This is a genomic window from Granulicella aggregans, from assembly GCF_014203275.1.
Taxonomy (GTDB): domain Bacteria; phylum Acidobacteriota; class Terriglobia; order Terriglobales; family Acidobacteriaceae; genus Edaphobacter.
In genome coordinates this window covers 1,095,217-1,288,511 of sequence record NZ_JACHIP010000001.1, presented here as the reverse complement: position 1 = coordinate 1,288,511, position 193,295 = coordinate 1,095,217, and the positions used below count along the sequence as shown (strand labels likewise).

Annotated in this window: 148 protein-coding genes and 5 tRNA genes (1 of these 153 running past the window's edge); 109 read left to right on the top strand and 44 right to left on the bottom strand. The window is 59.3% G+C overall.

Going from position 1 to position 193,295, the window contains the following annotated elements:
• Positions 1–201 (top strand): IS30 family transposase (locus HDF16_RS05430; RefSeq protein WP_184214063.1); only part of this gene is annotated, 201 nt, incomplete at its 5' end.
• Between the two features lie 323 nt (positions 202–524).
• Here the strand turns inward: HDF16_RS05430 and HDF16_RS05425 are convergent.
• Positions 525–4,010 (bottom strand): TonB-dependent receptor domain-containing protein, encoded by a 3,486-nt coding sequence (locus HDF16_RS05425; protein WP_184214062.1) that lies wholly within the window; start codon positions 4,008–4,010, stop codon positions 525–527.
• Positions 4,011–4,211: 201 nt separating this feature from the next.
• On the opposite strand from HDF16_RS05425, the gene HDF16_RS05420 reads away from it, so the two are divergent.
• On the top strand, positions 4,212–5,408 hold the full coding sequence (locus HDF16_RS05420; RefSeq protein WP_184214061.1) for an acetate/propionate family kinase: 1,197 nt from the start codon (positions 4,212–4,214) through the stop codon (positions 5,406–5,408).
• Between the two features lies 1 nt (position 5,409).
• On the opposite strand, the gene HDF16_RS05415 is transcribed toward HDF16_RS05420, so the two are convergent.
• Complete coding sequence (locus tag HDF16_RS05415) at positions 5,410–5,880, bottom strand: hypothetical protein (RefSeq protein WP_184214060.1); 471 nt, start codon at positions 5,878–5,880, stop codon at positions 5,410–5,412.
• Between the two features lie 166 nt (positions 5,881–6,046).
• Here HDF16_RS05415 and HDF16_RS05410 point away from each other — a divergent pair, with 166 nt between their 5' ends.
• Positions 6,047–6,919, top strand: coding sequence for a CheR family methyltransferase (locus HDF16_RS05410; protein ID WP_184214059.1), 873 nt, complete (start codon positions 6,047–6,049; stop codon positions 6,917–6,919).
• A gap of 16 nt (positions 6,920–6,935) precedes the next feature.
• Here the strand turns inward: HDF16_RS05410 and HDF16_RS05405 are convergent, their stop codons facing one another.
• From HDF16_RS05405 to HDF16_RS05395, 3 genes are all read right to left on the bottom strand, one after another.
• The gene (locus HDF16_RS05405; RefSeq protein ID WP_184214058.1) at positions 6,936–8,444 is read right to left on the bottom strand and encodes a GH39 family glycosyl hydrolase; all 1,509 of its coding nucleotides are present in this window, start codon (positions 8,442–8,444) and stop codon (positions 6,936–6,938) included.
• Between the two features lie 230 nt (positions 8,445–8,674).
• Positions 8,675–12,280 (bottom strand): carboxypeptidase regulatory-like domain-containing protein, encoded by a 3,606-nt coding sequence (locus HDF16_RS05400; protein ID WP_184214057.1) that lies wholly within the window; start codon positions 12,278–12,280, stop codon positions 8,675–8,677.
• 291 nt (positions 12,281–12,571) lie between these two features.
• The gene (locus tag HDF16_RS05395) at positions 12,572–13,816 is read right to left on the bottom strand and encodes an EAL and HDOD domain-containing protein (RefSeq protein WP_184214056.1); all 1,245 of its coding nucleotides are present in this window, start codon (positions 13,814–13,816) and stop codon (positions 12,572–12,574) included.
• Positions 13,817–14,119: 303 nt separating this feature from the next.
• Between HDF16_RS05395 and motA the strand changes: the two genes are divergently transcribed.
• Together motA and HDF16_RS05385 are read left to right on the top strand one after the other, a co-directional pair.
• Complete coding sequence (motA, locus tag HDF16_RS05390) at positions 14,120–14,998, top strand: flagellar motor stator protein MotA (RefSeq protein WP_184214055.1); 879 nt, start codon at positions 14,120–14,122, stop codon at positions 14,996–14,998.
• A gap of 57 nt (positions 14,999–15,055) precedes the next feature.
• Positions 15,056–16,000 carry a flagellar motor protein MotB gene (locus HDF16_RS05385; protein WP_184214054.1) on the top strand — a complete coding sequence of 315 codons (945 nt, stop codon included), beginning with the start codon at positions 15,056–15,058 and terminating at the stop codon, positions 15,998–16,000.
• A 7-nt stretch (positions 16,001–16,007) separates the two neighbouring features.
• Here HDF16_RS05385 and HDF16_RS05380 read toward each other — a convergent pair whose 3' ends face one another.
• Positions 16,008–16,334, bottom strand: coding sequence for a PilZ domain-containing protein (locus HDF16_RS05380; RefSeq protein WP_184214053.1), 327 nt, complete (start codon positions 16,332–16,334; stop codon positions 16,008–16,010).
• A gap of 199 nt (positions 16,335–16,533) precedes the next feature.
• Between HDF16_RS05380 and HDF16_RS05375 the strand changes: the two genes are divergently transcribed.
• The 36 genes from HDF16_RS05375 (at position 16,534) to HDF16_RS05200 (ending at position 49,054) form a co-directional block, all read left to right on the top strand.
• Positions 16,534–17,322, top strand: coding sequence for a response regulator transcription factor (locus tag HDF16_RS05375; protein ID WP_184214052.1), 789 nt, complete (start codon positions 16,534–16,536; stop codon positions 17,320–17,322).
• A gap of 167 nt (positions 17,323–17,489) precedes the next feature.
• On the top strand, positions 17,490–18,671 hold the full coding sequence (locus tag HDF16_RS05370) for a sigma-54 interaction domain-containing protein (protein WP_246408670.1): 1,182 nt from the start codon (positions 17,490–17,492) through the stop codon (positions 18,669–18,671).
• A 109-nt stretch (positions 18,672–18,780) separates the two neighbouring features.
• Positions 18,781–19,971 carry a sensor histidine kinase gene (locus HDF16_RS05365; RefSeq protein WP_246408668.1) on the top strand — a complete coding sequence of 397 codons (1,191 nt, stop codon included), beginning with the start codon at positions 18,781–18,783 and terminating at the stop codon, positions 19,969–19,971.
• Entirely contained in the window at positions 19,968–21,341 is a 1,374-nt protein-coding gene (locus tag HDF16_RS05360) for a sigma-54-dependent transcriptional regulator (protein WP_184214049.1), read from the top strand. Before HDF16_RS05365 ends, HDF16_RS05360 begins: the two co-directional genes overlap by 4 nt.
• The gene (locus tag HDF16_RS05355; RefSeq protein ID WP_184214048.1) at positions 21,341–21,691 is read left to right on the top strand and encodes a flagellar basal body rod protein FlgB; all 351 of its coding nucleotides are present in this window, start codon (positions 21,341–21,343) and stop codon (positions 21,689–21,691) included. The genes HDF16_RS05360 and HDF16_RS05355 overlap by 1 nt, the downstream gene beginning before the upstream one ends.
• A gap of 2 nt (positions 21,692–21,693) precedes the next feature.
• Positions 21,694–22,140, top strand: a complete 447-nt coding sequence (flgC, locus tag HDF16_RS05350; protein WP_184214047.1) for a flagellar basal body rod protein FlgC — start codon at positions 21,694–21,696, stop codon at positions 22,138–22,140.
• Between the two features lie 38 nt (positions 22,141–22,178).
• Entirely contained in the window at positions 22,179–22,493 is a 315-nt protein-coding gene (fliE, locus tag HDF16_RS05345; protein ID WP_221312493.1) for a flagellar hook-basal body complex protein FliE, read from the top strand.
• 38 nt (positions 22,494–22,531) lie between these two features.
• Positions 22,532–24,103 (top strand): flagellar basal-body MS-ring/collar protein FliF, encoded by a 1,572-nt coding sequence (gene fliF, locus HDF16_RS05340; protein ID WP_184214046.1) that lies wholly within the window; start codon positions 22,532–22,534, stop codon positions 24,101–24,103.
• A complete protein-coding gene (gene fliG, locus HDF16_RS05335) occupies positions 24,100–25,125 on the top strand; it encodes a flagellar motor switch protein FliG (RefSeq protein WP_184214045.1) in 1,026 nt (341 codons plus the stop codon). Before fliF ends, fliG begins: the two co-directional genes overlap by 4 nt.
• Entirely contained in the window at positions 25,109–25,771 is a 663-nt protein-coding gene (locus tag HDF16_RS05330; protein WP_184214044.1) for a FliH/SctL family protein, read from the top strand. The genes fliG and HDF16_RS05330 overlap by 17 nt, the downstream gene beginning before the upstream one ends.
• Before the next feature lie 5 nt (positions 25,772–25,776).
• A complete protein-coding gene (locus tag HDF16_RS05325) occupies positions 25,777–27,081 on the top strand; it encodes a FliI/YscN family ATPase (protein ID WP_184214043.1) in 1,305 nt (434 codons plus the stop codon).
• A gap of 1 nt (position 27,082) precedes the next feature.
• Positions 27,083–27,520 (top strand): flagellar export protein FliJ, encoded by a 438-nt coding sequence (locus HDF16_RS05320; protein WP_184214042.1) that lies wholly within the window; start codon positions 27,083–27,085, stop codon positions 27,518–27,520.
• Positions 27,521–27,711: 191 nt separating this feature from the next.
• Complete coding sequence (locus HDF16_RS05315; RefSeq protein ID WP_184214041.1) at positions 27,712–29,907, top strand: hypothetical protein; 2,196 nt, start codon at positions 27,712–27,714, stop codon at positions 29,905–29,907.
• A gap of 21 nt (positions 29,908–29,928) precedes the next feature.
• The gene (locus HDF16_RS05310) at positions 29,929–30,435 is read left to right on the top strand and encodes a flagellar hook capping FlgD N-terminal domain-containing protein (RefSeq protein ID WP_184214040.1); all 507 of its coding nucleotides are present in this window, start codon (positions 29,929–29,931) and stop codon (positions 30,433–30,435) included.
• A gap of 2 nt (positions 30,436–30,437) precedes the next feature.
• Complete coding sequence (locus HDF16_RS05305; protein ID WP_184214039.1) at positions 30,438–31,703, top strand: flagellar hook protein FlgE; 1,266 nt, start codon at positions 30,438–30,440, stop codon at positions 31,701–31,703.
• A gap of 367 nt (positions 31,704–32,070) precedes the next feature.
• Positions 32,071–32,379, top strand: a complete 309-nt coding sequence (locus tag HDF16_RS31540; RefSeq protein WP_348641244.1) for a FliM/FliN family flagellar motor C-terminal domain-containing protein — start codon at positions 32,071–32,073, stop codon at positions 32,377–32,379.
• Positions 32,376–32,753, top strand: a complete 378-nt coding sequence (locus HDF16_RS05295) for a flagellar biosynthetic protein FliO (RefSeq protein ID WP_184214038.1) — start codon at positions 32,376–32,378, stop codon at positions 32,751–32,753. The genes HDF16_RS31540 and HDF16_RS05295 overlap by 4 nt, the downstream gene beginning before the upstream one ends.
• Before the next feature lie 23 nt (positions 32,754–32,776).
• A complete protein-coding gene (fliP, locus tag HDF16_RS05290; protein ID WP_184214037.1) occupies positions 32,777–33,481 on the top strand; it encodes a flagellar type III secretion system pore protein FliP in 705 nt (234 codons plus the stop codon).
• Complete coding sequence (locus tag HDF16_RS05285) at positions 33,481–33,750, top strand: flagellar biosynthetic protein FliQ (RefSeq protein WP_184214036.1); 270 nt, start codon at positions 33,481–33,483, stop codon at positions 33,748–33,750. The genes fliP and HDF16_RS05285 overlap by 1 nt, the downstream gene beginning before the upstream one ends.
• Positions 33,747–34,517 (top strand): flagellar biosynthetic protein FliR, encoded by a 771-nt coding sequence (gene fliR / locus HDF16_RS05280; protein ID WP_348641243.1) that lies wholly within the window; start codon positions 33,747–33,749, stop codon positions 34,515–34,517. The genes HDF16_RS05285 and fliR overlap by 4 nt, the downstream gene beginning before the upstream one ends.
• A gap of 35 nt (positions 34,518–34,552) precedes the next feature.
• On the top strand, positions 34,553–35,656 hold the full coding sequence (locus tag HDF16_RS05275) for an EscU/YscU/HrcU family type III secretion system export apparatus switch protein (protein WP_184214035.1): 1,104 nt from the start codon (positions 34,553–34,555) through the stop codon (positions 35,654–35,656).
• Positions 35,653–37,743: a flagellar biosynthesis protein FlhA gene (flhA, locus tag HDF16_RS05270; RefSeq protein WP_184214034.1), complete on the top strand. Its 2,091-nt coding sequence runs from the start codon at positions 35,653–35,655 to the stop codon at positions 37,741–37,743. Before HDF16_RS05275 ends, flhA begins: the two co-directional genes overlap by 4 nt.
• A 67-nt stretch (positions 37,744–37,810) precedes the next feature.
• Entirely contained in the window at positions 37,811–38,602 is a 792-nt protein-coding gene (locus tag HDF16_RS05265) for a sigma-70 family RNA polymerase sigma factor (RefSeq protein WP_184214033.1), read from the top strand.
• Positions 38,599–39,561: a FliM/FliN family flagellar motor switch protein gene (locus HDF16_RS05260; protein WP_184214032.1), complete on the top strand. Its 963-nt coding sequence runs from the start codon at positions 38,599–38,601 to the stop codon at positions 39,559–39,561. Before HDF16_RS05265 ends, HDF16_RS05260 begins: the two co-directional genes overlap by 4 nt.
• Positions 39,548–40,327 carry a flagellar motor switch protein FliN gene (locus tag HDF16_RS30520; protein WP_246408666.1) on the top strand — a complete coding sequence of 260 codons (780 nt, stop codon included), beginning with the start codon at positions 39,548–39,550 and terminating at the stop codon, positions 40,325–40,327. The genes HDF16_RS05260 and HDF16_RS30520 overlap by 14 nt, the downstream gene beginning before the upstream one ends.
• 97 nt (positions 40,328–40,424) lie before the next feature.
• Positions 40,425–41,096: an HDOD domain-containing protein gene (locus HDF16_RS05250; protein WP_184214031.1), complete on the top strand. Its 672-nt coding sequence runs from the start codon at positions 40,425–40,427 to the stop codon at positions 41,094–41,096.
• Between the two features lie 211 nt (positions 41,097–41,307).
• Positions 41,308–42,051, top strand: a complete 744-nt coding sequence (flgF, locus tag HDF16_RS05245) for a flagellar basal-body rod protein FlgF (RefSeq protein WP_184214030.1) — start codon at positions 41,308–41,310, stop codon at positions 42,049–42,051.
• A 30-nt stretch (positions 42,052–42,081) separates the two neighbouring features.
• The gene (gene flgG / locus HDF16_RS05240; protein ID WP_184214029.1) at positions 42,082–42,873 is read left to right on the top strand and encodes a flagellar basal-body rod protein FlgG; all 792 of its coding nucleotides are present in this window, start codon (positions 42,082–42,084) and stop codon (positions 42,871–42,873) included.
• 12 nt (positions 42,874–42,885) lie between these two features.
• Positions 42,886–43,542, top strand: coding sequence for a hypothetical protein (locus HDF16_RS05235; protein WP_184214028.1), 657 nt, complete (start codon positions 42,886–42,888; stop codon positions 43,540–43,542).
• Positions 43,539–44,255 (top strand): flagellar basal body L-ring protein FlgH, encoded by a 717-nt coding sequence (locus tag HDF16_RS05230; RefSeq protein ID WP_246408664.1) that lies wholly within the window; start codon positions 43,539–43,541, stop codon positions 44,253–44,255. The genes HDF16_RS05235 and HDF16_RS05230 overlap by 4 nt, the downstream gene beginning before the upstream one ends.
• Before the next feature lie 124 nt (positions 44,256–44,379).
• Complete coding sequence (locus HDF16_RS05225; RefSeq protein WP_246408662.1) at positions 44,380–45,426, top strand: flagellar basal body P-ring protein FlgI; 1,047 nt, start codon at positions 44,380–44,382, stop codon at positions 45,424–45,426.
• Positions 45,427–45,885, top strand: a complete 459-nt coding sequence (locus tag HDF16_RS05220) for a hypothetical protein (RefSeq protein ID WP_184214026.1) — start codon at positions 45,427–45,429, stop codon at positions 45,883–45,885.
• 72 nt (positions 45,886–45,957) lie between these two features.
• Positions 45,958–46,257, top strand: coding sequence for a flagellar biosynthesis anti-sigma factor FlgM (locus tag HDF16_RS05215; protein WP_184214025.1), 300 nt, complete (start codon positions 45,958–45,960; stop codon positions 46,255–46,257).
• Between the two features lie 84 nt (positions 46,258–46,341).
• Positions 46,342–46,770, top strand: a complete 429-nt coding sequence (locus tag HDF16_RS05210; RefSeq protein ID WP_184214024.1) for a hypothetical protein — start codon at positions 46,342–46,344, stop codon at positions 46,768–46,770.
• Positions 46,771–46,782: 12 nt separating this feature from the next.
• Positions 46,783–48,150 carry a flagellar hook-associated protein FlgK gene (gene flgK / locus HDF16_RS05205; protein ID WP_184214023.1) on the top strand — a complete coding sequence of 456 codons (1,368 nt, stop codon included), beginning with the start codon at positions 46,783–46,785 and terminating at the stop codon, positions 48,148–48,150.
• A gap of 10 nt (positions 48,151–48,160) precedes the next feature.
• Complete coding sequence (locus HDF16_RS05200; RefSeq protein WP_184214022.1) at positions 48,161–49,054, top strand: flagellin; 894 nt, start codon at positions 48,161–48,163, stop codon at positions 49,052–49,054.
• A 628-nt stretch (positions 49,055–49,682) separates the two neighbouring features.
• On the opposite strand, the gene fliS is transcribed toward HDF16_RS05200, so the two are convergent.
• The 3 genes from fliS to HDF16_RS05185 all read right to left on the bottom strand — a co-directional run bounded on the left by fliS (position 49,683) and on the right by HDF16_RS05185 (position 52,469).
• Positions 49,683–50,159, bottom strand: coding sequence for a flagellar export chaperone FliS (fliS, locus tag HDF16_RS05195; RefSeq protein WP_184214021.1), 477 nt, complete (start codon positions 50,157–50,159; stop codon positions 49,683–49,685).
• A gap of 22 nt (positions 50,160–50,181) precedes the next feature.
• Positions 50,182–51,561 (bottom strand): flagellar filament capping protein FliD, encoded by a 1,380-nt coding sequence (fliD, locus tag HDF16_RS05190; RefSeq protein ID WP_184214020.1) that lies wholly within the window; start codon positions 51,559–51,561, stop codon positions 50,182–50,184.
• Positions 51,562–51,650: 89 nt separating this feature from the next.
• Positions 51,651–52,469 carry a flagellin gene (locus HDF16_RS05185; RefSeq protein WP_184214019.1) on the bottom strand — a complete coding sequence of 273 codons (819 nt, stop codon included), beginning with the start codon at positions 52,467–52,469 and terminating at the stop codon, positions 51,651–51,653.
• Positions 52,470–52,833: 364 nt separating this feature from the next.
• Here HDF16_RS05185 and HDF16_RS05180 point away from each other — a divergent pair, with 364 nt between their 5' ends.
• Both HDF16_RS05180 and HDF16_RS05175 read left to right on the top strand, forming a co-directional pair.
• Complete coding sequence (locus tag HDF16_RS05180; protein ID WP_184214018.1) at positions 52,834–53,637, top strand: flagellar motor protein; 804 nt, start codon at positions 52,834–52,836, stop codon at positions 53,635–53,637.
• A gap of 17 nt (positions 53,638–53,654) precedes the next feature.
• Positions 53,655–54,401: an OmpA/MotB family protein gene (locus tag HDF16_RS05175; protein WP_246408660.1), complete on the top strand. Its 747-nt coding sequence runs from the start codon at positions 53,655–53,657 to the stop codon at positions 54,399–54,401.
• A 6-nt stretch (positions 54,402–54,407) separates the two neighbouring features.
• On the opposite strand, the gene ftsZ is transcribed toward HDF16_RS05175, so the two are convergent.
• Positions 54,408–56,927 carry a cell division protein FtsZ gene (gene ftsZ / locus HDF16_RS31535; RefSeq protein ID WP_184214016.1) on the bottom strand — a complete coding sequence of 840 codons (2,520 nt, stop codon included), beginning with the start codon at positions 56,925–56,927 and terminating at the stop codon, positions 54,408–54,410.
• 170 nt (positions 56,928–57,097) lie between these two features.
• Between ftsZ and HDF16_RS05165 the strand changes: the two genes are divergently transcribed.
• The 8 genes from HDF16_RS05165 to HDF16_RS05130 all read left to right on the top strand — a co-directional run bounded on the left by HDF16_RS05165 (position 57,098) and on the right by HDF16_RS05130 (position 70,689).
• The gene (locus HDF16_RS05165; RefSeq protein ID WP_184214328.1) at positions 57,098–57,640 is read left to right on the top strand and encodes a Uma2 family endonuclease; all 543 of its coding nucleotides are present in this window, start codon (positions 57,098–57,100) and stop codon (positions 57,638–57,640) included.
• 166 nt (positions 57,641–57,806) lie between these two features.
• On the top strand, positions 57,807–58,517 hold the full coding sequence (rplA, locus tag HDF16_RS05160; RefSeq protein ID WP_184214015.1) for a 50S ribosomal protein L1: 711 nt from the start codon (positions 57,807–57,809) through the stop codon (positions 58,515–58,517).
• Positions 58,518–58,609: 92 nt separating this feature from the next.
• Positions 58,610–59,419, top strand: coding sequence for a 50S ribosomal protein L10 (rplJ, locus tag HDF16_RS05155; protein WP_184214014.1), 810 nt, complete (start codon positions 58,610–58,612; stop codon positions 59,417–59,419).
• Positions 59,420–59,557: 138 nt separating this feature from the next.
• Positions 59,558–59,929 carry a 50S ribosomal protein L7/L12 gene (gene rplL / locus HDF16_RS05150; protein ID WP_184214013.1) on the top strand — a complete coding sequence of 124 codons (372 nt, stop codon included), beginning with the start codon at positions 59,558–59,560 and terminating at the stop codon, positions 59,927–59,929.
• 708 nt (positions 59,930–60,637) lie between these two features.
• Complete coding sequence (gene rpoB / locus HDF16_RS05145; protein WP_184214012.1) at positions 60,638–65,107, top strand: DNA-directed RNA polymerase subunit beta; 4,470 nt, start codon at positions 60,638–60,640, stop codon at positions 65,105–65,107.
• Positions 65,108–65,274: 167 nt separating this feature from the next.
• Positions 65,275–69,465, top strand: a complete 4,191-nt coding sequence (gene rpoC / locus HDF16_RS05140; protein WP_184214011.1) for a DNA-directed RNA polymerase subunit beta' — start codon at positions 65,275–65,277, stop codon at positions 69,463–69,465.
• Between the two features lie 358 nt (positions 69,466–69,823).
• Positions 69,824–70,168, top strand: a complete 345-nt coding sequence (locus HDF16_RS05135; protein ID WP_184214010.1) for a type II toxin-antitoxin system VapC family toxin — start codon at positions 69,824–69,826, stop codon at positions 70,166–70,168.
• Between the two features lie 200 nt (positions 70,169–70,368).
• The gene (locus HDF16_RS05130) at positions 70,369–70,689 is read left to right on the top strand and encodes a hypothetical protein (protein ID WP_184214009.1); all 321 of its coding nucleotides are present in this window, start codon (positions 70,369–70,371) and stop codon (positions 70,687–70,689) included.
• 372 nt (positions 70,690–71,061) lie between these two features.
• Here HDF16_RS05130 and HDF16_RS05125 read toward each other — a convergent pair whose 3' ends face one another.
• The 6 genes from HDF16_RS05125 to HDF16_RS05100 form a co-directional block, all read right to left on the bottom strand.
• Positions 71,062–71,550: a TonB family protein gene (locus tag HDF16_RS05125; RefSeq protein ID WP_184214008.1), complete on the bottom strand. Its 489-nt coding sequence runs from the start codon at positions 71,548–71,550 to the stop codon at positions 71,062–71,064.
• Positions 71,551–71,869: 319 nt separating this feature from the next.
• Positions 71,870–72,907, bottom strand: a complete 1,038-nt coding sequence (locus tag HDF16_RS05120) for an AraC family transcriptional regulator (RefSeq protein ID WP_184214007.1) — start codon at positions 72,905–72,907, stop codon at positions 71,870–71,872.
• A 5-nt stretch (positions 72,908–72,912) separates the two neighbouring features.
• Positions 72,913–73,974, bottom strand: coding sequence for an NAD(P)-dependent alcohol dehydrogenase (locus tag HDF16_RS05115; RefSeq protein ID WP_184214006.1), 1,062 nt, complete (start codon positions 73,972–73,974; stop codon positions 72,913–72,915).
• A 118-nt stretch (positions 73,975–74,092) separates the two neighbouring features.
• A complete protein-coding gene (locus tag HDF16_RS05110; protein ID WP_184214005.1) occupies positions 74,093–74,968 on the bottom strand; it encodes a hypothetical protein in 876 nt (291 codons plus the stop codon).
• A 43-nt stretch (positions 74,969–75,011) separates the two neighbouring features.
• On the bottom strand, positions 75,012–76,376 hold the full coding sequence (locus HDF16_RS05105) for a PQQ-dependent sugar dehydrogenase (protein ID WP_184214004.1): 1,365 nt from the start codon (positions 76,374–76,376) through the stop codon (positions 75,012–75,014).
• Positions 76,377–76,481: 105 nt separating this feature from the next.
• Entirely contained in the window at positions 76,482–77,546 is a 1,065-nt protein-coding gene (locus HDF16_RS05100; protein WP_184214003.1) for a hypothetical protein, read from the bottom strand.
• A gap of 170 nt (positions 77,547–77,716) precedes the next feature.
• Between HDF16_RS05100 and HDF16_RS31175 the strand changes: the two genes are divergently transcribed.
• The 17 genes from HDF16_RS31175 to rplK all read left to right on the top strand — a co-directional run bounded on the left by HDF16_RS31175 (position 77,717) and on the right by rplK (position 84,956).
• On the top strand, positions 77,717–78,502 hold the full coding sequence (locus HDF16_RS31175) for a serine hydrolase (RefSeq protein ID WP_221312491.1): 786 nt from the start codon (positions 77,717–77,719) through the stop codon (positions 78,500–78,502).
• The gene (locus HDF16_RS31170) at positions 78,499–78,912 is read left to right on the top strand and encodes a beta-lactamase family protein (RefSeq protein WP_221312489.1); all 414 of its coding nucleotides are present in this window, start codon (positions 78,499–78,501) and stop codon (positions 78,910–78,912) included. Before HDF16_RS31175 ends, HDF16_RS31170 begins: the two co-directional genes overlap by 4 nt.
• Positions 78,913–79,043: 131 nt before the next feature.
• A tRNA-Thr gene (locus HDF16_RS05090) sits at positions 79,044–79,119 on the top strand.
• Positions 79,120–79,311: 192 nt separating this feature from the next.
• Positions 79,312–79,398: transfer RNA gene (locus HDF16_RS05085), tRNA-Tyr, on the top strand.
• Between the two features lie 63 nt (positions 79,399–79,461).
• Positions 79,462–79,605: a hypothetical protein gene (locus HDF16_RS05080; RefSeq protein ID WP_184214002.1), complete on the top strand. Its 144-nt coding sequence runs from the start codon at positions 79,462–79,464 to the stop codon at positions 79,603–79,605.
• Between the two features lie 23 nt (positions 79,606–79,628).
• Positions 79,629–79,703 (top strand) — tRNA-Thr (locus tag HDF16_RS05075).
• Between the two features lie 29 nt (positions 79,704–79,732).
• Positions 79,733–79,807: transfer RNA gene (locus HDF16_RS05070), tRNA-Gly, on the top strand.
• A 64-nt stretch (positions 79,808–79,871) separates the two neighbouring features.
• On the top strand, positions 79,872–80,180 hold the full coding sequence (locus HDF16_RS05065) for a hypothetical protein (protein WP_184214326.1): 309 nt from the start codon (positions 79,872–79,874) through the stop codon (positions 80,178–80,180).
• Between the two features lie 118 nt (positions 80,181–80,298).
• A complete protein-coding gene (gene tuf, locus HDF16_RS05060) occupies positions 80,299–81,486 on the top strand; it encodes an elongation factor Tu (RefSeq protein ID WP_184213804.1) in 1,188 nt (395 codons plus the stop codon).
• 117 nt (positions 81,487–81,603) lie between these two features.
• On the top strand, positions 81,604–82,197 hold the full coding sequence (locus tag HDF16_RS05055; RefSeq protein ID WP_221312486.1) for a hypothetical protein: 594 nt from the start codon (positions 81,604–81,606) through the stop codon (positions 82,195–82,197).
• A gap of 103 nt (positions 82,198–82,300) precedes the next feature.
• Positions 82,301–82,522, top strand: coding sequence for a hypothetical protein (locus HDF16_RS05050; protein WP_184214000.1), 222 nt, complete (start codon positions 82,301–82,303; stop codon positions 82,520–82,522).
• Entirely contained in the window at positions 82,446–82,916 is a 471-nt protein-coding gene (locus HDF16_RS05045) for a Uma2 family endonuclease (protein ID WP_348641242.1), read from the top strand. Before HDF16_RS05050 ends, HDF16_RS05045 begins: the two co-directional genes overlap by 77 nt.
• 221 nt (positions 82,917–83,137) lie before the next feature.
• Positions 83,138–83,287, top strand: coding sequence for a 50S ribosomal protein L33 (gene rpmG / locus HDF16_RS05040; protein WP_184213998.1), 150 nt, complete (start codon positions 83,138–83,140; stop codon positions 83,285–83,287).
• A gap of 42 nt (positions 83,288–83,329) precedes the next feature.
• A tRNA-Trp gene (locus tag HDF16_RS05035) sits at positions 83,330–83,405 on the top strand.
• 77 nt (positions 83,406–83,482) lie between these two features.
• Positions 83,483–83,752, top strand: coding sequence for a preprotein translocase subunit SecE (secE, locus tag HDF16_RS05030; protein ID WP_184213997.1), 270 nt, complete (start codon positions 83,483–83,485; stop codon positions 83,750–83,752).
• Between the two features lie 55 nt (positions 83,753–83,807).
• On the top strand, positions 83,808–84,413 hold the full coding sequence (gene nusG / locus HDF16_RS05025) for a transcription termination/antitermination protein NusG (protein WP_246408757.1): 606 nt from the start codon (positions 83,808–83,810) through the stop codon (positions 84,411–84,413).
• Positions 84,414–84,521: 108 nt separating this feature from the next.
• Positions 84,522–84,956, top strand: a complete 435-nt coding sequence (rplK, locus tag HDF16_RS05020) for a 50S ribosomal protein L11 (RefSeq protein ID WP_184213996.1) — start codon at positions 84,522–84,524, stop codon at positions 84,954–84,956.
• 97 nt (positions 84,957–85,053) lie between these two features.
• Here the strand turns inward: rplK and HDF16_RS05015 are convergent, their stop codons facing one another.
• The 3 genes from HDF16_RS05015 to HDF16_RS05005 all read right to left on the bottom strand — a co-directional run bounded on the left by HDF16_RS05015 (position 85,054) and on the right by HDF16_RS05005 (position 90,964).
• Entirely contained in the window at positions 85,054–86,136 is a 1,083-nt protein-coding gene (locus HDF16_RS05015; protein WP_184213995.1) for an SPL family radical SAM protein, read from the bottom strand.
• 69 nt (positions 86,137–86,205) lie between these two features.
• The gene (locus HDF16_RS05010; RefSeq protein ID WP_184213994.1) at positions 86,206–87,633 is read right to left on the bottom strand and encodes an NCS1 family nucleobase:cation symporter-1; all 1,428 of its coding nucleotides are present in this window, start codon (positions 87,631–87,633) and stop codon (positions 86,206–86,208) included.
• Positions 87,634–87,754: 121 nt separating this feature from the next.
• Positions 87,755–90,964 (bottom strand): TonB-dependent receptor, encoded by a 3,210-nt coding sequence (locus HDF16_RS05005; protein WP_184213993.1) that lies wholly within the window; start codon positions 90,962–90,964, stop codon positions 87,755–87,757.
• A gap of 735 nt (positions 90,965–91,699) precedes the next feature.
• Here HDF16_RS05005 and HDF16_RS05000 point away from each other — a divergent pair.
• The 15 genes from HDF16_RS05000 to HDF16_RS04930 all read left to right on the top strand — a co-directional run bounded on the left by HDF16_RS05000 (position 91,700) and on the right by HDF16_RS04930 (position 114,189).
• A complete protein-coding gene (locus tag HDF16_RS05000) occupies positions 91,700–94,405 on the top strand; it encodes a PSD1 and planctomycete cytochrome C domain-containing protein (protein ID WP_221312484.1) in 2,706 nt (901 codons plus the stop codon).
• Between the two features lie 12 nt (positions 94,406–94,417).
• On the top strand, positions 94,418–95,797 hold the full coding sequence (locus HDF16_RS04995) for a DUF1501 domain-containing protein (protein WP_184213991.1): 1,380 nt from the start codon (positions 94,418–94,420) through the stop codon (positions 95,795–95,797).
• A 122-nt stretch (positions 95,798–95,919) separates the two neighbouring features.
• Positions 95,920–97,266, top strand: a complete 1,347-nt coding sequence (locus tag HDF16_RS04990; RefSeq protein WP_221312483.1) for an NAD(P)-dependent oxidoreductase — start codon at positions 95,920–95,922, stop codon at positions 97,264–97,266.
• Positions 97,267–97,272: 6 nt separating this feature from the next.
• Positions 97,273–98,658, top strand: coding sequence for an NAD-dependent dihydropyrimidine dehydrogenase subunit PreA (gene preA, locus HDF16_RS04985; protein ID WP_184213989.1), 1,386 nt, complete (start codon positions 97,273–97,275; stop codon positions 98,656–98,658).
• 24 nt (positions 98,659–98,682) lie between these two features.
• Positions 98,683–99,924 (top strand): Zn-dependent hydrolase, encoded by a 1,242-nt coding sequence (locus HDF16_RS04980; protein WP_348641241.1) that lies wholly within the window; start codon positions 98,683–98,685, stop codon positions 99,922–99,924.
• A complete protein-coding gene (locus HDF16_RS04975; protein WP_184213987.1) occupies positions 99,921–100,772 on the top strand; it encodes a PucR family transcriptional regulator in 852 nt (283 codons plus the stop codon). The genes HDF16_RS04980 and HDF16_RS04975 overlap by 4 nt, the downstream gene beginning before the upstream one ends.
• On the top strand, positions 100,769–102,187 hold the full coding sequence (locus tag HDF16_RS04970; protein ID WP_184213986.1) for an aminotransferase class III-fold pyridoxal phosphate-dependent enzyme: 1,419 nt from the start codon (positions 100,769–100,771) through the stop codon (positions 102,185–102,187). The genes HDF16_RS04975 and HDF16_RS04970 overlap by 4 nt, the downstream gene beginning before the upstream one ends.
• Entirely contained in the window at positions 102,153–103,664 is a 1,512-nt protein-coding gene (locus HDF16_RS04965) for a CoA-acylating methylmalonate-semialdehyde dehydrogenase (RefSeq protein ID WP_184213985.1), read from the top strand. The genes HDF16_RS04970 and HDF16_RS04965 overlap by 35 nt, the downstream gene beginning before the upstream one ends.
• 50 nt (positions 103,665–103,714) lie before the next feature.
• Positions 103,715–105,118 carry an amidohydrolase family protein gene (locus tag HDF16_RS04960; protein WP_184213984.1) on the top strand — a complete coding sequence of 468 codons (1,404 nt, stop codon included), beginning with the start codon at positions 103,715–103,717 and terminating at the stop codon, positions 105,116–105,118.
• 44 nt (positions 105,119–105,162) lie between these two features.
• A complete protein-coding gene (locus HDF16_RS04955; protein ID WP_184213983.1) occupies positions 105,163–105,852 on the top strand; it encodes a response regulator transcription factor in 690 nt (229 codons plus the stop codon).
• A complete protein-coding gene (locus HDF16_RS04950) occupies positions 105,849–107,258 on the top strand; it encodes an ATP-binding protein (RefSeq protein ID WP_184213982.1) in 1,410 nt (469 codons plus the stop codon). Before HDF16_RS04955 ends, HDF16_RS04950 begins: the two co-directional genes overlap by 4 nt.
• A gap of 88 nt (positions 107,259–107,346) precedes the next feature.
• Positions 107,347–108,360: a YncE family protein gene (locus HDF16_RS04945; RefSeq protein WP_246408658.1), complete on the top strand. Its 1,014-nt coding sequence runs from the start codon at positions 107,347–107,349 to the stop codon at positions 108,358–108,360.
• Positions 108,361–108,366: 6 nt separating this feature from the next.
• Positions 108,367–109,740 (top strand): TolC family protein, encoded by a 1,374-nt coding sequence (locus HDF16_RS04940; protein WP_246408656.1) that lies wholly within the window; start codon positions 108,367–108,369, stop codon positions 109,738–109,740.
• A gap of 40 nt (positions 109,741–109,780) precedes the next feature.
• Complete coding sequence (locus HDF16_RS04935) at positions 109,781–111,055, top strand: efflux RND transporter periplasmic adaptor subunit (protein ID WP_246408654.1); 1,275 nt, start codon at positions 109,781–109,783, stop codon at positions 111,053–111,055.
• Entirely contained in the window at positions 111,055–114,189 is a 3,135-nt protein-coding gene (locus HDF16_RS04930) for an efflux RND transporter permease subunit (RefSeq protein WP_432432234.1), read from the top strand. Before HDF16_RS04935 ends, HDF16_RS04930 begins: the two co-directional genes overlap by 1 nt.
• On the opposite strand, the gene HDF16_RS04925 is transcribed toward HDF16_RS04930, so the two are convergent.
• Complete coding sequence (locus HDF16_RS04925) at positions 114,172–116,028, bottom strand: phosphoenolpyruvate carboxykinase (GTP) (protein ID WP_184213981.1); 1,857 nt, start codon at positions 116,026–116,028, stop codon at positions 114,172–114,174. The genes HDF16_RS04930 and HDF16_RS04925 overlap by 18 nt on opposite strands.
• Before the next feature lie 217 nt (positions 116,029–116,245).
• On the opposite strand from HDF16_RS04925, the gene HDF16_RS04920 reads away from it, so the two are divergent.
• From HDF16_RS04920 to HDF16_RS04890, 7 genes are all read left to right on the top strand, one after another.
• Complete coding sequence (locus HDF16_RS04920) at positions 116,246–116,962, top strand: Crp/Fnr family transcriptional regulator (protein WP_246408652.1); 717 nt, start codon at positions 116,246–116,248, stop codon at positions 116,960–116,962.
• Positions 116,963–117,086: 124 nt separating this feature from the next.
• On the top strand, positions 117,087–117,974 hold the full coding sequence (locus HDF16_RS04915; protein WP_184213980.1) for a universal stress protein: 888 nt from the start codon (positions 117,087–117,089) through the stop codon (positions 117,972–117,974).
• A 710-nt stretch (positions 117,975–118,684) separates the two neighbouring features.
• Entirely contained in the window at positions 118,685–120,697 is a 2,013-nt protein-coding gene (locus HDF16_RS04910; RefSeq protein ID WP_184213979.1) for a hypothetical protein, read from the top strand.
• Between the two features lie 219 nt (positions 120,698–120,916).
• Entirely contained in the window at positions 120,917–124,366 is a 3,450-nt protein-coding gene (locus HDF16_RS04905) for a TonB-dependent receptor (RefSeq protein WP_184213978.1), read from the top strand.
• A 325-nt stretch (positions 124,367–124,691) separates the two neighbouring features.
• A complete protein-coding gene (locus HDF16_RS04900) occupies positions 124,692–128,216 on the top strand; it encodes a TonB-dependent receptor (protein ID WP_184213977.1) in 3,525 nt (1,174 codons plus the stop codon).
• A gap of 26 nt (positions 128,217–128,242) precedes the next feature.
• Positions 128,243–129,187: a metallophosphoesterase family protein gene (locus HDF16_RS04895; RefSeq protein ID WP_184213976.1), complete on the top strand. Its 945-nt coding sequence runs from the start codon at positions 128,243–128,245 to the stop codon at positions 129,185–129,187.
• A 17-nt stretch (positions 129,188–129,204) separates the two neighbouring features.
• Positions 129,205–130,317, top strand: coding sequence for a phosphatidylinositol-specific phospholipase C1-like protein (locus HDF16_RS04890; protein ID WP_246408650.1), 1,113 nt, complete (start codon positions 129,205–129,207; stop codon positions 130,315–130,317).
• Positions 130,318–130,335: 18 nt separating this feature from the next.
• Here HDF16_RS04890 and HDF16_RS04885 read toward each other — a convergent pair whose 3' ends face one another.
• Entirely contained in the window at positions 130,336–130,983 is a 648-nt protein-coding gene (locus HDF16_RS04885) for an HNH endonuclease (protein ID WP_184213974.1), read from the bottom strand.
• Between the two features lie 89 nt (positions 130,984–131,072).
• Positions 131,073–132,056 carry a ComF family protein gene (locus HDF16_RS04880; RefSeq protein ID WP_184213973.1) on the bottom strand — a complete coding sequence of 328 codons (984 nt, stop codon included), beginning with the start codon at positions 132,054–132,056 and terminating at the stop codon, positions 131,073–131,075.
• Between the two features lie 152 nt (positions 132,057–132,208).
• On the opposite strand from HDF16_RS04880, the gene HDF16_RS04875 reads away from it, so the two are divergent.
• Both HDF16_RS04875 and HDF16_RS04870 read left to right on the top strand, forming a co-directional pair.
• Entirely contained in the window at positions 132,209–132,868 is a 660-nt protein-coding gene (locus tag HDF16_RS04875) for a pentapeptide repeat-containing protein (protein WP_184213972.1), read from the top strand.
• A gap of 35 nt (positions 132,869–132,903) precedes the next feature.
• A complete protein-coding gene (locus HDF16_RS04870) occupies positions 132,904–135,258 on the top strand; it encodes an OPT family oligopeptide transporter (RefSeq protein ID WP_184213971.1) in 2,355 nt (784 codons plus the stop codon).
• A 42-nt stretch (positions 135,259–135,300) separates the two neighbouring features.
• On the opposite strand, the gene HDF16_RS04865 is transcribed toward HDF16_RS04870, so the two are convergent.
• The 10 genes from HDF16_RS04865 to HDF16_RS04820 form a co-directional block, all read right to left on the bottom strand.
• Positions 135,301–139,284, bottom strand: a complete 3,984-nt coding sequence (locus tag HDF16_RS04865; protein ID WP_221312482.1) for a condensation domain-containing protein — start codon at positions 139,282–139,284, stop codon at positions 135,301–135,303.
• The gene (locus tag HDF16_RS04860; RefSeq protein WP_184213969.1) at positions 139,284–147,347 is read right to left on the bottom strand and encodes a non-ribosomal peptide synthetase/type I polyketide synthase; all 8,064 of its coding nucleotides are present in this window, start codon (positions 147,345–147,347) and stop codon (positions 139,284–139,286) included. Before HDF16_RS04860 ends, HDF16_RS04865 begins: the two co-directional genes overlap by 1 nt.
• Positions 147,344–149,353 carry an amino acid adenylation domain-containing protein gene (locus HDF16_RS04855; protein ID WP_184213968.1) on the bottom strand — a complete coding sequence of 670 codons (2,010 nt, stop codon included), beginning with the start codon at positions 149,351–149,353 and terminating at the stop codon, positions 147,344–147,346. Before HDF16_RS04855 ends, HDF16_RS04860 begins: the two co-directional genes overlap by 4 nt.
• A gap of 326 nt (positions 149,354–149,679) precedes the next feature.
• Positions 149,680–150,456: a 4'-phosphopantetheinyl transferase family protein gene (locus tag HDF16_RS04850; RefSeq protein WP_221312481.1), complete on the bottom strand. Its 777-nt coding sequence runs from the start codon at positions 150,454–150,456 to the stop codon at positions 149,680–149,682.
• Positions 150,428–151,243 carry a thioesterase II family protein gene (locus tag HDF16_RS04845; RefSeq protein WP_184213966.1) on the bottom strand — a complete coding sequence of 272 codons (816 nt, stop codon included), beginning with the start codon at positions 151,241–151,243 and terminating at the stop codon, positions 150,428–150,430. The genes HDF16_RS04850 and HDF16_RS04845 overlap by 29 nt, the downstream gene beginning before the upstream one ends.
• Before the next feature lie 30 nt (positions 151,244–151,273).
• Positions 151,274–152,821: a glycerol-3-phosphate dehydrogenase/oxidase gene (locus tag HDF16_RS04840; protein ID WP_184213965.1), complete on the bottom strand. Its 1,548-nt coding sequence runs from the start codon at positions 152,819–152,821 to the stop codon at positions 151,274–151,276.
• A 40-nt stretch (positions 152,822–152,861) separates the two neighbouring features.
• Positions 152,862–153,590 carry an MIP/aquaporin family protein gene (locus tag HDF16_RS04835; RefSeq protein WP_184213964.1) on the bottom strand — a complete coding sequence of 243 codons (729 nt, stop codon included), beginning with the start codon at positions 153,588–153,590 and terminating at the stop codon, positions 152,862–152,864.
• 50 nt (positions 153,591–153,640) lie between these two features.
• A complete protein-coding gene (gene glpK, locus HDF16_RS04830) occupies positions 153,641–155,143 on the bottom strand; it encodes a glycerol kinase GlpK (RefSeq protein WP_184213963.1) in 1,503 nt (500 codons plus the stop codon).
• Between the two features lie 102 nt (positions 155,144–155,245).
• On the bottom strand, positions 155,246–156,820 hold the full coding sequence (locus HDF16_RS04825) for an NCS2 family permease (RefSeq protein WP_184213962.1): 1,575 nt from the start codon (positions 156,818–156,820) through the stop codon (positions 155,246–155,248).
• 30 nt (positions 156,821–156,850) lie between these two features.
• Positions 156,851–157,873 (bottom strand): aromatic ring-hydroxylating oxygenase subunit alpha, encoded by a 1,023-nt coding sequence (locus HDF16_RS04820; protein WP_221312480.1) that lies wholly within the window; start codon positions 157,871–157,873, stop codon positions 156,851–156,853.
• A 341-nt stretch (positions 157,874–158,214) separates the two neighbouring features.
• Between HDF16_RS04820 and HDF16_RS04815 the strand changes: the two genes are divergently transcribed.
• The 3 genes from HDF16_RS04815 (at position 158,215) to HDF16_RS04805 (ending at position 164,033) form a co-directional block, all read left to right on the top strand.
• Complete coding sequence (locus HDF16_RS04815; RefSeq protein ID WP_184213961.1) at positions 158,215–161,580, top strand: TonB-dependent receptor; 3,366 nt, start codon at positions 158,215–158,217, stop codon at positions 161,578–161,580.
• A gap of 153 nt (positions 161,581–161,733) precedes the next feature.
• On the top strand, positions 161,734–163,035 hold the full coding sequence (locus tag HDF16_RS04810) for an aminotransferase class I/II-fold pyridoxal phosphate-dependent enzyme (RefSeq protein ID WP_184213960.1): 1,302 nt from the start codon (positions 161,734–161,736) through the stop codon (positions 163,033–163,035).
• Positions 163,036–163,040: 5 nt separating this feature from the next.
• Positions 163,041–164,033 (top strand): NAD-dependent epimerase/dehydratase family protein, encoded by a 993-nt coding sequence (locus HDF16_RS04805; protein ID WP_184213959.1) that lies wholly within the window; start codon positions 163,041–163,043, stop codon positions 164,031–164,033.
• On the opposite strand, the gene HDF16_RS04800 is transcribed toward HDF16_RS04805, so the two are convergent.
• The 3 genes from HDF16_RS04800 to HDF16_RS04790 all read right to left on the bottom strand — a co-directional run bounded on the left by HDF16_RS04800 (position 164,030) and on the right by HDF16_RS04790 (position 165,365).
• Positions 164,030–164,254, bottom strand: a complete 225-nt coding sequence (locus HDF16_RS04800; RefSeq protein WP_184213958.1) for a superinfection immunity protein — start codon at positions 164,252–164,254, stop codon at positions 164,030–164,032. The genes HDF16_RS04805 and HDF16_RS04800 overlap by 4 nt on opposite strands.
• A 99-nt stretch (positions 164,255–164,353) precedes the next feature.
• Positions 164,354–164,866 carry a GDSL-type esterase/lipase family protein gene (locus tag HDF16_RS04795; protein WP_221312479.1) on the bottom strand — a complete coding sequence of 171 codons (513 nt, stop codon included), beginning with the start codon at positions 164,864–164,866 and terminating at the stop codon, positions 164,354–164,356.
• 202 nt (positions 164,867–165,068) lie between these two features.
• On the bottom strand, positions 165,069–165,365 hold the full coding sequence (locus tag HDF16_RS04790; protein WP_221312478.1) for an acyl carrier protein: 297 nt from the start codon (positions 165,363–165,365) through the stop codon (positions 165,069–165,071).
• A 612-nt stretch (positions 165,366–165,977) separates the two neighbouring features.
• On the opposite strand from HDF16_RS04790, the gene HDF16_RS04785 reads away from it, so the two are divergent.
• From HDF16_RS04785 to HDF16_RS04745, 9 genes are all read left to right on the top strand, one after another.
• Positions 165,978–166,160 (top strand): Flp family type IVb pilin, encoded by a 183-nt coding sequence (locus HDF16_RS04785; protein WP_184213956.1) that lies wholly within the window; start codon positions 165,978–165,980, stop codon positions 166,158–166,160.
• 158 nt (positions 166,161–166,318) lie between these two features.
• Positions 166,319–166,861 (top strand): A24 family peptidase, encoded by a 543-nt coding sequence (locus HDF16_RS04780; RefSeq protein WP_184213955.1) that lies wholly within the window; start codon positions 166,319–166,321, stop codon positions 166,859–166,861.
• Between the two features lie 3 nt (positions 166,862–166,864).
• Positions 166,865–167,692: a Flp pilus assembly protein CpaB gene (cpaB, locus tag HDF16_RS04775; RefSeq protein ID WP_184213954.1), complete on the top strand. Its 828-nt coding sequence runs from the start codon at positions 166,865–166,867 to the stop codon at positions 167,690–167,692.
• Positions 167,689–169,140, top strand: coding sequence for a type II and III secretion system protein family protein (locus tag HDF16_RS04770; protein ID WP_184213953.1), 1,452 nt, complete (start codon positions 167,689–167,691; stop codon positions 169,138–169,140). Before cpaB ends, HDF16_RS04770 begins: the two co-directional genes overlap by 4 nt.
• 47 nt (positions 169,141–169,187) lie before the next feature.
• Positions 169,188–170,435 (top strand): AAA family ATPase, encoded by a 1,248-nt coding sequence (locus HDF16_RS31530; protein WP_184213952.1) that lies wholly within the window; start codon positions 169,188–169,190, stop codon positions 170,433–170,435.
• Positions 170,436–170,452: 17 nt separating this feature from the next.
• Positions 170,453–171,805 carry a CpaF family protein gene (locus tag HDF16_RS04760; RefSeq protein WP_184213951.1) on the top strand — a complete coding sequence of 451 codons (1,353 nt, stop codon included), beginning with the start codon at positions 170,453–170,455 and terminating at the stop codon, positions 171,803–171,805.
• Between the two features lie 14 nt (positions 171,806–171,819).
• Positions 171,820–172,788, top strand: a complete 969-nt coding sequence (locus HDF16_RS04755) for a type II secretion system F family protein (protein ID WP_184213950.1) — start codon at positions 171,820–171,822, stop codon at positions 172,786–172,788.
• A gap of 52 nt (positions 172,789–172,840) precedes the next feature.
• Complete coding sequence (locus HDF16_RS04750) at positions 172,841–173,743, top strand: type II secretion system F family protein (protein ID WP_184213949.1); 903 nt, start codon at positions 172,841–172,843, stop codon at positions 173,741–173,743.
• Positions 173,744–173,922: 179 nt separating this feature from the next.
• A complete protein-coding gene (locus tag HDF16_RS04745) occupies positions 173,923–174,285 on the top strand; it encodes a DUF192 domain-containing protein (RefSeq protein ID WP_184213948.1) in 363 nt (120 codons plus the stop codon).
• Between the two features lie 27 nt (positions 174,286–174,312).
• Here HDF16_RS04745 and HDF16_RS04740 read toward each other — a convergent pair whose 3' ends face one another.
• The 7 genes from HDF16_RS04740 to HDF16_RS04710 all read right to left on the bottom strand — a co-directional run bounded on the left by HDF16_RS04740 (position 174,313) and on the right by HDF16_RS04710 (position 181,172).
• Positions 174,313–175,614, bottom strand: coding sequence for a glycosyltransferase family 39 protein (locus tag HDF16_RS04740; RefSeq protein WP_184213947.1), 1,302 nt, complete (start codon positions 175,612–175,614; stop codon positions 174,313–174,315).
• Positions 175,611–176,942: an ArnT family glycosyltransferase gene (locus HDF16_RS04735; RefSeq protein ID WP_184213946.1), complete on the bottom strand. Its 1,332-nt coding sequence runs from the start codon at positions 176,940–176,942 to the stop codon at positions 175,611–175,613. The genes HDF16_RS04740 and HDF16_RS04735 overlap by 4 nt, the downstream gene beginning before the upstream one ends.
• Positions 176,943–177,049: 107 nt before the next feature.
• The gene (locus HDF16_RS04730; protein WP_184213945.1) at positions 177,050–177,247 is read right to left on the bottom strand and encodes a hypothetical protein; all 198 of its coding nucleotides are present in this window, start codon (positions 177,245–177,247) and stop codon (positions 177,050–177,052) included.
• A 105-nt stretch (positions 177,248–177,352) separates the two neighbouring features.
• The gene (locus HDF16_RS04725; protein ID WP_184213944.1) at positions 177,353–178,639 is read right to left on the bottom strand and encodes an MFS transporter; all 1,287 of its coding nucleotides are present in this window, start codon (positions 178,637–178,639) and stop codon (positions 177,353–177,355) included.
• 55 nt (positions 178,640–178,694) lie between these two features.
• Positions 178,695–179,708, bottom strand: a complete 1,014-nt coding sequence (locus HDF16_RS04720; RefSeq protein WP_184213943.1) for a LacI family DNA-binding transcriptional regulator — start codon at positions 179,706–179,708, stop codon at positions 178,695–178,697.
• Positions 179,709–179,719: 11 nt separating this feature from the next.
• Positions 179,720–181,021, bottom strand: coding sequence for a GRP family sugar transporter (locus HDF16_RS04715; protein WP_184213942.1), 1,302 nt, complete (start codon positions 181,019–181,021; stop codon positions 179,720–179,722).
• Positions 181,022–181,067: 46 nt separating this feature from the next.
• The gene (locus tag HDF16_RS04710; RefSeq protein ID WP_184213941.1) at positions 181,068–181,172 is read right to left on the bottom strand and encodes a translocated intimin receptor Tir; all 105 of its coding nucleotides are present in this window, start codon (positions 181,170–181,172) and stop codon (positions 181,068–181,070) included.
• A gap of 241 nt (positions 181,173–181,413) precedes the next feature.
• Between HDF16_RS04710 and HDF16_RS04705 the strand changes: the two genes are divergently transcribed.
• From HDF16_RS04705 to HDF16_RS04685, 5 genes are all read left to right on the top strand, one after another.
• Positions 181,414–182,274 carry an inositol oxygenase family protein gene (locus HDF16_RS04705; RefSeq protein WP_184213940.1) on the top strand — a complete coding sequence of 287 codons (861 nt, stop codon included), beginning with the start codon at positions 181,414–181,416 and terminating at the stop codon, positions 182,272–182,274.
• Positions 182,275–182,575: 301 nt separating this feature from the next.
• Complete coding sequence (locus HDF16_RS04700; RefSeq protein ID WP_184213939.1) at positions 182,576–186,460, top strand: beta strand repeat-containing protein; 3,885 nt, start codon at positions 182,576–182,578, stop codon at positions 186,458–186,460.
• 26 nt (positions 186,461–186,486) lie between these two features.
• Positions 186,487–188,268: a fibronectin type III domain-containing protein gene (locus HDF16_RS04695; RefSeq protein ID WP_221312477.1), complete on the top strand. Its 1,782-nt coding sequence runs from the start codon at positions 186,487–186,489 to the stop codon at positions 188,266–188,268.
• The gene (locus HDF16_RS04690) at positions 188,265–191,117 is read left to right on the top strand and encodes an FG-GAP-like repeat-containing protein (RefSeq protein ID WP_184213938.1); all 2,853 of its coding nucleotides are present in this window, start codon (positions 188,265–188,267) and stop codon (positions 191,115–191,117) included. Before HDF16_RS04695 ends, HDF16_RS04690 begins: the two co-directional genes overlap by 4 nt.
• A 20-nt stretch (positions 191,118–191,137) precedes the next feature.
• Positions 191,138–191,722 (top strand): hypothetical protein, encoded by a 585-nt coding sequence (locus HDF16_RS04685; RefSeq protein WP_184213937.1) that lies wholly within the window; start codon positions 191,138–191,140, stop codon positions 191,720–191,722.
• A 9-nt stretch (positions 191,723–191,731) separates the two neighbouring features.
• Here HDF16_RS04685 and HDF16_RS04680 read toward each other — a convergent pair whose 3' ends face one another.
• Together HDF16_RS04680 and dinB are read right to left on the bottom strand one after the other, a co-directional pair.
• Positions 191,732–192,586: a fumarylacetoacetate hydrolase family protein gene (locus HDF16_RS04680; RefSeq protein ID WP_184213936.1), complete on the bottom strand. Its 855-nt coding sequence runs from the start codon at positions 192,584–192,586 to the stop codon at positions 191,732–191,734.
• Positions 192,587–192,598: 12 nt separating this feature from the next.
• Positions 192,599–193,295: the 3' portion of a DNA polymerase IV gene (gene dinB, locus HDF16_RS04675; protein ID WP_184213935.1), read on the bottom strand. The gene runs 473 nt beyond the window's last position; 697 of the gene's 1,170 nt are visible here — the last part of the coding sequence; its start codon lies beyond the right edge, outside the window; the stop codon is at positions 192,599–192,601.

Here is a 193,295-nt window from a genome sequence, read left to right as displayed (position 1 = left end):
CAGAGTCCCTGGCAGCGCGGCACCAACGAAAATACCAACGGCCTGCTGCGACAGTACTTCCCCAGGAAGACAGACTTATCCGGCTACTCCCAGGCAGACCTCAACAAGGTAGCCCTGCGCCTCAATCAACGCCCACGCAAGACGTTGGATTTTGAAACTCCAGCTAGTAAACTCCATGCCAGTGTTGCATCGACCGGTTGAGACCGCCGGCGTTATGGGAAACTACGCCGCTCTCGTCAGAAAGATCGCGGTGCCGTCGTGGGCGCCGAGCTCGGTATGATCCCAGATAGAAACGAAATGCGGGGGGCTCTCCACTGCGCATTGCGATGAAGCTGCAATGCTTCGGTCGAGATGACGTTTCTTTGGTGATGCTCTGGTGGAGATGACACTTCTTATGGTAGACGAGAAACAGATTCCCTTCGGGAATGACAAACAAGGAAAATAGGTGAGAAACAAACTAAGAAAAAGAGGCCGCAGCGGTATGTCCGCTGCGGCCTTCCTTTCTTACAGCCTGGGAGAGTGGATCAGTAGTAGAACTTCAGGCCGATCTGGATGAGGCGTGGGTCGCGGGCTGCGGTGACGATTCCGAAGTTGGTGGAACCGAAGGTGGTGGCGTTGTTGGAGTTCTGCGGGCCTGGGGCAGCGAAGAGGAAGTTGGGGTGGTTGAGAGCGTTGTAGAACTCGCCGCGAAGTTCGAAGCGGCGGGCTTCGGTGAGGGCGATGGTCTTGAGGATGGAGATGTCCCAGTTCTTGTCGCCGGGGCCGTTGACGGTATTGAGACCAACGTTGCCAAAGGAGCCGGGTGCGGGGTCCTGGAAGGCGCAGGTGTTGAAGGAGGTACCGGCGACGCAGGGCTTTCCGGAGGACTTCTGGCCGGGGGTGAAGTCGGGGCGCTGCTGGCCGTCGGAGTTGGCGAAGTTGGAGTTGCCGTCGGTGACGGTATACCAGGTTCCGGAGGAGACGGTGGCGATGCCGGAGAGCTGCCAGTCGCCAACCAGGTAGTTGAGGGCCGTACCGGTGTCACCGGCGAGGGCCTTGCCTTTGCCGATGGGGAGGTCCCAGGAGTAGCCGGTGGTGAAGCGGTGGCGGTTGTCGAAGTCGAGATTGCCGTACTCCGGAACCAGGAGTTCGTCGCGGAAGCTGTCGTTATTTTGCGAGCCGAGATTGGCGTTCGAGGAGTTGCCGAGGGCGTGGCTGTAGGTGTAGTTGACGATGGCGGCGACGCCGTGGCTCAGGTGTTGCTCCAGTTTGAACTGGGCCGAGTTGTAGTTGGAGAAGCCGTTGGAGCGGAGCCAACCGATGTAGGTATCGAGGCTAGAGAAGGGACGGCGCGGGGCGGAAGGTGCGGACGAGTCGGCCGTGGGAGCCGCCTGGTTGAGGTTGCCGAAGGTGTAGAGGTGGCTTCCCTTGGAGCCGACGAAGGCGACTTCGACGGTAGTGTGCGGGGTGAGTTCATGCTGCACGGTGAGGTGCCATTGGGCGACGTAGGGGGTCTTGAGCTTGTCTTCGCCCATCAGATTGGGAGTGTTGGGGTCGACTAAGGCGTCGGTGGGGAAGCCGTTTGAGAGAACACTGAGGCCGGGGACTTCGCAGGTTGAATCCGCCGCATAAGAGGGCAGGCTGCAGGGAGCGACGTAGTTCTGCGACGCGAAGTAGGGCGGGTTGAAGCCGGGGCTGGGGTTGCTGTAGGGGCCGCTCTCTTCGCCGTTGAAGAAGAGACCGGCGGCGGCGCGGGCTACCCAGCCTTTGCGGAACTGCCAGGCGAGGCCGAGGCGTGGGGAGACGTTGGTATAGACGGGTGGGATGAGGCCGTTCGAGGCGGTGTGGTTGACGGTGATCTCGGAGGCGAAGGTGGGGGTGAGGGTGACGTTGCTGGACTTCGGGATATCGAGCTGGCCGGTGGCGGGGTTGAAGTTGGCCTGGGCGTTGTGGCGCTCGAGGATGGCGGAGAAGAAGTCGTAGCGGATGCCGGCGTTGATGGTGAGGGTGGGGGTGGCGCGCCAGTCGTCCTGTAGGAAGACGCCGTAGACCTTGCGGTTGTAGTCGACGTTGTTGATGTTGTTGATGCCGCCGCCATCGGGCTGTCCGGTGAGGAGGGTCGCGAAGCCGCTGCCGCCGGTGCCCTGCGCGGCGGGATTGTCGGTGAACTGGGGGCCAAAGCTGATGTCGCCGCGGGGCGCGGCGGGCTGGAAGATGGTGAACTCTTCGGGGCGGTACTCGCCGCCGAACTTGAGGCTGTGGTTGCCGTGGATGAGGGTGAAGGTGTCCGAGATGGAGTAGACGTTCTGGATCTCGTTGGACGGCAGGTAGGTGGGGCTGCCGAGCGTGGCTACGTCGTTGAAGAACATCTGGGGCAAGCCGCCATTATTGGTGCCAGCCTGATAGGGAACTCCGGGGAAGCCAATCTGGCCGGAGACGTCGGTGTTGGAGTTGAACTGGAAGCGGCTGGTGTGGAGGCGGTTGTAGCCGAGGCGGATCTCGTTGACGCGGGTTGGGGTGAAGACGTGTGTCTCGCTGATGGCGATGGAGTAGGCGTTGTTCTGGCCGACGCCGGAGAAGAAGCCGCCGCCATCGGCGAGGCCGGGGAATACGGCCGGGATGGTAGAGGGCTGGCGGGCGATGGAGAAGCGATAGAAGATATTGTCGCTGTGGGTGAGAACCTGGTCGACGCGGACGTCACCCTGGTTGTAGTTGCGGATCAGCTTGGGGTTGGAGACGTAGTTGTAGCCGTTGCCATTGGCGTTGGGTGCGGGATAGAGGGCGGCTAACTTTGCGCCGAGGGTGTCGATGCTGGCGGTGGGGATGATGTTGGAAGGGGTGCCATCGGCGTTATAGCCGAAGGGGACGCCGCAGTAGGCGACTGCCGGTGTGTCGTGTGGGCGGACGGAGGGGGCTGATGTGCCGCCGCCTGCTACCTGGGTGTTGCGGGTGTCGAAGAGCTCGCCGGCGTAGGTGGCGCGGCCGTTGCAGTCGAGAGCGCCGGTGGGTGAGGTGAGGTCGAGCTGGCTGGTGAAGTCGCCGCCACGCTGGGCAGCGGTGGGAACGATGGCGGTGTTGGTCTGACCTTGCGAGAGGCGGAGGCCTTCGTAGTCGGCGAAGAAAAAGAGCTTGTCTTTGCGGATGGGAAGACCGATGGTCGCGCCGAACTGATTCTGATGGTAGGCGGGAAGGGTCTGGTCGAAGTAGTTGCGGGCATCGAAGGCCTGGTTGCGGAGGAACTCATAGACGACGCCGTGGATGTGGTTGGTGCCGCTCTTGGTGGTGGCGTTGATGACGGCGCCAGTGGCGCGGCCGAACTCGGCGGAGTAGGCGTCGGTCTCGAAGCGGAACTCCTGGAGGGCGTCGACGGAGGGCATGACGGCGTAGTTGGCTTCGTTGAGGAGGTCGGGGAGGTTGGAGTTGTTGTCGATGCCGTCGAGGAGGAAGTTGTTCTGGAGCGAACGCGCGCCGTTGGCGCTGAAGCCGTAGCCCTGTTCGTCGCGGGCGCCGGGCTCGCTCACCGTGACACCGGCGGAGAGCTGGGCGAGCTGGACGGGATTGCGACCGTTTAGCGGCAGGGTCGTCATGGTGCGACTGTCGATGAGTTGGCTGCGCTCAGAGGTGGCGGTCTCGAGGACGGGGGCGGTGTCGGTGACGTCGACGACTGCGGTGACGCCGCCGGTTTGAAGGGCGAGGTCGATCTGCTGGCGCTGCTGAACGCTGAGCGTGAAGGGGCCGGCGACGGACTCGTTGAAGCCCTCGGCTTTGACGGTGAGTTTATAGGTGCCGATGTGGACGGGGCTGATGGTCCATTCGCCGTTCGAGGCGCTTTTGGCGTGATAGGCGAAGTTGGTCTCGGTGCTGGTAACGGTGATGTCGGCGTTGGGGACGGTCGCGCCGGTCTTATCGGTGACGCGCCCGGCTACCGTTGCGGTGTCGATCTGCGCATGCAAGGTGCGAGGAGCGGCGACGATCGAAAAGAGAGCAAGTGCAAGAAAGAGATGCAGCTTCAGATTCCTTCGCATGTGCATACGGGCTTCCCTTCAGCTTCCATGGATTTTCATTTGTTTACGTATTGTTGTGAATGTTCACGCATTCCTGTTCTATTGTCAATATATTTATCCGTCTGGCGTCTGGATTCGCCTCGCTTTTACCTGAGTACGGTAGAGGGTCGCAGTGGCGTGCAAATTGGTGCGGCAAGGCGGCATCCGAAGGATGGTTGGAGGTGATGGATGCCGACCGTGCTTTGTTTCAACCCTGGAAGCAATTCGTTGAAGTTCGACCTGGTCGAGATTGCTCGGGACGCTGCGCGCGCGGGCGAGGGGCGGCGTCTGCTGGCCGGGATGATCGACAACATTGGGAAAGAGAGTGCAATCGAGATCACTCGTGGCGAGGAGAAGATCGCCAGTAAGAAGGTGGAGGCTGGAGATTTTGGGGCTGGAGTGGCGGCGGTCCTCGATGAGCTTTCAGGGGTGGCGAAGGCTGAGCTGGAGGGGCTTGCCCTGGTGGCGGTGCGGGTGGTGCATGGCGGCGGGCGTTTCACAGAGGCGGTGCGCTTTGATGACGGAGTTCGCAAGGAGATAGAGGCGCTTGAGGAGCTTGCTCCACTGCACAATGCGAATTCGCTGAAGATCATCGATGTTGTGCAAAAGCAGCAGCCAGAGTGGGCGATTGCGGTTGCGTTCGATACGGCGTTTCATGCGACTCTGCCCGAGAAGGCTTGGCGGTATGGCATCGACCGGAAACTGGCGGATAAGCATGGCATACGGAAGTTCGGGTTCCATGGGATCTCGCACCGGTACATGCTGGAGCAGTATGCCCATCTGGCGGGACGACCGAAGGAGGAGGTCACGATTGTGACTATGCATCTGGAGAGCGGGTCTTCAGTGGCCGCGATCGAGCGGGGAAGGTCGGTGGAGACTTCGATGGGGTTCACGCCGCTCGAGGGGCTGATGATGGGGACGCGGTCGGGAAGCGTCGACCCTGCCATTCTGCCCTATCTCATGAAGCACGAGGGGCTCTCATCAGAAGACGCTTTGAATGTGCTGGAGAAGAAGTCGGGGATGTTGGGGATTTCCGGCGTGAGCTTGGATACGCGGGTGCTGGAGAAGCGCAGCGATGAGGACTCAAGGCTGGCGCTGGAGATGTTCGGCTACCGAGTGAGGCAGACTGTGGGGGCTTATCTTGCGGTGCTGGGTTCGGCGGAGGCGATTGTCTTCGGGGGCGGGATTGGGGAGAACTCGCACGGGACCAGGAAGATGGTCTGCGATGGGCTGGATGGGTGGGGCGTGAGGCTGGACGATCGGCTGAATGAGACCGTCGAGAACGGAGACGTTTGCCTTTCGCTGCCGGAGTCGAAGCTGGCGTTGTGGGCCATTCACTCCGATGAAGCGATGCAGCTGGCCCATGAGTGTGCGCAGGTGCTTTGAGCTACTGATCTTCCGAGAAGATTGTGAGTTCTCCGCCGGTGTAGCCGGCGACAGTGACTTCGAAGGTCTGAGCGGGAGCGTGAGAGTTCAGTATGGAGCGGGCGGGTCCGGTAAGGTATGCGACGTCCGTACACATGGACCGGAAGACGACGCGTTCCGGGCCGCTGAGGAGCGTCGAAAGAACGTTCAATACCTCGTGGATTCCGCTGCGGAGGGTCTCGTCGAGCGGCGATGTCTTGGCGCGGTCGGCGGCCAGGGAGTCCGGCAGGCCGGTGACGCAGCCACCGAGGGATGCAAGCAGGGAGAGGTCCGCGCGCAAGAGGATGGTGTCGTGTGCCGGCAGCTGGTTATAGATACCGTAGACGCGGCTCGATTTTGAAGGCAGGAAACGTGGCTTGCGGACGCAGCTTACCGGAAGACCTGTGAGCTTGGTGAGCGTCTTTGAGAGCGCTTGAGCGTTTGGACTGATCATTCAAGCTCCCCAGCGATGTAAATTGGCATCCCGCACGGCTTCCTGACGGTGGGCAGGAGGCGTGCGATCTTCTATCGGTAGGAATTGGAAAAAATTTCAATCTTTGGCGCGAGACTGGCTAAGACGCCGGGATCACGGCGCCGGCTTCACAGCCGATGAACCGTACATGCAGATCAGTGAACGGAGCAGCGCGGAGAGGGAATCGCTGGAGCCGATGAAGGAGCGTGAGTTCAAAAACCTTCGCGAACTGGTGCAGGAGCATACGGGTATCTGGCTACAAGACGGGAAGCGCACCATGCTCGCCGCGAGGCTGGCCAAGCCTATGCGGCGGCTCGGACTCGCGAGCTTCCAGGCCTACTACATTCTGCTGTCCAAGAGTGCGAAAGGCAGTCCGGAGTTCGTTGAGTTTGTGAACGCCATCACGACTAACAAGACCTCTTTCTTCCGGGAGATGCATCACTTCCACTACCTCGCGGAGAAGATCGTGCCGGAGATCAAGGCGGCAGCGCTGCGAGGAGGAAGGAAGCAGATCAGGGTGTGGAGCGCTGCGTGTTCGACGGGGGAGGAGGTGTACTCGATTGCGATGACGCTGCTCGACGCCGTGCCCGAACTGGGCTGGCGACTGGAGGTGGTTGGCTCAGACATCGACACGGGAGTGCTTGAGAGTGCGGAGGGAGCTATCTATTTAGCAGACTGCCTGGAGAACATCGACGAATCGTTGCATGCGCGCTACTTTCTGCGAGGCAAAGATAGCAGGGCTGGCCAGGTGAAGCTGAAGCCGCAGGTCACGCGGATGGTTGACCTGCGACGAGTCAACCTTATGGAGGAGGGCTGGTTCGTTGACGGCCCGTTCGATGTCATCTTCTTTCGCAACGCGCTGATTTACTTCCAGCAGGACGTGCAGGAGAGGTTTCTGCGCAGGATGATCGGGATGCTGCGACCCGGAGGATACCTTTTTATTGGCAACTCGGAGCAGATACCTTGGCTGCATGACACGTTGGAGCCGCTGAGTCAGACGATGTACAGGCTACGTGGTTGAAGGACGGATAGGAACCTTAAGGTGCGACCTTGATCAAGACGAGGGCGTTGGTGTCCATGTTGAGAGTGAGGCTTCCGTGGGTGAGCGAGAGGGGCTGCGGCGGCTCGAGAACTGTCTCGCGGTTGAGTTGCTCGACCTGCTCGGGCTTCGGGTATGAGGGGCTGCCCATAGCGGCGTAGGGCTTCATGACGTTGCTGTGATTGTCGTCGACGCGTTGGATAGTGATCTTTGCGTCTTTCGCGATGCCTGTGAGATCGAGGGTTACGGACTTCGGGACAGGCGATTGGCCTGTGGGCGCGAGGTTCCAGAGGGCGATGGCTAGTGAGCCATCGGGGAGCTTGGTGACGACGATGTCATCGGCGTCGCTGGCGATGCGCTGGGTGCCTAGTTTGTGGAGCAGGGCGAAGTCGTAGAAGCTTGCCTTGTTGATGCCGCCGGTGGCGCGGAGGCCGAATTGGCCATCGAAGGAGCGTTGAGCGGGGCCGCCTTCTTCGAAGACATCGGAGAAGGTCCAGAAGGAGAGGGCCTGGACGTCGCGGCAGGTACGGACGGCTTCGGCCAGTGCGGGGCCGACGTAGGGTGTGTCGCGGAGGCGGTCGCGTCCGGGAACGTTCCATTCTGTCCAGAGCAGCGGGAGATGCGGATAGGCAGACGCGTCGATCTGCTTGCGAACGTGGTTGGCTGCGGCGCAGACGCGGTCTTCCTCGGGCATGTCTTTATCGCGAAGGGGCTGGTCGGAACCGAGGAGGCGTTCTACGGGTTCGTCGTCGTAGCCGTGGGTGGAGACGAAGTCTACGGGGACGTGGTTGGTGGAGGTGAACTTGAGGAACTCCGGTATCCATGCGGCTGCGGCGGTCGCTGGCCCGCCCACGCGAAGCCTGGAGTTGACATGCTTCAGGTCGTTGGCGGTGTGGGCGTAGAGGTCGAAGTAGGACTCCATGCGAGGGATGCCGCCCCAGAAGTCGATGTTGGGCTCGTTCCAGACTTCGAAGTACCAGGAGGAGACTTCGTCGATGCCGTAGCGGTCGACGAGGTGCTGGGCGAAGTGTCCGATGAGGTCGTCCCAGCGTTCCATGCTCTTGGGCGGCGAGACATTCTGCTTGTACCAGAAGGGGTGAAGGGCGTCGGGATTGAAGGCTAGCTTCCTGGGCATGAAGCTGATCTCTACGACGGGCTTGACGCCGTTCTTGAGGAGGCCATCGTAGATCTCGTCGACGTAGGTGAAGTTGTAGACGGGGTTGCCGTGCTCGTCTTCGTTGTAGACGCCGACCTCGTCGTGGAGGATGGCGTGGAAGCGGACGTAGTGGAAGTCGGTAGCCTGCTTCACGGCGCGGAGGTCGTCGCGATAGCTCTCGCGCAAGGAGAGGATGGCGCGGCCGGAGCCGAACATCTCTTCCCAGAAGTGGGGGAAGGGAGTGGCGGGGGCGGAGGCGTCGATGTGGATGTGTTGCTGGGCGGGCGCGGAGCAGGCGAAGGTCAGGGTGAGGAAGAAGGCGAGCAGCGGACGAATGGTGGGGTGCGGCATACATCTTCTCCTTGGCGAGAGGCGGCGGCTTGGGGCTTAGTGTCCGAAAGAGTAAAACGGTGTGGGTGGTGTGAGCGAAGTCTCTTGCGATGAGATTGCAAGAGACTTCGCTCAGGATGACACCTCCACACAAGACTCAAACGGGAATACGACATGTTGATATCAGCGGAGAAGAAAGAGGGTGCCCGCCGTTGTTGGCGGACACCCTCGGTTGGTTTTACGTGGGCGAGTTAGAACTCGAAGCGTGCGGAGAGAGTTACGATGCGGCCTCCGAGCGGGGTTTGGTCCTGGCCGAAGCTGCCGCTGTCGACTATCTTGTTCACCTGGTTGACGTCGAGGTTAAGAATGTTGAACAGGTTCAGAGCGTTAGCGCGGATCTCAAAGTGGGAGTCTTCGCCGAGGACGGGAAGCTTTGGAAGGCCGAAGGACTTCGATAGTGAGGCGTCGAGGTTGTGATAATTGGGGCCGTCGAAGATGTTGCGCTGCGATCCGGGCAGGTTAGGCAGCGCGACAGTGGGGTTGTTGACGTTGGCTGTGCTCTGCAGTTGGATGGTGTTCTGGAAGTTGGCTACGGCGAAGTAGCGGTTGCTGTAAGCGACGGTGCCAGCGTTGCCGTTGACTGTGCCAGGTGTTTTAACTTCTCCGGTGGCCTGACCTGCGAAGTTGGTGTTATTGATGAAGTCGGAGTTGCTGTGGCCACCCTTCGCGCCTCCTAGATAGCTTGCGCGCAGCTGGGTGTAGCCGCAGTTATTGCAATACAACGAGCTAGGCAGGTTATACAGGGCGGAGTAGGGGAAGCCGGTGTGAACGCTGAAGATGCCGGAGAGGTTCCAGCCGCCGGCGATCTTTTCCACCCAGCGCTTGTCGCCGTGAAAGAGGACTGGCTGCCAGGTGCCGAAGATCTTCAGGCTCTTGCCGACGTTGTAGTCGGAGAGGCCGTAGGTGAGGCTATGACTGAGTGGGTAGTAGGGGTCTTCGGAGTAGGGGCCGGAGCCATCTGTGTCCTGAGACTTGGCCCACATAAACTGTGCCTGGGCCGAGAAGCCGTGCGACATGGGATGGTTGATGCTGGCCAACAGGGCATGGTTTCTGCTGCTGCCCGCGTTGACCCAGAAGTCGCCGCCTGTGACCAGCTGATTGAAGGGGACGCCTGCTACAGCCGCTGGAGCGTTGGGGGTCTGGTGATTAATGATGTGACGGCCCAGGCTACCTTGATAACCGAGAGTGAAGACGGCCCACTTGCTGAGCTCCTGCTGGATGTCGAGCGAAAAGTGATGGAAGTAGGTGGTAGGGACGTTGCCGTGGCCGTCGCCAGCGATGATGATGCTGGCGCTGCCAGCGGCGGGCAGCCCTGCCGCAGTGTAGGTGGTGATGGTGTTGGGATTGCTGGCATAACCGTTGAGCGAGGTGATGTCGCTGGAGATGCCGTAGAGAATCTTTGGTCCGTTAGCACCGGGGTCGGTAGGACTGTTGAACCGGAAGGTGTAGGAGTTCGATATGGGCGGGTTGAAGCTGGCATTCGCTGTGATGGCGATCTCGTTCTGGTTGAAGGCCATGCCGTAGCCGCCGCGGATAACGGTTTTGCCGCCCAAGGATTGGGGGCTCCAGTTGAAGCTGAACTGGGGGCCGAAGTTCAACTTCTGCGGGTTCCAGATGCCGCCCTTGTTCGCACCGACCGTCAAGCCTGTATACGCAGCTGTTCCCTGACCCAAGGTCACGTTGGGAATGTTGTTTTGCTTGGAATAGAGAGCGCCGAAGTAGTTGTACCGGATGCCGGCGTGGAGCGTGAGGTTAGGTTTTGCCCTCCAGTCATCCTGGACGAAGGCACCGAAGAGATTCTGGCGCTGGTCGGAACGGACGCCGCCGGGGATGCCAGTCGCGGCGTTGAAGCTGCCTGCCTCTTGATAGGGGGCATCGTTGAGGAAGGTCCAGATGTTATAGAACTCAAAGTCTGGCTGGCCACTGGGGTTTTGCAGATAGTGGAGGGCGGTGTACTCGCCGCCGAACTTGACGGTGTGGCTACCGAGAACCTTGGTGGCGACGTCCTTGTAGCTGAAGGTCCACTGGTTGAGGTCGTTGCCTGCGGGACTGCCGAAGGTGCCCAGCGTGGCTCCAGGAGCGAAGTCTACGGTGTCTTGAGGAAGGCCGAGGGGCTGTTGCGGGTTGGTGGCGAGCTCGTTGTAACGCCATGCGGCTGCGTTGGCGCGGGCCTCGTTGAGGAAGGTAGGGGAGAAGGTGTGGTTCCAGATGACGGCGTTCGCCTGGTTGATCTGGTCGTGATGGAAGAGGTTGTAAGCGCGCGGGCTGCCGTTGTAGCTAGTCTTTGTTGAAGGTACCCAGAACATGGTGAAGCTGACGTGATCATTCTTCGTAGCCTGCGCATCGAGGCGGCCAGCGTATTGCGTATAGGTGCTGGAGACGGGCGAGGCGATGGAGTAGAAGGCCACGTCGGCCGTGCCATCGAGGCCGTTGCCGAGACCGGGGTTAGAGGTAGTTCCACCGGCGGTGGGGTCCTGCTTGCCAAGACCATTCGTAAGGGGAGAGCCGATGTCCAGGCCCTGGCCGGCGATGGTAGCGCAGTTCGCGCCCTCTTGTAGGCCGACGGCCTTGCAGGTCTCGCCAGAGGTGACGATGGTGCCGCTGGGAGCGTTGCCGGCGAAGTTTACAAACTGTGAGGCGATGCTGGCGGCGGGTGCGGAGCTGCGCAGTGAGGGAGTCTCGTACCAGCCGGTCGAGGTCGAGAGCGTATCGTCTGGAGAGGTCTCGTACGCAAAGAAGGCGAAGACCTTGTCCTTCCATATGGGGCCGCCTACGCTGCCGCCATACTGGTTGTAACGGTCAGTGTCCTTGACTGAGCTGCCGATGATAGTTCCGTCGGAGGCGCGCACTGGCCGGTTGGCGGCATTCAGGCCAGGCCGGTGGGCGTCGATGAAGAGGCTGCCGTGGATCTGGTTGGTGCCACTCTTGGTGGTGACCATGGTCTGTGCGCCGGAGAAGCGGCCGTTCTCCGCGTCGTAACCGTTGGTGACGATGCGGACGTTGTCTACGGCCTCCGGGCTGGGAGTAATGATGCTGGTGCCCCCCCATACTGCGGACACCGTGCTGATTCCATCGAGCGAGATGCCATTGTTGCCATACTGCTGACCATTGGAGTTGACCTGCGGACCGTTTTCGGTGGGAGCGGAGCCTCCGTTCCCCGAGCCGCCGGGACCCTGGTTGCCGGGAGCCTGGTAGACCCCGCCGGTGCGGGACTGCGAGCCGTCGGAGATAGCGCCGGGAGCGAGCTGGCTGAGGGTGAAGACGTCGCGGTTGAAGGATGGGAGGTGTTTGATATCGGCGGCGGAAATGGTGCCGCCGATGTTCGCGGTCTCGGTGTCGAGCGTGGGCGTGCTGGAGGCGTTCACCTCAACCGAGACATCGCTGGCACCGAGGGTGAGCGCGACGTTGAGGGAGTTTGGCTGCTCGGGGATGAACTTGATGTTGGTCAGCACGTTCTTCTGGAAGCCCTTGGCTTCGACAGTGAGAGTGAAGGTGTCTGGCGGGAGGGCGCCGAAGTTGAAGAGGCCGGCGCCATCGCTGGTGCGGATGATCTCCGCATTGTTGGCGGTGTCCTTGAGCGTAACCTTGGCGCCGGGGATGACCGCGCCTTGCGGGTCAGTGACTGTGCCCTGAACGGAAGTACGGAACTGGGCCGCCAGCGGCTTCGTACCGACGCAGCTTAGCGCGAGCGCAATCATTGCGCTGAAGATCCATTTGCTCTTGCGGGCACTGTGTTGTGCGGAGTTTATACCGATCCAGAGTTGATTTAAAGAATGGTCCGGGGAAGGACTTTGCATGTTGCCTCCTAAGCGAAGTTCACGGTCCTCAAAGCGGCTTATAGAAGCTCTGCATTGACGACGCTATCTTATTCACTTTGGGCAATATGCTCTTGCTAAACAACACATGTCAAGTATCGCAACTGTGCTTGCGGAACCTCATAAGCTCCTGAATATTTAGGATAAACTCCGTGTGATGCGGTGTTAAGTCGGGCGGTTGTCTCATAGCTCCGATTCGCCCGTGAGACACAATTTCGATGAGCCATGGAACATAAAATCGGGAAATATTTTGCGATGACGCAAAAGGAATATTTAGGTGATTTGATTGACCATGTCGGCCCACTTAATTGCATCGGAGTAGAGCCGCGAAGCAATGTCGCCACGCAGGTTCAGACTCTCTTGAATGCTTGTCGTTTCAAGCCAGCCACCGGACTCGCGCGCACGGACCAGATCGAGAGCGACTGTGAGCGAGGACTTTTTACCAAGCAAGGCGGCCTTCATCTTGTGATGAAGAGGGAGCATCTCGACAACCTGGTGCATGGGCATGGTGAGGATGACATCCATGAGCGACAGCATTCCAAGCAGGTAGAGTGTCGAGGCGGATTCATTGAGTACAGGTGCGAGAAGCTCGCAGAACTTAGCACGCGCAAGCGCTACGCGGGTCACAGACTTCGAGCGTGAAGAGCCGGCGATGTTTGCGAGTGCTACGGATACAAGCTTGCGAAACTCATCGTCGCCGATCATCATGACAGCGCTGCGAATCGACGAGATGGGGCTAGGGAGAGCGTAGAGCGCCGAGTTGACAAGTCTGAGCAGGCGGTAGCAGATCGAGGGCTCTGATTTTGTCAGCCGCTCGATCTCCAGAATGTTCGCAGGCTCGCGACTGAGTTCGGCGAGCAGCCTCATGTAGACCATCTGGTTCTGTGGGATGACCCGCGGAGCAATCATCACCGGCTTGCAGAAGAAGTATCCCTGGAAGAAGGTGCAACCTTCCTTCCAGGCTTCCTCAACATCGGGTTCTGTCTCTATCTTCTCGGCAATAAATTTAATCGGCGTGCCGGCAGCCAGGGAACGTATCGCGTATCTCTCAGCTTTGTCCGATGCCAGAAAATCAATTTTTATATAGTCAGCAATTTCCAGAAATCGCGTCTTAGATCCATCCGGAACGAAGTCATCGAGAGCGAAGGAATATCCCGCCTCTTTCAAGGTGCGGCAGGATGCCATGAGCTCATCATCGGGCTCAATATTCTCGAGAATCTCAAGGACCGTGTCCGCTGGGGGTAGCAGGGTCACAATGCGGGAGACGAGAGCTTGCCGAGTGCAGTTGAAGAAGAGCTTTTCCCCACCGGTGGAACTTGCCAATAGCAGTGAGTCATCGATGACGCTGCGCGTGGCATGTTCGGCCTCGCCGCTGAATTCATTTGCAGTACCAGAGCGATACAGCAACTCGTGCCCGTAAAGATTCAAATCCGCGTCGAGGATAGGCTGTCTCCCGAGAAAGTGCATGGGAGGACTAGATATTGCTTCGAGCGAAGCTGTGAGCGGTGTCGTGGGCATAGGGGAGTTTACGAGCAGATTTCCTTCGCTGACATTTCGAGAGTAATACAGAGGAGCAGTCGGCGATAGGCTGCGTTATGGCACTTAAGTAGCAGGTTTGACAAGCTTCCATGGGAGTGCCGACTGCTCTCTGAAAAAGCGGCCTCGATCTGCCGTGAGTAAGCCGTCGCAAGAGCGCTTTTGTCATCGGCTAGTGGAAGAAAAGCGATGCGACTCCGATTGAAAGCATTCCAATCATGTGTCGATAGAGCGGATGCACTTCGTCAGGCATATGCCAATGCGCACGATTGGAGACGTATCAGCATGATATCGATTGTTGGAATAGTTATAGTTTTCGGTGCCGTCATTGGCGGGTTCCTGATGGAGAAGGGACAGCTTGCTGTGCTCATCCAGCCCGCAGAGGTTGTGACCATTGTCGGCGCCGCGCTCGGAACGCTGCTGGCCGCGAATCCCATTCATGTCATCAAAGGGTTGATTGGTGGACTGACAGGCATCCTGAAGGGATCGCCCTACAACAAGCAGCGTTATCTTGAGACGCTGAAGATGATGTTCGACCTCTTCACCAAGGCGCGGAAAGAAGGCCTGGTTGCGATCGAGGGAGACATTGAAGGCGCGGACAAGAGTCCGATCTTCAAGGCGCACCCCAAGTTTCTGAAAGACCACCATGTGAAGGACTTCGTCTGCGACACGATGCGTATGGCGATCACGGGCGGTGTCCTGCCGTTCGATGTCGACCAGATGATGGAGCTGGACATGGAGGTGCACCACCAGACCAGCGGTATGCCAACGGCTGCCCTGAGCACTGTTGCCGATGCGCTGCCTGGTCTCGGCATCGTGGCTGCGGTGCTGGGTATTGTGATCACGATGGGCGCGCTTGGCGGCCCTCCGGAAGAGATTGGGCACAAGGTGGCTGCGGCGCTCGTGGGAACGTTCCTGGGTATTTTGCTTTGCTATGGAGTGCTTGGCCCGCTGGCCTCGGCGATGACGAAGATCAACGAGGAAGAGCACGCCTACTACAGCATCCTTCGCGTCGTGATGCTTGCGTTCATCAAGGGGACCAGCCCGATCCTTGCTGTGGAGCTTGCACGCCGTGCTATTCCCGCCCACATACGGCCGAGCTTCCAGGAAGTGGAGAAGGCCTGCCGCGCTAAGGCTGCTGCGCCGACCGCGATCGCTGCCTAAACCCGAACTCCACTCCGGACACTGACTGGACACGACGATGACTGACAGGACACGACGATGACTGAAGAGCAGCCGATAATCATAATCAAGAAGAAGGGTGGTCACGGCGGACACCACGGCGGCGCCTGGAAGGTCGCCTATGCCGACTTTGTAACGGCCATGATGTCGCTGTTCATCGTTCTGTGGCTGATGAACTCCACACCGAAGAAGACGCAGGAGGAGATCGCCGGCTACTTCAGGGATCCTAAAGGAACCGCGAGTAAGAAGGGTTCGGAGGGCAAAGGCCCGGCGAAAGAGGAGAGCAAGGAAAAGAAGGACGACATGAAGGCCTTGAAGTCCGATCTGACCAAGGCGATCGACCAGATGACCATCCTGAACAAGGTCAAAAAGCAGATCGAGATGACGATTACGGAAGAGGGCCTTCGGATTGAATTAGTCGAAGATGAGAATGGAACCTTCTTCGAATCGGGAAGCGCCGTGGCTACGCCGATGCTGTCGGATATTTTGAAGGTGCTTGCCGGCCAGTTGAGCAAGCTGCCGAACAAGCTCTCCATTGAGGGTTACACCGACGCTCAACCGTATGCGAACGGGAAGTCTTATGGGAACTGGGAGCTTTCGGCCGACCGGGCGAATACGGCGCGGCGAGTGATGCAGGAGAACGGCATTCACGACGACCAGGTATCGCAGGTCCGCGGGTTTGCCGACCAGAAGCTGCATATGCCGGATAAGCCGTTCGACGCGGCGAATCGCCGGGTCTCGTTGCTGGTACAGAATCTGCCGAAGCCTGGAGATAAGCCCGCCGACAAGGCGGATGACAAGCCGGGCGACAAGGCAGGTGAAAAGGCGGAAGACAAGGCAAAGGCCGGAGATCCGAAGGTGGCCACTGCCGCGACTGAGGCTGGCGCTCCCGCGGCCAAGCCTAGCGCCGCAGAGCCTGCCGCACCGAAGAAGGCCGAGGGTGGATTGCTGGCAAAGGCGAAGGGACTGTTCTCACACAAGTAGCGAGAAGCTAAGCGCGGCCCTGGGGGGCGAGGTCCTTCAAGAGGTCGCGCATGGCGATCCGCTCTTTGTCTGAGGCGAACTGGAACCTCATGCGAGTTTCGTCGTCGCGAACCGAGGAGACGGAGGCCTGAACTTCGAAGCGCTTTTCGCCAAGGTAGAGAGTGACGATGCCCTTTGCCCCTGGAGCGACTGTCTGGACGAAGGTCCCGCGGAGACCGGACTGGCTCAGGTCGAAGCAGGTGCCAAGCACGATCGAGTCCTCACGGATGAAGTCCATCCGGCAGTCGACGGTGAAGCGGGGATAGCGATAGAGGAAGCTTCGAATCCGATTCATAGAGGAGACGTAATCCTAAAGGCTTGGATGCAGGGCGGGTGCTACGAGTCAATTGCTGTCTCATTATCGTGCCACAGTTTGGTGTCATGGGTAGTGACACCAAAGTGTCATCGTGTTCTCTTCCGTTCGAACCGAGCGACTGCTATAAGAAATGCAGGCCACCGGAGCAAGCAGCGGAAACCGCCCAGGAGAACCCCAAATGCACGCAGCAATCGCAGAACAGTACGGAATGCTGGCACGTTTTCTGCCTACGTTCAGCAGGACATCGAGCCTTGCGGAGGACCAGTCCGAGGGTGCATGTGCTGCGAAGTTCCGCGTACTGATCGTCGAGAGCAGCCTGCCGCTTGCACGGCTGCTGGCGACAGGGCTGTCGGAGGATGCGATTTCGGTTGGGGTGACCCATGACCGGGCTTCGGCTCTGCTGCAGATGGAGAAGAGCGCGAGCGACCTCGTGATCCTGGATCTCGATCTTCCCGAAGTCGACGCCTTTGCGATGATCCGCGAGCTGCGAGCGAAGCGGCCGAACATCTCAGTACTTGCGCTTGGCGGCAAGGCTGGAGCCGTGGACCTGGTGAACGCCTTCGACCATGGCGCGGATGACTATCTTCCGAAGCCGTTTTCCTTGCTGGAGATGATGGCGCGTGTACGCGCTCTGCGGCGGCGTTCGCAGGCTGCTCCGATAGCTGCTGAGCCAAAGAAGAGCCAGATTGCGTTGCATCACGATCAGTGCTCGGTGGAGCGCGACGGCCGTGTGATCGGACTGACGCCGCGTGAGTTCACGCTGCTTGAGTACATGATGCAGCATGAGGGAAAGACGCTCTCGCGAGCATGCCTGACTCAGGAAGTGTGGAACATGTCTGCGGAAGGAAACACCAATATCGTCGATGTCTACGTGAAGTACCTAAGGGATAAGCTCGACGGCGATTATGATATAAAAATGATACGAACCATCCGGGGCTTGGGCTACGTTTACCAGGCTCAGGCATAGGATTTCTCTCTCTTTCACCCTTTCAACCAGGTCACTCTTTCAACGCTTAGAGCCACTATTTTAGTCGGGTTATACCGATCGCTCGATAGACTGGTTGCTCCGATTTACGAAGAATGAGCACGGCGCCCAAGTAAGCCTTAGCAGTAGAGCTACATGCGCCCCATACTTTGGAAGAGAGCCTACGTATCAATCTCTCCGTACCTAGCTGGCAACCCGATAGCCGCGCGGTCCAGGTTCTACTGGTTAGCGGCGATCCCAACTTTCGAGACCGGCTTCGCGGTCGACTCGCGCCGATGCGCTGGAGTCTGCACGAAGCTACCAGCGGTGCCGAAGCTTTGGAGTCTCTGCACTCGCAGCCAGGCTCTGAAGTTCTATTGCTTGATCCGGCGTTGCCGGACCTACTACCGGCGGAGTTCTGCGGCATCGTCGAGCAGAGCTTTCCCCAACTAAAGATTCTGATGATGGACACGGCGACCTGCCACGTGCTGCCCAACAGCGCGGGTTCGCCGTTTGCGAGCAGGCTGGCTGCGGCGCTCGATCCGGAGCACAAGACACAAGAGGTTGAAGCGGCCGCTAAGCCCGTCGAGTATCTGCGGTATGCAAAGGATTCGCCGCGGTTGCGTGGAGTCGTGGGTGAGTCGCCCGCGATGATGCAGGTCTACGCGATGACCCACATGGTTGCGTCACGCGAGACGACGGTTTTGATCACAGGCGAGAGCGGGACCGGCAAGGACCTTATTGCGCAGGCGATCCATCAGATCAGCCCGCGACGGCAGGCCCCTTTTATTGTGGTCAACTGCGCGGCCATTCCTGAGGCTCTTCTGGAGTCGGAGCTTTTTGGTTACGCGAAGGGCGCGTTTACCGGAGCGATGCAGTCGCGGATCGGGCGTATTCATGCAGCGCAGGGCGGAACACTTTTCCTGGATGAAATCGGCGATATGCCGCTCACGCTGCAGAGCAAGATTCTGAGATTTGTCGAGCAGGGAGAAGTGCAGAGGCTGGGAAGCAACGACAACATGCGGGTGGATGTGCGTGTGGTTGCGGCGACGAATGCGGACCTGCAGGGCCTGGTGAAGCAGAAGCTGTTTCGCGAGGATCTGTATTACCGGCTCGCGATCTTTCCGATCAAGCTTGCTCCGCTGCGCGACCGCGATCATGATGTGCCAAAGCTGGCGCAGTTTTTCGTCGAGAAGTTCTGCCCAGGCGTGACGTTGACGGACGAGGCGATTGACGCGTTGTGCCGGCACAAGTGGCCGGGCAACGTTCGTGAGTTGAGAAACGTGATTGAGCGCGCCAGTATCATGGCTGGCCCGGCGCATGAGCTAAGGGCCAAGGATATTTTTCTCTAGTTTCCCGGTTTGGCCCTTGGCTTGCATTTCATAGTTGTAGATGGAAACCCTCTCTCATTTACTGCCAATAAATAACTCGACGATCGCGGCGCACCCCGACGCGGGTCTGTTGGCTGAAGCATTTGCGAAGTTCATCTCCGCATCGACGCGGCTTGAGAGCTCGTATGGCCAGCTGCAGCTCGAGGTGACGTTCCTCAGCCGCGAACTGGCCGACCGCAACTCAGCGCTGAAGGCGAGCCTGGCGGAGAACGAGCGCGTTCATGGCGCTTTGCAGCAGATTGTCGATTCGATGCCGTGCGGCGTGCTGGTTGTCGAAGAGGATGGCTCGGTATCGGTCATCAATCCTGAAGGTCGCAGGCTGCTCGATCTTCCCCAGGCGACGATGAAGCATCTCGACGCAATCTCGATCGCCTCGGGCATCGATCTGTCCGGATTTCTGAGTGAGCAGGTGAGTGGAGATGAAGAGCGCGAGTTCTGCAAGTCCACTTTGAACTCTCGGAGATGGCTGGCGGTCCGTGAGCGGCATCTGCTTCACGGTACTGAAGGCAGCTATCGTGCCCAGCGGCAGGCGATTCTTATTCTTCGTGACATCACGCTGCAGAAGCAGGCCGAAGAGGAACGGGAGCGTTCGCGCAAGGCTACGGCACTTGCCGAGGTTGCGACGACGCTCGCTCATGAAATTAGAAATCCGCTGGCGAGCCTTGAACTGTTTACCGGGCTGATTGAGGCGGGTGGAGAAGATACATCGGAGTGGATCTCGCACCTGCATGCCGGTATTCGTTCGCTGGCTGCGACTGTGAGCAATGTACTGAGTTTTCATGGCCGCGAGGTTCCTTCGCTTTCGCCGCTGGATCTGAATGCTTCGATCCGCAGCAGCGTGGAGTTTGCACGGCCGATCGCGCAGCAGGTAGGCATCTCCCTGGCGTTTGACGCGGAGGATGCGGGGCTTTGGATCAACGGGAACCCGAGCGCACTGCAGCAGATTGTGTTGAACATGGTGTGCAACTCGCTGCGGCATACGCAGATGGGCGGGAACGTGTGGGTCACGGTTCGCAGGAATCACGGTGCGGTAAAGGGTGGCCACGACACTGCCGTCATCGAGTTCTCCGATACCGGATGCGGCATCGCGGCTGAGCATCTGCAGGATATTTTCAAGGCCGGCTTCAGCATCAGCGGCGACTCTTCGGGACTTGGGCTGGCTGTCTGCAGCCAGATCGTAAAGCAGCATGGCGGCACGATCCGGGTCACGAGCCTTCGAGGAACTGGCACGACCTTCTTTGTGGAGATCCCAGCGCTATGACCTATAACTCATCATCGGTTCTGATTGTGGATGACGAAGCGGGTATCCGTACCGCGCTGCGAGTGAACTTCTCTCGCAACGGTTGGGACGTCGAGACCGCGAGCGGCGTGCGCGAGGCTTCGCGACTGCTGGAGAACAGGGAGTTTCAGCTTGTCGTGAGCGACATGCGTATGCCTGACGGCGATGGGCTCGAAGTGATGCGTGCAGCTCGTGCTGCCTCCGCATCTACTGCGGTGATTCTGCTTACGGCGTTTGGCAACGTTCCCGATGCAGTTGAGGCGATGCGCAACGGAGCGTTTGACTATCTGACCAAGCCGATTGCGTTCGACCAGATTGAAGAAGCAGCGGCGCGCGTGATGCAACAGATTGCGCCGACGGCACAGGGCGAAGTAATGGACGCGTGCGCGATGGTTGGTCGCTCGCCCCGGTTGCTGCGGTCCTTGCAGAGAGCACGGGCTGCGGCAAATACCGACACCGATGTACTCGTTGAGGCTGAGAGTGGCACTGGCAAAGAGCTGCTTGCGCGCTTCATCCATGATGCGAGTCCGCGTGCCCGCAAGCCGTTCATCGCGGTAAATTGCGCGGCGGTTCCGGAGCATCTTCTGGAGAGCGAGTTGTTTGGCCACGCTCGCGGCGCGTTTACGGGAGCGACTACGGCGAAGGCGGGCAAGTTCGAGATGGCCCACGGCGGCACATTGTTGCTGGATGAGATTGGCGAGATGCCGCTGAACCTGCAGCCGAAGCTGCTGCGTGCGTTGCAGGAGCGGGAGTTTGAGCGGCTGGGCGAGACGCGATCGACCAAGGTGGATATCCGCGTAATTGCCACGACTAATGTCGATCTTGCATCGATGGTGGATGAAGGCAAGTTCCGCAGCGATCTTTACTATCGCTTGAATGTCATTCCGCTTGATCTTCCTCCACTGCGCGAGCGGCCTGAGGACATCGAGCTGTTAGCCCGCTATTTTGCGGAGAAGTTTGCGTCGCGGACGCGCGGACAGGCGCAGCCGCTGAGCCCCGACTTTATGGAGCGTCTGCGGGCGCACAACTGGCCGGGAAATGTTCGCGAGCTTGGTAACTTTATGCGGCGTATGTGCTCGCTGCATCCCGGCGTCGTGCTCGATGCAGAGCGGTTCGACCAAGAGTTTCAGATGCGCGCGAGGCCGGCGGTATCGGCGATCGCGCCAGCGGCCCCGGTGGCTGTCGCTGCACCCGGCGTTCCGATCCGTGATTTGGAGCGGGCGCACCTGGAGAGCACGCTCGAGATGACTCGCGGCAACCGCACCCAGGCGGCAGAGATGCTGGGCATAAGCATTCGCACGATGCGCAACAGGATTCGTGAGTACGGACTTCCCCCAAGGAGATATGCGTAATGGCAAGCACAGGTTTTCTTCCCTCTTCACTGGAGCGGTTTCTCGAGGTAACGACAGACCGTGAGCAGACGATCGCCGGGAACATGGCGAACGTCGACACCCCTGGTTACAAGACCAAGGACATCAACTTCAAGCAGGCTCTCTCGCAGGCGAGCGATGACAGCGGCCTTCAACTTACGCCAGTGGTATCCGAGGTAAGTGGTCTGCTCGAGCGTCCCGACGGCAACAACGTCAACCTCGACCGCGAGAGCACTCTGCTTGCTCAATCACAGCTTCAGTTTCAGATGGGCACGCAACTGGTGAAGGCACAGTTTCACCAACTGCTGAGCGCCATCAACGGAGGTAACTAGCGATGGGTCCTTTTGACATGCTGAAGATCAGCGCGTCTGCACTCTCTGCGGAACGCCAACGCTCCGAGGTGATCGCCACCAATATGGCGAACGCCGAGACGACACACACCGATGACGGCGGACCATTCCGTCGCAAGGAAGTTGTCTTCGCCTCGCAGGGCAACAGCTCGTTTCAGACTGCGTTTGCCAGTGCGAACAGCGGCTCTACCAGGACGGGCGGAACGGTACGTGTTTCGCAGGTCATCGATGATCCGACGCCTCCCGTGATGCGTTATGAACCAAGCCATCCCGATGCGGACAAGGACGGCTTCGTCGCTTATCCGGCCATCAACCCGGTGCAGGAGATGGTGGACCTTATGGGCTCTACTCGTGCCTATCAGCTGAATGCTTCCGCGGTCTCCGCAGCGAAGCAAATGATCCAGCAATCTATCGACATTCTCAAGAGTTAGTTCAATTAACCGGTTTTTGAATTTCAGGAGCAATCAAGATGAGCATAGGAATGCCAATAGGCCTCGGTCCTCTTACGTCACTGCCTTCGAGCCTCAGCTCTTTGGCGGGTGGTCTCGGTTCCAGCAGCGACAGCGGTAGCTTCGGCGATGTGCTGAAGGGCGCGATCAACCAGGTGAGCAATCTGCAAGGAAGTGCGGAAGCCCAGGTCGGTACGCTGCTTCAGGGCGGCAACGCGGACATGAGCAAGGTGATGGTCTCGGTGGAGAAGGCTGATGTGGCTTTCCAACTGATGATGCAGGTCCGAAACAAGATTGTGACCGCGTATCAGGACATTGAAAAGATGCAGTTTTAGCCTTTCGCCTTCATTAATCGGGACACCTTAGAAAACATATGGCAGAGACGACTCAAATTTTCGCCCAGTTGAAACAGTTCTGGATGACGCGGACCCAGAAGCAGCGGCTGATGCTCGGTGCAGGGGCCGTCGCCACGGTAGGCCTTGTGGGGCTGTTTGCAAATCTGATGGCCACGCCGGACTACAAGCCGCTGATGAGCGGGTTGGAGACGGCGGACGCGCAGACGATTTCAGCAGAGCTGAAGGCGAAGAACATCCCTTACCAACTGAGTGCGGATGGGAAGAGCATCAGCGTTCCTGCCGACCAGGTTGATGCGGCGCGGCTGGACATTGCTTCAAGCAGCCCGACGCACTCTGGCCGCATGGGGTTTGAGATCTTCGACAAGGTGTCGTGGGGACAGACCGAGTTCGACGAGAAGGTGAACTATCAGCGCGCGCTTGAGGGCGAGCTGGAGCGCACCATCACGACGCTTGCGAACGTGAAGAGCGCTCGGGTCCACCTGGTGATGGCTACCGATTCGGTGTTTGTGGATCGGGAGCGCGGGGCCAAGGCTTCGGTGACGCTGAAGCTGGCACGAGGCGGTCTGACGCATGATGAGACTGCGTCGATTCAGCGCATGGTCTCGGGGGCGGTAGAAGGTCTGAAGCCGACCGATGTCTCGATCATCGATGCGGACTCGAATCTCGCTCTGAACACGGGCGGCGATGCCGGGGGCGACGATGGAGCGGAACGACAGTTGTCGCAGCGCCTGATTGCGACTCTGGGTCCGGTGGTTGGTGCCGACCACATTCGCGCGAGTGTGAATGTGGAGTACGACCCGAGCACGATGGAAGAGAACATGGATAAGTACGATCCCGCCGTGAGTGCGACGCTGCAGATTCAGCGCTCGGATGAGTCGTCGGGAGGCAAGGCGGGAGTTGGTGGAGTTCCAGGTACAACCAGCAATGTTCCGCAGAAGCTGCCGAACGTTCCCGTAACCAGTGGGGACGACAGCAACGCGCAGGTCTCGAAGACTGAAAGCGCGACGTATGGCGTGAATAAGACCAGCCGGCACTCCGTTCTTCCGGCGGGCAGAATCAAGCGCATCACCGCGGCGTTGCTGGTGGACGACAATGTAACGCGGAAGCTGGAGAAGAACGGCAAGTGGACCGAGACACGCACGAAGCGGACGCCGCAGGAACTGGAACAGCTGCAGACGCTCGCGTTGAATGCGATTGGCCTGGACACGGCGCGTGGAGACTCTATCACGGTGCAGAATCTCTCTTTCGCCTCGGCCGCCCCCGACGAGCGCACACCTGCCACTGTCTTCGAACAGGCGCGCAAGGGATTGTCGGATTACTCCTCTATCATCCGCTATGCCATGCTGGCGGTCCTCTTCCTGATGGCCTATGTCCTAATGATTCGACCTATGCAGAAGAAGGTTCTTGAACAAGTTGTCCAGTTGCCGACGCAGACTATGTTGGCAGCCGCCGAGGCTCCAGTCCAAGCTCTACCCACCAGCGTGAGCGCCGCGCGGCAACTACGCGAGCAGCTTGGAGCGCAGGTTGAAGCTGAGCCCGCCAAGAGTGCACGCCTGTTGCAGGCGTGGCTCAGGGAGGAAATCAAGTGAGCCCGGACATCAATGTTCACAATCTGTCAGGAACGCGCAAGGCCGCGATACTGATGACCATGTTGAGCGAAGAGGCTGCCGCGTCCATCTTCCACCACCTGACCGAGGAAGACCTGCAAGGTCTGACGCATGAGATCGCGCGGCTGGGTTCGGTGCCGAAGGAGGTCTCGCTGCAAATTCTGCAGGAGTTCCAGCAGATGGCCATTGCCTCGGAGCACATCTCCTCCGGTGGCCGCGAGGTCGCGACCCGCATGCTGGTCAAGGCATTCGGCGAGAATGGCGCGCAGACGATGGTGCAGCGCCTGGTGCGAGCGCAGGAGACAAGCTCTTCGCGAGTCGAGTCGCTGCAGCGGGTCGATCCGAAACAACTGGCTCGCTTCCTGGAAGGGGAGCATCCGCAGACGATCGCGCTGATCCTCGGGCATCTTGAGACGAAGCAGGCATCAGCGCTCTTGATGTGCCTTCCTCATCCGGTGCGGGCGGAGTCCGTGCGGCGGCTGGCAAATTTGCGGCAGTTTTCTCCTGCAATGGCGGAGAAGGTTGCTATCGTATTGAACCGCCGGCTGCGTTCCGTCGGCGACCAGAAGAAGAAGACGTACTCGGGCTTCCAGAGCGTTGCGGACCTGATGAACAACATCGATGCGACAACCAGCGGCGAGATCCTGGAGACCATCGAGCGCGAAGAAGCGACTCTCGCGTCGAGCATCCGCGATCTCATGTTTACCTTCGAGGACTTCCTCGAGGTCTCAGAGGTCCAACTGCGCTCACTCACTGGCGCGGTTGATAAGAAGACATTGACCCTGGCGCTGAAGAGCGCTTCGGAGACTTTGAAGGAACACTTCTTCTCTACGATGTCTTCTCGCGCTATCGAGATGTTGAAGGAAGAAGCAGACCAGCTAGGGCCCGTTCGTAGCAAGGACGTAGCCAAGGCGCAGATGGAAGTGGTTGCGGTCGCCCGCAGGCTTGAAGCCGAAGGCAAGATGATTTTGAAGAGCGAGGGAGCGGATGAATATGTTCTCTAAGAGCCCGGTAGTTCCAGGTGCCTCTGCCGTCAATGTGTCCAGCTTCCAGTATCGCTCGACGAATGATCGGGGCCTTGAAGTTTCAGAGCTTGAAGAGCAGGAACTTTCTGCCGAGCCTGAAGTTCGTCTTACTGAACGGAGTCTGAACGAACGTCTCTCTTCCGAGAGAGCGGCGGGATATGCCGCGGCCCAGGCGGTCATGCAGCGCGACTTCGAGCAGAGATCCGAGGTCGAGCAGCAGAGAGTGATCAAGGCGATCGCTGACTTCGAGAAGTCTCAGAAGGTCTATTTCTCGCGAGTGGAGGCCGAGGTGGTGCAACTCGCTTTGGCCATCGCGGGGAAGATCCTGCACCGCGAGGCACAAGTCGATCCGATGCTTCTTTCGGCCATCGTTCACCTTGCGCTTGGCCAGTTGAAGGAAGGGTCGTCGGCTACGATCCGGGTTCGGCCAGAGCAGGCGAATCAATGGCGGATGCACATCACTGCGTTGGCGATCAACCTTGATGTGAAGGTCGTTGAAGATATCGATCTTGAGCGTGGAGACTGTGTTCTTGAGACCGAACTTGGCACGGTGAACTTCAGCCTGGATGCCCAACTTAAGGAAGTCGAGCGCGGGTTCTTCGACGTCCTCGCACAGAAGCCATAGGTCCTATGCCGACACCACTTTCGCCTTACTTCAATCAACTGGAGCAGACCGGAAGCCTGCGCTGGAGCGGACGTGTGCTGCAGGTGGTTGGGAATCTCGTGGAGTCCGAAGGGCCGTTCTGCTCGGTCGGCGATGAGTGCGAGATTACGACGCTCGATGGCCGGGTCTATACGGGCGAGGTCGTCGGATTTCGCGGTCCCGTGATGTTGACGATGACGCTGCAGTTGCCGCGCGGCATTCGCTATGGAGACAAGATTGTCGCGACCGGAGGACGGCCCTCGATCCGCGTAGGCCCAGAGCTTCTGGGCCGTGTGATTGACGGGACGGGAGAGCCTCTCGACTCGCTGGGCAAGTACACCGCCCGGCGTTCCGTACCGGTAGATGGAAGTGCGCCTTTGCCGATGGATCGGACGCCGATTCGCAGTCCGCTTGGGTGCGGTGTGCGAGCCATCGATGCGTTCATCACGTGTGGACGCGGGCAACGGCTCGGCATCTTCGGCGGCAGCGGCGTTGGAAAGAGCACGCTGCTGGGGATGATGGCGCGCGGCACCGAGGCAGACATGACGGTGATGGCCCTGATTGGTGAACGTGGCCGAGAAGTCCAGGAGTTCTTAGAGGTGATCGGTGAAGAGGGACGAAGCCGGGCCATTCTCGTCGTCTCTACTTCGGATCAATCGCCTCTGTTGAAGATGCGAGCTGCGCTCGCTGCTACCGCCATTGCAGAGCACTTTGCGGCGGAAGGAAAGAATGTTCTCCTCGTGGTTGATTCGTTGACTCGATTTGCCATGGCTCAGCGCGAAGTCGGCCTGGCGGCTGGAGAGCCTCCGACCAGCAAGGGATATACGCCTTCTGTGATCAATGTGCTGGCGCGGCTGGTGGAGCGCGCGGGTAACTTCAACAAGGGGAGTATTACGGCCTTCTATACGGTGCTGATGGAGGGTGACGATCAGCAGGATCCAGTGGTAGATACGGTCCGCTCTTTGCTTGATGGCCACATCATTCTCGATCGCAATCTGGCGCTGCAGAATCACTATCCGCCGATTTCGATACTAGATAGTTTGAGTCGTCTGCAGCCGTCGATTACGTCGCCCGAGCACATGACCAAGAGCCGCGCACTGCGTGTGCTGCTGGCGTCCTATGCTAAGTCGGAAGACCTTATCCGCATCGGTGCTTATCAGAAGGGGTTCGATGCTGTGCTTGATCGAGCGGTCGAAGTGCTGCCCGAGATCAATCGCTTTTTGAACCAGACTTCGACTGAAACTCCGGGGTTTTCGGAGATGATGCAGCAGCTGGCGAGCGTCCCCAACTAACATGGCCTTTCGATTTTCACTCGCGACTTTACTCAAGTTGAGGGAGATCGCCGAGCAGCGTGAAGAGCGCTTGCTGGGCCAGATCCAGGGCCAGATCGGCCAATCACGTCAGGCCCTCGTCGATCTAGCGGCCCGTCGCGAAGGCCTCTTTCGAATGCGCGAGGAAGCGCTTCAACAATCTACTTCAGCCGTGGACCTGCTCAATTCATATGAGCAAGTCCGCGTGGTTGAAAACCTTGAAGAGAGTGGCCGCGTACAGCTTGCAAAGCTGGAGACGCTGCGCGATCAACAGATGAAGATCTACCAGGCCGCCCACTGCAAGGCCGAAGTGCTTACCGAGATGCGCGGCGATCAGAAGGAATTGTTCTATAAAGAGCTCGCCAAGAAGGAACAAGGCACGATGGACGATAACTTCTCCTCGCGGCGAGCTTTCAAGTAGGCATGGTTTGCCTAGTAGGACTCGGCAAAATAGGCACGGTTGCCTAGATGTCTGAAAAGGAAGTGCAGTAGGAGAAGCGAGATAAATCGCAAATAGCCAGTAAATAGGGCACTTAGGTAAGTCACTTAAGAGATCCCAAGTTTGGCCATAGCGTTGCAATAACAATAAGCGTGAAGATACTTAGCCAATTGATGAACGCAGTGCCCGACACGACCGGCAAGCAGAGTGCTGCTGACGTCAGCAAGGGCAATCTCCAGAGCAGCTTCTCTGCCGTAATTGGAGCCACGGTAGCAGCTGCCACAAATAACGGAGACGCAAGACTCGCAAAGGCACAGAATGTCGAGACGAAGAAGACATCGAGCCCGGAGAGCGGAAAGAAGAATGCTTCATCCAGTAGCACCGATGTTTCACCGACCTCGCCTGCAGTACATGAGAGTGTCCCGGTAGGCGTAGTAGTACAGGTCCCGGTAATTCCGCAGGTTGTAGTTCCGCAGGAGAGTGCTTCTTCTGCGAAGGATAATGTGGAGTCCTCAAGCACAGTCGCCGACCTGAAGTCGTCGACAGCCAAGGTGGTGTCAGCGTTCGGCACTGTAGTTTCGGTGGACGCGACGAAGCCAACAGCTCCGGTCACATTGCCGACGGGCGCAGGCTCAAGCACAACAACAGATACCGCCAGCAGCACGCCGGGCAACAGCGCGATGCAGATCAACGCAACCCCCGCACCCACAGCCGCCAACAGCGAATCGCAGGCTGCTACCCCGGCTGTCAGCACCGCAGGTTTCGATAAGGCCATGGCCGGGAAGATTGCTGTTTCCAGTCCAGCGAAGAACAACTTAGTCGATGCGACTCCGGCAAGCACCGTTACTCCAGTGGCTAACAACGGAAAGCCTGGCGTTCCGGTCAGCTCCGATGTCTCGGCTGTGCGGGAGATTATGACGTTGCCGCAGGCGCAACAGCAGACCGCCGGAGTGGCCGCCCAGGCAAATGGGATCTCTGCAGTTCCTGTGCAGACGAACGTGACACCCTCAGCTTCTGTGCAAGCGCAGGTAACGTCTTCGACCCCTATAGCAGCGCAGGCGAGTTCTTCGATTGCGGCACAGGTGAATGCGGCTTCGTCGATTGCTGCGCAAGTTCAGGTGGCTCCTTCGGCAACTGCCAATGCTCCGGTCAGGCAGAACACGAACAATTTCGCGGCAGCATCCAAGAGCAGTTCCAGCGAGAGCGCGAAGCCAGCCAGTTCGAGCGTGACTTCGGCTCTTCCGGTACTTGGAGCAGTTGCCACTCCAGCGCTCAAGCCCAACTCCGAGCCGGTGAGTGCTGCTCCGATTCAGAGCGGCAATACGGTCAACGCGGCATCAGCTGCTACCAGCGCGCAGCCTGCAACTTCGTCCTCGAGTGATTCGAGTTCGATAAGCACGCCTCAGCCGGCTGAGGCATCCGTGACGGCTACGACACAGCAGACCGAGATGATCGCGGTGGCGGTTCCGCAGCAAGCTGTTTTTCAAAGCGCTGATGTAGCTGCGGTACCGTCCAGCGCAACGGCATTCAATGCGCCAGTAGCGAAGAGCGGGGCAGTAGGTGCTTCGAACCAGATCTCAGGCACCTCCAAGAGCCGGGCCACTTCCTCCGACTGGCGGATCAATCGTGGTGTCGTCGCGGGTGACGACAGCTCATCCTCTACGGGAGCTGCCAACGGAACCGTCGCGACACGAGTGGTTGGATCTGGTGCTGAAGCCGGGGTCGTCTCCAAGGAAGTTGGCGGCAACATCAAAGGCGGACTAGAGAGCGCGGTTCTCGCGCAGAACGCGCAGAGCGCTCAGACTGCGGGACAGGCAGTTCCTTCCGCGACGCCCGCCACACCTCTCGCCGCAACGCAGGATTCCAGCGTTGCCGCCGGTTCCACTCTACCTGCTCCGGCGACGTCCGCCGAGAGCACGCAAGCTGCGCACGCGTTGAACAGCGCACAGTTGATCCAGTCGGTACATGGCTCGGAGATGCGGCTTGGCATGAACTCCGCCGAGTTTGGAAATATTTCGATCAACACGTCGATCAACCATCAGACTCTCTCGGCGCAGATATCGATGGACCACTCCGCGCTGGGAAGCGCGCTGGCGATGCACCTGCCGGCGATTGAAGAGAAGCTTGGTAGCGCCTACGGTCTTCAGGCCCGGGTCGAGCTTCGCGATACAGCCAGCAGCAACTCCACCGCAAGCGATTCGAGCAGCAGCCAATCGAGCGGAGATCGCCGTTCGCAGGGCGGAAGCACCGGAAGGCCGGCGACCGGGCTTCAGAGTTCGATCGGTGCCCTGACAAGTTCAAATTTCACAACTTCATCCACATCCACATCCATGGCCGCGACTTCGTCGCGACTGGACATCCGAATCTAACGCAGTTCTCACGGAGGAAACATGTCTACATCTCCAATCAGCCTAGCGTCGCTACTCTTACCAAACGCTCAGACAACCAAGAACACGGCATCGGCCAAGGCCCAGGCCACCAGTTCCGCAACATCGTCCACGAGTTCAAGCGCGAGTCTGGGCGGCTCGACCACGAGTTCAACGTTTCTCAACCTGCTGATCAAAGAGCTACAGAACCAGGATCCGACCGCGCCCGTGGATTCGACGGCGATGGTAGGACAGATGATTTCTCTGAACTCGCTTGACCAGCTCATCAGCATCAACCAGACACTCTCGACAGCGACGACGAAGTCGAGCACCACCACGCCAGTCACGCCTGTGAAGGGCACTGTCGGCGCCATTGGCAGTGACAGCTCCGCAGCGCAGGTTGCAGCACGGACCGCGCTTCTGAACTCCACGCAAAACACTAACGCTATCCAGAACGCGACCCAGGATGCGCTCGATCCCACCAAGGCTTTGAATCTCTCAACCCTCAACTTTGCAAACGGAGCTAAATAACTATGTCATTCTTCGGTGTTCCTCTCTCGGGTCTTATCGCCAGCCAGGACCAGCTCTCTTCGGTCTCCAACAATCTTGCTAACCTCGACACGGTCGGTTTCAAGGACCAGACAACCTCGTTCAGCGACCTGTTCGCGCAGAGCAGCGTTGTGAACGCGACCAACGATCCGATCCAGACCGGTCTCGGCGTTCTTCCGGCGCAGACCTACTCCAACTTCACCGATGGCGCGACCAGCGCAACCGGCATCGATACGAACATGGCACTGACCGGTAACGGTCTCTTCGTGGTCAAGAGCACGGACGGCACGATCAAGTACACGCGCGCCGGTGACTTCACCACCAACGCAGCGGGCTACCTGACGACTCCGAACGGCGAGCTGGTCATGGGCTACGTTTCGGCCAATGGCACCAACGCAACCTCCGGAGTGCTGCAGCCGCTCAAGGTCGGTCTGGGCACGACGACCCCGGCCATTGCGACGACCTCGTTCCAGCTCGCGGGCAATCTCAGCTCTGGCGCAGCGGTTGGTTCGACGTATTCGAGCCCGACATCGATCTACGACTCGCTCGGAACCTCTCACGTGCTGACGGTGAACTACACCAAGACGGCGGCAAACACCTGGAGCTATACCGTAGACGTACCGAAGGCGGACACGGGCGCGGCTTCGACGACGGTTTCGAGCGGATCCCTGACCTTCGACTCTTCAGGCAACCTGACTTCGACGACCGACTCGGCGGGCGTCGTCACCTCGCCTCCCGGTTCTGTATCGATCAGCATTCCGTCCTACGTGGATGGTGCTTCGGGATCGACCCTGAGCTGGAACCTGACGAATTCGTCTGGGGCCGGAAGCATCACGCAGACCAGCCTCGCGAACTCCTTCAATTCGCCGATTCAGAATGGCCAGGCGAGCGGCACCCTGAGCAGCATCTCGGTGCTTGCCGATGGCACGATCGAAGGGATCTTCTCGAACTCTCAATCGAGCGCGATCGGCCAAGTGGCGGTAGCGAGCTTTGCCAACAACCAGGGCCTGCTGCGCACCGGCAGCAACGACTACCAGGCAACCGTGGGTTCAGGAGCCGCTGCTATCGGAACGGCCGAGACCGGTGGACGCGGTACCATCACCGGCGGTTCGGTGGAGAGCTCGAACGTCGATGTGGCGACCGAGTTTTCCAAGATGATCGAGGCACAGCAGGCGTATTCGGCCAATGCCAAGGCCGTTACCACCTTCCAGCAGATCTCCCAGGCCACGATTCAGATGATCACTGGCTAATTGAATCTGTCTGGCGCTTTATGAGTAATAGATGAGAGGCAGAGTCTCCCTGTTCTTCCACAGGGAGGCTCTGCCGGCCTCACCCGGAGCGAGATGCTCGTGCCGCCTGGACTTCAGTGGGCACTTGAAGCGTCGACCAGTCTCCCGATTTCCGCCCAAATTCACCGGGTCGGCAGCCATCCCGCAGTCTACATAACACTTGTGTGGGACACCGATTCCTTTTGGCAGCGGAGTTGCACTATCCCGGATAACTTCTTGTCCCTCGAAGATTTGAAAGCGCGTAACACTAGCGCCGGAAATGTTCTTCGATCGCAGGAAGAATCGGTTGTCGTTCCCGCAATCGGGGCGATGACATGAAGGGAACTTCGTGGCCACTGTGGCATCAATTCCAGCGATCCAACACGAGACACCGAGCCCCGCTCATACGGCTACGCCAGTAAAACCTGGCAGCGCGGAGGATCTTCTGCCCTGGCTGCCCTGCACGCTTGGGCTGGAGGTACCTGTCGTGGACTTCACCGTGGGCTTTCTGCTGAAGCTCCGGCCAGGCTCTCTCGTGCATACGGCTTGCCACCAAAGCACGGACCTTCCACTCAACGTCAATGGTGTCCTGATGGCATGGACCGAATTCGAAGTCGTGGGCGAACGTCTTGCCGCACGCATTACGGACCTGGTATGACGCGTTTGAATTCCGCCGCAACGGCGGAGACCCAGCAGAGCTGGGCAAGTGTTCTTCGAATCACAGAGGTGGCAGCGGGTTTGCCATCGAGCGAGGCGCGCCGTCCTGCAACTCCGGCGGTGGTTACGCTGCAGATGGTTTTGGAAAAGCTGCAGGCCGGTTGGCGCTGGGTTGAGCGCAAACGCAGCCAACAGATCTCAGCAAAGAGGCTTCGTGTTGCCGAAACGATCTCGCTAGGCGAGAAGCGGACTCTGTCCATTGTGACGGTCGATGGCTCGCAGTACCTTATCGGCAGTTCAGCGGGTGGCGTTCAACTGCTTACGAAGCTGGATGACGCAACACCGAACAACAGCAGAGATGAGAGGTCGCAGTGAACGGCGCTTTGATGAGCCTTGGAATGTTCGTAGCGCACGGGGGCGGCGCTGGAGCGGGAGTAGCGGCAGGTCCGGGAGGTCTGCAGATCAACGGGCTGGGTGGTACGTCGGCACCATGGACGATCGTCGTCCTGATGACGTTCCTCACGCTGATTCCTTCGTTGCTGTTGTGCGTGACACCGTTTGCGCGGCTGCTGATTGTGTTTCACTTTCTGCGGCAGGCGCTGGGGCTGCAGACGACTCCGTCGAACCAGACGCTGATCGGGCTTTCGATGATCATGACCTTCTTCCTGATGCAGCCGGTTGGACAGACCGTGTACGACACGGCCGTGGTCCCGCTGCAGGATGGAAAGATTACACCTCTCGATGCGCTACAGCGGGCAGGAACTCCGCTGCGAATGTTCATGTCTCATTATGTCCGAGAGAAGGACGTGAACCTGTTCCTCGAGTTGGCGAAGGAACCGCGGCCGCATAAGGTTGAAGACCTTTCGTTTCGCGTGATCCTGCCTTCGTACATTTTGTCGGAGCTGAAGTCGGGCTTCCAGATTGGCACCGTGCTCTTCCTTCCATTCCTGGTGGTGGACATGGTGGTGGCATCGATCACGACCTCGGTCGGCATGATGCAGTTGCCGCCAGTCGTTATCTCGACGCCGCTGAAGCTGCTGCTCTTCCTGATGGTCGATGGATGGCACTTGTTGATCGGATCACTGATGAGGAGCTTTCAGTAATGGGCACAGATGCGGTGGTTACACTCGGTCGATTGATGCTGGAGGAAGTGATGCTCCTCACGGCGCCGATCCTGCTCGTCGCGATCGCGGTCAGCCTCATCGTCAATATCGTCCAGGTACTTACTTCGCTGCAGGACCAGACGCTTTCAAGTGTGCCCCGGTTGCTGGCGACGGGCACGGCACTCTTCGTCCTGATGCCCTGGATGTGGCGTCATCTCAGCACCTACACCTTGTCGCTGTTCTCGGACTTCTCGAAGGTGCTCCAGTGATTCAGATACCTTTCCTGGACGTGATGCAGGCGATGCTGGCCATCAGCGTAAGGCTCTCGGGGCTGTTTCTGTTTGCTCCGTTTCTTGGGAGCACGGTGATTCCGGCACGGATCAAGGCCGCCCTGGTGCTTGCGCTTACGCTGCTGATATATCCGATGGTCTCGCGCAGCTGGCCCGCATTGCCAATGACCGAGTGGCCGATGCTGGTGTTTCGCGAACTGCTTGTAGGAGTCGCACTGGGAATTGCGACCCAGGTTGTATTCGAAGCGGTGCAGATGGCCGGACAGGTTCTGAGCATTCAGATGGGCTACTCGCTGATCAACATTCTCGACCCCAACACGCAGGTGGATACGACGGTGGTTGCGATGTTTCATAGCTCCATCGCAATGCTGATCTTCCTCAGGCTGGACGTTCACCTGTGGCTGCTGCGGGCGATAGGGAACAGCTTCACCTATCTTCCACCGGGTGGGGCAAAGCTCAATGAGCCGCTGGTGATGGCACTTGTCGGAGCGGGCACAGCCATTCTTTCGACCGGCGTGCAGATTGCGGCACCGGTTTTATCGGCCACGCTTTTGACGGACATTGTGCTTGGCCTGCTGGGCAAGGCATCGCCCCAGCTTCCGCTTATGCTGCTTGGTCCGGCTGTGAAGAGTTTGCTTGGCCTATCCATTCTTTTCATCTCGCTCAAGTATTGGCCGGAGATGTTTCGCAACCTTTTCCTCGACTCGCTAGGCTATGCCGACCGAGTCCTTCACCTCGCAAAGTAACGCACACGCCGCAAATATAGGACAAGCGCCGACACATGCCTGAGTCGAATAAAACAGAGCAAGCTACACCCAAACGCCGTGAGAAGGCCCGCGAACAGGGCCAGGTCGCGCGTTCGAAGGAGCTGCCCAGTGTGCTTGCTCTGGTTGGGGCTGTCGCTGCGCTGGCCATGATGTGCCGTGGGGCGGTGACCCACTGGACGACCTTCTATAGGAACGTGCTCGACTCCGCCGCGACCGGCGACTTCCAGAGCGGAGGTCCGATCTTCTTCTGGAGCGCGGTTGAGGTGTTTCGCTGGATCGTGCCGGTGCTGTTGACGGCGATGCTGCTTTCGGTTGCGGCGGGCGTAGCGCAAGGGGGGATCAGCATCGCACCCGAGGCGTTGATGCTGAAGTTTGAGCGGTTCAACCCTGCGTCGAAGTTGGGCCAGATCTTTTCGGTAGCAGGCCTCAACAATCTGTTGAAGTCGCTGTTGCCGTTTGGAGCGATCGCATGGATCGCGGAGAGCTGCATGTCCTCGCACTGGGGACTGATGATTCGCGCCTCTTCGTTTGGCTTGAAGATGCTTGCGTCTACGATCGGCAGCATGATGTACGAGGTGGGATGGAAGGCGAGCCTGGTCCTGATCGCATGGTCTGGTGTCGACTACCTGTTGACCTGGCAGAAGATGGAAGGCGATCTGAAGATGAGTCGCGAAGAGATCAAGGAAGAACATAAGTCGAGCGAAGGAAACCCGGTCAGCAAGGGCAGAATCCGCCGGATGCAGCGGCGAATGCGGAAGAAGCAGGCGCTGGAACTGGCGGCTACAGCGACCGTGATTGTGACGAATCCGACCCACTATGCGGTCGCATTGCGCTACACGCCGGACATGCCCGCACCGATCGTCGTCACGAAGGGAATGAATCTCCTGGCGCAGGAGATCAAAGCAATTGGCGCGGAGAACGGCGTTCTTCTTCTGGAGAACAAACCGCTCGCGCAGGCGTTGTATAAGACGGTTGAAATTGGCGGCTCGATTCCGTCGGCGCTCTATCAGGCCGTGGCGGATATTCTCGTGATCGTCTTCAGAGCACAGGCAGAGGTAAGAATGCAGGAGCAGCGGCGACGTAGCCGTAACGCGTCCGGAGAGCTGGTGCGCGGATGAGTGAAAAAAAGGGTTTGCTAAAGACGCTGGCTTCATCGGGTGAGTGGGTTGTGCCGATGGCTGCGGTGTCGATGGTCTTCGTGATGCTGGTGCCGTTGCCGAGTATCTTGTTGGACCTGATGCTGACGGTCAGCATTACGGCGTCGGTGTTGGTGCTGCTGACAGCGGTGCAGATTCTGCGGCCAGTTGAGTTCTCGGTGTTTCCGAGTCTTCTTCTGCTGCTGACGATGCTTCGCCTTTCGCTCGATCTTGCGAGCACGCGACGTATTCTGCTGCACGGGAACGAAGGTTCGTCGGCTGCGGGAAAAGTCATCGAAGCGTTTGGGCAGTTTGTGGTCGGCGGCAACTATGTTGTCGGCTTCGTGATCTTCCTGGCGTTGATCGCGATCCAGTATCTCGTCATCAGCCATGGTGCTGTGCGTACGGCCGAAGTTACGGCGCGCTTCACACTGGACGCTATGCCCGGTAAGCAGATGGCGATCGACGCCGATCTTAACGCCGGTCTCATCAACGAGCAGCAGGCCCGCAAGCGTCGCGAGAATGTGTCGCGGGAGGCCGAGTTCTGCGGTGCGATGGACGGTGCCGCGAGATTCTCTCAGCGAGACTCGCTCGCAACCATCCTGATCATGGCGATCAACATCATCGCCGGATTTTTGATTGGAGTCTTTCAGCAGGGCATTCCCTTCCAGGAGGCATTGAAGACCTATACGATCCTGACCGTTGGCGATGGACTGGTATCGATCCTGCCTTCGCTGCTGGTGTCGGTGGCGGGCGGTATCGTGGTCACACGCGCGGCTTCGAAGGAATCGCTCGGCGTCAACGTGCAGAGGCAACTCCTTAGCAGTCCACGGCTGCTTTGGATCGGCGGTGGCGTGCTCGCGGCACTCGGGTTCATTCCCGGCTTGCCAAAGGTCGCCTTCTTCAGCGTCGCCGGTGCGCTGATGTTTGCTGCGTACAAGATCAAAGATGAGAAGGTTGCTGAAGATCCAGATGCGGTTGAGCCGGCGGCCCTGATGGCAGGCAAGCCTGGAGCAGTTCCCGCGCTTGCGGCTGAGTCGATGGATTCGGTGATGAAGCTCGACGAGTTGATGCTCGAGGTGGGCGTTGGGCTGGTGCCGCTGGTCGATGCGAAGCAGGGCGGTCAATTGCTTGCGCGAGTAAAGGCGCTGCGCAAGAATCTTGCACAACAGCTGGGCTTCCTGGTTCCATCGATTCACATCACCGACAACCTCGCTCTGCACGAAGGTGAGTACGTCGTCTACATTCGCGGGGTCGAGATCGCACGATGGGAGTTGCGTCGCGGGCTTGCGCTGGCAATCAGCTCCGAGGCGGGAGTTCCTAATCTTCCGGGAGAAGAGACACGCGAGCCGGCGTTCGATGTGCCCGCGAAGTGGATCAGCAAGGAACTGCAGGCGCAGGCGATTGCCGCTGGATATGCGGTCGCGGATTCCACTTCTGTGTTAGCTGCGCATCTCGCTGAACTGATCAAGCGCAACGCTTATGAGCTGCTTTCGCGTCATGAGACGAAGCGTCTGATCGACCGCCTGAATGAGTCGCATCCCAAGCTGGTTGAAGAGCTGATTCCGAAGTTGCTGAGCCTGGGAGAGGTGCAGAAGGTCCTGCAGCAATTGCTGCGCGAACAGGTTTCGATCAGGGACCTCGGGACGATCCTTGAAGCGCTGGTCGACACTGCGGCGATCAATAAGAACGGCGTGGCTCTGGTCGAGGCTGCTCGGCAGGCTCTCGGGCGTGGGCTGATTCGGCCTCTGCTCGATACCAAGGGAGAGCTGAGAGTGGTGACGCTCGATGCTTCTATCGAAGAAGAGTGCATGCGCGCTGCCAATGGACAGAGCGGGCAGCTTTCTTCCACAGGCCTTCAGATATCTGTGGCACGTCGCGTGCTAGATAGTTTGCGTGCGTCCTTCGGCGATCAGATTAACGAAGCTCCTCCGGTGCTGTTGTGCTCCTCACCGGGCAGATTCTACCTGCGGCGTTTACTGGAGCCCTTCCTGCCCAAGATCACCGTCATCTCTCCAAGCGAGATACCGGCGATGACGATGGTGCAGTCGGTAGGAGTTGTTCGATGACTTTGATTGTGAAGCCGGAGATTGATTTTTGCGCTACAGGATTGGCGCGTGGATTTGAGGGAGGCATATGGCGTTAGCTCACACGGTGTATAGGAACCTATCAGAAGAGACAGGCGAAATAAATCTTCGCAACGAGATGATCCTGCAAGAGCTGCCCCAGGTGCACTACATTGCATCTCGCATCCTGGATCGGCTACCGCAGCAGGTTGAGCTCGACGATCTCGTCAGCGCCGGTGTGCTTGGCCTGCTCGATGCCTATCGCTGCTTCGATCCGACGAAGAACGCCCAGTTCAGCACGTTCGCCAAGTTTCGCATCAAGGGCGCGATCCTCGACAGCCTTCGCGCACTGGATTGGGGATCTCGCGGAATTAGAAGGAAGGGTCGCGAGATTAGCGAGGCGACGACAAAATTAGAGTCTTCGCTCGGGCGCTCGCCGCGCAGTGAAGAGGTTGCTGCGGAGCTTGGCATCACGCTGGTCGCGTTGAACGATGTGCAGAAAGAGTTGAGCTCTCTCTACATCGTGGGCCAGGAAGTTGCGTCGTCGGTCGAAGGCGGAGCCACGGTCGACCTTATCGAGTCTGCAGCCAGCTTGTGGGACAACCCCTTTGAGGTCTACCGCAAGACGGAAGAGAAGGCGCGGCTGGTCAAAGCCGTCAGCGAACTATCCGAGCGGGAGCAGTTGATTCTTTCCCTTTACTACGTAGAGGAGTTGACGATGCGAGAGGTCGCGGAGGTGGTTGATCTCGCCATCTCGCGTGTATCGCAGATCCACGCCGCAGCGCTGCTGAAGCTGAAAGCTTCGCTCGAGGCGAAGCCGCATGAAGAGTTGGCCGAGATGAGCGCCAGGAGCATACGTTGAACGCGACGAAGCAGGAAACTCCCAATAGCGTGTCCGGCAGCGGTCCGACCGTGCTGCCCTGCAACTTCCGTTCGGCGGGCAGGCTCTCGAACGAGAGCGCACGTACGCTCACATCGCTTCACGAACTGGTCGCACGCTATTTGACCAACTCGTTGGACGTCTATCTCGGCACGGGTCTCGAGGTGCGGTTCGCGTCGGTAGAGCAGTTGACGATGGATGAGTTCAAGCTCGCCTGCGTCGCGGGCGGTTACATGCTGCCCTGCGCGACGAAATCGAGCTCCAATACGGTGCTGCTCGAGATCGACAATCCCCTGATGTTCACCATGACCGATTTGCTTCTTGGCGGAACGGGCGAGATGGTGGAGGTTGTGCGCGAAGTCACAGAGATCGACGAAGACATCATGGAAGGCGTCGGCACCTTGATTGCCGCCGAGATTGAGCGGGTCTGGCAGGCTGCCGGCTATGCGCTTACTCCTGGTAAGTGCATTAAGCCGAACTATGCGCACCGGATCTTTCCGCAGACGGAGAAGGTGCTGCACATCAAGTTTGACGTACACGTGGCGAATATGACGGGCACCCTTTCGATGGCCTTCCCCGCCTCGCTTGGCGGGAGCCTGGTGCGCAGCACTCGCGCGGATTATGCGAATGGTAAGGGGTCGAGCTTTGAGCCGCTGCCCGATCTTAGAAAGCGCATTCTCGACTGCAAGTTCTCGCTTGCCGGAGAGCTGACTGGGTTGCGGGTTCCTGTGCGCAACGTTGCGGCGATCGAAGTGGGTAGTGTGCTGCTGTTATCGGCGGCCGTGGCTGACCCGGCGAAGATGATGCTTGAAGGAAAGAGTTACTACGAAGCGTTGCCCGTTCGTCAGGGCAGCAACAAGGCTATGCAACTAGGTCGGCGCATCCAAACGGGCTTGCCGGAAACCGAAAAGAGTGAGGAGCAAAACCATGCAGGTCTCTGAGATGCCAGAGTCGACACGACTTATTGCGGAGGCGTTTCGCGGCGCCTTGAACACAGCGCTTTCCAATTCGTCCACATCGCAGTGGCAGGTGAAGGCGGCCGACGAGTTGTCGTCTGAAAAGCCCGATTCATCCGCGACCGTGGGATATCGGTTCACCTTCAGCGGAGCCAGCTCTGGCGACGTGATCGTCGGGGTCTATTACTCGATGCTGGGACGGTTCAGATTTCGGGACTTGGATGACGATACGACGGCACAGAAGAACCAGCTGCTGTCTGCTCTTCAGGGCCGTGTCTCTCTGCTCGAAGAATCGTTGTCGAAGGCTGGGGCTGTCGCGATCAAGGTTGAGTTAGTGGACAACCCTGTGCTTGGCGATCACCAGGTTCTCCAATTGAACTGCCGCCCCGAGTCAGAGGGCGAAGAAGCCGGCGTTGCGGTACACCTTTGCATGAGCACGAAGCTTCTCGTCGATCTCAAGCCGGCTGCGGCCTCACCGTTTGTGTTTCCCCAGGCTGCTGAAGCCGCGGCTAATCTCGATCTTGTGATGGATGTGGAGCTCAATGTCACGCTGCGCTTCGGTCAGCGACAGCTCGCTCTGCGCGAGGTGCTTGAGCTTACGAGCGGGTCGGTGGTCGAACTTGACCGCCAGGTTGACGAGCCTATCGAGTTGATTCTTGATGGCAGAGTCGTAGCTCGTGGAGAGGCCGTAATCATCGATGGCAACTACGGGATGCGGGTCACGCAAGTCCTTCAACCCTTCATCGCTTAGGACACTGAACGGAAGCGAGCAGCACTCCCTGGAATGCTGAACTATCGGCAGCCTTATGCCGATATGCAAGTGACCAGGAAGAGGACAGAATCCCACTATGCAACACGAGCCGCACAGCAGAGACAGTGGTGTAACAGGGCCTCCCAGATACTCTGTCGATGCCTACGCGCAGTCGGTTGCTGACATTCTTCCGGGCCTGCCGATTTTGACGACAACAAGGTTGCAGCTTGAGCTTCTGCTCAACGACCCGGTCGTCGATCTGAGGGCGGTCACCGATGTGATCCTCGCCGATGTTGGAGCGACGCTTCAGATTCTGAGAACCGTTGGCCGTGAGTTCACGGCGACCGATGGCCGGCCGGACAGGATCGAGGACTGCATCGTAAGCCTCAGCGCGGCTCGCTGCCACCAGGTAGTCTGCGCGCCCAATGACTCTGAGTCAGAGACCTTCGCTGAAGAGTGGCAGTTCCGCCGGATGCGGGCTGAGCGCGCGCGCGAACTTGCCAGAGACCGCGAGGGATTTTCCCCGGAAGAGGCGTATCTCGTAGGGCTGCTCCATCGGCTCGGCACGATTCCTCATCTTCTGGGATGGAACATCAACACTTCCACCAGTGACGAAGACGATGCGCTTGGCGTCATGCTGGCGTTCCACTGGAATCTTCCCGACTGCGTTCTTTCTGCTTCAAGCGAGCGGCACGAAGATGCAGAGACGGCGAAGTGGCGCGATATCTTAGAACGTGCCGACCAGCTCACTCAGCAATCGACCCTCTAACGTTCACTAAAAAATGCCCCTAATTCCGGGGCATTTTTTTCTGTGAGTTGCATGAGAGAGGCCCTTACACCTTCGGGTTATGCTGCAGTTCGGAGCTTCTCATGATGCACTTAGTTACTTCTATTCCAAGCAAAATTCATTCGGAAAACTAGGCAAAATGTGCCGTTCGATTTGGCATTTCCATTGCAATATCCTCCAGTGAGGATTCTTCATGGATAGCGGACTCTACGCAGCATGCACGGCCCTGATGGCACGCACGGACGCCCTGGACACGATCGCCAACAACATGGCTAACAGCAGCACGAGCGGATTTCGGCAACGTCATACGACCTTCAGTTCGGTGCTTGCGGGCTCGGGCCAGCAGCTGAACTCGCAGCTCAATGTGGTGACGAACAGCTATGGCTTGTTGGGTAACTCGAAGCTGGACCTGCAGGCGGGCTCGCTTCAACACACCGGCAATGAGCTGGATCTTGGAATTGATGGGCCGGGCTTCTTTCAAGTAAAGACTTCGACGGGTGGAACGGCTTATACCCGTAACGGCAGCTTCCAGGTATCCACTGCCGGGCAGCTGGTTACTTCTACCGGCGATCCGGTTATGGGTGCAAGCGGCCCTATCAGCATTCCAAAGGGCGCTTCGGTCACTGTCAGCGCTGATGGAACTGTCTCCACCGATGGCGCGATTGCGGGCAAGCTGAAAGTTGTGGAGTTCACGCCGACAGCGGATCCGCAGAGTCTAGGCGCGACTTATTACACAGTTCCCGACAAGGATGTCGTCAACTCGTCGCTCTCACAGGTGCGGCAGGGATCTCTTGAAGGCTCAAACGTAAACCCTGTCTCCAGCGTGGTGGAACTCATCAACGCGCAGCGTGCCATGGAAGGCATGCGTCATGCTCTCACCATGATCGACTCAGAGATTGACAAGACCGCCGCGCAGGACCTCCCGCGCGTTAGCTAACTAACAGCTTTTATCTGAAAGGAACTACCCATGATTCGTGCTCTTTACACGGCTGCCAGCGGTATGACGGCTCAGCAGATGAACCTGGATAACATCGCGAACAACCTTGCCAACTCCAGCACAACCGGCTTCCAGCAGCGGCGGGTTGCGTTCTCCGACATGCTGTATCAAAGCACGACGGCACCGGGATCGGCAGCGACGTCACAGACAACGAATGCCTCCGGCCTGCAGGTGGGACTTGGCGTGCGGCCTACCTCGACGGAGACGATTCAGACCCAGGGTGACTTCAACACGACGGGTAGCCCGCTTGATATGGCCATCTCCGGCGGCGGCTTCTTCCAGATTCTTCTTCCCAACGGCCAGACGGGCTATTCAAGGGCCGGGTCGTTCCGTCCGGATGCACAGGGTGTTGTTGTGACGAGCGACGGCAATCCGCTGCAGCCTTCCATCACAATCCCGCCGGACGCGACGAACGTCACGATTGGCAACGATGGTACGGTCAGCGTGACGCAGCCGGGAACGACAACTGCGTCTCAGGTAGGACAGATCCAGCTCGCGACGTTTGTCAATCCAGGTGGACTGAACAGCGTGGGTAATAACCTCTTCCTCGCGACTACGGCTTCGGGCGATCCGATCATCGGAAATCCTGGCGGCGCTGAAGGCATCGGCACGATTCAACAGGGTGTGCTCGAGGAGTCCAACGTCAGCGTCGTCGATCAGTTTGTACAGATGATCGTCGCGCAGCGGTCTTACGAATCGAACTCGCGGGTTGTGAAAGCTGCCGACGAGATGCTTCAACAGTTGAACCAACTCTCGCAATAGGAAGCAGCAGCCATGACGCAGCAGGTCATCCATCGCACCGGGTTCAAGTGGTCCGAGATCTTTATCTATGCCGCTATCGGCCTCGGTCCACTTGGTCTCGCAATCTCCTCCTCGGCGCAGGCGTTGCCGACTCGCTTCGTGATCGAAGCCTCGCAGGTAACTCGGGCGATGGGAGAAGCGTCGCTTCCCACGGACGGTGTCGAGGTCAAGCTGGCTGCGCCGTTTACATCCTCGGTGGCGAATGCAAAGGTCGAGGTCGAGTCGATATCGTCCATCGGCGCTCATGCGGTGCGTATGCGTCTCGCATGCAGTGATCGTGGCCAGTGCGTGCCTTTCTTTGCGGTCGCTACCTTCCCGGATGCGATCGATGCCACCAAGCTGCATGGAGTGAAGACGCCGCAACTAGCGGGACGACAGAATTCGGCGAGCCCGAACCAAGCTGATGTGAAGGTGAAGTCCACTCCTGCTAGCGATACCGCGAGTGTGCGCGCTGGAGCGCCCGTGACGCTCGAACTCGATGAGGACAAGATTCATATCCGGCTCGAGGTGATCTGCCTACAGGGCGGTACCGCCGGCAACCGGGTACGCGTGTCTTCGCTCGACCATAAACAGATCTATACCGCTCAGGTTGTCACACCCACCCTCTTGAAAGGGGAGTTCCTCAAATGAGCCGCTTTTCTTCACTGATGAAAGGTCTCTGCGTTGTGCAGGCTGTTGGACTTGCAACGCTCTCCGCAAACGCCGGCATCAAGCCGGTCAAGAAGACTTCGCAGGAGTTACGCGCTGACTATCTTACCCATCTGAGCGAGCAGTACATGCCGCCGCCGAACCCGAAGACTGTCGGAAGCCTATGGTCTGCTGCGAACGCGCTTGGCGATCTCTCTTCGGACTATAGGGCGCGCAATGTGAACGACACGATCATCGTGCAGGTCTCGGTGCAGACGACTGCGGCGCAGAGCGGCGACGTAAACAGCTCTCGGGCGTTCAACGCGGCCTCCGGAATCACAGGGCTTGTCGGCGACATCGCCACCAAGGGATTGAATCCATTGTTCAATGCGAACTCCACGTCCACGCTGAAGGGTTCTGGTGCAACAGCCTCTAACACCACCTTCTCTACGAATCTGACGGGTCAAATCATCGCCGTGCTGGCGAACGGAAACATGGTGATCGAGGCTGAACGCAAGATCGCTATGAACAACCAGCACGAAGACCTGATTATCCGGGGCATCGTTCGACCTGGTGATATCAGCTCCGCGAATACCATCCCGTCGGCCGCTCTCGGCAACCTTGAGATCGAGATGAAGGGTAAAGGAATTATCTCCGACAGCGTGCGCCCGCCAAACATTCTTACCCGTACCGTCCTTTGGCTCTTCGGCTTCTGACTTTGTGGACTCACCCATTTCAACCTTGTTCTCGGGGCAACATTTGATGCGACGGCTTTTATCCTATTTCGTTTGTCTCTGCCTGCTGGCGCAGATGACTTCCTTACCAGCCATGGCGACGAGCATGGACCACAAGGTATTGCTGCGTGATATCGCCGATGTCGAAGGCGTGCGCGACAACCAGCTTGTGGGCTATGGCCTGGTTGTCGGGCTGCAAGGGACTGGCGACCGGCAGCAGACTTTCTTCACCGTGCAGACACTCGCGAATGCGATGAAGCGCATGGGCGTGCAGATCTCTCCGGCACAGGTGGTGGTCAAGAACGTTGCTGCGGTCTTCATCACGACGTCATTGCCCGCGTTCTCGCGGAACGGAATGAAGCTCGATATCACTGTCTCCTCTGCCGGAGACGCGAAGAGCCTCGAAGGCGGTGTCCTGCTGATGACGTCGTTGCGAGGTCCCGATGGGCAGGTCTATGCAGAGGCGCAGGGCCCCCTAACGCTTGGCGGCTACAGCGAGGGCATATCGGGCAATACAAAGTCGATCAATCATCCGACGACGGGCAGAATTCCCGGCGGGGCTATTGTGGAGCGCGAGGCGCAGGTGGACCTGAGCCAGTTCCATACCGTCTCCTTCGTTCTACGGAATCCCGACTTCACGGCGACCAAGGACATGGCCGACATCATCAATCACGAGTTTCACAATCCGGTTGCTACCCAACTGGATAACCGGACGGTCCAGATCGATGTGAAGGGAACCGGGACAACATCTGTTCCGTTGCTGATCGCCCAGGTGCAGTCGCTGGCGATCAACTTCCATGCGCCGGCCAAGGTGGTCATCAATGAGCGAACTGGAACCATCGTTATGGGTGGCAACGTGACGCTCTCGCCGGTCTCGGTGCTCCACGGCAGCCTGAGCATTCAAGTTGAGACGACCTACGCCGTATCGCAGCCCCTGCCGTTCAGCAATACGGGAACGACGACGCCCGTCGCGAATACGACCGTGGCGGTCAAGGACCTTCCGGCGCAATCGATTCGACTCGAAAATGGGGCGAATGTAGACGACCTGATTCGCGGGCTTCACGCCATCGGCGCTACCTCGCACGACATCGTGGCCATCCTGCAGGCGATCAAGTCATCGGGCGGTCTGCAGGCCGATCTGGAGGTGATCTAAATGTTTGACTCTTCGAGTTTGCTTATCTCTCAATCAGGCTTGCAGGACGCGCAGGCGGCCCGGCTGCTGAGCGGCGCAAAGACAGCATCCACTTCGACATCGGCCACAGCCACTTCTACCGGCGCTTCGGGGACAGAAGACGCGAAGATCGACAAGGCGGGCCATGACTTCGAGTCGATCCTGCTGGGGAGCTGGCTGAGCCAGGCTGAACAGAGCTTCGCGAAGGTTCCCGGCGGCGACGGCCAGGATGAGGACGACGACTCCGGCAAGGACCAGTTCCAGGGGATCGCCATGCAGGCGCTGGCGGGATCACTTACGGCATCGGGCGGAATCGGGATCGCCAAGATGATTACGTCGAATCTGCACAAAGCGGCTGACCACAAAGCAGAATCTGCCGCTGCAACTAAAGTTGAGGGTTCCGAAAGGGCGAAGATTTCGGCCGGCGGTGGAAAAGAGTGAAAAAAGCGGCCTTCTGTTGAACAGCTTTCGGGGAACTGCCGATAGTGAAGTCGTTCAAAGGAGGTGTGTTGTATGGTCGTCGATCGTTTTGGCGTTGCAACAACCGATTTTACCAAGCCCGTCCAGGCAAAAACCCTGGCCACCAGCGCTTCTGCGAAGCCCGCAGCCAGCGTTCAACCTAAACAAACGGCGGTAGATACCACCAACTTCACCGCCGCAACCAACACCGTGCAGACCCTGAGCAAGACAGCTTTGCAGACCACGCCAACGCGGCAGGCAAAGGTTGAAGCGCTCCGGCAGGCAGTCAATTCAGCCCAGTACCAGCTGGATAGTGTGAAGATCTCTGAGTCGATCGCGAACTCCGACGTTTAGAGGCCTCGAAAAGAGTCCCGATAACCAGGCATCGCGAAGAGCTCAGCTAACCGGCAGATCAGAGAATTTATGCAGAGGGAAGCGATGCATCTTTGGAAGCAACAGTTATCGCCGGACGAAGGCAAAGAATACCTCGCAAACCTGCAGTGTCTTGCGGGGGAGCTCGAGACGGCGATGAACTGCATCGCGCGCCAAGAGCTTTCCCCGTTGCAAGAGAGCATTAAGGTGCAGCAGGCAGCCTGCTCGCGCCTCGCTCACATTCAGCGCGGAAGAAGTGCGAAGCTTTCCGCCGACCGGGCCCTCAGCGCGAACTGTGAAGAGTCTGATCTTTCTTTCCAGATCGAAGAGGCCATCGCGTCGGTCCTTGTGCTCAACAAGAGATATGCCGCATTGCTACGCCACTCCGGCGAGACTCTGCGGCTATTCGCCGGCCTTTTCCGTAGCTACCAAGGTTCAACCCACTCGACCTCTGGCGTCCAGGCGAACCTTCAAACCTGGTCCTGCGAAGTCTGAGGAGATAACGATATGGCAACTCTAAGTTCCGCACTTTCGATCGCCACCCAGTCGCTTCAGGCCCAGGAGCTTGAGCTGCAGGTCGCGAACAATAACATCGCCAACGCCAGCACGACCGGCTATGCCCGCGAGACTGTAAGTCTCAGTGAGTCGACGACGTCGAAGGACGGCAAGCTCCAGGTGGGCAATGGCGTGAACGTGACCAGCGTCACCTCCGTGCGCAACGATCTGTTGACCCTGCGGATCCAGCAGCAAACGAGCCAGCAGTCGAGTTCCGACGCACAGGTGAACGCGCTGAACCAGATTCAGACGCTGTTTCCCAGCACCGGGACGAGCCTGGCCAGCAGCCTCTCGACATTCTTCAGCAATCTTTCGGCGCTTTCGACGAACCCCAGCAACTCTGCAGACCGCCAGACGGCGATCCAGGGCGCGCAGGCACTCGTCAGCCAGTTCAATTCCATCTCGGCCGGACTTTCGGGTCCTGCCAGCACTTTGAATACGACGGTTACGACCGATGTGTCGCAGATCAATCAGCTCGCATCGCAGGCGGCGCAGTTGAACCTGGAGCTGGAACAGCAGAACTCGCAGGGCCAGAATCTGGGACCGATCGGCGACCAGCTGAACCAGGTTGAACTGCAGCTCGCCCAGCTGACGAACATCTCGGTGACCCATTCCTCTCAGGGCGATACCATCACGACCGGTAGCGGAACGGCGCTGGTGCTGGGAAATCAGAGCTACGCCCTCTCGACCTCGACGGATTCGAATGGCAATCAGAAGATCCTCGATCAGAACGGGTCGGACATCACGACTCAGATCTCCGGTGGAGATCTTGGCGGAACGATCCAGGTCCGCGACACGCAGATTCCTTCACTGCTGACTTCTCTGGACACGCTTGCAAACCAGTTCGCGACCGCCTTCAACACGGCGCAGAGCAAGGGCTACGACGAGAATGGCAATGCCGGCACGGCGTTGTTCAGCGTATCGAGCACGGTGGCCGGATCGGCTGCTTCTCTTAAGCTGGCGACGACGGACCCCGCTGCCATCGCCGCAAGCTCCGACGGCTCCTCCGGCAGCAACGGCAATGTGGCGAACCTGACCGCGCTGCAGGATGCTCCGTTGTCCTCGGGCCTGAGCGCGACGGGGCAATCCGCGAACCTGGTCTACCTGATTGGCAGCTACACGGCCACCGCGAATTCGGAGTCGACCTCGATCTCGCAGAGCCTGACCGCGCTCAACAACCAGCAGGGATCGATCTCTGGTGTGTCAATCGATCAGGAGTCGGCAAACCTTATCCAGTATCAGCAGGCTTATGCGGCAGCGGCCAAGGTCGTCAGCACCATCCAGAGCTTGTTCGACACCACGATCAATATGATTCAGTGAGGCTTCAACTATGCGGTTCAATCCAAGCTTAAACGCAAGCGTCATCATCGACATCCAGAACAGCGAACAGGCCGTGCAGACAGCGTTCCAGCAGGTCTCTACGGGCCTGAAGGTCAACCAGCCGTCGGACGATCCGTCAGCTTCGTCGTCTTATATTCAGTTGCAGGCGCAGGCTGCCAACGTCGACCAGTATTCGTCCAACGCGTCGTCGGTGCTTTCGCAGGCGCAGACTGCGGACTCCGTGCTCACCTCCGTGGTGGGGCTGCTGAACCAGGCCATCACGCTTGGCACGGAAGGCGCGAACAGCACGACCTCGAATGCGGACCGGCAGTCGATCGCCACGAACATCCAAGGCATTCTGAGCAATGTCGTAGGCCTGGCCAATACGACATTCCAGGGCATATCTCTCTTTGGCGGCACGGTGAGCGGCAAGGCAGCCTTCACGGCCGATTCAACGTCGTCGACCGGGTACACCTATAACGGAAACACTGGCGTCAACAGTATCTCCGTGGGTAGCTCACTTTCGGTGCAGGCCAATATCCCGGGATCTACTCTGTTTACCAATTCGAGTGCGAATGTACTCGGTGCTCTCAGCAGCCTTGCTTCGGCGTTGCAGGCGGGCAACAGCAGCACCATCGCCATCGCCACTACGGACATCACCTCGGCGCTGCAGTATGTGACCGCGCAGCATGCCGTATATGGCAACACGATCAACCAGCTCACCTCGCAGGAGACTTACCTCTCGCAAGAGAAGGTGACGCTTAGCTCGCGCGAGAACTCGCTTGTCGGCATCGATGCGGCCACGGCCGCGGAGAATCTGACGCAGGCAGAGACGAGCAACTCGTCGGTCCTGGCGGCTGCTGCCAAAGTCATCCAGAACAGCCTGCTCAACTATCTGAAGTAAACGATTCTTTCCAACAGCTCGTAAGAACAACGGCGTCAATCGCAACCACGATTGACGCCGTTGCCGTTTTCGCGTGTGGGGTGCTGGATGGGCTCTCGATAAGTGGTGGTTGCGCGCTCTTGATCGAGGTGGTGCCTGGAGTGATTAGGAACCAGAGCATCTCGACGGATTACAAATCATCTGAAAGCCATCGTCCCCTGCATTCTGTACGTGCCGCCTCAGCTGATTCGCGGCACGAGCGGAATGGGGGGATTCTTCGCAGGGACCCAGAATGACGCCACAGAAATGTGGTGATGAGCCCTAGAGTTTATCGAGGCCGTGGGCTGCGTCGTCGCCATTGGAGACGAGATCTGTAGCTGAGCGATCCGGGAGGTGAACTGGTAGGAACTTACTCCAGGACTTCGACCGCATCCGAAGTGGGGGCGCCGATTTGAGAACGAGCTCAGGCTGAATAGAGTTGACTAAGGATCAGGCCGCTGCGCCGACCTAGTGAGGATAACGTCCTCCGAGTTATCCCGGATATCCGAGGCGGGCTAGTTGTCTGGTAAGTCAGCGAGCCAAACAAAAAAATGGCGACCTGAAATGTTCAGGTCGCCTCGGAGCCCTTAGTAGGGAAGTGATCGTCGATCTAGAAGGAGCACGAGAACGAGAGCCGAGCCTCTGCCGGTTCGGCGCGCTCTGTCGCCGCTTGATCCACCGTCGACGAAAGAGGGGCCGGGTTACGGCGTTCCATCGTCGAGCTGTCAAGCTGTTGCCACGCTTCGCGAACTTCTAGGACGATCTGAATCTGTTGATGAAGAATGGCGGAGGATAACTTGAATTGCGCGAGCAGCATCTGGCCGCGGATGTGGGCGTAAAAGCGTTTTACCTGATTGGCTGTTATGCCGCCCTTGTCCATATCGAGCATCGCTTCCAACTGTTGAAGAACCTTGAAGGCATGGACCAGCTGGTCGCACCGGCCCTGGATGTCGCCTTTGTCGATTGCTTCGGCAGCGCGCCGGATGTCTCCCATCAAAGTGTCGTGCAACGCGATCACAAGGCCTACTACGGAAGCCTGTTGCGTCGCGGCGCGACGATATTCAAGTGAAGCAGTGTTATTTGTCATGTCGATCTCGTCATCGCAAGTTTTAGGAGCTGGTGGAGTTCGGGTTGAGCAGCGCGTTGATCTGCTTGAGCTTCTGCGGCAGCTGCTGAATCGCGATGTCGGCGGCGTTGTATTGAGCCGTCAAAATGGTCTGCTGCGAGGCGAGGTAGACCTCAAGCGTACTGATCTGATCTGTGAGGTCCTTGTTCTCTGAGCTGATGCTCTGGAGATCTACCGTAAAAGCTCCCTGCGTGGGGTCGGTGTAGGTGTTGAGCGTAGAGGTAAGCGATGCAGCAAATCCGTTGACCGCAGTGCCCTGAAAGAAGGTCGTCAACGCGGAGTTGTTGGACTGGATAGCGGTGGTCAGCTTCGTAGTGTCTACGGTCAGGGTGCCGTCGGATTTTGTTGAAATTCCGAGTGAGTCCAACGAGAGAAAACTACCGCTGGTGGCGCTGTAGTTTGTAGAAGCGAGAAGCGCACTCTGGAGACTCTGCGCGGCACTGTCGGTCTGCAAGATACCGCCGGTCTGAGTGGACTTGTTGTAGGTGATCGTCGTATTGGTATCGGTGATCAGGTTGTTATATGCGGTGACGAAGGCGTTGACCGCAGAGGTGATCGCCGAGGTATCCGGGGCGAGGCCCAGCGCAATGGGGGTGGCCGGCGTCGTGAGGTCTGCGCTGGCGGGGGCAGCTCCGAGCAGATTCAACGTAACACCGTTGATCGCTCCGGTGACGGTGTTGCTCGAGCTAGTGAGGGGTACACCATCGACGGTCAGAGAGGCGTCGGTACCGGTGCCGGAGCGAGTGAATCCAATGCTTCCGCCGGTGGCAATCGAAAAATCGCCGGCGGCTCCCGAAACCGTGGAGACGAGGGCAAGCCTGGCGCCGGAGCTGTCGGTGACGACGCTCGCAGTCACACCGAGGGCCTGGCCATTGATGGACGCAGCAAGCTGGTCGAGCGTATTGACGCTACCGCTGCCGGTTGGAATGGATGTCGTGGTCGAACCGACGGTGATGCTGAAACTGCCAGTCGGCAACTGGGTAGAGCTGGTGCCTTCCTTGGCAGAGTACCAGGAACCTGTAGAGGCGAGGTTGCTGATAGTCACGACGTGGTTGCCGGTCGTGGTGCCGTCTGTCGCGGTCGCGGTGAGGAGGCTGGTATTGGAGCTGGTCGCGGTGACCGTGCTGAGAGCGCCGGTCGTGCTTTGGAGTGCGCTAAGAGCGTCGCTCAAAGCAGAGGCATCGCTGTTGAGCGCGTTGATGGCCGAGGTCTGGCTTGCCAGGGCGGTCTGCTGTGCTTGCCATCCGCGTTCCGGAGCGCGATCGGCATAGAGGATGCTGGCGACCGCAGAAGTTACGTCGATCCCAGTAGAACCGCCGAGAGCGGAAAGGACCGATGTGAGTGTAGAGGATGTTGTGCTCATGCGATGCAGACTCCTTGGGTAATCCAGCGAGGTCAAACAATGATGGCTGCGGTCGCTGCCAGAAGCTCAGCGACCGCATCCACTTCGTTTTACTGGAGAAGCTTGAGGACGGTCTGCGCCTGCTGGTTAGCCTGCTGCAGTGCCGAGATACCGGTCTGCTGAAGGATGCTGTACTTGGTGTCGGCTGCAACCACGCTGCTGATGTCGGCAGAGGTGATCGAGCTGGAAGCGGTGGTCAGGTTCTGCGACTCGTTGGTGTCAACGGTCGAAGCGGCCTGGAGCTGCTCAACGGTGGCGCCGAGCGTGCCACGCTGTGCCGAGACGGTGGAGATCGCTGCGGTGAGAGCGGTCAGAGCAGACTGCGCTCCGCTGGCCGAGGTGAGGGTGGAGGAACTGAGGCCGAGCGAGGTGGTCGTCAGAGCGGCAACAGCTGCACCGATGGTGACCGTACCGCCCGAGGTTCCGTCGCTGGTGAAGGCCGAAACGGTCGAGCCGAAGACAGCCGTGCCGTTGAAGTTGGTGGAGGTGCCGATGTTGCCGATCTGCGTGAGCAGAGCCTGGAACTCGGTGTTGATGGCGGTCGACTGTGAGGTGCTGAGACCGGTGCTGGAAGCTTCGGTGGCGAGCGTGACAGAGCGGTTGAGGAGAGCGGTGACCTGCGCCAGGGCGCCGTCAGCGGTCTGCAAGGAACCAACTGCGTTGGTTGCGTTGAGCGAGGACTGGTTGAGGGCAGCGACGTTCGCGTTCAGACCGTCGGAGATGGCGAGACCGGCGGCATCGTCGGAACCGGAGTTGATGCGTGATCCCGAGGAAAGCTGCTGGAGGCTCTTGGCCGCAGCTGCCGAGGTGACAGCGAGTTGGTTTTCAGCCTGAAGCGCGGAGATGTTGTTCAAGATGCTGAGTGACATTGTGTTGCTCCTTTGTGGTTAGCGGTGTAGTAGTTCTGCTTCTGAATTGTTGCGCCTCTTGAGCTTTGCTCTTTCAGGCTGCCCATCTCGGTGCAGGACTTCTATCGACCGCCCCGTCAAAGCCGTTCAGGGGTGATCGCAAGAATTCTTTACCGGGGCCTAAGTGAGCGTCGCTGAGATAGAGATGAAAGGGTGTAGAGCAAATTTCTCTCATAAACCTCTCATCTTTGCCCGATATTCCAAGAGCGATAAAACATTGGGTGACCTGCACTGTGCATAGCATTTAGCCTGCCGTTTGTTCATAGCTCCATCTACATCTTTGGCACGATACGTGCACCTATCTATTTCTGATAGATAGATAACTATGAACAAGCGCCGCGTTGATAAGAGCACTCTGCTTGGCACATTTCTTGCAGTCGCAGGAATTGTTGGCGGTCTTGTTCTTGATGGAGGAAGCGTTCGGCAGATCCTTCAGCCCTCTGCGGCACTCATTGTTCTAGCGGGCACGCTCGGCGTCGTTCTCATTCAGTTCCCGATGAAGACAGTAATGGATACGATTAAAGTTCTGCCCACTATCTTCTATGAGCGTTCGTCTAAGGCGACCGATACGTTGGAAGAGATGGTCTCCTACTGCACCCAGGCTCGCAGGCATGGGATTCTGCGGCTGGACTCGCAGTTGGCGGATATCGAAGATAAGTTCCTGCGGAAGGCTCTCACCTTTGCAGTCGATGGTGCCCATCCCCAGACGATGCGAGAGAATATGGAGCTTGAACTCGACCTGCTGGACGAGCGCGAACTTGGCGCGGTGAAGTTGCTTGAGGCCTCAGGCGGGTTTGCGCCAACGCTTGGCATCATGGGTGCCGTGCTAGGGCTCATTCAAGTGATGCAGCGCATGGACAATGTCACGGAGATTGGTAGAGGCATCGCAATAGCTTTCGTCTCCACGCTGTATGGACTTGGTCTTGCCAACATTCTGCTCCTACCTTTGGCGGGCAAACTCCGGATTCGCATTCGCGAGCGGCAGATTGCACGCGAGATGGTCCTTGAAGCAGTGCTTGCAATTATGGATGGCATGGGCCCGCGCGCCTTACGAGAGCGCCTAGAATGCTATCTCGCTGAAGAGGCGGTCAAGGTAGAAGTGATCTCCAGGCCGGAGCTGGCCGCGTAATGAGGCGTGCTGCTGGATTGAGACGATCTTCGAAGCGTGAAGAAGAAGCGGCCCCGTCGCATGATCGCTGGCTGCTCTCCTATGCAGACTTTGTCACGCTGCTGCTTGCCGTCTTCATTGTGTTGTTCGCGTTCTCGCGTGGCCGCAGCAAGAGCGTTCAAACAGTGTCCGCCGGGATCCACGCCGGCTTTGAGAAGCTGAGCGCTCACGATGATCCCAAGCCCGATACCGGGCCGACGGATGCGGCCAACCCCCTTCCGCCGGCACCCGTGATGCCCGCCCCTTTGCCCGTCGACACGACGCAGTTGAAGACGCAGCTAGAGGGAGTGCTGGGCGATGCCATCGACAAGCACGAGATCGTGGTGCAGCAGACGACTGAAGGCCTGATCATTAGCCTGCGCGACTTCGGCTTCTTCAAGTCGGGTGATGCGACGCTGCTGCCGGGAGCGGCTGAGCAACTGCGCAAGACGGCCCATGTGTTGATGGACCACCATCTTGAGTTGCGCGTTGAAGGACACTCCGACAACCAGCCGATTCATACTCCGCTCTTCCAGTCCAACTGGCAGCTCTCTTCAGCGCGTGCAACGAGCGTACTTACATTGCTGGTGGATGATGCTGGATTCCCGCCGGATAAGATCTCTGTTGCCGGTTACGGGCCGTACCGCCCGGTTGCGGACAATGCAACTGCCGAAGGCCGCGGCCAGAACCGGAGAGTTGATCTGGTGATCGTCGAACCTAAGGTGAAGGTTGTCCCGCACCCATAGCGTCCGTCACTTGCCTCGACGTAGAAACGAGGGAGTGTCCAGATCGTCGACCTCTTCGGTATGGCTCTTTCGCTCTGAGAACCCAAACGATGGGACGGGAATCTGCGAGTTCCATCTACTCTCAAACAACTCTCCGTTTCGCTCTTCGGTGCCTTCGCGCTGCAGTCTCCGATTGGGATCCGGAAGCGACTTTGGCAGATCATCCTTCACGCCTGGATTGTCAGTTCCCGATGCCCCAACGGTGCCGTTGAACAACGCCATATCGGGTCGACGACCAAGCCCATCGCGAGAGTCCGTGCCCTTCTCAGCGAGTGCCCGTGCAGGTTCTGCCTCTATCGTAACGGGGCGAGAAAGACGAGCCTGACGTCGCTGTACAGGTTCAGTTTCGACCTCAGCTTCGTCGTAGCGGCGGCTCTCTTCTTGCATGTGAGTTTCGGGGTAGGGAGCCAGTTCATGGGTCTCCAGAGGCGCAACGAGTGCGGGGTTGCTTGACTCCGCCACCGCCGGATTCTTAGCCATATTTTCGACAAAGCGGCGTCGCGCCTCGAGGACCTGGGCAAATGCGTTGACTGGCTTGGGCTGGCTTTGTCCTGTGGCCGTTTCTGATTCGGTCTCTGGTTCCGCCTCTGGAAACGAGACGGCAGCATAGGCCGCCATGGCTGCCCGTCGCGTGGTTGACAGGTGCGCCGATGCGGAAACGTTGACCGGGGCGACGAGCGTGCGGTCTTCGGGAGGCGCAAGGGTATTCGCGGCTTTATGCGCGACGATGCGATGCTCCTCGACATCGGGATTGGGCGTCTCCTGATCTTCTACCTCGAAAGCGGGCTCGGCCAGGCGTGCAATCTCGCGGATCGCCTCTATCCAGTCCTCTTCTTCGTCCCGTAGCCGGGGATCCGGCTCCTCATTCGCCGCTAACGGTTCACTCGAATCAAAGCTGGCTGGCTCGAGATCTTCAACCTCAAGGGAATGATGTTGCGGCGGGTCTTCAACCAACACCTCTTCGCCGTCATAGACCTCTACTTCTGCTTCAATCGCTAGATGCTGGTCGGCGTGCTGCGCCGTCTCTTCGATTTGCTCCGAGACCGCTTCCGGCTGCTCGACTTCAAGAGCTTCCACTCCAGGCTCTTCAAAGGTGGCCTCGGAGGCTGTAATCTGCTCTTCTTCGAGGAGTTCAACGTCGACCCCTGCGGTCTCGATCTCTTCAGCTTGCGGCGCTTCAATATCGACTGCTTCAACATCGGTTGTCGCAATCTCGGCTGATGGCACATCGATCGCTTCATGCTGATACGGTAGAGGGCTTTCGGCTAGAGGAGTCTCGTCGATCTGCGGTTCAATGGATGGAATCTTGACCGCAGCTTCTGGCTCCGCAGGCTTGGGTGCAGCAGGTTCCGGCTCTAAAGACTCAGGTATAGCAGGTTCCAGCTCTAGAGGCCCAGGTGCAGCAGGCTCCAGTATTAAAAGTTCCGGTGCAGCGGGCTCTGGTTCTGCAGCTTCCGGCCCATCGGCGCGCAGCAATCTTGCGCGGCGCTCGGAGCGATCTCTTCCGTCGTTGCGGAAGCCGGTTGCGATGACGGTGGCCTTGACCTCATCTCCAAGACGCTCATCGAGGACCGCGCCGAAGATGATGGTTGCATCCTCATGAGCGACGCTTTGGATGACCCTGGACGCGGCGTTTACTTCGCTTAGGCGTAGCGTACTTGAGCCCGTAATGTTGATGAGGATTCCGCGCGCGCCATCGATCGCGCCTTCTTCAAGCAGCGGCGAGGCCATTGCGTCCATGACCGCATCTACCGCGCGGGTGGGGCCTGACCTCGACGCCGTTCCCATGACGGCGTAGCCCATGCCGGCCATGGTCGTCTTCACGTCCGCGAAGTCGCGGTTGATGACGCCTTCGGTGGTGATGATGTCGGTGATGCTCTGGACGGCCTGGCGAAGAAAGTCGTCGGCGATCTTAAACGACTCAAAGAAGGGCGCGTCTTTCGCGACGGAGAGGAGCTTTTCGTTGGGGATGACGATGAGGGTGTCGACGTAGCGGAGCAGGTGATCGATACCCCAATCCGCGATGGCCATTCGACGCTTGCCCTCGAAGTTGAAGGGGCGGGTGACGATGGCGACGGTCAAGGCTCCCATCTCGCTTGCGATGGCTGCGATTACAGGGGCCGCGCCCGTCCCTGTGCCTCCGCCGAGGCCCGCGGTGATGAAGACCATGTCTGCGCCTTCGAGGACTTCGGCGATCTCGTTGACGTCCTGGATCGCGGCGCGGCGGCCGACATTGGGGTCGGACCCGGCGCTCAGGCCATGGGTCAGAAGGGAACCGAGTTGTCCCCGGACTGGGGCTTTCGACACCTCGAGCGCCTGGACGTCGGTGTTGAGGGCGATGAACTCGACGCCTTCCAGGCCGAAGTCGATCATGCGATCGATGGCGTTGCTGCCGCCGCCGCCGACACCGACCACCTTGATGCGGGCACCGTGCGCTACGTCTTCGGGCTGACGGGCAGGAGCAACAGGGTGTTGTGGCGTTGGCATGAGGTGGAGTTCCTTCAGCGTCCATTCTGACACGCAATCCCCGCAGGGAAGGGTAACGTAGGAAGTTCACCTGTTCGCGAAGTCATGAAGACATGGCCGGTTAGAATGTAGCCATGAATCTTGACCTTGCAGAAGTGGCGCTTCCTATGAGGCTCCGGCTGGAACAGCCAATGACTGACGAGGAATTTCTTCGATTCTGTGCTGCCAATAATTTTCTTCGAGTCGAGCGGGAGGTGAATGGAGAGATTCTCGTGATGACACCTGCGAATAGCAGAACAAGCCGGATCAATATTCAAATTAGCCGTTTTCTTGCGGAGTGGGCAGAGGAGGACGGTCGAGGTGTTGCTTTCGATTCGAGTGGTGGCTTTACCCTGCCGGATGGCTCCATGCGCAGCCCGGATACTGCGTGGATACTGCGCTCTCGGTGGAACGCGCTATCCGACACTCAGCAGTCTAGCTTCGCGCCGATCTGCCCTGATTTCGTGATCGAACTCCGATCGCCGAGCGACAAGCTTCTTGCTGTCCGAGCGAAGATGGAGATGTGGATCGCGAACGGAGCTCAAGTCGCGTGGCTCATCGATCCAGAACGGACTGAAATATCTGTTTACAGGCCCGAAGAAGAATCCCCAGATTTCTTCTTCGATCCCAGTTCAATTCAGGGAACGGGAGTGATAGCAGGCTTTGAGTTGATCATGGCCCGGATTTGGAAGTAGGCGCAGCCGACTCAGCCAGGCTCAGATGGATCAACTCGACGAAACAACTGTTGACGGAAAACCGGATTCCCGGCATACTCGTAAGAGTGTCTCCGCTCCATGCGGAGGACAGTCATTCACCACGCCCGGTGGCAACAGGTCCGAGGGGTGGGAGACAAGGATAAAGATGCCACAGAAGATCTCCAAGAATTTGGCCAAGGCGCGCGCGCTTGTTGAGCCCCGCCCCTACACCCTGGCAGACGCAGTTCCCCTCCTTCAGAAGGCCAAGTACGCGAAGTTCGACGAGACCGTCGACATTACGCTGCGCCTCGGCGTAGATCCTCGCCACGCAGACCAGATGGTTCGTGGCACGGTCGTTCTGCCCCACGGACTGGGAAAGACCAAGATTGTTGCGGTAATCGCCTCGGGCGACAAGCTCAAGGACGCGGAAGCGGCTGGCGCTGACTTTGTCGGCGGCGAAGAGATGGTCGAGAAGATCCAGAAAGAGGGTTGGACCGCATTCGACGCCCTCATCGCGACTCCCGACATGATGCGTTCGGTTGGACGTCTCGGAAAAGTCCTCGGGCCCCGTGGCTTGATGCCGAACCCGAAGACCGGCACCGTGACCACCGATGTCGCAAGCGCGATCAAAGAGATCAAGGCTGGTAAGGTCGAGTTCCGCACGGACAAGACCGCTCTGGTTCACGTTCCGGTGGGTAAGCTCTCGTTCGACGCTCAGAAGCTGGTCGACAACGCGACCACGATTATCTCGAGCGTTTTGAAGGCGAAGCCTTCGGCGGCCAAGGGCAAGTACATCAAGGGCATTACGCTCAGCTCGACGATGGGCCCTGGGATTGCGCTCGACAGTGGCGTTGCCGACGCAGCCGCTCGCGCTTAACTCGCTCATTTTCAAAGATTTAAGCCGCGAGAGTGGCGCATAACTTCAGCCAGCAGGAACGAGACGCTGGCAGCTAAGGCTAGGAAATTTTTATGGCATTGACCAGGACACAAAAGACGGACAAGGTCGGGAAGCTGGCGGAAGAACTCGCCGGGTCGACATCCGCAATTATTGGCACCTTCAAGGCGTTGACCGCTGACAAGGACTACGACCTCCGCAAGACGGTTCGCGCCGCTGGCGGTTCCTACCACGTCGTCAAGAACAAGCTGGCCGCACGCGCCAGCGCCGGCACCAAGATCGAAGCCGCTCTGCAGGGCCTCAAGGGTGTTTCGTCGGTTGCCTACACTTCGGGCGATCCGGTTGCTCTGGCCAAGGCGCTTTCGACCTGGGTCAAGGACAACTCGGAGTTCACCTTCAAGCTCGGCATCGTTGACGGCAAAGTCATCACGATCGAAGAGATCAAGGACCTCGCAAGCCTGCCGGGTAAGGAAGAGCTCTTCTCGAAGCTCCTCTTCCTCATCCAGTCGCCCGCGCAGCGTCTCGCAACCGTCATCAACGCCACTGGCCGCGATCTCGCGGTGGTCATCAACCAGGGCGTCGAGAAGGGCAAGTTTGCCGGTCCGGCTGCTGCTCCCGTTGCGGAAGCTGCTCCCGTTGCGGAAGCTGCTCCCGTTGCGGAAGCTGCTCCCGTTGCGGAAGCTGCTCCCGTTGCGGAAGCTGCTCCGGTAGCTGAAGAGGCTGCTCCTGTCGTGGAAGCTGCTGTTGCAGTCGAAGCGCCCGTAGAAGATGCAGCTCTCGTGGCTGAGACGCATGTGGTTGAGTCGGAAGCAGCCGAGCAGCCCGAAAACGGAACGGCATCGCAGGCTGGTGAAGCCGCGACGACCGACCCGGTCGAAGGCTAAAACAAGTTTTGTCTCATCCTTTTGGGTGCGCTTGTCTGGGCGCAACGGAAACCTGGATGGATGTGGGCAGCCGAGGTAGAAGATCCGCCCCGGAACGTAGTTAGCAATACGAGTTCAGATTGAAATTGGAGAGATAACATGGCAGACATTCAGCAATTGGAAGATCAGATCGTTAGCCTTAGCCTGCTCGAGGCTTCGGCACTTGTGAAGAAGCTCGAAGAGCGTCTTGGCGTATCGGCAGCAGCAGCGGTTGCAGCCCCGGCAGCAGGCGGCGGCGCAGCAGCGGCAGTCGTTGAAGAGAAGACCGAGTTCACCGTCATCCTCAAGGATGCCGGCGCGAACAAGATCAGCACCATCAAGACCGTCCGTGAAGTTACGGGTCTCGGCTTGAAGGAAGCCAAGGATCTCGTCGACGGAGCTCCTAAGCCGTTGAAGGAGAACATCTCCAAGGACGATGCGGCCGCCCTCGCGAAGAAGTTCGATGGCATCGCTACCGTCGAAATCAAGTAACAGATTTCCTCAGCTTGCAGTCCCGGCCAGAAGGCGCTATTATCTCCAATGGAGATATCGCCTCTGTCCGGGCGCACCTGTTTTATGTGCCGGGTAGAGTCTTCCCCAACATTGGATAGCTCGATTCAACACTGTTTCTGCTTGATCTTTGCTTCAAACCCCGAAGTCAGCTCTGATTCATCCGGTCTATCCTGGAAAGCCAGGTTATGAGGCCGGCCACGATGTGCCTCTGCGGCGGACGCACACTGTGATACAGGCAAGCCTCTAGCTCGGTTAGCGAGCAAGGGTGAAACGAATTATCAGCAATCAAGAGTAAGTGCAAAAGTCGGTCTATGCGCTCCGTGGACGTTCGTGTCCGTGTGGGCGCTTTTGCCGTCTCAACCACTTCTCTGGAGCTTTATCGGCTGCAACGGTCGTTTCTTACGGATTTATAGCAGCCGGAACGGTGAATCGGAAGTAAAAAGTTCAAGCCCAGAGTGCATCGGGCTGCGGTACGAGAAGTAGAGAGTCCCGGGCTAGTTTCAGCCGGAAGAAAAATTTTTGTGCGCGGGCGAGGCTGCAGCGAGGGCAGTCGGACCCGGTCTTGAAGCACACCAGAAGTGAACCCGGAGAGCAGCAGGCGCTGCTCTTCACCTCTCGAACCCGGCAGGCAGATGGATGCCTGTTGAGGTCTTCGGGAGGCCTCGAAGTCAAGTCTCAGGAGAGAGCATGTCTGAAATGCGCGCGATCCGCAGCCGTCTCGATTTTTCAAAGATCCCAACATCCATCCAGATTCCAAACCTTATCGAAGTTCAGCGGCGCAGCTATGAGCGTTTCCTGCTCATGGACAAGCTGCCCCAGGAGCGCGACGACAACGGTCTGCAGTCCGTCTTCACCTCGGTCTTCCCGATCACCGACTTCCGAAACGTCTCGGAGCTCGAGTTCGTTGACTACTCCATCGGCAACTGGGAGTGCAAGTGCGGCTACCTGAAGGGGCTGAACCACCTTCGTACTGCTTGCACCCATTGTGGACACATGGTCATCACCGATCCATTCCACCCTGGCGATGTGCTCTGCAACTTCTGCGGAACCTACAACAAGAACACGCCTGACTTCTGCACCAAGTGCGGAGACCCGGTGGGTCTGCAGTTGAAGTACGACCAGGCCGAGTGCGAAGAGCGCGGCATGACCTACTCGGCCCCGCTGAAGGTCACGATTCGCCTGAAGATCTACGACAAGGACCCCGAGACCGGCGTCAAGAGCCTGCGCGACATGAAGGAGCAGGAAGTCTTCTTCGGCGACATCCCGCTGATGAGCCAGAACGGCACCTTTATCGTCAACGGTACCGAGCGCGTTATCGTCTCGCAGCTGCACCGTTCGCCCGGCGTCTTCTTCGAGACGGCGAACAACCGTACCTACTTCCTGGGCAAGATCATTCCGTACCGCGGCAGCTGGGTAGAGTTCGAGTACGACCAGAAGAACACCCTTTATGTCCGCATCGACCGCAAGCGCAAGTTCCTCGGAACGATCTTCCTGCGCGCGCTCGGCCTGCGTACGGATGAAGAGATCCTCAAGACCTTCTACACGGTCGACACGATCAACGTGAAGGAAGGGAAGCTGGGCTGGGTCGTTGCCGGCGCAGACAAGCTGACCAACCTGCTCGGAACCCGTCCTGCCGCCGCTGTCACCTCGAAGGGCGAAGAGATCGCTGTTGCTACCCGCAAGATTGGCCCCAGCTCGCTGAAGAACCTGCGCGCCCATGCGGTCGAGTCGGTCGAAGTCGAGACCAGCGAGTTCGATGGCGCGATGACTGCGTCCGACGTCGTCGATCTCACTACTGGCGAGCTGCTGTACGAAGCAAACCAGGAGTTGACCGCCGACAAGCTGCACAAGATCATCCAGTCCGGCGTCACCAGCTTCGAGGTCTTCTTCCCCGAGCGCGACGATGTGGGCAACATCATCTCGAACACCCTTCGCCGCGACTCCGTGCGCAAGCCGGAAGAGGCGTTGATCGAGATCTACCGCAAGCTTCGTCCAGGCGACCCACCGACGCTCGACACCGCGACTGCGCTCTTCGAAGGCATGTTCTTCGATGCGCGCAAGTACGACTTCTCGCGTGTTGGCCGTCTGAAGTTCAACATCAAGCTGTATGAGAACCAGGACCCGAGTGGTCTTGATCACCGCACTCTGACGCCTGAAGACTTCTACGGCACGATCCGTTACCTGCTCAAGCTGCGCAAGAACATCGGCAACGTAGACGACATCGACCACCTTGGCAACCGCCGCGTTCGCGCTGTCGGCGAGTTGATGGAGAACCAGTTCCGCATCGGCCTCGTCCGTATGGAACGCGCCATCAAGGAAAAGATGTCGGTGTACCAGGAGATGTCGACGGCGATGCCGCACGACCTCATCAACGCGAAGCCCGTCATGGCCGCGATCCGCGAGTTCTTCGGATCGTCGCAGCTCTCGCAGTTCATGGACCAGACCAACCCCCTCTCGGAGATCACGCACAAGCGTCGCCTCTCCGCCCTTGGGCCCGGCGGTCTGTCTCGTGAGCGCGCTGGCTTCGAAGTCCGCGACGTACACCCGACCCACTACGGACGCATCTGCCCGATTGAGACGCCTGAAGGACCGAACATCGGTCTTATCTCTTCTCTTTCGTGCTTCGCCCGCATCAACGAGTACGGCTTCATCGAATCGCCTTACCGTCGCGTGAAGGACGGCATCGTGCTCGACTACGTTGCTGTGTCGAATGCTGGTGAGAGCGGTCTCCGTCAGGGCGACTACCTCGAAATCTCCGAGGCGAAGGCAAAGAACGCTGAACTCAAGGCCGCTGGCAAGCGCACCATGGACATTGAGCCCTTCAGCTTCTATCTCTCCGCTTGGGAAGAGGATCGCCACACGATCGCGCAGGCGAACATTGAGCTGAACCCGGACCTCACCATCGTGCAGGACATCGTCGATGCTCGTCGCCAGGGTAACTTCGTGCTCGTCTCGAAGTCCGATGTGGACTACGTCGACGTCTCGCCGAAGCAGCTCGTCTCGGTCGCCGCATCGCTCGTGCCCTTCCTTGAGCATGACGACGCGAACCGCGCCTTGATGGGTGCGAACATGCAGCGCCAGTCGGTCCCTCTGCTCGTCGCGGAAGCTCCGTTTGTCGGAACCGGAATGGAGGGCGTTACCGCCCGCGACTCCGGCGCCGTCATTCTGGCCAAGCGTAACGGCATCATTGACTCGGTCGACTCCGAGCGCATCATCGTGCGTGTAGAAGGCGAGCACCACCCCACGCAGCTTTCGCGTGAGGTTGGTTCGGACATCTACCAGCTCACGAAGTTCAAGCGCTCCAACCAGAACACCTGCATCAACCAGAAGCCGATCGTCCGCAAGGGCGACCGAGTGATCAAGGGGCAGGTAATCGCGGATGGTCCTTGCACGGAGCAGGGCGAACTCGGCCTCGGCCGTAACGTCCTGGTCGCGTTTATGCCGTGGCGTGGTTACAACTTCGAGGACGCGATCCTCATCTCGGAGAAGCTGGTCCGCGAGGACTACTACACCTCGATCCACATCGAGGAGTTCGAGATCGAAGCCCGCGACACGAAGCTTGGACCGGAAGAGATCACGCGCGATATCCCCAACGTCTCAGAGCACGCTCTGCGTGACCTGGATGAGTCGGGCATCATCCGCATCGGCGCCAAGATCGGCCACAACGACATCCTCGTCGGCAAGGTAACGCCGAAGGGCGAGACCCAGCTCACTCCTGAAGAGAAGCTGCTTCGCGCCATCTTCGGCGAAAAGGCTGGCGATGTTCGTGATGCTTCGCTGACGTGCCCTCCGGGCATCGAAGGCACTGTCGTCGACGTCCGCATCTTCTCCCGCAAGGGTCAAGAGAAGGACGAGCGCGCCAAGCAGATCGAGCAGGAGATGATCGAGAAGCTCGAGCGCAATCTCGCTGACGAGATCCGCATTCTTACCGACGAGCGTCTGAAGCGCCTTGAAGCAATTCTTGGAGCCAAGGAAGTTCTCGCCGACCTGCACGACGAGCGCACCAACAAGCGCCTGCTCAACAAGGGCGACATCCTCGACCGCGACACCATCGAGCTGATCTCGACGCGTAACCTGAAGCGTATTCGCTACGCCGACAAGGATCCGCGCGTCAACGAGCAGATCGATGAGATCGAAGAGATGACCTCGCGTCAGATCGACGTTCTGCGCAAGATCACCAACGAGAAGATCGGCAAGATGCAGAAGGGCGATGAACTTTCGCCCGGCGTCATCAAGATGGTCAAGGTCTACATCGCCATGAAGCGCAAGCTTTCGGTCGGTGACAAGATGGCCGGCCGTCACGGTAATAAGGGTGTTATCGCCCGCATTCTGCCGGAAGAGGACATGCCGTACCTCCCCGATGGAACGCCGGTCGAGATCGTCCTGAACCCGCTTGGTGTGCCTTCGCGTATGAACGTCGGACAGATCCTCGAGACGCATCTTGGATGGGCCGCACACACACTCGGCAAGCAGATCGCTGAGCTCGCCGAAAAGATGGAGTCGGCCAACGAAGTCCGCGAGCTCTTCAAGGCGCGCTTCGCTGGAACGGCTGCTCTGAACCAGCTTCTTGATCTCGACGACGAGCAGACGATGCGCGTTGCCGCCGGCATGAAGCGCGGAATCTGGTTCGGCACGGCAGTCTTCGATGGCGCACGCGAGACCGAGATCAAGGCGCTGCTGAAGTCCGCTGGCCTGCCCAGTTCGGGCAAGACGCAGCTCTACGATGGCATGCTGGGCGATCCGTTCGAACAGCCCGCCACCGTTGGCTACATCTACATGCTCAAGCTGTCGCACCTTGTCGACGACAAGATCCACGCTCGCTCGATCGGACCGTACTCGCTCATCACCCAGCAGCCGCTGGGCGGTAAGGCGCAGTTCGGCGGACAGCGCTTCGGAGAGATGGAGGTCTGGGCCCTTGAAGCGTACGGCGCAGCTTACATCCTGCAGGAGCTGCTCACCGCGAAGTCCGATGACGTCTTTGGCCGTACGAAGATCTACGAGGCCATCGTCAAGGGCGAAGCGGCGATCGAGCCCGGTGTGCCGGAGTCGTTCAACGTTCTTATCCGCGAGCTACAGTCGCTGTGCTTGGACGTCGAGCTCATCAAGCAGGCCGACCAGAAGAAGGTCGCTCTGCCGAGCATCGCCGCAGCTGACTAATTACGAAGGTGGCGCGGCGAAGGTCGCGCCACCCCAAGCTATGTAGCACCCACAATCGAAAACAAGCATCTGGCACCAGAACCAAAGGCATCGCGATGCGCCTAGAGTCATCGCGGAACAGATAGATCTAACAGCAGCCGCCCGCTGCAATAACGGAGACGTAAACTATGTTCCGCTCCAGCCCCTTTGAACTAACCGGTCCGATCACCGACTTCGACGCCATCAAGATCCAGCTCGCCAGCCCGGAGAAGATTCGTAGCTGGTCGCATGGCGAAGTCACCAAGCCCGAGACCATCAACTACCGTACCTTCAAGCCCGAGCGCGATGGCCTCTTCTGCGCCCGCATCTTTGGACCCATCACTGACTGGGAGTGCCTCTGCGGCAAGTACAAGCGCATGAAGCACCGCGGCGTCATCTGCGACAAGTGCGGCGTCGAAGTCACCCTCTCGAAGGTCCGCCGCGAACGCCTCGGCCACATCGAGCTTGCCAGCCCCTGCTCGCACGTCTGGTTCTTCAAGGGCCTGCCCAGCCGCATCGGCCACCTGCTCGACATCTCGCTCCGTGAACTCGAAGCTGTACTTTACTTCGAGTCCTACGTAGTCGTCGATCCAGGCGACGCGCCCGTCAAGGAGCGCGAGGTTATCAAGGACGAGACCAAGTTCCGCGAGCTCGATGCTCAGTACCGGCCATCAGGATTTAAGGCCATGATGGGCGCGGAAGCGATTAAGGAACTCCTGAAGCGCGTTGAAATTGCAGAGCTCTCGATTGAGCTCCGCGAGCGAATGAAGACCGAGACCTCGCTCCAGAAGAAGCTCAAGTACTCCAAGCGCCTGAAGATCGTCGAGGCCTTCAAGAAGTCGGACAACCTGCCGCAGTGGATGATTCTCGACGTGATCCCCGTGATCCCGCCAGAGCTTCGCCCGCTGGTTCCGCTTGATGGCGGCCGCTTCGCCACGTCCGACTTGAACGACCTCTATCGCCGCGTGATCAACCGCAACAACCGCTTGAAGAAGCTGATGGACCTGCACGCTCCTGAGGTCATCGTCCGCAACGAGAAGCGCATGTTGCAGGAGGCCGTCGACGCTCTGTTCGACAACGGCCGCCGTGGCCGCGTGCTTCGTGGCGCGAACAATCGTCCGCTCAAGTCGCTCTCCGACACCCTCAAGGGTAAGCAGGGCCGTTTCCGTCAGAACCTTCTCGGCAAGCGCGTGGACTACTCGGGCCGTTCGGTCATCGTGGTTGGTCCGGAGCTGAAGCTGAACCAGTGCGGTCTTCCCAAGAAGATGGCGCTCGAACTCTTCAAGCCGTTCATCTATCACCGCCTCGAGCAGACCGGCCACTGCACCACCATCAAGCAAGCTAAAGAGATGGTGGAGATGCAGGACCCGATCGTCTGGGACATTCTCGAAGAGGTCATCAAGGACCACCCGGTCCTGCTGAACCGCGCCCCTACGCTGCACCGTCTTGGCATCCAGGCCTTCGAGCCCGTGCTGGTGGAAGGTAAGGCGATCAAGATCCATCCGCTCGTCTGCACCGCCTTCAACGCGGACTTCGACGGCGACCAGATGGCCGTGCACATCCCGCTCTCTCCCGAAGCGCAGATTGAAGCTTCGGTCCTGATGCTGGCGTCGCACAACATCCTCTCGCCCGCTAGCGGACAGCCCATCACTGTCCCGACGCAGGACCTCGTCCTCGGTCTTTACTACCTGACCAAGTCCAAGGTGAATGCCAAGGGTGAAGGCCGCGTCTTCGCGAACATCGAAGAAGTGTTCATGGCGCTCGAAGCCAAGCAGGTCGAGACGCTGACGCCTATCCGTCTGCGTTACACCGGCATGGTGCTCGACATGACCACCGCCTACGACGACCAGGACCTCACGCACACCGAGCCGGTCGAGTTCAATAAGCAGTTCATCTCGACCACTGTCGGCCGCGCCATCCTCAACGATGCGCTTCCCGAAGGCATGCCTTACGTGAACGGCCTGCTCAAGAAGAAGGGCATCGGCCAGCTGGTCAACTACTGCTACCTGAACCTCGGCCTCGAAGTGACGGTCAAGACGCTCGACCGGATCAAGGACCTTGGCTTCACCTATGCCACCAAGTCCGGTCTGTCGGTCGGTCTCGACGACATGGTCATTCCGGATTCCAAGTACACGCTGGTTGGCGAGGCCGAGAAGACCGTCCTCACCATGCAGCAGCAGTACCTCGACGGCGCGATCACCAACGGCGAGCGGTCGAACAAGGTCATCCAGATGTGGTCGGGAGTTACCGAGCGCGTCGCCGATGAGATGTTCAACAACATGAAGCGCGCCGACAAGGAAGGCGCCATGAACCCGATCTACATCATGGCCGACTCCGGTGCGCGTGGTTCGAAGCAGCAGATTCGTCAGCTCTCCGGTATGCGTGGTTTGATGGCCAAGCCCTCGGGCGAAATCATCGAGACTCCGATCACGGCGAACTTCCGCGAAGGCCTCACCGTTCTCCAGTACTTCATCTCGACGCACGGCGCTCGTAAGGGTCTCGCCGATACCGCTCTCAAGACTGCTGACTCGGGTTACCTCACCCGTCGTCTGGTCGACGTTGCGCAGGATGTCATCATCTCGCACAACGATTGCGGCACCGTCGAAGGCATCTACGTCACACCGATCATCGAAGCCGGCGAGACCATCGAGCCGCTGCGCGACCGTATCATTGGCCGCGTTTCGCTTGAAAAGTTGAAGGACTTTGAAGGCAAGACCATCGTCGAAGTGAACCAGGAGATCGACGAAGATCTCGCCTCCGCGATCCAGGCTGCTGGTATCGAAAAGGTGAAGATCCGTTCGGTGCTCACCTGCGAATCGAAGCGCGGCGTCTGCATCCTTTGCTACGGTCGTAACCTCGGCTCGGGCAAGATGGTCGAGATGGGCGAAGCCGTCGGTGTCATCGCGGCGCAGTCCATCGGCGAACCCGGAACCCAGCTCACCATGCGTACCTTCCACATCGGAGGAACGGCATCGCGCGTCTCGGACGCTTCGCACATCGAAGCCAAGAACGCCGGTACGGTCCGCTTCATCAACCTTGTCACCGTCCGTTCGAAGGATGGCGGCCTGGTCGCGATGAACCGCAACGGATCCATTGCCATCATCGATGACAAGGGCCGCGAGAAGGAACGCTACGCTGTCGTCTACGGTGCCAAGATCAAGATCGAAGAGGGCACCAAGGTCGAGCAGGGCGGTCGCCTCGGCGAGTGGGATCCTTACACCTTCTCGCTGCTGACCGAGATCTCCGGTACCGTCCAGTTCAAGGACCTGCAGGAAGGCGTCACGCTCAACGAAGAAGTCGATGAAGTGACTGGCCTCTCACGGCTTGTCGTCAACGATTCGACCGACGAGAAGCGTCAGCCCGCGATCATCATCAAGTCCGCAACCGGCAACAAGCGTTACCTCATGCCAAGCCGCGCTCACCTTATGGTGGCCGATGGCGACGAGCTCTACCCCGGCGACATCCTTGCCAAGATCCCGCGCGAAACCACGCGTACCAAGGACATCACCGGCGGTCTGCCGCGCGTCGTTGAACTCTTCGAGGCCCGCAAGCCCCGCGACCCAGCGATCATCTCGAAGATCGATGGTGTCGTCCGCTTCGGCGAAGTCTCGAAGGGACAGCGTAAGGTCTACGTCACTGCCGACAATGGTCAGGAAGAGGAGTACAGCGTTCCCCGCGGTACTTACGTCAACGTGCAGGAAGGCGAGCGCCTTCGTGCCGGTGATCCTCTGATCGATGGTCCCCGCAGCCCGCATGACGTGCTTGAAGTGCTCGGAGAGCGCGCTGTTCAGATGTACCTTGTCAACGAGATCCAGGAGGTCTACCGCCTCCAGGGTGTAACTATCTCCGACAAGCACATCGAAACCATCGTTCGCCAGATGCTTCGCTGGGTGAAGATCGAAGAGGTTGGCGACACCACCTTCCTCGTCGATCAGCAGACGGACCGCTTCCGCTTCAACGCGGAGAACCAGCGCGTCCTGATGACCGGCGGCCGTCCCGCAATCGGACGTTCGTTGTTGCTCGGCATCACCAAGGCGTCGCTCTCGACCGACAGCTTCATCTCGGCCGCCAGCTTCCAGGAGACCACGCGCGTACTTACCGAAGCCAGCATCAACGGCTCGATCGACACGCTCCGCGGCCTCAAGGAAAACGTCATCGTCGGCCGTCTCATCCCGGCTGGCACGGGCATGGAGTACTACCGCAACGTACAGCTCTCACCAGAGCTCGAAGAAGCGGCAGCCCAGGTCCAGCAGGAAGTTACTGCGGCGATCGAAGCAGAAGAGCGCGAGCTCGAGCAGATGCGCATGGAAGGCGAACAAGAAGAACTCGCCGCCGAGTAGGCACTTCGTGCGGTCTTGCACGCTTCGCGTAAAACTACGAACTACAGCAGCAAGAACGGGCGGACTCGAGAGAGTTCGCCCGTTGTTCATTTCCATTGACGCAGCGAAATACCCGCGACTACCCTCAAGCTAGTGAATGTCAGCTTCCAATACGCTGAAAGCCATCTGGCCGCTTTGGCCGATGCCGCTGATAACGGCGAACCTATTGAGATCTTGCGTCCTAATAACCCGACTCTTATTCTGATCGCTTCCGCCCAGCCGCCCGTAAAAAAACAGGTCGTCGTATCCTTGGTGCTGGCCGCGGCGAGATGCGTGTGCCAGGCGAATAGGAGTGGGCGGCCATGGATAAAGAGCTTGAGTGTCAGATGAACGACGCTCCGCTCATGACGTCGGGCGAGATTTGAGACTGCTGCTCGATTCCCACGCTGTCTTCTGGTCGCTTTATGAACCGGAGAAGCTTCCTGATCTAGCCCGCGAGTCGATTTCAGATGAAGAGAATGAAGTCTTTATCAGTCTGGCAACGGTCTGGGAACTCTCGAATAAGGCAGGTGCAGGCCGTCTGCCAATCGGTGGCTCGACGGTAGCGAAGATGGTTGAAAGAATGGATCAGTTGGTCGATGCCTTTCTTCCAATCACTTCAAAGGACATCACTGCTTCAGCACCTTGCCCAGACACCACGGCGATCCGTTCGATCGGATGTTGATCTCTCAAGCGCAGGCGTTATCGCTTCATTTGGTCACGAAAGACGCCAAGATTCTTCTCTACGAAGTCGAAACACTTTGGGACTGAGAGTCCGGGAACTAAGCAGATGCTGCTGGAAGGCAGCTCTGCCTTAGTTCGTCAATTAGAGCGGGTAAACCTCGGTGTAGAATTTGCGTTATTCCCTTTCTACTGAGGTCTGAATTGATTATCTGGCAAGGTTTTGGATTTCTCGCTGCGCTTATACCTGTTCTCATTGCTGTGCTCTTCGAAAAGATATTCGATGGAAAATTCGGAGAGGGCTATACCGACACCCATCATTGGATATGGGGCATGAGCCTGATCATTTCTGCGGGGATTGTTTGGCTCCTTGGAAATAAGCTCACAGGCCCTGGCCGTGTGCTAGTTGACCCGCAGACAGGGCAGGCTGTGACGTTGCGCAAAAAACATACCCTCTTCTGGATTCCAATGCAGTACTGTGCGTTGATCCTAGCGTTCGCTGGAGTGGTGAAATTTTTTGTCTGATGGTAGCCATTGAGGCCGGATGTCCGTCCATAGCTCGCTTATAGCTACGGGCATTCGGGCAGAGCGCGAACCGCTTTGTTATCCCGAAGAAACGCATTGACCCGAGTCCCACCCGCATCTACCCTGATCCCACGATCCCGGCGACCGCCTGCTTGTGGCCCAGACGTTGGCCGAGAGCATTCCATTGATGACGCTCGATCCGGAGATTCGCGACTATGCGGTGCCGACGATCTGATAAGCGATGCGTCCCAACAGGTCGTCCAGAAACCCTTTATTTCAATAAAAACCGGGCAGACTCATTGAGTCTGCCCGGTAGCGGGAGGGCCAAATCTGGCAGAAGGCTAAGGCTGGACGAACTTCTCCGGCGAACTTTTAGAAGCTCGGGGCGTGGATGATGATCTCGAGGTTCACTTCAACCTCGGTGGGCTGGTGGTTCAACTGGCCTGGCTTGTAGTGGTACTTCGCTACCGATGCGAGTACGTTGTTGTCCAGTTCTTCGCCGGCAGACTTCGTGATCTTCAGGTTCGTGGGCTTGCCGGCTTTGTTGACGATCATCGAGACGACAACGATCTTATCCTCACCCGACGCATGCCATCTGACGTCGTTGTCCGCGTGGATATCAGCCATCGAAATCAGTTCGGGTGGGGTGATGCCGGTCGTGACCCGCACGGGCGAGGCCACCGGGATACCGTCGAAGCCGTAGGCGAGGGCCGAGGGCTGACCCGGCTCTGCCGGCATGGTCAGGCGAGCTTCAATCACGGGAGCGTTCGGCGAAGCCTGGGTGGTTGCAGGCACCATTGCCTGGGCGTGAAGCATGGTCGGGAGCAGGAAGGCGGCTGCAATTGCAAGAGCTTGGCGCATAGGAACCTCGATTTCGATTAGGAGTAACCTTCACCACTATAAATTTGTTTACATACGGTTGTCAACAAATTTCGTATAAGTGCTAAATGGCTTTATTTTTAGCAACTTAAGTTCTCGGAAGAGATGAAGTTAAAAAATCGTTGTCGGAAAAGTTCGTCGCCGAGGAAGCCAAAAAATGCCATCCTACGAGGCTCATCTCTGTCTCTAGACGAGCAGAGTTCATCCCCTTCGAGGAGGACATCGCGTAGACAAGGGAATGCTGAGGCACAGGCTGCGAAGGGTTGTGGCGTATCGGATTTCGATCCGGAATCTGGTAACGCTACGTCAGGCAGACTTCCAGTTGTTCTGTTGTCTCGGGCTGTGGTCTGGATCGTTCCAGCTCGCGCCAATGGGCGGGCGGAAGACCCTCCCATGTGCGGAAAGCGCGGACGAACGAGTTCGAATCGACGAAGCCTAGCATGTAGGCGGCCTCGTTCAAACCGAGCATCGAGTTCTTCAGGTAGTGCCGCGCAAGCTGGTGGCGTGACTGCTCCATCACTTGCTGGAAGGTGAAGCCGTCGTCCTGCAGGCGGCGTTGCAGCGTGCGTGAGCTGAGGTGCAGCTCGCGGGCGATCTCGCGCATCTTTGGGCGGCCGCCTATGAGCTTGCGCTGGATGACTGTGCGAACGACTTCGGCGAAGGTCTGCTGCGCGCCCGTCTGCTTCATCTCCTGGTCGAACTGCGGGGCGAGCATGCCGAGGAGTTCGGCGTTACGCGTGATGAAGGGTAGCGCGGTGTCGGACTCGCGGAAGATGACGGAATTTTTCGAGGCGCTGTAGGTGACGTGGCAGTCGAAGTGGCGCTCGAAGACTCTGTGTTTAGGGGCCGGTCGCTTCAACTCGATGCGTAGCGGAGAGATGGATTGGCCGGTGCCGTGGCGGGCGATCGACAGGATCCAGGCGAAGCAGAGGTCGGTTAGGACTTCGGGCTCGGGACTCTCGGCGAGGAGCCAGCGGAAGTGGATGCTCCACTCTCCGGCGTGGGTCTCGTGATGGATCTCCTCAGGGCAGGAGAGCGTCTTGTAGCGGGCTACCTGGCGCATGGCCTCGCCGAAGGATGGGGCAGCGAGAGCGGCGAGGGTGATGGGATCGAAGTTCTCGGCCTTTGCTTCTGTACCCAAAGCGAGGCCGATGGAGGCGTGTCCGGCGCGGCCTATTTCACACCAGAGGGCGAAGAGCTCTTCGGTCGTGACGAGGATGCGGGGCTGGTCGAAGAGGCCTGGCGGCAGACCCGCGCTTTGAAGCAGGGCAGGCACACGGATTCCCGCTTCCTGCAATCTTGCGTGCAGTCTGCCGGGAATCCGGAAGTGTCTGCCCATGGTGCTTATGCCTCTGTCTTGAGCGATGCCATGTCGATGACGAAGCGATACTTTACGTCGGACTTCAACAGCCGGTCGTAGGCGTCGTTCACCTTCTGAATGGGGATGATTTCTACATCCGAGGTGATGTTGTGTTGGCCGCAGAAGTCGAGCATCTCCTGGGTTTCGGCGATGCCTCCGATGGGCGAGCCGGAGAGGCTCTTACGGCCAAAGAGCAGGTTGAAGGCGGAGACGGCGAGCGGCTTTTCCGGAGCTCCGACGAGGCAGAGATTGCCGTCGCGACGAAGGAGGCTGAGGAAGGCGTTGATGTCGTGGTCGGCGGAGACGCAGTCGAGGATGAAGTCGAAGCTGCCTGCGTGCTTCGCCATCTCATCGGCGTTCTTCGAGATGACAACTTCGTCGGCACCGAGGCGGAGGGCGTCATCCTTCTTGCCGGGTGAGGTGGTGAAGAGAACGACTTCTGCGCCGAGCGCGTGGGCGAACTTTACGCCCATGTGTCCGAGGCCGCCGAGGCCGACAACGCCGACCTTCTTGCCCTTGGTCACACCCCAGTGGTGCATGGGGGAGTAGGTGGTGATGCCGGCGCAGAGCAATGGAGCCGCGCCTGCAAGGTCGAGGTTCGAGGGAACCTTCAGGACAAAGCGCTGGTCGACGACTACGCTGTCCGAGTAGCCGCCATAGGTGACTCCGCCGGTGTGCTTGTCGGGGAAGTTGTAGGTCAGGGTTGCGTTGTGGCAGAACTGTTCGAAGCCTGCCAGGCACTCCGGGCAGGTGCCGTCGGAGTCGACCATGCAGCCGACAGCGGCGAGGTCGCCTGCTTTGAACGTGGTGACTGCGGAGCCGACGGAGGTGACGCGGCCGACGATCTCGTGGCCGGGGACGCAGGGGTAGACGGTGGGCATGAAGCCGCTCCACTCGTTGCGGGCCTGGTGAAGGTCTGAGTGACAGATGCCGCAGAAGAGGATCTCAATCTGTACATCGGTTTCGGTTGGATCGCGCCGCGCGATCGTGGTGGATGCGAGCGGCGATGACGCACTGGCAGCGGAGTAGGCTTTGGCGTTGTACATGTGTCAAAGAGTAGATCGTCTTCGACAGGAGCGAGATGCAAAACGCGCCAAACTTTACGCAGAACACGCCAGGTTTGGGTGCGCGAAAAAGATTCATCCATGATTCATGGAATTGACTTTAGGGCTTTGTTTGCGCGGCCTTGGTCAGCGTGCAGTCTGTCAGGTCGTAAGGGGTTTCCTGGCCCTCGCCATATTGAACGATGACATGTTTCGGCACCAAGAGGTCATCGACGAACTGGTAGGAGTAGATGAAGCTTGCCTTGTCTTCATCTTCCGGCGAAGTTGAGGAAGAGGCTGCCTTCGTCTCCGCTGCAAGTCCGGTGGCCGCGTGCGTGGTCACGGTCTTCAACGAGGTGAGCAGCCAGCCATGGGTGCTGGTGTCGAACTCCGGTGTGAACTCGGTTGTGGTGCCGTTCAGATGGCTCTCGCCGTGGGTGACCTTCAGCTTTGGATCGAGGTCGAGGATGGAGAAGAAGGTGCCGCCATCGAGCGTCAGGCGGTAGCCGGTGGGCACAGACTCGAAGCGGTAAGTGGTCGCTTCGAGAGGAAAGATGCGATTGCTGAGGAAAGGGTCCCAACCGTCGAGGCTGGCCTTGACTAGGTTGTTCAGAATCTTCTGGCGGCTGGCTACGGGTGAACCTGCCAGCGGCTGTGTTCCGGGATAGGTGCCTTTTGCGACGGCGCCCTTTGCATAGTCGTTCGTGACGGTTGTCGTAGCGCTTTTGAGCGAGACGACGGTCGCTTCCTTTGAGGAAATCTTCCGGCCCGAGGCGCGTTCTAGCACCGCCGCCCAATCGAACGATACGTTGCAGGAGAATCCCTGTACGCCACGATCTAGAGGCAGGTAATACGCGTGTCGGACTTGATCCAGCAGGGCTTTCTGGTCGACCTTTACCGCCTGCTGTGCTTTTGATGGACTCGTTGAGCCCGTCAAAAGCACAGCGGCGGCGATTGCTAGAAAAGACTTGCTGTGACCGTTGAACCTGAATCTCATACCTTCGCGCTTCCTCGTAACCAGTCTAAAGCGCGCGTATGAATTATCGGGTGGATGGTGCGCCGCCGGCTGGGATGGAGGCGTTTGCTTTGTTGCCGGTGTAGGTGACGTGCCAGACGGTGCGCGACCCATCGTCAGTCACGAAGAGCGAGCCGTCGTGTCCTACGGTGACGCCCACGGGACGGCCCCAGACCTTGCCGTCGTCGGTGACGAAGCCGGTGAGAAAGTCTTCGTACTCGCCGGTGGCATGGCCTTCGTGCATGGGGATGCGGATTACTTCGTATCCCGACCGCTTGGCACGATTCCACGACCCGTGTTCGGCGGCGAATCCGTCGCCGTTGTACTCGGCGGGGAAGGAGTCGGAGCGGACGGGCGGAGCGTAGAAGGTGAGTTCGAGCGAGGCGAAGTGTGGGTTTACGAGCACATCCGGGGTGAGGACCTTCGACTTCAGTTCGGGGTGGGTGCCGACGAGGCGGGGGTCCTGGTGGCCGCCCATGTAGTACCAGGGCCAGCCATAGAAGCCGCCTTCCTTGACCGAGGTGATGTAGTCGGGGACGAGGTTGTTGCCGAGGCGGTCGCGCTCGTTGGTGGAGCACCAGAGCTGCCCGGTGATCGGATTGATGGCCTCGCCGACGCAGTTGCGGAGCCCGGAGGCGTAGATCTTGACGAACTTGCCGGCTGGAGTGAACTCGAGGACATTGGCGCGGTGGAACTCGCCAGGGTGGGTGTCGGGATCGTCGACGTTCGAGGCCGATCCGACGGAGATGAGCATCTTGCTGCCGTCTTTGGTGAAGACGACGTCGCGGGTCCAGTGGCCGCCGCCGCGAAGCTGGGCGTAGCCGGGGAGGGTTTGGACGACGGTCTCTGGCGCACCTGTCGCTTTCAAGTCGCCGACCTTATAGGCGAACTTTACGACTGAAGTCGTGTTCGCGATGTAAACCCACTTGGGGCTTGGTCCCGACGGATAGAAGGCGATGCCGAAGGGATGGTCGAGGCCGGTTGCGAAGGTCTCCGAAGTGACCACCTTGCCGTCAGATCCAACGCCGCGAAGGACCTTGATCTGGCCGGCTTTGCTGTCGGCGAGGAAGAGATCGCCGTTGGGCGCGGTGCGGATCAGACGAGGCTCGGTGAAGCCCTGGGCGTAGATTTCAACTTTGAAGCCCGCGGGAGCTACGGGCATTGCGCCGTCTGGCCGAGGGATGACCGGTGGGCCATTATCGACGGACTCGTCAGGCTTCGGCTCGGGGAGGTCTGCGACGGTGAGATGACGGCGAACGCCGGGGTGTTCCTTCGAGTAGTCGGTGAAGGCGTCCTGCCCTGTGAGCACGGTGCCGGATTGGGCGGTCGCGAACGGAGAGATCAGGACCGTTGCGGCAGCGAGAGCGAAGCACTTGAAGCGTAAGGACATGTCTTGGACCTCGGAGAGGATTCGGTGATGGAGTGACGCTTGGGGATCGGGCTTAGATTCAGAAATGCAGAAGCTGGAATTCAGTATTCAGCTATGGGATGCGTTTTAGTGTGAATCGGGTGTTGCCTCTGCGCTCGCTGCGGTTAGTTGTTTCAGGATATCGACGGGAACGGTTGCCGTGAGTGTGGCGCGGTTTCTCTCGGCGACGATCTTGATGGAATCCATGAATTGCTTGACTGCGGCGCTTTGCGCGGACGTTGGTTGCTGGCCTGGATTCAGCTGGGACTGGACGTTCTGGATGGAGCGAAAGAGTTGAAGCAGGGCCGAGAGCGCATTGGCCGATTGCTCGGCGTCGTTCTGGGTGGGAAGGAGTTCGTCGATGCGGAGGCGCAGGGCGGTGGTGAAGCGCAGACTGGCGACGAAGGTGGTGTCTTCAGGGAGCGGGAGCTGCAGGCCGAAGGCGCTGATCTTGCCGTTCTCGGAGAAGGGCAGACCGATGTGTCCGATGGCCCAGGCGGTCGAGAGTAGCGGGACATCGTGATATCGGGCGCTGAGCAAGGATGAGCCGGAGAACGGCGATGCCGAGGCGCGGTAGCGGTCGAGGATGGAGTGAATCTGCTCGGCTGTGGGCATGTTTGAGGCGGCGAGGGTGTCATAGCCAAGCTGGGTTACACGCAACAGACGTACGGCCTGTGCTGGCTTTCCATCTTTTGACGGAACTTCGACCAAGGCGACAGGAACGGTGTAGATGTCGTGTCCGGCATAGCTCTCTTTTGCGATGGCGATCGAGGTGAGGTACGCGGCAAGCTTCGTGCCGTCGAACCGGCCTTCGAAGACCTCGGAGTAGGCGACCGGGCCGTTCGGGCCGTTGGGGTCATCCATGCGATGCAGCGCAAAGGCCGCAGCGTCCAGGTCGCGCTCGAAGACGATGCCGGTTGCGTCGATGAAGTGCTGATACTCGGCACTGAGCGCCACGGGGCGCTTGCTCCACTCGCGGTCGAAGTGAGTCACCGATCGTACCGGTTTCAGATTCACATAGACGATCGCGTCGGACTCGGGGAGCAGGCGCGCTACCTCTGGTGGTGCCTCCTTCTTCAGGAAGAGGGCGATGGCGAGCGCCGCGATCAGGACAAAGGTGAGCAGGAGAGAGTAGCGGGTGCGCTTATGCATGGGCAGGACGAATCATCTGCCTGTCAGGATAGCGCTCCTTGCAGCAATCTGGGAGAACGGGACGGCGAATCGCGCTCTTGCAGGCGATGGTTAGGCGGGCTCTCGGTTTGCGGAGGTATGCTGGTGGTCGCCGATCAGAAGTGAATTGAGCGTGGCAATTAGGAGACGACGTGTTTCGAGGTGCACCCGCACGACTTTGCGCATCTTTTCTGTTTTGGGTTCCACTTGCAATCTCCGCGCAGACTATACCCGGCAATGCGGCGATCGATGCCGAGGTCGGCAGGATCATGAAGCGCACCGATGCGAAGGGCATGGCTGTTGCCGTGATCGATCACGGCAAGGTCGGTTATGTGCAGTCGTATGGAGTGCGCGATGCGAAGGGCGATCCGCTCACGAATGACACCGTCATGTATGGGGCGTCGCTGACCAAGACCGTCTTCGCCTACACGGTGATGCAGTTGGTGGATCAAGGGAAGATCAGCCTCGATGCTTCGATCAAAGATGACCTCGACAATTCCTTGCCGAGCTACGGCCCTGATCCGGTCTTTCCGGACAAGTACGGGCCGTACAAGGATCTTGTCAGCGATCCGCGATGGGAGAAGATCACGCCGCGCATGTGCCTGACGCACTCGACGGGGTTCAGCAACTTCTGGTTCATCGAGCCGGATGAGAAGCTGCACATTCACTTCGATCCGGGAACGCGCTTCAGTTACTCGGGCGAGGGAATGATCCTGCTGCAGTTTGTGATTGAACACGGCCGTAAAGCGCAGGGATTGGGGCTCGATCTTGGCGATCTAACGAAGGCGAACTTCGATCGCCTCGGCATGACGCGTACAAGCCTCACATGGCGCGAAGGGCAGGACCCAAACGTCGCCAATGGCTGGAATGATAAGGGCGAACCACAGCCGCACAGCCGCACAGCAAGCGCAGCAAGCCTCGGGCGGCGGGATCGATGAATACGACGATCTCCGACATGGCGAAGTTCACGGCTGCGCTGGTACGTGGCGATGGGCTCAGCCCAGCTTCCCGCGCTGAGATGACGAAGCCGTCGTTGCACATTGCCACGGCGACCCAGTTCCCCTTGTTTGGGGCTGAGCTGCCGGTGACGAAGCAGCGGAAGGACTTGTACGCGGGGCTGGGGGTTGTGGTGTTCGATGGCCCGCAGGGGCATGGATTTCTCAAAGGCGGCCATGACGGGCAGACCGCAAACACCATGGTCTGCTTGGAAGGGAAGCAGCGCTGCGTGCTGATTCTTTCGAACGATGTCCGGTCGGAGGCGGGCTTCCCAGGCTTGGTGAAGTTGATCCTTGGCGACACGGGCGTGCCTTATGACTGGGAGTATGGAGACTATGCGGGGAAGTCGTGAGACAGCGACCGCGCACGTTGCCCAAGGGCTCCGGCTATGCTAAAGTTGAGACTTGCGGCGCACTCTGCGTTGGCCCGGTGGCACGCTCTATACCGGGCTCAGAGCAGGGCGCAAAGCAGTGGTTGTAATGGGCTGGCGTAGCTCAGCTGGTAGAGCATCTGATTTGTAATCAGAGGGTCGGGGGTTCAAATCCCTTCGTCAGCTCCAGTTTCACTACAGCCAGTTGGAATGAAAAGATTTGACGGTATTGGTTGTACCTGCGAGTCGTTCTGGCGCGTAGAACTCCACCACTCCTTCGACGTAGTTGGTCCCGCCGTGAATGCGGTTTGTCCGCAGGCGCGAGATTGGGAGTTGAAGGGCGTGAGAGTGCTGCGTTTCATCAGCGATTTTCAGGCAAGTGCACAGGTGGCCGAGTGGTTAATGGCAGCAGACTGTAAATCTGCCGGGTTATGCCCTACGGAGGTTCGAACCCTCCCCTGTGCACCATAAATTTGTAGTTTTGAACGTGGCTGGTGAGTTGTGGATCTAAGCCCTGCGGGCAGCGGCCGGATGGTAATTGCACTGCTGCTGATCGGTTTGATCGCCGCCAGCGCGTTCTGGACGATGGAGTCGGGCAAGTTTCGCAATCTGTGTTTCATCCTGCTTGCGTTTTTTGCCTTCCGCGTAGTGCTAGGCAGGCTACGTTCGCGGTAGGATTGTAAGGTTGAGTTTCACAGGCTGGCGTAGCTCAGTGGTAGAGCACTCCCTTGGTAAGGGAGAGGTCGAGAGTTCAAGCCTCTCCGTCAGCTCCATAAGTTTCGTAAGACCGTTGTCACGTAGGGCGGGAGTAACTCAGTGGTAGAGTCACAGCCTTCCAAGCTGTTGGTCGCGGGTCCGATTCCCGTCTCCCGCTCCAAAGATTCGAATCACAAGGAAGACCCCAAGCAAGATTTTGGTGCAGGAGATTTCGTTTGAGCGCTGTGTATCAGCAGGCTGTCCTTGAAGTAGCGGACCCGCAGACCTTCGGCACTGTCCGTGGAGCGATTGAAAACGCATTCTCCGCAGCTCGCGTTGCGGACTTCCTGAAGTCGCTTGAGCGCGCCGGCTTGCGGGTTCGCTCTTTTGAGGCGGTCCTCAAGGCTGGACGTCTCGGCTCCTCGGTTGCCGCAGAGTATGCGAAGCTTGTCAACGGCGATCAGGGCCAGATTCGCGAGTTCTATCTCGCCAGTCTCGAGAAGGTCGCTCCGGATGTTCGGGACAAGTATTTCAAGCTCTACGCTTACTACTGAGTTGAATCTGGTAAACAGGTTTTCAGATTTTGAAGCGAGCACGCCGGACTTCAACGTGCTCGATCGTTCGTGAATGGAACTGCCGGCCAGCCGGCACACTACTAGGAGACGAGTTGTCATGGGTAAGGAAAAGTTTGACCGGTCTAAGCCTCACGTAAACATTGGAACGGTGGGTCACATCGACCACGGCAAAACGACGCTGACGGCGGCGATCACGAAGGTGTTGTCCAAGCACAACCCGCACAACGTCTTCCGTTCGTTCGACACGATCGACAACGCTCCTGAAGAGCGCGAGCGCGGCATCACGATCTCGACCTCGCACGTAGAGTACGAGACCCCGAACCGCCACTATGCACACGTCGACTGCCCAGGCCACGCCGACTACATCAAGAACATGATCACCGGCGCGGCACAGATGGACGGCGCTATTCTCGTTGTGGCGGCTACCGACGGCCCGATGCCCCAGACCAAGGAGCACGTGCTTCTTGCTCGTCAGGTTGGCGTCCCTTACATCGTTGTGTTCCTGAACAAGTGCGATGCGGTTGAAGACGAAGAGCTGATCGAGCTGGTCGAGATGGAAGTTCGCGAGCTTCTTTCGAAGTACGAGTACCCCGGCGACGACACCCCGATCATTCGTGGTTCGGCTCTTGGAGCTTTGAACGGCGAAGCCCAGTGGGAAGCGAAGATCGACGAACTGATGGAAGCTGTCGACAAGTACATTCCTCAGCCGGAGCGCGCTGTCGACCTTCCGTTCCTGATGCCGATCGAAGATATCTTCTCGATCTCTGGCCGTGGAACTGTGGTCACGGGACGTATCGAGCGCGGCAAGATCAAGGTTGGCGAAGCCTGCTCGATCGTTGGCTTCCGCGACACCCAGCAGACGGTCTGCACCGGCGTCGAGATGTTCAAAAAGCAGCTCGATGAAGGCCTTGCGGGCGACAATGCTGGGCTCTTGCTCCGCGGCGTTGCGAAGGAAGATGTGGAGCGCGGCATGGTTCTGGCGAAGCCAGGATCGATCACACCGCACACCGAGTTCAAGGGCGAGATCTATGTCTTGAGCAAGGAAGAAGGCGGACGTCATACTCCGTTCTTCAACGGCTACCGTCCCCAGTTCTATTTCCGGACCACGGACGTGACCGGATCGGCGAAGCTGCCGGAAGGTACGGAGATGGTGATGCCGGGCGATAACATCCAGCTCGAGATCACGCTGCACACGCCGGTCGCGATGGAGAAGGGTCTCCGCTTCGCGATCCGTGAAGGCGGTAGGACGGTTGGCGCGGGTACGATCTCCGAGATTATCAAGTAGTTCGTTTTGAGTACTTAGTGGAAACGGCGGGCTCCGGCTCGCCGTTTTCCGTTTTATCTGTTATGTAATCGCAGTCCAATAACGATTTCCCTCCAAGCGAACCTACGGAATTTGACGATGACAGCGCTGGCTGAACTAGAAAATCTCCAGTTGGCAGCAGTTCGCTACCGCTCGGCAGTTGACCATATCTTCTCGCCAAGCCTTACCACCTCGGAGAATTGGCGGGCGTGTCTCGCAGGGATTTTGGTCTCTACGACACGGCTGTATCTCGGATACTTGCTAGTGGCTGAAGGCCTCGAGGAACTAGAGGCGCTTGTATCAAAGAAGCGGATTCGGAAAAGCTTTCCAACGGACACCGTGCGCGAAATGAAGCTACGTGCGGAACTCGGTCGGAAGCTCGAGTTGCCGACAAGCTGGCCTGGATTCATCCCCTACAACCCGTTCTCTGATATCACTCGCCTTCGAACGCTTAAAGATTACACAGCAAGCTTTACGTTGCATCTGCCTGAAATATATGAGGAGACATTTCGAATTGAAGCTTGTGCGAAAAGCTTTCTAGCTGACCGTAATAGTAGTGTTCTTGCACAGCTTTTAGTAGGACTCCAACATCTTGGGAGAAACCATGCGAGTTTCGTCCTCCCGGCGCTGGAATGGGCGGCAGACGAAGGGAGTTGGGACAAGTTGGTCGAGGGTACTCGCTCTCGATCTTGACATTTAGGATTTATTTCTCTGTGCTAGCCGTTCAAAAATGGAATAGTAAAAAGCAGCTTTGCACCGATAGGCAGCAATACTAATCCCGCAATAGAATGAGCTGATGGCTGCTCTTGCCGACGCCTTGGAGTTTCAATTGTCACTTGCGGGTGTGCCTTTGCCCGTCACGCTGCACTTGTCGCGCCCCCTCAGCGACTGCGAATTGATGGCTTTCTCGCGTCGCAATCGCCCATTTCGAATCGAGCAAAATGCCAAGGGCGAGCTGGAGATCATGGCGCCACTCTATCTTGAAGATGGGCAGCGAGAGCTATTCACGATGTGCTGACTGGGCGGAGCAGCATGACGGTATCGCATTCAGTTCGAATGTTGGTGTTGTCATGCGTGATAAATCCATTCGCAGTCCGGATGCCTCCTGGACGTCTCAGGCCCGCTGGGATGCACTTTCCAAGAGTGAGCAGGAAGGGTTTGCGCCGGTCTGCCCAGATTTTCGCTTAGAGATTCTGCCGAGATCTGACTCCCGAGTGAAGCTCGAAGAGAAGATGGAGATGTGGATTGAGAACGGCGCTCTGCTGGCCTGGATGATCGACCCGTTCGCCGCAGAGATTCTTGTCTATCGGCCGGGCCAGGCGAGCGAACGGCTGATGCGTCCTGCGTCGATTGAAGCAGATGCGGTGGTGCCTGGCTTTCGTCTTGAGACATCGCGGCTCTGGTCAAAATAGCTAGGCTCGGGCTAAAAGGCTGCGCGACTGGCGCTCCAGCCTGCTTTCGTGGATAATAGAAAGGTCGAGCGTGGCCTGACCGCTCCTCCTCCGCTACAATCAGGAATACGGGTTGCAGGCACCCCAAGCCTGCGTCGCGGCGTGTCGAGCGATCTGCTTTAGATCCGGAGACTGCTGCTTGCCAACCGAGGTGGTTGGCCACACAAGAGAGGATTCACCCAATGCGCGAGATCATTACCCTGCAGTGCCCGGTGTGCAAGAACAGGAACTACTCAACGACGAAGAACAAGAAGACGACCACTGGCCGCCTGGAGTTCTCGAAGTTCTGCAATACCTGCCGTCAGCACACGGACCACAAAGAGACGAAGTAAGCACCACCGCCGCGACCCTCTCTAGCGAGAGCGTCGCGATACGGGGGAGTAAGCTCAACGGTTAAACTGTCGGTCTCCAAAACCGAACTTCTCGGTTCGAATCCGAGCTCCCCCGCCATTCGCCTCCGTTGATTGGTACATGGTCGGGAATACTCCCAGAGATTAAGATTCAAGCATCACGAAAGCAGAAGAGTCATGGCGAAGGCGATCACAGTGACGGACGAGAGCCGCACAAATACCGGGATTGATAATCTGAAGGCGACGCCCGCGCGCCTTGTGGAGTTTCTCAAGGACGTCCGCAGCGAAATGCGCAAGGTTATCTGGCCTTCGCGCACCGATGTGCAGACGACGACGACCGTAGTCCTGGTCACGGTCTTCATCTTCGCGGCGTACTTCTGGCTGGTGGACAATATCATCGGCCGCGCCATCGAAGCTCTGCTGCACAAGCTCTCAACGCATTCCTAAGAGTCAGTACCACCCCGTAGATTGCACGACGATGATGCACGAAGAAGGCATAACGATGGCGGCAGAAGAGATAATCCCGGAAGCAGCGCAGCCCGAAGAACACCTCGAGCCACCGGTCAACGAGAATTTCAAGTGGTACATTATCCACGCCTATTCGGGCTTCGAGCGCAAGGTTCGTGAGTCGCTCGAGAGCCGTATCCAGGCGTTCGGCCTGCAGAACCGCATCGGCCGCATCATGATCCCGACCGAGCCTGTGACCGAGTTGCGCAATGGCAAGAAGTACACCATTGAGCGCGTCTTCCTTCCCGGCTATGTCCTGGTCGAGATGGAGCTGGACAACGATCTCTGGCACGTCATCAAGAACACGCCCCGGGTTACTGGCTTCCTTGGAACCGGCGATAGCCCCGTAGCGCTTTCGGAGCAGGAAGTCAGCTCGATCATCTTCCGCTCGGATGTGTCGAAGGACAAGCCGGCTACGAAGATCAAGTTCGAGAAGGGCGAGCAGGTCCGCATCAACGAGGGCCCATTCGCCAACTTCAACGGCGCAGTCGACGATGTGAACGAAGACAAGCAGACTTTGAAGGTCATGGTCAGCATCTTCGGACGTTCTACGCCGGTCGAGATTGAGTTCTCGAAGGTCGACAAGATGATCGACGAGTAGTTTTCGCCGTCGTCCGTATAGATTTCGTCAGTAAAGATTTTGGATTTCAATACTATTCAGCAGCCGGCTTTGAGTCAGGCGCTGGACGCATAAGAAGGAAATACCGCAATGGCACCGAAGAAGATTACCGGATACGTAAAGCTGCAAATCACTGGCGGAAAGGCTACCCCGGCACCCCCGGTCGGCCCCGCTCTCGGACAGGCTCAGGTCAACATCATGGAGTTCTGCAAGCAGTTCAACGCTCGCACCTCGACTCCTGAGATGACCGGCATGACCATCCCCGTCGTTATCACCGTGTATGCGGACCGCAGCTTCAGCTTCATCACGAAGACGCCGCCTGCGGCTGTTCTCCTGTTGAAGGCTGCTGGCATCCCCAAGGGATCCGGAACGCCGAACAAGACCAAGCTGGGCAAGGTGACCGAGAAGCAGATCATCGAGATCGCCACGCAGAAGATGCCTGACTTGAACTCGAACACGGTCGAGGCGGCTGCTAAGAGCATTCGCGGTACAGCCCGCTCCATGGGAATCGAAGTCGTAGCTTAGTTTCATTTCAGTAGTAAGAGCTTGAGGATTTCCCACCTGTCACCGGAGTTTCGTGGTGACGGGGTTGGGAGATCCTCGCTCTTTTGCGTTCCGTTCTCTATCCGAAGAGCATCTGCTGGTGCGGCGCGCCTACGTTGACCGGAGACCGTTTCGCTGCGCCGATGTCGCGTGTGAGAAGCGCATCGGAGGATCGCGGTGCCAGCCCATACTTGTGGCAGACTTTGTCCACTCTGTGGCTTAGCTCGTTTCGATAGGGAGCGGCGGCGAAGTCAGCCATGGCGAATCGGGTGGCGTAGTCGGCTTCAAGGTGTGGGAAGTGTTCTTGAACGAACTTGAAGAACGTTGGCCGCGAGCAGGCTTTCAGGAACAAGGGATTGGCAGCAAAGAAGCTGGCATCTACTTCGGATGCCCGTATGGCCATAGCATTGAGGGCAGTTTCTGAATCGGTGATTCCCGGGAGAAGAGGGCAGCAGAGAATTCCGGCTGTGAGTCCTGCCTGCCGGAGCTTGCGCACCGCCTCGAATCGCAGGTCTGGACGAGGGGCGCGTGGTTCCAGAAGGCGGGCCAGCGCGGCGTCGGGCGTTGTAATGGTGAGATGAAGTACGAGCGTGTTGCGCGCGGCGATCTGTTGGAGCAGGTCGATATCGCGGGTGATAAGGCGCGACTTCGTGACGATGCCCAAGCGGTAACCGGACTTTCGTGAGAAGACTTCAAGCAGACTGCGCGTGATGCGCGCGCGGCGTTCGATCGGCTGGTAGGGATCGGTCGCCGTGCCGAGTGCGATCTCCTGGGAGGGATCGATGTGGCGAAGTTCTTGTTCCAGAAGCCAAGCAGCATTCTGCTTGAGATAGATCTCGTGTTCGAAGGCGTCGTGGCTTGCCATCACCGATTCACTGCCAGGGTAGACGCGATTCGGCGCGAGGAACTCGTGGGTGTAGCGGGCGTAACAGTAGCGGCAGGCGAACTCGCACCCTCGGTACGGGTTGATGGAGTAGGCGAGCGACAGTTGGCGTTTGGATACGGACTTGTTGAGGACGCTGCGGACTTCGAGGGACTTGAACTGAATGAGATGGCCATCGTCAGCGCGCCTTGCGGCAGCCGCGAGACGGGCGATTCCAACTCGGGGAGGAGGGTCGGAGTCAAGGATGGGGAAAAGGGAAGAGACTTGCAGTTTCGCCATATGTTCGCCTTCTAGCATGAGGCTACGGCGGCGGAGGGGATTCGTCAAGCGATTGGCAGGGCTCCTGCTTTACAGGGCTTCTTCAACGACCAGCGGCTGCTCAAGCGAGTGGGTTTCTTCAGGAGTGAAGGCCCTCATTAGAACGACGTAAATCGCGCTTGAGAGAAAGAAGCCGACGAACCATGCGTAGTCGTAGAGGAAGCGCAACGAGGGAATCACCAAGCCGCAGAGGGCGACGAGGACTCCGACTATGAGTGCGGCGATCGCTCTGGGATTGAAACCTTTGCTGTACTCGTAGGGTCCACCGCGGCGGTAGAGCGATCTGACATCGAGCCGAGTGCCGCGGATCAGGAAGTAGTCGGCGACCATGATTCCTGCTACTGGGCCGAGTAGGGCGGAGTAGCCGACCAGCCATCCGAAGATGTAGGTGCCGAAGCTGCTCATCAGCTTCCAGGGCATCATGGCGAGGCCGAGCAGTCCGGTGATCATGCCGCCGGTTCGGAAGCTGATGAGTCTTGGCGCGAGGTTCGAGAAGTCGTTCGATGGGGAGACTACGTTCGCGCCGATATTTACGTTGAGCGTGGCGACAAGTAGGGCGATCAAGGCTAGGAACGCTACGAAGGGTTGGTGAAACTTGCCCAGGAGGACGATGGGGCTCCAAATGGGTTCGCCAAAGACGACAGTCGAGGCTGAGGTGACGGCGATGCCGATGAAGGAGTAGAAGGTCATCGCAACGGGAAGGCCGAAGGCCTGGCCAAAGATCTGGGACTCCTGCGATTTGGCGTAGCGGGTGAAGTCGGGGATGTTCAGTGAGAGTGTGGCCCAGTAGCCGACCATCGCGGTGAGCATGGGGAAGAAGAAGTGCAGGAAACTGCCTGTGGTTTTGAACTGGCTTGGGGCGGAGAGCATGGGGCCGAGGCCGCCGGCCTTGTGCACCATCCAGAAGAGCAGCGTGAGCGACATGACAAGCATGAAGGGTGCCGAGAAGCTTTGCAGGAAGCGGATGGACTCGACGCCGCGCCAGACGATGACCATGTTCAAGCACCAGAAGCCGAGGAAGCAGATCCAGAGAACCCACGGCATGTGCGCCGATGCGGGCCACAGAACATTGACCATAGCGGCGATCGCCTGCCCGCCCAGCCATGACTGAACGCCGAACCATCCGCAGGCTACGATCGCTCGAAGAATCGCCGGGATGTTTGCGCCACGCAGGCCGAACGATGCCCGCACGAAGACCGGGAAGGGAATGCCGTACTTCGCTCCGGCGTGGGCATTCAGCAGCATCGGTACCAGGACGATGAGGTTTCCCAACAGAATCGTGGAGAGTGCCTGCTTCCAGTTCATGCCGCCTGCGATCAGAGATGACGCGAGCATGTACGTCGTGATCTCCATCGACATCGAGAACCACAGGGCGATGTAGTTATACGTTCCCCAGGTGCGATGTTCGGGCGTTGTAGGGGCAAGGTCTTCGTTCGTAAGACTTGTCGCTTGGATCATGCGTGCTCCTGCAGGTCGGAGTGGATCGTAAAGTGATTATGGCTTAAGCGGAACAAGAGTCCGGGCACCGTGGATTGCGTGCTGGACTCCTGTTCCGGTAGGGGATTTGCCTTCGCTGGACTTAGAACTTGTAGGCGAAGGAGAACTGGAAGATGCGGGGCGGGTGCGACTGGTCTACTGCAGTGAGCGTCTGGAAGCCGGGGTTTGGCGTCAGGGTGCAGGTCTGGTTCAACGTCTTGCCATCGCCGCAGGTCGCGCCTCCGGTGGTGTATTGGACCTGGTTGATGCCGCTACCGGCGTAGACGAAGTAGTTGGCGGAGTTGAGCAGGTTGAAGGACTGTACCTTGAGCGTGATGCTCTGCGTCTCTTTGATCTTGATGGCGCGTTCGATTCCAAGATCTACCTGCGCTGTGCCGGGCCCGGTGAACGAATTGATTCCGTCTCCCGGAGCGAGGCCGTAGCCGGGCGAGTTTCCGCCGACCAGACCCGCTGCGGTGTTGGCTGTCGCCTGCGCCTCTGCCGTATCGTTCAGCTGGCTGATGACTCCCGTGTACGGGTGGCCTGTGTTCACCTGGGCGATCAGGCTCACTCTCCAACCGTTGGCGGCCGCGCGTGCGAGTTCGCTGCCCGTGTTGAGAGTGGGAGCGTAGACGCCGGCGATCGAAAAGCGCTGGCGCTGATCGAGTACCGACAGACCGTGCGTTCCAGAGAGATCGAACTGGTTGTAAAAGTCCACGCCGCTCTGGGTGCTCTTGGCGAACGTGTAGGAGAGGATGAAATTTATGTCGTGGCTGGCTTGGCGGTTTAGCTGAACAAACAGGGAGTTGTAGTTGTCGATGCCGGGGCTGATGAGTGCGTTGATCTGGGCGAGGCCTGCGGTGATGCGACCCTCTCCAAGGACGCCCGGATCGAGGTTCGGCAACACAGAGAGGACGGAGCCGGACGGAGAGACATAGGTGGTCGTGCCGGTCGGGGTGTTGAGGTTCTGGTCGTACGCGGTGGAGCTGGTCAGATGCATTCCGTGAGACCAAAGGCTGCCGACCGTAAGGATGGTGCCTTTTGCGATCTCCTGATCGATCTGGAGGCTCGCGTTTACTACTGACGGTGTCTTGTAGTGTGAGTCAACCGTCACGATGCTTCCACCGCCTGCAAATGCTGAACTCGTAGTTGGCAGCGCCGCAGGGTACGCGGGATTTTGATCAGCCCCGGCAAGACTACTGTCGACGTTGAAGAAGCCGGCTCCGGATTGTGCCACTCCATTCTGCTGCGTCGAACGCTGGTAGTTGCCGCCGACGAAGATCTCGTAGTAGAGCCCGGCCCCGCCGCGAATGACGGTCTTGGTGAATGGGTTATAAGAGAAGCCGAAGCGCGGCGAGATCCGCTGGTACTGGTTGCTAAACTTTTGAGTTGTCGGCACTAGCGGATTGCCTGCTGGATTGCCGTACTTCTGGAAGTCTTCGCGAATTCCTCCGGTTATCGTGAGGTTGGGTCTCAGGTGGTAGGTGTCGTTGACGAAGAAGCCCATGAAGGGATCGCTGAAGTTGTACTTAGGATCTCCGGAGGTTTGATTGAAGACGTTCCACTTGCCGAGCGCGAAGGCCTGGAGGCTGAAGAAGACATATTGACCGTAAAACGAGCCTGGATCCTTGTCGGAAATCGTGTCGTAGTTGAGGCTATAACCGGCGTCGAGCTGATTCTTGCCATGCAGGAAGGTGACGTGATCCGCGAACTGGGTCTGGTACTCACGCAGATTGTTGTAGGAAAAGGTCGGGTTGCCGAGCAAGAGCACCTGTGGCGAGACCAGTACCATCTGTGGCGAAGTTGGGGTGGCGGCCAGGCCGGAGGGGTTATAGAGCTGCTCGTCGCGGACGTAGCTCACATAGGCATCGTTCACGATGCTGGGAGAGAAGGTATGGGTTAGGTGTACTGTGGCGACGTGATCGCGGACGCCATTGTCACCCAGGAGTTCATCGCCGCCGAAGGACTCGGGGCTGAAGGTGATGATGCCGCCTGCTGACTGGAAGTGATTGTAGTTGTACAACGCTGTCAGGTGGGTCTTGTCGCTGATCGCCCAGTCCAGCTTGGGGAAGAGCTCCCAGTCGTCACGGCGGCGGGCGCGTGGGCCAAGGTTTGTGTGGACTACGTTGAGAGCGTTTGCGACGCCCTGAAGGTAGAGGGGATTCGTTGGGTCCGCGGTAGCCTGGTCCTGGGTGAGTGTTGATGCGACAGGGTAGTGGCTGTTCGGTGTGGGAAGAACAGTCCCGGCGGGAACACCATAATCTACCTCGGTCGTTGCGGCCTGTCCGGTATTCACGGCATAGAGCGGATCTTTGTGACGCTGCTGCTCATAGTCGAAGTAGAAGAACATCTTGTCGCGGATGATGGGGCCGCCGATGTCGGCGCCAAACTGCTGGAGCACATTCAGAGGCCTCGGGTTGCCGTTTGCCTTGTCGATGGCGTCGTTCGCGCCGGTGGCGGAGTTGCGGTTGTAGTAGAAGGCGTCGCCGTGGAACTTGTTGGTGCCGGACTTGGTAACGGTATTGATGAAGCCCGCGCCTGCGCCGCCGTAGCTGGAGTCGTAGACGTTGGCCTGGACCTGGAACTCCTGGATGGACTGTAGGCCGAAGACGTAGGGGATGCGGGTGAAGCCGCGGTTGTCGCCGTAGTAGTAGCTGGTCGAGTCGACGCCGTCTACCGTGAATGAGGTGGAACCGTTGGCGTTCGATGCACCGCCGGCGGTGTTGTTGTAGCCGGAGAGGTCGCCGCCGGACTGGCCGGCAAAGCTGATGTGTCCAAATTGGCCGTCGGCGACGACGTTGGGAGTGAGCAGGACGAGATCGGTGTAGCGGCGGCCACTAAGCGGGAGGCCTTCGATCGTGTCGTGTTGTAAGAGAGTTCCGACAGTGGTGTCGGAGGGGTTGAGCGCGGAGCCTGCGTCGCTGATGACATTGACCGTGTCGCTGGCTTCGCCGATGGCAAGCGTCGCCTCCGCGTCTGTGGTGTGGCCCACGGCGACGACAAGGCCGGCGATCTTCACGGTCTTGAAGCCGGTGGAGACGACCGAGACGTCGTAGACGCCGATCTTGAGGGCGGGGAAGCTGAAGATGCCGACGTCGTTCGAACTCGAGGTCGAACGTTCGCCCGTCGCTTCATTGACCGCTGTCACGGCCGCATGAGCGACCACTTGGCCGCCCGGATCATGGACGGTGCCGGTCATCGCGCCGGTGGAGACGGCGTTTTGCGCAAAGGCAAGGCTGCTGGAGAGCGCGAGCGTCACGCACAGTTTCTGGCACAGCTTCAGCTTCAATGAAGAACGGACGGAGAAAGACATAGTTAAGCCCTCTTGATATGTGCGTTGTTTGTACTGGCGACCGAACCGGCAACGTACGTTGCGAGCGTTCGGCGTGGAACGAATCGCGGTACGGAAAGAGGAACATCTGCTCGTCGCCGCGCGTGGCGTGACGGTGACCTTTGCTGAAGGTTGAAGCCTGCCGATGGCGGGCGAGGGATGATGAGCTATCTCCTGCCGCGTTGAGCGGAAACTTCATTCAGGTTCTGATTTGTGCCTGTTGAAGTCTGGAGCGTAGCGATGATCTTGGTCTGTGTCAAGATTTTACGCGACTGCAATGATCGCCGTCTTGGGCATGTGGTATGCGCATGGCTGGCTGACTCTAGCTAAGTGACGTAATGTCCTGTAGATATCGGCAGATCGCGCGATCATGCCGGTCGCGTTGCGCGCTGGCGTAGAGGCGGTTTACGCGTGTTTTCGTAGCTTGATGTTTTTGACACGATGTCTCTTGTTTCGCTGCCCTTGTGAGGGTTATCGTTACGGTATCGTCGCGAGCAGAATCATCCGCCAACATGATGCCTTCGAGGGCTCATGATTGGACTGGTTCATCACCGCCGATGCCCGCTTGCGAACTTCTTTTGCAGGCCATTGAGAGGCCGGCCCCATGCCCGTGCTAAGCCTCTTGCTCAAAGCACAACTGCATTTGCGTACTGTTCACTCCTGCATTCTCAGGCGGGTGAGCGAAGCACCCATCTTCCCTACGAGGTGTATCCACAGATGCAGGGATACCGCTCTTCAAGCCCGATGAATCTTCGCGATAGCACATCGTTGAGGGCTGCCTGCGTCTCAGCGATCCTCGCTATTGGATACCTCGCAGGGTTCAGCGCAAGCGCGGCTGCCCAAGCGGATGTATTTACTCGGGACGTCCGGCCGATCCTTGAAAAGAATTGCTATAGCTGCCACACCGACAAGATGCGCGGCGGGCTGCGACTGGACTCGCGCGACGCCTTGCTGAAGGGCGGTTCCTCCGGCCTGGCGATTGTTCCGGGTAACGCCGAGGCAAGCCTGATCTTTAAGGCAATCTCGTACAAGAACGAAGATCTCAAGATGCCGCCGAAGGGGCCGCTTTCCAGCGATGATGTTGCCGTCATCGCAAAGTGGATCAAGGCAGATGCGTTGATGCCGGTCGCGGACGGCGCGCCGAAGGTATCGCCTGAGGTGTCTTCCGCACAGGCAGAGTTCTTCGAGACCAAGGTGAGGCCGCTGCTGGCGAGCAAGTGCTATAGCTGCCATACGCAGTCGCAGTCCGGCGGCCTTCGGTTGGACTCGCGTGACGCGATGATGAAGGGTGGCAAGGATGGCGCGGTGCTCGACCTGAGCGATCCGGATGCGAGCCTGCTGGTGAAGGCGATCCATTATCAGGACGCATCGTTACAGATGCCTCCGCGCAGGCAGATGGAGCCAGCAGAGATTGCAGTGCTTGAAGAGTGGATCAAGGGCGGGGCGTTTTGGCCTACAGGAGCTTCGAAGCCTGTAGGCATGCAGGTTACGGCGAAGGACCGCGAGTTCTGGTCGTACAAGATTCCCGTGATGCCAGCTGTTCCTGCTGTCTCGGGTAAGTGGGCCTATAACGATGTCGATCGCTTCGTGCTTGCGAATCTTGAGGCGAACAAGCTTAAGCCGGTGCGCGATGCGGACAAGCGGACGCTGTTGCGCCGCGTGACCTTCGATCTCACAGGCCTTCCTCCGACTCCGCAGGAGGTCGATGCGTTCCTTGCTGACAAGTCGCGCGATGCCTATCCGAAGCTGGTGGAGCGTCTGCTTGCGTCGAAGGCCTACGGCGAGCGTTGGGGACGCATCTGGCTAGATGTGGTGCGGTACTCCGATACTTCGAGCAATAGTGCGGACTTCCCTGTGCCGGACATCTACAAGTATCGCGACTACGTGGTGCAGTCGTTTCAGCAGGACAAGCCTTACGACCGCTTTATCAAGGAGCAGATCGCGGGCGACCTGCTGCCAGCGGCCAGCGAGGCGGAGCACTGGCAGAATGTTATCGCCACGGGATATCTCGCGAATACGAACATCACCGAAGATCCCGTCAGCGATGCTGTCGACAACATTGGCCACGCATTCCTCGCGACGACGGTAGCCTGCGCCCGCTGCCATGACCACAAGTTCGATCCGATTCCCACTGCGGACTACTACGGAATCTATGGTGTGCTTGCGAGCACTCACTTCGCAACCACCGGTACTGAAGAGATTCGCTATCAACGCGGGCTGATCTATCGCGATCCGAAGGTCGTTGATAGCCAGGAGTACAAGGACTTCGAAGAGCAACTCAAGCCGATCGCCGATTCGATTCACGCCGTGATTCAGCTTCCTTACTTCGATGACATTCTTCCCATGCTGCAGGCTCGGCGGATGGCTTTGTTCCAGAACGCACCGCACTTCGAGACTGCCTATGCTGTCTCCGAGGACAAGCCGCACAATGAGCGTGTCCAGCACTACGGCAGCAAGAAGGATCTTGGTGAAGAGGTGCCGCGTCACTTCCTGCAGGCGCTCGGAGGTGCCGATCTGCCTGTTGACACGAAGGGTAGCGGAAGGCTGGAGATGGCGAACTGGATTGCGTCTTCGCAGAATCCTGTGACGGCCCGCGTGATGGTGAACCGCATCTGGCAGGGGCACTTTGGCCGCGGGATCGTTGCGACGCCGAACGACTTTGGCAGCCGGGGCGCGGCTCCGAGCGATCAGAAGCTGCTTGACTACATGGCTACGCAGTTTGTGGCGCAGGGCTGGTCGATCAAGGCGGTGCACCGCATGATCCTGCTTTCGCACACGTATCAGTTATCGAGCGATGACTCTCCTGAAGCCGAAAAGGTGGATGCCGAGAACGCGATGCTCTGGCGGCACTCGCGCACGCGCATGGACGCGGAGGAGATTCGCGATGCGATGCTTGCGACCTCGGGCAAGCTGGATACTTCTCCTGCCGGGCCGCAGCCGTTCCCTCCGGAGGCGGAGTGGAACTACTCCGGGCATGCGCCGTTCCATGCTGTGTATGAGACGAACCATCGGACGCTGTATGTGATGGCGCAGCGTAGCCGGCGCCATCCTTATCTTGGGCTCTTCGATGGAGCGAACCCTTCCGCGAGTGTGGCTACGCGAGAGACCAGCGTTACGCCGCTGCAGGCGCTCTACTTCATGAATGCATCGTTTCCGAAGGATTGCGCGGCGGCATTGGCGAAGCAACTCGATCAGCCGGGCAAGTCGGACAAGGATGAGGTGCGGGCAGCGTTCCTCAAGATCTATGGACGGCCACCTGATCCTCAGGAGAGCGAAGCCGCTTTGAAGTTCGTACAGCAGACAAGTGCTATCTATGCGGCGCTCAGTGCTGGCGAGCAGGACCAGAAAAAGACGCACACGCAGGCGCTGGGTAATCTGATTCAGGCGCTCTATGCGAGCAACGAGTTCATGTTTGTCGACTGAGAGAAGGGCACGATGACGATCAAGCGCAATCCTATGAACCGCCGACACTTCATCAACTCGCTTGCGAGTGCGTCGCTGCTTCTGCCCGGCATGCTGCATGAGTTGCTGGCGCAGTCGCCTTCGTCTGAGGCGACAAATCCGCTGGCGGCTAAAGAGCCGATGTTTGCGGCGAAGGCGAAGCGTGTGATCTTTCTTTGCATGAGCGGCGGGGCTTCGCACGTCGACACCTTCGACCCTAAGCCAAAGCTGATCGCCGATAGTGGCAAGTCTTACAAGGGAGACTTTCTCTCTGCGCCACGCTGGGAGTTCAAGCGTTATGCGAAGTGCGATACGCAGGCGAGTTCACTCTTCCCACATGTGGGCGCGATGATGGACGACATCTGCGTCATCCGTTCGATGAAGAATGACTTCCCCAACCATGTACAGGCGAACATGGGACTGCACGGCGGTTCAGTCGTGCAGTCGCGGCCGAGCATGGGATCGTGGGTAAGCTACGGCCTGGGGACTGTGAATCAGAATCTTCCATCCTTCATGGTGCTGGCTCCGGAGATGCCTTATGGCGGCACCATGCCGTGGGACGCGAACTTCCTTCCGGCCTGCCACCAGGGTGTTCACGTCGGCTCCGATGGCGAGCCGATTCCGAATATGCTGCGAGCTGATCTTGCGGATGTACAGGACAAAGAGCTTGGTCTGATCAACTTCTTCAACCAGAAGCATGAGGCGGCGCGTGGTGGCGACTCTATGCTCGCGGCACGCATCAAGAGCTTCGAGACCGCCCATGGTATGCAAACGCAGGCTCCAGAGGCGTTCGATCTTACGAAGGAGACTGACGCGACGCTTGCTCTGTACGGCCTTGAGCGTGGCAGCACCAAGGGCTTTGCGTGGCAGTGCCTTATGGCGCGTCGGCTTGCTGAACGGGGCGTTCGGTTTATCGAGCTCATCGACATCGGATCGAACCAGCTCATCAATTGGGACGCGCACGCCGATATGCAGACTCACGTGCCTCTGGCGAAGAATGTCGATCAGCCCATCGCCGCATTGCTCAAGGACTTGAAGTCCCGGGGCATGTTCGAGGAGACTCTGGTGGTGTGGAGCACGGAGTTTGGGCGGCGTCCTGGTGATACGAATCCCAAGGCCAAGGGGCGGACGCATCACTCCGATGTGTACAGTTCGTGGATGGCAGGCGGCGGTATCAAGGGCGGCATCACCTATGGTGAGTCGGACGAGTACGGCTACCAGATCGTGAAAGACCAGGTCCACGTCCATGATCTGCATGCGACAATGCTGCACCAGCTTGGCATCGACCACAAGAAGCTCACGTATCGCTACGCAGGGCGCGACTATCGGCTCACCGATGTATCGGGGCGAGTTGTTAACGAGATTATCGCTTGATGGCAAGTTGATTTCGCCGTCGGGAAATCTTCTACTCTTTACAGAGTGACTGTTGTTTGCGGCGGTGACTTTCCGTAGTATGCAGACTTCACCCCATGCGGCAAGGCACTTCGGAGGAAGTTTTGGATCCAGTCGCTCCAGGCTGTCCCGGCTCTACACCCGGTCTTGAAGAGACGCATGCGCCGTTAACCAGCGCGGCGGCGGTTCGCGAGGCCCATCGTTGCCTTTACTGCTACGACGCTCCTTGCACCCACGCATGCCCGACTCACATCGACATCCCTGGCTTCATCAAAAAGATCGCTACCGCGAATCTTCTCGGCTCCGCACAGACCATCCTCGAGTCGAATTTGCTTGGCGCTACTTGTGCAAGAGTCTGCCCGGTGCAGGAGCTCTGCGAAGGCTCCTGTGTGCTTGGGCCTTCAAGCAGTCCGATAGCGATTGGGCGGCTGCAACGCTATGCGATGGACTACGTGTATGACCGTGGCGTGCAGGTGGTTACGGCTGGCGCTGCGACAGGGCGTAAGGTTGCGGTGATCGGCGCAGGCCCGGCGGGACTTTCGTGTGCGGGCGAGCTTGCGCGAAGGGGACACACGGTCACCGTCTTCGAGAAGCGCGAGTTGGCGGGCGGTCTTTCGACCTATGGGATCATCTCGCTGCGCGAACCCGTCGAAGTCGCGCTGGCCGAGGTAGCGATGATCGAGCAGCTTGGGGTCAAGATTGTTACGGGCCGGGAGCTTGGTGGCGATTTGTCACTGACGGAGTTACAAAAAGAGTTCGACATCGTGGTGCTGAGCGTCGGGCTTGGACGTTCGCCGCAGCTCGGCATTCCGGGCGAAGAACATGTCCTCGACGGGCTTGTGTATGTAGAGGGCAGCAAGGTCTCTGAGGTGGAGTTGGTCATCGGGAAGCATGTTGCTGTCGTTGGCGCGGGAAATACCGCGATCGACTGCGCGACGATTGCAAAACGGTTGGGCGCGGAACGGGTCACCATCGTCTACCGCCGCAGCGAGAAGGAGATGACCGCCTATCCGCATGAGGTGGAGTTTGCTTTAAAGGAAGGGATCGAGTTCCGCTTCCTCGCTCAGCCTGTGGAGACGGTTCTTGAAGCGAGTGACGTCGTGGGCCTTCGTTGTGTTGCGATGCAGCTTGGCGCTACGGATGCCTCCGGGCGGGCTACATCCACGCCGGTTCCGGCCAGCGAGTTTGTGATCGAAGCCGATCAGATTGTGAAAGCGATCGGCCAACAGAAGCCTTCCATTGCAACGGCGCTGGGACTGAAGACGGTGAACGGATACATTGCCGTCGATGATGACTTCGAGACGAGTATCTCTGGTGTCTTCGCGATTGGAGATTGCATCCGCAGCCGAGGCGATGCCTCCACCGTGATGGCCGTGCAGGATGGCAAGATGGCCGCGCAGGCATTACATGCGCGACTGGCGCAGATCGAAACCGTAGTGGCAGGAGCATAACGAATCATGGCCGATCTGAGCATCAACTTTGCAGGCATCAAGTCGCCGAACCCTTTCTGGCTGGCCTCCGCGCCGCCATCGAACTCCGGCGCGCAGGTCCATCGGGCCTTCGAGGCGGGCTGGGGAGGCGCAGTGTGGAAGACGATCGGCGCGCCCGTGCTGAACATCTCGAATCGCTATGGTGCGTGGCATTATGGCGGGCAGCGGATGCTCGCGATCAACAACATCGAACTGATCTCTGACCGGCCGCTTGATGTGAACCTCCGTGAGATTGCTGAAGTGAAGCGAGCGTGGCCTGATCGTGCGGTCGTCATCTCGGCGATGGTCGAGCCGAAGGCCGAGGCGTGGAAGAAGATCGTCATGCAGATCCAGGACACGGGGGCGGATGGCATCGAGCTGAACTTTGGATGTCCGCATGGCATGAGTGAGCGCGGTATGGGCTCGGCTGTCGGACAGGTACCGGAGTATTGCGAGCAGATCACCGGATGGGCGATGAGTGCGGCGACCATTCCGGTGATCGTGAAGCTGACTCCGAATATTACGAACGTTGTTGTGCCGGCACATTCGGCGATCAACGCTGGTGCGAACGCGCTTTCGTTGATCAACACGATCAACTCCATCGTGGGAGTGGACCTAGATACACTCGCGATTACGCCGAGTATCGGTGGCAAGGGAGGTCACGGCGGTTACGCGGGTCCTGCGGTGAAACCCATCGCGTTGAACATGCTCGCGTCGCTCTGCGCGGATGAGAAGGTAGTGAACTCCGGCCTGCCGATCTCGGGCATGGGCGGCATCTCGACATGGCAGGATGCGGCGGAGTTCTTGCTGCTGGGTGCGACGAGTCTGCAGGTGTGCACCGCTGTGATGCACTACGGCTTCCGCATCATCGAAGATCTCTGCAACGGACTTTCGAATTGGATGGATGAAAAGGGCTATGCGACGATCGATGATGTCGTCGGCAAGAGCCTGAACCGCGTCTCTGAGTTCAAGCACTTCGACCTTGCCTTCAAGGCCGTCGCGCGGATCGACCAGGAGGCGTGCATTAAATGCAACCTCTGCTACGTCGCCTGTAACGACACGACGCATCAGTGCATCGACCTTGTATCACCAGCCGGTGAAGTAGTGCAGCCTTACTCCTACGACGTTCGTTCGAATGGCAAACTCGAGGCTGTGGGAACGCGTGCGCATCCCGTGGTGCGCGAGGCTGATTGCGTCGGATGTAGGCTCTGCTATAACGTGTGCCCGGTAGACAACTGTATCGAGATGGTCGAAGTGGCGCCGGAACGCAAATCGACCACATGGGACGAGATATCGCGCAACGAGCCCGCTGTGACCGAAGACTGGGATGCGATGGCGAAGTATCGCGAGACGCACGGCATTCATATCCACTAGACTGATCCGCTAATGAGGAGTTCCGTGCCCGCAGACCCGATGCAAGTGATCGCCGAACTCGAAGAACTCCGCGCGCTGACAGCGGATGAACATGGCGCTCAACGCGTCGCGTTTACTCCGACGTGGCGGAAAGCACGGGATTGGTTCGGGGCAAAGCTGGCGGACCTTCCCGTACGACGACACATCGATGCTGCAGGCAATGTGTGGGTCACGATGGAGGGCGCGTCGAAGCGTTCGCTGGTCATCGGCAGCCATCTCGATTCGGTGCCAAACGGCGGGTGGCTTGATGGATGCCTGGGAGTGATCGCGGGCCTTGGCATCCTGCGCAGCATTGCGGAGACCTACAACGGCAAGCCGCCATTTACGGTGAAGCTGGTGGATTGGGCTGATGAAGAGGGCGCTCGTTTTGGACGTAGTCTCTTTGGGTCTTCGGCGTTCGCGGGGACACACAGTATCGCGGCTGATCGAGCGCGCACTGATCGTGATGGCATCACTCTTGAAGAAGCGCTTCGTGCGAACGGCATCGACATCGAACGCATTGGCGATGCTGCGATTGAGCGAGAAGATATCGCCGCGTATCTTGAGCTTCACATCGAGCAGGGGCCGGTGCTGGAGCGCCTTGGTCTTCCTCTGGGAGTTGTTCTTGGAACGAAGGGCGTGGAGCGATATGCGATCACCTTCGAAGGACAGGAGGCGCACTCCGGATCGACGCCTATGGGCGACCGTCGCGATGCGCTTGCTCCTGCCGCGAAGCTGGCGCTGGAACTGCGTGCGATTGCGGGCAGGCATCCTGATGCTGTCTGCACGATGGGCAGCGTGAAGACCTTTCCCGGAATCGTGACTGCTGTTGTGGGGCGATGCGAGGTGGCGCTGGACCAGCGGGATCTTGATGCTGACGTACTGGCCACGATGCTGCGCGAGGCGCAGGAGGCCAGTGAGCGATTCGCCGCAGAGGAGCGCTGCACGGTAAAGTGGTCGCGCATCTGGAGCATCGAGCCGGTGCCGTTTCATTCTGACCTCATTGAACTTTGTGACGAAGCAATCCGCGAGACGACCGCGACTTCGTACCGGCTTCCTTCCGGGCCGCTTCATGATGCGGCTGAGGTGGCGCGTGTCGGGATTCCGACCGTGATGATGTTCGTGCAGTCGCTGCGCGGCATCAGCCATAACAAGATCGAGGACACGCGTAAGGAAGATCTTGTGAACGCGATCGCCGCGTTCGACCGGCTGGCGGTTAAGACGCTTGCATGGATGGAGAGCCAATGAACGCGAACCGCGCATCTTTAGAGCGGCAACCTGTAGCGATCGATTCAAACACGCGCGGGACCTTCCGGCAGGGAACCGCGCTGCCGTCGCTAGAGACCCTGTTGAACCTTCCAGCGTTTCGCAGCGCTGAGTTGATCTGCGGAGGAGCTCAGATCGATCAACCAGTGACCTGGGTCCATGTCTCGGAGATTATGGACATCTGGCGTTTTCTTTCTGGTGGCGAGTTGTTGCTGAGCACAGGGCTTGAGTTGATGCGCGTGAGTTCAGCGACGAGGAGAGGCTACATTCGAGGCCTATCGAAGGCGGGTATCCGTGCCTTGGGTCTCGAACTCGTGCAATGGATAACGGAGGTTCCGTCGGAGCTCCTTGAGACCGCTCGAGAGCTTAACTTTCCTATCGTGGTGTTCCGAACCGAGGTAAGTTTTCGTGAGCTTACGCGGGCGGCGCATCAGGAGATTCTTCGACCCACGCCGAGCCATGGGCTTGAGACGACGCTTGATACGATCCTCAATTCATTGATCGAGACAGGCCGCGACCGGCAGTTTCTGCAACGCGAGCTTGGTCCGTTGCTGTCGCTTCCACCGCGCCCGCGCACGACGCTGCTCATCACGCTGGAGGCTCTGCTGGACGCGCAGTTCAACATCGCTGCTGCATCGCGCAACCTGGGCGTTCGCCGACAGAGCGTGTACTACCGGCTTGATCAGCTTACGGGCCTGCTCGGATCGCTTGACGATCCCTCGCGCAAGCTCGGTTTTCTCGTTGCGTTCGCTCTGCTGCGTTCGAGCCATCCACAGTTGACGGCCACTGAAAGACCAACATCCCGTACAGAGAAGGAGCGTCGCCCATGAGCACGCAGTTAGTAGAGATAGAAGCAGCCCAAGCAGCCGAACGTACGTCGCAGGAGATCGTTCAGGAAAATCGCGACTACACTTTGTTTTCGTGGTCGGTCCAGGGCGCTGCCAACCCCATGCTGATGAAGCGTGCGGAAGGCGTTTACTTCTGGGATGGCGACGACAATCGCTGGCTGGACTTCAGCGCGCAGCTCATCAACATGAATGTTGGCCACCAGCATCCCAAGGTGCTCGAGGCCATCAAGAAGCAGGTAGATGAGCTTTGCTTTGCAGGGCCAGGATTTGCGACCGAGCCGCGTGGAGTTTTGGGCAAGAAGCTGGCCGAGGTCACGGGGCTTGCAAAGGCGTTCTTTACGCTGGGTGGTTCTGAGGCCAACGAGAATGCGATGAAGATTGCGCGACTCTTTACTGGCCGCAACAAGATCATCACTCGCTATCGGTCCTATCACGGCGCGACGATGGGATCGATGACGGCGTCGGGCGATCCGCGCCGCTGGCCGGTCGAGCCGGGCATTCCCGGGGTGGTGCGAGCCTTCGATCCTTATTGCTACCGCTGCCCCTTTGGCCAGAAGGTAGAGACCTGCCATCGCGAGTGCGTCTCCCACATCGAAGAGATCATTCAGATGGAAGGGCCGAACGAGATCGCCGCCATTCTGGTTGAAGGCATCACGGGATCGAACGGTATTCTTGTTCCCCCGGATGATTACTATCCGAAGCTGCGCGCTCTCTGCGATAAGTACGGCATCCTTCTTATCGATGACGAGGTGATGAGCGGATTCGGGCGCACGGGCAAGTATCTTGCGACGCAGCACTACGGCATCAAGCCGGACATCGTTACCGCGGCAAAGGGGCTAACCAGTGGATATATGCCTCTGGGGACTGTCATCGTTTCGGATCCGATTGCACAATACTTCGAGACGCACATGCTCTATGGCGGACTTACGTATAGCGGTCATCCGGTCTCTTGTGCCGCGGCCAACGCGAACCTTGCCGTCTATGAGGAAGAGCAGATCTTTGAGAATGTTGATACTCAAGGCGTCTATCTCGCCGATCGCCTGAATGCGATCAAGGACAAGTTCGACTGTGTTGGGGATGTTCGTTCCATTGGGCTCTTCAGTGTGATTGAGTTGGTGAAAGATAAGGCGAGCAAGGAGCCGCTCGCTCCCTTCAACGGCACGAGTGCGGAGATGGCGAAGCTGGCGATGTATCTGAAGTCGCAGCATCTTTACGCATTCACTCGATTCAATATGCTGTGGGTGTGCCCACCGCTGGTGATCACGCAGCAGCAACTTGCTGAGGGCCTCGACATCATCGAGCGGGGACTTGCCCTTGTCGACGAAGCGCTCCAGCACAGCCGCAACCATCCGGAGGAAGTCCATGCCCCAGTCCGTCTCACAAGCGCTTCTCATTAATCACCGCATTGGTGGCGTCTCCAGCGAAAGCGTCTCGGGCCGAACCGGTCCGGTCTGGAACCCAGCTACGGGGCAGCAGATCGCCGAGGTTAACTTCGCCTCTGTCGACGATGTGGATCATGCAGTCGCGGTCGCGAAGGCGGCGTTTCCGGCGTGGCGGGCGACACCGCTCTCCCGGCGTGCGGAGATCATGTTCAAGCTGCGCGGGCTGATCGACGCGAACCGCGAACGGTTGGCGGGGATTGTGGCTACGGAGAACGGCAAGACGCTGGCCGATGCTCGCGGAGAGATTGCGCGAGGTCTTGAAAATGTCGAGTTCGCATGCGGCATATCGAACCTGCTGAAGGGCAGCTACTCCGAGCAGGCGAGCACGGGGGTGGATGTCTACCAGCTTCGGCAGCCGCTTGGCGTTGTAGCTGGGATCACTCCCTTCAACTTCCCGGTGATGGTGCCGTTGTGGATGCTTGCCAACGCGATAGCGTGTGGGAATGCCTTTATCCTGAAGCCATCTGAGAAGGTGCCTTCTGCGAGCCTATTCCTTGCGGAACTGGCGCAGCAGGCGGGAGTTCCCGATGGCGTGCTGAATGTGCTGATGGGCGATCGTGTGGCTGTGGATCGGTTGCTTGCGCATCCCGACGTGCGTGCGATCAGCTTTGTTGGCTCCACTCCGATTGCGCGTTACATCTACGAGACGGGTACTCGCAATGGGAAGCGGGTGCAGGCCCTGGGTGGGGCGAAGAACCACATGCTGGTTCTTCCTGATGCCGATGTAGAAGCTGCGGCTGATGCTGCTGTCTCTGCTGCGTATGGTGCTGCGGGACAGCGATGCATGGCGATCTCGGTGATTGTTGCTGTTGGTGGCGTCGCTGATCCTCTTGTTGCAGCGATTCGCAATCGCATCCCGAAGATCAAGGTAGGGCCGGGGCTCGAACAAGGGAGCGAGATGGGGCCGCTGGTGACACGCGAGCAGCGTGACAGGGTTGCGGGATTTCTTGACTTCGCCATCGCCGACGGCGCTACAGTGGCTGTCGATGGGCGGGAAGAGTCTGCGTCGAAGGGTGACGGGTTCTTCCTCGGAGCTTCGCTGATCGATAATGTTGCGCCAGGAACGCGCTGCTATAACGAAGAGATCTTTGGGCCTGTCCTGAGCGTCGTGCGCGTGGAGACCTATGCCGAAGGGTTGAAGATCATCAACGAAAACGAATTCGGTAACGGTACCGCGATCTTTACGCAGAACGGCGGCGCGGCGCGGCAATTTCAGTTCGATGTTGAGGTGGGCATGGTCGGCATCAACGTGCCCATCCCGGTGCCGGTCTCTTCGTACAGCTTCGGAGGATGGAAGTCTTCGCTCTTCGGAGACCTGCATATGTATGGTCCGGAGGGTATTCAGTTCTACACGCGCGGCAAAGTGGTGACGAGTCGCTGGCCTGACCCTGGTACCAGCAAGGTTGATCTTGGGTTTCCGCAGGTTCGCTAGAGTCCAGCCCTCGAAATCAGTGGAGCTGGGCGTTACGATAGGAGTTTCCATTGCGTCTTAGTGTGCGTCTCGCTGCTGCCGGTTTTTGTCTCTCCGCTTGTCTCTGCATCGCGGGGGCGCAGCAGGCTCGCATTGCCCTTCGTGGAACCGTGGTTACGCCGTCCGGTCCGGTCGATCATGCAACTGTATTGATTGAAGGCGAGAAGATCGCAGCCATTGGCACTGATCCTGTCCTGCCTGCAGGCACCAAGGTGATCGAGACCGGCGGCATTCTCTATCCAGGCCTTATTGATCTGCACAATCATGTGACGTGGAACGTCCTGTCGCGATGGAGTTCCGGAGTAAAATCCGGAGCGCGGTACGACTGGCAGCAGCTGCCGGAGTATCAGATGGCACTGAATGTTCCCCACGAAAAGTTCGTCGGGGAGGGCCATGGATGTGCAGCCGAGAGGTACGCCGAGGTGAAGGCAATAGCGGGTGGCGCGACCTCTCAGGCTGGCCTTTATCCCGCCGATCTGACATTATCCGGTCAGTCGACCGGTCCAACGACTCTGCAGTCAAACTGCCTGGGCGGTCTTGTGCGCGAGCTTGGTGTGGCATCGCGTCTTTATAGCGAGGGAGCCTCGGAAAAACTGCGGTATGAGGTCTTTCCGCTGGCGATTGATCCGGCCCATACCGCGGCGCTGATGGATGGGCTTCGCGACCACACGATCAACGCTGCCATGTTCCACATCGCCGAAGGGGCTTCGGACAATGCCAGTGCCAGGCGTGAGTTTGCGATGCTGCAGGGTCGGGGACTTCTGCTTCCGGGTGTGAGCATCATCCACGGCGTCGCCTTATCGAGGGAGAACTTTGCGGTGATGGCGAAGACTGGCGTTGGCCTGATCTGGTCGCCGCACAGCAATTTCGAGCTCTACGGCAGCACTGCGGATGTCGCGGGCGCGAAGGAGGCTGGAGTAAAGATGGCGATCGCGCCGGACTGGAGCCCGACCGGCTCGGACGGCATGTTGCAGGAGCTGAAGTATGCCGCTGTCTGGAATGCGACGCAAGCGCCCGCGCCGTTCACTGATCGAGACCTCTTTGAGATGGCGACTCTTAACGCTGCGGAGCTTGGGGGTATCGCCGATCAGACGGGCACGCTCGCTGTTGGCATGCGGGCTGACCTCCTCGTTCTAGAGGCGACCGCTGGCGGTGGAGATGCGTACACGCAGCTGGTTCATTCTTCCTCAGCGGACGTTGCGATGGTGATGGTCGATGGTGTTGCCGTTTATGGGGATGCGAAATTGATGCAACAGGCACGTGGAGCCGCCGCCACATCCATAGTGAAGGTCTGCGGAGAGCCGAAGGGAATCGGGTTTGCCTCGGCCGGAACGTGGCCGGCTACGGTGTCGGAGTTAACCGCGGCTCTGGCTCGCTGGGGAGCGACGCTCTCACCGCTGACGGATTGCCACTGAAGCAGCTTCAGCTTGGATTAAGCTGATTGTGGTGAACTATCGCGATGCGTGTGCTGCTGGTTGAGGATGAAGTCCGGCTTGCGGAGAATGTTGCCGCGGCCTTGCGGGACGGTCCCGGATTCGCTGTAGACCATGCGGAGGACGGGGCAACCGCCATCGACCTTGCCGGTAATCGCTGTTACGACCTGGTCGTTCTCGATCTCAATCTCCCAATCCTGGACGGACCCGCTGTTCTGCGCAGACTGAGGGCTGGCGGAGATACGACGGCTGTGCTGGTGCTGACCGCTCGTTCCGAGCGCGAGTCGATTGTGGAGCTGTTGAATGCTGGTGCTGACGACTACCTGACCAAGCCGTTCGATCTGGGAGAATTGATCGCCCGAGCGAAGGCCTTGATCCGTCGAGGAAAGGGAGTTGCTGCCACCACCCTGCACCTGGGAGACATCGAGATGAACACCAGCGAGCAGACCGTCGCACGCGCAGGGAGGTTTGTCACGCTATCGCCGATTGAGTACAAGATTCTCGAATATTTGATGCACCGGCCTCGTGTGGTCGTGTCGAAGCGAGAACTCCTCGAACATATCTACGACTACAACTGGGAACATCATTCGAACGTCATCGAAGCGCATGTCTCGAACTTGCGACGCAAGCTCGACTCTGGCGCCGAAACTTCGAGCATCGAAACGCTGCGTGGGCGAGGCTACCGTTTGCAGGTAGGTCGCGAGGTAGTTGGGTGAAGACGTTTTCTCTTACCCGCCGGTTGATCGCAGTCGTATTGCTGGTCCAGGTTGCCACGACGGTTGTGCTGATCGCTGGTGCGGGTGTGTACGACACCATCTCGCAGTTTCGCGCGTTTGACGTGATGCTGCGCGGGCGGGCGGACTCGATGCTGGGCGCGGTGCAGGACGCTGAGGATGCGCAGGACAACGTGATGCTCGATGGAACCCAGACCATGGTTCCGGGACGCGATATCTATTCCGTGCGGGACGAGTTCGGAAAGATCCTGGGCCACTCTGAGAACTGGACCGACTCCGAGGCGGCCTTCGCCGACGGCCGGGAGTTTCGTTCCATCCATGTAGACGACAGGGAGTTCCGCCTCATCCGCGTCTCCGGGCTGCGCATGGTCGACCCTGGTGACAAGGGCGGCGGCATTCCTCGCCATGTTGTGATCCTTTATGGGCTCAGAACACATCCGGTCTGGGAGCGCATTGGGAACGCCATGCTGTTCTATTCCGTGCTGGGGGTTGCGCTGCTGGCAATCAGCGGATACCTGATGCTTCGGCTTATGCGGCGAGGTCTGCGGCCTTTGCGCGAACTCGCTTTGCAGGCGAGCAAGGTCTCTGTGGACGCGTGGAGGTTTGAGCCCCCGGAGCATGTACTCGAAGTGGAAGAACTAAGCCCGCTCGTGGTTGCGCTGCGCACAGCACTCGGCGGCCTTGAGCGGTCGTTCGAACAGCAGCGACAGTTTGTAGGCGATGCTGCCCATGAGCTGAAGACTTCTGTCGCGGTGATCAAATCGTCGCTGCAGGTGATGACCCTGCGCGAACGCAGTGCCTCCGAGTACCTTGCCGGAATCGAGCGGGCCGAGGTCGATTGCGAGCGGATGGAACAGCTGGTTGCGAGCATGCTCTTTCTTGCGGGTCTGGAGGCCAACACGGAACACGAAGTCCCGTCGATGGAGGTCGACCTTAGAGATGTAGTTCTTGAGGTGGTCGAGCTTTTGAGGACCGCTGCTGAACTCTCCGAGGTTGGTGTGATCGTGTCCGCGGATTCGGCGGCCTGGGTTGCCGGGGAGAGGGAGCAGCTTCGGATTCTTTGCTCCAACCTGCTGCAGAATGCGATCCAGCACAGCGCACCAGGCGAGGAGGTTAAAGTTTCTCTAAGCCTCCTCGATGGGCGTGCGCATGTGCGGATCGAAGACGAGGGCGAAGGGATCCCGCCCGAAGCACTCCCGCATGTCTTTGAGCGTTTCTACCGCGCCGACCGTTCCCGCAGCCGGAGAACTGGCGGTACGGGACTAGGGCTTGCAATCGCCAAGGCGATTGTGGAGAGCGGCAGGGGCGAGATCACCATCGAAAGCCGGGTTGATGAGGGTACCTGCGTCGAGTTCTCGCTTCCCCGGCTCGTTGGAAGCGGAGCGTAATCCTCGGTGCAGCAAGTCTTCAGCTTGATTTAAGCTCGAATTGCGATATTGAGAGCATCGGGATCTTGTCCCACCTGGAGAAATCTGCATGTCGGTTCGCATGTTCGCCCAAATTGCCCTCTCGGCGCTCTTCGCCGTCGTCTCGGTCGCATCGGCGCAGTCTCCTTTTCATATTGAGCACCGTTGGGTTGTCGGTGGCGAGGGCGGGTGGGACTATATCGTCGCTGACTCTGGTTCCCATCGTCTCTATATCGCGCATAGCACCAAAGTCGATGTGGTCGATACCGACACTGGGAAGGTCGTTGGCGCGGTCACGGGGCTGACCCGCTGCCATGGAGTTGTCATCCCGCCGGGCAGCAAGGTCGGATTTGTAACCGACGGAGGAGCGAATCGCGTTGTGGCTTTCGACCTGGCAAGTTTTGCGTCCGTAGCGACGATCCCAACGGGGACCAACCCGGACGGAGCTACGTATGAGCCGACGACGAACACACTTTGGGCGTTCAACGGCAGCAGCAAAAATGTTACGGTCATCGACCTTGCGAAGATGGCACCCAAGGCTACGATTACACTTCCGGGCAAGCCGGAGTTTCCGCAGGCCGACGGCAAGGGCACTGTCTTCGTGAACATCGAAGACAAGAACTCGATTGTCCGGTTGGACGCGAAGACCTTGAAGGCGACCGCGACCTGGCCCCTGACGAAGTGCGAGTCGCCGTCGGGTCTGGCGTTCGATGTTGAAGGCGAGCGCTTGTTCTCGGTCTGCGATGGCAACAGGATGGCAGTTACCGATGCCAGGACAGGGAAGTCGCTCGCCTCGGCGATCGTCGGCGATGGGCCGGATGCGGCGGGGTATGATGCGAAGCGGAAACTCGCGTTCTCATCAAACGGCGAGGGCACGTTGACCGTGGTCGATGCAGGCAAGCTGGGCTATCCAGTGGCACAGACTGTGAAGACGGAGAAGGGAGCCCGCACCATGTCTTACAATGCAGTGGCCGATAAGATCTATCTTGTGACGTCGAAGTTTGCCGCGCCCGATCCGGCGAATCCGAAAGCGCGTCCGGCGCAGATTCCAGGGACTTTCACCGTGCTCGTCTTGGGGCGATAAGAGATCATGGCCAGAGTAAGAGAAGAAGGGGCCGGAGTTCGCCGGCTTATGATCTACGGCTGCATTGTCTTCTCGGTCGCAGGTTCAGTGGATGGACAGCAGGCACCGCCGCAGCCTGTGGCTACGCAAACCTCTGCGTCGGCAGTGACGCTTGACGAGGCTCTTTCCCGCGCCCGAGCGAATCAGCCCGCCTTCGCGGCTGCCCGGGCTGCGAGCGAGTCGGCTTCGCTCGATCGTTCGATTGCGCGTGCCGCTCTGCTTCCGACCGTGACCTATCACAATGCCTATCTCTACACCCAGCCCAACGGAGGAAAGAACCAGGCCGGGTCGACCGGGTCGCAGGCAGCGCCGAAGTTCATCGCGAACAACGCGGTGCGCGAGTACGCGAGCCAGGGTGTGGTCAACGAGACATTCGGCCTCGCGCAGGCGACCAATCTCTCTCGCGCTTCAGCAGCTGCAGCGGTCGCCAACGCGGAGTTGGAGATCGCGCGACGTGGACTTACGGCTACTGTCGCCACGCTCTTCTACGGCACGGCTACAGCCCAGGAGAGGGTAGAGGTAGAGCAGCGCGCAGCCGACGAGGCGGTGAGCTTTGTGACGCTGACAAGTCAACGCGAAGCGCAGAGAGAGGCTGCTCACGCCGACGTACTCAAGGCCGAGCTTACCGAGCAGCAGCGGAAGCGTGATCTTGCCGACGCGCAGCTTGCCATGGACAAGAGCAAGCTTGACCTGGGCGTGTTGCTCTTCGAAGATCCGCGTTCTCCCTACACGGTCAGTCTCCCCGAGGAGAAGCCTCTGCCTCTGCAATCGGAGATCGAGGCTGCAGCCCAGGCAAGCAACCCGGAGATGCGGAGTGCCTTCGCATCGCTCAAGGCGGCCAATCTTGATGTCCGTGCCGCGCGCGCTGCCTATCTCCCCGACCTTGCGCTGAACTACACCTATGGTATCGATGCGGAGCAGTTCGCCGTAAACGGCCCCACTGGCGTGCGCAATCTTGGCTACTCCGCCTCGGTGACCGTCGACATCCCTGTATGGGACTGGTTCTCGACGCAGCATAAGGTGCGCCAGGCACAGATTCAGCGCGACTCATTGAAGGTTGCCCTGACCGCGACGCAACGCAATCTCATCGCACAGCTTGAAGAGTTCTACAACGAGGCGGAGCTTGCCGATCGCCAACTGGCCTCGCTGACGCTGAGCGTGGATACTGCACGCGAGAGTCTGCGCCTGACGCGGCTGCGGTACAGCTCGAGCGAGGCGACGGTCTTTGAGGTTGTCGACGCACAGAACTCGTTGACCACCGCCGAACTTGGACTGGTGGACGGCAACGTCCGCTACAGGCTTGCCCTTGCCAACCTGCAACTTCTTACGGGAACGATCTAAATTGATGACTCCTCTACATAATCTTCGGCTTCGAAAACCCTTGGCGGCAGTCGCGCTTCTGATGCCTGTTCTCTGCATGTCGCTCTTTGAGGGCTGCAAGAAGTCTGCCGCGGATGATGCGGACAAGCAGGTTGTCCCGGTGCAAGTCGTCCATCCTGTCATCGGCGCGATCACGGAAGAGATCGAAGGCGATGCGACACTGGCACCCATTGCGCAAGCGGCGATTCAAGCGAAGATTACTGCGCCGGTCAAGCAGTTTTACGTGCAACGGGGCGGCCGCGTGAAGGCCGGGCAACTGCTGGCGACGCTCGAGAATGGCGATCTGTCGGCGGCTGCACTCGACAACAAGGGCGCGCTGAACAGTGCCGAAGGCGCCTACACGATTGCCACCGCGCAGCAGGTTCCGCAGCAGGAGACGCAGGCGCGACTTGATCTTGAGCAGGCGAAGTCAGCGTTCGATTTGGCGCAGAATGTCCTGGCCGCGCGCACCCAGCTATTCAAGCAGGGCGCGATTCCCGGTAGAGATGTGGACACTGCTAAAGCCGCAGGGTTTCAGGCCCAGGCGAACTATGAAATAGCGAAGCAAAAATACGAGACGACCAAGAGTGTTGGGACGACAGCGTCCCTCAAGTCCGCCGAGGGACAGTTGACCTCTGCGAAGGGTAAGTACCTCGGTGCCGAGGCGCAGCTAGGCTACACAAGCATCCGCACACCTATCTCCGGCGTCGTTACCGACCGCCCTCTCTTTGCGGGAGAGACTGCCGCAGCCGGCACTCCTGTGGTCACGGTCATGGATACATCGGTACTCCTCGCGAAGCTTCATATCGCGCAGAGACAGGCGCAACAGCTTGCTTTGGGTGCGGCAGCGGAGGTCTCTGTCCCCGGGCTGGACAAGCCGGTGGAGGGGAAGGTCTCACTCATCAGTCCGGCGCTGGACGCGGGCAGTACCACCGTAGAGGTATGGGTCAAGGTCGAGAATGCGGGCGGCTCTCTGAGGGCTGGGACTGCGGTACATGTGACGATTGAAGGCAAGTCTATCCCTGATGCCATCACGCTGCCGGTCGATGCGCTTCAGCGCTCGAGCGAGACGGGAGGCAAGGCGGTTCTTGTCGTCAACGCCGATGGCACGCTGCATAAGAAGAGTGTCACTGTTGGTGTGCAGACACCGGAGAGCGTCCAGATCACAAGTGGCCTTACAGTTGGCGACACCGTCATCCTCAGCGGAGGATACGGGCTGGATGAGGGGACCAAGGTGAAGGTCGGAGCGGCCGGAGAGAAGCCCGCTCCGGGAGTTGAAGACGGAGACAAGCAGTGATTGCAGAGACGAAGAGCGGGAGCAGCTTCTGGCTGACACGCGCCGCCAAGCCTATCTTCTTCCTCTTGGCAGTGCTCACGGTGTCGGGCATCTACGCAGCGTTTCAGGTGCCGATCTCGGTCTTTCCGGATACCAACTTTCCGCGTGTTGTCATCGGCGTCGATAACGGGGTGATGCCGGTCGAGCAGATGCAAGTCACCATCACCAAGCCGATCGAAGACGCGGTGAATAGCGTTCCGGGCCTGGTGACTGTGCGCAGTACGACCAGCCGTGGTTCAGCAGAGGTAAGTCTCTTTTTCGACTGGAACGTCGACATGTTCCGCACGCTCCAGTTGACCGACGCGGCGCTGTCAAAGGTTCAGTCAGAGCTGCCGTCGACGGTAAAAATAACGACGAACCGGCTTACGTTTGCGACATTTCCGATCCTTGGATACGCGCTGACCGCGGACGATCGCGGCAAGGACACGATCTCGCAAACAGCTTTGTGGCAGATCGCTACCTATGAGCTGAAGCCGCCGCTGAACCGCGTTCTCGGCGTGAGCACCGTGGTCGTTCAGGGTGGGCAGGTGCCAGAGTTCCACATCGTTCCTGATGCGGCAAAGCTGCAGACCACCGGCGTCACCATGGCTGACCTGGTGAACGGGGTGCAGAACTCGAACATCATCGATTCACCCGGCCTTTATGAGGCCGACCATCAACTCATCCTCGGACTTGTTGGCTCGCAGGCGCATGATGTGGAGAGCCTTGGCAATCTGGTTGTCAAGACGACGGCGAACAACGTTCCCATCCACATCGCTGATGTGGCGAAGATCGTCCCGGCGACGCTTCCGGTGTACACGCGCGTCGCCGCACAGGGGCAGCCTGCTGTTCTCCTGAACATCACGCGCCAGCCCACCAGCAACACCGTCGCCGTGGCCACTGCCGTCGCCGACGAGATCAAGACGCTCAGCGCGAGCCTGCCTCCCGGTGTTCATATCACGCCGTTCTACGATCAGTCGGAGCTGGTGCATGAAAGTATCGCGAGCGTTCGCGACGCGATTCTCATTGGCCTGGTGCTTGCCTGCGTGGTTCTCTTCCTCTTCCTCGGTGATTGGAGCTCGTCCTTGGTCGCGGGCCTGGTTATTCCAGTGACTGTTGCGATCACAATTCTCTTCCTCTGGATCATCGGGCAGAGCTTCAACCTGATGACGCTGGGCGGCCTTGCGGCCGCCATCGGACTCGTTATTGACGATGCCATCGTGGTGGTCGAGAACATCGTTGTCCATCGCGACTCGGGCCAGAGCCGCGCCGATGCGGTGCGCCTCGCGTTGCAGGAGATCACGATTCCGCTGATCGGCTCGACTATCACGCCGGTCGTAGTATTCCTTCCTTTGATCGGTGTTACGGGCGTGACCGGCAGCTTCTTCCGGGCGCTCGCTGTCACCATGACGGCGGCACTGCTGACGTCGCTTCTGCTGGCACTGAGCTTCACGCCTGCTGTGTCTCTGTCGCTGCTGCGCAAGTCGAAGCCAGGCTCCGAAGCAGGGAAGGCCCACGAAGAGCATGGGCCGGTGATGCTGCGGATTCTCGCGCTTCATGGCCGCGCGCTCAAATGGACGATCGAACGCACTTGGGCGATTGGCGTTATCGCCGCCTTCCTGCTTGTGGGCGGGTATTTTATCTACGGCGGACTCGGCAGCAACCTTCTCCCGGCCATGGATGAAGGTGCTTTTATCATCGACTACATCATGCCTGCGGGCAGTTCGCTGACGACAACTACCAAGGCCCTCGATTCGGTGGAGAAGATCCTTCACGATATGCCTGAGGTGACGACAACTACGCGGCGGACTGGACTGCAGCTTGGCCTCGCTGCTGTGACCGAGGCTAATACGGGCGACATCTCGGTTCGCCTTAAGTCAAGCCGCAAGCGCGATATTGAAGAGATCATCGCGGATGTGCGCGGCAAGATCAAGGAGCAGGAGCCGGAACTCGATGTTGAGTTCGTGCAGGTGCTCGAGGACATGATCAACGATCTTTCGAACTCACCCGAGCCGGTGCAGATCAAGCTGTTCTCGAGTGACATCTCGCTGCTGCATGAGCTAGGCCCTAAGGTGCAGGCTGCTATCTCTACGATCCCTGGGATTGTCGATACGCAGAATGGCGTCGACAATACGCTCAGCGGGCCAGCGACGAACTTCCAGGTTGATCCCGCCGTGGCGAGCCGCCTCGGCTTCACGCCGCGAGAGATTGCTGAGGACGCGACGACGCTGCTTGATGGCCTTCCGGCGACGGAGCCGATGATCGTGAACGGCCGGCCATACACCATCCGCGTTCGCATGGACGACGCCCACCGCAGTTCGCTCGATGCTATTCAGAACACGGTCTTCAACTCCGCCACTGGCCACATCGCCACGTTGGGAGCGATGGCGAAGGTGGTCGAGATGCCGCCGCAGAATGAGATTCGTCGGGAGAATCTGCTACAGGTCGTTCTTGTGAGCGGACGCCTTGAAGGCTCTGACCTTGGTGGGGCGATGGTGAAGGTAAAGGCAGCGGTCGCCGGGCTTCATCTGCCAGCCAACGTGCATGTCGAGTATGGCGGAACCTATCAAGAGCAGCAGAAGTCCTTCGCCGATCTGGCTAAGGTACTTGTGCTGGCGCTGGCGTTGGTCTTCGGCGTGCTGCTGGGGGAGTTCCGCAACTTTGCCGCCCCGATCTCGATCCTTACGAGCTCGATTCTTTCTATCGCCGGCGTGCTCTTCGCACTGTTCATCACGGGTACGGACTTCAACGTGGCCAGCTTCATGGGACTGATTATGGTCATCGGCATCGTGGCGAAGAACGGTATCCTTCTGCTCGATGCCGATGAACGGGCGCGTGCCGAGGGAGCGAATGCGCTCGACGCCATGATGCATGCTGCGCAGCGACGGCTGCGGCCCATTGTCATGACCGCCACTGCCGCGATGTGCGGTATGCTGCCGCTGGCGTTCGCGCTTGGTGCTGGATCGCAGATGCTGCAGCCGCTGGCGATTGCGGTTATCGGAGGGCTGGTGCTGTCGGTGCTGCTTAGCCTGATTGTCACGCCTGCGCTCTACTACCAGATCACCCTCCGTAGCGAGCGCAGGCAGGAACAGGCTGAGTTAGAGCCTGCAAATTAGCAATTCGCGCTCGTAGATCATCTCAGCAGGCAGGTGATCGTGGAGCATGAGGAAGAGCTCCTCGTGGCCCATGACCTCGCGCTTCCATGCTTCGCGGTCGACGGTCTGGAGTTCCTGGAACTGCTCGTAGCTGAAGTCGAGACCGGCCCAGTTGATGTCGTTGAACTTCGGTGTCCAGCCGATGGGGGTTTCCTTGCCGCGCACGCGTCCGCGCACCCGGTCAACGACCCACTTCAAGACGCGCATGTTCTCGCTGTATCCGGGCCAGAGGAATTTGCCGTCCTCATCTTTGCGAAACCAGTTCACGTGGAAGACCCGCGGCGTGCTGGTCAGGTTGCGCTGCATGCGCAGCCAGTGACGGAAGTAGTCGCCCATGTGGTAGCCGCAGAAGGGAAGCATCGCCATCGGGTCGCGCCGGACTGTGCCGATCTTGCCTCCGGCGGCGGCTGTCGTCTCTGAGCCCATCGTAGCGCCGATGTAGACGCCGGAGCTCCAGTTGAAGGCCTGGAAGACTAGGGGCATGGTGCTGGGGCGGCGTCCGCCGAAGATGAAGGCTGAGATCAACACGCCGTTCGGATCCTCCCACGACGGATCGATGGTCGGGCATTGCGATGCCGGGGCGGTGAAGCGACCGTTTGGATGCGCTGCCGGTGTCGCGCTGCCTGCCTGCCATGCGTTCCCGCGCCAGTCGAGAATCGAGATGCCTTCCCCGCTTGGGGGAGCGTCGGTCATGCCCTCCCACCAGATGCCATCTGGTTGGCCATCTTTGAGAACCAGGGCCACGTTGGTGAAGATGGTGTTGGCGCGGAGCGTCGCCATGGCATTGGGATTTGTCTTGTCGCTGGTGCCAGGGGCGACGCCGAAGAAGCCGCTCTCCGGGTTGATTGCGCGCAACTGTCCGGTTGCATCCGGCTTGATCCATGCGATGTCGTCACCGACCGTCCAGACCTTCCAGCCTTCAAAGCCGGCAGGCGGAATCAGCATGGCGAAGTTGGTCTTGCCGCAGGCGGAGGGAAACGCGGCTGCGACGTAGGTCTTCTCGGTGCGGCCCTCGCCATCGGCTGGGCTTTCTACGCCGACGATGAGCATGTGCTCCGCCATCCAGCCTTCATCCCGAGCGATGTTCGAAGCGATGCGCAGCGCGAAGCACTTCTTGCCCAGCAACGCATTGCCGCCGTAGCCCGAACCGTAAGACCAGATCTCGCGGGTCTCCGGAAAGTGGACGATGTACTTGGTGTCGTTCTGCGGCCAGGGTACGTCCTGTTGGCCGGGGGCAAGCGGTGATCCAATGGAGTGCAGGCAGGGGACGACGCGCTTCTCGTCGCGATCGATCTCGGCGTATACCGGGGTTCCGATTCTCGCCATGATGCGCATGTTCACCACGGCGTAGGCAGAGTCGGTCAATTGCACGCCGATCTGCGACATGGGCGAGCCGATAGGGCCCATGGAGAACGGCATCACATACATCGTGCGACCACGCATCGAGCCGCGAAAGAGCTGCTTCAGCTTCTTGCGCATGACGAACGGGTCTTCCCAGTTGTTCGTCGGCCCGGCGGCGTCTTTCGATAGGGAGCAGATGAAGGTGCGGTCTTCCACACGTGCCACGTCGTTCGGGCTTGAGCGAGCGTAGAAACATCCTGGCCAGTTCTCCTCCGGCAGACGGGTGAAGGTCCCTGCCTCCACCAGCCCATCGCAGAGCCATTTGTTCTCCGCCTCCGAGCCGTCGATCCAGTGGATGCGGGCAGGCTGGCAGAGATCGGCCATCTTCTCCACCCAGCGGATCAGGTGCTTATTGGTGGTCGGCACTGAGACTGCCTGCTTGTCGGTATGAGTTACCATCTGTTCCTCCGCGCCCCGTGGCCACCGGTGCGCCTCTGATCTGTTCGCAGTTGTTGCCCCACAACGGGGCGCAAGACACGTCTTTACAGACTACGCCGCGACCTCCTGCTCGCAAAGACGGACTCATCCGAACGGATGGTTTCGCGCAGTTGCCACTCTGCTAGACTCAAGGCGCAACCGCTCCTTAAGGATCGCGCAAAGGTCAGGAAAGGCCAGAATGCCTCACCGTCTCAACCTCCGCGCCCCGGCCGACTGCCAGAACTGTGGCTGGAGGCCGAAGCACATGTTCTGCAACCTCGCTCCGGACGCGCTGGCTGACTTCGACACCATTGGAAGCTCGGCCTCGATGCAAAGTGGGGCAGTTCTTTTCAGGGAAGGCGACCCCGGTGACCGGGTCTATATTCTCTGCGATGGCAAGGTGAAGCTCTCCTGCTCCTCTCGCGACGGGAAGACGCTAAATCTAAAGATTGCTCTCGCCGGAGACGTCCTTGGGCTTAGCGCGATCATCTCCGGCTCGCCCTTCGAAGTGACAGCCGAAGCGCTTGAGCCGGTATCGCTCAAGGCCATCGATAGGACTGACTTCCTGCCGTTTCTCAATCGCCACGGAGAGGCGAGCATGCATGCCGCGAAGGCGCTGTCCGAGGAGTACATGGCGGCGTACTCGGATGCACGGCGGTTGGCGCTCTCGGGGTCGGTCTCCGGCCGCATCGCCGGTCTGCTCCTCGATTGGGCGAAGTCAGAGAGCTGCGGCAAAGCGGCCATGCGCTTTCATATGACGATGACCCACGATGATCTGGCCAGCTTCACCGGCACTTCGCGCGAGACGGTCTCAAGAACGCTCAGCCGCATGCAGAAGGACGAGCTCATTCGGATCCAGGGCGCTGCCGTCACGATCCTCCTGCCGGAGCGTCTGACCGAACTTGCATCGGAGTAGCTGCACGATCTGTGATCTTTATTCACGATGCGGTGTGAGCGCCGTCACAGCGTCAGCCAGGAGGAGGGCATAGCGTGGCCTTAGGCACAGAAGTTGGTGCCACATCGCAATCGCGGAGGCGACCATGCCACTTCTTCAAGGACCGACCGTTTTAACCATCGATAGAATCCTGCTGGCTACCGACTTCTCGCAAGCATCGGAGAAAGCTGCTGCCTATGCTGTCGGGATTGCCCGACGGTATAACTCAAGCCTCGAGATCGCCAATGTCTTCGATCCCTCTGTGACAGCTTCCTATGAGGAAGCGATTCTTCCCAGCATGGCAGGGGAGAGGAAGAAGATCAGCACGGACAATCTACAGAACTTCGCTTCGCAGATGCCTCTGGATGGAATTCGTACCAGCATCGTCGCCACCGAAGGGCACCGTCCCGCCGACGTTCTGCTGGAGATCGCCGGGGAGCACCAGGCAGATCTTATCGTCGCCGGAACCGAGGCGAAGTCGGGCCTGGCTCGCCTCATTCTCGGTTCAACCGCGGAAAAGATCCTGCGAGGCGCGGTCTGTCCGGTCCTTACCGTCGGGCCTCTGGCTCGGACACCGAAGGCCGGTCCTCTCGTCTTCAAAACCATCCTCTATGCGACGGACTTCTCGCCAGAGGCCGCAAAGGCAGCCGCCATCGCTCTCTCATTCGCCCAGGAGAACGCCGCCCATCTCTTCTGCTGCTGTGTCCTCAACCCTAACGATGAAGGCTTCAAGACTCGCGACGAACTCCAGGAAGGCTTCCTCAGGCGTCTGAAAGACTCCATTCCGGAGTCAGCTTTCGACTGGTGTACGCCTGAATGCGTGGTCGAGTACGGAGAAGCGGCGGACCGTCTTTTGAGTCTCACACAAAGGATGGATGCGGACCTGATCGTTCTCGGGGCTCGACATTCTTCATTCTGGCTAACCCGGGTAGAGGGTGGACTTACCGCAGCTCTTCTTGCAGGCGCCAATTGCCCGGTACTCACCATTTGTTGAATCAATCAGTGCCGGAGTCGCGTTGCCTGCGAGCGATGTGATCTTGATCACATCGCTCGCAGGCTATTTCGAATAGGTTTCTTTCAGGGAGACGACCGCATTGGCAATCTCAAAGACAGCAAATGGAACCTGCACGACCAAGCAGCCATGCACCTGTGTGGGAGCCTGCACGGGGTACGCATCGCGAAGCGACTGTCCGCCGTTGATCGTTCTTGCAGTGGCGGCGGCCGCCCAAACCTCAAGTCTTCAAGCCGCTTAGGTCTCGCGCAGGCAGCCGCGCGATCCGCACGTTGCGCCAGCAACGGCGGTAGTCATAGCACTGTTCCGTCCTCCGCATCTCCCCAGTCTGTACCGAGCGAACCTGCTGGCGAGTCTATCCGGATGAACCAGCAGGTACCCTCGACTCAGCAAATCCCTCAAGACACTTGACTTGCAGGCGCAGATGTCGGATAACGAGAGAGTCACTTCTCAATTGAACCCGCTCGATACGCGCATCTGCGGACGAGTTGCATCCGGAATCGGCCTTCTGGCTTTCTCCAAGGAAATCGTTCGACCCTCGAAGTACGCCGCTCGTACCTTTCGCACAGCATCACGCTGAAACCCGATTTTGAGTGCGGATCTTTCACCTTTCGAAACTGAGAGGTGCGTAGCCTTATCTATCCGCGTCCGTTCCGGGCTATACAGCTCCGGACACAACCAGTGGAGGCCACTTGGCATTGCGTTCCAGATCCATCGCACTCATGCTCAGCTTCATCTTTGTGGCGCAGGCGTTTGCGCTCCAGCCCAAGGTCAATCACCCGTTGGACGCCTTGACCGTCGACGAATACTGGAAGACTTACAACCTCCTGCAGACTGCCGGCAAGCTCGCGGAGAAGACCATCTTCGCAAGCGTCCTGCTGCGCGAACCGCCGAAGGCGCAGGTGCTCGCCTGGAAGCCGGGCAAACCCATGCCGCGCAAGGTCGACGCTGTCTTGCTGACGGACGGCAAGAGCTATGAGGCGGTCGTTGACATCACCGCGGGCAAGATCGACTCGTACACCGAGCTAAAGAACTACCAGGCACCGATGACTGAGACGGAGATGCACGGCTTCGATGATGTCCTGAAGAAAGATCCGCGTGTAATGGAGGCGCTCACGAAGCGCGGCATCACGGACACGCGGCTGGTGACCTGCTACGTCACGCCCGCAGGTTATGTCGGCCTTCCGGAACAGGAAGAAGGCAAGCGTATCGGATGGGGAGGATGTACTTACTCCGCAAACGCCAAGTATGGCTGGGATCGCGAGATTCCGGGCATCTTCTTTATCGTCGATGTCGCGGGAAAGAAAATTGTCCGTTTCTCTGACTACGGCGTCGTGCCGATGCCTCCGACTTCAAGCCTCTATGACGCGGATGGAGGTAGCGCGCTGCCGGGAACGCAACCGATCCTCACCTCGCAGCCCAACGGCCCAAGCTTCACCATCAAGGATGGCGAGGTCAGCTGGCAGAATTGGAAGTTCCGTTTCCGCCTTGATCCTCGCGTCGGGCCGGTGGTAAACCTTGTCACCTACATGGACGAGGGCAAGCCGCGGTCGGTCCTGTACGAAGGCGCTCTCTCTGAGATGTATGTGCCGTATCAGGATCCCGAAGAGACATGGAACTCTCACGTCTTTCTTGATGCCGGAGAGTACTTCGTTAACACGGGATCGGGCGGCATCATCAAGCCGTTGCAGGCGGGGATTGATTGCCCCACCTACGCGACATTTTTCAGCGGGACGTTCTTCCACGAGAACGGGACGCCTTATATTCGTCCGCAGCTTGCCTGCATGTTCGAGCGAGTGAGCGGCGACCCGGCATGGCGTCATTGGGATGAAGACACCTACGCAATCTCCGGCCGACCGACCCGCGAGCTTGTCTTCCGCACCGTCGCCACGGTCGGCAACTATGACTACCTTTTCGATTGGCGGTTTGAGCAGGACGCATCCATCACCGTCGGTGTCGGCGCTACCGGCATTCTCGAGGTGAAGGCGGTAAAAGATCAAAGGGCTGATGGCAAGCTCTCCGCCAACATGGAAGGTACGGACACCGATGGGAAGCCAGTGCAGTTTGGACAGCTGGTTGCGCCGGGTACCAGCGCGGTCGATCATGACCACTACTTCAGCTATCGCCTCGATCTCGATGTGGATGGCACGAAGAACAGCCTGATGGTCGATAAGCTCGTCCCCTTCAAGCTGCCCGATACATCGCTTGGCCGCAAATGGATATGGGCGATGAAGCCGGAGATGATCGCGACCGAAGGCGACGCGAAGCTGAACGTCTCGCTCGACCATCCGGCGATGTGGCGGTTCTCGAACGAAGGTGTGAAGAACTCTTTGGGACAGAACACGAGCTTCGAGATCATGCCCGGCGAGACCGGCATCAGTCTGCTGCCTTCTTCCGAGTGGCCGCAGAAGCGTGCGGGCTTCTCGGAGCACAGCCTCTGGGTCACGCCTTATGATCCGACGGAGCGCTATGTCTCAGGCGTCTACGTCATGGGTAGCAAGGGCGACGACAGTCTGCCCGAATGGGTGAAGCAGAACCGAAGCATCATGAACACGGACATCGTCGCGTGGTATACGGTTGGCTTCCACCATGTCCCACGCGCTGAGGACTGGCCGCAGATGCCGATCATGTGGCACATGTTTTCGCTGCGGCCCTTCGGCTTCCTCAACAAGAACCCGACTATGGATCTGCCTATGGTTCCGTAGTCGATCAGTTTCGGAAACTTGTACTTTCAGCTAACGCGGTCCCGCATATAGAGACGGGGCCGCATTTTTTCCACTTTATCGACCTCCACTCCGCAGCACCCATCCCGCCGCAGTCGAGCCCGCGAAGCCTCGACCCTCCTGGCGAAGCAAGATAAGAAAAACCAGACAAGAAAAACCAGATCTGCATGCATTTATCCCCATTCCATGAGGTCAACGCACATGCATCTCTTCCGGCCGGTCCTTCTGACGTTCTTCTCTTCCCGCATGCTTCGCGCTTCGCTGCTTATCCTGTTCATCGCATTGATGGCAACGTTCTCTCAGGCGCAATCGACCTTCGGTACGATTCTGGGAACGGTGAAAGATTCAACCGGTGCTGTCGTTCCCGGCGCGATGATTCTGCTTACGAATAAGGGCACTACTTCGACGCGTACAGCTACCAGTGACTCCGGCGGCGAGTTTACGCTTAGCAATATCGACATCGGCACCTACAGCCTATCAATCTCCGCGCCGGGCTTCGAGAAGTACAGCTTGCCTGAAATCGCCATCAATGCCCGCGAGTCTCGCCGCATTGAGGCTGCTTTGAAGTTGGGATCTGAGACCCAGACGGTGACGGTCGAAGAGACCGCGCAAAACGTCATCACTACCGAAGTTTCGAATCTCGCAGAGACCAAGCTTGGGACGGAGCTGGTTAGTCTTCCGGTCGCGATCTACTCGCGTTCCACCGGCTCGACGAGCCCCATCTCGACTTTGACGACAGAAGCCGGAGTGCAGACGGACGCGGGTGGGAACTTATCCGTAATGGGTGCGACGCCAGCGCTGCTTAGTCTCACCATCGACGGCATCAGCAGTGTCGGCGTGGAGTACTCCGGGCCGATCAACGAGATGTTCCCCTCCTTCAACTCGATTGAGGAGATCCGCGTTAGTGAGTCGAACAATAATGCTGAATTCTCTGGCGTCGCCGACATCACTACTGTTTCGAAGGCGGGCACGGGTGCCTTTCACGGTGGACTCTTCGAGAATCACCAGAACACGGTATTCAACGCTGGCGATTCGATTCAGGGCAGCAAGCCGAAGATCATCATGAATGACTTCGGGGGCACACTCGGCGGACCTCTCGGCATTCCACATCTTTACAACGGACGAGACCGGACCTTCTTCTTCGCCAGCTATGAAGGCTTGCGCCTGCCGCGTGAGACGCCCATCAATACCAGCGTTCCCACACTTGCGATGCGAGGCGATGGCAGCGGTTATGCCGATCTGACCGACTATCTTTCCAAGCAGGGAGTCGCGGCCATCTACGCGCCCGATGGCACTCCAATCGATGCCAGTCACGTCCCCGTAGATCCCACCGCAGCGAAGATGCTGCAGTACCTTATGCCACTGCCGAACTTCGGACCGGCAGACTCCTACTCGCAGAACTACCGCACGAACTTTCCCTCCCCCATCTCTACGAATCAGGGAGACGTGCGGCTCGATCACCGCATCACGCAGAAGCAGAGTGTCTTCGCGCGCTTTTCGTATAAGAACCGCCAGGTGATCTCCGCGCCGGACACCAGTTGTACTTTCAATTTCTGCCAGTCGGCAGGAAGCCCGCTCCAGGGCTCTTACAGCATTCCTGAGATCGATGAGGGGATGACGTTCGCGCACAACTACATCTTCACTCCGACACTGTTGAACGAGTTTCGCGGCGGATTCAACGCGCAGCATACGTCAACGACGCAGAACTACAGCACCAGCCAACTGCTGCAACAGACCGACCTTTCCGTTCCGCAGACGAACCTTGCCTGGTCGGAGGCTCCGCAGTTGCTGATCAACGGCTTCATGGCGACGGGAGGCGGTAACCCCACACGCCAGCGCAGCCAGACCGTGGAGTTGCTGGATAACGTCACCTGGAACAAGGGCCATCACAACTTCAAGTTCGGTGGAGACTTCAAACGTCTGACCGATCATGACGACAACGTCTTCGGCAACCTGAGCAGCGGATGGTATGTCTTCGATGGCTCTTCCGACACGGGCGCGACCATCGGTGATCCTTACGCTTCCTTCCTTGCTGGATATCCGGACTACACGGAGGCATCCACGATCAACAAGCCTACGATGGACGGCCTGGGCTACTCCTACGCCATCTACGGTCAGGACGATTGGAAGATCACTCCCCGGCTGACGCTCAACCTCGGTCTCCGGTATGAGCTTCACCCTCCCTTGAAGGAGACGAACTACAACACGGCGTTCTTCCTTCCTGATTACAACGGACCCGGTACCGACGGCTCGACCGTACACGGAGCCGTCGTCGTACCTAATGCCAAGGCCGAGTCGTTCGAGTCGACTGATTTTATGAACGCGATCTCGCCGACTCCCACGCTCACCGCGCAGCAGGCCCGGTTGCCGGAGACGCTTCGCTACACCTACAAGAACGACTACGGGCCGCGCATCGGCTTCGCCTGGCGTCCTTACGGTAACGACAAGATGGTGGTTCGCGGCGGCTGGGGCCGCTTCATCGAGAGCCCGCTGGGCTTCTCGCTGGTGTCCGGCTGGGCCGTCCATGCCAGCTATGTCGGCGTCTATAGCCAGTCCGTTGGCGACGATGGTGTGACGCCGCAACTCTCGCTCGCCAATCCCTTTCCCGCCCTTGATGCGGCGAGTCTCGCAGGCACGGCCGGCTTCTATTACGCATTCCCGATCCACTACAAAGATCCATCAGTCCAGCAGTGGAACATGACGGTCGAGCAGGATCTGGGCAAAGGCTACGGCTTGCGGTTCTCTTATGTTGGCAGCCACGGCTCGAACCTCGAGACCTTCGTCGACCTCAACCAGGTTCCCGCCAGCACCACACCCTACGATCCCGCGACCGTTCCCTATACCTCCTGGAGCGTCATCCAGAGCGTCGAAAATCTCGCCGAGAGCAACTACGGCAGCGGCACGGTTGAGGTCTCGCGGCGCAGCGGAAAGAATCTTACATTCGACGCAAGCTACACCTTCACCCGTGACCTTTCAGACGCCGCCGGAGCTACGCCCAGCGGCTTCGCCGGTTCTGGCGGTAACTTTGTGACGGACCGCTTTCATCCCGGGCTTGACTACGGCAACGTTAGTTACGACCGTAAGAATCGCTTCCTGGTCACGTACCTCTACGACCTCCCATTCGGCAAAGGACAGCGGTTCTTTCCGGGCAATGGCCCGATCAATACGATCATCGGCGACTGGCATCTGGGCGGAGTGACCGTGCTCCAGAGCGGCGCGTTCCTCACTCCGTACCAGTCAAGCTCTGACCCGGCCAACACAAACATCCTTACGACCGTCGGGCAGACCCACGCGGACATCCATTCTGGAGTTACGCTTTACGCTACGAATCGGACCACTACTCAGTGGCTCAATCCCGCCGCTTTCGGAATTCCCGCAGCCAATCAGGGCTCCTTCGGCAACGCTCGGGTCGGCAGTGTCGTCGGGCCGGGTACTGCAGTCTTTTCGATGTCCATGCGGAAGGACATCGCTCTCTATGAGCACGTGAAGTTTGAGTTCTCAGCCGAGGCGGCCAACGTCTTCAACCACCGCAACTATCTGCCCCCAAACATGCAGGTCGATGCGGGCAACTTCGGGCAGATTCCCGGACTTGAGTCTGCCGAGGGTGCCGGTCCGCGCAGCCTGGAACTTGCCGGTAGGATCAACTTCTAAAACCAGCACGTAGCGTCTTCGCCGTAGACCGTTTCATTCCCTATGCCGTACACTTGTCCGCTGTCGCGACAGGTGTACGGCATAGGGAATTCTACCGACTGCTCGAATCGACCGAATGAGGTCTTTTCGCAGGATGAAAGTCCAGCGAATATGGGCTACGTTACCGCTTATTCTTCCTGCGTTCACAAAGAGGCAACCGGATGTTAACGGAAATCGCCCATCCTAATTACACACAACAGGCCATTGACACGCGTCGTCGCGAGGCAATCCCGCGCAAGAGCACACGACACGGCAGAACCTTATTCACCACTTTCTGGAGACCTAGATGAGACGTATCGCCACTCTGGCAATGTTTTTGATCTTCCTTGCCTGCGCCCCCATTTCAGCTCTCGCCCAGTTCGAGACCGCGTCGGTTCTTGGATACATCCGTGACGCTTCCGGCGCTGTAATCCCGAACGCGACCGTGACCCTGACGAACCAGGAGACCAAGGCGCAGGTTGTCTCCAAGACCAACGACCAGGGAGCTTTCCAGTTCACCGACGTCAAGATCGGCCAATATCAGGTTGCGGCCGAGGCGACTGGTTTCGACAGCGCCGCCACACAGAACTTCACCGTTGCCGTCAACGCACGTCAGCGTGTAGACGTGACGATGAAGGCCGGATCGAGCACGGAGACGGTCACCGTTGACGCGAACGCGGCGTCGCTGCTTGAAACCGATAACAGCGAACGCGGCCAGGTCATCGGCACCCGCGAAGTCGAAAACCTGCCGCTCAACGGCCGTGCCTATGCCGACCTCGCCGCTCTTGTTCCCGGCGTCCGTCGCAACGTTCTCGAAAACAGCACCGACAGCAGTCGCGACGCATCCTTCAACGTTAACGGTCAGCGCAGCGAGTTCAACAACTTCCTTCTCGACGGTCTCGACAACAACGCCTACGGAACCTCGAACCAGGGCTTCTCGAATCAGGCAATTCCTCCTTCCCCCGATGCCATCTCCGAGTTCAAGGTGGAGACAGACAACTACAGCGCAGAGTTCGGCCGGTCCGCCGGTGCCGTTGTCAACGTCAGTATCCGCAGCGGTACGAACAAGTTTCACGGCAAGGCTTACGATTACATCCGGAATACGGTCTTCAATGCCATCGGGCCCTTCACTCCTCCGAACAACGCTCTCACTGGCAAGCCGCAGAAGCCGATCCTGATCCGCAACCAGTTCGGTGGTACCTTCGGCGGTCCGATCCTCAAGGATAAGCTCTTTGTCTTCGGCGACTATGAAGGTGCTCGTCTGATCCTGCGTCAGATCACCTCGGCGACGATCCCCACCTCCAACCAGGCTGGCACCAGTGCTCTCGCAATCGCCAACGGCGGCTACACCTTCCTGAGCGGTACGAGCACTGAAAACGGCGCAGCGGTGCCGCTGGTCAACCCGCTTACCGGAACCACCTATACAAACGGTGTCGTCCCATTCAACGATCCTTCGGTCTCGGCCTTCGCTAAAGGGATCCTCGCGGCCCTTCCCGCTGCAAACGTTCCCGGCGCTCCCATCACCAACAACTATGCCTCCCTGCCGCTCGATGGCCTGCATGACGACAAGGGCGACATTCGCATGGACTACACCGCCAGTCAGAAGACGACGGCATTCTTCCGCTACAGCGAGCACAAGGGCATCATCCAGGCACCCCCCGCAATCCCCGGTGCCGCTGGAGGAAACAGCAACGGGAATGTCCAGATCTTCAACCAGCAGTATGCCGGTGGCGTTACCCACGTCTTCAATCAGAACTCGATCCTCGACGCGCGTTTTGCCTACACCCACACCGATGGCGGCAAGTCGCCCTTCGGAGCATCGCTGCCCAGCCTTGAGAACGGCATCTCTGGCCTGCCCACTGATCCTCGCGTCGTTCGTAGCTTGAACGTCCAGAGCGTAAACGGCTACACCCAGTTCGGTAACCAGGGCAGCAACCCCCAGTTTCAGAACCCTACCGTCTACAACCCGAAGGTCAACTACACCTGGATCCGTGGTCGCAGCACGTATAAGTTCGGCTATGAGTACCAGGCCATCAATACTGAGATCGACGACTTCAATCCCGTCTATGGCCAGGACACCTACAACGGCTACTACAGCTACGGCGGTGCCGGCAAGGCAAACGCTCAGAACACCGGGACCAAAGAAGCTGCTGCCTTTGCAGACTTTCTCTTCGGCGCACGCGACACCTATCAGCTCAACAACTTCCTCGTCGTCCACCTGAACCAGCGGATGAACTTCCCTTACTTTCAGGACGACATCCGAGTCAGCTCGAAGCTAACCATCAACGCTGGTCTGCGCTACGAACTGGTCACGCCGCAGTGGGAGTCGAACAATCTCCTCTCGAACTTCGACCCAACGACCAATTCACTGCTCCTGGCTAAGTCCGGTTCTCTGTATGACCGCGCCCTGGTCAACATGCCGAAGCTCGACTTCGCCCCACGCTTTGGGTTCTCGTACTCTGTAGATCCGAAGACCGTTATCCGCGCTGGTTACGGCATCAACTATGCTCAGTTCAACCGCGAGGGCGGAGAGAACCTGCTCGTCTACAACCTGCCCAACATCGTCAACACAAACATCGTGCAGACGCCTCAGTTCGCTCTTTCCCCGCAGTACGAGACGGCTCCGCTGACGCCATGCACCGCGGGACAAGCTTCGGCTGCTTACGATCCCGGCAATCCAACGCCTTGCTTCCGTACCTCGTCGCAGGGATACCCAACCGGCCTCACTGGCGTCCCCGCAACGGCGGCGCAACTGGCAGCCCGCAATCTCAACACGCAGGCCCGTTACATTCCCAAGAACCTGCCCACCGGTTACGTCCAGAGCTTCCATCTGACTGTGCAACGTCAACTGGGACCTTCGACCTCGCTTGAGGCTTCGTATGTCGGAGAGCATGGCGTGAAGCTCCAGGTTCTTGCTGACCTCAATCAGGCTGCCGCCAACCCGGTTACCGCTACCTGCAACGCCACGGTGACCACCGGTTGCGTCGCATCGCTGCAAGCACGTCGTCCGATCCCGACCTTCACCACCATCGAAGAGTCGATCCCGGCTGGCTTCTTGTCCTACAACGCATTGCAGGCGAAGCTGGAGCACCGTGCAAGCCACGGTCTCTACCTGCTTGACTCGTTCACTTACTCCCGTGCGATTGATAACGCAGCCGGACACCTCGACACGCCGTTTGGGGATAACTCCCGCGTCAACCTGGCCAATATCCAGGGCGACCGCGGCGTCTCCGCCTACAATCAGCCTCTGAACAACATCCTCTCGATCGTCTACGACCTGCCTTACGGCAAGGGACGGATGTTCGGACAGAAGGCGCCTTACGCGCTCCAGCAGATACTGGGCGGCTGGCAGCTCACTGCAATCAACAGCACTAGCAGTGGCCTTCCGGTGAACATCAGCTATTCACCCAGCAGCGCGCAGCAGGTCACCGGCATCGTCACCCAGCGTCCGAACCAGGTACCTGGAATGAGGCTTGTGAATCCCAAGTCGCAGCGTGTGCGGGCGTCCAACAACACGGTGCTTGCCAATACCCTCAATTTGGCGGCGTTCTCCGTGCCAGACTTCAACCATCCGTACGGCAACGCCCAGCGTAACTCCGTGCGTTTCGATAGCTTTTACCAGACGGACATCGGACTGCATAAGAGCTTCGCCCTCTACCCGGAAGGTCTCACGTTTGACTTCCGCGCAGAGGCCTTCAACGTCTTCAACCAGACGAACTACTCCGCCCCGACCAGCAACATCAGCTCCGGAGCTTCCGGCTTCGGCGTCGTCGCTGCTGCCTCCTCCTTCCCGGCCCGTATCCTGCAGTTGGCTGGCAAGATCAACTTCTAGCCCGCATCGAACGTCAAGAGAGCATCATGATCAATCGCAGGCAGTTCACTACTCTAGCCGGCGGATCGCTCGGAACCCTGCTCACCCAGAAACTCTGGGCTGAGCGGGTCCGGGCGACGGCCTCTCCCGATAAGTTCTACTTCGCGCTCGTCGCGGACACCCACATCATCGACGACTTCTACGTTAAAGGCAGCGAGAACGGTGTCGAAGATAACGAGAGTATTCTCGTCACTACGCCCCGCCTGACCTCTGCTCGAGACCTGATCAACTCGCTGAACCCCGCCATCGAACAGGTCTTCCTGATTGGCGACTACTTCCATAACTATCCGTCGCTGGACTACGACTTTTACTTCAAGAACACTACACGGCTCGACAACGCGAAGGCCATCACGGATGGCTTCAAGATGCCGGTTCACCTTGGCTTCGGCAATCATGATTACGATGTCCATCGCGTTTCGCGCGAGATGAGCCATCGCCTCTTCGAAGCGAAGTTCAACGCCAAGCCTTACTCAGCGCTGGACTATAAGGGCTACAAGTTTATCCACCTGAATAACTTCCTCGGCAGCACGCAGGACCGCACGGCTTCAAACTTCAATCCCGGCATCGGATCGCTCGGGGAAGAGCAGCTTCACTGGTTCGAGGCGCAGCTTCAGCAGCAGAAGCCGACGTTCGTGTTCATTCACTATCCGCTGGTTCAGGACGTGCCGGCAGAGTTTGCGGACTATGGTCTTCACCCGATTCTCCGCAAGTATAAGGACACGATCCAGCTCGTCGTCTCCGGACACAAGCACAAGTGGATCGACTATCAGCACACTTATGGCCCGCAGCACTATGTGATGGCCGCCACTCGCTACGATCCCAACGCCTACATGCTGATGGAGGTCGACACGAAGCACGGCACATGGAAGTTAATGAACGCCGATCTCGTGGAGTGGGAGACACACTACAGCAAGCCTTACCGCACCGCCTGAAACTCCGGAGCTATACCTTGAAGCCGTTCTGGTCCTACGCCGCGTTGTCGGCTTTGTCCTTGTCGTGCATTCCCTCCTTTGCTCAATCGCCCGCTGTGAAACTCAATCAGATTCAGGTAATCGGCACGCATAACAGCTATCACGCTGGCATCGCTCCTAACGAAGCGAAGGTCTGGCAGGCGAAGTATGCAAAGGCATTTGCGGGGCTGGACTACAGCCACCCGGCGCTGACAAAGCAGTTCGACGGCGGCGTACGGCAGATCGAACTCGACGTCTATGCGGACAGCAAGGGCGGCCTTTACTCTCATCCTTCAGGGCCAGCGACGGCAGCAGCTGCAGGCCTGCCTGCCGATCCTGACTTCGACCCGAACCACCTGATGGACAAGCCCGGCTTCAAGGTGATGCACGTTCAGGATGTTGACTACCGCAGCAACTGCCAGCCCTTCATCGCATGTTTGGATGAGGTACGAAGCTGGTCGCACGCGCATCCTGGGCATGTGCCGGTATTCATCCTCGTTGAGACCAAGCAGGATTCGCCGAAGAGCATCAAAGTCACCGAGCCTGAGAAGTTCACTTCGTCGACGTTCGATGCCCTAGATGCTGAGATTCGTTCAGTGTTTCCGGCTGATGAGTTGATCACACCGGATGATGTGCGCGGCAGTTACCCCACGCTGGAGAAGGCCGTGCTTGCCAATAACTGGCCGACGCTCGAAGCGTCTCGAGGTAAGGTCGTCTTCCTGATGGATCAGCGCAATGTGGGACCGGTCTATCTCGAAGGGCATCCTTCGTTGAAGGGCCGCGTCCTTTTCACCAATGCCGCACCCGGAGAGCCGGACGCCGCTTTCATTGAGCGCAACGACGGCCCTGCCGAGGACATCACCGCTTTGGTTCGCAAGGGCTATCTCATCCGCGCTCGGACGGATGGGGATACGAAGGAGGCTCGCACGAACGAGACCACTCGTCGCGATGCCATGATCGCCAGCGGTGCTCAATTGTTGAGTACCGACTACCCTGCGGCAGAACCGGCGCGCTGGGCTGGCGGCTACTCCGTGTCGCTGCCCGATGGCAAGGTCGCGCGGTGCGATCCCGCGAATGCTCCAAAGTCCTGTCCGGCAGACCTCCGGAAGTAAGGCAACGTCAGCCGCGGATCAGGCTGCGTTGCCCGACTCAAAGTACAGGTAGCGGCGCCAGCTTGGATCGGCGCTGCCGATCATGCGCATGATGTGGCGCGAGGTGTGCAGGCTGAAGGGCCGGGGCTCGCGCTGCAGCCTCATCTCGGTCAGTTCATGCAGCATCTGGTTGCCCTTGCGACGGTTGCAGTCGTGGCAGCAGGCGACCAGGTTCTCCCACGTTGACAGACCGCCCCGGGACCGTGGAATGACGTGGTCTAGCGTAAGCTCGCTCGCGGTCAGAATCACACTGCAATATTGGCAGCAGTTGCGGTCGCGCAGCAGGATGTTCTTGCGTGAGAGCGCCCGCGTCTGGTGGGGAATGCGACGGTACTCCAGCAGCCGGATCACGCTGGGCATGGCCACGCGCATGCGAGCGGCGTGCAGCATAGAGCCCTGCTCCTCTTCGGTCTTGGCCACTCCCTTTAGGACGAGCACGAGAGCCCGCCTCGCGCCGCAGATGTTGATCGGCTCGTAGGAAGCGTTCAGCACCAGCACCGGCGTCTGCATCGGCGGTTGTCGAAAGACGCCGGCGCGGACTTCAATCTCGGTTGTCGGGGTGCGGCCGTGGAGCATGGCGTGGCACTTGCCGCCCACTCGTTGCTTGCGTGTCTTCGATGCTTGCATCCAAATCCTCCGCTTCGTTCTAAGGCTGAAATCTTTAGAAATTCGAGTTCGTGAAATCGGCTTGATCTGCTGGCCATCGATCTCTGGCGCTATCCGAAATCGCGCGCACCGGAATCCCACAATGCCACTTGCTCCTTTTGAGCGCGAGCCAGCGTGGCGACCCAGACGCGTCGTGCGCCCGCTTTTATAAGCGCTTGTGAGCAGGCCCTGGAGGTCGCTCCTGTCGTATAGATATCGTCGATCAGGAGCACGTCCGCGCCAGCCAGAGCATTGGTTTCGTCGAAGACCTTGAACGCTCCAATGAGATTTCTGCGGCGGCCCTTGTCGCTCAGATTGAACTGACTCTCCGTGGCCTTCACGCGCTTCAGCAGGCCGTGCTTTGCCTTCAGATTCCAGCCCGGGCGGAGCTTCCGTAAGTTGACGATCGCTTCATCCGCCAGCGCCTCTGCCTGATTGAAGCCGCGCTGACTGTGGCTTCCGGCAAAGAGTGGAACAGAGATTACGCTTGCACGACCGGTCCATCCTTCTGCCCGCTCGAACATAAGGATTGCCAGCGCCAGCTTGGCTGCCAGCGGTCTCGCCAGCGATCGCACGCCGTCGTACTTCAGCAGGTGGAGCATCTCGCGCAACTCGTCCTTGTAGACGCCGTAGGCGACAGCGCGCTCAAAGGATGGAGGGACGAAACGACAGGGCGAACACAGCAGCCCCTCGGTAGGAGAGTTGCCGAGAAACCGGTCGCTCTCCATGCCCAGCGCTTCACCGCAGACGCGACATAACGCAGACGCAACCGTCTGCGATTGTGGACGAAGTTGCGACAGGCAGAGGTCGCAGATAGGAATGTCTTGGGGGGAGAACTCAGCATGCAGCAGGGAAGCGCCGCACGCACGGCAATCAGCCGGAAAGAATGTCATTACAAGGTCATCGAAGACGGAAGAAGCGGCTCGCGCTGGACTTCGAAGTACGCGCACCACCGCGCGCCATTCCATCGTGCCACGAGGCGGATTGGCCAGCAGGTTGCCTGGCGGGCCGCCGGGTGGAGCCCCCGCGGACACATCGAGCGCATTGTCCTTCATGCTTTCGCTGAAGACGCACCTCACTCGCTGGCGCTCCAGGTCGATCAGACCGCGCCATGGACGCAGTATAGCCTAAGCAGGGCGCTGCGCCAATGAATATGCCTCGGTTGCCGTGATGCCGGTACCCAGCGCGGAACTGTATTCTTGATCCGATGGCAGAGAAGAAGAAGAGCGAACGAAGCCGCAATCGTCCGCGGCGGCTCCCGGCCCGCGATGAATTTACTGTCGGAACCGAAGACCATCTCCTTACCGGTTCGCCGCTTGAAGACCTCTGCTTTACGAATCTCGATCTCTCCAGCCGCCGCATTCCGGCTCTCCGGGGAGGCAACCTGATCTTTGATCGGGTTTCGTTCGCGAACTCGGAGATCGCCGTGCTTCGCCTCTTCGACGTGAGTTTCGTGGGCTGCGATCTATCGAACGCGATGCTGCGCGCCTGCGAGGCCACGCGCGTCGAGTTTGTGGACTGCAAACTTACTGGGCTCAACGCTTTTGGCTGCCGCTTCGAAGATGTCCTGATGGAGCGCTGCGACGCCAGCTTCAGCCATCTCAGCGAGGGACGCCTTCACCACTGCGAGATCGTCAGTAGCCAGTTCCGTGAGGCTGCGCTCAACGGGATGAGCTTCGAAGGCACCCGCATGAAAGATGTCGCACTTCGCAAGGCTGATCTCGCAGAGGCAAATCTCTCCGGGCTCGATCTGTCCACCTGCGACATTGCGGAGATCTCGCTTCGCGTGACCGATCTCCGGGGCGCGATCGTCAGTCCAGCCCAAGCCATGGACCTTGCGCGGTTCCTCGAGGTTGTCATCAGGTAGGTGTGAAGTTGATTCATCCTGATACACTTCGCTCCATGCCGCCATCGTCTACCGCAAAGACCACGTTCAAGCCCTTCGTCGCCGCGACCGAGACTCGCCCCGAACTGACCGCCCGCGCGCTTATCCTTGGGGCCTTTTTCGGCGTCCTGTTTGGCGCGGTCACGGTCTATGTCGGGCTACGCGCGGGCCTGACGGTCGCAGCCAGTATTCCGATCTCGGTGCTCTCCATCTCCATCCTGCGGGCCTTCGGCAAGGCCAGCATCCTCGAGAACAACATCGTCCAGACGACCGGAAATGCCGGGCAATCCATCGCTTCGGGCGTCATCTTCACTCTGCCGGCGTTGATCTTTCTGGGCTTCGATCTTGAGAGCACACGCATCTTTGCCTTGGCGCTCTTCGGCGGCTGGCTCGGCGTCCTCTTCATGATCCCGCTTCGCCGCCAACTCATCGTCGAAGAGCACGGCACCCTCATCTATCCCGAAGGCACCGCCTGCGCCGACGTCCTGATCGCTGGAGAGCGTGGCGGTTCATTTGCTTCACGGGTCTTCTTCGGCCTCGGCCTCGGCGCCCTCTACACGCTCTTCCAGAACGAGAACATCTTCGCCCTCTGGCCATCCACCCCGAACTGGCAACCCTCCTTCGGGCGGCAGGAGATTCTCAAGGGCGCGGCCATCCGCGCGGATGTTACGCCGGAGTATCTCGGCGTAGGCTACATCATCGGGCTGCGTGTCTCGGCGGTCATGTTTGCAGGCGGATTCTTCTCGTGGCTTGTGCTGCTTCCGGCGATCTATTTCTTCGGCTCGCATATGACCGGCCCTCTCTACCCCGGCACCATTCCCATCCACGACATGAGTCCCTCTGACCTCTGGAAGACTTACGTCCGGCCTATGGGAGCGGGAGCAGTCGCTACCGCGGGCGTCATCACGCTGATGCGTACCGCGCCAACTATTGTCAGCGCGCTCACCGAGGGCCTGAAAAACATCGGCAAGAACAAGGGCGTCGCCATCACCCCGACGCGCACGACGCACGATCTCCCGCCCATCGTCGTGCTAGGTGGCTCGGTCGTTCTCATCTTGTTGATGTTTCTATTCCTTCAGTTCCATCCCGTCCCGGGGGCGCAGGTCGGGCCGCTCGCCAACATCGCAGCTTCGCTGCTGGTCGTGGTCTTTGGATTTTTGTTTGTTACAGTATCTGCTCGCATCGTTGGTATCGTTGGCAGCTCGGCTTCACCTGTTTCAGGAATGACAATCGCGACTCTCATGGCCACGTCCGCGATCTTCCTGGTCAAAGGCTGGACGGCTCCTGCCTTCGGAGCGCTTGCCATCACCATCGGCGGCATCGTCTGCATCGCCGCCTCGAACGCCGGCGACACCGCGCAGGACCTGAAGACCGGCTACCTTATCGGTGCAACACCCTGGAAACAGCAACTCGCGCTGATGATCGGCGTCATCGTCAGCGTCTTCTCCATCGGATTCACGCTCAACGCCATGAACAAGGGCTTGGAAGAGTTTCAGCGGCTACCGAACCCCATCGCCTTCTCACTCTCAAATCTGCCCGACGGTGTCCAGAATAACGGTGCCTTCTCTCGAGACCACATCACTCTTATCGGCCATGTTTCCACCTCGCCGAGAACCGCGCCCGCAGCTGGCGGAGCCTCTATCGCCACTGGGCTCCCCCCTAAAGCGATCTCCCAAGGCAAAGAGGAAGTGACCGGTGCCCGCCAGCTCATCCTGCTGAACGCCATCGGATCCACAACGCTCGAAGACGGCAAATATCTCTACAACCCCGAAACGAAGCAGATTGAGATTCAGTGGGTTCAAGGCATCGGCTCGGAGAAGGCCGCCGCGCCGCAGGGCCGTCTTATGGCGACTGTTATTAACGGCATTCTCACGCAGAAGCTTGCGTGGGGCCTGGTCCTGCTGGGCGTCGCGCTGGTAATCGTGGTTGAACTGCTCGGCGTTCGCTCGCTCACCTTCGCTGTTGGCGCGTATCTCTCCATTGCCACGACGCTTGCCATCCTGGTCGGCGGCGTGATGCGCTGGATGGTCGACCGCGCCATGCTGCACCATGCGGCAAAGCTTGCTGCCACCAACCCGGATGTGATCGACCCCGCCACCGGACTTCCAGTCCCCACGAGTGTCACCCCCGCACTCGATACCGAATCCGAAATCTCCCCCGGCAGTCTATACGCCTCTGGTCTGATCGCCGCTGGCGGCATCGTTGGCTTGCTCGGCGTCGCCATCAAGCTTTATGAGGCGGCCACCGATCGACCGCTCCCGCGCTTCTCAGACCACAACCCGCTGCATCAGGACTGGGTCAGTGTCCTCATGTTCGGCCTGCTCGCCTTCAGCCTCTATTACTTTGCGCGCAAGCCCTTGGATACAAAATAGGGTTAGACCCACTCATCGACAGGTCTTAAAAGGCTCTGGACGCTACGACCTGGCCTTATCCATTGTCTCGCGAATCGTCTGGGCGAGAGCGCCGATGTGTTTTTCCTTGAACATGTCGTCATGGTCCCCGGGAATCCACATGGTGTGGACCTGACCCGTAGTCATGACGCCCCAGCCGAGGGTGGGATCGAACTCCGCACCCAACGGAACGTCTTCAGCAGGGAAGAGATACACATCGGATGCGATCTTGACCGGACGGTGGCGACGCACACCGACCCTGGTCACCAGGGCCGGGTCCTTCAGCCACGAGGGAAGTCTTGTTCCCTTCTTGACGAAATGGGTATAGACGGCGACGCGTGTCTCCAGCATCAGGCTGAGCCACTGATTCCGCAGCTTTTCCATGACGAACTCGCCGTGCAGCTTCAGCTTGTCTTGGAGCTTGAGCCCACGCGTCTTGCGCATGTGGTGCCCAAGCGCGGCAACGCGCGGGCTAAGCTTGCTTGTCTCAGGGGCAGGCTGTGCGGCGGCTTGCTGGATGCACCAATAGTCCGGGCAGTAGGTGTCGATCAGTCCTATGAACGCAACCGTCTCGCCGAGAGCTTCCAACTGCGCTCCGACCTCGAACGCTACCAGCCCGAAGAAGCAGAAGCCAGCGATGTAGTACGGTCCCTTCGGCTGCACCTGGCGAATGTGATTGACGTAGTTCTGCACCTGGTCCTTCAGCGTGTAGGGCAGATGCCGGTCGGACAACTCCAGCTCCATGACTCCGTAAAAGGGCTGATCCGAGCCCAGCGCTGCCGGAAGCGCGCGGTAGAGATGGTAGGAGTGAATCATGAAGAGCGGAGGCCGATTGCCCGAAGGGTGCAGCGGCAGCACTACCTGCTTCTCAATGATGTTCCGCTGCCTCAGGACGTTGGCCATCAGCTCGATCGTCGGCGCTTTGAAGATCGTGGGCACGGGCAGCACAAGGTCGAAGGCCGCGTTGATGCGCGGAACCAGCTTGAGGATCAGAAGAGAGGTACCGCCGATATCGAAGAAATTAGAGTGGACGCTGATGGAGGGAACACCGAGCACGCCCTCCCAGACCTGTGCCACCATCTCCTCCACTAGATCGCGGGGGGCGACATAGGGCCGATCAGAGGTAGCATGGCCGCCTGCGCCCCGAGTCTCACGAGCGTGACCCGCATGGGAGACGGAGTGGCCGCCAACAAAGGGAGGTGCCGGGAGGTCACTGACCTCGCGGTTCGGATTCTCAACAGCGGCCTTCAGCAGCTTCTGATAGTAGGCGAGCCACTTCTCTACACTTGGCTTGTCGAAGAGATCGGCGTTGTACTCCAGCTCAGCGCGCAGACCCTCAGGCCGTTCGATCATGGCAAGCTGCATCTCGAACGGAGTTCCCACGCTCATGCTCGGCAAGGGCGTGACCGTCAGGCCCTGAATCTGCCGCGTCTGAACAAAGGCCGTCTGGCACATGAAATAAAACTGGAACAACGGTCGGCGATCATTCTGCGTTCGCAGCGTTAGGTTCCGAAGAAGCAGCTCGAACGGCAGATCGGTATGGTCGAGCGCCTCGAGGGTGCGGTCGCGGGTGGCCTGAATCAACTCCGAGATCGTCGGATTGCCAGCCAGGTTCAGCCGAATCGCCATCGGTCCTGCAAACGGGCCGATCAGGGCCTCGGTTTCGGAGCGGCGGTTCAGCACCGGGGATCCGATCGTCAGATCGGTGGTGACGGAGGCACGAGAGAGCATGGCGGCAAAACATGCCAGCGTTACAACATAGAGCGTCGCATCGTTTGCCTGGGCAAGTTGTTTGACCGACCGCGTCAGATCTTCCGGCAGCAGCAGAGTCTCAACCGCTCCTTTGGCTGTGGGGCGATAGGCCGGCGGATGATCTGTAGGGAAGTCGAGCACCTTCAGGTCGCCGCTCAGCTGATCGAGCCAGTAGCGGAGGTGCTCCTTCATCGCGTCCGAGTCGAGGTTGTCGCGCTGCCATACCGAGAAGTCCGCATACTGAATTGCGAGCGGGGGAAGAGACGGCTCTTCCCCGCGGTTGAGGCTTTCGTATGTCGTCCAAAGCTCGCGCTGGATCACCTGCGCAGACGCCGCATCCGCAAGAATGTGGTGCAACGTGACAATCAGGACATGCTCCTGATCACCCAACTTGCAGAGCATCGTTCTGAATAGCGGAAGGGTACTCAGATCGAACGGCTTGAGAATCTCCGCCTGGATCGCGTTGGACAGATTGCGAGCGCGCTCGTCTTCGCTGCGCCCGGAGATCGTTGTGTCGGGAAGCGACACGCTATAGCTCGGATGAATGACCTGGAGAAACTCGCCATCGCGGTCGCTGAACGTTGTTCGGAGGGACTCATGCCGGTCGATCAGCAGTTGGAAAGACCTGGCGAGCACCTCGGACGAGAGTGGTCCCGCGATCTTCATCACTACGGGGACGTGAAAAGAAGGGTTCGCCGGATCAAGCTGTGAGAGCGTCCAGAATCGCTCCTGTGCCAGGCTGCCCGGCATGGCGATCATCTGAGACGAGGGTTCTTCCTCAACCGCAGGTGTGGCATCCCCAGCGGCGTTGCCAACCCCATGGCCCGCACCTTCAACCGTTCGCTTTGTGAGTGACTCTGTGGGAGACAACACCAACTCCGCCAGTCTCTGATTCCCGCGCGTCGCGAGAAACCGGAGAATCTCCTGAAAATGCAGGAGAAGACTCTCCGCCGTATCCTGAGTGTACAACCCAGCCTTGTATTCAAGCGATAACCGCCAGCCAATCTCGCGCTGGACCAGGAAAAAATTCAAGTCATAGAGCGCCCCCTGCGACTTCGAGGGGATTGTGGTCATTGCGGCTTCGCCCAGCTTGAACTGGGACGGCCCATTCCTTCCGTACTCCTTCTGGCAGACGAAATTGATCCTGAAAAGTTCCAACCCGGTCTTATTTAGGGCGGGAATAGTGCCAATCACCTCTTCAAAGGCGACATCCTGATTTGCCAACGCCTCCCAGACGTTGTCGCGGACCTGCCCTAAAAGCTCGGAGACGGTGCTGAGCTCTCTCAGCTTGTTGCGAATGACCACCTGATTGACGAACTGCCCGATGATCGGCTCAAACTCAACCCGGTTTCTGCCAGCCAGCGGCGTTCGCAGCGCAACGTCGCTCTCACCCGTATAGCGGGAGAGGAGCAACATGCAGGCGGCCATGGTCACCACGTAAAAAGTGGCGTTTTCGGACTTCGCTCGTTCGAGAATCCCATCGCTCAATTCGCGCGGGAGGAGTTCCGCTATGATCCCAGCCTCCACCATGTCGGCGGACCCATTCTTATCGAAGGGAACAGAGAGCTGAGGTACTCGCGCAAGTTGCTTCTTCCAGTAGTCTAACTGGCTTCGTGTGTCGTTGGTCGATTGGTTCTCACGCTGCCAAGCGACATAGTCGCCGTACTGGAAGTCGAGATCTTGCAGCGGAGAACGTCCGCCCACTAACAGACCGTTATAGGCTTCGGAGAGCTCCTGCATTAGGATCCCCACCGACCACCCATCACAGATGATCTGGTGTGCGGTGATCGTAAGCAGGGAAAATTTTTCTTCCAGTCTGAGGAGCTTCACCCGCAGTGGTACGCCGAGTGTGAGATCGAAGGTCTGCTGGGCCTCCTGCGTGGAGATCTCGTCGACCAGAATGCTCCGGGCAGACTCGGCGACCGAAGTAAGATCAACAACTTCTATCGTGAGATCGGAGGAAGGTGAGACGACCTGGATCGGGCCGGACTCGGACACTCTAAAGGAAGTTCGCAGCGACTCCTGGCGCATCGCGACGGCTCGCAGAGAGGCCTCGAGGACGGCGGCATCGACCTCGCCCGCGATCTGCATCCGGAAGGCACCGTTGTAACGACGGTCGCCAAGAGTGGTGAGTCCTTGCGGCCACATTGCCATCTGAGCAGGGGTCAGCGGAAACGCATAAAACTCCTCACCCCCCGGAGGTGTCTTGGTGGCCGAATCCGCCATGTTTCTAAGGGTAATTGATTTCGCGCCCATCAATCTCCAGTACTGGCGTCGACCGGTTCCGGTTGCGTCGCCAGCGTAGAAGGTGAGATGCGGTATTTTGCGCGGGATACAGCCATCAAAGGAGCAGTCTTGGCCGCCGGCGCCGCCGCCGACAGCTCCGCCAGCACAGCCCGAATCTGGCGGTACTGCAGAATCTGGCGCGGCTTGACGTCGATACCAGCCTGGTTTGCGCGGGCCGCGATCTGGAAGACGTGAAGGGAGTCCGCGCCGAGTTCAAAGATGTTGTCTTCCACGCCCACGCGTTCGATGTGCAGCACTTCGGCCCATATCGCTGCCATCTGCTCCTCCTGCGGTGTCTGCGGAGCGACGTAATTTCCGTCCTGGACCTGCAGTGAGCGGTCAGGAGCAGGAAGCGCGCGCCGATCGATCTTCCCATTCGCCGTCAAAGGGAACGAGGTCAGATCTACGTACGCAGTCGGGACCATGTAGTCGGGCAACTTCGAGAGCAGGAACGTGCGAATTTCAGCCGGTACCGAAGGAGCCTTTTCGCTGGGCACGATGTAGCCTACGAGCCGCTTGTCGCCGGGGATGTCTTCGCGCAGCAGGACGACCGCCTGACGGACTCCGGGGAACTTGCTCAAAGCCGTCTCAATCTCTCCGAGCTCGATGCGGAAGCCACGCAGTTTGATCTGCCCGTCGGCACGGCCGAGGAAGTCGAACTCGCCGCTGGGCATGCGGCGAACCAAATCGCCGGTACGGTAGAATCGCGTTCCTGTACGGGGTGAGAAAGGATCGATGACAAATCGATCCGCGGTCAGGTCGGGGCGTTGGAAGTAACCCTTCGCCACGCCCACGCCGCCGATGTAAAGCTCTCCGGCTACGCCTGTGGGAACCAACTGTTTCTGCGCGTCTAGAACGTAAAACTCTGTGTTGTCGATGGGCGGCCCGACGTAAACAGGTCCGGACGTCTCTTCGACGATGCTCGTCGCCGACCAGATGGTCGTTTCGGTTGGGCCGTACATGTTCCAGAGATCGATCTTCAGTGCGAGGATCTGGTTTGCGAGATCCCGCGGCAAGGCCTCGCCGCCACACCATACCGTGAACTTCGGATCGCCCTTCCATCCGGCGGCCATCAGCAACCGGAAGGTGACAGGTGTCGCCTGCATGATCGTCGCATTGGACGAGCGAAGCAGCTTGAGTAGTTCGGTGCCGTCGGAGGCCACGGCGCGCGTCGCCAGAACCAGCTTCGCTCCTGTGATCAGCGGCAGATAGACTTCGAGCGCGGCGATGTCGAAGGAGATCGTCGTGACTGCGACGAGAACGTCGTCGGCCGTCATGCCGGGCCTCTTTGCCATGGACTGCAGCAGGTTGACGACGTTCGTCTGTGTGACTTCGACGCCCTTCGGTCTGCCGGTTGATCCCGAGGTGTAGATGACGTAGGCGACAGCGGATGGGTTGTACTTCAGGTCAAGCGGTCCGGCATCTTCGATCTCGATCACGGGCCAGCGCTCATCTACGCAGATGAGGCGGGTTCCAGCCGACGGCAGATCCGCCGCGAGACGCGACTGCGTCAGGATGGTCGGCTGATGCAGGTCCTCGAAGACCATCTTGAGCCGTTCCATGGGGAAGGTTGGGTCGAGCGGAATATAGGTCGCTCCCGCCTTCCAGGTCGCCAGCAGGGAGACGATCAACTCGATCGACCGCTCCATGTAGATGCCCAGGACCTCGCCGCGCAGGACGCCGGAGGAGACGAGGTAGCGCGTAAGCTTGTTGACCCGTGAGTCGAGCTCCGCGTAGGTGAGAGACTCGCCTTCGCACTCGAGAGCAATCGCCGCAGGAGCAGCCGCTGCCTGCCGCTCAAAGAGTTGATGCACGCAGAGATCCGATGAGTACGGCACGGTGGTCTGGTTCGGCGTGATGGATACGAGTTCGCGTTCCTTCGGTGTCAGAATCGGCAATGCGGCGAGCGGTTGCGAGGCATCTCCGCTGAGACCGCCAAGGAGGGTCTCGTAGCAGTCCATCCAGCGCGCGACGGTCGATTCGTCGATCAGGTCGGTGTTGTAGTCGACGTGAAGTGCGACACCGTCGGCGCTCTCTACTGCGTTGATGAAGACGTCGAAGTTTACGAAGCTCTTCGGGTTCGGATCAACCTCAGCAGTCAGTCCGGCGAAGGCGAGGCCGGCTCCGACCTTCTCGAGGTTGAACTGGACTTCGATCAGCGGCAGGCGGCTGGCATCGCGGGCGATGGGAAGCTTTCGCACCAGGCGGCCAAAGGTGTAGTTCTGGTGGTCGTAGGCGTCGAAGATGTTCGATCGCATCTGCTGCAGGAACTGCGCGGTCGTGATGCCGTCATGCGTGATGCCGCGGATGGGAACGAAGTTGACGGCGTGGCCGACGAGTACCTTGTCTTCGACCAGTGACTGCCCTGCTGCCGGCACTCCGACAACGATGTCTTCCTGGCCCGTGAGCCGGGTCAGCGTAGCGGTGAAGGCCGCAAGCATGGTTGCAAAGAGGGTGCACTTCTGCTGTGCGCCAGCCTTCTTGATGTCCTTGAGGGCTGCTGCACTAATCTTGCGGCTGTAAATTGCTCCCGCAAAGCTTTTCATCGCTGGACGAGGGTGATCCAGCGGCAGGTCCAGCAGCGGGGGCAGAACTTCGAAGTCCTTCAGCCAGAACGCTTCGTTCTTGGCTCCTTCTTCGCCGTCGAAGTGCGCGTCCTGCGCGACAGCGTAGCTGCTGAACGGCATCAGCGGATCGAGCTGTGCAGACTTACCCTCGACCTTGGCGGTGTAGGTCTTCGACAGCTCATCGAGCATCACGTTGATGCTCCAGCCGTCGCAGACTACGTGGTGCGCGGTGAAGACAAACGCGTGGCTGTCCGCCGCGAAGCGAACCAGCGCCACGCGGAACATAGGACCCGCGATCAGGTCGAATGGCTTGTGCGCGTCTTCTTTGATGAAGTCTGCGAACTTTGCCTTTCGCTCGCTTTCCTCGAGGGCCGAGAGATCGACGAGAGGAAGCTCGACAGACTTCGGCGCGGAGAAATGCTGTGTCCGCGCATCCATGTCGAACGTCGCGCGCAGAGCGTCGTAGCGAGCGATCAGACTTGAGAACGACTCAGTCAGGACGGGGATGTTCAGCGCGCCTTTGAGGTGCAGAGAGAGCGATTCGTTGTAGCTGCAGTTCGCCTCGGATGACAGAGCGGCGGAGAGCAGAATCTCCATCTGCGATTCGGTGATCGGAGCGCTGCTGGCGTAAGCCGGTGCCTCGATTGCGGCAGATGTGGGAGCGGCCTCGATCGTCTTGCCGCCCGACGGCATGTCGAGCACTTCGCCTGCCTGCATCTCTGCAATCGTCTCTTCGAACGCGCGGACGATGTGGTCTACATCTTCTGCCGTGTGCTCGGTCGTAATGAAGCAGGGGAAGTTCTCGAGGAGGTGAACGCCCTTCGAGCGCAGGTGGAAGTAGAAGAGGCTGCCGAAGCGGAAGTCCGACGGGAAGCTGAAGTAGAAGAAGCTGGAGAAGCTCTCGATGTGGGTCGGGACTTCGTTCTTCTTGAGCAGCGCGTTCAGGCGGGCGATCAGGTCGGTGGTGCGAGCCGTCAGCCGCTCCTGCAGAGCCGGGCCTTCGTCTTTAAGATGCTTCAGGACTGCCTTGCAGGCCGCCATCGCCAGCGGGTGGCGGACGAAGGTGCCGGCGAAGAAGGTGACGCCGACTTCGGGAATCGACTCGTCGCCGTACTGCCACATGCCGCCGTCGAGCGCGTCCATGTACTTCGCTTTACCGGCGAGGATGCCCATGGGCATGCCACCGGCGATGACCTTGCCGTAGGTCGCAAGGTCGGCGCGGATGCCGAAGAGCGCCTGGCAGCCGCCGGGGTGTACGCGGAAGCCGGTGACGACTTCGTCGAAGACCATGCAGACGTCGGCTTCTTCGGTGATCTTGCGGAGTTCTTTCAGGAACTCGATGGGTTGGAAGGCTGGATGGCGGCTCTGAACGGGCTCGACTAAAACAGCCGCAATTTCATGGGCATGGGAAGAGATCCAGTCGAGAGACTCTTGTGCGCCATATTCGAGCACCGTCATGTTGGCGACGGAATCGCGCGGAATTCCCGGAGCAAGCGGAGATGATTGTGGCTGTCCGTTGCGCTTGAATCCCTTGACGAGGACTTCGTCAAACATGCCGTGGTAGTCGCCCGAGAAGTAGACGATGCGGTTCTTTCCGCTGACCGTGCGAGCGACACGCATTGCGGCCATGACGGCTTCGGAGCCGGTGTTGCAGAAGGTCGCGCGCTCGTTGCCGGTCATCTCGCAGAGTGCCTTGGCGACTTCGCCGGCGAGAAGCGTCTGCGGGCCGATCTCGAAGCCTAGGTGAAGCTGTTTCTCGATTGCGTCTTCAACGAAGTCAGGGCGGTGGCCGAGCATGATCGGGCCAAAGCCGTTGAGGCAGTCGAGATACTCGTTGCCGTCGATGTCCCAGATACGCGAGCCCTTGGAGCGGTCGGTGATGATCGGATAGACCATCTCTTTCCACTGGACTTTGAAACCAGCCACGACGCGTGGGTCGGCCAGGTAGGGGCGGTACTCCTGCGTCTTTGCCTTCGACTGCGCGGTGCGGCTGGTGTAGAAGGCGACCAGCTTGTTGATGTGTTCTACCTGCTTTGGTGTAAGCTCGCCCGCGACTTTCTTTGCGGCCGCGCGGAAGGGAACGTAGCCCTTGAGCTCGACGGTGGCGTCTTTCGGGTGGTCGGCAGCCGCAATCGTCACGGGAACCTGGGTGACCGGAACAGGCGCGACCGGAGGTGCGGATGGCGCGGGCGCGGCTCCGCCATTGAGAGCGGCGATCTGCTGCGCGAACAGCTGGTTGAGCGCGAGAAGCTGACTCTTCATCAGCTCTTCCATCGCAGTTCCACCGCCTGCTGCGGGAGCGACCCCCATGGGAACAGTCGCGACCGGAACCGCCTGCGCTGCAACGGCTGGAGCGGGCGCAGCCTCTTCGTACAGGCCGGGGGCGACGTGGCCGTCGATGTAGACCGAGAGCGCTTCAAGCGTCGAGAGGTCGTCCATCAACTGCCGGAATGTGATCTTGATGCCGAACTTCTGCTGGAGCGACTGCGTGACCTGGGTCAGGAAGAGGGAGTCGAACCCAATCTCAAGAAAGGACGCGGAAGCATCTTCGCCGCTGATGTCGAGGCCGGAAAGCTCCTCGAAGATCTCGATCAGCATGAGGCGGATCGTCTCCTTGCGCGGCTTTGCTTGTGTCGTTGAGGCTGCTGCTGAACTCGCTATAGACTGCGGAAAAGTCTGAGACATGGGGGAGATCTCCTTCAATGTCGCAACCGGCAGCGTGGCCACCGGGTCGAAAGAAACAGGCCTCTGAATGATCTCCGGCAGCTCGATCTCACCGGGGTCAACGCTCTTATGGGCGTCGCTAAGCCAGAAACGCTTGCGTTCAAAAGGATAAGTTGGCAATGAAACTCGCCGGCGACCAGCCTGCGCTTGAATCTCCTGCCAATCGGGCTTCGCACCCCGGGCCCAGACTTCCCCCAGGGCTTGCAGCATGGAATGCGAATCGTCCTGCCCACTGTCGCTATTGGAGAGTGAGGATAGCATGGCGATTTTTGTTCCCGGCGCAAGATTCTGCCGGGCAAGCATTACCAAAACTCCACCTGGTCCGACCTCTAGTAACATGCGATCTTCGGATTGCAGTAACCGGGTAATCGCAGGTGCAAACTGTACTGCCTCGCGAAGATGTCGGGTCCAGTAGTCCGCGGACGTCGCGTCTTCCGCCCGAATCCAGTCTCCGGTAAGGGTAGAAACGTAGGGAATCAGTGGCGCGGACATCTTCAACTTCGCGGCTACCGCGCGAAACTCTGCCGTGATCGGGTCCATCATCGGCGAGTGGAAAGCGTGCGAAGTGACCAGTCTCCTGCTGACGATCTCCAGCTTCGTCAGCTTCGCCTCGAACTCTTCGATGGCAGGCGTCGCTCCTGAGACGACGCATAGAATCGGCGCATTGTTTGCCGCGATACTCACGCCGTCGATCAGCAGGGGCAGGATCTGATCCGCACTGGCACGGACGCTGAGCATTGTCCCGGCGGGAAGTCCCTGCATCAGTCTTCCGCGCGTGGCGACCAGGTGCAGCGCGTCTGTGAGCGAAAAGACGCCTGCGAGACAGGCTGCGGCAAACTCCCCAATGCTGTGCCCGATCATCGCCGCGGGCTGAATGCCCCAGGAGATCCATAGTTTCGCGAGCGCGTACTCGACCACGAAGATTGCGGGCTGCGCCAGCATGGTCTGCGTCAACAGCTCCGTCGCGGCATCTTCCTGGCCAGCCTTCGGATAGAGAACGGGTAGAAGGTCCAGACTCGCGTCCTGAAGCAGGATCTTCGCGCAGGCATCGACCGCGTCACGGAAGACTGGCTCCGTCTCGTAGAGGTCCCGGCTCATGTTGACGCGCTGAGAGCCCTGACCTGGGAACATGAAGGCGACAGGCGGATCGGGAGCGTTGCGCTTCCTGCCCGGCGCGGCTTTGCCAAGTGTCCTTTGCAGTCCTGCAACCGCCGTCGCGCTGGTGTCGGCTACGACAGCGCGGCGGTAGTCGAACGGCTTGCGTCCTGTCTGAAGCGTGAAAGCGACATCGGCCAGCGCGCGGTCTGGATGGGCTTCAATATCGGCGGCGAGATTCGCCGTCGCCGCATCGAGTGCCGCCTGCGATCTTGCCGAGACGACCAGCAACTGCGCTGCTCTAGCTGGTGGCTCGGATGGGTCTGGTTCGACCTCTTCGAGAATCAGGTGAGCGTTCGTTCCGCCGACGCCGAAGGCACTCACACCAGCTCGGCGCGGACTTCCGTTCCGCTCCCAGGCGGCGGGCGTTGCCGTCACCTTGAACGGGCTGTTCGCCATGTCGAAGCGCTCGGTCGGCTTCTTGAAGTTCAGGGTTCCCGGGAATTGCCCATGCTTTACGACGTGAGCTGCGTGGATTAGACCGGTTACGCCTGCCGCGATGTCGAGATGGCCGACATTCGCTTTCGCCGTCCCGATCGTGCAGAAGTTCTTCGCTTGCGTTCCTGAGCGGAATGCCTTCTCGAGCGCGGCCAGTTCAATTGGGTCGCCAAGGGGCGTCGCCGTTCCGTGTGCTTCGATGTAGCCGATCGACTCCGGCTCAACTCCCGCCGCCTGCTGCGCCATGGCAACAACATTCGCTTGGCCTTCGATGCTGGGGGCGGTGTAGCCAACCTTGTTGCCGCCGTCGTTGTTGGTCGCGAAGCCCCGGATGACCGAGTAGATATGGTCGCCATCGGCGATCGCATCCTCAAGCCGCTTTAGCAGCACCACGCCGACGCCACTGCCGAAGACCGTTCCCTGAGCGTCGTTGTCGAACGGACGGCAGTGGCCATCGGCCGATCCCATCCCGCCTTCCTGGTAGACGTATCCGCGCTTCTGCGGCAGCGTGATCGAGACGCCACCGGCGAGCATCATGTCGGCCTGGTAGGTCATCAGGCTCTGGCAGGCCTGGCAGACGGCGACCAGAGAGGTCGAGCACGCGGACTGAACCGAGAAGCTAGGACCCTTCAGGTTGAACTTGTAGGAGACGCGCGTCGCCAGGTAGTCGGGATGGTTGCCCATCATCGCCTGGTAGTTGCCAATCTGGTAGTTCTTTAGGAAGTCTTCGGTGAATCCGGGCTGGGCGCAGACCTCGGCGTGGAAGTAGCTGTTGAAGGCTGTTCCAGCAAGCACTCCGACCGATCCCGGATAATTCCCCGGATCGTATCCAGCATCTTCAAATGCCTCCCAGCAACACTCCAGAAAGATCCGGTGCTGCGGATCCATCAGCGCCGCTTCCTTGGGGAGAATGCTGAAGAACTCCGCGTCGAAGAGGTCCACATCTTTCAGGATGGACCGGGCCTTGATGTAGTTCGGATCGCTTGCCGCCTGGCGCGCGTTGACTATCTCCAGTTCCTCGGCGGAGAACTGCGAGATGCCTTCGATTCCGGCGAGCTGGTTCGCCCAGAACTCTGCGACGCTGCTCGCGCCCGGAAACCTGCCGGACATACCAATGATCGCGATGCCGGTGAGATCTTCTGGAATCATGCTTTTACGCCCTTCGCCGCACGCATACGGGCGAACGCCTCTCTCTGTTTACGCGCCTGCTCCTGTGCTGCCGAGAGGACGCTGCCAACTGCGGAGCTGGGCGCGACCGACTCGGGTTCTTCGCGTAACTTATCGGCAAGTATGCGGATAGATGTAAATTCGAACATCCACGTAATGGGGATCTGCCGATCGAGCTGCTTCTGAAGCTCGGCGCGTATCCGGATGAGAAGGATCGAACTTCCGCCAATGTCGAAGAAGTTGTCGTCGAGACCGACATTGGGTGCTTCGAGCACTTCGCGCCAGATCGCCGCTACGCGCTCCTGCATGGGCGTTCCAGCCTCCGCTGCGGGGGCCGCAGAACCAGTGGTCGGCGTGGGTAGCGCCTTGCGGTCGACCTTACCGTTGTTCGTCAGTGGGAAGGACTCCATCTGTATATAGAAGGCGGGCATCATCTGCGCCGGGCTGCGTGGAGTCAGGAACTCGCGCAGCGTATGGGACTCGAGCTTGGTTCCGGATTCAGTGACAAAATATGCGGCCAGACGCTGCCGTCCGGTGTGGTCGGCGTGCGCGGTCACGAAGACCTGGCGGACGCCCGGATACTCGGCGATGGCCGCTTCGACCTCGCCCAGCTCGATCCGAAAGCCGTTGATCTTCACCTGGTTATCGTTCCGGCCCAGATAGATCAGTTGCCCGTCGGCCCGGCGTCGTGCCAGGTCACCAGAACGATAGAGTAGCGATCCGGCTTCGCCAAACGGATCGGCGATGAAGCGCTGCGCAGTCAGTTCCGGACGGTTTAGATATCCCCGCGCCACCCCTGCTCCGCCGATACAGAGTTCGCCCTCTTCGCCTTCCGTCACCGGCTTTAGATCGGCATCGAGCACATAAAGTTGCAGATCCGGTATCGGCTCGCCGATCGGGCTGTCGGTCTCGGCGTGGGCATCAGTTTCAGTTACGACGCGATAGGTCACATGGACCGTCGTCTCGGTGATGCCGTACATATTGATGAGCTGCGGTTGCTGGTCGCCGTGGCGTTTGAACCAGTTCCGCAGAGCGCGATACTGCAGCGCCTCGCCGCCGAAGATCACGTAGCGAAGCGCCAGCGGGAGCACAGGGCCGGCCTCCTCAACCTGATCGATCAGGGAGAATGCCGACGGCGTCTGGTTCAGCACGGTAACCCGTTCTTCAGACAGCAGCGCGTAAAACTCCTCGCTGGAACGGCTCACCTCAAACGGAACGATCACCAGCCTGCCGCCGGTAAGCAACGGCCCCCAGATCTCCCAGACCGAGAAGTCGAAGGCGAAGGAGTGGAACATCGTCCAGACGTCGTGCTCGTTGAAGTGGAACCAGGGATCGGTCTGGGCGAAGAGTCGCATGACGTTTCCGTGCGTCACCAGAACTCCCTTGGGTTTGCCCGTGGAGCCGGAGGTGTACATGACGTACGCGAGCGAATCCGCCGTGGATCTTTGCTCCGGGTCGAGAGCTGTCTCTGAAATCCCGAGTTGGTCGTGGATCAGGACAACGCCTGATATCGAGGGTAGTCCAGCGGCCAACCGGCCATCCGTGATTACGGCTAAAGGAGCTGCATCTTCAAGGGTCTGCGCGATCCTCGCGGAGGGATAGGTGGAGTCGATGGGAAGGTAGGCGAACCCAGCCTTGACGACTCCCAGCATGGAGGAGATCTGGGCAATGGAGCGGTCGAGATAAATAGCGACAATCTGCGGGGAATCGTTTACTTCGGTCCGACCGTGCGCCGCGAGAAGACCTTGGGCGATGCGATTCGCTCGTTGATTGAGATCGCCGTAGGAGATGGTCTCGCGTCCACAGGTAATGGCTGTCCTGTCAGGAAACTTTCGGCATATCTGCTCGAAACAGTCAGCGAGCGAGCTTCCGGAAGCCAGCGTAGACGAGACCGCATCGATCCCGGTGGTAGCACGGGACGTCCCTTCCTTTTCCCGGCTTGCTGGAAAAGAGATGTCGTCTACCGGCTTGGCCCAGCTACCGCTCATCGAGTTCCTTCCAATCTCAAGTGGGATCTATCGCAGGCTCGGCCAGAAGTTTTAGACCGTAGTTTACGACACTTGAGAACACCGGCACACCGTACCGACGTGTCACAGCCTGGACATATCCAATTCAATCTTGCGTTGTCAGGCTCTGATCGCAGGATCTCAGAGGGCTAAACGTCTTCTGGAGCAGAAACCCTGCGGCTCGGTCGCCGTCGAGGCATCCTGCGTTAACTCTAGATATGTGAGTGCTTCAGGCCCGCCACAGACTTACAGTAACATGTGTGGAATCAGGCATAATCCCCCCAAAGTGGGAGCGAAAACGGCATGACTCACAGCGCGAGGTCGGCTGGCGGAAATCTCAGCAGCCGGACGCTAGACGGTCGATCCGCGGTGGCCACGGCGCACGCCGCGCCTTCAACAATCGCGATATCGCTGACGAAATAGGTGCGCTGGAAGAGTCGATCCATGTTGAGGATGGTCACGGATGATGGGCGGGATGAGCTTTCGGTTGGTGCTTCAAACGAGGTCAAAGGCAGGGACAGCCCTCGACCATCAGCCTTCACCACCGCCTCTTTCCGGGTCCAGCACTCAAAGAAGAACTTTGACCGCGCAGCAACGTCGTCGATGGCCAGCAGGGTCGAGGTCTCCTGCTCTGTGAGAGAGTGCCGCGCAACCTCTTCCACCTCTATCTTCCGGTCGAGATATTCAATGTCAATCCCGACAGGTGCGGTCAGGTTCAAAGCGATCAGGATCGTCGACCGCGAGTGCGCGACGTTGAAGTGAATTTTTTCGCTGGATGGCGAGTCAAGCTCCGGTTTGCCAAATTCAGCCATGACGATCGGGACCTTTTGAGGAGCTATCCCTAAGTGAGCCCCAAGCAAGGTTCTGACGCCACTTCTCCCAGCGAGAAACTGCGTTCTCACCTGCCCGGCTCGCAACCTACCGGCGCGTTCCGTCTCCTCGGCGTTGAGAGCCGGGAGGTATTTCGTATCGTCCGCATTTTCTGCGGAGAGCTCAATCCACCACACCTGAACTTCGCCCTGTGCAAGTTTCGGTATTCCGGCAGAACGTTCCCACTCATCGTGCATCGGAACCCGAACTCTCATTTAGAGTCGGGATCCCTTGCAAGGCATCCCTAAGCCGGTTTGCAATCACTCCCAGAAGCGAGGTCCGGCTCGCGGCATTCAGATAAAAGTGGTCGCCTTCGAACCATACGCTCTCAAAGCTACCGACTGTGTGCTCTCCCCAGGACGTAAGTCCCATCCCTGATACGTTCTGGTCGTCTTTGCCGGCGAATGCCGAGATAGGGCAGGCGAGCGGCGTTCGCTCTATATAAGTGTGCGTCTCGAGCAGCGTCAGGTCGGCGCGCAGGATGGGAAGGTAGACCTCCAGTAGCTCTGGCGTCTCGAGAATCTCCTGCGGTAGGCCACCGTACCGGATTGCCAGAGCGTCGAGAAACTCCTCGTCCGTAAGCTTGTGGATCGACCCATGCTTCATCGGAACGTGCGTGGCATTCCGGCCGGAGACGAAGAGGTAGGCTGGCTCGGGTTGGCCATGTTCCCGCAACCGCAGAGCTAGATCGAGCGCCAGCAGAGCGCCCATGCTGTGGCCGAAGATGGCGTAGGGCTTATCGGTGCGATCGGCTATGGCGAGCGCAATCTCTTCGATCAAGGACTCGGAGCTTGTATAGGATGGCTCGGCGAGTCTGCTCTCCCGGCCGGGAATTTGCACTGGACAGATCTCGATCTCAGCCGGCAGAAGGCGCTTCCAGGCATGGTAACCGGCTGTTCCCGCACCCGCGTGAGGGAGGCAGAAGAGGCGAACTTTCGCGTCGGGGTTCCGGCTCGGTGCCAGCCATGATCCAGTTCGTCCGCCGCCGTTCGGCAATATCATCGATTCGAGCCAGCCTCCGAGACGATCTTACTAGGGCAGATAGAACGTCGCTGCCAGTTTGCGGAACGAGTCCACTTGCGCGGCCACCCAATCCTGTCCCAGGCCAAGTTCCTCCGCCATCGCTGCGGCTACTGCGGGAGCGGCCCGCTCCGCTGCTCTCGCATCGGTCATCAGGGCGCGCATGCGACGCGAAAGAACATCCTCGACCGTCCGTGCCATCTCCTGCCGCACCGAGAAAACAACCTCGGCCAAGCAGAAGGGGAGCGCCTCGTCGATTTTCGCGGCGAGTTCAGGACGTTCGGCAATCAACGCCCGGATCGCGTCTGCATCAGTGCCGTAGCGGTGCAGAGGCCCGGATTCGGGAGCGCCTGTGGCCGGGGCGCCGTGAATCTTGATCTCGCGCGTGCGGCAGGGCTTGTTCGGCAGCATCGAGTGCCGTATCGCAAAGTCGAGAGTGTCCTGCGCCATCCGGCGATACGTCGTCCACTTTCCGCCGGCGACGGTAATCAGGCCCGTAGGCGACACGTCGATGTGGTGCTCGCGCGAGAGCTTGGAGGTGGTTGCGCTCTTGCCGGTGACGAGCGGGCGTAATCCGGAGAAGACGGACAGGATGTCCTTTCGCGCCATGGGCATGGCGAGGTAGGGATTGATGTGGGCGATCAGGTAGTCGATCTCCGAGGCTTCGTGGCCGGGCTCCATCTCGACGGCGGTCGCTGCAAGGTCGGTCGTCCCGATGACCACCTTCCCACCCCACGGGATGGCGAAGATGACGCGGCCATCCTCGGTCTTCGGGATCATGATCGCGTTGTCACTGCCGAGGAAGGACGGCTCGACGACGATGTGCGTTCCGCGGCTGACTGAAAGGAGCTTCGGGATCGCCGGATCGTCCTTTTCGCGGATGTCGTCGACGAAGATGCCGGTCGCGTTGATGACGACCTTGGCTCTGACAGTCTGCTCGGTGCCGGTCTCTACGTCCTTCACGACAGCGCCAGTAAGCTTTCCTCCTGTCTTCACAAGGGAAGTTACCCGAGCATAGTTCAATACGGTCGCGCCGTGGTCCTCCGCAGTTCGTGCCAGCGCCAGCGCCAGACGCGCGTCATCGAACTGGCCATCGTGGTAGAGGACGCTGCCGCGCAGGCCCTTCATCGCGATATTCGGCAGCCGTTGCTGCGTGCTCTTCGCGCCCAGGATGTGCGTCGGGCCCATTGTCGACTTGCCCGAGAGCAGGTCGTAGATCTTCAGGCCGATGCCGTAAAAGGGCAGATCAATCCAGGTGTACGCAGGCAGCAAGAAGGGAAGCGCCTGCACCAGGTGCGGAGCGTTCCGCAGCATAACCGCCCGCTCGTGGAGGGCCTCGTAGACAAGGTGAATCTGCCCGCTTGCCAGGTACCGAACGCCGCCGTGAACTAACTTGGTGGCGCGGCTGGAGGTGGCCTGGGCGAAGTCTCCGGCCTCGACCAGCGCGGTTCGATAGCCGCGCGTCGCGGAATCCACCGCGATGCCAAGCCCGGTGGCTCCGCCGCCGATGATCAGAACGTCGAACTCCCCTGCCAGTGCTTCAAATGCCTTGCTTCGCATGAAACTCTTTCTTCGTGCTTCTGAAGCTGAACGTCAAGGATTAGATGCCGGTGACTCTCAGGAACAAGCCTGCCAGCGCGGCTCCGATCACTGGGCCAAGGACAGGAATCGGGGCATATCCCCAGTCCGATCCGCCCTTGCCCGCTATAGGAAGGATAGCGTGTGCGAGGCGTGGCCCGAGATCGCGCGCCGGATTGATGGCGTATCCGGTCGTTCCGCCGAGCGAGAGACCGATTCCCCAAACCAGGATCGCAACCAGGTAGGGTGCAAGTCCCGGAGCTGGGCCCGCCGCAGCGAATGACTTCGCGCCCAGCGACCCGATTACGATGATCAGAACTGCCGTGGCGATGATCTCGCTCAAGAGATTCCAAAATGGGCGACGGATGGCGGGCGCGGTGCAGAAGACACCTAGCTTCGCTGCGGGGTCTTCGGTCAGCTCCCAATGCGGAAAGTAGAAGAGCCATACCAGCGTGGCTCCGACCATCGCCCCCAGGAACTGCGCGAGGATGAAGGGAACAAGCTGGGTGAAGTCGCCCGTCTTCACCGCGATGGCCACGGTCACGGCCGGGTTCAGGTGGGCTCCCGGGCTGCCGCAGGCGATCGCTGTGACGACGCCGCAGAAGACGGCGAAGCCCCAGCCGGTGGCGATGACCATCCATCCGGCGGCCTCGGCTTTGGACTGCTTCAGCGTGACGGCGGCGTTGACGCCTTCGCCCATCAGGATCACGACGAGAGTTCCTGCGAACTCTCCAAAGACTGGTGATAACAAGGCAGCTCCCTCAGTGGCCCGAGATGCAGGTTATACAGCGATTCGTCAGACTACTCATCAATCCAGTCGAAAGACCGGGTCACGGCCTTCTTCCATTGCTTGTACTGGCGGTCGCGGTCTGCGTCCTCGATCTGGGGCTTCCAGACCCGGTCCACTGCCCAATTCGATATCAGGTCGGCGGTGTCCTTGTAGTAGCCGCAGGCGAGGCCTGCGGCATAGGCCGCCCCAAGGGCGGTGGTCTCCCGCATTTGCGGACGGACTACCGTGCGATTGAGGATGTCGGCCTGAAACTGCATCAGCATCTCGTTCTGCACCATGCCACCGTCGGTCCGAAGCTGCTCCAGCGATATGCCGGAGTCCGCTTCCATAGCCTCGACCACCTCGCGTGTCTGGAAGGCTGTGGCTTCGATCACTGCCCGGGCGATGTGGCCTCGGTTCGCAAATCGCGTCAGCCCGGTAATCACTCCGCGCGCGGTGTCCTTCCAGTACGGCGCATAGAGACCGGAGAAGGCTGGGACAAAGTAGACGCCGCCGTTGTCCTTCACGGTCTGCGCGAGTGTCTCGATCTCTTCGCTCTTGTCGATCATGCGCAGGTTGTCGCGGACCCATTGGACCAAAGCCCCGGTGATCGCGATGCTGCCTTCGAGCGCGTAGATAGCGGGCTGGTCGCCGAACTTGTAGGCCAGTGTTGTGAGCAGACCATTCTTCGAGATCACGCGCTTTTCGCCCGTGTTGAGCAGCATGAAGCAGCCTGTGCCGTAAGTGTTCTTCGCCTCACCGGACTTGAAGCACGTCTGTCCGACGAGCGCGGCGTGCTGGTCGCCCAGGATGCCGGCGATGGGAACGCCCGCAAGGCTTGTTCGCTTCATGTCGCCGTAGTGCTCGCTGCTCGAGCGGATCGCCGGGAGCATGGAGCGTGGGATCTTGAAGATGCCCAGGATCTCGTCGTCCCAGTTCAGGGTCTCGAGGTTCATCAACTGTGTCCGGCTGGCGTTGGTCACATCGGTGACATGGACGCCGCCGTTGATGCCTCCGGTCAGGTTCCAGAGGAGGTAGGCGTCGATGTTACCGAAGAGAAGATCGCCCTTCTCCGCGAGCTCGCGGGCACCTTTTACGTTGTCGAGTATCCAGCAGATCTTCAAGCCGCTGAAGTACGTCGTCAGCGGAAGGCCGGTCTTCGCTTGGAAGCGGTTCTGGCCGCCGTCCTGCGCCAGCCTGGCGACGTAGTCTGCGACCCGGGTGTCCTGCCATACCAGGGCGTTATAGACCGGAGCGCCGGTGAGCCGATTCCATACGACGGTCGTCTCGCGCTGGTTGGTGATGCCGATGCAGGCAAGGTCCTTCGCCCGCAGACCGCGCGCTTCGACAGCCTCGTCGATGACCTCTAGCGTTCTGCGCCAGATCTCCAGCGGATCGTGCTCGACCCAGCCGGGCTGGGGATAAATCTGTTCGTGTTCCTTCTGTGCCACCGAGACGATTCGCCCGGTGCGATCGAAGACCATGAACCGCGTGCTCGTCGTCCCCTGATCGAGGGCCCCTATGTACTCCGACATCTCTTACCTCGCGTGCGAGAGGCCGCTTTTACTTTAGGTAAACGGTTGCACTCTCCGGTCTCACACTGTATCTCAATCGATATTCCATGCACCAGTGCCGCTTCAGAGGGTGCGATCTACGAGGGGGCGTTCCTGCCCTTTCGCATACCAGTGGCACATGATGAGGAAGCCCGCTCCGGCCAAATAGCTTGCGCTGACTGACGACACTTTTCCAAAAGTGATATCACTTTTCACCCCATCCACGCCGATGGTGAACGAGTGAATCAGACCGAACAGGGAGAGTAATGCTCCAGCGGTCATCCATCCTGCAGCGGCCAAAAATCTGCGGTCGAACATATAGGAGAGCGATGCCGCCCAGACCATCGAGATCAGCAGCGATCCCTGCGCCAGCGAGATCAATCCATAGATGGCGAGATCGCTGCCAAACTTGGGGGAGGCGACCAGCATGTTTGATCCCGCGACCCGCACCGCAAGTTCGATCACCTGTAGCGTCCATTGAGCGATCAGCGGAATTAGCCCCAGCGCAACAGCGATGGCGTGGTTCGCCGAGACTTCGCTGAAAGCCTGCCCCATCATCACCAGGCCGAACCAGATGATCACCGCCGCTGCGACCTCGATGGGGATCACTCGGAGCACGAGCGGCAGGATGCCAGTCACGCAGAGCACAAAGGTTGTCACGCCGCTCAGCGCGGAGTACCCCACCCGCGCGCCGTTCGCCTTGTGCGCCATGTGCCCGAAGTAAAGTGTGGTTGGAAACGGGCTGCCGAAGATCGCCGCTACTAACGTCGCCAACCCATTTACGAGCAGCGATGGCAGGGTCGGATAGTCATCTCCGGCGATCTTCACGCTCTCCAGAATCTGCAAGGAGACGATGGTGTCGAGGAAGCTCATCGGCAGAATGATTGAGAGATAGCGCCAGCCCTCGCTATGCCGGATGAACGCGAAGACGTTCATCGGATGCGGGAGATAGAGTCCCGGTGCTGCGACCGGTGCCGCCGGCGGTGCGTAGAGATGAAAGTGCCGCAGCACCACCACCAGCACTGCTCCTACGGCCATCGCCAATGCCGGCGCAGGAATGCGGAAGGGCAGCTTGAGATGCGAAGCGTACAGTGCAAAGAGGATCACCATCGGCAGGATGCCGATGGCCGGTGTCTGAAAGACTCCGAAGATAAAGCCGAGGCAGAGAAAGCCCAGCGCGATTCCGGCCAGTGGGCATAGCAGCGCCGCTCGCGGTGTCGACCTCCGCAGCCAGTCGGTGCAGAACGCTCCCGCTGTTTGCACCACTCCACTCAGCAGGCACGCGAAGACGCCTACCTGCCAGGCAAGATTTGGATCTTGCGTCCGGACATAGACCGGCTCCATGATGAGGAAGATGTAGGCGAAGATCGTCGGAGCGTTCACGCCGAAGGGGATCGCGGTGACGTCGCTTCTACCTGTCCGCTTCGCAAGCTGGTAAGCCTGCCATGAGTAGAAGAGATTCCCCAGAAGGATCGAGATCGCGATGCCAGGCAGCACTCTTCCCACCATGAGGCTCTGGGGCAGGCCGCAGACTGCTCCCAGCCCTGCTATTAGGAGAAGATCCGGCAAGCCGCTGAAGAACAGTCCGAGGAATCCGTCCACGTCGCCGCTCGTGAACCATCTCGGAGCGCTGCGAATTGCCGGGGCGGTCGTTGCCATGCTTCTCCTTATGATTTGTCGCGGGGAAAGCTACGCTACTCCATACTTCAAGCCTGTTGCCTTCAACCATCTGCGATAGGCAATGGCCATGCGATCCGAACGCAGGTGAAGCTCTTCCTGTAGATCGAGCGGCAGTAGTTCAGGCCTTTGCGACTCCACGATGGCCTTATCCTGCATGACTACGGTCTGTTGAAACGCCCGCAGTTCTTCCTCGGGAATCTCGAAACCATAGTTCATGGCGAAAACGGCCCAGGCTTCGCCCGAGGTTTCTTCGGTCGGGGTAATGGTGTAGCCCATGAAGAGTTTGTTCTCGCCCTGCGACTTAACGAAGCTTGCGGTGAGCGGTGCGTGCACTTCATAGTCATAGCTCACCTCGGCGGCAATGCCTGTACCGTCAGGATCTGGCTGGTGGATGCGTATATCTCTCGCAAGCGGGCCTTTGCTATCCGCTGATCTCTCCTCGACCTCGTACTCGGGGATCACCGCATGGTCTTCGTCTCCGAGAAGACCTGCGTGAACGATGGCAAGATGGCCTACGTCGAGAAAGTTCTCGATCAGCCGGGGACCTTTGGCCTCAAACCGGTAGGGGCCGCAAAGGAAAGCGCGGTAGCTCTCGTCTTCCGCCAGCGGAAACTCCGGGAGGTCTCCGGATGGTTCGGCGACACAGACCCAGACAAGACCGTAACGTTCTCGAGCATGAAAGACATTGGCTCCCGCCCGCACGGGAGGCAACCGGTCGGGCTGCGCCGGGATGTGAATGCACTTGCCGTCACCGTCGTAGACCCATGCATGGTACGGACACACCATGCAGCCATCGCGAATCTTTCCAAGAGAGAGCTTTGCGCCGCGATGAATGCAGAGATCCTGCCACGCATGCACCTCGCCGCTATCACGCCACAAGACAATGTCCGTACCCAGCAGACGCCGCGCGACGGGTTGTCCTGGCGGCACCTCGCTACTCTGCCCCACGACGAACCACTGACTTCTGAGCACAGGATCGACCTGCACGGAGTCCGCGCTCGCGGTGCTCGCGACAACGAATGCGTTCTTCAATTCGATTGTGTCCTCGTTGCCTGTTTATACACGTAGTGTTCGAGTTCTCTCACGCACATTGCGGGCGGTTGGGAAAGTAATCAAAAGCCATCGAAGGGTGGAGATTTCCACGGATTTACCACATTTTTCTCAACGAATCGTTACAGATTATTGGCTTGACTTAGCCGCGATCCTGCCTGACCCTTAAATCACACAACATTTTCATCCGCCCGCAGTATGGACGTCACCCGGACAGCAAAGGGTCATAGCTTCGATACTCGCACTTAGCGCGGAAGTCTTACTCCCATTTACCCACCGCGAGTCTGTTATCGGTGGCCTGCTTCAGGAGCGCCTCAATCTCAATGAATTCCAATAGGTTTTCGAAACGGCTTCTTGCCCTCGCTTCAACCGCGGTGCTTTTGTGCACTGCGGTCCTGCCAGCTTCTGCACAGGTCGCCGCCCTGGGTAACATCTCCGGCGTCGTTCGCGATTCAGCAGGAGCCGTCGTTCCCAATGCCACGGTGGTTGTGACGAACACAGGTACGGGAGCATCGCGCACAGTCACCACTAACGGAGACGGCTATTACAGCGCCACATTTCTCCAGCCCGGTGTTTATGAGGTCATCCTCGGCGGCGGCTCGTTCGGTAAGGTGGATCAGAAGAACGTCAGCGTCATAGTGGGCACAAACGTCAGCGTTGACGCCACTCTGCCTAATGCGAGCGTCTCCACCGATGTGACAGTTTCGACCGAAGCCCCCTTGCTCGAGGCCGATAAGGTTGCCGCCTCTCAGGTCATCTCGGAGACCCTCGTCTCGAACCTCCCTGTGAACGGTCGTCGCTTCGATAATTTCGTTCTCGGCAGCCCCAACGTCGTTCCCGACGGTAACACCGGACTGATCAGCTTCCGTGGCATCTCGGGTATCTACAACTCGAACATCGTCGACGGCGCGAACAACAATCAGGCGTTCTTCTCAGAGGCCCGCGGCCGCTCTATCGGTGCGCCTTACGTCTACCCGATCGATTCCATCAAGGAGTTCTCCTCGGAGAACGCAGGCTACTCCGCTGAGTTTGGTCAGGCTGCGGGTGGAGTCATCAATGCCATCACGAAGTCCGGTGGCAACGCTCTGCACGGCGACATCTACGAGTACTACCGTACGCCCGGCTACAACGCTATTGATCCCTTCACCAAGGCCAAGCCGGTCAAGGAGCAGCACCAGTTTGGCGGCTCTGTCGGTGGTCCCATCATCAAAGATAGGCTCTTCTACCACTTCACTTACGACGGCTTCCGCAAGGTCACGCCGATTACCTATACCAGCACCTACAACAACGCGGTATCTGGCCAGAGCATCGGAGATCTCGCCGGCCTCTGCGATCAGCGGACCTCCGGCTATATCACTCGCGGAAGCTCTATTTATCCGTCCGTGATCCCAAATATCTCCGCAGCTGAATGCTCCGCAGCGGTCACCTTTATTCAGACCAAGCAGCTCGGCAGCTTTGGCCGTAACGTTAAACAGGATGTCTTCTTTCCCCGGCTCGACTACCAGTTGAACGGGAAGACCCACCTCTCGACCAGCTTCCTTTGGGAGAACTTCCATCAGCCCAATGGCTACAATACCGCCACGAACGTCTCGAACGGTGGCGTCAGCCAGAACGGTACGGCGGACTTCCACTCGCGTTTCTTCGTCGCTAACGCGGAGACTGTGCTGAACGCACGCTCGGCCAATGTAGTCCACTTCCAGTGGTCCCGCGACCTTGAGACCGATACGACAAACACAGGCGGCCCGGCCATCAGTCTCACTGGTATCGCCGCCTATGGCGAGACCAGCGCTCTGCCGCGTGGTGCCTTTCCCGATGAGCATCGGATTCAGTTCACCGATATTTACTCGATCACATTGGGCCGTCACTCCATCAAGGCCGGTGGCGATCTCAACTTCATCCACGAGCAGTTGCAGAACCTCTTCCAGGGCGATGGCAGCTTCAGCTACGGGACCGGCACATCGGAGTTCAACTTCGCGAACTGGATCCAGGACGTCTACCAGGTCAACGGCGGTCGCCACTACAACTCGTTCACGCAGGTCAACGACCCTATCACCCACGTTGGCGCGGACGATTTCTGGAATCCCGACATCGATGGTTTTGTCGAGGATAGCTACAAGATTCGACCGAACCTGTTGTTGAGCGCGGGCATTCGCTACGACGTTCAACTCGTCCCGCAGCCCGACAAGCCGAACAACACCTCTGCAGTTGCAACGCTGTACACCAGCACCATCAACAACTTCAAAGGCATGATCCAGCCCCGTGTCGGCTTTTCCTGGTCGCCTTATGAGAAGACGGTCGTGCGCGGAGGCTACGGAATCTTCTACGGCCTCAACTCGAACTCAGCCTATTACACGCAGCGGCGTGAGAACGGCGTCTATCAGCAGCAGTTCAATGTCACCGCTCTGACAAATCCAAACAAACCATACGTTCCGGCCACCGGAGCGGCGACGGGACAGCCTAACCAGACGTTCCAGCAGTCAGGTGCCTATGCCGCCAATGCACCTCAGGGCGGCATTCCGGAGTTCACTCCTCCAGGGCCCGCACCTGTGAACCAGGTAACCGGCGCCGCCAGCCCAGCTCAGAACACCGGCCTTGCCCTTGGAACGATCTCAGCCCGCGGTCTTGATCCGAACTTCAAGAACCCCGAATCCATGTCGTTCGACCTTGCGGTCGAGCAGGAGTTGCCTTTCCACACGGCGTTCTCAGTCTCCTACGTTGGTAACCGCGGTCTCCGGCTCCCGGTTTTTGTCGATACCAACGTCGATCCTGCTTCCGCCGTTACGAACCAGTACGCCTTCCTGCCAAAAGGCGGAACGCCACAACTTATCTCGCTGCCCTTTTACACGGCCCGTCTGTCGACGAACACGGGATCGGTCCTGACGGGCTTCTCCGATGTCAACAGCAACTACCACTCGTTCGTCGCGACCATTCGTAAGCCCTTTAGCAATGGCATCGAAGTTCTCGCCAACTACACCTGGGCCAAGGCAATGGACGGCGGTCAGGTCTCAGGCGTGAATGGAACCTTCAATGGAACGGACACTCCGCTCGATCCTTTTGCCCGGGGCCACCGTGCCGGTCGCAGCGCGGAGTACGCCCGTTCGGACCTCGACGAGCGCGGTCGCTTCGTGGGCTCCATCGTCGCTTCCCCTACGGTCAACCGTTTTGTTGAGAACAAGAGTGTTCGCTATGCTCTGAACGGTTTCACCATCTCGGGCAGCATCACAGCGCAGACCGGACAGCCGTTGACCGGCGTCATGGCCAGCGCTCCGGTCTCGAAGATTGCCGATGGCGGTCTTACCGGTGCTGAGCTTTCGCTGTTCAACTCAGGCACCAATGGCCGCGTGCCCGACCAGATTGCTGGTCGCAATGCGTTCACCGGACCTGGTCTCCACAACGTCGATGCCCGCATCTCACGCGACTTTACCCTCCACGAGAACATCAAACTGCAGCTCTTCGCCGAGGCATTCAACGTCGCTAATCACAAGAACATCTTTGGCGTTTCAACCAACCTCTTCACTTATGTCGCACCGAACACCGCCTACAACGGCGGGGTTTGCCCGGCAACCGGAAACAACGGCTGCATCGTTCCGCTTACAGCGAGCGCAATTCCGTTCGCTGCCACAACCAGCACGACCGGTGGTCTGTTCGGCCCCCGCCAGGTGCAGTTGACCGCCAAGCTGTTCTTCTAAACGGCTGTAAAACGCAACCAGGGAACGGCTCCGGATCTCCGGAGCCGTTTCTGCTTTCCGCGGCAAATTGGTCGATGGCCAACCGCATCCTGAGCGAATTCAGCCGTTTTTCTTCCAATGCCGCCCGCTTTCGTCTACGATATAGAGAAGTTCATGCCAAATTCATACGAAACTATCGTCGAAGCTGAGACTGCTTCGAAGGCTTTTCCGTCTTCCTCTGGCCAGATGTTTGGCGGCTACTTTTCGCCGGGGAAACAGTGGAACTTCAAGAAGAGTGATCTTCTCGACACGCGTGCTCGAAGGATCTTCGAGACGACGGCCATGGCATGCAACGCAGACGCCTACCCCTACCACATGCCGCTCGAGGCCAAAGCCGGTCCGTGCGTGCAGGCTGACGGCCATGAGATGTTGATGATGTCGTCCTACGACTACCTGGGACTGATCGGCCATCCGCGCATCGATCGCGCCGCGATGGAAGCGATCAAGAATTATGGAACCAGCACCAGCGGCGCCCGCCTGCTTACCGGCACCCTGGATATCCACGTCGAGATGGAGCAGGCTCTTGCGGACTTTAAAGGCACCGAGGCCGCGCTCACCTTCAGTTCTGGTTACATGGCGAACCTGGGCCTGATTACCGGCCTGTTCGGCCCCTCTGACCGCATCATTATCGATGCCCTCTGCCATCGCAGCCTGCTCGACGCCTGCCGGATGGCTGGCGTGCAGGTGCAGCGCTTCCGCCACAATGACGCGGAGAGCCTGATCCACGAGATCAAGAACGGCGCTCCGGCGAACCGCACTGTCATCGTCTCCGACGGCGTCTTCTCTATGGATGGAGACATCTGCTGCCTCGCTGACCTGATCGCGATTAAGAAAGAATACGGCTGCTACCTGCTGATCGATGAGGCCCACTCTTCGGGCGTGCTCGGGGCGACCGGCCGCGGCACGGACGAGCACTTCGGCATTCCCACTGATGAGGTCGACATGTGGACGGGCTCGCTTGCCAAGTCCATTCCTTCCGTCGGCGGATTCATCGCTGTCTCCCGTGAGCTGGCGATCTTCCTGCAGCACGCTTCGTCGCCGTATATCTTCTCGGCTGCCATGGCCGCTTCGGCGGTTGCTGCGATCATCGAAGGCCTCGCTGTTCTCAAGGAAGAGCCAGAGCGCGTGGGCCGCATCAAGCACAACGCTGACTATCTTCGCGATGGCCTGAACGCTCTTGGATACGACACCGGCCTTTCGGAGACCGCAGTCATTCCTGTCATTCTGAAGGACGAGATGACGACCGGCCTCTTCGCGCGCCGTCTGCGTGATCACGGCATCATTGCTGCGCCGGTGATGTTCCCGGCGGTGGCCCAGGGCGCGGCGCGTCTTCGCCTGTGCGTTACGGCCGCACACACGCAGGACCAGCTCGGGCATGTGCTCGATGTCTTCCAAAAGCTCTCACCCAACAACTAGATCTCATGCCCGCTCTCGTAACAGGCGCAAGCGGATTCCTCGGCGGACATCTTGCAGAGATGCTGATCGACCAGGGCGAGGAGGTCTTCGTCCTGGTTCGGTCTTCGTCGAGCACGACGCATCTCTCACACCTTCCGGTGCGTCCCATCATTGGCGATCTGGCCGACCCGGCAAGCCTTGGCCGTGCCGTGGAGTCCGTCACCCGGATCTTTCATTGTGCTGCCTGCTCCACGGACTGGGCACCGTGGGAGAGGTTCTACAGCGCGAATGTGACCGGCACCGAGAATCTGTTGACTGCGGCTCTTCAAGCTCCCCGGCTCGAGCGCTTCGTCCACGTCAGCACGACCGATGTTTATGGATATCCGGCGGTCCCATGCGACGAGACCAGCCCGACGGTGGACGCTGGTCTGCCTTATAACCAGACCAAGCGGCTCGGCGAGATGGCGGTAAGGAACGCCCAGGCGATCGACGGGCTTCCGGTTACCATTCTCAGACCGGCAACCATCTACGGTCCCAGGGGAGCCGATTTCACGCGCGAGGTTGCAAGCCTGCTCCGCTACCGGATCATGGCGACTATCAACTGCGGCGAAGCGCGTGGGGGATTCACCTACGTCCAGAACGTCGCCGGCGCCATGATTGATGCATCACTTCTGCCCGCAACTGTGGGCCAGGCCTACAACATCGCCGATGCCACCAACGCGACATGGGCTGACTATCTGAGACTCTTCGCAGCTGCCCTCGGCTATCCGGAGCCGTGGATCGATCTCAGCGAAGAGACTGCCGTCTCGCTGGCAAAGTTCTTTGAAGGCCTTCACCGGCTCTTGAATCTTCCTGGCAGACCCTTGCTTACGCGTCATGCCATTAAGTTGCTCAGCGTTGACCAGGAGTTCCCGATCGATAAGGCGCGGCGGGACTTCGATTTCTCTCCTGCGGTATCGCTCGAAGAGGGGATCGCACGCTCTGTCGCCTGGATCAGGCATTCGAGCGGTATCCGTTAGTATCTGCGCCAGCCACCATAGGGCTGGTAGTAGACGGGCCGGACGGCATAATAAAACGGAGGCGGAGACAGCAACGCCCAGAGCATCAACGCAAACCAGCCGATGCCCGTCCAGCCAAAGAAGAGATTCATCATGAGGATTCCACCTAATGAGTGACCGCGCTGCGATGCGATCACCGTTGGCAGAAAGTAGAGCAGCATCAGAACGGTGAGCGTGACCATAAGTCTTCTCCTGAACCATCTCTTGGAAGCTTCCGAAGTTCTAGTACGGAAGCGACGGGCGGGAAGTTCAGGGTTGCGTCCAGATATTGTCCCGTAGCCTTAACTGACCGGTTTAAGGGATTTCGTAAGGGTGTCTTCCATGATGGAGTATCCCAGCGCGTTCGGGTGGAGACCGTCCCCCAGGTACGTGGAGTCCTTCCCTGCCATGGGAGTGTAATAGTCGACCAGGAGAAGGTTTCGGGACTTAGCGTAGTCCTTGATCATGGCATTCAGCGTCCGGACCTGAGTGTCGCAGCATGTGATGGGGGTGAGTTCGCAAAGGATCACGTCGATGCCTGCTTGCTTACCCTGCGCGACCATCTTCTGGATGTTGGCCAAGACTCCTGAATAGTCGGGATTCGCCACTCGGACGTCGTTCGCACCCGTGAGAATGACGACTTTAGGCAAGCCGCTTTGGACGACGGCTGTCTGGAATCTTGCTTCGATCTGGGAGGTGGTCTGTCCGGGAATACCGGCGTTGTGCTCCGGCAAGCTCCAGAAGCAGGTGATCGAGTCCCCAAGGAAGACGGTCTCGTCGTTGAAAGATGCAGGCAACTCGTCTGTTCTATGCACTCCGCTCCCACATCCCGCCAAAGGCAGAAGGAACAAGAGACATGCGAGGCTCGTCTTGAATCTGGCCGCACTCGGATCGCGGTGGGGGTGCTTCGCGACGGTGAGCCTGTGCGGGGTTCTCATAGCTCACCAGTTTAGCGTCGAGTACGAGGTAGACATGAGATGGTTGCGCGCCTGACACCATCGCTGGGGTGGCCTCAGATCAGGCGCTCGCTTCCTTTGCCGCTTTCGCTGCCAGCAGTAGCGTAATCCCGTCGATCATCTGCTGCAGGGTCGTCACCTGCTTTGCCTGTTCATCGTCAATCTCGATTTCAAACTCGCCTTCGAGCTCGAAGAGGATGTTGATGCGATCGAGTGAGTCGATTCCCAGCTCTTCGAAGGTGCTGGTGGCGTGGATCGTCTCCACGGGAACCCTGCGGGTAACGGCGATGACCCGGAGAACGCGCTGCTCGACGCTCTCCTGCGGAGCTGACGACACTGGTTGAACGGTCTCGGACAAGTTTCCTCACTGCTGCGTACCGCTGCGGTTCGCGCATCCCGATCATGGATCCGATTGCGGATCGATCGGCGCGACGCAGAGGCCGAATGGGTCTCTCGCTATCTTATCCTCTTCCGCAACCCATCGCGGAGTTGCGTGGTCAATCCGTCATGTAACCCCGGGCGCAGCGAAGGGAGAACATTACTTCCGTTGTAGATGTGACGCCACACGCCAGATCGGGCGTTCAAGGCCGCTGGCAGGGAGGCTTTCATCGCATAACAACTCCAGCGCCGCTTGTAATGGACTTGTCTTGACTCCTTGGTTCGTTACTCAACCCAGCCGGGCGGTTTTCTCGTTGAAAATGCTCATATAAATTGCCCCGAAAAGGGCATCCCCAGTTCTATCTCCGAGCCTCGAAGAAGATTTTTTCTATCTATTCAATTCCTTATAAATCTTGCCGATAGAGCAGTAGAGCCTGGAGAAATCTGCCTCCCGGTCTCTTTTGAATTGGATTGCCGGACGAACGTCTTTTGGGTAACACGTTCGCGTGATTGTAGCCCCCACGGAACCTTCCTATCCTCAATCCAAGCCAGAAGCCGCTCAACGACGACTGGAAAAAACAGGAGAAATAACATGATGAACCTCAAGAACCTGCTCAAGAATCTGGTCAACGACGAGTCCGGCCAGGACCTGATCGAATACGCTCTCGTTGCGGCCCTGGTTGGTCTCGGCGCAGTTGCTTCCATGAAGACCCTCTCAACCGCCATCGGCACCGCATTCGGCACCATCGGCACGACCCTCACCAGCAATGTCTAGAAATCTGGCGTGTTGAGGGAGGGCTGCCCGAGCGTTCGGGTACCTCCCCTTCGCGATGTGCTCCCACCCAACCCGTGGGAGCGAACTCGGCTGCCGGGGAAAACATCCTGGCATTCCTCAACGTTTACGGTCACCTCTCGAATGGAAAGACAACTCCAATGATTCGGATTGACAGCGAACTCGTGTACCCGGCGGCGGCTTCAGTCTGCGCCCTCGTGGGCTCATTCTTCGATGTGAAGAGCCGACGGGTACCCAATCTGCTGACTGGACCTTCGATCGTGTTTGGGTTGCTGCTCCATCTCTCAATGGGTGGCTGGCGTCAGATGGCCATCTCTGCGGCGGCGGGTCTCATCTGCGGTCTGGTCTTCCTGGTCTTTTACCTGGCCGGGGGAATGGGCGCGGGCGACGTCAAGCTCATCACTGCGGTCGGATGTATCTGCGGTCTCCATTACATCGTCGGCCTGCTGGCCTTCACCGCGATCGCCGGTGGAATTATGGCAGCCGCCCTGGCACTCGCCTCGGGACGGGTCAAGCAGACCATCCTCAACGTGGTTGAACTGGTAAGCCATCATCGTAGCGCTGGTCTCACGCCTCATCCAGAGATCAACGTTCTCAACGCATCTACGTTGCGCCTTCCTTATGCACTGGCAATCACGGCAGGATGTGCCTTGACGCTTTACCTGCAGGGGGTGCAGCGCTAAATCATGAATACCAAACGTCTCATCACCGCACTTGCCATCGCTCTCGCGATCTCCGGCATCTTCACCTACTGGCTCAGCCAGAAGTTTTCCAAGCCTCGCGGAAATGCCGCGCTCAGGCACCAGTATGTTGCTGCTGCGCTCAACCTTGAAGCGGGCGAGATGCTCAAGCCTGGCAGCCTCAACCTCATTGATTGGCCCGAGGCGACTCCGCTGACCGGCGCCTTCGCCAAGCCTGAAGAAGTTGAGGGCCGTGTAGTCCTTTATCCGCTCTCGGCAGGCCAGCCAATCCTGGAGCGACAGTTGTCTGCCCCAGGCACCGGACTCGGTCTCACCGTCAAGATTCCCGACGGAATGCGCGCCATCTCGCTCCGTTCTGACGATGTCGTCGGAGTCGCCGGCTTCCTGCTGCCTGGGACCCACGTCGACGTTCTCGTCACGTATCACACCGCCAGCAACAGCGATCCGATTACAACCACGATCCTCCAGGATGTCGAGATTCTCGCGGCGGGACAGAAGTTCCAGCCAGACCCAGAAGGCAAGGCGAACTCGGTGAACGTTGTGACGCTGCTCGTCAAGCCGACGGACGCGGAGCGTGTCGTTCTGGCCAGCTCGCAGGGAATCGTCCACTTTGTTCTGAGAAATGGTCTTGATCGCGAACAGATCAAAGGCTCCTCGATGCAGCTCTCACAGCTGGATGGAAGCGACGCGCCACGCCTGCTTGCGCCGGTCAATTCAGCTCCCCGCATATCCCGGCCCAGTGCTCCGACAAGCTCCGCTTACGCCGTCGAAACGGTCTCGAATGGCAAGCAGAGCGTGGAGACCTTCAAATGAACATCCACCCGCTCTCACCTCGGTTCTATCAACAGATATTGAAGTCGCTCGCGATTATCCTCGCGATGGTCATTGCATTCTGCTCCGCAGCCGGCCAGTCTCGCGCCCAAACTCCGGCGAGGCCCACGGAACTGGCATCAGCGACTACCCCGAGTTCGGTCGCCGCGTTCTCTGAACGGTCGACATCTGGAGACGCCTTTCACGTCATCGTTGGCCACACCATGTTTCTCGATACCGCCGAGCGGGTAAAGCGCGTGTACGTCGCCAATCCCACGGTGGTCGACTCCTACACCGCCAGCCCCCACCAGATTGTGGTGACGGCCAAGGCTCCCGGCATTGGCTCCGTCATCCTCTGGGACGAGTCGGGCAACACTCGCGCGTATCTCTTTTCCTCTGATGTCGATGTGGAGGACCTCGAGGCATCCATCAAGCGCGCACTCCCGCTCGAAGATGTACATGTGCACAGCCGTGAAGCCCACGTTGTTCTCACCGGCACCGTCAGCACGGATGCCAAGGCAGAGGCGGCGGTCAAGCTCGCGAGTATGTACGCCAAAGACGTGTCGAACTCGATCGTGGTCAATCGCGCCCTGGTCAAGCAGGTCACCTTGAAGGTTCGCGTCGTTGAAGTCGATCGCTCCAAGGCAAACCAGTTCGCCTTTAACTTCTTCAGCCAGGGCGGCAGCCTCATCTCGAACACCACGACACAGCAGTTCCAGACGAGCCCGACTTACACTCCACCCACGACGTCGGCCCCAGGCACGCTCACAGTCGCAAACGCCCTCAACTTCCTGCTCTTCAGCTCCAAGCTGAACGTGGGTGCGAGCCTTCAGGATCTTGAGAGCAAGCAGGTGCTGCAGATACTCGCGGAGCCGAGCATCACGACCCTGAGCGGAGAGAAGGCCAACTTCCTTGCGGGCGGCGAGTTTCCCTTTCCGGTCGTGCAAGGCAGCTCCACGGGAGCGACAACCATCACCATCCAGTTCCGTTCCTATGGAGTGAAGCTGGAGTTCACCCCGGTCGTGAACGCGGACGGCACGATTGAGCTCAAGGTCGCTCCCGAAGTGAGCGCACTTGACTACACCAACGCTGTCACCATCAGCGGCTATACCATCCCAGCCATCTCCACGCGGAGAGCGGACACCCAGGTGACCCTGAACAGCGGTCAAAGCTTTGCTATCTCAGGCTTGCTCGATCGTCGGACGACCGACCTCTACAGCCTTACGCCGGGTATCGGGAACGTGCCCATCCTTGGCCAGCTCTTCCGGTCGAAGAGTGTCACTCACTCTGTCGGCGAGCTGATCGTGATCGTTACACCGGAGATCGTGAACCCGCTGAAGGGAGCCGATCCTCTTCCGCCAGAGCCCAAGCCAGTCATTCCGTTCCTGGCTCCAGACAAGTTTGATCAGACGCTGCCGAAGAGCGCGGACGTGCCCGCAGGCAGCAGGTAACAGATTCAAATCGCACGAGGAAGTAACTCAACAAGGGGATCCGCAACGTGACCACGAACAGGCTCAGCACCGGCATACTCACCGCAACGATCGTGACCGTCGGTGCGGGCGAACAGGTCATCCAGACGCTGCTCGACGCCGCCGATAAGATCTCGTGGTCGTTAACCACCGCAGATTTCGAGACCTATGTCTCCGATGAGCGTCGCCCGAACATCAGCCAGCAGTTGAAGATGTCCGAGGTCTGCATCGCTATCGTCGACTACGACCAGGACGCCGAACGCGCCATCGAATCGACCCTCTATCTACAGCAGGTCTTCGGGGGCAAGATCACCATTGTTGCCTTGTCCAAAGACCAGGATACGGAGACAATGCTCCTTGCCATGCGCAACGGGTGCACGGAATTCCTCGCCAGGTCCTTCTCTGAAGACGACGCGATCGACCTCTTCGAACGGCTCACTCACCAGCGCAAGTCGACGCCACTGCGCACCATGACTTCCGGCAAGGTGCTCTCATTCTTCGGCGCCAAGGGTGGAGTAGGAACGACCACTCTTGCTGTGCACCTCGCGCTCTATCTCGTACAGTGCCATCAGAAGAAGACGCTGCTGATCGACAACCGTCCCGAGCTCGGCCACATCTGCGTCTACCTGGGCGTCGACGGCACGCAGTACAACTTCCACGAACTTGTCAGAAACGTCACGCGTCTGGACAGCGAGCTCCTCCATGGATTCACCGCTCGCCATCCGAGTGGACTGGAAGTTCTGTCTTCTCCCGACGTCTGCGGTGGAAGCCGCATGCTTGATTCAGAGTCGGTTACCCGGCTCATCGAGTTCCTCCGCACCGAGTATGAATACATCGTTGTGGACTGCTCCAACACCTTGCAGGAAGCCGATCTTGCGGTTCTCGAGTCGTCCGACGAGATCTACCTCGTCGCTACGCCGGAGATCGGAGCGATCCGCGATCTGTCGCGCTACGTAGACAACCTCGGCCGCATGGACAGCACCACGGAGAAGATGCACGTCGTGATCAACCGCTTCTCTTCACGTTATGCCGTCAGGGTGGAGCAGATCGAGAAGGCGATCCGGCTTCCAATCGCCATCAAGCTTCCCAATAGCTATACCGAACTTGTCCGATCGGTGAACCTGGGAGAGCCAATCGCACCTAACAGGAAGTCTGAGTTCTCGCTCCAGCTCATCAACTGGGTTGCGTCGCTGACCGGAGCAGCAACTGTCGCCGCGCCAGCCGAGCAAAAGAGCAAATCGTTCTTTGGCTTCCTCACCAAGCAACCCAGTTCGTAAACTGAGGCAATTTTTCAATGGCAGACTTAGCAGTTATTCCCGGACAAGGACAGCGCACACAGGCATCCCCGATGCGCGGCTCGCGCGGCGTTCCTGAGAACGTTCAGCAGCAGTTGAAGTCGGCGGTTCACACGGTTCTGATTCAGCGGCTTGACCTGGAGCGCCTCGACGAGATCCAGCAGACACGCGCCGGTCAGCAACAGATCTTTGTCCTAATTCAGCAGATTCTTGGAGAGCAGGGAGTTCCGCTTAGCGCCGTCGAGCGCGACCGCCTCGCGCAGGAAGTTCTCGATGAGGTCTTCGGCCTGGGACCGCTTGAGCCTTTGCTCAACGATCCGACTATCAGCGATATTCTCGTCAATACCTATAACGCCGTTTACATTGAACGGCGCGGCATGTTGGAGAAGACGAACGTCACTTTCAAGGACAATCGTCATCTCCTCCACATCATCGATAAGGTCGTCTCCGCCGTCGGCCGGCGCGTCGATGAATCTTCTCCGATGTGCGACGCCCGCCTCAAAGATGGATCGCGTATTAACGTCATCATCCCGCCACTCGCCGTGGATGGCCCTATTCTCTCCATTCGTCGCTTCGGCAGTACGCCGCTGCAGGCTGAAGATCTTGTCCGCAACCTCATGCTGACACAGCAGATGCTAGAAGCCCTCAAGGGAGCGGTCAAGGCCAGGCTGAACATCATCATCTCCGGAGGTACGGGCTCCGGTAAGACGACGCTGCTCAATGTTCTCTCCGGATTCATCTCGCCGAACGAGCGCATCGTCACCATCGAAGATTCAGCCGAACTGCAGATGAAGCAGGAACATGTCGTTCGGCTTGAGACGCGTCCGCCCAACGTAGAAGGCAAGGGCGCGATTCGTCAGCGCGAGTTGGTCATCAACGCGCTCCGTATGCGTCCCGATCGCATCGTCCTCGGCGAAGTCCGTGGCGAAGAGACGCTCGATATGCTTCAGGCCATGAACACCGGTCACGATGGCTCGATTACGACCATCCACTCCAACACTCCGCGAGACGCCCTGGCCCGCCTCGAGACCATGGCCATGATGAGCGAAGTCCGTCTCGCTGAAAAGGCCGTGCGTGCGCAGATCGCGGCAGCCGTCCACATCATCGTCCAGGTTGCCCGGCAGAGCGATGGTAGCCGTCGTATCACCCACATTACCGAGCTCACCGGTGCATTCAGCGATGTCGTCAGCATGCAGGACATCTTCCTGTTCGAGAAGAAGGGGCTTACCAAAGAAGGAAAGGTAAAGGGAAGGTTCTTTGCCACTGGCGTTGTTCCAAAGTTTGCTGAGAAGTTGATCGCCGCGGGTATGCCACTGCCCCCAGGACTTCTCGACCACTCTGTCGAAATCTGAAAGCGAGTCTTCCTATGCTCCTTCTCTCAGCCTTTCTGTTCATGCTCATCATGATCTTCGTGATCATGGCGGTCTTCGCTGCTCCGACCGCTGAGCAGAAGGCTTTTACAAATCGCCTGGCCGCGATCCGTCGTACGTCTTACGATGGGTCGATATCGGCTGGCGGCGAAGGACTTCTCAAGCCTCTCGCTGAAGGTAACTTCGGTTGGCTTGAGGATATGTTCGAGAACTTCGCCTTCACGGAGCGCCTCCGGCTTCTCCTCCTGCAATCGGACAGCAAGAGTAACTTCGGAACCATGGTGGTCACCAGCTTCGGCCTGGCGTTGGCCGCGTGCTTCTTCACCTACCTCTTTATTCCTATGCTGGTTGTAGCGCTCCTCGCTGCGGGGATTGCAGCGTACTCTCCGTTCCTTGTTCTCGAGATCAAGCGCAAGCGGAAGATCGCCGCCTTCAATCAGCATCTTCCCGACTCCATCGACATGATCGCCCGCTCGCTTCGTGCGGGTCACTCCATGATCGCCGCGATCAGCATCGTTGCGGAACACGCCGTTGCGCCCGTCGGTCCCGAGTTTGCAGAGGTCTTCCGCAAGCAGAACTTCGGCCTCCCCATTCGCGACGCATTGATGGAGCTTCTCGAACGCATCCCTTCGCAGGACATGCGCGTGCTGGCGACAGCGATCCTTGTACAGAAGGATACGGGCGGAAACCTGGCCGAGATCCTCGATCGGACCGTCAAGGTAATCCGGGAACGCCTCCGCATCCAGGGCGAGATCCGCACCCACACGGCGCAGGGTCGCATGACCGGATGGATCCTATGCGCGCTTCCTGTCGTCATGCTGGTTTTGATCAACATGGTCAATCCAGGCTACTCGGACGTTCTTTTCCACGATCCCTTCGGTCGCGAATTGCTCTATGTCGGAATCGTGCTGCTGGCGATTGGCGGGTTTCTGATTCGCGCCATCGTCAATGGGATCGAGGTCTAGCGCTATGTCCAGCGGACTGCCAAACCAAAATCGGAAAGGACGGACTCTCTAGATGGATGTTCTCTTATATCTCGCGATCACATTCACGATCTTCCTTGCGATTGCCCTTCTGTCGGCACCGGTGGTCCTGCGTCCATCTCCGGAGGCGCAACGCATCCTCGAGGTGGTCACCAGCAACCGTGCGGACCGTCGTACCATCCGTGGCAAGGAACTCATCACCGATGGCATCCTCAAGGCGGGTCGGGATCTTCGCGCCAGGCTCGGAATGGCGGAGAACGTCAAGCTGAAGAAGCGACTGTTGGAGGCCGGCCTGCGCGACAAGAGCACGCTGGACATTTTCTTCGCCGTCCAACTCGCATGCCCGCTTCTCGGATGTTTTGCAGGCAGTTTTATCCCCGACAATACTGCTTTCTGGGTATTCGCTCTCGCTGTTGTGGGATATATGGCGCCCGACTTTTGGCTTACAAAGAAGACGAGTAAGCGCCGGCATGTAATTCGTCGCAGCATACCGGACTGTCTCGATCTTCTCGTGATCTGCGTGGACGCTGGACTTGGGCTCGACCAGGCGCTGATCCGGGTAAGCTCGGAGCTCTCGGTAAGCCACCCCGAGATCAACGAGGAGTTGAATCAGGTGAACCTGGAGCAACGGGCCGGCAAGCCACGGCTGGAGGCATGGCAGGGAGTCGCGGAACGCACGCAGATCGAGGAGTTCAAGGCTTTCGTCAGCATGCTCGTCCAGACCGACAAGTTTGGAACACCGATTTTGAAAGCGCTGTCGCAGTTCTCTGAAGAGATTCGTATGAAGAGGAGGCAGCACGCAGAAGAAGCAGCCGCAAAGACGAAGATCAAGATCATCTTCCCACTCGTGCTTTGCATCTTCCCCTGCGTGTTCATCGTACTTCTCGCACCCGCGATTTTGAGCATCATGACCGGGTTCAAGGCGATGGGGCACTAGTTCGTGGTGAATCGTCCCGCACAGTTTCGTACCAGATTATGGAAAGGAGGCCCTAACCATGGATACACCGACACTCATTCGCGTTGCTGCCAGTGTTTTCGCTGCAGTTGTTCTGGCAGTCATCGTTTTCCGCAGAAAGCAGAAGGCCGTCTAATTGTTTTGTTGAGGAGTTCCGATTCATGCGATCGATACGTGTGGTGAACCGGACCCGCAGCACGACAGTGGGGGACAAGATAGAGCTTGCCGATACCTCGCTAACCAGGATGTGGGGCCTTCTTGGCAGAAGTAGTCTGGATGCCGGGGGAGGGTTGTGGATCGCGCCTTCCTCCGGTGTTCACACGATGGGGATGAAATTTCCTATAGACGTTGTTGGCCTCGACCGCAACAAGCGGGTCGTGAAGCTGTGGCACTCTCTTGTGCCGTATCGCATCACGTCAGTCAGCCTGAAGATCAGCAGCGTCATCGAGCTGACCTCGGGCGAAATTCTGCGCGCAGGCATTGAACTCGGCGATGAGCTTGCTGTCGTTGACGCATCTTCTTAGGCTCGACCTGTTCCTGAAGTAATGCCGCTACGTCCTCACGACGAACCCATCTTCATCCAGGCTTGCCGTGGCTTTGGCCCGCGCGGCATGCGACCCCAGCCAGCCTCTCAGCTCCCGGTACACATAGGTCGTCAGAAGTATAGCCAGCGGATCGAGCAGCAGCCTGAATCGGAAGTCCGCGTGGGTCAAATAGTACGGCGCCGGTAGCACCACAAATGGAAGCGCCAGTAGCCAGGCTGCAGAGTTCTTGCGCCAGAAGAGCAGACCCAGTCCGACAGCGCCCATCAGCGAGGTAAAAGCGATGTTCAGCGATAGCAACGAGGATGATTTCGACTCGACGCTGTTCACCCAGAACTTTATGAAGCGCTCCGCAGACAATTTAAGGAAGCGAGGCTTATCAGCCTTGATCGCTGCGATCGCAAGGTCGGATTTCTCGCGCATGTATCCTGTCTCGCCCAGCTCCGCGTAGCGTGCGTATTCCTCATCGCTCGTGTTCGGATGAAGCGCAGCCGTAAATGTGCCATCAGAGCCCGGTCGATTTCCCTGCCAAAGTTCGTACCCCAGGTTCGTACGCAGTGGAATGAACGCATGCAGACGATATGCGTTTCGGATGGGCCATATCGAGAAGATCACGCACCAGGTCAACAATGCTAGTGCCGGACCTCTCATTCGCGAAGTTCCACTCTGCCACGTCATCCAGATTAGTACTGCCGCGAAGGTCAGCAGCAGAGACGGATTAACGAACATCGCAAGGGCGCAGTATGCACCGAAGACTACCCAAGGCAGGTTGTCTCGCCGTTCAACGCAGCGCATCGCTAAAAGAATCACTCCCGTCAGCAGCAGCATGGAGAGCGATGTCTCCCAAAAGAGTATCGGCAGGCAGACCGCGGGCGGACTGATCGCGCAGAGAGCGCCGACGATGTTTGCCGAGGCGCTGCCCAGCAGGCGCTTTGCGATCAGCATCACCGCCAGCACAACCATCACGCCGAAGAGAATTTGCAAGCCAATCAACGCGGCCGCGGCGTGCAGACTGTAGGCTCCGAATAAATGGAAGACCGCTGCCACAAGCAGCGGATACCCAGGGGCAAGAAAGGCACTTGGCCCTGTGGATCCGCAAAACGGCGATGAGTATCCATGACCGGCAAGTAGGGACTGAGCGAGGCAGCCGTACTCTGAGGCCTGGTTGAAGAACCACCATCGGGGGGCGCCCTTCAGCGCAGGAATCACGATCAAGCTGCGCAGCAACAGCGCCAGGCCGAGGATGGCCGAATAGTAGACGCGCCCGGTTTTGTCTTGCCGCACGCTTGGCGCAAGTGATTCGAGCTTCACCAGCTTGACCTCAACATCGGAGTCTTCGCCGGGGCGAGTCGCGGTTCAGAGAACGAATCTTTTCTTGGGCGAACCGCCAACCTACTGAGTTCAACGACCCCATAAGCGCACAGGACAGTCATGATCGGATCGATCACAAGTCTGTAGCGAAACTCGGCATGTGTGATCACGTAGGGAATTGGAAATAGCAACATCGGGATAGCAAATAGCGCCATCAGGTCATAACAGCGACGACGCGCCAAGACGCCAAGAGCCATGAGCCCGAGAAGCGTTGTCGATGTTGCATGCAATGCAAAGAGCAGAGAGCCGTTCCGCGTGCCTGTGCCGCTCCAAAATCGGACAAATCGCCGTGCCGTCAGGGTGATGAACTCGCCTGTATGCGTGGCGATGTATTGCTTCGCCAGCTCTGACTTGTGGGCAGAGTATCCAACCTCGCCGCGCGTCACATAATCGGCGAGCTCCTGCTGGTTGAACATGGGGAAGACGGATTCATCGAGGAAGCCGGTGGCTCCGTCACGGTTACCCATCCACAGCTCTAGCCCCACCGTGGTGCGGAGCGGGACGAATGCGTGAAAGACAAGGGCATTTCTGATGGGCCAGGGGGCGAAGACCAGAACGAAGGTCAACAGCGAGAACAGCGGCCTGTAGGACCGTGTGCCGCGGGTCACGTACGCCAGCCACAACACCGTCCCTACAAGCGATAGCAGGAGGGCAGGATTCGCCAGTGCGCAGAGACCGCAGTAGCCGCCGATCGCGATCCACTGGCCAGGCCCGATATCGGACATGGCGCGATACTTCAGGACGATCGCGAATAATCCAACCAACAGGCAGCAGGAGAGAGAAGTCTCCCAGAGAATCGTCGGCATCCAGACCAAGGGCAGGGAGCAGGCCCAGATAAACCCAGCCAAGGTCGCAGCAGCTTGATTGAAGAGCCTGCGTGCTACATACATGATCAGCCAGATTGTGATGAGGTTCACGATCGTCTGGGCCATGAGGATTATGACAGCCGACGCGAGAGAGTATGCGCCGAAGACTCGGAACACAGCCGCTACGAACAATGGATAGACCGGAGCTACGATTGCAGTCGGGCCGGTAACACCGCCGAACGGTGAACTGAGTCCGTTGCCCGCAAGCAGCGACTTTGCCAACAGGCCCATCTCCATGCCGCGGGTAAAGAGCCACTGCGGAGGATAGCGAGTGACGACAGTCCAGATCACCAGGAGCCGCATCAGGAGCGCCAGCCCGAGCACTGTTACGGTCGGCCCCATATTCAGGCGCGACTCCTCTGCAAGGGCAGGGAAGGCGTCGTCTTCATGGAGTTGGTGCATGACAGTCCTTTACTCCAAGCCTAAGAGCCGCGCGGCTCTCAAACCATCGGACTAAAGTGGGATGTCGCGCCAGAAGGCAGCTTCTGGCTTCGGCCGGCTGGATGAGCTTAGAGGCCGTCGACGGAGCTGTCGGAGTTAACTGGTCCTCGCGGCGCAGCCGTAGCGCTGATCGTTAGCGTGTCCACTGGCGCGCGGGGCGGAGCGGGAGCGGGTTGTGGGCGCGCGACGACCGCCGGCTTCACGACTTGGCGGGGCTCGGGTAAAGGGTGGGGAGTTGCGATTCGACTGACAACCGATACGCTCATGATTAAGAACCTCTAACGGTTCTATCGGCGCAGAGATTTTGCACACGAATCTTCTGGACGTGACGTTTTGGTTATCTACATTGACCTTCAGGTGAGCCGTTTGCGCTATGCCGTCAGATCGCTTCCCTTCGTCTCCTGGATAAGCATGAGCCCAATGAGGGTCAATATCGCCGACGTTGTCAGGTAGTAGCCGACATAGGGCAAGCCGTGATTCGTTGCCAGCCAGGTTGCGGCGTATGGAGCGAGCGACGCGCCAAGGATGCCGGCAAGGCTGAACGCCAGGGAACTTCCCGTGTAGCGGACGGGAGTGGGAAACAACTCCGAGACGATCGTTCCGAGTGGGCCATAGGTCATGCCCATCAGCGCCAGGCCGAGCGCCAGCATCGCGGTTGCTCCAATGATGCCAGACGAGAACATGGGGGCGAACGCGAAGCCGAATAGCGCGATCGCGATGGTTACGCCCATCATGAGCGGCTTGCGTCCGCGCTCGGCAAGCAGGGCGGAGATCGGTATCGTTGCCGCGAAGAAGAGAATCCCGAACAGCTGGATCTGGAGAAAGGTTGCACGAGGGTAGTGCAGCGCTGTCGTGCCCCATGAGAGAGCGAAGACAGTCATCAGGTAAAAGAGCACGAAGGTTGCCAGGCAAACCAGGACGCCGGCGCAGAGTTCGCGGAGATGATTGCGAAGCACGGAGAACATGGGCACGCCGGTCTTTTCACCACGCTTCTGGGCTGCCTCGAAGACGGGCGTCTCGGTGATCGTCAGCCGGACGTAGAGCCCCAAAAGCACGAGCACAGCGCTCGCCAGGAAAGGAAGTCGCCACCCAAAGCTGAAGAACTGTGCGTCGGTGAGCCAGCGCGAGAGCAGAAGGAATGTTCCGCCCGACAGCAGAAATCCGATAGGAGCTCCAAGCTGCGGGAACATCCCATAGAGAGCCCGTTTGTTCGGCGGAGCGTTCTCGACCGCCAGCAGGACGGCTCCGCCCCATTCGCCGCCAAGCCCGATGCCTTGCCCGAACCGGCAAAGCGCCAGCAGCAACGGAGCGATGATGCCGATCGCCGCATACGACGGCAGCACGCCGATCGCGAAGGTTGATAATCCCATGGTCGACAGAGCCAGCACCAGCGTCTTCTTGCGTCCGATGCGGTCGCCGAAGTGACCGAAGACGGCTGAGCCGATAGGCCTCGCAATAAACGCAATTCCGAAGGTCGCCAGCGATGCCAGCGTCGAGGACGCGGGGTCGGACTTGGGGAAGAAGAGCTTCGGGAAGACAAGCACTGCAGCAGTCGCGTAGATGTAGAAGTCGAAGAATTCGACCGTCGTTCCGACCAGGCTGGCGAAGAGTACCTGCCGCGGCGTATTCAGAGGCTTCTGCAAATTCTGCACATTCATGATTAAGGTTTGATTCTAGCGAACGGGCCGCCGATTCTGCTTCGCGGTGCTTTGTCTACTCGGCCACACTTGATCGGCGCACCATCAGCCTGGGCTCCAGCAGCACCGTTTGAGCCAAAGACAGCGGCGACTCTGCAAGTTGCGACGCCAGATTTGCCGCAGCGACTCCAAGGCGTTCTGTCCCATGGTCGATCGACGTTAGCGGGACCTTCAGATACTCCGCATAGCGCAGGTTGCCGCAGCCCACAAAGGCGATGTCCTCCGGGATGCGAAGCCCCGCCTGCATGGCTGCCTTCATCGCTCCAAGTGCGGAGAGGTCGTTATAGCAAAAGACCGCGTCCGGCCGCGCTCCCTGCGATAGAAGCTCCTGCATGGCGTAGTACCCAACGGAGTCGCCGCTCTCTTCGATCCGATCGCGCGTGACAACAAAGTTTGCCGGTACCTTGATCTTCGCGGCCGCCATGGCCTTGCGATACCCCGCCTGCCGATCTACTGCGGGACTCATCCCCTGGCCGCCAATGTGGGCCACATGTTTGCGGCCCAGAGAGATAAGGTGTCGCGTCCCCATCTCGCCTACTTGTACGTCATCTGATCCGACAAAGCTCGCCCCAATCTTGGTGAAGTTCCGGTCGATCAGCAGCAGCGGCCTTGCGCCGTCTCCGAAGAAGAGCGACTCGCTCTCGAGCGTCTGGCATGAGGCAACCAGCAGTACGTCTACTCCGCGATTGAGCAGTGTGCGAATCTCCTGCACTTCGATCTCGGGATCTTCTTCGGACGATGCCAGCATCAAGCCCAGACCGGATGCACGAAGCGCTCCGCCCAGGGACTTCGCAAACTCTCCGAAGAAGGGATGCACCAGGTCCGGCACGACCAAGCCGGCCGTGAAAGATCGCCCGCCCGCCAGTCCGCGCGCCTGCATGTTGGGCTGGTAGTTCAACTCGCGCACCCGCTTCAGCACGCGCGCCCTGGTCTTTTCGCCGATCTCGGGATTGCCCCGCAGGACCTTCGACACGGTTACGGTCGAGACCCCAAGATCCTTGGCAATGTCCTTCAGCCTTACTGCTGCCATTCAATCTCCCCTTAGCTGAAGCGCGTCTGCCGCCACAATGCCCATCCACCGCCCACCAGCGCGATGGCCAGCAAGCCTGTTAGCACTGCCACCCAGCGCAGATTCATGGCCAGTGGAGGCACCACGGCGTTGACGGCCAGCCATACGAATAATCCTGTAGCTGCCAATACGATCGCATAGTCCCACCAGCGGCGGCGTTCGCTGCGACTGCCAAACTCATCGCCGCTTTGCGCCTGCAACACCTCGCGATAGTTCAATCCGTAGCGATCGCACTCGCGCTCAAGCACTTCGTTGCGAGATGTATGCTCCCGCGCCGACGCGACTGCGGTGCTGATCGCCAGTGCACCCAAAATCATCAGGAACGAGCCGCCCAGCACCAGCAGCAAGTGTGCTCGATTCGCGGATGCAAGTTCGCCGAAAACCAGCGCTCCCCATGCGAGGCCCCATAGCTGGTTCGTATTCGAGAGCGGAATGCCGCGTCCGATCCCTAGGTACTTCGTCGCGAACTGCTGAAAGAGGTCGCCGACGACCCACACGAAGCCGCCCAGGAACAACCAGAACAGCAGTTGTTTGCTGTGCATCAACTGGAACGCCGAGGAGTGTGCTCCGCCGTCCAGCGTCCAGGTCAGAGCGAACATCGTGCCGAGCTCTCCTACCGTGAATGCGGTCACAAAGGAGAGCGGATTCATTCCGCTCAGGTATGCCTTGCGGTAAGGCACATACATCGTGCCCCAAAGCAGGCTGGCTCCGGCAGCCGCCATCAGTCCTTGCGCCGCGTGAGGCGCAGCCGATGCCCCGCCCTGAATCGTACTGAAGCCGAGCATGATTGCGGCAATGACGATGCACGTGGTCCCGGCGAGAACCTTCAGGCTGTTCTTTGTGCCCGCGCCCTTCAACTCGCCAAACAAGAGCCGACCCCAGAGGAGGCCGATCAGCGAGTTCGTATTCCATAAGGGGAACGCCGTCGCCAGGCCCACATCGCGGATTGCGAAGACGGTGAGCGTGTTCGCGACCGCCCACAACGCTCCAGCGAGAATCGCCCAGGCGATCAGGTGCTTCTTAGCCGTGAGATCAGCGAAGACGTAGCTCGTTCCTTTCAATAGGGTCGGAAATGTCCAACGAGCGGTGAACACTCCGGCGACCATGCAGAGCGATATCGCGAATGGTGAGAACCCCGCGTTGACCAGCTTCGTGGGCGCCTCGGCGGCACCAAGCCAGACGCCCGCAGCCAGCCCGCAAACCACCCCCATCACATGCAGCGACCTGACTGAAGCTATCGCACGACCTGTCACCGCTGTACCGCTTGCCGCCATCTACTCTCCCACTTCGTCCGCTCTGCGTTATCTTTCAACGGCGTGTCTATCGCAGCCACAGGAGCAGCGCGATACCGGCGGCCAGCGCCAGCGCCGGGACCCAGAACTGCACATCCGTAAGGATGGCCTTAATCGTCTGCAATCCACTCATAGGAAAAATCTTACCCCGTCGTTGAACACTGTATGTGTCTTCGCTTTGCGTTACCGATTACGCGAATGACACTAGATTGGAGCTGTCGAAGCTGTCAAGGGAGGAAAAGGGTACGGGGAAAGTTCCCTATTCAATGGCAGTAATCTATACAGCCCTCAACCGTCTCTGATATAAGTTAGCGGTAACTTTATGGGCTCGTTCCAGTCGTGCGACGGCCCGAGTCTTTCCAAGGAGATCCTTTATGAGCGTAGCCACCGTTCTTTCCGACCAGCCGTTGCAGGATCTCGACGAGTGGGATGACTTTCTCGAGGGCCGCTACAAAGAGGGTAAGAGCGAAGAGGAATTCCGCGTATACGACGCGACCGCAACCCCAGGCGTCGCCGAGTTCTATCGTCAGAACCACGAGAACATGACGGTCGATTACGTTCTCGGTAAAGAGACGGAGTACTTCTCGCTCGCAAAGGGACAGAAGACCATCTGGGGGGCGGCGGATTTCCTCAATACGCTAGTCGACGACAGCGACCCGGACACCGACCTCACCCAGATCGAGCACCTGCTCCAGACCTCCGAAGCCATGCGCCGCGACGAATGCCCGCGCTGGATGATCCTGACCGGTTTCATTCACGATCTCGGCAAGTGTCTCTGCCTCTACGGCGAGCCGCAGTGGGGCGTCGTGGGCGACACCTTCCCGGTCGGCTGCGCCTGGTCGAAGGACATTGTCTTCCCCGAGTACTTCGCGAAGAACCCAGATCGGCATATTGCCAAGTATCAGACGAAATACGGCATCTATGAGCCGAACTGCGGACTCGAAAATGTCCACATGTCCTTCGGACACGACGGCTATATCGCTGAGGTGATGAAGCCCTACCTGCGCGACGAGTCGCTCTACATGCTTCGCTTCCACTCGTTCTATCCGTGGCACAAGCACGGTGCTTACGACCATCTCTGCACGGACAAGGACCGGTCGATGCTGGAGTGGGTGCTGAAGTTCAACCAGTACGATCTCTACTCCAAGGGACATACCAAGCCGAATCTGGCGGAGCTGAAACCCTACTACGACGACCTCTTCGCCGAGTTCCTGCCGCCTACCCTGGCCTGGTAGCTCACGCGCGAAGTACATCCCGCCGGGGCCGAAACAAGTTTTTCCCACTCCAATGCCCGATCTGTTCATCACAGATCGGGCATTGCTGTTTTTGGCCGCGATGAGCCGCAGTCTCCGGAATTGGCAATTACTAATCCTTCCCGCCCCATCTTTGGCTACGTCCTTGCTCCCTTACACAACGCACTGGGCCAGATGGAGAGCCTGATACCGAGACGTGCATCTGGCCTACGCTCTTTTGTGCGCAGGTCGTCTTTGAGCCGGGCTCTCGCTGTGTTTCGGAGCATTGAAGATTGGAACGCCTATGAGCTTGACCGTTCACCGTGAGAAAAGGCGCAGCGCTTTGAATTGGGCGCTGAGCGCGTTTCTGGTTCTTCTCGCAACCCTCACGCTTACCCCGAAGGGGTTCGCATCGACGATGTGCTCCGCAAACGTAACGATCGGAGGCGTGGGTGCCAGCTATGCGCAGGTCTTCGACGTGTTTCAAAGTGGTGCCTGCGACGACGATGGTTATGGTTTATTTCAAGGCTCGAATGTGAACGTCTACGTGACGCCCGCGTTCGGATCCTCGGGGCCGGCCACCGCCACGGGGTCCGCCGGAAACACCTATATTCTGCAATGGAACGCTCTTAATGATACTTACGGGATTGAGCTGAGCAACCAGATCGCCTCCGGCCCAGAGGTCCTCACCTTCAGCTATTACTACGACAATGGCAGCGGCAACGGAATGACCAATGCCGTCTTTACTGTCATTCTGAGCGTTCCGCTCCACCAGGCACCCGGTGCCCCGCCTATTGGAACCGCGACCGCCGGCAATGGTCAGGCCTCGGTCGCGTTTACCGCTCCGGCATCGAACGGTGGATCGGCGATCACGGGCTACACCGTCACTTCATCGCCGGGCGGACTGACCGGCACTGGTAGCGCATCGCCCATCACCGTCACCGGGTTGACCAATGGAACCGCCTATACGTTTACGGTCACGGCGACCAATGCAATCGGCACCAGCACGGCCTCGGCGGCGTCGAACTCGGTGACGCCAGCTACAGTCCCCGGTGCGCCGACCGTCGGGACAGCGACTCGAGGCAATGCCTCGGCCTCGGTTGCGTTTACTGCCCCGGCATCGAATGGCGGCTCGGCGATTACGGGCTACACCGCCACCTCCTCTCCGGGTGGACTGACCGGCACCGGCACTGCATCTCCGATAACCGTTTCGGGACTTGCGAATGGCACAGCGTACACCTTCAGCGTTACCGCGACCAACGCAGCGGGCACCAGCACAGCGTCGGCCGCGTCGAACTCGGTCACTCCGGCCACAGCTCCGGGAGCGCCGACTATCGGGACGGCAACTCCGGGGAACGCGCAGGCGTCGGTTGCGTTCACCGCCCCGGCGTCGAACGGAGGCTCGGCGATTACCAGTTACACGGTTACCTCGTCGCCGGGTGGCTTCACGGGAACTGGCACTACCCCTCCCATCGTAGTTTCTGGCCTGACGAACGGGACAGCGTACACCTTCACGGTGACGGCTACGAACGCGCTCGGCACCAGCGCTTCGTCTTCCACCTCAAACTCCGTGACAGCCGCCTCGGTTCCCGGCGCGCCAACCATTGGCACTGCAACTCGAGGCAGTACCTCGGCCTCGGTCGCCTTCACCGCGCCTGCCTCGAACGGTGGCTCGGCGATCACGAGTTATACGGCCACCTCATCACCCGGTGGCTTCACCGGGACCGGCTCGGCTTCTCCAGTTACGGTTACCGGACTGACGAATGGGACAGCTTACACATTCACGGTGACAGCAACAAATACTACGGGTACCGGCGCAGCCTCGGCTGCTTCGAACTCGGTGACTCCAGCCACGGTCCCGGGAGCGGCCACCATCGGAACAGCCACCGCGGGCAACGCACAGGCGAGTGTCACCTTTACGGCTCCGGGTTCGAATGGCGGAACAGCGATTACGAGCTATACGGTCACCTCTACACCCGGCAGCCTCACCGGAACCGGAGCGTCTTCGCCGATCACCGTCACCGGTCTAACGAATGGAACGGCGTACACGTTTAAGGTGACTGCCACCAATGCCGTTGGAACAGGAACAGCCTCAGGGGCGTCAAACTCCATCACTCCGGCGACGGTTCCAGGCACGCCGACGGTTGGGACAGCGACGGGAGGTAATGGACAGGCTTCGGTCGTCTTCACCGCTCCCGCGTCGAATGGCGGTTCGGCGATCACGAGCTATACGGCGACCTCGTCGCCGGGTGGGTTTACCGGCACGGGGGCCACTTCTCCGATCGTCGTGTCGGGACTAACCAACGGGACTACATATTCCTTTACGGTCACCGCGACGAACTCCGTCGGCACGGGCACGGCTTCCAGTCCATCCAACTCGGTGACAGCCGCTACGGTTCCGGGCACGCCCACGGGCGGCACTGCCACCGTGGGCAACGGACAGGTCTCTGTTGCCTTTACTGCTCCCGCATCGAATGGCGGTTCGGCGATTACCAGCTATACGGTGACATCCTCCCCGGGTGGCATCACCGCAGCGGGTAGCTCTTCTCCCATCATTGTCACGGGCCTCACGAATGGGACCGCCTACACCTTCTCCGTTACGGCGACCAACGCCGCTGGGACGGGTACAGGGTCTGCGCCTTCGAACTCCGTTACCGCGGCGAGCGCACCTGGCACGCCCACTATTGGGACGGCCACGGCCAGCAATGGACAGGTCTCGGTCGCGTTCACTCCACCAGCGTCAAATGGCGGTTCAGCAATTACCAGCTACACCGTAACCTCTTCGCCCGGCGGGATCACTGCGACTGGAAGCTCCTCGCCGGTAGTCTTTACCGGCCTGACCAGCGGCACGATGTACACCTTCACCGTGACTGCGACGAACGCGGTGGGTACCAGCGCGGCGTCAGCGCCTTCGAACTCGGTGACGGCGGCGACAGTTCCCGGCACGCCTACCGTGGGTTCGGCTACGGCAGGTAACGGACAGGCGTCGGTCACCTTCACTCCTCCGGCGTCGAATGGCGGTTCGGCGATCACGAGCTATACGGTGACCTCTTCTCCGGGTGGACTTATCGGGACGGGAAGCTCCTCTCCCATCGTCGTGTCGGGCTTGACCAACGGGACTTCCTATACCTTCACCGTAACCGCAACGAATGCGGTGGGGACTGGCGCATCCTCGGCAGCTTCGAACTCGGTAACGGCCTCGACTGTTCCCGGCACGCCGACGGTCGGTACTGCGACCGGAGGCAACGGGCAAGCCTCGGTCGCGTTCACTGCACCGGCCTCGAATGGAGGCTCAGCGATTACCGGCTACACGGTGACTTCATCGCCCGGCGGCTTCACTGGAACAGGTGCCTCGTCGCCCATCACGGTCTCCGGACTGACCAACGGCACGGCCTACACCTTCACGGTCACCGCAACCAACGCTGTCGGCACGAGCGCGTCCTCTACGGCTTCTAACTCGGTGACCGCCGCAACCGTTCCCGGCACGCCGACGGTAGGTACAGCCACGGCTGGCAACGGGCAGGTCTCCGTCGCCTTCACGCCACCTGCTTCCAATGGTGGATCGGCGATCACCAGCTACACCGTCACCTCGTCGCCCGGCGGAGTCACGGCTACCGGCACCTCCTCTCCGATCGTCGTCACCGGTCTGACCAATGGCACGATGTACACCTTCTCGGTGACCGCGACGAATGCGGTTGGGACAGGCGCCGGGTCTGCGCCTTCGAACTCGGTGACGGCGACGAGCGCTCCGGGCGCACCGACCGTAGGCGCGGCGACTGTAGGTAACGGGCAGGTCTCGGTTGCCTTCACTCCGCCTGCATCGAATGGCGGATCGCCGGTCACCGGCTACACCATCACCTCATCTCCTGGTGGCATCACGGCTACCGGCACCTCCTCTCCAGTGGTGGTCACGGGCCTGACCAGCGGCACAGCGTACACCTTCTCCGTGACCGCGACCAATGCGGTGGGAACGAGCGCGTCCTCTGGCTCTTCGAACTCCGTAACCGCCGCGACCGTTCCCGGAACTCCCACAGTGGGAACCGCCACGGGAGGCAACGGACAGGCCTCGGTCGCCTTCACGCCTCCTGCGTCGAATGGCGGAACGGCGATCACGAGCTATACGGTGACCTCCTCGCCGGGTGGCTTCACAGGCACCGGACCTCCTCGCCGGTCATCGTCTCCGGCCTGACCAACGGCACGGCTTACACCTTCACCGTGACGGCCACGAACGCCGCCGGCACAAGTGCAGCCTCTGCCGCTTCGAACTCGGTGACCGCCGCAACCGTTCCCGGCACGCCAACCGTAGGCGCGGCCACCGCAGGCAATGGTCAGGCCTCGGTCAGCTTTACGCCTCCTGCGTCGAATGGCGGATCGCCGATCACGAGCTACACCGTCACCTCATCGCCCGGCGGCATCACGGCGACCGGCGCATCCTCTCCCATCGTCGTATCGGGCCTTATGAATGGCACGGCCTACACCTTCACCGTGACCGCCACCAACGCCGCCGGCACCGGAGCGGCCTCGGTGCCTTCAAACTCCGTCACCGCGGCAGCGACTGCCGGAGCTCCGGTGATTGGTGCGGCCACAGGCGGCAACGGGCAGGCGACCGTGACCTTCACCGCTCCCGCATCGACTGGAGGCTCGCCGATCACAGCTTATACGGTGACTTCGTCTCCCGGCGGCATCACCGCAACCGGTCCCGCATCGCCTATCACCCTCACAGGCCTGACCGACGGGACCGCGTACACGTTCTCCGTCACTGCAACCAACAGCGCGGGTACCAGCCTTCCCTCGGCGGCATCGAACTCCGTCACTCCCGCAACCGTCCCCGGCACGCCCACGGTAGGTCAGGCGGTCGCTGGAGATGGCCAGGCATCGGTCGCATTCACGCCTCCCGCATCGGACGGCGGAGCACCGATCACGAGCTACACCGTTACCTCGTCGCCCGGTGGGCTTACGGGTACGAGCAGCACGTCTCCCGTCACGGTGACGGGCCTGACCAATGGCACCTCTTATACCTTCTCTATTAAGGCCACCAACAGCGCAGGCACAGGATCGGCATCCGCTCCATCGAACGCAATCACGCCCGCGAGCGGCCAGACCATCGCCTTCGCCAATCCCGGACCTCAGAACTTTGGTGGACCTACGACGCTGACGGCGACATCGAGCTCCGGTCTCGCCGTCATCTTTACCTCGACCACGCCAGCGGTCTGTACGATCACCTCTTCGGGGGCGCTGACCTCCTTCGCCGTCGGCACCTGCACCATCCACGCCGATCAGACAGGCAACGCTACCTTCGCGCCCGCGCCGACCGTCTCGCGATCCTTCTCCATCATCGCGGCTGTTCCAGGTTCCGCCACAGCGATCAAGGCGACCCCCGGAGACACGCAGGCAACTGTCGCCTTCATCGCGCCTTCCTTCACCGGCGGAGCGCCCATCACCGGATACACCGTGACCTCATCTCCCGGCGGCCTCACGGCAAGCGGAACTGGATCGCCGATCACGGTCACAGATTTAACCAACGGAACCTCCTACAGCTTTACGGTCACGGCGACTAACAGTGCCGGCACGGGAGCTGCTTCGTCGCCCTCAAATTCGGTCATAGCGCAGCCCGCTCCCACCGGGCAGGACACCACCGCCACGGCGTCCGCCTCGCTTCCTTCATCCATGCACGTTACCGCGAACGCGACCAGCGGACCCTTCACCGGAATCACCATCGTCACTCCGCCTCCGAGCGGTCGCGCGGTGGTCAAGGGGCTGGACATCCTCTACATCCCTGATCCCAACATCACCTCCACCCAGATTGTCACTTTCACCTACACCCTCACGAACGCCTCTGGCACATCGGCTCCAATCACGGTCCAGGTCACAGTGATGCCCTCGAGCCAGAAGGTGTCGGACCTGGAACGTCCGACGCTCTGGAATCGAGGCAGGGAGCCTGATCGCGATCAAGGCCTATCGTCCAGAGTTGCCGCCTGGGTGGGGGGTGCGGAATGAACCGACTGATCATGTCCCTTACTAGCAGAAAGCTTTTTGTCGCCGCTCTTGTTCTTGCCGCCTTTGGAGATACAGCCAGCCTATGGGCAACTTCGCCCCTCGCCAGCAGCACCACCTTGACGCTTTCCAGTAGCTCCGTAACAACCGGGACAGCGGTTGTTCTGACCGCGACGGTGACTGCCTCCGGAGCGCCGGTCGCCGCTGGCCGGGTGACCTTCTGCGACGCCACCGCAACCTTCTGCGAGGGCCCCGCTGTGCTTGGCTCCGCGCAGCTCTCGGCAACCGGCGCGGCGGTTCTGAAGCACATCTTTGGCCCTGGCGATCACACGGTCAACGCGATCTTCACCGGCACCCATACCGCGTTCGCGAGCATCTCTTCTACCGCGTCCGTCAGCGTCAGCGGCACAGCGCCCTCGACCACAGTTGCCGTCAGCAGCGGAAGCGTGGGCAACTACTCCCTGACCGCAACGGTTGGCTATCACGGGCTTGCCACTCCGTCCGGCAGCGAGATGGTGAGCTTCATCGACACCAGCAACAAGAACCTTACCCTGGGTTCAGCGGAGATCTCAACCACTGCCGCACCCATCTACGACTTCGTCACGATTCCGACCTCTCCCGTCAAAGCCGGCTCTATCCCCGCCAGCGTGGTAACGGGCGACTTCAACAATGACGGCATCCCCGACTTCGCCACCGCCAATCTTCAGGACAACACGGTAAGCGTCTTCCTTGGCGACGGAACCGGAGCCTTCACCCAGGCCGCGGGATCGCCCTTCGCTGTTGGAGCCGGACCGACCGCACTGGTGGTCGCCGACCTGAACGCCGATGGGCACCTCGATATCCTCTCGGCAAACGGGATGGCCGGGAACATCTCCATCCTCTTTGGGGACGGCAGCGGCCGCTTCACCGCCGGTCTTAGCGTAGCCGTCGGCAGCGGCCCGCAGTCGATCGTCATAGGCGACTTCGACGGCGACGGTCTGCCCGACATTGCGGTCGCGAACGTTTACGACTCCACCATCACGGTCCTGATCAACGATGGTGCAGGAGGCTTTGCCTCCAACCCGTCAGTCACTTATGCGGTTGGTCAAAACCCTTCGTGGATCGGAACAGCCGACTTCAACCACGATGGCATCCTCGATCTCGCAGTCGTCAATACGACCTCGAACAATATCACCCTCCTCCAGGGCGATGGCCTGGGCGGATTCACACCCCTGTCGGGCTCGCCCTTCGCGACGCTCTCTTATCCGGTGTCGGCGGTGGTTGGCGACTTCAACGCAGACGGCAACGCAGACCTCGCGGTGATCAGCGCGACCGGCAACGCGCTCTCGATCCTGCTGAATACCGGCACAGGCCTGGCCGCGTTTGGCACGCCTTACAGCACAGGCGACAGCCCCAGCGCCATCGCGGTGAGCGACTTCAACGGTGACGGCAAGCAGGACCTCATCGTCACCAACGGCAATGCGAATACGGCGACGATCTTGTTCGGTGACGGCACTGGTTCATTTACTACAGGCACAAACTCTGTCGTCGCCAACCTCGATTCTCCAGCGTCAGTAACTACCGCCGACTTCGACGGCGACGGGACCCAGGACCTTGCGATCACGAACGTGGGTGGCGGATCAACTAGTATCCGGCCCCTACAGATCACGCGTTCGGCTACCGCGACGCTTCCATCGGTTGTCGTTCCAGGTGCTGCAGTGGCTCATGCAGTCTCCGCGACCTACGCTGGAGACAGCCTCTACACTGCCAGCACCTCCGCAACCGTCCCGCTCATCGGCAGCCCCATCGCGACAACGACTGCTTTAGCCATATCGCCGACAAACTCAGTCGAGTACGGACAGGTCGTACAACTGACCGCTGCGATTGCGCCTCCCTCGGCCTCAAACTACACAGCGACGGGTGCGGTTAAGTTCTTCGACGGCAGCACTGCCCTTGGCCAATCGAACGTCGCAAACGGTCAGGCACTTCTCAGCTTGAACTCTTTCTCGGTAGCCCAGCACAGCCTCTCGGCGGACTATCTCGGCGATGCCAACTTCTTAGCCAGCAACAGCTCTGTCTCTGTGCTCACGGTGAACAAGGCGATCATCAAAATTACGCTCACCGGCACGCCTGGGCCTGGTGCCAGCTTCACCTTCACCTCGACGGTGACGTCATTCACGAGTGGAGTTCCGACAGGAACGGTCGGCTTCTACGACGGCAACGCTCTCATCGGCTCATCCCCGCTCGTCGGCGGAGTGGCGACCTACTCGGTTACTTCGCTTGCAGCCGGCGTTCACCCCGTCACCGCGACCTACAGCGGCGACACCAACTACGTCGGAGGCACATCGGCCTCGCTTGCTGCCTCCACCGGCGACTTCGCGCTCGCGGCGACCCAGCCGTCAAAGACAGTGCAGCCTGGGCAGAGTGTCGCCTACGACTTGATGATCACGCCCGATAGCAGCTTTCCCAACACCATCAGCTTCTCCGTTGCTGGACTGCCTGCTGGAGCGACAGCCACGTTCATGCCCGCTACGCTGACTCCCGGAGCGACAGCCACGTCAACATCGATGACCGTGACCGTCGCTAAGGAAGTAGCGGGCCTGCACCGGTCGCCTTCCAACTTCGCCATGGCTCTTACTCTGTTTCTCCTGCCCTTTGCGACGCTGCGCCGCTTTAGAAGGGCCGCGCGCTCACTTTCGCGCGCTCTCTACATGGCGGTGATCGTGCTTGCCGGTTCTGCCGCTCTCCTCACGTTTACCGGCTGTGGCAGCAATGGGTATCTGGGACAGGCGTCGCGCAACTACACCCTCACTGTCACCGCCTCCAGTGGAGCGCTGGCACACACCACGTCGCTTCAGTTGAACGTTCAATGAAGAAAGGTAAACGGCAAACGATGCGTACGCCCCTGATCAGTCTTCTTATCCTTCTCCTTGCGAGTGCCTCGGCGCGGGCCCAAGCGACTGCGAAGGCGACGATGAGGCTCGACGCTGCCGTGCTCTACGATGCGAACCGCTCCAAGACTCTGCCGGGCCACACCTTCTGGCTACAGGGAGGAAGTGCCATGGCTGGGGTATCGCTGTGGAAGGGATTCGGCGTAGTCGGAGACATTACGGGTTCACAGAGTGGGAAGATCAGCTCCGATGGAGTCGGCCTGCGGCTCCTCACCTTCACCGCCGGGCCGCAATACAAGTGGATCGCGCCGTCGCGTGCGGACTACTACAACTCCTCGGTCTTCGGGCACGTGCTCTTCGGCGAAGCCACTGCCTCCAACAGCGTCTTCGCCGGGGCGACCGAATCTTCTTCGTCGGCGAGTTCCTTCTGCTTCAAGGTTGGCGGCGGAGTCGATCTCGACATCACGCCACGCATCTCTCTTCGCGTAGTCCAGGCAGACTGGGTGCGAACTCACTTTCCCAACGGCACGTCGAACGTGCAAAACAACATTCAACTCGGAGCCGGCGTCGTCATCCACCTCCGGTGATGTGACCCGTCAGATCTGTGGCCAGTAGGCGATGACGTTCTGCGCCTGCTCTCCAAGGCCATCAATCCCAAGCTTCATCTTGCTGCCCGCCTTCAGGTAGACAGGCGGCTTCTGGCCAAGCCCCACGCCCGGAGGCGTTCCCGTGGAGATGATGTCGCCCGGCTGCAGGCTCATGTAGCGGCTGAGATAGCTCACCAGGTGGGCGACCCCGAAGACCATCGTCGCCGTCGTACCGTCCTGGAACCTGTGCCCGTCGACCTCGAGCCACAAGCGCAGACTCTGCGGATCGGAAACCTCATCCGTGGTCACCAGCCACGGCCCGATAGGACCGAAGGTGTCCGCGCTCTTTCCCTTCACCCATTGACCTGTGCCCTCAAGCTGAAAGGCGCGTTCTGAGAGGTCGTTCACCACGCAGTAACCCGCTACGTAAGACAGAGCGTCGGCCTCATCGACATACTTTGCCTCTTTGCCGATCACGACGCCAAGCTCGACCTCCCAGTCGGTCTTCAGAGAGTCCCGCGGGATCATCACGTCGTCATCCGGGCCAATAATGGACGAGGTCGCCTTCATGAAGACCACCGGCTCCTTCGGCACCGCCATGCCCGATTCCGCTGCATGGTCGGAGTAGTTGAGGCCGATGCAGATGAACTTACCCACGCCACCGACGCACGGGCCGATGCGGTAAGGGCCATCAACCATTGGCAGCGTCGACGCATCCAGCTCCAGCAGACTCTTCAGCGAGTCCGGTGACAGCACCGCACCGGCGATGTCCGGCACCACGCCCGACAGGTCACGCAGCTTTCCAGCTTCATCCAACATCCCCGGACGTTCGAATCCCTTGTTCCCGTATCGCAGCAGCTTCATCTTTATCTCCTCTTACTTTCTAGCAGATTGAAGGCTTTCGAGGATGTCCGATGGCAGTGCCGATTGATCTTCAGAAGAGGGGACAAGCAAGTCCTCATCGTCATCGTCATGAGTGAAGAGTGGCGTCTCGGCTACCTGTTCCACCTGGAAGTTGCTCAGTCCCACGCCCACCAGGCGGAAGAGCTGACCGGGGCCGAGGTCGACTCGTTCCGCAAGCGAGACGGCCACATCGGCGAACTCCTCCAGCGACACCGGCATGGTGGGTGGAGTCAGGCTGCGCGTGAGCGTGTTGAACTCCTTCGTCTTCAACTTCAGGACCACCGTCCTCGCCATCCGCGCGTTCTGCCGCGACGCAGCCCAGACCTTCTCCGCCAGCTTACGCAGCAGCGGCTCGGTCTCCGGCAGCGGGATATCAACTGGAAAGGTATCTTCCGCGGAGATCGATTTGCTCGCGCGGTTTGCGATGACGGGGTTGTGATCGATGCCGCGAGCGAGCTCATACAAGCGCCGGCCATACCGGCCAAAGTGGCCTTCCAGCGTCGTCCTCTCCATCGCGCAAAGGTCGCCAACGGTTGCGATGCCAACGGCCTTCATGCGGGCTTCCGTGACCTGTCCAACCCCTGGAATTCGGCCCACGGGGAGTGGGACAAGGAAGCTCTCGACCTCGTGGGGCTGAATCACGAAGAGGCCGTCCGGCTTCTTCCAGTCG

What these genes read in the sequence shown, in the direction of transcription:
- HDF16_RS04750 (WP_184213949.1), top strand. Translation starts at nt 172,841, where the DNA reads ATGGATGTTCTCTTATATCTCGCGATCACATTCACGATCTTCCTTGCG.
- flgC (WP_184214047.1), top strand. Translation starts at nt 21,694, where the DNA reads ATGGGTCCTTTTGACATGCTGAAGATCAGCGCGTCTGCACTCTCTGCG.
- HDF16_RS05275 (WP_184214035.1), top strand. Translation starts at nt 34,553, where the DNA reads ATGCCTGAGTCGAATAAAACAGAGCAAGCTACACCCAAACGCCGTGAG.
- rpmG (WP_184213998.1), top strand. Translation starts at nt 83,138, where the DNA reads ATGCGCGAGATCATTACCCTGCAGTGCCCGGTGTGCAAGAACAGGAAC.
- HDF16_RS04785 (WP_184213956.1), top strand. Translation starts at nt 165,978, where the DNA reads ATGATGAACCTCAAGAACCTGCTCAAGAATCTGGTCAACGACGAGTCC.
- rplA (WP_184214015.1), top strand. Translation starts at nt 57,807, where the DNA reads ATGCCACAGAAGATCTCCAAGAATTTGGCCAAGGCGCGCGCGCTTGTT.
- HDF16_RS05250 (WP_184214031.1), top strand. Translation starts at nt 40,425, where the DNA reads ATGCAACACGAGCCGCACAGCAGAGACAGTGGTGTAACAGGGCCTCCC.
- flgK (WP_184214023.1), top strand. Translation starts at nt 46,783, where the DNA reads ATGGCAACTCTAAGTTCCGCACTTTCGATCGCCACCCAGTCGCTTCAG.
- HDF16_RS05400 (WP_184214057.1), bottom strand. Translation starts at nt 12,280, where the DNA reads ATGCAAAGTCCTTCCCCGGACCATTCTTTAAATCAACTCTGGATCGGT.
- HDF16_RS04755 (WP_184213950.1), top strand. Translation starts at nt 171,820, where the DNA reads ATGCTCCTTCTCTCAGCCTTTCTGTTCATGCTCATCATGATCTTCGTG.
- HDF16_RS04925 (WP_184213981.1), bottom strand. Translation starts at nt 116,028, where the DNA reads ATGGTAACTCATACCGACAAGCAGGCAGTCTCAGTGCCGACCACCAAT.
- HDF16_RS05295 (WP_184214038.1), top strand. Translation starts at nt 32,376, where the DNA reads ATGACGCGTTTGAATTCCGCCGCAACGGCGGAGACCCAGCAGAGCTGG.
- HDF16_RS05180 (WP_184214018.1), top strand. Translation starts at nt 52,834, where the DNA reads ATGAACAAGCGCCGCGTTGATAAGAGCACTCTGCTTGGCACATTTCTT.
- rplK (WP_184213996.1), top strand. Translation starts at nt 84,522, where the DNA reads ATGGCACCGAAGAAGATTACCGGATACGTAAAGCTGCAAATCACTGGC.
- fliD (WP_184214020.1), bottom strand. Translation starts at nt 51,561, where the DNA reads ATGAGCACAACATCCTCTACACTCACATCGGTCCTTTCCGCTCTCGGC.
- HDF16_RS05355 (WP_184214048.1), top strand. Translation starts at nt 21,341, where the DNA reads ATGGCAAGCACAGGTTTTCTTCCCTCTTCACTGGAGCGGTTTCTCGAG.
- HDF16_RS04875 (WP_184213972.1), top strand. Translation starts at nt 132,209, where the DNA reads ATGGCAGAGAAGAAGAAGAGCGAACGAAGCCGCAATCGTCCGCGGCGG.
- HDF16_RS04870 (WP_184213971.1), top strand. Translation starts at nt 132,904, where the DNA reads ATGCCGCCATCGTCTACCGCAAAGACCACGTTCAAGCCCTTCGTCGCC.
- HDF16_RS05360 (WP_184214049.1), top strand. Translation starts at nt 19,968, where the DNA reads ATGACCTATAACTCATCATCGGTTCTGATTGTGGATGACGAAGCGGGT.
- HDF16_RS05410 (WP_184214059.1), top strand. Translation starts at nt 6,047, where the DNA reads ATGCAGATCAGTGAACGGAGCAGCGCGGAGAGGGAATCGCTGGAGCCG.
- rpoC (WP_184214011.1), top strand. Translation starts at nt 65,275, where the DNA reads ATGTTCCGCTCCAGCCCCTTTGAACTAACCGGTCCGATCACCGACTTC.
- HDF16_RS04745 (WP_184213948.1), top strand. Translation starts at nt 173,923, where the DNA reads ATGCGATCGATACGTGTGGTGAACCGGACCCGCAGCACGACAGTGGGG.
- HDF16_RS05125 (WP_184214008.1), bottom strand. Translation starts at nt 71,550, where the DNA reads ATGCGCCAAGCTCTTGCAATTGCAGCCGCCTTCCTGCTCCCGACCATG.
- HDF16_RS05005 (WP_184213993.1), bottom strand. Translation starts at nt 90,964, where the DNA reads ATGTCTTTCTCCGTCCGTTCTTCATTGAAGCTGAAGCTGTGCCAGAAA.
- HDF16_RS05285 (WP_184214036.1), top strand. Translation starts at nt 33,481, where the DNA reads ATGGGCACAGATGCGGTGGTTACACTCGGTCGATTGATGCTGGAGGAA.
- HDF16_RS05265 (WP_184214033.1), top strand. Translation starts at nt 37,811, where the DNA reads ATGGCGTTAGCTCACACGGTGTATAGGAACCTATCAGAAGAGACAGGC.
- HDF16_RS04735 (WP_184213946.1), bottom strand. Translation starts at nt 176,942, where the DNA reads ATGCACCAACTCCATGAAGACGACGCCTTCCCTGCCCTTGCAGAGGAG.
- HDF16_RS05420 (WP_184214061.1), top strand. Translation starts at nt 4,212, where the DNA reads ATGCCGACCGTGCTTTGTTTCAACCCTGGAAGCAATTCGTTGAAGTTC.
- HDF16_RS05050 (WP_184214000.1), top strand. Translation starts at nt 82,301, where the DNA reads ATGGCTGCTCTTGCCGACGCCTTGGAGTTTCAATTGTCACTTGCGGGT.
- HDF16_RS04970 (WP_184213986.1), top strand. Translation starts at nt 100,769, where the DNA reads ATGAGCACGCAGTTAGTAGAGATAGAAGCAGCCCAAGCAGCCGAACGT.
- fliS (WP_184214021.1), bottom strand. Translation starts at nt 50,159, where the DNA reads ATGACAAATAACACTGCTTCACTTGAATATCGTCGCGCCGCGACGCAA.
- HDF16_RS05230 (WP_246408664.1), top strand. Translation starts at nt 43,539, where the DNA reads ATGAGCCGCTTTTCTTCACTGATGAAAGGTCTCTGCGTTGTGCAGGCT.
- secE (WP_184213997.1), top strand. Translation starts at nt 83,483, where the DNA reads ATGGCGAAGGCGATCACAGTGACGGACGAGAGCCGCACAAATACCGGG.
- nusG (WP_246408757.1), top strand. Translation starts at nt 83,808, where the DNA reads ATGGCGGCAGAAGAGATAATCCCGGAAGCAGCGCAGCCCGAAGAACAC.
- HDF16_RS04975 (WP_184213987.1), top strand. Translation starts at nt 99,921, where the DNA reads ATGAACGCGAACCGCGCATCTTTAGAGCGGCAACCTGTAGCGATCGAT.
- HDF16_RS04690 (WP_184213938.1), top strand. Translation starts at nt 188,265, where the DNA reads ATGAACCGACTGATCATGTCCCTTACTAGCAGAAAGCTTTTTGTCGCC.
- HDF16_RS04800 (WP_184213958.1), bottom strand. Translation starts at nt 164,254, where the DNA reads ATGGTCACGCTCACCGTTCTGATGCTGCTCTACTTTCTGCCAACGGTG.
- tuf (WP_184213804.1), top strand. Translation starts at nt 80,299, where the DNA reads ATGGGTAAGGAAAAGTTTGACCGGTCTAAGCCTCACGTAAACATTGGA.
- HDF16_RS05215 (WP_184214025.1), top strand. Translation starts at nt 45,958, where the DNA reads ATGGTCGTCGATCGTTTTGGCGTTGCAACAACCGATTTTACCAAGCCC.
- flhA (WP_184214034.1), top strand. Translation starts at nt 35,653, where the DNA reads ATGAGTGAAAAAAAGGGTTTGCTAAAGACGCTGGCTTCATCGGGTGAG.
- flgG (WP_184214029.1), top strand. Translation starts at nt 42,082, where the DNA reads ATGATTCGTGCTCTTTACACGGCTGCCAGCGGTATGACGGCTCAGCAG.
- HDF16_RS04845 (WP_184213966.1), bottom strand. Translation starts at nt 151,243, where the DNA reads ATGATATTGCCGAACGGCGGCGGACGAACTGGATCATGGCTGGCACCG.
- HDF16_RS30520 (WP_246408666.1), top strand. Translation starts at nt 39,548, where the DNA reads ATGCAGGTCTCTGAGATGCCAGAGTCGACACGACTTATTGCGGAGGCG.
- HDF16_RS05220 (WP_184214026.1), top strand. Translation starts at nt 45,427, where the DNA reads ATGTTTGACTCTTCGAGTTTGCTTATCTCTCAATCAGGCTTGCAGGAC.
- HDF16_RS04725 (WP_184213944.1), bottom strand. Translation starts at nt 178,639, where the DNA reads ATGAATGTGCAGAATTTGCAGAAGCCTCTGAATACGCCGCGGCAGGTA.
- ftsZ (WP_184214016.1), bottom strand. Translation starts at nt 56,927, where the DNA reads ATGCCAACGCCACAACACCCTGTTGCTCCTGCCCGTCAGCCCGAAGAC.
- HDF16_RS04920 (WP_246408652.1), top strand. Translation starts at nt 116,246, where the DNA reads ATGCCTCACCGTCTCAACCTCCGCGCCCCGGCCGACTGCCAGAACTGT.
- HDF16_RS05325 (WP_184214043.1), top strand. Translation starts at nt 25,777, where the DNA reads ATGCCGACACCACTTTCGCCTTACTTCAATCAACTGGAGCAGACCGGA.
- HDF16_RS04815 (WP_184213961.1), top strand. Translation starts at nt 158,215, where the DNA reads ATGAATTCCAATAGGTTTTCGAAACGGCTTCTTGCCCTCGCTTCAACC.
- HDF16_RS05385 (WP_184214054.1), top strand. Translation starts at nt 15,056, where the DNA reads ATGACTGAAGAGCAGCCGATAATCATAATCAAGAAGAAGGGTGGTCAC.
- HDF16_RS04940 (WP_246408656.1), top strand. Translation starts at nt 108,367, where the DNA reads ATGGCCAGAGTAAGAGAAGAAGGGGCCGGAGTTCGCCGGCTTATGATC.
- HDF16_RS05415 (WP_184214060.1), bottom strand. Translation starts at nt 5,880, where the DNA reads ATGATCAGTCCAAACGCTCAAGCGCTCTCAAAGACGCTCACCAAGCTC.
- rplL (WP_184214013.1), top strand. Translation starts at nt 59,558, where the DNA reads ATGGCAGACATTCAGCAATTGGAAGATCAGATCGTTAGCCTTAGCCTG.
- flgF (WP_184214030.1), top strand. Translation starts at nt 41,308, where the DNA reads ATGGATAGCGGACTCTACGCAGCATGCACGGCCCTGATGGCACGCACG.
- HDF16_RS05405 (WP_184214058.1), bottom strand. Translation starts at nt 8,444, where the DNA reads ATGCCGCACCCCACCATTCGTCCGCTGCTCGCCTTCTTCCTCACCCTG.
- HDF16_RS05010 (WP_184213994.1), bottom strand. Translation starts at nt 87,633, where the DNA reads ATGATCCAAGCGACAAGTCTTACGAACGAAGACCTTGCCCCTACAACG.
- HDF16_RS04955 (WP_184213983.1), top strand. Translation starts at nt 105,163, where the DNA reads ATGCGTGTGCTGCTGGTTGAGGATGAAGTCCGGCTTGCGGAGAATGTT.
- HDF16_RS04945 (WP_246408658.1), top strand. Translation starts at nt 107,347, where the DNA reads ATGTCGGTTCGCATGTTCGCCCAAATTGCCCTCTCGGCGCTCTTCGCC.
- HDF16_RS05305 (WP_184214039.1), top strand. Translation starts at nt 30,438, where the DNA reads ATGTCATTCTTCGGTGTTCCTCTCTCGGGTCTTATCGCCAGCCAGGAC.
- HDF16_RS05225 (WP_246408662.1), top strand. Translation starts at nt 44,380, where the DNA reads ATGGACCACAAGGTATTGCTGCGTGATATCGCCGATGTCGAAGGCGTG.
- fliF (WP_184214046.1), top strand. Translation starts at nt 22,532, where the DNA reads ATGGCAGAGACGACTCAAATTTTCGCCCAGTTGAAACAGTTCTGGATG.
- HDF16_RS04715 (WP_184213942.1), bottom strand. Translation starts at nt 181,021, where the DNA reads ATGGCGGCAAGCGGTACAGCGGTGACAGGTCGTGCGATAGCTTCAGTC.
- motA (WP_184214055.1), top strand. Translation starts at nt 14,120, where the DNA reads ATGATATCGATTGTTGGAATAGTTATAGTTTTCGGTGCCGTCATTGGC.
- HDF16_RS05000 (WP_221312484.1), top strand. Translation starts at nt 91,700, where the DNA reads ATGCAGGGATACCGCTCTTCAAGCCCGATGAATCTTCGCGATAGCACA.
- HDF16_RS04680 (WP_184213936.1), bottom strand. Translation starts at nt 192,586, where the DNA reads ATGAAGCTGCTGCGATACGGGAACAAGGGATTCGAACGTCCGGGGATG.
- HDF16_RS05115 (WP_184214006.1), bottom strand. Translation starts at nt 73,974, where the DNA reads ATGTACAACGCCAAAGCCTACTCCGCTGCCAGTGCGTCATCGCCGCTC.
- HDF16_RS04895 (WP_184213976.1), top strand. Translation starts at nt 128,243, where the DNA reads ATGATCAATCGCAGGCAGTTCACTACTCTAGCCGGCGGATCGCTCGGA.
- HDF16_RS05235 (WP_184214028.1), top strand. Translation starts at nt 42,886, where the DNA reads ATGACGCAGCAGGTCATCCATCGCACCGGGTTCAAGTGGTCCGAGATC.
- HDF16_RS04840 (WP_184213965.1), bottom strand. Translation starts at nt 152,821, where the DNA reads ATGCGAAGCAAGGCATTTGAAGCACTGGCAGGGGAGTTCGACGTTCTG.
- HDF16_RS04900 (WP_184213977.1), top strand. Translation starts at nt 124,692, where the DNA reads ATGAGACGTATCGCCACTCTGGCAATGTTTTTGATCTTCCTTGCCTGC.
- fliP (WP_184214037.1), top strand. Translation starts at nt 32,777, where the DNA reads ATGTTCGTAGCGCACGGGGGCGGCGCTGGAGCGGGAGTAGCGGCAGGT.
- HDF16_RS04770 (WP_184213953.1), top strand. Translation starts at nt 167,689, where the DNA reads ATGAACATCCACCCGCTCTCACCTCGGTTCTATCAACAGATATTGAAG.
- rpoB (WP_184214012.1), top strand. Translation starts at nt 60,638, where the DNA reads ATGTCTGAAATGCGCGCGATCCGCAGCCGTCTCGATTTTTCAAAGATC.
- HDF16_RS04710 (WP_184213941.1), bottom strand. Translation starts at nt 181,172, where the DNA reads ATGAGTGGATTGCAGACGATTAAGGCCATCCTTACGGATGTGCAGTTC.
- HDF16_RS04965 (WP_184213985.1), top strand. Translation starts at nt 102,153, where the DNA reads ATGCCCCAGTCCGTCTCACAAGCGCTTCTCATTAATCACCGCATTGGT.
- HDF16_RS04850 (WP_221312481.1), bottom strand. Translation starts at nt 150,456, where the DNA reads ATGAGAGTTCGGGTTCCGATGCACGATGAGTGGGAACGTTCTGCCGGA.
- HDF16_RS05200 (WP_184214022.1), top strand. Translation starts at nt 48,161, where the DNA reads ATGCGGTTCAATCCAAGCTTAAACGCAAGCGTCATCATCGACATCCAG.
- HDF16_RS05185 (WP_184214019.1), bottom strand. Translation starts at nt 52,469, where the DNA reads ATGTCACTCAGCATCTTGAACAACATCTCCGCGCTTCAGGCTGAAAAC.
- HDF16_RS05165 (WP_184214328.1), top strand. Translation starts at nt 57,098, where the DNA reads ATGACTGACGAGGAATTTCTTCGATTCTGTGCTGCCAATAATTTTCTT.
- HDF16_RS05395 (WP_184214056.1), bottom strand. Translation starts at nt 13,816, where the DNA reads ATGCCCACGACACCGCTCACAGCTTCGCTCGAAGCAATATCTAGTCCT.
- HDF16_RS05210 (WP_184214024.1), top strand. Translation starts at nt 46,342, where the DNA reads ATGCATCTTTGGAAGCAACAGTTATCGCCGGACGAAGGCAAAGAATAC.
- cpaB (WP_184213954.1), top strand. Translation starts at nt 166,865, where the DNA reads ATGAATACCAAACGTCTCATCACCGCACTTGCCATCGCTCTCGCGATC.
- HDF16_RS05015 (WP_184213995.1), bottom strand. Translation starts at nt 86,136, where the DNA reads ATGGCGAAACTGCAAGTCTCTTCCCTTTTCCCCATCCTTGACTCCGAC.
- HDF16_RS04780 (WP_184213955.1), top strand. Translation starts at nt 166,319, where the DNA reads ATGATTCGGATTGACAGCGAACTCGTGTACCCGGCGGCGGCTTCAGTC.
- fliE (WP_221312493.1), top strand. Translation starts at nt 22,179, where the DNA reads ATGAGCATAGGAATGCCAATAGGCCTCGGTCCTCTTACGTCACTGCCT.
- HDF16_RS04915 (WP_184213980.1), top strand. Translation starts at nt 117,087, where the DNA reads ATGCCACTTCTTCAAGGACCGACCGTTTTAACCATCGATAGAATCCTG.
- HDF16_RS04905 (WP_184213978.1), top strand. Translation starts at nt 120,917, where the DNA reads ATGCATCTCTTCCGGCCGGTCCTTCTGACGTTCTTCTCTTCCCGCATG.
- rplJ (WP_184214014.1), top strand. Translation starts at nt 58,610, where the DNA reads ATGGCATTGACCAGGACACAAAAGACGGACAAGGTCGGGAAGCTGGCG.
- HDF16_RS05315 (WP_184214041.1), top strand. Translation starts at nt 27,712, where the DNA reads ATGAACGCAGTGCCCGACACGACCGGCAAGCAGAGTGCTGCTGACGTC.
- HDF16_RS04700 (WP_184213939.1), top strand. Translation starts at nt 182,576, where the DNA reads ATGAGCTTGACCGTTCACCGTGAGAAAAGGCGCAGCGCTTTGAATTGG.
- HDF16_RS05080 (WP_184214002.1), top strand. Translation starts at nt 79,462, where the DNA reads ATGGTAATTGCACTGCTGCTGATCGGTTTGATCGCCGCCAGCGCGTTC.
- HDF16_RS04760 (WP_184213951.1), top strand. Translation starts at nt 170,453, where the DNA reads ATGGCAGACTTAGCAGTTATTCCCGGACAAGGACAGCGCACACAGGCA.
- HDF16_RS05120 (WP_184214007.1), bottom strand. Translation starts at nt 72,907, where the DNA reads ATGGGCAGACACTTCCGGATTCCCGGCAGACTGCACGCAAGATTGCAG.
- HDF16_RS05320 (WP_184214042.1), top strand. Translation starts at nt 27,083, where the DNA reads ATGGCCTTTCGATTTTCACTCGCGACTTTACTCAAGTTGAGGGAGATC.
- HDF16_RS04705 (WP_184213940.1), top strand. Translation starts at nt 181,414, where the DNA reads ATGAGCGTAGCCACCGTTCTTTCCGACCAGCCGTTGCAGGATCTCGAC.
- HDF16_RS05100 (WP_184214003.1), bottom strand. Translation starts at nt 77,546, where the DNA reads ATGCATAAGCGCACCCGCTACTCTCTCCTGCTCACCTTTGTCCTGATC.
- HDF16_RS05380 (WP_184214053.1), bottom strand. Translation starts at nt 16,334, where the DNA reads ATGAATCGGATTCGAAGCTTCCTCTATCGCTATCCCCGCTTCACCGTC.
- HDF16_RS04810 (WP_184213960.1), top strand. Translation starts at nt 161,734, where the DNA reads ATGCCAAATTCATACGAAACTATCGTCGAAGCTGAGACTGCTTCGAAG.
- HDF16_RS04685 (WP_184213937.1), top strand. Translation starts at nt 191,138, where the DNA reads ATGCGTACGCCCCTGATCAGTCTTCTTATCCTTCTCCTTGCGAGTGCC.
- HDF16_RS31170 (WP_221312489.1), top strand. Translation starts at nt 78,499, where the DNA reads ATGAATACGACGATCTCCGACATGGCGAAGTTCACGGCTGCGCTGGTA.
- HDF16_RS05310 (WP_184214040.1), top strand. Translation starts at nt 29,929, where the DNA reads ATGTCTACATCTCCAATCAGCCTAGCGTCGCTACTCTTACCAAACGCT.
- preA (WP_184213989.1), top strand. Translation starts at nt 97,273, where the DNA reads ATGGCCGATCTGAGCATCAACTTTGCAGGCATCAAGTCGCCGAACCCT.
- HDF16_RS05375 (WP_184214052.1), top strand. Translation starts at nt 16,534, where the DNA reads ATGCACGCAGCAATCGCAGAACAGTACGGAATGCTGGCACGTTTTCTG.
- HDF16_RS04805 (WP_184213959.1), top strand. Translation starts at nt 163,041, where the DNA reads ATGCCCGCTCTCGTAACAGGCGCAAGCGGATTCCTCGGCGGACATCTT.
- HDF16_RS05045 (WP_348641242.1), top strand. Translation starts at nt 82,446, where the DNA reads ATGCCAAGGGCGAGCTGGAGATCATGGCGCCACTCTATCTTGAAGATG.
- HDF16_RS05110 (WP_184214005.1), bottom strand. Translation starts at nt 74,968, where the DNA reads ATGAGATTCAGGTTCAACGGTCACAGCAAGTCTTTTCTAGCAATCGCC.
- HDF16_RS05330 (WP_184214044.1), top strand. Translation starts at nt 25,109, where the DNA reads ATGAATATGTTCTCTAAGAGCCCGGTAGTTCCAGGTGCCTCTGCCGTC.
- HDF16_RS05105 (WP_184214004.1), bottom strand. Translation starts at nt 76,376, where the DNA reads ATGTCCTTACGCTTCAAGTGCTTCGCTCTCGCTGCCGCAACGGTCCTG.
- HDF16_RS04855 (WP_184213968.1), bottom strand. Translation starts at nt 149,353, where the DNA reads ATGAGCGGTAGCTGGGCCAAGCCGGTAGACGACATCTCTTTTCCAGCA.
- HDF16_RS04730 (WP_184213945.1), bottom strand. Translation starts at nt 177,247, where the DNA reads ATGAGCGTATCGGTTGTCAGTCGAATCGCAACTCCCCACCCTTTACCC.
- HDF16_RS04865 (WP_221312482.1), bottom strand. Translation starts at nt 139,284, where the DNA reads ATGGGCGCGAAATCAATTACCCTTAGAAACATGGCGGATTCGGCCACC.
- HDF16_RS05425 (WP_184214062.1), bottom strand. Translation starts at nt 4,010, where the DNA reads ATGCACATGCGAAGGAATCTGAAGCTGCATCTCTTTCTTGCACTTGCT.
- HDF16_RS04825 (WP_184213962.1), bottom strand. Translation starts at nt 156,820, where the DNA reads ATGGCAACGACCGCCCCGGCAATTCGCAGCGCTCCGAGATGGTTCACG.
- HDF16_RS04995 (WP_184213991.1), top strand. Translation starts at nt 94,418, where the DNA reads ATGACGATCAAGCGCAATCCTATGAACCGCCGACACTTCATCAACTCG.
- HDF16_RS04885 (WP_184213974.1), bottom strand. Translation starts at nt 130,983, where the DNA reads ATGCAAGCATCGAAGACACGCAAGCAACGAGTGGGCGGCAAGTGCCAC.
- HDF16_RS04860 (WP_184213969.1), bottom strand. Translation starts at nt 147,347, where the DNA reads ATGATTCCAGAAGATCTCACCGGCATCGCGATCATTGGTATGTCCGGC.
- HDF16_RS04880 (WP_184213973.1), bottom strand. Translation starts at nt 132,056, where the DNA reads ATGAAGGACAATGCGCTCGATGTGTCCGCGGGGGCTCCACCCGGCGGC.
- HDF16_RS04720 (WP_184213943.1), bottom strand. Translation starts at nt 179,708, where the DNA reads ATGGCAGCAGTAAGGCTGAAGGACATTGCCAAGGATCTTGGGGTCTCG.
- glpK (WP_184213963.1), bottom strand. Translation starts at nt 155,143, where the DNA reads ATGTCGGAGTACATAGGGGCCCTCGATCAGGGGACGACGAGCACGCGG.
- HDF16_RS05055 (WP_221312486.1), top strand. Translation starts at nt 81,604, where the DNA reads ATGACAGCGCTGGCTGAACTAGAAAATCTCCAGTTGGCAGCAGTTCGC.